This window comes from Chitinimonas naiadis, from assembly GCF_054780835.1.
Genome location: NZ_BAAGVO010000004.1, coordinates 1,516,170 through 1,744,447, shown reverse-complemented (window position 1 = coordinate 1,744,447; position 228,278 = coordinate 1,516,170). Strand labels below are relative to the sequence as shown.

Sequence of the window (228,278 nt, the reverse complement as noted above, 5' to 3'; positions counted from 1 at the left end):
AGGGTGATGTTCTGGCCGGGTTCTTCGTGCCGGTCGTAGTAACGGTCTCCGGCGATGCCCTTGCCCGCGACGAGTACGACGTCGCGGACCGCCTGCTGCTCGCTGGCCGCAGGCGGGCAAAGGAATATCCGTTCGATGAACATGGCCCGGCGTCTTGGCGGGTCAGGCCGGGCGTAGCGCCGGCCATTGGGTCAGGATATCGGCGCCGTCGTCGGTCACCACGATCATGTGTTCCCATTGGGCCGACAAGGAGCCGTCCGCCGTGATGACGGTCCAGCCATCCGAGAGCTGGCGGACAGCGTAACCGCCGGCGTTGATCATGGGCTCGATCGTGAAGGTCATGCCCTTCTTCAGCATCAGGCCGGTATTGGGCTGGCCGTAGTGCCGCACTTCGGGCTCCTCGTGATAGACCTTGCCGATACCGTGGCCACAATAGTCGCGCACGACCGAATAGCCGGCTGCTTCCGCAATGCGCTGGATCGCATGGCCCACGTCACCCAGCCGGGCGCCCGGACGCACGACGGCGATACCCGCCAGCATGCATTCCAACGTGGTATCGACCAGGCGCTTCGCTTCTGGGCTTGGTGTACCGGCATAGAACATCCGGCTCGTATCGCCGTGCCAGCCATCCTTGATCACGGTGACGTCGATATTGACGATATCGCCATCCTTGAGCACGTCCTTGGTATTGGGAATACCGTGGCAGACTACGCCATTGATGGAGGTGCAGAGTGTCTTGGGAAAGCCGTGATAGCCCACATTGGCGGGTGTTGCCTTCTGCTGCTTGCGGATAAACTCATTGCAGCGCGCATCTAGTTCTTCGGTGCTCACGCCGGGTACAACGTACGCTTGGATCATTTCCAGCACGTCGGCCGCCATGCCGCCGGCAATGCGCATCTGGGCAATCTGCTTGTCATTCTTGATCGATACAGCCATGGGTCTTTCCAATGGATAGCAGCGTCGTCGCGCTGCGGGACAAAGTCGAATCAGGTCGCAATTGTACCGATGGTCGGAAGTCCGTGAGCGTCGTCATGCCATCTTCGGCTGACATCACCCGTCTGGAGGAAGCGCGGCAAGGGACCCGGCGGGGTTCACAGCCTGAGCCAGTCATCGCCGATGATGGCGTTGATCTCCTGCCCCGCAGGCAGGTGCCCGGTACGATTGAAGTGGTGCAGATCGAGTTTTTCGAGCCGACGGCGCATGCCCAGCCGGCGGTAGAACACGCTGGTCGTCTGGCTCAGGCAATAACGCAGGCAGAACAGGTCATCACTTGGCGGCTCGTAGCCGCGCAGGATGGCCGAGAAATCGAACAGCAGCCGCGCCAGCATCCAGCGATCCGCCTGGGGGACCGGCCGATTGGCCAGGAGGGTTTGTACCAGGTTCCAGCGGGATCGCTTGCGCGCCTCGGCCTGCAGCAGAAGGACGGCAAGGTCATCGGGCTGCGGCCGGTTCTTGTAGAACCGGCGCAGGCCTTCCCAGTCGCCGTGGGTGCGATCAATCGACAGCTCGATTTGTCGGGCGTAAAGCGCAAGACCGATCAGGAATTTGCGGGGGCTGGATGAGGAATGGTTAGCCATAGGCGTGTCGCTGCCTGGTTCCTGAAATGAGCGGGGAGTTCGTACCGATAGTGCGCGTGAATAGTCTGTCTGGTGGTTATAGCTGGCCTGGCGGGCGTCCGCCGTGTCGCTTGGCACCGATATCGCGCAGGGGTGCCAGTATGGGGACGCCGCATTGCACCCGCAATTATCCGATAAGCGGTTTTGGTATTTTTTACATTCCGTATTGGGGTTGTTTCTGTTTGTGTTTAAAAACAATGACTTAATTGTCTGGCTTGATTCGTGCATGTTGCCTTGCAAGGGGTCGTAGTACTCCATCGTCGGTCGCCAGGGTGCCCGGCAGAACAACTCGACTACCCAAATGCGCGGAGGAATTCAATGCTAGTCAGACACGTCGCTGCAGCCTGTGCGGCTGTATTGCTGACATCCATGGGCGTTGCCCATGCCGATGTGACCTACACCTTCAATAGTGGCCCGGTTGCTGTCGGTGTCACCCAACTGGGTTCGGACTATGTCGTCTCGACCAACCCGGCTGGCTTCAATATCGGCAATCCTTTCAGTGCTTCGCTGACCTTTGCCTCGGTACTCGCGCCCAACAGCACTATCCAGCTGAATGCAGAAACCGGTGGTTACGATTTTGCCGGCCCGGCCAACCAGGGTGGGGTGCTGGCTTATGCCACCAACAGCTTTCCCAACTATGCCATCACCAGCAATATCGCCGGCTATGTCAGCGGCCAGGCCGGTAGCCTGATTGATCTGGTTCGATACAGCGTACTGGATGGTTCGGTCACGACGGATGCAAACGGCAATATCGTGGCCTGGGACCTGTCCTACTACCTGTTCGACGACCAGGGCACGGGTGGGTTCACCATTGATAGCAGTACCAACGTCCTGACCAAGGGATCGCTGAGCACGATCGACGAATTGCTGCATATCAGCAGCGGCCCGGGTGCTTCGGTGACGATAGGCAATGTGGTTGCGCTGAATGGCCAGCCCCATAGTGGCGACTACAGCTTCCTGGGGGCGGATACGGCCTTCGTCGACGATGGCGCGAACCAGGTCCGCTACTACACGCAGCAGGCCGGACGTTTCGCCCCCGTGGTTACCGCCGTGCCCGAGCCGGGCATCCTGGCGCTGTTCGGCGTGGCCCTGCTGGCCTTTGTGCCCTGGCGTCGACGTCAGTCGCGCTGAGCGCTTGCTTGCAAAAACGCCCCAGGCCATGCCTGGGGCGTTTTCATTTGTTATTCCGTTTTGGGGCAATCAGGCGTCTTCGTCTTCCTCGAAGTAACCCATTTCATTGAGTATGTCGTGGTGCCGTACCTGGCTGATGCCACCTCGCTGCTCGTGGGCGAGCGCATGGACCACGGCTTTGCCGAACCAGAATACCGGCCGGTCACCCGCCCCGCGGAACTCGATCTCCACCTCCACGCCCTTCAGCGGGCTGTAGCTCGGGATATTGTTGGCCAGGCGAGCTGGTTGGCGAGGGTGGCTCGAAATATCGTCATGGAAGTTGCCAAGGTAAAGGTCGTGGACTTCGCGGCTGACCTCCACCCAGATACCCCATCCAAAAGCACCTTCCGATTCATTGAACGGTATCAGGACCAATCCACGCAGAAAGTAGCGCTGTTCGTCCAGTGCGCACAGGTCGGCGTTATGGCGGCTGCGGGTGTAGCGATCCAGGTAGGAGAGTCCGTGAACGTCATCGGGCAGACGAAAGGCCCAGTCGGTCGGCAGCCCGGTGTGTTCCTTACCGCAACTGGTGCAGTAGTAGCTATCGGAAGACATGGTGTTCCTGGTGAGGCAAATGGCAATCGGCCTAGGGTAGCAGAGTGGCGTCCCCCTGGTGATAGGCAGTATCGGGTGTTAGTCCGCCTGAGTGATCGGGGCATATGCCCGCGTGTAGTAGATATCCCATTCGGCCTCGGCTGTCTGGACGAAGCCATGTCGGAGGTGAAGCGATTGGCATCGCTATCCCGCAAAGCGCCTACCCGGAGCGGCAGTGCGGCCGCATCGGCCTGTGCGAACAGGTGTGCCAGTACTGCAGCGCCTATCCCCTGTCGCTGGGTTTGCGGCAACAGGTAGAAATGGTCCAACAGTAGACCGTCAGCATCGGGCCGCAGCGTATAGAAGCCCACCTTGCTGCCCAGGAAGAGGATATGACGGCTATGTGCCGGCGAGAAGCGCTGCCGGAAACGTGCTCGTGCCCGCTCCGGGTCGAAGCGGCCTATCCGCTCCAGGCTGGGGCGCATGGCTTGGATACGCAGGGCGAGCAGGTCTTCGAAGTCATCTTCGGTGACGGGAAGGTAGCTCAATCCCGGCAGGGATCGGGGCGTGAGATGGACGATGACGTTGCCCTCGACCTGGAATCAGACCCGGTCGAGCCGTCGGATAACCGGGGCGTCCACCGAGGCAATGTTGATGACGTGGTCGAGGCAGAACAGCCCCCAGTGCCGGATCGGGCCAGGGTATTCCGTGTTCGCGAAGGTGGCCGCGGCGATGTAGTCCATGTAGTGGGCGCGGCTGTACTCGACCAGCAACTGCCCTTCAAAGGTCTCATAGCGGTCGGCCGACACATAGCACTCGTTGAGTACGGTGTAGCCAATGTAGCTGGACCAACTGAGCTCGAATACCAGGGGTGCACCGCTCGGGCCGATGGGGCTCGGGCCATGCGATTGTGGTGCAGGCCGACTGAGCAGGCCACTGTTGTCGTCCGGCGCCGCTTCGCTGACCACGATGCGCAACTTGTGCTCGGCCGGTTCGATCACGTTGATCAGTTCCAGCGCTGAGCAGGCTTGCAGGGCGTTGAGCAGTAGGGTCATGGCGGCGGAGCTGCTCCGTGGTCAGGTTGTACCCATGTTCAGCGCAGCTTAGACAAGTGGCGTGGGGAGCACAAATCCAGGCAAGGGCGACGCCGCGAAAGGCCGGTCTGCCGGCGGTTTCCTGCGGGTTGACCATCCATGGCGGCGGCCAGCCGACGGGCGGTGCTGTTTTTCTTTCAAATCAAGGGGTTTTCCGGTCTCTATGTCGCAAATGCATTGCATTTCCGTGTCCAGCCATCGATAAAAACAAGGCAATACCAAAACTATATAAATCGCGTCCTGGAGGTAGGAAAAATGAAGCAAGGTGGCTTTTTGCATTTTGGTTCGGGGAACGGGCATCTGCGAGAAGTGCTGGAGCAGGCGGTAGACGCTGTCGTCAGCATCGATGGGCAGAACAACGTGACTTTCTATAACGCGGCGGCAGAAAAGCTCTGGGGGTATACCCGAGCCGAAGTCCTGGGCCGCAATGTCAAGATGCTGGTACCGCAGGCCATCCAGCCCAACCACGACCAACTGGTCAACTCCAACCGCACGACGGGCATCGACAAGATCGTCGGTACCAGTCGCGAAGTTCACATCGAGCGTAAGGATGGCAGCAAGGTCTGGGGTAGTCTGTCGCTTTCCAAGGTGCATATCGGCAAGGAGATTACCTATACAGCCTTCGTGCGCAATATCACGGCCGAGCATGAAGCACGCGAGACCATCAACCAGACGCTGGAGCAGGCGCTGGACGCTGTGGTGACCATCGATGAAAACAATATCGTCACCTTCTTCAACGGTGCTGCCGAGAAGCTGTGGGGCTATACCCGCAAGGAGGTGATCGGCCAGAACGTCCGCATGCTGGTACCGCGGGATATCCAAGGCCAGCACGACAGTTTCGTGAACGCCAACCGGACGACCGGCCAGGACAAGATCGTCGGTACCACACGTGAAGTGCCGGTGTTCCGCAAGGACGGCACACGGGTCTGGGCCAACCTGTCGCTATCGAAGGTCGCGGTGGGGGAGCGCATCATCTACACCGCCTTTGTCAAGGATGTGACGCGTGAACGCGAGATGCGCGAGATCATCAACCAGACGCTGGAACAGGCGCTGGATGCGGTTGTGACCATCGATCCGAACAATATTGTCACCTTCTTCAATGCCGCCGCAGAAAAGCTATGGGGCTACGGCCGTGACGAGGTGGTGGGCCAGAACGTCAAGATGCTGGTGCCGAGAGGTATACAGCCGCAGCACGACAGCTTTGTGAACGCCAATCGGACGACCGGTCACGACAAGATCGTCGGCACCAGCCGCGATGTGCAGATAGAACGGCGCGATGGCTCCACGGTGTGGGGCAATCTGTCCCTTTCCAAGGTGCGAGTGGGGGAGCGCATCATCTACACCGCCTTCATCAAGGACATCACCTGCGAGCGGGCCGTGCGCGAGACGATGAACCAGACACTGGAACAGGCGCTGGATGCGGTCGTCACGATCGACGCCCAGAATATTGTTACCTTCTATAACAGTGCGGCCGAGCGGTTATGGGGTTATTCGCGGCAGGAGGTGCTCGGCAAGAACGTCAAGATGCTGGTGCCGCATGCTATCCAGCATGACCACGACAGGCTGGTGAACGCCAACCGGACGACCGGTGTCGACAAGATTGTCGGGACTAGCCGGGAGGTACCGATCGAGCGCAAGGATGGCAGCAAGATATGGGGGCTGTTGTCGCTCTCCAAGATCAATGTCGGTGGCGAGTTCGCCTATACCGCCTTCGTGAAGAACGTGGAGAAGGAGCACCAGGAGCACGACACCACCAACAATGCCATGGATGCGGTGCTGCATTCGAGCAACCAGATCGGCCAGATCGTTTCGGTGATCGACGAGATCGCCACCCAGACCAACCTGCTTTCGCTCAATGCCGCGATCGAGGCCGCCCGCGCAGGCGAGGCGGGGCGGGGCTTTGCGGTTGTCGCCGATGAAGTACGCAAGCTGGCAGCACGGTCGGCGGACTCCGCCAAGGAAATCAGTGGCCTGGTCGATGAGACCAAGCAGCGAATCGGTGAGTTGGCCGCATCCCTGAAGTCCATCGAGACGACAGGCTGAGTCCGCCAACCTGGCAGGCAGGGAGAGAAGAGGGCGAGGCCCTCTTTTTTCTTGTCTTGGTGTCGAAAAATTTTACAGGTGAAAGGGCTGCAGTTCAATGACAAATAAGTAATTCGTTATAGATCAACATCATGTTTTACTTGGTCTGAAACTTGCTATGTGAGAGTCGTAACGTATTCGAATAGTCTTCTTCTCTTGCGGATCATTATGAAAAAAGCACTCTACGCCGTATTGCTGTCCGGCCTGATGGGCCTAGTCTCGGTTCCGGCTTCGGCTTCCTTTGTCAGCTACTACAAGACATCGAGCTGGACCCAAAGCCTCAACGGCGGCAGCATCAATCTGACCGGCGCTCCCAACACCATCAAGTTGACCAGCAGCAACGATGGTACCGGCCCGGATAACACCGACATGACCATCAAGGCCGAGGCCGCTGGTACGGTCTTCTTCAACTGGAACTACGTAACCAGCGACCGTGACGGCCCGGCTTACGACCCGTTCGGCTGGCTGTTTAACAATGTCTTCCATCAGTTGACCTCTGGCACCGATCGCAACCAGAACGGCACTGTGTCGTTCAACGTCAAGGCCGGTGATGTCTTCGGTTTCCGCATTTTCGCCAAGGATTCCACACTGGGTTCGGCTACCGCGACGGTTAGCAACTTCGTTGCACCGAACCGCATTCCGGAACCCGCCAGCATTGCGCTGACGGGTCTGGCCCTGGCCTTCATGGCAGGTATGCGTCGCCGCAACCGTTCCTGATCGGTCCGGTGTGCAATAGAAGACGGCAGCTGCGGCTGCCGTTTTTTTTTCTGCCGGTCCCGGCGATGATCTGGCCGGCGTATCGATCTACCCCGTGCTTTCGCAATCCACCCCGGTTTCCTTTTACTTCGTCGCTTCGCCGTTGGGGTGTAAGGTGCGCCGTTGTTAAGCTGCAGTCGTGATATCGGGCCGTGGTGGTCCGTTGCTCCGGCAAAGAAGACAGGGCTATGTTCAAAGCGCTCGGCAATCTCCTCTACAAGCTGCCTTGGTGGGCATTCTTCCTGATCAGCGGGCTGGTGCTCGCCTTGCTGGTGGTATTTACCGTCCCGCGCCATGTGATCAGCCTCTCCTCGGCCGGAAATACCCCGGAGGAAGCCAAGGCGATCAAGGGCGAGGTGCATCTGGCACTCAAGGATGGTGCGCTGGATTTTGCCCAGGATGTGGTCAGTGCTATGAAGGACCGCACGCGTGATCCGGATCGGCAGCGGGAGCTGGAGCAGGCGCAGCATGAGATCGAGCGCGCCCGCCAGACACTCGAAGAAGTTCAGAGCTCGGTCAAGGAAAAGGCAGAGGCCGTACGTGAATCGACGCTGGAGTCGGTCCGTGCCAATGCCGAGACCGCGCTGGAAGCCGCGCAGGCCGAACTGGAGTCGCTGCAGGAGCGTCAGCGGGAAACCTTGCTGGAAAAGGGAGAAGAGCAGCAGGCGGGAATCTCCACCGCTGCCCTCGCCAAGGCTACTGCCACGCTGGACAAGCTGGTCGAGGCTGCAAGGGCCAATGAAAAGAATGCCCGCGAGACGCTGGAGGCGATCGAGCGCATCGATCAAAAATCGGGCCGGCGAGTCTCGCCCATTGAGCGGATCTCTCCTGTCTCCCCGGTCGCGCCGGTTTCCCCTGTTGCTCCCATTGCGCCGGTAGCGCCCGTTGCCCCGATAGAGCCGGCTGCACCGGTGGTGACGCTCGGCATCGCCGGTAGCGAAACGCGCTTTGTGTTGCCTGCCCCCCTGCGCAATACGATACGCGCCCAGGTGGCCGACGATATCTGGCGGGCGGGCGTGGGCTCGGCTCTGGTGTTTGCCTTCCTGCTGGTGTTTATCATGGTGTTGATTGCCAAGTTCTACATTGGCCGCTCGCGCCGTGCGCTGGCCTTTGCCGACCAGAAGAAGAAAGAGGCGGAGATCAGCGATGTGCGTCGCCAGGTGACGGAAGCGCGCCTGCAGGCCCTGCAGGCACAGGTGGAGCCTCACTTTCTCTACAACACCCTGGCCAATGTCCAGGCACTCACCGAAGTCGACCCACCCAGCGCCAATCTGATGGTGGGCCACCTGATTCAGTACTTGCGCGCGGCATTGCCCAAGATGCGCGAGACCACCTCGACCGTCGGGCAGGAGATGGAGCTGGTAAGCGCCTACCTCAATATCCTCAAGATGCGCATGGGTGAGCGCCTGTCGTTCGATATCGAGCTACCGGACGCGCTGCGCGCGTGCCCGCTGCCGCCCATGATGCTGCCCTCCCTGGTGGAGAACGCGATCAAGCATGGCCTGGAACCGGTACGCGAAGGGGGCCATATCGCGGTATGCGCCAGCCGGTACGAGACGCCGGACGGTGGTCGCCTGCGCCTGCAGGTCAAGGACACGGGGCGCGGGTTGTCCGACTCGCCCATCCAGGCGGGCAGCGGCGTGGGACTGTCGAACCTGCGGGAGCGCTTGCATGCGCTATTTGGTGACCGCGGCCGCTTTGTCCTGGAGGCGAATGATCCCAAGGGGGTGATTGCAACCCTGGAGATTCCGACAGAGATCCCCCCTGCGGCACCGGATGCGTAATGAGGCACCAAGCCTGCCCGCCTGGCCTTAGAATCGGCGGACAGCATCAATCTAATCAGGAGCGAGCCCAGACGCCGTTCCATCATGGAGAGGAGCCATGTACTGATGGGTATGACCGCGATCATTGCCGAGGATGAGCCTATTCTCAGGGCGCAGCTCAAGAGCAAGCTGAACCGGCTGTGGCCGGAACTGGAAATACTGGCCGACGTCGGTGATGGCGAGGCGGCGCTGGAAGTCATCAGTGAGCTGCAGCCGCAACTGGCCTTTCTCGATATCCAGATGCCGGAAATGACTGGCGTGGAGGTCGCACGCAGCCTTGCCAGTAATCGGGAGCTGCGCTGCCATATCGTGTTCGTGACCGCGTTTGATCAGTATGCGGTCGAGGCTTTCGAGAGCGGGGCGCTCGACTATGTACTCAAGCCCTACAGCGACGAACGCCTCGCGACCGCAGTCGAGCGGCTCAAGGAGCGTCTCGCGATGGTGCCGGCGGCCCCGCCGCAGAATCTCGAGGCGCTGCTCAGCCATCTCTCAGCCAAACTCAATCCGCAGAGCAACCGGCTTAAGTGGATCAAGGCCAGCGCCGGCAACAATCTGCGGCTGATTCCGATCGACGAGGTGCTGTTCTTCCAGGCGGGCGACAAATACACCCTGGTAGCCACTCGCGAGTTCGATGCCCTGATCCGCACGCCGCTCAAGGAGATCGTGGATGGGCTGGATCCGGATGACTTCTGGCAGATCCATCGCTCGGCCATCGTCCGGGCAGCCAGTATCGATACGGTCAGCCGCGATCTGCGCGGGCAGGTGACGCTCAAGGTCAAGGATCGGAAGGAGACGCTGACGGTTAGCCGGCCTTTTGCACATCTTTTCAAGCACATGTAGTCCGTTTTCTGCTGCTTGGCCGATGGCGAGGGGTGGCGTTTCAAAGGATGGAAGTCTATTATTGGCCTGTTAATTGGCTAAAAATAGCCGGAGGTATCATGCCTGAAGCCCTCAAGCGCCGCACCCCGGTGGCGCGGCAAGCCGCCAAGCCACTGTCGGCAGAGCCGGTGGCCCAACTGGCCACCTTTGCCAATACGCCCCTATCCTTCGTCAACGAAGGTGCTGCTTCGCAGATCGCCCATATCCGGCGTGGTATTTCGCCAGCCGCGGTCACGGTGCTGGCCGATCATCTCAATATGAGTCGTGATGCCCTGATCAAGGCGGTCGGCCTTGCTGCCAGCACTGTCAAGGCACGTCGCACGGCCGACAAACCGCTGAGCACGATAGAGACGGAGCGGCTCGCCCGCGTGGCGCGGGTCGTCATCCGTGCGGCACAGGTATTCGAGGATCATCTCTCTGCCCTGGAATGGGTCAAACGGCCCAATCGCAGCCTGGGCGGCGATATGCCACTGGCACTGGTCGACACCGATGCCGGCATCGAACTGGTGCTCGATACCCTGGGCCGTATCGAGAACGGGATCGTGGCGTGAGCGGGGCGGTCTCGCTCTGGCGCATTGCCAAGGCGACACCGGATTTCCAGGCGGACGACCTGTCCGGCGGAGGGGCCAGGAAGTTTGGCGGGCGCTGGAACCAGAAAGGTACGGCACTGGTATATGCCAGCCCGACCATTGCCCTCGCTTGCCTGGAGACCCTGGCGCATATCGGCGATGGCATTGCCGCGCGTAATCGCTTTCTGGTCGAGATCAGTGTGCCGGCCAAGGTCTGGGCCGCGCGCAAGGTGCTGACGGTGGCCGACCTGCCCCCGAGCTGGCTGGCGGAACCGCCCGCCGCCGACTCGATGGCCGTTGGTTCAAATTGGGTTGCGGAAGGTAGCAGCGCCTTGCTGCAGGTGCCGTCGGTCCTGGTACATGAAGAAGCCAACCTGCTGATCAATCCGGCCCATCCCGATGCCGCGGCCATCCGCGCCTGCGTCGTACGCCAGTTTCTCTACGACCCCCGCTGGGGCTGAACTGGCTCCGGGACGGGGCGAAGGTCAATCCTGATTGGCGCATAGGTCGTCTGGCGCTTATAGATAAGGTTACCTCAACAGCGCGTCGTCGGCGGGTGACCATCATGTTCCAGACTTTGAAGGGCAAGATATTTCTGACCATAGGCGTGATGGTGGCGAGCTTGATCGCTACCGAAGCTTACGCCCTGATCCACCTGAAAAGCGTATTGCTTGATGGTCGACGTGGTGAGCTGCGGTCCGTAGTCAACGCCGCCTACAACGTGGCCAATGATCTGCAGAAGCAGGCTGCCGCCGGCAAGATACCCGTGGAGCAGGCCAAGAAGCAGGCCATGGCAGCCATCAAGCAGATGCGCTACGGCGGCAAGGACGGGCGCGAGGGCTACTTTTACATTTTCGACGTACGTGGCCTGCAAGTGATGAGTGCGGGCAAGCCCGAAAACGATGGCAGCAATCGTTGGGACATCAAGGACAAGGAAGGCAACTACACCGTTCGCGATATCGTCGGTGCGCCCAAGGACGGGGTGGCCGGCGAGGTATACGGCATTACCAGCAAGCCCAACTCGACTGTGCCGGTACCCAAGCTGCAGTACGTGATGTTGCTCAAGGAATGGGAATGGGCCATCGGCAGCGGGGTCTATCTCGACGATGTGGACCAGGCCTTCTATTCGGTGGCGCAAACCTCTGGCGCCTTCATCATCGTGTTGCTGATCGTGATCACCGCATTCGGCCTGGTATTGGCCCGCAATATCCTGCGCCAGGTCGGCGGTGAGCCGACGGAGGCGATCAGGCTCATGAACGCGGCGGCGCAGGGAGATCTTTCCATCCAGATGAAACAGGCCGACGAGGGCAGCATGATGGCCTCCTTCGGCATCATGGTCGGCTCGATCCGCGAGGTCGTACAGGGCATCCAGGGTCGTACCCTGCAACTGGACGGGACGATCAAGGAGGTCAGCGCCGAAGCGGAGCTGGTCGCCGGCAAGGCCGCCATGCAGACCGACAATACCTCGGCCGTGGCTGCCGCCATCGAACAACTGGCCGTCAGCATCGGTCATGTTTCCAGTTCCGCCATCGATACCAGCCATACCGCGGAGGACTCCGCCAACCAGGCCAAGGCGCAGAGCGGCCATGTACGGCAGGTCAGCGAGGACATCAAGGGGGTGGCGGATGCGGTGCAGGACGTCTCCAAGCGCATGAGCCATCTGGAGACCAGTGCCAGCCAGATCGGTACCATCGCGGCCTCCATCAAGGACATTGCCGAGCAGACCAACCTGCTGGCACTCAACGCCGCGATCGAGGCGGCACGTGCCGGGGAGGCTGGGCGCGGCTTTGCCGTGGTGGCCGATGAAGTGCGCAAGCTGGCCGAGCGCACCGCCGGTGCCACGGTGGAAATCGAGACCCAGCTCTCCGCCGTCCGCACCGAGGCCGCCGACGCAGCCAATGCCATGCAGAATGTGCTTCCCAAGGTCGCCAAGGGAGTGGAGGCTTCCTCCCAGACGGTCGAAGCGCTCGAGACCATGCGCGGCAATGCCGACCATATCCTGATCAGCATCAAGGAAGTCGCCAATGCCACCAAAGAGCAGACCACGGCCTCCACGCTCGTTGCCCAGTCGGTGGAAAAGATCACCCACATGGCCGAGGACACTGGCGTCTCCACCCAGCGGACCCTCAAGCTCACGCGTCAGGTCAACCAGATATCCGGCGAGCTGGCGAGCCTGGTACAGCGGTTTCGGCTGGGGTAAATCGAGGGTGGTGCTATTCCACGTGCGGCGCTAGCTGCTAGTCTGCGGGATCGGATCAGATTGCCGCACAGCGCGGCGGAGCGTGGAATGAATACCAGGGATCTGCAGTCTCGCCTGGCGGCCTTTGCCGACGAGCGCGACTGGGAGCAGTTTCATAACCCCAAGAACCTCGTCATGGCGCTATCGGTCGAATGCGCCGAGTTGGTCGAGGAGTTCCAGTGGTTGACCGAAGCCCAGGCCACGACGGTCATGGACGACGCCGAACGGGCGCAACGGGTGCGGGAAGAACTGGCTGACGTGACGGCCTACCTGCTGCGTATTGCCGACAAGCTGGATGTCGATCTTGAGGCCGCTTTGCTGGAAAAGATGGCGAAGAATGCCGCCAAGTATCCGGTCGAGGGTTTCAAGGGCTCGGCGCGGAAATACAATCGCTGATCATTGCTGGAGCGCTTCGTCATGACTGATAACAAACAGACCATCGAGCGCTATATGGCGGGCTTTCGCGCTAGCGACCACGCGATGATCCTGGCCTGCCTGACCGATGACGTCGTCTGGGAAATGGCGGGAGCCTTCCATCTGGGGGGCAAGGTGGCGTTTGACGGGGAAATCCAGAACGAAGCGTTTGTTGGCAGCCCGATCATCGCGATCCACCGGCTGACGGAGGAGAACGACGTGGTGGTGGCTGAGGGTGCCCTGCAATGCCAGCGGCGTGAGGGCGGTACGCTCAATGCCTTCTTCTGTGATGTATTCACGATGCGCGACACCCGCATCAGCCGGCTGGCCACCTACCTGACCGTCCTCAACTAGCCGCCATTGATGGAAACCACGCTGGTCCAGACCATCAAGCTGGCCATTGTCTCCGCCACCGGTCTTTCCAAGGATGCGCTGCATATCTATGTCGGCCTGATCGTGTTTCTCGTCACGGCCCGCTTGCGGCGAACTTCTGCCTCCCTGCTGCTGCCCTGGTTCATGGTGCTGGGCGTCGCACTGCTCGGCGAGGCGCTCGATATGCGTGACGACCTGGCCAGCCTGGGGCATTGGCGTTGGGATGCCAGCCTGCACGACATCATCAACACCCTGTTCTGGCCGTCGGTACTGTGGGCGGTGCTCCGGTTCGATTATCTGGGTGGACGAGACCGAAAGCCGCACTGACCGGGTGGGAAGTCAGGGTTGACCTACGCCCGATAGACCGATCAATGCCCCGCCCAGCAAGAGCCAGAGCGGATGCAGCGAGGACTTGAAGGCCAGCACCGCGCAGAGGGCGGTGATGATCCAGAGGACGGGTTCGCCGCCATCGGCCGCCTGGCTGATCAGGATGGCACTGGAGACGACCAGCCCAGCCGTGACCGGCACTAGGGCTGACTGCACCATCCGTCGCCACGGACGGTCCTTGAAGCGCTCCCAGCCATGCATGACCAGCATGGTCACGACGGAGGAGGGACCGAACTTTGCCACTGAGGTCACCAATACACCGGGCCAGCCGGCCACATGCCAGCCTATCAGCGTCACGATCATCATATTGGGGCCAGGGGCGGCCTGGGCGAGCGCAAACAGGGCGCTGAATTCGTTCCCAGACATCCAGTGGTGGACATCAACCACCTGACGATGCATCTCCGGCAGGATGGTATTGCCGCCACCGAAGGCCAGCAGCGAGAGCTGGCTGAACAGTAGGGCCAGCGCGAGCAAAGTCTCGATCATCGCGCGCTCCGATAGGCGATCAGCAGGCTCAGGCAGGTCAGCACCAGCATGGCGGGCAGCAGCGGGACGCGCAGAATGGCGATCAGTACGCAGCCGAGCGCTGCCACGACGATGGCGGCCGGCCTACCCCGCAGCGGCAGGGCGATCTTGACTGCCATGGCAATCAGCAGGCCGGCTGCAGCTGCGGCGAGGCCGGAAAACAGGTGGCGGATACGCGGGTCGTCCCGCGTGTGTTCGTACAGCACGCCCAGGCCGATGACCACCAGCGAGGGGCCGACAATCAGGCCCAGCAGCGCGGCCAGAGCGCCCGCTACGCCATGGAAGCGCATGCCCACAGCGACCGAGAGATTGATGATGTTGCCACCTGGCAGGAACTGACAGAGACCGAGCAGCTCGGTGAACTCATCCGCACTGAGCCACCGCCGTCGTTCCACGATGGTCCTGTGCGCCAGCGGCAAAACACCGCCAAAGGAGGTGAGTCCCAGGCCGAGAAAGCCACTGAACAGGGCTGCTAGTGTTGGTGAGCTGAGGTTCGGTGGCGTATCGAGGTGGTTCTGCATACAGTGCGATCCTGGCTAGACGAGCGCTCGCCATTTTACCCGCTTGAACCTGCCAGTGCGCAGGCTGACCAAGTGGCAAACGGGCCAGCCAGAGCCCGAGCGTCTAGTATGGTTTAACACGAAGGGCTAGCTGTGCCCCGTGAGGAGAAGAGTGAATGTTGCAACGCGCCACGATAGGTAGTTTGAGTTTGTTGGCTGCCGCCACGGCGCAAGCCGGTCCGGATCTGTTGACCGGGGTGCTCGATACTGCTGGTAGCGCCGGACTGGGGTCGATCGTCCGGGTCGAGAAGTCACCCTATGTAGGGGCGGGGACCCGGTACGATCTGGTACCGCTTTATCTCTACGAAGGTAGTCGTTTCTTTGTACATGCCAGCCGGCTTGGGATGAAGCTTCACGCTGATCAATCGGACAGGCTCGACTTGTTTGTGGAACGTCGCTTCGAGGGGCTGCTCGAGGATGACATTCCACCCAAGCTGGCAGGGCTTGGTGCGCGTAGCGCCAGCTTTGACTTGGGCCTGTCCTATCGCATGCGACAATCCTGGGGGACCTTACAGGCGGCCATGCAGCGTGACATAGGCAACGCATCCAAGGGCACTGAAGCCAGCCTTAGCTACGCTTATGACTGGCGTAACGGTCGTCTGGTGTTGCGACCCAGCATTACCTTGACCTGGCGGGATGCCGCATTGAACAACTACTACTATGGCGTACGCCCGGAAGAGACAACCACGGATCGTCCCGCCTACGCACCAGGTTCAGGCATGGATGGGTCCCTTGGTCTGTATGTCAGCTACGATTTGACCGAGAACTGGCGCGTATTGGGCGGGGTATCCACCAGTCTGCAGGACAGCAAGGTGAGGCGCAGCTCCATTGTCCGGCAGGGTTCGCAGCCAACCATCTCGCTGGGCGCAGTCTATGACTTCGGCAGCTATCGCGACGGTTGGGCCGGGGAACGTACACCCACGACCATCAAGGTTTTCCATGGACAGGCCTCGGCCGAGGGGTGCCACCTGGCCCGCATCATGACCTTCAAGTGTTCCGACACCAACAAGCTCCACCCGACCAGCATCACCGGTATCCATGTCGGTAAATCGTTTGTCCAGGGCTTCAATGGCTGGCCGCTGGATTTCACCGGCTTTGCCGGGTTGGTCTATCACGACGACAAGGGCCTGCAGCGCAACGGTGCGCAGTTCGACCTGTACATGAAGGGCTATTACTACGGATTCCCGTGGAGTGACTGGGTACGGACGCGGTTGGGGATGGGTTTCGGCCTGTCCATCGCCCAGCGTGTGCCGTATGAGGAAGTATCGAGCCAGGCAGCACGCAATCGCTCGACATCGCGCTTGCTGAACTACCTGGACCCGACCATCGATTTCAATGTGGGCGACGTATTCCGCGCCAAGTCCCTCAAGACCACCTATCTGGGCGTCGGGGTATCTCACCGCTCCGGCATCTTTGCTTCATCGCAATTGCTGGGCAATGTGAACGGCGGCTCCAACTACATTTACAGCTACCTGGAAACGACGTTCTAGGCCTTACGGCCAGATGCGGAACGGTTGAGCGGCAGATGGGGCTGACTGCGCGCTCTCGGCCGCCGCTCTTTCCGCTTCGACCATGACGTCTGTTCCGGGCGGATAGGCCTTCGTGGGGCGGTCGCCCATTAGGTAACGCGGGCCGCCACCATGTTGCTGGGCGATATCGCCGGGGTTGTAGAGCTTGCAGGTCTTCAGCGAGAGGCAGCCGCAGCCTATGCAGGAACTGAGCTGGTCGCGCAGATCGGTCATGGCATCGATGCGTGCCTGGATCAAGGGACGCCAGGAACGGGATAGTTTTTCCCAGTCGGCCTTGGTCGGTGTCCGCTGGTCGGGCAGGGTGTCGAGGGCTTCGCGGATGTCGCTCAGGCTGAGGCCGACGCCCTGAGCGACACGAATGAAGCCGACGCGCCGCAGGGTTTCCTGCGTGTACTGGCGCTGGCCGCCGCTGGTTCGCGTGCTGCGGATCAGGCCTTCGTCTTCATAAAAGCGCAAGGCACTGGCGGCGATGCCAGCTCGTTTGGCGAAAGCGCCGATGGTCAACAGGGTCTCTGCCATGTTCGTCTCCATGTGGTAATAAGTGCTTGTTTTTAAGTTTACTTGAACTTTTATACTGCGCCGTAATTTCAAGTGGAGCAGAAAAATGGCGCAAGGGCGGTTGATCTCCTCGTGGTCCGGAACGGCTATGCCATCTGCAGCGCTTGCCGATGTTGGTACTTCCCACGATAGACGCTGCATCGGGCAGCATGTCGGTGTACTGACCGATGGCGCATCCTGGGAGGTGCTGGCCTTGGCAGTGGCAGCCGTTGCGGACTATGTCACGCTGCTCTGTCGTTCCGATAGCCTGACTGCGCACATGCAGGCCAGGCTGGCCGAACAGGACGTCTGGATCGAAACAAGGGTTATCGTCGGCATCCTGGGGGCGTGGCCCGCGCCGGATGGCATCCTGCTTGAGGATGGCGAGATTCCGATCGTGGATATGCTGCTGACGGTTGGCGCGACGGCGAACCTGCCGCTGCGCAGGCCGTCGCCGGACTGAAATATTCCGGTCGTCTGGCCGTCGTAAAGTGTGTTCCATCCCGCCGATCCTGGCGGGTCTTATCGGAAAGGGGCACACGTGATATCGGTAGCCGGCCTGCTCAGTGAACGATTCCCCGCCTTTAACCAGAAGCCTTTGCTGGTTCGCAAGCTCATCATCGGAGCCTTGCGCGTACTGTTGTGCGAGAAGCAGATCAACGATTTCATGCACTATGCCGACGGCCATACCGGCCTCGATTTCAACGATTGCATCGTGCAGTACCTCAATGTGCGCTATGGCGTACATGGTCAAGCGCATATTCCTGCAACCGGGCCGGTCGTGATCGTCGCCAATCATCCGCTTGGCGCACTGGATGGATCGGCGCTGATCCAGCTGGTGAGCCAGGTGCGCAAGGACGTGCGCATGGTGGTCAGCGATGTACTGCTGCAGTTTCGGCCTGCGCGCGACATTCTGCTGCCGGTCGACAATCTGAGCGGCCGTTCCAATCGTGGCAATGTGGATGGCATCGACGCGGCACTCGCCCGCGGCGAGGTGGTGATCATCTTCCCCAGCGGCGAGGTATCACGCGCCACGCCGCGCGGCATACGCGACGGCATCTGGCGAACCGGTTTCCTGCGCGTGGCGGCGCGGGCGAGGGCACCCATCCTGCCGGTGCATATCGGCGGCCGCAATTCGCTCGGTTTCTATGCCTGGTCCATGTTGTACAAGCCCATGGCCATGCTGCTGCTGGCCAGGGAGATATTCGGCAATCACTCTGTCCGCCTGCCTATCGTCATCGACCAGCCTATCGCCTGGGAGGAGGTCGAGGCCTGGCAGCTCAGCCAGCCGGCGGCAGCGGCCCGCCTTCGCCAGCATGTGTACCGTCTGCGCCCTGGCCGCCGTACGCACCGGGCCCTGCTGGGTGCGGCGCGGCAGCGCGCGGTGTTGCCATAACAGACGGGGCTTGCGCTGGGCGGGGGCTCGCGGTAAATGTGTCGGCATTCCCCTACGCCACAGGCAAGCCACCATGATCAAGGTCCACCATCTCGATACCTCTCGTTCGCAACGCGTACTCTGGTTGCTCGAGGAGCTGGGCCTGCCTTACGAGATAATCCACTACAAGCGCGACAAGAAGACCATGCTGGCGCCGCCGGAGCTCAAGGCAGTCCATCCACTGGGCAAGTCGCCGGTGATTACCGATGGCGACATCACGGTGGCCGAATCCGGCGCCATCCTTGAGTATCTGGTTGAGCAATATGGTAGCCAGGGGCAGGGCGATGTCGCCCAGCTACTGCCCGTCCAGGGTACACCAGCCTACCGGCAGTGCCGCTTCTGGCTGCATTACGCCGAAGGATCGCTGATGAACTGGCTGCTGATGAAGCTGGTGTTTCTCAGCATTCCGAAGCAGCCCATGCCCTTCTTCGTCAAGCCGATCGCCCGCAAACTGGCCGAGACGGTGCAGGCCAAGCTGATCGATCCCAACCTCAGCACCTCGCTGGCGTTTATCGAGCAGCATCTGGCCAGCCATACCTGGTTCGCCGGCGAGCACCTGAGCGTGGCCGATTTCCAGATGAGCTTTGCGGTGGAAGCCGCGCTGGCGAGAGCAACCGGCGGTATGTCCTACCCCCGCTTGCTGGCCTACCGTGATCGCATGGCCGCACGGCCTGCCTATCAGCGCGCCCTAACCAAGGGCGGCCCGGTAGTCATGGGGGGCTGAGTCCGTGAGACGGCGCATATCGGCAGGCCGCGTGTTGATACGGATGGGTTTCGTGCTCGTACTGGCCGCACCGGCCCTGGCTGAGCAGACGGTGTGCTATGCCCACGAAAGCAATTTCATGGCCGAATGCGGCGTCTGTCCACCGGGTTCGGATTGGGTCAGTGGCCCCAGCAAGGCTGTCGACGGTTGCACCGTGCGTCCGCACCAGGACCCTCGCCTGATCACCCAGGAGGAAGGTCTGGCCCGCATTGCCGGGCGGTACGGCAAGCGCAAGCCGATCGCCGGCTGGACCGGTGCCGGCAGCGAGCAGGCCTTGCAGCCCGCCATGCCCGCGCCAGTGTTCCGGGTGACGCCGACAAAGCAGGCGACACCGGCCGAGGCGCCCCAGAATGGCCGCCGGATATCGGTCAGGCAGCTCTCGAACTGAGCCAGTCGTCGATCGGCATCGGCCTGGCAAACAAAAAGCCCTGCATAGCATCGCAACCGTGCTGGGCCAGGAATTCCGCCTGATCCGGGACCTCCACTCCCTCGGCCACCACCCTTAGCCCCAGGTGCTTGGCGGTGGCGATAATCAGCTCGACGATGGCCGCATCGCTGGGATTACCCGGCGTATCCTGAACGAAGCTACGGTCTATCTTCAGTTCATGCAGTGGCAGACGCTTCAGGTAAGCGAGGCTGGAGTAGCCCGTGCCAAAGTCGTCGATCGAGAAACGTATGCCCATCTCGGCCAGTGTGCACATCTTGCGTATGGTGTCATGCAGGTTCTTGATCAGCAGACCTTCGGTGACCTCGAATACCAGCAGGCTGGCCGGCGCGCCGGTCTCCGCCAGTACACCCTGCACCCGCTCGACAAAATCCGGCTCATGAAACTGGTGCGGGCTGACATTGATGGACAAGGGCAAAGCCTGCCCCGCTGCCTGTAGGCGTACGACTGTGCGGCAACCTTCCTGCATGGCCCAGTGCCCCAGCCGCTGGATCAGGCCGGTTTCCTCGGCGATGGGGATGAATAGCGCCGGTGAAACATGGCCGCGCTCTGGGTGTTGCCAACGCATCAGCAGTTCAGCACCGATGGCCCGGCCGCTGCGATCGACCTGTGGTTGCAGGTACATCTGCAATTGCTGCGCGCCCAGCGCCCGCTCCAGATGGTGCTGGATCGCCAGCCGCTCCTCAATCTCGGACTGCATGACCGGCTCGAAGTAAGCGATGCGATTGCGACCACCGGCCTTGGCCCGGTACATCGCCATATCGGCCTCCCGCAGCAATTGCTCGCCGGTCTGGCCTTCCTTGGGAAACAGCGTGACCCCGATGCTGCCACCAGAGTGGTGCCGCTGACCCTCCACGTGGAAAGGCAGCGCAAGCGCCGCACGTACCTTCTCGGCGATCGTCATGGCGGCTACCGCTGCCTGCTCCATGTCCGCGGCGAGGCAGGGCACCAGTACGACGAACTCGTCGCCCCCCAGCCTTGCTACGGTATCTTCGGCACGCATGACCTCACTCAGGCGATCTGCCACGCTGCGTAGCAGGCCATCGCCGATGCCATGCCCGCGTGCGTCGTTGACGTTCTTGAAGTTGTCCAGGTCCACATACATCAAGGCACCGACATATTCGTTACGGCGCGCCGCCGACAGCGTCTGCGTCAGCCTGTCCATCAGCAGGCGGCGGTTGGGCATCCCGGTCAGGACATCGAAATAGGCCAGCCGGTGGATGTTCTGCTCGGCCAGTTTGCGATCGGTGATATCGCGTTGGATCATGACGAAGTTGCTGCAATGCCCGTCTGCCGCATAGATGGGCGTGATATCGAGTTCCAGCCAGAATTCCTCACCGTCCTTGGCGTAGGCCACTACCTCTGCCCGCACCGGCGTCGGGATGCGCAAGCTGGCGCGGATGCGTTCGATCTCCGACTTGTCGGTATTCGGTCCCTGCAGTATGCGCAGCGACTTGCCGATGGCTTCGAGCCGGCTATAACCGGTACGCTGCTCGAATGCATGATTGACGAAGATGATCGACGGGCCTGGCTCTTCTACCGGCTCGGCAGTCGTGATGACGACGATATCGTTGAGGTGGGCAACGGCGGCGCCTGTCAGCCGCAGCTCCTCATTGGCGACGGTCAGTCGGGCCTGCTCTTCCTTCAGCGAGCGGGCGGCTTCGTCCCGGGTGGCCAGCGAATGCCGGAGTCCATCGAGCAGCACGGCGCTGGACAAGGTCAGGATGCTGCTGATCAGGCCGAAATTGATGCCGATGGCCAGCCATTTGATCAGCGGGCGATCATCGAAGCCGGCGACGTGGATCTCCAGATTCGCCCAGTAGCCGACCAGCGGCAGGGTGATGCCGGTCAACAGCAGGGTGAACCACCCGGCCCGCTGCCCGAGCAATAGTGCACTCATGACCGGGCAGGCCAGCAGGTAGATCTGGCTGACCGGCCCCACGGTGAATAGCAGGCCCAGCCCGATCAGATACAGTAGCGCGAGGAACTGACCCGCCCGCAGACGATAGTCCAGCCCCTGGTTGCGCCATAGCAGGAAGACCCAGCTCAGGGCGGTGATGTCGATCAGCAGCAGGTGCCACAGGCCCTGCTGCAGGGCGTAGAGCATGTTGGGCATGGCGGTGCCTGCCCCGAGCACCAAGACCACCAGCAGGACGTTGGACAGCACCCTTTCCCGCCACTGATCGATATTGACCGGAGCGGTGCGGGGTGTGACCAGAAAGCGCCGGATGAGCTGCAGCATCGCCCTGCCTGTGGCCTGCTTGGGTCAGGCGGTTGCCTGACGTTCCAATATAGACGAGACGCTGCAAACGCTCCGGCTGCCGGGCATCAGGCACCTGGCCGGACGGGCAGCCCGAACAGCAAGGCACCCCACATGCCGAACAGCAGCAAGGTACTGAGCAGATAGGCGGTAAAACGATGGCTGACCTTGTTGTAGCTGCAGTGGATCAGGCTGTGCAACGCCCGCAGGATGACGAAACACCAGGCGGCGACCACATAGCCCGGTGTGGCGATCTGCAACGCCATCAGCGTCGGGCACAGGGCATAGAACAGCACCGGTATTTCGAACAGGTTGCGGAAGTTCTCGGCCGACTGCACCCGCTTGAAGGCCTTGCCGACCTGTGCGGTGGTCGCGAAATCATCCATGCAAAGACCATATTGACGTCGCTCGCAATCACGCTCGTACAGCATGCGCAGCCAGACGACCATCGTGATGCTGACCATGGCAATGCAAGGGAACAAGAGTGCGGAGTTAGGCATGGGTGGGTACCGGTGAAGGGAACGCACCACTTTAGGCAGAAAGCCGCCGCATCGCTGCCCCAGGGGCTACGGCTGACAACCACTACCTCCAAAGAGGTAGGTTCAGACCGCCATATGGCGGGATTCGCCCACCGCCTTCACGTACTACGCTGATGCGTATGGTTGGCCGCCGTGTGTCAGCCAAAAACAGAACTGCATGGAGCACAACGTGAAAAAACTGACCACCGCCTTTGGCGCACCTGTCGCCGACAATACCAACACCCAGACTGCGGGCCCGCGTGGTCCGGCCTTGCTGCAGGATGTCTGGTTCCTTGAGAAGCTGGCCCATTTCGATCGGGAAGTCATCCCCGAGCGGCGCATGCATGCCAAGGGTGCGGGCGCCCACGGCAAGTTCACGGTCACGCACGACATTACCCGCTACACCAAGGCCCGGATATTTTCACAGATCGGCAAGGAGACCGAGCTGTTCATCCGTTTCTCCACCGTGGCCGGTGAGCGCGGGGCGGCCGATGCCGAGCGCGATATCCGCGGCTTTGCGGTCAAGTTCTATACCGAGCAGGGCAACTGGGACCTGGTGGGCAACAATACGCCGGTGTTCTTCTTGCGCGACCCGCTGCGCTTCCCCGACCTCAACCATGCGGTCAAGCGCGACCCGCGCAGCGGCCTGCGTAGCGCACACAGCAACTGGGACTTCTGGACCCTGTTGCCGGAAGCGCTGCACCAGATCACCATCGTCATGAGCGATCGCGGCATTCCGCGCAGCTACCGGCATATGCATGGCTTTGGCAGCCACACCTTCAGCTTCATCAACGCCGCCAACGAACGCTACTGGGTCAAGTTCCACCTCAAGACCCAGCAGGGTATCCAGAACCTCAGCGATGCCGAAGCATCGGCCATCATCGGCAATGATCGCGAGAGTGATCTGCGCGATCTGTTCGAGAGCATCGAACGCAAGGAATACCCGCGCTGGACCTTGTTCGTGCAGGTCATGCCGGAGAAAGAGGCGGGCAGCTATCGCTTCAACCCTTTCGATCTGTCCAAGGTCTGGCCCCATAAGGACTACCCCTTGATCGAAGTCGGCGTACTGGAGCTGAACCGCAACCCGGAGAACTACTTTGCCGAGACCGAACAGGTGGCGTTCAACCCGGCCAATGTGGTGCCCGGCATCAGCTTTTCGCCAGACAAGATGCTGCAGGGGCGGCTGTTCTCCTACGGTGATGCGCAGCGCTACCGCCTGGGCGTGAACCACGCGGCCATTCCGGTCAATGCCCCGAAGTGCCCTTTCCATAGCTACCATCGTGACGGCCAGATGCGGGTGGACGGCAACGCCGGCGCGACCATCGGTTACCAGCCCAATGGTCAGGACGAATGGGCCGAGCAACCGGACTTTCGTGAGCCGCCGCTGGCGCTGGAAGGTGCGGCCAGCAGCTATCCGCAGGATGACGACCACTATTCGCAGCCGGGTGCACTGTTCCGCCTGATGAGCCCGGCGCAGCAGCAGACGCTGTTTGAGAACACCGCCCGCTCGGTGGGTGGTGCCTCGAAAGAGGTGCAGGAGCGGCATATCGCCAATTGCAGCAAGGCGGACCCGGCTTATGGCGCGGGCGTGGCGCTCGCCCTGGCGACCCTGCGCACCTAGTCGGTCCGCGAGGGGTTCGGAGAGACGGCGGCCTGTTGATACAGGCCGCCGTTTTTCCCTCATTCGGCCGCCGAGGTACGTCGCATTTCCATGACCCAGTTGGTGTCCCAGTGGTGACCGCCATCGGTGGAGAAAGCCTGCTGCCAGCGTGCGCTCTCCGGCGTGATATGCGACCAGGTGTAGCGCACCCGGATAGGCTGGCCTTCAAAGTCGTCATCACACTCGAAGACACCGACGCCGTCGATGAAGCTGCCGACGACCGGCGGCTGTAGCGTACCGGTCGAGGCGTTGATGCCGCCGGTACGATTGGTCAGCCAGAAGATGCTCCAGAGCCGGGTCTCCGGGTTGTAGATGCGCAAGGACATGGCCAGGAAACCAGGCCGCCAGGCCGGCGCGACGAAATCATCGTAGTTGCCGATCTCACCGGGCAGCTTGCGGGCGGTCGTGCTCGCGTCGAACTCCTCCCATCCGCTATCTTGCTGCAACAGGTGCACGCGCTTGCGGCTATGGCTTTGCCAACTGCCGATGAAAAAATCAAAATCGTTCGCGCCGTGGGGCAGTTCTGTCGACATGGTGATGGCTCCTTCTGGTGGGGTGGGTCAGGGATGGACTTCTTGAGGTGCGCATCAGAGTCGTTGCCAGCCGTCATGAAGTGTCCAGGCTGCGGTAAGCACGAGTACCGCGCCGACCAGGCGGGCGATGGCGGTATTGGCGCGCGGGGTGGCCAGCAGCCAGTCGCGCACCTGGGCCGCCAGCAGGGCAAGCCCGCCATAGACGGCGAACTGGGTTGCCGCGGTGATGGCGCTCAGGACCGAGGCCTGGGCCCAGATCGGGCCGGCCTGGACGCGGACGAATTGCGGAAAGATCGCCAGCATGAACAGATAGGCCTTGGGATTGAGCAGGCTGGTCAGCATGGCGCGCCGAAAGCTGGCGGCAGGCGTGCGCGCGGCATCCTTTGCTACCGGCAGGACCACGCTGGCGCTGCGGATCAGCGTCCAGCCTATCCAGGCCATATAGCCGGCACCGAGAAACAGCATCGTCACCAGGGCTGCGGGGATCAGCGTCAGCAGCAGGCTCACGCCGGTAGCTCCCATCAGCATGTGGCACAGGCCGCCCACCACGATGCCCGCAACGGCGGCGAGGCCGGTGCGTCGACCCCCGGTCATGGCGCTGCCCATGACGTAGGCCATGTCCATGCCGGGCAGGATGATGACGCCGAACACCACCATGAAATACAGCCACAGGTTGCTACCGTGATCCATCGTCTTGCTCCTCGTGTCGTGTGGGCTGCCAACGTCGGAGCGCTGGCGGCGATGAACGCACTCTGGGGCTTAAATAGGACAGAAATGGCCCTGATTTGAGATTACGATGCAGCCATGGCAAAACCGACCCATCGATTGCTGGCCTTGCTCGAAATCCTGCAGACCCAGGGGCTGGTCGCCGGCAGCGAACTGGCGCGCCGGCTGGAGATCGACCCGCGCACGCTGCGACGCTATATGGCGCAGCTGGAGGAGATGGGTATCCCGATCACCGCCGAGCGCGGACGGGATGGGGGCTACCGGCTGATGCACAGCTTCAAGCTGCCGCCGATGATGTTCAGCAATGAAGAGGCGCTGGCCTTGTCCCTGGGCTTGCTTGCCGCCCGCAGTCTGGGGCTTGCCGAGGCAGCACCGGCGGTGAGCAGTGCGCAGGCCAAGCTTGAGCGTGTCCTGCCTGCCAATCTCAGGCAGCGGGTGCGTGCCGTGGGCGAGACGGTCAGGCTCGATCTCTCTCAGGCCGGCCCATCCGAAGACAACGCAGCACTGATCGCCCTGAGCGCGGCCGCCCAGGTACAGCAAAGAGTCCATCTGCACTATCGAACGGCCGAGCAGGCACTGACCGAGCGGGATTTCGATCCCTACGGTCTGGCGTTCAGGTCAGGCCGCTGGTATGTAGTGGGCTACTGCCACTTGCGGGAGGACCTGCGCTCGTTCCGGCTGGACCGGATCGTGACGGTCGTGGCGATTCCCGCCAGCTTTCTGCGGCCGACGGATTTCGATGCACTGGCCTATCTCGCCCGCTCGGAAGCCATCCTGCCGCGAACCTACGCGGTTACTGTCCTGCTGCATACCTCGCTTGATACGGCGCGTCGTGAAATCTACAGCGCGCTGGGGGTACTGGAGGTGCAGGAGCAGGGCGTGCTGCTGCGCAGTCAGGTGGAGTCGCTGGCCTGGATGGCGCGGCAACTGGCACAACTTCCCTTTACCTTTACCGTGCTGTCGCCCCCCGACCTTCGGGAGGCCCTGCGTGCGCACGCCACCCAATTGCTGGGTCTGGCGGTGGAGCGGGTCTAGCTGGCGGGATTGCGCCGGGCATAGCGCTGAGCCAACACCGCGCAGGTCATGAGCTGGATCTGGTGGAACAGCATCAAGGGCAGCACGATAAGGCCGATGGGGTGGCCGGCGAAGATCACCTTGGCCATGGGGACGCCGCTGGCCAGGCTCTTCTTGGAGCCACAGAACACGATGGTGATCTCGTCATTCTTGTCGAATCCCAGCCAGCGGCTGCCGTAGCGGGTCAGCAGTAGCACGATGCCCAGCAATACCGCGCAGACCAGCAGCAGCCCCAGCAAGGCGCTCACGCCCAACTGCTGCCAGAGACCCTGAATGACCGCGTCACTGAAGGCGGTATAGACCACCAGCAGGATGGAGCCCTGGTCCACGAACTTGAGCAGGGGCAAGTGACGGTCCACCCAGCCGCCTATCCAGCGTCGGGCGATCTGGCCCGCCACAAAGGGCACCAGCAACTGCAGAACGATGTTCATCACCGCACCGTTGGCATCGGCATTGGCGCTGTTGTTGCTGAATAGCAGCCCGACCAGCGCCGGGGTCAGGAAGATGCCGATCAGGTTGGAGGCGGAGGCACTGCAGATGGCGGCCGGTACATTGCCGCGGGCCATGGCCGTGAAGGCGATCGACGACTGCACGGTGGATGGCAGGACGCACAGGAACAGGATGCCAAGGTAAAGATCAGGCGTGACCAGGGGCGACAAGATAGGGCGCAGGGCGACGCCCAGCAGCGGGAACAGCACAAAGGTGCTGGCGAGCACCGTCAGGTGCAGTCGCCAGTGCGTGGCGCCGGCGATGACGGCCTCGCGCGACAGTTTGGCGCCGTGCAGGAAGAACAGCAGCCCGATGGCGATATTGGTAACGTTGTTGAAGGCTACGGCACCCAGCCCGTGGCAGGGCAGCAGGCTGGCCAGCAGCACGGTGGCCAGCAGGGCGAGCGTGAAATTGTCGGGTAGCAGACGTGATCGGGCCATGATGGTTCCATGAGGACAAGCGAAGTAGGTCTGCTGCCATGGCGGCGTTCGACCCGTTCGATCATTGGACCGCAGATAGATCTAGAATACCAATTCATTGGTGTTATCAATCTATGCTGGATGGCTATGAATATCACTCTGCAACAGCTCAAGGCCTTTCTCACCGTGGCCCGGTATCGGCACTTCAGCCGGGCGGCCGAGGCGCTCGCACTGACACAGCCGGCGGTCAGCCGTAGCGTGCGGCAGCTGGAGGACGAACTCGGCTTCAAATTGCTGGATAGGACCACGCGCGAAGTCGTGCTGACCGAGGCAGGGACGCGGGTGGCTGCGTCGGTCGGGCATGCCCTGGAGGCGCTGGAACAGGCCCTGTTCGATTCGCTGAACCTGAACGAAGGGCTGAGGGGCAGGGTGCGCATTGCCACCAGCCCGACGATTTCTGCCAACCTGATGCCCACGTGCATCGTCCACTGTAGCGAGCGGTATCCGGATATCGAGATTGCCCTCAGCGATCAGGTGCAGCGATTGGTCGTGGCCAGCGTGCACAGCGGGGAAGTGGACTTCGGCATCATCATCGAGCCCATCGCGCTGGCCGATCTGGAATGCGAACCCATCCTGACCGAACCCTTCCTGCTGGTCTGTCGGCCCGATCATCCCTTCGCAAGCCAGACCGGGGTCAGCTGGCAGGCGCTCGCGGGCCAGGCGCTGGTCCTGCTCGACTATGCCTCCGGCAGCCGGCCCCTGATAGATCGCGCCCTGGCCGCGCAGGCGGTACATGGCAAAGTCGTGCAGGAGGTGGGGCATGCCACCACCGCCTTCAAGATGGTGGCTGCCGGGGTCGGGATCAGCATACTGCCGGCACTCGCCTTGCCACTGCCGGATAGTGACGCGCTGGTAGCCCGGCCGCTGGTGCCGGAAATCAACCGGGTGGTGATGCTGGTGCGACGCAAGAACCGCTCGCTGTCTGCGGCGGCAGAGACCGTATGGCAGCTGGTACGCGAGCGCGCAGCGGTGTTCGCCAGCCACCGGTCCTGATCGCCAATGGTCTGCTCAGCGGCGAAATACTGTGCGCAGGCGGGAGATGAGCCCGCTGTCTGCGGCATCGTCTGCCTTGGCGGGCTTGGGTGCGGCCTGGCTGATCAGCGGCATGATGGGCGCGAGTTCGGTGTGCGAGCCGGGCTGGACCTGCGCTACTTCGCTGGCCACGGGTACCGGCAGGCTTTCCCACAGATCGAAGAGATCCAGCTCGCTATCGCGCAGTAGCGGGTGATCCTGTGCAAGCAGCGGCCTGACCGCCGCAATGATCGCCTGCTTGTCCATCTGCGGCAGTTGCAAGGGTGTCTGGGTACGCCACAGGGCGCGGGTCAGCGCCTGTACCATCGGCATGCGTTCGGCGAAGTGTTCGCTCATCTTCTCGGCATGGCTGATGAAGATGGTGTCGCGTACCAAGGGCGAGAAATACTGCAGCATCTCGTCGCCTTCCCAGAATATCTCCTGCTCGCGGCCCGCGCCGGCGTTGAGCACTTCCGCCCGCAGGAAGTCGCGCTCCAGGCGTTCATCGCGGGCATTATAGAGGCCATGGTGCTGCTGCCAGTACAGGGCAACGGCCAACGTGGCGCAGGCAATGTCACGACGATGTGCCCGCTCATGCTGTAGTCGGGTATTGCCGCGATACTGGCCATACATGCCCTCCACTCCGATCTGGTCCGGCGCGTAGCCATAGCGGATGGCGACGACAGCCCGGGCTGCCTCCATCAGGCAGACGGCAGCCAGCGATCTGGGTGCATAGACGATATGCACCGGGAAAGAGGGCAGGCTGCCGGGTGTGGCCAACGGGTTCTGGTCGGGCGATTCGCCCGCCAGCAGGATCTCGATTCGGGTATCCCGCAGCACGGGGCCGACGCCGCCGCGCGGGTCATGGTCCAGCAGATCGGCATCGATCAGGGTGGCATAGAGCGCGTGGCTCACTTCAACAAAGGGCGTGTCGGGCGCGTCCTCAAGAATGCGCCGCAAGGCTTCAAGGGTATTGCAGTTCAAGGCGTGTGATCCAGAGGCGGCTGATAGGACGTAGCTGGGCGCTGCGGGCGGATAAAACCACACAGCTGTTAATGCGCCATGGGGGCTTGGTAAGCAAATGTAAACAGGCACGCAACCGGTGGACGAAATAACGGGGGTAGGCTGCTGTCAGTCTGGTGTAATTTTACCTCATCATCGGCCAGGGGATTGCACGATCGTGCAAATCCCCCCGGTGGGCTCAGGCCGGGAGCCAGCGCAGCCTTGATCGTGGCGTAGTTTGCAGGACCTGTAGTTCCGGGGTACCACGCAGCCGGTCAGCGCGGATCAATGCCTGGGTAGCTTGCGCTGCCAGTGGCTTCAATGCCTGTTCGACGCTGGCTACGCTCGGCATCAGGCCTAGCCAAAGCAGATAGGGGCCGTCGCTGCGTACGGGTAGCTGCGGGAAGTTGTTGGCGGCATCCAGCGTGACCAACAGGCCACATTCCTGTGCTCCGACCTCGCGGTACTGGGAAAGATAGCGTTCCGCCTGCTCGACCGCAGCCTCAAGGCCACCCTGGCGGACGGCGAACAGTTGCGCGACCAGTACCCCTTGGGCGCCTGCCGGCTCATGCACCGGGTTGACGGCTGCCAGCAGCGGGATGCCGCGCTCCGGTTGCCAGGGACGTAATAACAGGACGTTGTCGCTATCGACTATCAGGTTGTTGAGCGTGGTGCGATGCTCGCGCCAGACCGGACCGTAGTAGAACGCCGCATTGGCGATAGCCCGCGTCTCCATGTCCCGGAAGCCGCGTAGCCAGGTAAAGCCGGCGGCGTTGCCTGCATCCAGCCCCTGGCCCAGGGCCATGGCACCCAGTTGCTGGAAGGCTTCGGGGAAGTAGGTTTCGAAGTAGCGGACGAAGTGTTCACGACAGCCCGCCTGCAAGGTATAGCGGCGAAATTCGATGACCGGGAATGGGCTAGGCGTCAGCATGATGGGCTACCTGTTTTGGATGGGTGACAACCACGCTAGGCCTGATATAGGTCGCAAACCGTCCTGATTCCCTCCTTGTCCGGTGTCGGTTAAGATCGAATCCTCCTTCCTGATCTGTGAGTGAGTTGCCGATGTAATGCCTGTTTGAAACGTTGCCGTACCCCGATACCCAGCCAGTCTGTCTGCGCGCTGGCTGTGTCTTTACGTTTCTACAGGATGCAACTCATGACCTACCTCAAATTGCCGACGACGTCGGCAGCCGTACCGCTTGCCCATTCCGAAGAGTATTTCGGTGCCTATCGCGACTACTGGTGGAATGCCGACTTTCTGGCGCTGATGGTCCAGCGCTGGCAGCTTGATTCAAGCTCAAGCCTGCTTGATGTCGGCTGCGGGCAATGCCACTGGAGCCGGGCCTTGCTGCCGCATCTACCCCGCGGCGTAAGCGTGACCGGTGTGGACCGGGACCCCAAGTGGGCGCAGGGTGAGCCCGCCTTGACACGCTACTTCCAGGCCCACGGCGACGAGCTCACCGTGCAGGCCGGCGATGCTACTCAACTGCCTTTTGCCGATGACAGCTTCGATGTGGTCACCTGCCAGACCGTGCTGATCCACCTGGCTGATCCGCTCGCCGCCCTGCGTGAAATGCGCCGCGTAGTCAGGCCTGGTGGCTGGGTGATATGCGCAGAGCCGAGCAATCTTGCCAATGCCGCGATGCTTTATGCCCTGGAGCAGGATTGGTCGGCCGCCGAGCGCCTTGAGGCCTATCGTTACCGCTTGCTGTGCGAAACCGGCAAACGCCTGGCCGGGGAGGGGGACTCGTCGCTGGGATGCCGATTGGCCATGCTGTTTCAGGAGGCAGGCTTCGAAGGGATACAAAGCCATCTGTCCGACAAGGCATCCCCCCTGTTGCCTGGGGCCGCTGATGCCGAAAGCCTCGCCAACCGCGGCGAAATACGGGATGGACTGAGCCCGGAACGTAATGCCGTATGGGACGCCCATGTCGAGCGCTGGCTACCCTGGCTCACGCCGGAGGATGCCGCCTTCATCCGGCGCTATACCGCCGAGCGTCCTGCGCTGCAGGCGGCCACGCAGCATTTGCTGGATGTCGACCGTTACTGGGACTGTGGCGCCGGGCTGACCTTTCTGGTCGCGGCCCGGAAGTAAGTAAGCACGACAGACAGGCCGGCTTTTGCCGGCCTGTTTTCCACCTGTCCGTTCCGCCGGCGATGACCGTCCGTCGTCCACATTGTTTGTGCGCTATCTATTTTGCTTGACTTGATAGATGTCGATCGACATATAATTTAATCATTACGAATGTAATGTAATTGATCGCAAGGCACACCCTGAACCCATTACCGGCCATCAACCGGTGCAAGGAGCAAGACAATGACGACGCAAACCAACACCCTCGGTACCGCTCTCATCACCGGCGCTTCCACCGGCATCGGCGCCGTATATGCAGATCGCCTGGCCAAGCGTGGCTATGACCTGGTCCTGGTTGCACGTGACCTGCCGCGCCTGCAGGCGCTGGCTGCCCGGTTGACGCAGGAAACCGGCGTCAAGGTTGAGGCCCTCAAGGCCGACCTGACCAACAAGGCCGACCTTGCCAAGGTGGAAGCCCGCTTGCGCGACGATGCCGCCATCAGCCTGCTGCTCAACAATGCCGGCATGAGCGTGGGTGGTAGCTTCATCGGCGGGAATGTCGACCAGTTCGACGCCATGCTGCAGCTCAACGTCGTTGCCGTCATGCGGCTGGCGAGCATCGCCGCCGCGGCGTTCGCTGCCCGCAAGCGGGGCACCATCATCAACCTCGCCTCCGTACTTGCCCTGGCGCCAGAACTGTTCGACGGCGTCTATAGCGGGACCAAGGCCTTCGTGCTCAATATGACCCACGCCCTGCAACGCGATCTGGCTCCGCTCGGGGTACGGGTACAGGCCGTGCTGCCCGGTGCTACCCGCACCGAAATCTGGGAACGTTCCGGCGTGGACGTCAACGCATTCCCGGCCGAGATGGTCATGGGCGTGGACGACATGGTGGATGCAGCCCTGGTTGGCCTGGACCAGGGTGAGCTAGTCACCATCCCGCCTCTGCAGGACATTGCCGACTGGAACCACTACCTGCAGGCCCGCCTGGCGCTGGCACCGAAGCTTTCCATCAGCAAACCGGCTGCCCGTTACAGCCAACAGTAAGCGACCACGGCACGGCGGCAGTCAGGCGCCGTTGCTTGCAGCAGCACGCGACCAGGGGTATCCCATCCCCGGTCGCGCGCTGCGATGGGGATTCCGGCACGGTGACGATGATTGCGCGATAATGCAGGCCCTTTGTGTACTACTGGGCTGTCATGTACCTGAACCACTTTGCGCTCAGCGAAGCACCGTTCTCGATCGCGCCGGACCCCCGCTATCTCTATATGAGCCAACGCCATAAAGAGGCCCTGGCGCATCTGCTGTATGGTCTGAGCGGCGATGGTGGCTTTGTGCTGCTGAGCGGAGAGGTGGGCGCCGGCAAGACCACGGTCTGTCGCTGCCTGCTGGAACAGATACCCGAGACCTGTGATCTCGCCTACATCTTCAACCCCAAGCTGACGGCCGAGGAGTTGCTGGCCACCCTGTGCAGCGAATTCGGTATCGTGGTGCCGCTGCAGCAGCAGAGCATCAAGGCCCTGGTGGACGCACTCAATGCCTTCCTGCTGGCAGGCCACGCGCATGGTCGTCATGCCGTGCTGATCATCGACGAAGCGCAGAATCTTTCGGCTGACGTGCTGGAGCAGATGCGCTTGCTCACCAATCTCGAGACCAATAAGCGCAAGTTGCTACAGATCATCCTGGTAGGCCAGCCGGAACTGGACGACATGCTGGCCCAACCCTCGCTGCGACAATTGGCGCAACGCGTCGTGGCGCGTTACCACCTTGATGCCCTGAGTCGCGAGGAGGTAGCCAGCTACGTGCAGCATCGCCTGCAGGTGGCCGGCTGTAATCGCAAACTGTTTCCTGATCGCCTGATCGGCCTGCTCTATCGCCTCAGCGGTGGCGTGCCCCGGCTGCTGAACCTGCTGTGTGATCGTGCCTTGCTCGGCACCTATACCGAAGGTCGCGAAGTCGTCAGCCGCCGAGTCCTACTGCGGGCTGCCAATGAGGTCCTGCCAGGCCGCAGGGTCGCCGCTGCAAGCTCGCGCCCAGCCTGGCTATCGGCCGCCACGCTGGCGCTCAGCGCGACGGCGGCCGTCGCACTGACATTCTCGCTCTGGCAGCAGTGGCCCAAGACCGCGCCGTCGGCTGCCTCGGCCGAACCCGCCAAGCCCGGCAAACCCATCAAGACGGTAGCGCCTGCGCCGGTGCCAGCCATGCCACCTGCCGTGGCGACCCGGCCCGCCGCACCGGTCGTGACCGAGGCCATGCTGGCGCCGCTGATCTGGCCGGAGGCCGTGCCTAGGGAGGAAAGTGCCGATCTGGCCTATGCCTCTCTCTATCAGGCCTGGGGACTGGCCTATACCGCGGGCACGCCTTGTGGTGCCGGAACCAGCCTGCGCTGCCGTACCGCCCGTGGCGGGCTTGATGAGCTGCGTCAGCTCAACCGTCCGGTGGCGCTCTACCTGAGCGATGGGGAAGAGTTCATGGTGACCTTGCGGGCGCTGGATGCGCAGACCGCCACGCTGGATTTCGGGGGGCATCGACGCCAGGTGGCGCTGTCCACGCTGGCCAATCACTGGTCGGGCCGCTACACCCTGCTATGGCGCGCCCCCGAGGCCGCCGTAGAGAAGATACGGCCGGGTGACCGCGGTAGCGCCGTCAACTGGCTGGCGCGCCAGCTGCAGTATGCGGATCACATTGCACCGGCGGCGGACGTGCCGCTGGAGTTCGATGATGCCTTGCGAGGCCGGCTGAAACAGTATCAATGGAGTCAGGGCCTGGCACCGGATGGCCAGGTCGGGATGCAGACCCTGGTCAGGCTCAGCAATCTGGGTGACGCGACGGCACCGACCCTCACGCAGGGGGGCAAATAATGTCCTACATACTCGACGCCTTGCAGAAAGCCGAACAGGAACGACAGCGCGGTGCCGTCCCCACGCTGCAGACCCCGGTCAGCAGCCAGCCGGAACGACCCGTTCCGGCCTATTGGGCCTATGGCCTGCTGGCTGCGGTGCTGCTGGCGGCGGGCGTGCTGATCGGCTGGTGGCAACCGTGGCGCCCGGCAGCGGCCGCCTCCCAGGCCGTGACGCCGGCCATCCCGCAGACGGTCGTCGCCGCCACGCCGCCGGCGCCTGCTGCGCAAGCCGTACCCGCCGCACAAACGGCCGAGCCCGTAATGCCACCTGTGGCTGCTGTTGCGCCGCCGGCGGCCCCGCCGGTTGCGCTACCCTTGCCTGCACCAGCTCAATCCCCGCAGGGCAGTCCCGTTGCGTCGCCGAAGGCCGCCGAGCCGAAGCCCGTACCGCCCAGCCGCGAGCCCGCCGTGAGCGCTTCCGAAGAAACCATGGCGCTGGAATCGCTCCCGCCCGCGATCCGGCAAGGCATACCCGCCATGACGGTGCTGGTGCACAGCTACTCCAGCCAGCGCAAGGACCGGATGGTGATCGTCAATAACAAGCCACTGCATGAAGGTGATAGCCTGGTCGCCGGGCTGAGGCTGGAAGAGATCACCAGCGAGGGCATGATCTACAGCTATAAAGGCTACCGTTTCAAGGCGGGGGTGCGCTGACCAGTTGCGGGTTCTGCAGCACCGGCTGGCGTGCCAGCGTGATGCGCACGGTGGTGCCTTGGCCGGGCTGGCTGTCGAGGCTGATCTCGCCGCCGAGCGGACCTGTGACGAGGTTGTGGATGATATGCATGCCCAAGCCCGTGCCGCCCTGGTTACGCTTGGTGGTGAAGAAGGGCTCGAATACCTTGTTGCGGACGTCCGCCGGCATGCCGTTGCCGTTGTCGCTGACGATCAGCATCGCCAGCTCGGGCGATGCCGCGGCCACGGTGATGGTCAGACTGGGATCGTTCACGCCCTCGAAGGCGTGCAGCAGCGCGTTCTGCAGCAAATTGGTCAGTACCTGCGCAATCGGCCCGGGATAGGACTGCATGAGCAGCGTGTCGATGCCTTCTACTCGCACGCTGACGCCTGAGCGACGCAGCATCGGCTCCAACGTCCGCAACACCTCGCCCACGTACTGTGGCAGGTCGATATCCCGCAAAGCGTCGCTCGCCTGATCGGCCGATACCTGCTTGAAGCTTCGGATCAAGCCGCTGGCGCGCTGGCTGCTGTTCAGCAGCAGGCCAGACAACTCATGCGACAGGGTGAGGAAATCCGCCAGTTCGGAGCGCTTGAGCCGACCATCAGCCGCCAGTGTGCTCATGCGCCGCGTCTCGCCATCCAGTTGCGATGCTGCCGCTACGGCCACGCCCAGCGGGGTGTTGATCTCATGGGCGATGCCCGCCACCAGTTGCCCCAGTGAGGCCAGTTTTTCCTGCTGCAGCAGCTTGGCCTGAGTTTCCTTGAGCTTGACCAGGGTCTGGTCCAGATCGTGGTAGGCACTGGCGTTATCCAGTGCGACCGCGCCAAAGGCGCACAGGCTGCGGAAAATCAAACATTCCTGCTCGCCGTAGGCATTGATGCTGGTGGTCTGGATCGACATCACCCCGAGTATGCGTTCACCCACCGCCAGGGGCGCAAACAGCAGCGTATACATCGGCCGGGTGCCGGGGATATGGGATGCCGATATCTCACCCTGGCGACGCTCGATCAGGATTTCACGCCGCTCACGCACGGCACGGGCGCTGTTGGCATGCGGGTCATCCAGGTCGATGTACTCGGGCTTGAGCAACGCCTCGGTGCCGTCCTTGCCGTAGATACGATGCAGCCGGCCGTCTTCAGGCTCAATGCGGTAGATGGTCAGTACCCGGACATCGAGCATCTGCCCGATATGCTGCTCCAGGATGTTGAACACCGCCTGCGGGTCCAGGCTGGCCGTAATCTCCTGGCCGATGGCACTGAGCTGCGCCAGCACGGCGGCGGATTCCGAGAGTTCCCGGGTACGTTGGGCAACGATGGCCTCGGTAGCACGCTGGCGGCGACGCAGAATGGCCGTACGCAGCTGCATGGCGACCAGGATGGCCAGCAGACCCAGCGAGATCAGCAGGGCTCGGAACCATAGTGTCTCGTACCAGGCCGGTTGGGCACTGATGGCGAAGGTCAGTCTCTGGCTGGTCCAGTCCCCAGCGCGGTTGGTACTGCGCAGTTCCAGCTTGTAGCTGCCCGGTGCGAGGTTGGTATAGGTGGCGACCCGATGAGTCGCATCGGTTTCGATCCAGTCGTCGTCATAGCCGACCAGCCGGTAGGCATAGCGCAGGGTCTCCGGACCGGAGAAGTCGAGCGCGGCGAATTCGACCGACAGGTCACGACCTGCGGCGGGCAGTTCGATATCGCCATGCGCCAGTTGGCCCACCGGGATGGACTGGTGGTTGACGCTCAAGCTGCTGATTACCAGTGGCGGGGCGTAATCCCAGCTCGCCGTGGCGCCCGGGCTGACGATGGACAGGCCGCCGCCACCGCCGAAGATGATGGTGCCATCCGTGGCTTGGGCCACCGAACCCGCCCAGCAATCCTGGATGGCGATGCCGTCCGCCCGGCCCATGCCGCGAGTCTTGAACGAGACCGGATTGATCAGCGCCACGCCCTTAGGGGTGCTGGCCCAGACCTGGCCCGCCGGGTCTTCCGCCAGGCCACAAACGTTGCTGTGCGGCAACCCGTCGCGCTGGTCGATACGGCGTATCGCCATACTGCCATCGGCTCGCTCGCTCATCACATTCAGGGAGCCGCCAGTGGCACCCGCCCAGATCCGTCCCTGCCGGTCTTCAAGCAGGGTCACTACGCTGCCAGGGCCCAGGCTGTCGGTATTCGCCGGGTCGTGGCGGAAATGCCGGATCTCCTTGCTGGTCGGGTCGATACGATCCAGCCCCGCTCGCGTCCCTACCCAGAGTCGTTCGTGGCTATCGAGCAGCAGGGACAGAACCAGCTTGTGCACCAGCGAGTCCGGGCCATTGCCTTGCTGGTAGAGTCGGTTCTGGCCGGTCTTCTTGTCGTGCGCCACCAAGCCTTCGGGCGTACCCAGCCACAGGGTGCTGGCAGACTCCGCCACACGACGTACCGACTGCCGCTCGAGCACGCCGGGCAGGGCAGGGCACTGCAGACGATTGCGATGCTTGTCTTCCTTGCACAGGCCGTCGCGTGTGCCGATCCAGACGCCGCCGTCCGATGCCGGGCTGAGATCGAAGATGGTGGAGCCATTCGGCGACCGCTGGCTGATCCGCGGGGCGCCTGGCCCGGCGGCGAGGCTGAGCAGGTTGCCATCCTTGAGTCCGACCTGCAGCTGTCCGTCGGATAGGCTGGTCACGGCCAGTGCATTGCCATCCTGCACGCCAAGGTTGCGCTGGGCCAGCGTCAGGGTATGCAGACCGTGGCTCTGCGGGTTATGCCAGGCTAGCTCACCGTTGAAGCCGGACACCCAGATCAGGCCGGACCGGTCGCGCAGTAGGCCGGTGACGGTACTGGCGAGGGGGCTGCTGCCGTCCGGGTTGGGCGAAAAGCGCAATACCCGCCGATGCGCCAGATCGATCCTGGACAGGCCGGCCTGACGCGAGCCAGCCCAGATGATGCCCGGCGCAACCTCGATCAGGGTTTGCTGGGGGCCGGGCGCCAGGCTGTTCAGCTTGCCTTTCTCGCTCTGGAAGCGGGCCAGTACCTTGTTCGAGCGATCCAGTACCAGAACCGCATTGGTCATGCCCAGCCAGAGCTGCTCGTCGCTGTCTTCATACAAACTCAGCACATGGCTGCCGCTGGGGCCGGCTGCCACAGCGCCCAGGCTGACGGGATCGAACCCGCCGCCATGGCCGCGCTGACGGAACAGACCACGAGAGGTGCCGACCCATAACATGCCGGCACGGTCACGCAGCAGCGCGAAGACCTCCGGTGGCGGTGCATCGCCAGGCTCGAGCGGGAAGGCTTCGCTGCGGCCATTGAGCGGGTTGAAACGCTCCAGCCCGGCATTGCCGCCGAGCCAGAGCTGCCCGTTGTCGGCTTCCAGCAAGGTATTGATGGCTGCACTGTAGGGGCCATGCCGGCCGGTTTCGTCTGCGCCCCAGGTGCGGAAGGTCTCGGTTGCCGCCTGGTAGCGCACCAGCCCGCTGGTCTGCATGCCGAGCCAGAGCTGGCCGCGGCTATCGACCATCAGCTTGCTGATATTGCCGTCCGGCAGCCCGGTCGGGTCCCCGGGGCGGGGCGAGAAGGATTTGAAACGGTAGCCGTCATATCGCGCCAGCCCACCCTGGGTACCGACCCACAAAAAACCCTGCCCGTCCTGCGCCATGGTCATCACGCTCGGTGACGGCAATTCACTGGGTGCGGCATGGGAAAATACCGGTTCGACCAGCTCCATCCAGTCCACCGGCGCTGCCGCATGGCTGGTCATGGCAAGGCAGATCGACACCGCCGCTGCGAAGCGGCGGATGAGCCCGGGCGATATCTGCGTTGCTGGGTGGTGAGCCAGGCGTTCGTCTTTCACATCAGGACAAGGCGTGATCAGCGATGCTGACAACCTGATTGCGACCGTTGTGCTTGGCTTGATAGAGGGCGGTGTCGGCACGCTCGAGCACTTCGATCAAGCGGGCTTCGCCGCAGTGCAAGGTCACGCCGAAGCTCGCGGTCAGCCGGATAGCGCCGTGATTGGTCCCGACCTGCATGGCGGCGATGCCGGCCTGCAGGCGCTCTGCAACCAGCGTGGCGGCTGGCAGGTCGGCGCCCGGCAGCAGGATGACGAATTCCTCACCGCCTACCCGGGCCAGGAAGTCGTGCGGGCGAAGATAGACACGGGTCAGGTTGACCACCTCGCACAGTACTTCGTCACCTGCGGTATGCCCCCAGGTATCGTTGATCTGCTTGAAGTGATCGATATCGAAGGTAATCAGCGCCAGCGGCGTCTGGTTGCGCTGGGCGTTGGCACACTCGGCGTCGGCCCGGGCCTCGAGATGGCGGCGGTTGCCGGCACCGGTCAGCGGGTCGATCATTGCCAGGCGTTCCAGCTCGGCGGTACGGATGGCAACGCGTGCCTCGAGCTCCGCATTGAGGCTGTTGAGCGCAGTGACGTACTCATAGGTCCGCAAGGCGGTGATCACGCAACTGAACAGCTTGCTGGCGGTCAGCTCGGTCTTGTCCTTGTAGCCGTCGACCTCGAACTGCACGATCACATCCTGCTCCGGCGCCTGGCCAGGCTGGCCGGTGCGCAGTACCAGGCGGATCTCCCGGTTCTGCAAGGTCTCGCGCACGTAGCGAGCCAGCTCCAGGCCACTTTGCTCGTTTTCCATGACCACGTCGATCAGGGCCAGTGCTATATCCTGCTCCGTGCGCAGGAGCTTGCAAGCCATGGCGCTGGTGGTCGCGCTGATCAGTTGCAGCGGCCGGCCTCGAAAGGTGACGGCGCGCAGATTGAGGCGGGTAACGGTATGGATCTGCTCGTCGTCGTCGACGATCAATATCTTCCAGGGACGCGCCGTCGACATGGCGTGGCCTGACGGGCTCTCTGGCAGCCAGTCGAAGTCATCATCTTCTTGCGTGACGTTCAAAAAATCCCCCTGCGTACATCGAATTGCCAGCTGGCTTATGAGCCGGCCGAGTCAGCTACGCGTGCCGTTTTTGACGGCCCTGTCGGTTTTTACCTGTAAATCGCCAAAAGCTTATATAAGAACCCCATCCCTGCGCCATCCTCAGATTAGGGGATGGCGAAAGCGCCTCTGGCTTTTCACTTTCCGTGGCTTACACGGGTATTGTTGTTAATCGCTTGATTCATATGGCGTGGCGATGCCAGCATCAGGCACGGAAGGGTAGCGCATCTCGGGATGCTATGTTGATGACATAGTGCTAAATAGGTCACTAACTGTGGTTTTTTGGCAGAAGCTGCCGATTCTCGTCACTCTTGCGTGAGCGTTCAGGCAGCCGACCACCGAGCAAAGAAACGCCAGTCTGGTTGGAGGAAAACATGGATGAACTGCATTGGACCCTGGATTGGCAGCCGACGGCCGCAGACCTGGCGACGATCAGGGAAGGGGTCCTCACCCATGGGCGCATGCTGGCGGGGGATGATGTCCAGCATCTGGCCTGCTTTGTCCGGGATGGCAAGCACCTGGTGGCTGGCGCGAGCGGCCGACTGGAACTGGGCCGGCTGTTCGTGGAGTACCTCTGGGTCGAGGAAATCCACCGTGGCCAGGGCATAGGCAGCCGCTTACTGACCACGCTGGAAGAAGCGGCGGCCTTTCAGGGCTGCCAGGATGCTCTGCTCGATACCCTGCTGGGCGATACGGCAGAAATGTATGGCCGCCGGGGCTATCGTCTGCTGGCAAGCATTCCGGACTACGTGCCCGGATTCACCCGCTGGGTGCTGCTCAAACCGCTGGCTTGACCGCCTTCCGGTAGGTCGGCAACTCGGGTACCCGCCACAGATACCAGGCCGCGACGGTCCTGTAAGGCGCCCATGCCTCGCCGATGCGTGCCAGTGCCCGAGGCGTGGTCTGGGCCGGCAGCGATTTGAGATGGCGGTAACCCTCACGCACCCCGAAGTCGTCCACTGGCAGGATGTCCTGACGCTCCAGGTTGTAGATCAGCATGATCTCCACCGTCCAGCGGCCTATGCCGGGCAGGCTGGTCAGCCGGGTGATCAGCGCTTCGTCGTCGATGTCCCGTGCTTGTTCGCGGCTCGGCACCAGACCGCTTTCTGCCGCGTCGGCAATGCCACGCAAGGTGTCGACCTTGCGGGCGGAAAAACCGCAGGCGCGCAGCGTCGCCGTATCGGTCGCTAGTAGCTGTGCCGGGGTGGGAAAGTCCTGGCCGGCATAAAGCGCCACCATGCGTGCCAGGATTGCCTCCGCCGCCTTGCCATGTAGCTGCTGGTGCGCGACAGCCCGCATCAGCGCCTCGTAGGGTTCACGGCCGGGCTGGGTCGCGTGGCGGCAAGGGCCGACTTCGGCGATCAGGCCGGCCCAGTCGGCATCGATGCCGGCCAGGAAGCGACTGGCGGTTTCATACGGGTGATCCATCGGGTCCTTCATCATGTTGGTGTCGTGGGCATATCATCTAGTCTGTTGCAGCCGGCTGCCACTCTTGGCGGCATTCGAACCCTTTCGGCACGATAGCGCACCTGGTTTCTTGCGCCGCTCGCGCCCGTTGGCCTGGATGCGGATTCGGGCGCAAGCTTCGGAGTGTGGTACCGGAACGCTGGCGATACATTCCCGTTCACACTGTGGAATGTTGAAAGGACAAGCTCATGAACGTCTCTGCGAAACCCGCTGAACTGGCTGCCGATACCGAACGGGATCCGCGCTGGGCACAGGTCAAGGCGCGGGACCCGAGCGCCGACGGCAGCTTCTATTACTCGGTCAGGACTACCGGCGTGTACTGCCGTCCCTCCTGTGCCGCCCGCGCCGCCCGGCCGGAGAATGTGCGCTTCCATGCCAGCCGTGCCGAGGCGGAGACTGCCGGGTTCCGGCCCTGCAAGCGCTGCAAGCCCGACCAGCCCAGCCTGTTGGAGCAGTACGCCAGCAAGGTGACGGAAGCCTGCCGCATCATCGAGACGGCGGAGTCCGTGCCCAGCCTCCATGCGCTTGCGGAACAGGTGGGGGTCAGCAGCTATCACTTCCATCGCGTCTTCAAGATGGTGACCGGGCTGACACCGCGCGAGTACGCCGTCGCCCACCGGGCGCAGAGGGTGCGCGACGGCCTTGCTCGAAAGGGGACGGTGACCGAGGCGATCTTCGATGCGGGTTATAACTCTGGCGGCCGCTTCTATGAGGAAGCCGGCGCCCTGTTGGGAATGACACCCACCCGATACCGCAGCGGAGGCAAGGATGCGGTCATCCACTTTGCGATCGGCCAATGCTCCCTGGGCGCCATTCTGGTGGCGCAGAGCGAGCGTGGCGTCTGCGCGATCCTGCTTGGCGACGATCCGGATGCGCTGGCGCGTGACCTGCAGGACCAGTTCCCCGAAGCCCGGCTGACCGGTGACGACCCCGCCTATGCGCGGATGGTGGCCGAGGTCGTCGGCTTCGTCGAAGCCCCGTCCCTGGGGTTGACACTACCACTGGATATTCGCGGCACCGCCTTCCAGCAACGGGTCTGGCAGGCACTGCGCGCCATTCCGCCGGGCGAGACGGCGAGCTACAGCCAGATCGCCGAGCGTATCGGCTCACCCAGGGCAGTCAGGGCGGTAGCGGGGGCATGCGCCGCCAATGCCTTGGCGGTGGCCATACCCTGCCATCGGGTCGTGCGTAACGATGGCAGCCTGTCCGGGTATCGCTGGGGCGTGGAGCGCAAGCGGGCCTTGCTCGACAAGGAATCACAGGCATGAACGCGCCGATGCAGCAGGCGCTGGCGATCGCGCCAACGCCATTTTCCTTCCAGGGCTCAGTCGCCGGGCCGATCACGGATCGCCTGGCCAACCTCGATGGTGAGGCACTGGCGCAGGCGCTGGATGCGCAGGGCTGCGCCATCCTGCCCGGTCTCCTGAGCCCGGCGGAGTGCGAAGGACTCGCAGGGCTGTACCCGCAGCCTGACTGTTTTCGTAGCCGCGTGGTCATGGAGCGGCATGGCTTCGGCCGTGGGGAGTACCAGTATTTCCGCTACCCCCTGCCGGATCTGGTCGCCCAACTGCGTGCTGCCGTCTACCCGCTGTTGGTGCCCATCGCCAACCGCTGGCAAGCCGCCATGGGGAACGAAGTCCGCTATCCCGATGACCATGCCGCTTTCATCGCCCGGTGCCACGCTGCGGGGCAATGCCGGCCTACCCCCTTGCTGCTGCAGTATGGTGTGGATGACTACAACTGCCTGCATCAGGATCTCTACGGTGAACAGGTATTCCCGATTCAGCTCGCCATCCTGCTCTCCGAGCCGGGGCGTGACTTCAGCGGCGGTGAGTTTGTACTGACCGAACAACGGCCACACATGCAGTCGCGGCCGGAGGTTGTCTCGCTCAGGCAGGGGGATGCCGTGCTGTTTGCGGTGCATCAGCGACCGGTGCAGGGCGCGCGAGGCGTCTATCGGGTCAACCTGCGGCACGGCGTGAGCCGGGTACGATCCGGCCAACGCCATACCTTGGGCGTGATCTTTCACGACGCCCTATGAACCACGACCTGTTTGCAGACCAGATGCAGGCCTGGCAGGAAACGCTGTGCCCGGGCGCTACCGTGTTGCGCGCCTACGCCTTGCCACAGCAACACGCGCTGCTTGATGCCGTGCAGGCGGTGATCGCCGTCGCGCCATGGCGTCACCTGATCACGCCCGGCGGTTATCGCATGTCGGTGGCCATGAGCAATTGCGGGGACTACGGCTGGGTCAGCGATCCCACGGGTTACCGATACGATGCGATTGACCCTGAGTCCGGCCAAGCCTGGCCGGCAATGCCAGCCGAATTCCGCCAGTTGGCCCGGCAGGCGGCTGCCAGTGCCGGCTTTGCCGGTTTCGAGCCGGATGCCTGCCTGATCAATCGCTATGAGATCGGCGCCCGGCTATCGCTGCATCAGGACAAGGACGAGCAGGACTACACCGCTCCGATCGTGTCGGTCTCGCTGGGCTTGCCGGCCGTGTTCCTGTTTGGAGGCGCGCGGCGCGGCGATCCGACGCAACGCGTGCCGTTGGCCCACGGCGATGTGGTGGTCTGGGGCGGAGCCGCCCGCCTGTACTATCACGGCGTGCTGGCACTCAAGGCTGGCCACCACCCCTTGCTGGGGTCGCAGCGCATCAACCTGACTTTCCGCAAGGCGAGGTAGCGTATGGCGCAGATCATCGACGCGATGGAACCGGCATCTGGCCGGCGCGAGCGACAGCTGGTCATGGCGGCACTGGCCGCGCTGATAGGTGCCGGGCTGGCCCGTCGGCAGGGCGACAGGATCTTGCAGCTACCGAGCGGTGAGCGGTACCGGATCGACGCGGAGGGCATCAGCCGCCTTCGCGATCAGGAATGAACACGAGGCTCCGTTCATTCCAGCATGGCAGTCGGACTATTGGGCCGGGCGGTTGCGGCACTGCCGATCGAGGCGATGATGATGCCGGCCATCGCCAGCCATTGCGTACCGGTCAATTGCTCCTGCAACAGCACGAAACCCGCCAGCGCACTCATGGCTGGCTCCAGGCTCAGCAGAATGCCGAAGGTCTTCTTGGGCAGGTGCTTGAGCGCGACGATCTCCATGGAGTAGGGCAGGGCGCTGGACAGCACCGCTACCACCAGTGCGACCGGTAGCAAGGCCGGGTCGAACAGTGCGCTGCCCGCCTGGGCGATGCCGAAGGGCAATACCACCAGCGCGGCGGTACTCATGCCCAGGGCCGCGACCTGACCACCATGCAGATGGCCGGCTCGCTGACCAAAGATGATGTAGAGCGCCCAGCAGACCCCAGCCGCGAGTGCATAGGTCACGCCCATGGCGTCCAGGCTGGTACCGGTGAGGCCAAGCGGCAGCAAGAGCAGCAGGCCGGCCACGGCTGAGATGATCCAGACAAAGTCGATAGCGCGGCGTGAGGCATAGATGACGACGGCCAGGGGGCCGGTGAATTCGAGCGCGACAGCCAGGCCAATGGGGATGGTCTTGAGCGAGAGATAGAACAGCAGGTTCATGAAGCCCAGGACCAGGCCATAGCGCAGGATGACCAGCTTGTCCTTGCCCGAGAGCCGCATGCGCCAGGGGCGCCAGAAGGCCAGCAGCATCAGCGCAGCCAGACCGACCCGCAGGGCGGTCGTGCCCTGGGCACCCACCAGCGGGAACAGGCGCTTGGCGATGGAAGAACCGGTGGACAGCGAAGCCATGGCGCCGATCAGCAAGCTTATCGGTAAAAGCAGGGTAAAGCGTTGCAGGACGGCGTGCATAAGATCAGCGCGAAACAATGGAAAGCCGGGCAGGCTTGCCGAGGAAAAGGAGCGGCCAAGTCTAACCCACCGGATCAACACCGGGTGTCGAGTTAGCCAGATTGCGTTTCCAATTGGAGGGTAGGCGATGACGCGTCAGCCGCTGGCGGTCCTAGCACGGATCGGGTATTGATGAGCTTTTGCCTGACGGCTTCGTCCAGATCGCGCAACAAGGCAGGTTTCGCCGTCTCAAGGTCGGTTGCCAGCGAGACGACGATCGTCGCCTGATTGCGACCTGCATGTTTGCTCAGATACATCGCCATGTCGGCGATCTGCAATACCTCTTCCCAGCCGAGTTCTGTTTCCGGTATTTGTGCAAATGGCAGGTTGATGCAGCCGATCGAGACAGTCACTGGGATATTCTGTCCCTCCCAGTGAACCGGGTGGGCACCAATGGTATCGAGCACCCGCTGTACGACCGTTTCTATGCCTGGCGCGTACACCGAGTGCAGGTGAATCAGGAATTCCTCGCCACCCCAGCGCATGACGGTATCGGTATCACGCATCAACTGGTTCAAACGCAGGCCGACTTCCACCAGTACCGCATCGCCTGCGGCATGGCCGAACTTGTCATTGATCTTTTTGAAGAAATCCACGTCCAGCAGCAGAAAGGCATCAGGTACCTCCCCGTCTTGCGCGGCCTCGATCGGTGGTCTTTGCGCCTGGCGTCGACGCTGACCAACCCGCCGCGTCATCTGTTCCTGCAGATAGCGCCGGTTGTACAGGCCCGTCAGCGGATCCCGTACCGATTGGCCCGCCAATTGTTCATTGACCTTGAGCAGTGCTTGATTGGTGTTTCTGACCTTGCGGTAGAGCGCGAGCACCAGAGCCGCTACCAGGATGCAGGCCACGCTGATCGCAATGATTAACTGGGTCTGCAACTGTTTGTTCTCGATCTCGGTGGCCTTGAGTCTGTTTTCGCGGCCCAGCCGCTCAATTTCCACGGCCCGAGCATTGGCATTGAACTGCTCCTGCATTGTCACGACGGCATTGGATCGCGCTTCGCCATACAGCTCCTCTGCCAGCGTCAATTGCTCCTTCGAGGTAGCAAGCGCCTCGCGGTAGTCATGTGCCTGCTCGTACAGGCTGCGCAAGTCCCGCAGGAAAATCAGCCGCTGTGCTTTGTCCACCTTGTCCTCATAGTCGCGCAGGACTGACTGCATCTCGGTTATGCCCGCACGGATGTCACCCTGGCCCGCCAACGCCATGGCGAGCTTTTCGCGGGCGTTGGCGGCAAGGCCGATCAGTTGGCGAAAATCGGCCAGCAGGTAGCTGGCACGCGCTTCTCTGGTGGCTTGGCGGTAGTCCTTCATCTGGAGATAGATGTTGGCGAGGTTCAACCGTGCAATCGCTTCCTGGCGCGGCAATTGATATTCCACTCCCATCGCAAGGGCCCGATTGACGACGGTGATTGCTTCCTCATTTCTGCCCAGGTCAGCCAGCAGGTAGCCGCGATTGATCAGTAGCGCACCCTGATGGACAGGGGCCTGCAAGGCATGGATCGCTTCTTCCGCCTGCTGGTTGTACTGCAGTGCAACCGGCAGGTTGTGCATCTTCTGGTGCAGGATGCTGATGCCATTGAGCAGTATGGATCGCATCAGAGCGCGATTCGTTGTCACCGCATCCACATGCTTCAGCGCGAGCTGATAGTTCTGCAGGGCCATTTCATAGTCATTCGCTCGCATGGCACTTAGCGCTACGGCCTGGTATGCGAGGCTCAGGACACGTTGTTCACGGCTCTCCCGTGCAAGGCGCAGCGCTTCACGGGCCGGTATAACGACACCGCTCAGTTCACCGCGGCGGTAGCGCAGCAAGGCGGTTCGAGCCAGTGCCTGCGATTGTCCTGCCAGATCGTTTGCTTTCCTGGCGGCATCCGCCAGGCGATTGATGGTGGCTTCGGATGCGGCATAGTCATCCACATCCATCTGCGTGGTACTGAGAACAAACAGGTAGCGCCGATAAGTCGGGCTATCTGGCGGCAAGCCGGGGCCGAGTTCCAGTAGTCTGGGCAAGGTGCCAACCGGATCCGCCATGGCCTGCTGTTCGAGGGTTCCAATCACATCGGTACTGCCTCGCGCTGCGGCCATCAAGGTCGATGGCCAGATCATCAGGCTGATCAGCAAGGTTGTAATGACGAGGCGGATTTTTGACTGCATGGCCTTATGGTTAGGGCTACCTGGCCGTATCGTCAAGTAATAGCCAGCTACCTGGGGCGGCCAACATCACGATTTTGCCGGGGTGAGTCACCGAAGGGTGATGTATCAGTCGGTCTCGGAGTTTGAAGAGCCTATCTGTAGCAAGGCTTGCTTTGCCGTGCGTAGTACCTCGGTACTGAGTTTCTCCAGCTTGGGCGACTGCACCCGCCAATGATGCCAGTACAGCGCAACGTCGGTGGGCTGGTCCGGGCACAGGTCGATCAGCTCGCCACGCGCCAGCAGGGCGGCCCCCTGCTGTTCCGGCACCATGCCGTAGCCCAGCCCCAGCCGTACCGCGGTGGTGAACGACTCGCTGGCTGGCACATAGTGGCGAGGGTAGCTGTCACGGGGCAACCCCAGGGTGCGCTGCAGGAAGTCCGCCTGCAGGGCATCCTTGCGATCGAACACCATCAGCGGCGCACGACGGGCAGCCTCCCGCGTCAGTCCATCCGGCAGCCAGCGGGCGATAAAGGCGCGGGAGGCCAGCAGGCGGTAGCGCATGACCCCCAGGCTGTCAGCAATGCAACCGCGCATCGGCACGGCTTCGCTCGATACGCCAGCCAGCGCGTGGCCGGCCTCCAGCCAGGTGTAGGTGTGATCCTGGTCATCGACGGTGATGTCAAGCAGCAACTGTTCGCTGATCAGGAAATCCGCCAGCGCGGGCAGTAGCCAGGTCGCCAGCGTGTCATTGTTCACCACGATGGGAATACTCAGCGGCTGGCCCTCCTGCTCGTCCCACTCCTTGCTGAACTCATCCTGCAGTAGCCGGCTGCGTCGCAGGTATTGGGCCAAACGTTGGCCGGCACGGGTAGCGCGACAGGGACGGGTGCGTACCAGCAAGGGCGTACCCAGCTCATCCTCCAGTGCCCGTACCCGCTGCGAAACGGCGGATGGCGTAAGGTGCAACCGGGAGGCCGCCTGCTCGAAGCTGCCTGTCTCGATCACCGCCAGCAGCGCCTCGCTTTTCCGGTTATCGAACCACATGAGCCGCGTGCCTGTATAAATGAAGAGAAATTAAGTATTACAGCAAAATGCTAAATGTTCTTCATCTTGCTGCGGATGCCCCCGACAATCGGCCCATTGTTGATAGGGAGTCCCTCCATGTTTGCTTCTGCAGCCTACTTCAAGGGCCTGGGTTTGAGTGCCGGCCTGATCATGGCGATTGGTGCCCAGAATGCCCACGTGCTGCGCATGGGTCTCAAGCGCCAGCATGTTGCCTTGACGGTGGCCACCTGCGTGCTGATCGATGCCCTGCTGATCACCCTGGGCGTGGCCGGGATGGGGGCGCTGGTGCAGGCTTCTCCGGCCCTGCTGTTTATTGCCCGCTGGGGCGGGGCGGCCTTTTTGCTCTGGTATGGCCTGCGTAGCTGGAAAGCCGCCTTTGCGGGCGATGCGCTGGCGATCGGACCAGAGGCACGCCGTTTCAGCCGCAAGGAAGCGCTGTTGACGGTGTTGGCCATGTCGCTGCTCAACCCGCATGTCTATCTCGACACGGTGGTACTGATCGGCTCGATCGGTGGCCAGCTCGCGAGCGGCGAGCGGGCCGACTTCACCTTTGGTGCCGTCAGTGCGTCCATCCTGTGGTTCTGCACGCTGGGTATCGGTGCCAGATTGCTGTCCCCCTGGTTCGCCCGTCCTGCTGCTTGGCGGGGGATCGACGTGCTGACGGGCTCGACCATGCTGGTGCTGGCTGGGGTGGTTGCCTGGGGCGGGTAACGGTACCGCGAAGATAGCCAGCGCTTGACGCTGGTTTTCTTTTGGTCTTTAATTTCTGTAAAGACAGAAATAAAAGAAATGAAGCATATGAATATCCTGCTAACCGGCGCCACGGGTTTGATCGGCAGTGCACTGCTCAACCATCTGCTGGCCTTGGGGCATCAGGTGACGGCGCTTGGTCGGCGGGTACCGGCTGACAGCCGACCTGGCGTGCGCTGGGTGGCCATCGACATGGTCGCCATGCAGCAAGCGGCTGACTGGCGGCCCCTGCTGGCGGGGCAGTCCGTCGTGATCAATACCGTCGGCGTCCTTCGTGAAGCCGGCGCCCAGACCTTTGCCGCCTTGCATGAGCGGGCTCCGGTGGCCCTCTTCCAGGCGTGCCCCGAAGCCGGCGTCACGCGTGTCATACAGCTATCGGCACTGGGGGCCGCCGAGGATGCGGCGACAGGATATTGGCGCAGCAAGGCAAGGGCGGACGCTGTCCTGATGACCTTGCCGCTTGACTGGACGGTCGTGCGCCCCTCCTTGGTGTATGCGGATGCCGGGGCAAGCAGCCAGCTCTTCCTGAAACTCGCCGCCTTGCCGGTACTGGCAGTGCCGGCCGATGCGGGATGCGTACAACCGCTACACCTGGATGACCTGACGGCATTGTTGGCGCAACTGGTGAGCGAGGGGAGTGGCGGGCGGGTGATCGATGCGGTCGGGCCACAGGCCTTGCCCTGGGGGCAGTATCTGCAGGCTCTCAGGCAAGGATTGGGGATGGCACCGGCTTTCACGCTGACCATCCCGGCACCGTTGACCACCATAGGCGTACGACTGGCGGGGGCATTGCCCGGCAGTCTGGTTCAATCAGACAGCCTCACCATGCTACGGCGCGGTAATCAGGCGGATGCTGCACCGCTCAGGGCTCGGCTGGGGCGTCCTTTGCGTCAACCCGCGACATTCGCACTGCCATCCTCGCGGGCCGCGACGGTGCTGGCCGCATGGTCGCCTTTGCTCAGGTTGGCGCTGGCCTTTGTCTGGTTGTTCACGGCGTGGGTATCCGTGGTCAACCAGGCCGAGGGGATACGACTACTGGCGTCGGCCGGTTTGCCTGCGGCTCTGCATCCGGCTGCCTTATGGTCCGGTGCCTTGCTGGATGCGCTGCTCGGCCTGTTGACCCTGTTCCGGCCATCCCGCCGCCTGTGGCAGGGCCAACTGTTGCTGGTGCTCGCCTACACCCTGTTCATTACGCTGCAGCTCGGCGACTGGTGGTGGCATCCCTTCGGGCCGATCAGCAAGAACCTACCCATTCTGGCCCTGCTGGGCTTGCTGGCCGCCCTGGCGCCCGCCAGCCCGCAGCGGACCAGGGTGCAGTGAAGGCCTATCACGCAAAGACACACCGCTAACGGGGAAATGTATGGACTACCTCACCATCAAATGGCTACACATCCTGTCGGCCACCTTCATGTTTGGCACCGGTTTCGGTACCGCGTTCTATATGTTCTTTGCCAACCGCAGTGGCAATGTACAGGCCATCGCCGTCGTTACCCGCTGGGTAGCCCGTGCCGATTGGTGGTTCACCACGCCGGCGGTCATCATCCAGCCTGCTTCGGGCTTGTGGATGATTCATCTGGCCGGTTTTCCCTACCATTCGCCATGGATAGTCTGGTCGGTCGCACTCTACGCGCTGGCCGGCGCATGCTGGTTGCCGGTGGTCTGGTTGCAACTACGCATGCGCGACATGGCCCAGGTCGCTGCTCGCGACAATACCGCTTTGCCGGCACGCTATTGGCGGTTCGAGAAGCTGTGGACAGCACTGGGCTTTCCCGCCTTTGGCGGCCTGGTCTTGGTGTACTGGCTGATGGTTCACAAGCCCATGTAGGGCAGGGGGACTAGGCCGCTACGCCTGCCTTGAGCGCCTCGCGGTAGGTGCGACTGCACGGCACGATGCTGCCGTCGCGCAACTTGATACGTGCGTCACCGCTGTCCTGGGGTTCGATCTCGACGACTTCGGTGATGTTGACAATATAGCTGCGATGCACCCGGACAAAGCGCTCGGGATCCAGCCGCGCTTCAATACTGGCCAGGGTCGACCGTAGCGGATAGTCATGACCGCGCACCCGCAGGTTCACATAGTTGCCCCAGGCTTGCAGCCACTCGATTTCCTGGGCAGGCAGCAGGAACTCCTTGCCGAGTTTCTTCACCAGGAAGCGGTTCGGCCGCTCTATCGGCTCCACCGCCGGGCCGTTGTCCGGCGCGCTCAACAGGCTGGCCTCGCCCTGCAGCCGCAGCAGCAGCAAGCGATAGGTCGTGACGACCAGCAGGACGAAGCCGTAGCTGCGCACGTCCTTGAGATATTCGTAGGCCAGCTCACGCGGCCAGTCGCCAAAGTCGTAACGGTAGCCCTGCGCCAGATAGACCAGCTTACGCAAGGCCACCATGCCGACCACATGCAGCAGGCAGAACACCATACTGGCCAGCAGATGCCAGGGTAGTTGCCTGCGCAGATTGCCAAAGTGCAGCGGCACGCGCCGCTCGAACGCGATGATGGCCGGAATCAGCGCCAGGATGACCAGGTTGCTGGACCACTCCCAGCAGACGGGCTCCCAGACGGCGAAATCCAGCTTCACCCTGTCGATGTCGATCAGCACGGTCAGGCTGTTGATGGCGGCCTGGCTGCAGAGCAGGATGATCCAGAAAGCGGGCTCGGCAATCTTGCGCCAGGGCTGGTAGCGGGTGAGCAGGTCGTGTCGGTCGTTAGGCATGGCGCCATTTTAGGGCCTTGTACGGGATTTTTTCGTCCCTGCCGGCCACGTTTCGTCCCAATGTGGCGGCGTTCCAACCCTTTGCGGGCAAGACGCGCCCCTTGCCACTGCAAGCTGGGACGTCTTCCAGCCGAGAGCCCATCATGCAACGCCGTCACGATATCGATGCCCTGCGCATCATCGCCTTTGCCTTGCTCATCCTCTATCACACCGGCATGTTCTACGTGGCCGAATGGAACTGGCACGTCAAGAGCACGCATACGGCAGAATGGCTGCAACTGCCCATGCTGTTCGTCAATCGCTGGCGCATGGATCTGATCTTCCTGATCTCCGGCGTGGCCACCGCCTTCCTGTTACGCGGAACCGGTGCCGCAGCCTTTATCCGCCAGCGTAGTTGGAGGCTGCTGTTGCCCCTGCTGTTTGGCATGGCGGTGGTGGTTCCCATCCAGCCCTATGCGCAAGGCGTGAGCAACGGCCTCGTGGCGCCCGGTTTCGGCCAGTTCCTGATCGACTATTACAGTTTCCAGCTCTGGCCGGCCAAGGCTTTCGACGGCTGGGAGCATGGCTTTACCTGGAACCATCTCTGGTATATCCCCTATCTGTTCTGCTACTCCCTGCTCCTCGTGGCCTTGCGTCCGGTACTGGGCAAGCTGGCACCCTTGTTCCAGAGCCTGAGAGGTTGGCGCTTGCTGGTGCTGCCTGCCATGCCGCTGCTGTTCTATTGCTGGGCGCTGAAGCGGGATTTTCCGGAGACCCACGCGCTGCTGGGTGACTGGTACAACCATGCGGTCTATTTCAGCCTGCTTGTCTATGGTTGGTGGTTGGGAGGGAGCGAGTCGATCTGGGGTGAGCTGGTACGGCTGCGCAAGTCGAGCCTGACCTTGGCCCTGATGTTCTTTGCAATCTATTACAGCCTGCTGAAACTGCTACCGGAAGATATCGGGGAAGGTGCATTGCTGCTGGCCTGGCTGGTCCGCTCGCTCTACGTCTGGTGCATGCTGGCGACCATACTGGGCTGGGGCCATGCCTTGCTCAACCGCCCCTTCCGCTGGCTGGCCTGGGGCAATGAGTCGGTCTATCCCTGGTATGTGCTGCACCAGAGCCTGATCGTGCTGATCGGCTACTGCCTGCTGCCCTACCATCTGGGCCCGGTACTGGAGCCTGTGCTGGTCCTCTCGGGAACCGTGCTGGGTTGCTGGCTGCTCAACGATGGCGTGATCCGCCGGGTAGGCTGGTTGCGGTACTGCTTTGGACTGAAGGCCCGCTCAGTTTCCGCACCGACGGCGACGGCGGTGCTGGCGCGTAGCCCTGGTTGAGTGGGTAAGGCGCGGGATACTGCCGGATCGGACGATCGACCTGTCAGGTGATCTGTCGGCGCGTGCTGCGAGACAGCACGCGCATTCCGCATTTGGTCGCAAGTCGCTGACCTTATGGCTGTTTTTTCTTCAGGATGGCGAAATCAAAAAACCATCACGCAGGAGGAAACAGCATGAAAACGCATCTCGATACCCTGTTCAATAGCGCCCTGGTCTTTGGCCTGGCGGCCATGTTCGGCGTGGCGCTATTTACGGATCAGGGCGCGCAGCAGCCTCAACCCAAGCAGGCTGAGCTTGTGGCGCAGTCGGCAACAAGCCTGGAGCGGGCCTGAACTGGCAGGAGCCGGTCCAGGGCGGAATGAGTTGGGCTGGTCAGGCCTTGATGTCGATCAGGGTGCCGAGCACGTCGTCTGCAGTCTTGACGACCTGGGCGGATGCCTGGAACCCCGCCTTGCTGACAACCTGGCTGACAATGTCACCGGTGACATCCGCCGTGTTGTTGTTCTCGGCGATCCAGTTGTTCATGTTGGCAATGCGGCCAGCAGAGGCATCCAGGGCACTCTGGTAGCGCTGCATGCCGGCAAGGCCGGCGCCAATGGCAGAGATGGACATACAGTATTCCTTTGCAAGCTGTACTCAAATTGCCGTCAGCGTGATCGAACCACGCCATTAAACCACTTTGGCGGCATTTGAACAGATAGCTTGCAGCATAACCCGATGTTCTTATTAACAAATGCTGATATGACGGACGGCACCGAGGCGCCGTCCGTCACGGCTCATGCCAGCGCCTCGCTGCCTGCCCGGGCGAACAGGGCGTCGACGACGACGACCTCGCCGTCGACCAGCAATACGCCTTCCAGATTGGGCAGGTCACCCATGAGTCCCTGTACCGGCCGGTGCTCGAGCCGGATTTCCTGTTCGGCCAGCGCCTGCATCTCCGCACTGCTCAATTGCAGCGTATGGCAGAACAAGGTGACGTAGTTGGTCCACTCGGCAATCGACAGCGCCAGCTCGACGGAGGCGCCGGTACAGGCCAGCACGCCGATATGGCGGTCGGCTAGTGCTTCGCCATGGTTGCGCTCGAAGGCGAGCGCCTTCAGTTCATGCTGCGCTTGTTGAAGAATGTTCTCCGGTTGTATCTCGATGAGATGGCAACGTTTTTTCATTGGCAGGTACCCGGTGCTTGGTTGATCACGAGCCTAGAGCAACCGTTCTAGCGACGGCTTTTTCGCATCATGCGGCCGGGCGGGCCGCATGATGCGAACCGGTAAAGATACAGCATGTGTGCTGCCGTGCAACATGCTTGCTTGCTACCGAATGCCGCAGCCCGATGGTTGCGTGTTTCGCGCCAGAATATATTTCTCCGGGCGTGCAGATATCGCCCATATTCGTCGTTCTGGCGTACCGTGCCGACGTACCCAGCTTGCCCGTCATGGCAGAGGTATCCGTTGTTTTAACGTCACCCGAAGCGAGCGATCCGGTTCATTGGCCTTTTTCCTGTTTTGACCCAGAGTGAAGTAAGGTCCAATGACGGCAAATAGAAACCACCGAGGCAATGCATGGAGCTTTTTGCACTAGATCAGGACGTCGCCGCGCTGGAGTCGGTCTTGCCGACGCTGGAGCCGGCGGTTCGTCGGGATACCCTGGTGCAACTGTCCTGGCATCTGCGACAAAGGGATTGCGCCCGAGCCCTGGCCCTGGCCGACGAGGCGGAAGCCCTGCTTGCGCTGGCCGGGCTGGATACCGTGCCGGCACAGATCAGCTTGGCCCGCTTGCAACTGGTGCGGGCGGAGGTCAAGGCGCTATTCGCCGACTTCGACGGTGCAGAGCAACTTGCCGCGACGGCCATGGCGAGCTTTTCCCGGTTCGGAGACCCACTGGGGGTGGGGGACGGGCACTGGCTGATGGTCTCGATCTGGCTGGACAGGGGCAACCGGCAGCAGTTTGATCTTAGCCTGCAGCGTGCCCTCACGGCTTATAGGGCGGGCGACGACCCTATGCGGGTAGGGGCCACGCTGGCCCGCGCGCTCTCCAGTACCGCCTTTGTCAATGCCGGTCTGGCCGAATCCGGTCTGGCCGAACAGTTCCCGGAATCAACCGTGTGGCATGAGGCGGTGATGACGTGGGTCTATGTGGCCTATGCCAACGTGGCCGGCCTGACCAATGATCCGGGCGTCGCCATCAAGTATGACCTTCGGGCCTACCAGGCGGCTTCCAATACCGGGCAGATACGCCAGGCCTTGATCGGTGCCGTCAACGCGGCAGAAGGTTTCGCCACGCTGGGTGATCTTGATGCGGCGCTGGAGTGGAGCGAGCGGGCGCTGTCCCTGGCGCGCGCCACCCGTTGGCCGGGCAGTATCGGGGTGTGCCTGATGCAGACTGGCGACGTACTGCGCATGCTCTCCCGGCACGACGAGGCGAGGACCTTTCTGCATGAGGCGCTGACGGTTATGGCGGCGATGGTGGGCTCGCGCAACCAGGAGCAGGTGGTCGGCAACCTGGGCCTGCTGGCGAGCGACATGGGCGACGATGAGGAATCGCTGAGCTGGTTTGTCCAGCTGGAGCGGGGTCTCAGTGCGCAGAGTGAGCCTGACCTGCTGATGAAAGCCCGCCGCGGCGCGGCGACTGCGCTATCACGCCTGGGGCGCTCGGCGGAAGCCAGCATCAAGGCCGCGGAGGCCCTGGCGCTTGCGCAGGAAAAAGCGAATGCGGACGAGCAGATCAAGGCGCTACGTGTACTAGCCGAACTGCATCGTGATCACGCGCTTCCGCCACCACCCCACATGGCGGCGCCTTCCGCCACGCTCCACTACTTGCAGGAGGCCATGCGCATTGCCGAGTCCGTCAGCGGTTACGCCGTTCCTGCCGAGCTCCTCAACCAGGTCGCCAGCGCCTACGCGGCCAGTGGTGATTACCGGGCCGCGTATGACAGCAGTCTGGCTGCGACGGCGGCCCGTAACAAGACACGGATCGAAGAGGCCCAGAAGCGGGCCCTGGCCATGCAGATACGCCAGGAGATTGATCGGGCAAGGGCGGATATCGAGCATCACCAGCAACTGTCGGCAGCCCTACAGGAGACCAATGCCACGCTCGAAACACTGGGGCTCATCGGTCGCGAGATCACTGCCAGCCTGGATGCCCAGGAAGTCTTCCAGGCCCTGTACCGGCATGTGGACCGGCTGCTCGATGCGGCGTCTTTCGTCATCTACCTGCTGGACCCCTCCGGCAAGATGCTGACCACGGCCTTCGGGCTGGAAAATGGGCAGCCCCATCCGGTGAACCATGTGCCGCTGGATAGCACCACGGCCTTTACCGCCCTGTGTGCCCGGGAGCGACGCGAGATCGTGATCGACCAGCCTTCGGCCAAGTTCGATATCAAGATGATCCCCGGTACGATCCGCACCATGAGCATGCTGTTTGCCCCGCTGGAGGTCGGCAAGCGTTTACTGGGTGTGATTACCATCCAGTCGCAGCGTACCCACGCCTACCGTGAGCGTGAATGTTCGATCTTCCGTACGCTCTGCGCCTACGGAGCCATTGCGCTCGATAACGCGGCTGCCTATAGCGCGGTGGAGGCGGCCCGGGAGCAGACTGCCCGCCAGGAGCAGGAACTCAGGGTGGCGGCCACTGCGTTTGAATCGCAAGAGGGCATGCTGATCGCCGACGCCGACCTGGTGATCCTGCGCGTCAACAGCGCCTTTACCAAGATCACCGGTTACCCGGCCGAGGACGTGGTCGGGCGCTCCCCCAATATGTTCCAGTCCTCCCGCCATGATGCCGATTACTACCGCGCCATGGATGACGCCATTCGTGATACAGGCAGCTGGCAGGGCGAGATATGGACCCGCCGCAAGGATGGTGACACCTTTCCGCTGTGGCTGGCCGTGACGGCCGTGCGTTCCGACGAAGGCCACGTGACCCATTATGTCTATGCGCTGGTGGATATCACCGAGCGCAAGATGGCCGAGGATGAAATCCGCAATCTGGCCTTCTATGACCCGCTGACCAATCTGCCCAACCGGCGCCTGCTGATGGATCGATTGCGGCAGGCGCTTGCCAAGAGCGCGCGTAGCGACACTGGCGGCGCGCTGCTGTTCGTCGATCTGGACAACTTCAAGAAGCTCAACGATACCCGCGGACACGACATCGGCGACCTGTTGCTGGAGCAGGTGGCGGGACGTATCGCCAGTTGCCTGCGCGAGGGCGATACGGTGGCGCGGCTTGGCGGGGATGAGTTCGTGGTGCTGCTGGAAGACATCAGCGACCAGTCGCTGGAGGCGGCGGACAAGGTGGAAGCGGTGGCCAAGAAAATACTGGCGACGCTCAATGAATCCTACCTGCTGGACGGCAAGCCGCACCACAGCACCCCGAGTATCGGCGTCTGCTTTTTCAAAGGGCAGGCCGTCACGGTGGATGAGCTGCTGAAGCAGGCCGACCTGGCGATGTACCAGGCCAAGGCTGCCGGTCGTAATGCCATCCGTTTCTTCGACCCCACCATGCAGGCGGCGGTGAGTGCCCATGCTGCCATGGAAGCCGACATTCGCGAAGCCCTGGCGAGCCAGCAGTTCATCCTGCATTACCAGCCGCAGGTCGATACGGCCCGTCGCGTGATCGGTGCCGAGGCCCTGGTGCGCTGGCAGCACCCGCTACGTGGCATGGTCTCGCCGGCCAGTTTCATCCCGCTGGCGGAAGAAACCGGCCAGATACTACCCCTGGGCCAATGGGTACTAGAGACCGCCTGCCTGCAACTGCGGGAGTGGGCGCAATCGCCGCAGACCGCCCACCTGACCCTGGCCGTCAACATCAGTGCCCGTCAGTTTCATGATGCCAATTTTGTCGAGCAGGTGCTGTCCGCATTGGCGAAAAGCCAGGCGAATCCTGGCCGGCTCAAGCTGGAACTGACCGAGAGCCTGCTGCTCAAAGACGTGGACAGCGTAGTCGCCAAGATGAATGTGCTGATGGCGCAAGGCGTGAGTTTCTCGCTGGACGACTTTGGTACCGGCTACTCGTCGCTGTCTTACCTGAAGCGTCTGCCGCTGGCGCAGCTCAAGATAGACCAGTCGTTCGTGCGCGACATCTTTGTCGACGCCAACGACCTGGCCATCGTCCGTGCCGTCGTGACGCTGGGTCAGAGCCTGGGCCTGTCGGTGATCGCCGAAGGGGTGGAGACCGAAGAGCAACGGCAGTTCCTCGAAGCCTGTGGTTGCCATACCTTCCAGGGTTACCTGTTTGGCAAGCCGGGCCCGGCAGCACTGCTGCAACAAGCGCGCTAGTGCTCGCCTGACCTGACCCAGGACGACACTCCCGCCGTCTCCCTGATAATTCCGAACTACCGAAAGTGTGTCGATGAAATGGTTGTCCCTGCCTTTGCTTTACCTGCTCACGGCCTGTGCCGCGACCGATGTCGCTCCCGGCATGCCACGGGGTGAGAGCAGCTTCGCGGTCTATCGCGAGCAAAGCCGCGCCTGGTTGCAGCAGCACCGGCAGTTCCTGACGGCGGACAAGGCGCTGGAAGTGGAGTTGAACGCCCCCCAGGAGTGGCGGCCCACGGTGCCCGCCGGCAAAGGCGTGCTCTTGGTCCATGGCCTGGGTGATTCACCGTTCTCATTCAGTGATATTGGCCCCCGGCTGGCCGAACGTGGCTTTCTGGTCCGTACGCTGTTGCTGCCAGGGCACGGTACCCGGCCGGCAGACATGATCGGCGTGTCGGCGGACGATTGGCGGGGCCTTGTCGAGCGTCAGACCCGGCAGATGGAACAGGAAGTCGGCGAGGTCTACCTGGGTGGCTTCTCGACCGGCGCCAACCTGGTGACCTCCGTCGCGCTGGAAGACGGCAATGTCGCTGGTCTCATGCTGTTCTCCCCGGCCTTCAAGGCGGGGACCGGCTATGACTGGCTGTCGCCGTGGATTGCGCCTTTCAAGTCCTGGCTACGTACACCGGAAGAAGGGAGGCCGCAGCAGACCTTGGTGCGTTACCTCAATGTCCCGACCAATGGCTTTGCCCAGTTCTATCACACCAGCAGCACCGTGCGTTCGCTGCTGGCGCGCAAGACCTTCGACAAGCCAGCCCTGCTGGTCATGACCGAGCATGATTCGGTACTCGATGTACAGCAGGCGGCGAGCCTGTTCAATACCCGCTTCACCCATGCGGCCAGCCGCCTGGTCTGGTACGGCAAAGCGCCAACCATTGCCGATCCACGCATCGTTGTTCGTGACGACTACCTACCCCAGCAGCGCATCAGCCAGTTCTCGCACATGGGCATCCTGTTCTCTCCGGCAAATCGCTATTACGGCCCGGGCGGCATGCTGCGTTTTTGCCAGAATGGCCAGACCGACGAAGCCACCCGGCGTTGCCAGTCGGGAGAGGAGGTCTGGTATTCGGACTGGGGTTTTCGCGAGCCGGGCAAGGTTCATGCGCGGCTGACTTTCAATCCCTATTTCGACTGGCAGATCGGCATGCTGGCGCAGGTGCTTGGCCTGCCCGGTTAAACCTCACTTCAGAGTGGACGCACCATGACGATGGCGGTCGCAGGGCACGCGCCCTGGAATTCGGCCGAGACTCTGACCGGGCCCGGTACCGCCTTGCGGGGTACGGCAGTGAAGCCGTAACGGACAAAATAGCCATCGGCACTAGTGGTGAGCAGGTAAAGCTTGCCCACGCCTTGCGATGAGGCTTGCTCAATCAAGCTTTCCAGCATGCGCTGTCCCAGCCCTGTTCCTTGCGCCCGCGGCACGACGGCCAGGGAACGCAGCAGGGCCGAACGCCCATAGATTTCCAGCCCTCCCACCGCGAGCAGACCGCTACCCTGGGTCGCCACCCGATACTGCTCACGGTGCGCTTCGGCCCCCTCCAGCGGCAGGCCGGCGGCGGAGAGCAGCGCAAGGATCTCCGGCCAGTCTGTCACCTGGGCTGCTCGTATTTCCAGCGGTTGACCGGCAACATAGTCGATCTGTGCATCCTGCGCCGCGCCATCCCTTTCAGCCTGTCCCAATCCGGTTTGCAGGCTTTGCAGCAGCAAGGCCAGGGACTCCCGTATGACCCCATGCTGCGCGGCGGGCACCTTGGCCAGGACCTGGTCGGCGTGGGCATTGAGTTCAGTATTGAGCCGTCTGGCCCGCAGCCGGCCCGCAGGGCTGAGGCTGAGCCAGGCACTACGCCTGTCATCGATATTGGGGCGCTTGATCACCGTACCGTCGAGGACCAGCGCTTCTACTGCGCGGCTGATCCAGCCCTTGTCGAGATCAAGCTGGATCACGAGTGCCTGCTGGGTCAGTCGTTCCTGCCGCAACAGCTCGGTCATGACATGGCACTGCACGGTCGATGCACCGTCGCGGCAGGCGGCCTGGGTGCGTTGCTCGCGAACATAGATGCGTGCGACTTCGCGAAGCAATTCACCGGCAGAAGGGGGGGAGTGCATGGTATTAATCTGGTTGTCATTAGCAACTAAAATTTAAAGTCTGGTTTCTTTGTTGTCAATAGCAACTAAATGTGAGGTGCGATGTGCCGACCAGGATAAATAGGGGCAATTATTGACTATATTTCAACTATTCGAGTATAATGGAATTATGGAAAATAAAGCTGCTGTCACGCTACTTGCCGCACTGGCCCAGGAGACCCGCCTAGCCATCTTTCGGCTGCTGGTCGTCCAAGGCCCGCAGGGGATGACCGTCGGCAAGATCGGTGACGCGCTGGATATTCCAGCCGCTACGCTGTCCTTCCACCTGAAGGAGCTGACGCGAGCCAATCTGATCGATGCCCGGCAAGAAGGCCGCTTCATTCACTACTCCGCTAACTACGAGACGATGGGTGGCTTGCTGAGCTTCATGACTGAGAACTGCTGTACTGCCATGCCCGTGACGGGTCAGGAGGTCAGCTGCTGCAGCTGATCTTTTTTAAAGCCCATCATTTCAAATAAATTTGAAACGTTGCCAAGACATGGACAAACCTACCGTACTACAAGCCTTTGAAGCGCTGTCTTCGAGCGCTCGGCTCGATGTCTATCTGCTGCTGGTGGACGCCGGCAACAGCGGCCTCGTTGCGGGCGAGCTGGCCAGCCGACTCGACCTGGCGCCGTCCAACCTGTCCTTCCATCTGAAGAATCTGGCCTATGCCGGGCTAGTGACTGTGGAGCAGGAAGGTCGCTTCCAACGCTACCGCGCCAACCTCGGCCTGATGCGCCAGGTCACCGGCTTTCTGACCAACCATTGCTGTGGCGGACACCCGGACCAGTGCGCCGAACTGGTCGAACCTTCCTGCAATCCTGCTTCCTGCAAGTGAGCCTTTGATGAACATCCTGATCCTTTGCACCGGTAACTCCTGCCGCTCCATCCTGGCTGAAGCCACCCTCAACGCGCTGGCACCTGAGGGCATTCGTGCCATCAGTGCTGGCAGCAAACCTGCCGGCTATGTCCACCCGCGCTCGCTTGCCCTGCTGGAGCGCGAAGGTATCTCGACCGAAGGGCTGCACAGCAAGTCCTGGGACAACCTGCCCATCACCCCGGACGTCGTCATCACGGTCTGTGGCAGCGCTGCTGGCGAGACCTGCCCGGCCTACCTTGGTCCGGTCCTGCGCGCCCATTGGGGCGTCGAAGATCCGGCCCACGCCACCGGTACCGATGCTGAAATCGACCGTGCATTCGAGAAGGCCTACCGCATCCTGCGCGGCCGGATCGAAGCTTTCCTGGCCTTGCCTGCGGATGTTCTTGCCGACAAGGCCAGGCTCAAGCCTGAGCTGGATCGCATCGGCCTGATCGGCGCCTGAGGAGACACCATGCCTGTCATACAAATCTACGACCCTGCGCTCTGCTGCAGCAGCGGTGTGTGCGGTACCGATGTTGACCAGGCATTGGTCACCTTCGCGGCCGACTTGGACTGGCTCAAGCGCCAGGGTGGTCAGGTAGAGCGCTTCAATCTGGCGCAACAGCCGCTGGCGTTTGTCCAGCAGGCCGCCGTAAAGCAGTTTCTGGAACGCTCGGGCCAGGAAGGTCTGCCGCTGATCCTGGTTGATGGCGAAATCGCCCTGGCGGGCCGCTATCCGCGCCGCGCCGAACTCGCCCGCTGGGCCGGTATCAGCAGCATCGGTATTGCGGTGCAGCCCGCTGCCGGCGCTTGCTCAGGACCAGGCTGCTGTTGAGCAGGAATGACGCGATGAACTTCCTTCTGGATGCACCTCGGCATTTGTTCTTCACCGGCAAGGGCGGTGTGGGCAAGACGTCGATCGCCTGTGCGACGGCGGTGCTGCTTGCCGATCGAGGCAAGCGGGTGCTGCTGGTGAGTACCGACCCGGCATCGAATGTGGGTCAGGTCTTCGGCCAGACCATCGGTAACCAGATCACCGTCATCAGCACTGTGCCGGGGCTGGCTGCGCTGGAAATTGATCCCCAGGGCGCAGCCCAGCAATACCGCGACCGCATCGTCGGGCCGGTGCGTGGGGTGCTACCGGATAAGGTGGTACGGGACATCGAGGAGCAACTGTCGGGGGCTTGCACGACCGAGATTGCCGCCTTCGACGAGTTCACCCAGCTGCTGACCGATACCGCGCTGGTGCATGACTTCGACCATGTCGTGTTCGATACCGCGCCGACTGGTCACACCATCCGCCTGCTACAGCTGCCGGGTGCCTGGAGCGGCTTTATCGAACACAACCCGGATGGTGCATCCTGCCTGGGACCGCTTGCCGGCCTGGAGAAGCAGCGTGCCCAGTATCACGATGCGGTGACCGCGCTGGCCGATCCGACACGAACCCGGCTGGTGCTCGTGGCGCGTGCCCAGCGTTCCAGCCTAGCAGAGGCAGCTCGTACCCAGACGGAACTCGCCGCCATTGGCTTCCAAAGGCAGCACCTGGTGGTCAATGGGCTAATGCCGCAAGCGGAAGGCAAGGTCGATCCGCTGGCCCAGGCGCTAGTGGATCGTGAAGCTACCGCGCTGGCGCAATTGCCCTCGGCCTTGGCTGGTTTGCCGACCGATCGCCTGCACCTCAAGCCATTCAACCTGGTGGGCCTTGCGGCGCTCCGGCAACTGTTTGGCGAGCAAGCAGCGGTAGCGACAAACGTCGCACCAGCTTATGCCACGACCTCTTTGCCCAAGCTGGCGCAACTGGTCGATGGCCTGGCGGCGGACGGTCACGGGCTGATCATGGTCATGGGCAAAGGCGGGGTCGGCAAGACCACCCTGGCTGCCGCGATAGCCATCGCCCTGGCCGAGCGCGGTTTGCAGGTTCACCTGACCACATCAGACCCAGCAGCACACCTCACCGACATGGTTGCCGGCAGCTTGGACAATCTGGCGGTGTCGCGCATCGACCCCAAGGCCGAGACGGAGCGCTACCGGCAGGAGGTGATGGCCAGCAAGGGCAAGCATCTGGACGATGCAGGTCGCGCCCTGTTGGCGGAAGACCTGCGTTCGCCCTGCACCGAGGAGATCGCCGTGTTCCAGGCCTTCTCGCGGGTCATCCGGGAGGCCGGCAGGCGATTCGTGGTGATGGATACTGCCCCCACTGGCCATACCCTGTTGCTGCTGGATGCCACGGGCTCTTACGACCGTGAGATTCGCAAGAAGATGGCCAAGGGGGGTCTGCACTTCACCACCCCGATGATGCAGCTGCAGGACCCCAAGCAGACCAAGGTGCTGATCGCCACGCTGGCTGAAACCACGCCTGTTCTAGAAGCGGCCAACCTGCAGGCGGACCTGCGCCGTGCCGGGATCGAGCCATGGGCTTGGGTGGTCAACCAGAGCCTGGCCGCAGCCTCACCCGCGTCGTCACTGCTGCAACAACGGGCCGCCAATGAGCGAATCCAGCTGGAGGCGGTGGCTACCCACCACACCCAGCGCTATGCCGTCGTACCGATGCAAACCCACGAGCCGGTCGGGCTTGACCGACTGCGCCAGCTTTCCCAGCCATAACCCGCTCATCACGGAGATTCCGCCATGTCGGACAAGGTCTACAACGTACTCTTCATCTGCACCGGCAATTCGGCCCGCAGCATTCTGGCCGAGGTCGTCATGAACCACCTGGGCGCCGGACATTTCCATGCCTATAGCGCGGGCAGCTTCCCGCGTGGCGAGGTGAACCCGCTGACCATCGAGACCTTGGAGAAGCACAGCTATCCCACCGAGGGGCTGCGCAGCAAGAGCTGGGACGAGTTTGCCGGGGCTGACGCGCCCGCCATGGACTTCATCTTCACCGTCTGCGACAAGGCAGCTGGCGAGGCCTGCCCGGCCTGGCCAGGCCAGCCGATCACGGCGCACTGGGGCTTTACCGACCCTTCGCATGTCGAAGGTGATCACGACACCCGACTCGTCGCCTTCAACAAGACGTTGGTTGAGATCACCAACCGGCTGCGCATCTTCCTGAGCCTGCCGCTGGACAAGGTTGACCGCATGTCCTTGCAGCATGAGCTGCGCAAGCTGGGAGAGCAGTGATGGATTTGCGTCGTCGCCTGTTCGCCGAATGGCTGGGTACCGCCTTCCTGCTGGCGGTCGTAGTCGGCTCGGGCATCATGGCCGAGCGCCTGTCCGGGGGGAATACCGGGGTGGCCCTATTGGCCAACGCCATTGCTACCGGCGGTGGCCTGGTCGCGCTGATCCTGACCTTCGGCGGTATCTCAGGCGCTCACTTCAACCCGGCTGTGACGCTGGCTGCGGTGATGCGTAGCGAGCTGCAAAGCCGTGACGCCGCCCTCTATGTCCTGGTGCAGATCGTCGGGGCCTTCTGTGGCGTCGCCGCCGCGCACGGCATGTTCAGCGAGCCGCTGTTCTTCGCCTCCCAGCACATCCGTACTGGTCCTGCCCAATGGTGGAGCGAGTTCATCGCCACCTTCGGCCTGCTGGCGGTGATCTTCGGCTGCTCGCGCAGTCGCCCCGAGGCAGTGCCCTATGCGGTGGCGTCCTACATCGTGGGTGCCTACTGGTTCACCTCATCGACCTCGTTCGCCAACCCTGCGGTCACGCTGGCGCGGGCGGCTTCCGATACGTTTGCCGGCATTCGGCCGGTGGATGCGCCCGGTTTCATCGCGGCGCAATTGGCTGGTGCCGTTACCGCCACGCTGGTGTTTGGCTGGCTGCTGCGCGACAAGGCGCCGTTATCGCTGGATTTGATGGCCAATGCTGGCGAGGACCGTACGGTGACGCCCCTGCGCGACTAGTGCAGCCGTATCGCCGGCCCCCTTGCTGGTGGGGAGAAGCACATGGGTACCGATGGTAGTCCTTGGGTCTTGTTGCTATTCGTCCTGGCGGGTGTATGCCTGACCTGGCTGTTCCGACGTTTCATCACCGAGACCTGGTGGTACCTCACCGGCAAGCCCTTTGGGCGGCTGATTGAGGATGTGACCCGCTGGCACGCGGAGCGGCAAATTCCCTTTGCGAAAGGCGAGATCGATGCGCGCTACGAGCGCATCAGGCTAGCCAAAGACAAGCGCGCTGAATGCAACGCCATCCGGCGCGAACTAGGACTGTATTGACCGGCCGATAACGGCGAGGAAGGCACAACGATGAGCAACGACGTCACGATCTACCACAACCCCGCCTGCGGCACGTCCCGCAACACGCTGGCCTTGATCCGCAACACCGGTATCGAGCCCACGATCATCCTCTACCTGGTGACGCCACCAAGCCGGGAAGAATTAGTGGTTTTGATCGCGGCCATGGGTGAACCCGTGCGCGCACTACTGCGCAAAAAGGGAACACCCTACGAGGAGCTGGACCTGGACGACCCAAAGTGGACCGACGATCAGTTGATCGACTTCATGATGCAGCACCCGATCCTGATCAATCGGCCCATCGTGGTGACCTCGCTGGGTACCAAGCTGTGCCGACCCTCCGAGACTGTGCTGGAGATGCTGCCGTTTCCTCAGCTGGCGCCATTTACCAAGGAAGATGGTGAGATCGTAATTGATGAGAAGCTTAGGCAGGTTCGCTAGCTAGTTCGTACCCTCACTCTGAGGCACGCAGCGGCACCAAGGGGCTTGTAAATCGCGACGAGAAATCAGCTGTTTTACTACGTGGACCGAGTCTTGTCCGACTCCACGCAACGTTGCTGATGCAAAATTCCGCTGCTTGGGCAGACCGACAAAGTACAACCCGGGCACCCCTCTCGCCACACCGTTCCGTTGGCGCAATCGCCCTCTGTCATCGATGACGCCAAGGCTGGCAAGATACGGCGCATGCGGCCGGAATCCGGTTGCGAACAGTAGCACGTCCATGCGCTCTTGCCGCCCATCCGACCACACCACGCTGTCCGCCGTGACCTCATTGAACATCGGGCGCCGTTCGGGCTTACCCTTCTTGATCACCTCCCGGTAAGTCCCGTCGTCCAGAACCGGCGTACTTTGGTCGTCCAGCCAGCGGGTCCGCTCCAATCGGGTCACCTCCAGCCAGAAATGGAAATCCAAGCCCAGTATGCGCTGCGGAAAAAACCGTATCGGTCGGCGGCTGGCTAGCGTCACATCAGCGACCGCCGCAAGCTCATGGGCGATCTGCACGCCGGAGTTGGCTCCACCGATCACCACGATGCGCTTGCCCGTCAGCGTATCGGGATTCCGGTATTCGCCGCTATGCATCCGCAGACCCTGGAACTGATCCAAGCCCGGTATCGCCGGGGTGTGCGGCGTACCGAAGGTACCAGACGCGACGATCACCTTGGCGGCCTGGTACTGCGTACCTTCGGCGCAGAAAAGGTGAAAGGTCTGGTCTGCGCCTCGCTGGACGTCCACCACGCGCTGCCCGTACTGGATGGGCAGCTCAAAATGCGCAGCGTAGCCCTCCAGGTAGTCCGCCACTTCATCGCGCTTTGGGTAGCGCTGTGGGTCGCCCGGAAAGGCCAAGCCGGGCAGCGAGGAGTATTTCGCCGGGGAGAACAGGGTCAGGCTGTCGTAGTAGTTACGCCAGGCGCCGCCGGCTCTCTCGTCTGCTTCCAGCAGCAGGAAGCGACGCCCTGTGCGCTGTAGATGGTATCCAGCGGCCAAGCCGGCTTGGCCGGCACCGATAACGATGACGTCGTAGGATTCCATGGGAAGACTTTCAGGCGCTGACGGCGCCGATGGCTTGTGAGGTGGTGGCTTTTCCTGCCCGGTAAGCAAATACGAAGGCAACGAAGCCGACTATGCCGATGACCGCGAGCCAGACCAGGGTGGTGGTATTGCCCCAATGCTCCAGCAGGAAAGCTGCCCAGGCTGGTGCCAAGGCCCGTGCTACCAGCCCCGGCGAGGAGACCCAACCCAGGGCAGAGCCATAGGCGGTGTTCCCCAGCAGCTCGGCTGGCGCCATACCGCGCACGATGGTCAAGATACCGTTGGCCGGGCCATACAGCGCCGCAAACAGGAAGGCCAGCCGGTGCTCATAGGTGGTCAACAGCAGCAGGCCGATCGCCACCGGCAGTATCAGGTGGGCAAGGTAGCCGCTCCAACGTACCGGCAGATGATGGGCCACCACCATGTCCAACAATCGCCCAGCAACCTGCATCGGCCCGAACAGGGTCACGGTAAGCAGCAGCATTGACTGGCTCACGCCCTGGCCAGCTAGAAGCAGACCGGCGTGCGCCGAGATTGCCCCGCTGAACAGAGCCGTCGAGGCGATCGCGATCACCAGACCCCAATACGCCGGAGAGCGAAGCAGGTTGGCCACCACGGCAGGCTGGGCATCCTGCACTGTTGCCTGAGCATGTGTCGCCACTCTTGCCGGCAGTAGCAGGTGCAAAGGCAAGCACACCAAGGCGTGTAGCGCCGCAAACACCAGCAATGTCTGGCGCCAATCCAGGTGAGCCACCAGCCAAAACGACAGGGGCCAGAACACCGTACTAGCGAAGCCCCCCACCAGCGTAAGCGTGGTCATGGGCCGGCGGAATTCGCTGCCACTGAATTCACGCAAGGCGGTGAACGCCGCCTCGTAGAGCGTCAGCGACATGGCGATGCCCGCCAGCAGCCAGCCCAGCAGAAACATCACCATATTGCTGGCGGTCGCTACGCCGACCAGGCTGACAGCCCCGACCAGCGAGCCGACGCTCAAGCCCCAGCGTCCGCCATGGCGATCCAGCAGTTGCCCTGCCAGCGGTGCGCACAGCGCAGCTGCCAGTAGGCCGCCGGAGTAGGCGCCAAAGATCGCGGCTAGGCTCCAGCCGGTCGCCTTATGGATAGGCTCAGCCAGGAAGGTGATGCCGTAGTACAGCGTGCCCCACGAGATCACCTGGCCTGGCGCCAGCAGCCAGAGCGGCGATAGCCGCATTTGCGACGCAGAAATGCGCATCCTGATTCCTTAGCAGCAGGCTTGCGCTACGGTTGATTCAGGCTGCGCCTTGGGGCCGCAGCCGCAACCACCCTTACCCGCCTGCTTGGCCTGGGCATCCTGGGCGCAGCAAGCATCGACTTGCGCCGGGGCGGGACCTCCGCAACAGTTGCTCGCAGCTGCGGGCTCTTCAATCTGCGCCACAGGCGCGGTACCGCAGCATGACCCGCTCGATTTCGCATTGCTGAAGGAGGCATTGCAGACACCGGTTTCGGGTAATTCCAGCTGCACATCATCAGCGGCGACCAGGTCACCGGCAAGCGCGGCAGCGATCGAGCGTACCTGTTCGTAGCCCGTCGCCATCAGAAAGGTCGGCGCACGGCCGTAGCTCTTCGAGCCCACGATGTAGAAGCCCGGTTCTGGATGGGCCAGCTCGCGGTGACCATGCGGCCTGACGGTACCGCAGCTGTGCTCATTCGGGTCAATCAAGGGAGCCAGGGCCTCAGTGCTTTCCAGCCAGGCATCCAGTCGCACGCGCAGTTCGCGGCTCAATTCGAGGTCGGGGCGGGAGCCGGTTGCGCAGACGATCTCGTCGATGCCCTTCAGGTCCACGATGCCAAGCGGTGTCTCTGCCACGACCGTAAGACCTTCTGCGCCCGCCTGTAACGCCTGGGTGCGGAACTCGCTATGGACAGTAAGCTGACCGTTCTTGATCAGTTGCTGCAACCTGAGGCCCAGCGCCCCGCGTGCCGGCAGTTGGTCGGCGTCGCCACCGCCAAACACCCGACGCAGGTTGTTGCCACGGACGGCCCAGTGGACGCGTGTGGTCGCGTCCTGATGGCTCAGCTCAGCCAGGTTGAGCAAGGCGTTGGCAGCCGAATGGCCCGCACCCACCACCAGTACGGTCTTGCCGGCGTAGCGCGTTCGGTGTCGACCCAGAACGTCGGGGACGCCGTAGAAGATGTGGTCGCTATGTGCGGCCTCACCGATTGCGGGGAGCCCGTTAGCACCCAACGGATTCGGTTTGCTCCAGGTGCCCGTGGCATCGATGACCGCCCCTGCCAAATGCTCGCGCACCTCACCTTGCTGGACGACCCGAATGACAAAGGGTGTCTGGTCCCGCCCGCTGGTCTTGATCTTGTCCATGCCGCGACGAGACAAGGACAAGACACGGCTGCTCAGCTGGATGTGGCCTGCCAGCACTTCGCCCAGTGGGCGGAGGTAGCGCAGGTGAAGATCCCCGGCAGTGGGAAGCGTATCGAGATCAGGGGCTTGCCATCCACTAAGTTCCAGTAGCGATCGCGATGCACGGTCGAGGTTGTAACGCCAGGGCGAGAACAAGGGCACATGGGCAACGGATTGGAAGCTGTGCCCAACCTCGTCACTGGCTTCGAAAACCGTAGGAGTAATGCCACGAGACAGCAGATGAGCTGCGGCGGCCAGACCGACGGGGCCGGCGCCAAGTACGGCAACGCCGTGCTGTTGGATCAGAGGGGATTGCATGGGAGGTGCCTCCTAGACGGGGACGATTTGGACGTTGATGTCGTTCATGATTCAATTGATTCTATATTTCTAGAATAATAGTAGTTTTAGAGAAATGCAATATATTTCCATTTTTATGGAATTGTAAGGACGGGAAGCATTTTAGTTAGGTGTTGACCGGATAGTCTGGGGGCAGAGCACCTGGTGAAAGCCAGACTCTTTATGTGTCGGCGTCTGATATCGGGGCAGGAGTTCCGAGGTGAGAAATGAACTCATTCTGACAAGAAGGCGACGGGCAGATGGCGCGAAGCTGAGGTATCGACGGTATGCCATATTCGTTGAATATGGACTTCATCATTACTGCCTACGACCGAAAGTAATGAAGATGTGGGGCTTGCTGAGGGCTGAGCTGCGCAGGCTCCTTATCGTGTGACTGGGAATGGCTTTCCTGCGGTGGAGGCCGTTCGCTCAGGCATCATGGGGGAGCCTCTGCAAGGTGGTAGCGCCGTATGGACGCACTGGCAATACCGAGGCTCCCGGCGCTGTAGTGGAGCGAATGTATTGCCACTCTCGATATGCCGGCATTGATCCTCGGTCGAGCAAGTAAGCACTGCCTCCCGCCGTTGCCGCCTATAACGTCGGTGCGTACTAGTTTACGGCGCCCACTTCGTTCGCCAACCCTGCTGTGACGCTGGCCAGGGCCGCGAGCGATACATTGGCAGGTATACGTTCGATAGATACGCCGGCGTTCATCGTGGCGCAACTGGTGGGCACCTTGGTGGCCGCTGCACTGTTCGGCTGGTTGCTACGCGGCAAGGTCGTGCCGCCGGTCTTGATGCCAATCACGAATAATGAGAACACGATCAGTTCACCGTACGGTTAGGCGTGCTGGCTGGTGTGGGCGACCTTGGCCACCTGTACCGGCTGGCTGGCCTGCGACTGGGTGGCACTGAACAGGGCGGCGGCGAAAAAAGCAGCCAGACCGATGACCAGGGCACCTTCGAACAGTTCGTTGATTTGGTTTTTCATGATTTTCCTCTCCGTGTGTCTGCTGCTTGTCGTGTTGCAGTGAGGTCATCATGAGGCAGCGCTGTCGACGCTTGTACCGGATTGCGACTGATTGCGTTGCGGGCGGCGCGGATCGCATTTTTACGGGATGAAATGCAGGGCAGGCAGCGACGAACTGCAGAAATGGACGACAAAAAGCCGGGCGCACAGTGCGCCCGGCTTTGCTTGTGTACCGCTTTCCCTGTGCCTACTGGAAGGCGTAGCTCACCGACAGATAGGCGGTGCGACCGCGGGGGTCGGTGTAGCTGGGGTCATAGGTGGCCAGGAAGTAGTACCCCTGGTTGGAGTAGGGCGGCTGCTTGTCGAACAGGTTCTGTACCCCGGCCCGTAGCTTGAGCTGCTTGTTGACCTTCCACGAACCCGACATATCCCACAGGGAGTAGGAGGCAACGTCCCGGGCGGGTAGCAACGCGTCGGTATTCGGGTTGAACGCGGTGTTGTGGTCGTGATAGCCAGAGTAGAAGGTATTGCCCAGGGTCAGGCCGACAGGACCATATTCCCAATCCAGCGAGGCACGATGACGCCAGCGCTGGATCACCTGGTCGTTGAGGAACAGGCCCAGATTGCTGCGGAAAGGTTCGGCTGAACCGAACTGGCGCTTGTATTCGAGTACGTAGGTGCCGCTGATACTGGCCGAGAATCGCCCGTAGTCGCTGCGGTTACCGCGATAGTTGGCTTCCAGGTCCAGGCCGGATGTCCTGAGCTCGCCCTGATTCTGCTTTTGCAGAAGGATATTGGTAATGAAGCCGTCGGCGTCCCGGGTCACCAGATTGCTGTAGCGGGTCGGGTTCTCCAGGATGATCTGCTCTGTCAGATCACTGATCACGTCCTTCTTGTCGATCGCCCAGTAGTCGACACTGAAGCTGGTGTTACGACTGGGCTCCAGCACGATACCGACCGAATACTGGCGCGATTTCTCCGGCTTCAGGTTGGGATTGCTGCGGCGCTCGACCCGCCATTGGTCTGTGCAGTCGGCCAGCGCATTGCCGGCGGCCACGCAGGCAGTATCGGTCAGGATGGACGAAGTGGTACCGAAAGAGGCCGGCCGGGTTAGCTCATTGATGGTAGGCGCGCGGAAGCCGGTGCCGATCGAGCCGCGAAGCAGCACTTCCTTCATTGGCTGCCAGCGCACGCCCAGCTTGGGATTGGTAGTACTGCCCACGCCGCTGTAGTTGTCGTGGCGCAAGGCCATCTGTACTTCCAGCGCCTTGCTGAAGGGGGCGTTCAACTCGGCGTAGAGGGCTTTCACATTGCGGCTGTTACTGCTGGCTACCAGCGTGTCGCCCGACGAACTGCGGTCACCCTGGATGTTGTTGCTGGTCAGCAGGGCCGACGGCGTGAAGTCCGTGGTCTCGCGACGCGCCTCCGCGCCGAGGGCGACGCCCAGGCTGCCGCCGTCGAGTTCGGCCAGCGTGCCGGTGACCTTGGCATCCAGCGTCGTGGTAACGCCATTGGACTTGCGCCCCTCATCCTGTACCCGAATACGGTTGATCAGGTCGCGGCCTGCTTGCGATGAAGCGCCGAAGGGATTGATCTTGCCGCTGACCACGCCTTCCACGAACTCCTTATAGAGGAAGTAACCGTCTTCCATTGCATCGGTGGTCTCATTGCTGGCTCGGTTCAGCGCGACGTTGTAGTCCCAATCCCTGACCGAGCCGTTGATGCCGGCGACAAAACGATCGGCATCACTGGTGACCTCATTGGTACGGTTGCCAGCTTCGGTCGCCCGCAGGCGTACCTCCACCGTGCCGGTGATGGGCAAGGGCTTGGCCAGGGAGCTGTTGACCGTGCTGACCGGTACGCCGGTAATCACGATGGGGTTGGGGCTGGCGACATAGCGGGTCTTGGTCTGGCTACGCAATGCTTCGGCGAACAGCTGGGTGCGCTCGTCGAGCTGGAATACCCCTCGTCCGAGGAAAGACAGCTTTTTCGATTCGGGATAGAGCTCGGTGTCCTGCATGTAGTCGAAGCTACAGGCTTGCGGCAGGTTGTCGGCTGCAAACACCGTGGCGGGTGGGTTGCACCCCGGCGCGTAAGGGTTGATGGTGCGTTCTGTAACCGTCTTGCCGCCGATCTGGTAGTTGGAGGCGGTCAGGGCATTGCGCTGGCTGCTGCTGAGGCGGAGGTTGGCCGGGAAAGTACGGCTCGACATATAGAAAGGCAGCGTGGTGGCCAGCGGACGGTCCTTGAGGAAGTCTCGCTCGGTAGAGCGCAAGCCACCGAGCTTCTGGGCGTCGAACACACCGAACACATTGAAACGGTCCTTGACGATATCGCCGTAGCCGCCACCGATGGACGCCGTCGTCTTGTCGGCGCCACCTTCCTGGGTACGCGCGGCATAGACGTAGATGTCGGCACCCTGGTAGTCCTTGCGGGTGATGAAGTTGATCACGCCGCCGATGGCGTCGGTGCCATAGATGGCCGAAGCGCCATCCTTGAGCACCTCGACGCGCTCGATCGCGCCGGCCGGGATGTTGTTGAGGTCGACGCCGGAGTTGTCGCCCGGGGAGGCGAAGTTGGCCATGCGGCGGCCGTTCAGCAGGATCAACGTGGACGACACGCCGATGCCGCGCAGATTGGCACCGTTGAAGCCGCGCTGGCCACCGGTATTGTCGGTGATGCTGGCGCCATCGGTCAGCTGGGCTGCATTGCCGCTGATGGTTTTCATGATCTCGGCCGCGGTGGTGGCGCCGGTCTTGGCGATGTCCTCGCGCTTGATGGTCTGTACCGGCAGGGCGCTTTCACCGGCGATACGCTTGATGCTGGAGCCGGTGATCTCGATGCGTTCCTTGCTGGCATCGGGGGCGGGTTCGTCTGCCATCACCGTCGGTGCCGCGAGGCTTAAGGCTAGGGCAATCGCATGGGCGCCGGGCGAGAGGCGGAAACATCCTGGGGCGGGGTGACGTTGCTGCTGACTGCGCTTGCTCATCAATACTCTCCTGGTCCGTGTGTTCGATCCCTGCGGAGCCGGTCTACGGGGATGACCCGGCGGGCGACGCATCGGGATTGAACTCTGGGCACAGTTGCCTTGCGGAGATAGCGGGGAGAGGGGCGCCAGTCGCAGCCAGAAAACATCTGGTCGCTTTCAAAGAAAATATTGTGGCGTGGGGCATACGCCGTTTTCGCAAAAGCGACATCGGCTTGTGGATGGTGGAATCCGTCACTGACACCCGTGGCGTTCAAGGGCGGAGGCTGCCAATATCTGCTGCAACACAATAAACGTCTGGCGCAGTCGGCGGCAGGCAGAGGGACAAGCCAGGTGTCGACCTTATTCCATCACTTGCAGCGTGTATTGCTGGCCAGCGTGCTGGCGGCAGCGGTTCTGGCCTCGGAGTCGGTGCAAGGCACGGCCCCCGTCGGTTATGCCGTACCCATCGGGGGTGCCCTCTCTTTCAACAATACCGCCGTGTGGCAGCGCCTGGTCGATCTGGCGGGCGGGCAGGGTAGTCGTTTTCTGGTGATTCCGGCCGCGGCGGGTAAACCGGAGCGTTCCGGCGCCCAGATCGCCGATGCGCTGACGCGTGCAGGTGCGGTGGCCGAGGTCCTGCCGGTAGCCCCAGGCTGGCCCGGGCGTGATGTCGCCACCGCGGTGCAGGACCCGGAACTGATCAACAAGGTACTGGCGGCCCAGGGCATCTACTTTGCCGGTGGGGCGCAGGAACGCATCGTCGACACCCTCTTGCCGGTAGGCAAGCCCAGCCCCTTGCTGGAAGCCATCTGGACAGTCTATCGCCGGGGCGGCGTGGTGGCTGGCAGTAGTGCCGGTGCCGCCATCATGAGCGCTTATATGTTCCGTGACGCACCGGACACACTGAAGGTGCTGCGGGGCGAGATGCGCGAAGGCAAGGAAGTGGATCGTGGCTTGGGCTTTGTCGGGCCGGACCTGTTTGTCGACCAGCATTTTCTCAAGCGCGGCCGTATCGGCCGTATCCTGCCCATGATGATCGCCAGGGGCTACAAGCTGGGCCTGGGGGTGGAGGAAAACTCCGCAGCCATCGTACATGGCGACGAGATCGAAGTGATCGGTGCCAAGGGTGTGCTGCTGGTCGACCTGTCCGATGCCACCCGGGATGCCACGCTGAAGGCGTTCAATATCAAGGGGGCGAAGCTGACCTACCTGGATCGTGGCGATCGCTACCATCTCAAGCGGCGTGAGTTGTTTCCTTCGGCCGAGAAGCTGGCCGATCTGCGTATCGACCCCAATGCCACGCCTTACAAGCCCTATTTCGATAACAACCCCTTCTATGCCGATATGCTCGGCGACAGCACCATCGTCAACGCGATGAGCAACCTGATCGACAATGTCCATCCCGAGGTTCACGGCCTGGTATTTGCCGGCGAGCCACGCAAGACCGACCCTCAGCCGGACCTGGGCTTTACCTTCCGGCTGTACAAGGGGCGCGACAGCCTGGGCTGGTATACCAGTCGCATGGGCGGGGAGGACTACACGGTGGCGAATATCTATCTCGATGTCACCCCGGTGCGCATGCAACGTCCGCTCTTCCGGGCGTGGTCGGAATAAAGGGCGGACAGATCCTGACCATGTGGGACCAAGCCCCGCCTTCGACCATGCAACGCTATGGTTTCCTGCTGTCCCCGGATTTTCCGCTGGGCGGCCTGAGTCCGGTGCTCGAGGTCCTGACCGCGGCCAACGAGTTGTTGGGGGAACCGCGCTACCGTACCGTCCTGCTGTCGCGTGATGGTGGGCCGGTGACCGCGGCGCAAGGCGTGCGTATCTCGGTCAATGACAATCTGCACAAAGGATTGGCGCTGGATGGCCTGTTCGTGATCAGCGGCCAGCCACCCGTTGCGGGCGAATTCGACACTGCCATGCTCGATATCCTGCGTACCTATGCCTCGCTGGGCTGCCTGCTGGTTGGCATAGGCTGCGGCGCCAGCATCCTGGCCAAGGCCGGGCTGTTGCGCGGCTATCGCGCCACCCAGCAGTGGACCTATCTCGACACACTCTCGGATGATCATCCGCAATGCATTGTCTCTGCCAACCTGTTTGAAATTGATCGTAACCGGCTGAGTTGCGGCAATACTGGTAGCGGCGACATGCTGCTGACCTGGTTGGGCCAACGTCACGGCAGCAAGTTGGTCAACGATATCGTCGCCCACCTGGGTCTGGAGCGCGTCCGGTCGGCAGACGAGCGGCCACAGGCCAACAACTCGGCACGGGCCAGTGGTGGCAGCGTCCATTTATCCGAGGCCCTGGCGCTGATGGAGGCCAACCTGGCCGAGCCGCTGGCAACCGAAGAAGTCGCCCGTCTGGTCGGCGTCTCGCGCCGGCAACTGGAGCGGCTGTTCAAGCAGCATCTCGACGAGTTGCCCTCTCGCTACTACCTGGGCCTGCGGCTCAAGCGCGCCCGCCGGTTGTTGCAGCAGAGCAGCCAATCCATCCTGCAGATTGGCCTTGCCTGCGGTTTTGCCTCCGGCCCGCATTTTTCCACCGCCTACCGTGCCCATTTTGGTCGCAGCCCACGCGATGAACGCACCGAGCGCGTTGCCTACTGGCGCGCCGAACCGACTTCCGCCGGAGAATGACTACCGTGAACCACAGCGGCTACCTGCTACGTCCCTCGACACCGGACGACCTGCCTGATCTGGAGCGCTTTGGCGCGGCCAGCGCCTTTGGTGTCAACTCCCTGCCGAGTGACCGGGAGCGCCTGCGACAGAAGTTGCTGCTGTCGCAGCAGTCCTTCCAGAATCGCGAAGACACCAGCGGCGAGGAGCGCTATCTGTTCGTACTGGAAGACCTCGCCAGCGGCCGCGTGATTGGCACCAGCGGCATTGCTGCGACGGCCGGCTTCAACGATCGCTTCTACAGCTATCGCAATGAGTACCTGGTACACACCAGTGAAGCGTTGGGCGAGGTGCACCGTCTGCATACCCTGCATCTGTGCCATGACCTCACCGCCTATTCCCTGCTGACTTCCTTCTATATCGAACCGGAATACGAACACACGTTGGCGCCGCAACTCTTGTCCCGGGCCCGCTTGCTGTTCATCGCCGAATTCGCCGAACGGTTTTCCGACCGTATCGCGGCCGAAAGCCCGGGCCTTTGCGACGAGTTGGGTCACTGTCCGTTCTGGGATGCGGTCGGACGACGTTTCTTCAATATGGACTACCCGCAGATCGAGCAATTATGTGGTGGCCGCAGCAAATCCTTCATCGCCGATCTGATGCCCCACTCTCCGATCTATGTGCCGCTTTTGCCGGAGGCGGCGCAATGGTCGCTCGGGCAGCTGCACCCCGATGCCGAGCTGCCGTTCTCCATCCTGCTTGACGAGGGGTTCGAGGCCGAGACCTATCTCGATATCTTCGACGGCGGCCCCATTGTCGAGTCGCGTATTGCCTTGCTCAAGACGGTCCGCGAAGGTTGCCGTACCCGCGCCTTGCCGGGTCAGGCGGTCGGTGTCGGCACCCCGCATCTGGTGACCAATGCCGGGCTGGAGAGCTTTCGAGCCACCATCGCCCCCGCGCTGTTGACGGCCGACGGCCTGACCCTGCCGGAGGCCGCCAGCAAATTGCTGAATATCGGTACCGGTGCCGTCATTCGTACTGCACCCCTGACGAAGGGCTGATCCTATGCACACTCTGGACCCGGCTGAACTGACTACCCGCGCCGCCGAGCCGGCGGATCTGGATGCGATTGCCGCGCTGCGAGCCGATTTCGCCGCGCTTGCCGGCGAATCGACGTCGCATCACGGCCTTGATGGAGGCGGCTTGCTGGTCACCGTGGCTGCAGGCCGGATCACGCCCCTGGCCTGCCTGCGTATCACTACCGTGGCCGGCTTGCAGTCACCGCGCTTTTCCTACCATGTGGGCACGGTGGTTCATGCGGCCAGTGAACTGGGCCTGTTCGAGCGGCAGCACACCCTGCTGCTGGGTAATGACCATACCGGCTATTCCGAACTGGGCGATATCGCCTGGGATAAAAAGGCGCTTTCACCCGGCGAGCAAGCCTGCGTACTGCAGCACTTGCTGGATACGGCGTTGCAACTCATCGCCGATCACCGGGCCGACTATGCCAGCCATGTGATGGTCGAACTAGCCGGCATGCGGGATCCCGCCGGACAGGCGGTGTTCTGGCAAGGCATGGGCAAGCAGTTCTGCCGTCACGATATCCGCGAGGTACGCCAGCGCTTCGGTGATCGCTGGCATCCGCATGTGGCGTCCTTGCTGCCCAAGCATGCGATCTATACCTCTTTCCTGGCCCATGCGACCCAGCGCTGCATTGCCCAGGCCGCCCCGGAGCTACGCCTGCTGCAGAACGCGCTGGTCGAGTCCGGCCTGAGTTACGGCCATCACATCCGTATCGACGATGCCGGGCCGATCTTCGAAGCAGAGATCGACATGCTGCCGACCGTGCGCAAGGTCCGGGCGGGCAAGGTTGTCACGGATGACGCAGCTTGAGACGGAACGACGTCAATCGGTCGGCAGGGTCACCAGCAGGCGGCCCCGGATCTGGTTATCCAGCAGCGTATGCGCGGCCTCGATCACGCCGCTCAAGGGGATATTGCGGGTAATGGCAGCAAGCTTGCCGTGATCGAGTTCCGAGGCCAGCCGGCGCCAGGCGGCATTGCGCCGAGGCATGGGGCAGAGGACGGAATCGATGCCCAGCAGCCGTACGCCTCGCAGGATGAAGGGGGCTACACTGCCCGGAAAATCCATGCCCTGGGCAAGGCCGCAGGCGGCTACCGCCCCGCCGTACTGGGTCTGCGCCAGGGCATTGGCCAGCGTATGCGAACCGACCGAGTCGATGACCCCTGCCCAGCGCTCTCTTTGCAATGGCTTGCCGGGCTCGCTCAGACGGTGGCGATCGATCACTTCATTGGCACCCAGGCTGCGCAGGTAGTCGATCTCCGCCTGCTTGCCGGTCGAGGCGACGACGCGATAGCCGGCGCTGCTGAGCAGGGAGATGGCAAAGCTGCCTACGCCACCGCTCGCGCCGGTAACCAGAATCTCGCCTTGCCCAGGTGGTACGCCAGCATCCTGCAGTGCCATCACGCACAGCATGGCGGTATAGCCGGCGGTGCCGATGCTCATGGCCTGGGCGGCGGTCAGGGCGGGCGGTAGCGGTTGCAACCACTCGCCCGGCAACTGCATCTGCTGGCTCAGACAGCCCCAATGCAACTCGCCCGCACCCCAGCCATTGAGGATGATGGGGTCGCCTACGCCCCAACGCGGATCGTCGCTGCGCGTGACGACCCCCGCGCCGTCGATACCGGGCACCATCGGCCAGGCACGGACAACCGGGCTGCGATGGGTGATGGCCAGGGCATCCTTGTAGTTGAGCGTGGAATGGCTGATCGCGACCCGTACCGTGCCGCTGGCCTGGGGATAGTCGGCGAATGCCTGCTCGTCGAGTTCGCGCAGCTCGGTAATGCTGGCGTCGCCGTCCTTCTCCAGCCAGATGGCCTTGAAACCCATGATGCTCTCCTGCCTGTAAGCCGTGATTGGTCGGGCCAGGCCGGCCAGTATGGGCCGATGGTCCCTGGTCGCAAGGGGTGGATTATTCTTTGGCTTGCCAAGCGGACGATCGCCAGTAGAATCCGCCCAGCGGTTCATGCCGTTGGTATTCCTGCCACAGCCCTGCCTTTACCTTTTGCGACTGAAGTTCAATTCCTGGTTCTCTCTTCGTCCTGACCCGCATGCTTGTCCGATTGTTCCCTCTATCCCTGTATGCCGCCTTCGCCTTGTTGCTGGCAGGCCCGGCCGTGGCGGATGAACCGGCACCATTGCCTTCCTTGCGCGTCACCAGCGATGAATGGTGCCCCATGATCTGCCGGCAGGTACCCGGTGGCGGGTTCGGCATGGCGCTTGCCAGGATGATCGCGCAGGAAGGCGGGTGGCGCGTGCAGTTCGATTCCATGCCGCTTACCCGTGGCCGTGCCTATGTGGAACAGGGCCAGTACGACATGCTGCCGCTGGTGACTCGTCTCGATGGCCTGGCCGGAGTAGAGCCGGTATTTCACCTGCGTGCCTGCTTCTATACCCTGGAAGGCCAGCGCTGGCACTACACCGGCCCCGCGGCGTTGGCGGATATCCGCCTGGGCCGGGAGCTGGGGTACGAGTCGGTGGCGCGGGCGGGCACGCCGTTGGCCCTGGCGCTGGATCGCATGAAGCAGGAGGGGCGGCTGGATCTGGTCGGCGGCCCCGAGCCAGGCAAGCTCAATCTGCAGAAGTTGCTCAATGGCCGGGTGGATGCGGTCCTGGTCGAGCGCAACAATATGCGCTGGCTTGCGGACCAGGCAGGGGTACACATCAGGGAGGCGGGCTGTTTGTCCGGCCGCTTCGCGCACTATTACGCATTCTCTCCCGCTTATCCGGCAGAAAAGCTGCAGCGTTGGCAGGCGGCGCAACGCAAGGTACTTGCCAGCAAGGCGTATCTGGCTTTGCAGCGTCGTTACGGGGTGGTGCTGGAGTAGCGCGGGGCGGGTTGCCTAGTCGAGCCGGCAGGCCGGCAGCTGCTTCAAGACATCCCGGGAAAATCGGCACAGCTGCAGCCAGTATTGCTCGGTGAACCCGGCATAGTCGCGATAGAAGGATCGACTGGCGGGCGAGTAGTAGTCCAGCCGCATGACGGGTGGGCTCAGTTTATGCAGGCCAGGTGCCGGATTGGCCTGGAAGTAGGGGTCGGCGAGCAGGGAGGTTTCCAGGATCAGCGGAACGCGGCCGTTGATCAGCTTGCGATAGTTGCTGACGTTGTCCGGGGCCAGATCGACGCGCCAGCCGTGGTTTTCTGCAATAGCGGCGGGCATCTGGCCACGCGCGACACCAACGGTCACATTTTTCAGGTTTGGCTTCTGGCTATTCCAATCGATACCTGTTTCGGTGGTCGTATAGAACGAGATATCCGCCTGGGCAACATACAGCAGGCGCCCGCCTGCATTGCCCGGGTAAGCATGTTTCTGCTCCCGTTCGGGGGTGGCAGCCACGCCAATCAGAATGTCTAGATCTCCACTCGTCAAGGCCATGTCCAGTCGCACTGCGGGCTGCCGGGTGAGCGAGATGCGGGGCGAGCAGCCGGTTGCGGCGACGGCACGCAGCGCCCACTCCACAACCAGTCCCGGCGGCTTTGCCACCGCTCCTCTGCCCAGGATGAAGGGTTCGGCAGGCGTATCCAGATAAGCCATGCGAATTCGCGCAGGGCAATCGACCGACCAGGCGCAGATAGAGGCCGTCGCCATCAGGAAATAAAGGGTGCCGGTCGGTAAAAAATGAGAAAAGGGCATGTAGGAACCGTACCGATGGAACTCTCACCATTAAAGGCGCTGGCAGGCACAGGGGCAAACCGTATCTGCCGCAAGTGGTGCAATAGCCCGATGCTGGTCTCTGGCGGTGCAGCGCACACATGTGTTGCTGACCGCCAACATCTGGAAACGGTTTGTTGCAAGACAATCAATATAATATTGCGCGCCCCTTGTTCATATCCCAAGATCATATTTGTAATTTTGCTGTAAACCTTGCGATTGCCTGTCAGAGATCCTGGCATCAAGGCTGATCGTATCGCCGTACAAAAGGTGCTGGAAAGCAGCCTGTAGGGTGTGTTCCGGCATCTTCTTCGCATATCGAACTGGGGAGATTCCGTAATGAAAGTGAAGCAACTTGCCTATGCAATCAGCTTGATCGGGATTGCTGGCGCAACGCATGTTTACGCAGAAGATCAGCCGCAGAAGTCAGAACGCATCGAAATTACCGGTACCAGCATCAAGCGCCTCGCAAAAGAAGGTGCCTTGCCTGTCACCACGATCACCAAGGAAGACATCCAGCGTACTGGCGCGACAACCGCACAGGACCTGGTCAACCTCATACCTGCCAACTTCGGTGGCACGACCGTCTCCAATAACGTGGGTTATCCCGGCGCGGCATCCACCGCCAACCTGCGCAGTCTCGGTTCCAAGTACACCCTGGTCCTGCTCAATGGCCGTCGTGTTGCCGACTTCGCCTTCGGCAACTCAGTCATTGACCTCAATACCATTCCGCTGGCCGTCATTGAACGCGTGGAAGTGCTGCGTGACGGCGCTTCCGCCATCTATGGTGCCGATGCCGTGGCCGGCGTGATCAACTTCATCACGAAGAAGGACTTTACCGGTCTGGAGGCAGCGACCTACCAGACGGATGTCGACAAGGGCGGTGGTAACGTCCGTACCTATACCGTGACCGGCGGCTGGGGCAATCTGGCCGAAGATCGCTTCAATGCCTTTGTCAGCGTCTACCACGAAGAAGATCAGCGCCTGAAGGCGGTTGACCGCGACTTTGCCGCAACGGGTTTCCGTCCCGACCTGGGCGCCGATCAGTTCTCTTCCCGTAACGGTATTCCCAACCTGAACTTCACCGATACCCGTGGCAATGAATACAGTGGCCTTAACCCATACCGCTACAAGGGTTGTGACGCGCCAGCCTTTGCCTTGCACGAGATCGGTGATCCGGCCGCTTGTGGCACCGACTATGTGAAATTCATCGATATCATGCCAAAGGCCCAACACGACAACGTGGTGGGGCGCTTTGTGTTTGCACTGGATTCCGAGAACCAGATCTACCTTGATGCCATGCATGTGCACGACAAGGTCACCTCGTTCTACTCGCCTGCACCCTATACCATCGCCAACGCCTCGCTGCCTAATACCAGCAAGTGGTATCCCGGTCAGTCGACCAGCACCTTCCCGAATGGCATCACGATTCCCAAGGGCTACACCTTGCCGGCAGGCTATGTCATGCCGGACGGTACCGTACTGGGGGCAGATACCGTGCTTGGCCAGGACATGACCGTCATGCCGGACGGTAGCAGGGTAGGCGGCCGCTGGCGTACCGTGGCCGGTGGTGGCCGAGCTGATATCGTTGACCAGAAGACCGACCGTTTCGTGATTGGTGCCAAAGGCACGATTGCCGAGTGGGACTACGACACCGGTATCAGTTATTCCAAGTACAAGGGTGTGATCTCCTTCGGTGCCGGTCAGTACTCCTACGCCAAACTCACGCCACTAGTGAACTCGGGCGTGATCAACCTGCTGGGACCGCAGGATGCCGCCGGCCTTGCAGCCCTGGCCAGTGCTGAGTTGCATGGGCCGGAAAACTCGGGCGTATCCAAGTCTACCGAGGCGGATTTCCGTGTTTCCAAGGAACTGACCCAATTGTCTTACGGCCCGCTGGGCTTTGCAGTTGGCGGCTCCTATCGCAAGGAAAAGCTTGATCAGCATTCCGAGGACGTGCTGGCGACAGGCGACCTGGTTGGCGGCAATGGCCCGGTACCATCCGTCTCGGGTGCCCGTGATGTCTACGCCATCTTCTCGGAGGCCTCGGTTCCGCTGTACAAGGATCTGGAAATGCAGCTGGCTGCCCGCTGGGACAGCTACCAGAACGACTTCAAGGGCGCAGCCACCGACAATTCCTTCAAGCGCTTGAGCCCCAAGATCGGGCTGCGTTATCAGGCCAGCAAGGAATTGCTGGTACGCAGTTCCTTTGCCAAGGGTTTCCGCGCACCGACCCTGTTCGAGAACCTGCGGCCGTTCACTGAAGGGGGAAATACCTCGGGCAGCTACAGCGATCCTATCCGTTGTAATGCCGACGGTACGCCCAAGAACATCCCGACGAGCCCGGTAGGTGCGCTGCAGGATGAATGCCGTATCCAGCAGACGACTGCCACCAAGGGCGAGGCGAACCTGAATCCTGAGAAGTCGACGCAGTACTCTCTGGGTTTCGTATTTGCACCGACCAGCAATTTCTCAGGTTCGGTCGACTACTGGCATGTGAAGGTCAAGGACGCGATTGTTGCCCAATCGGAAATCCAGGTATTCGGCGATCCAGCCAAATATCAGGATCGTTTTGTGCGCTACGATCCGGCGGTCTATCCCAATGGCTATAGCCTGGACGGTGGTTTGGCCGGCTTGACTGGCTCGGCACCGGGCCTGTACCCAGGCAGCACCAATCCGCTGTTCCCGATTGCCTACGTCTATCTGCCTTACCTCAATACCGCCAACAAGATCGCTGCGGGTCTGGACCTGAACCTCAATTACAAGGTGAAGGCCGGTGAGTGGGGGCAGTTTGGCCTGATGCTGGATGGCACCTACTTCACCAAGCATAGCTATCAGTACACCGGAACGACTGCGACCAGCGATGCCGGTGCTTATGGTGACTTTGGTGCGGCACCGCGCTGGCGTCATACGCTGACAGGGACCTGGGCGAAGGGCGTATGGGGTGGCTCGGTGACGCAGAACTTCACTGCCGGCTACCGGGACTTTATCGACGGTACGCAAAAGGATAACCCGAGCTACCAGAAGGATCGCCGAGTCGCCAGCAATACGACCGTCGATATCTTGGGTACCTGGCGTGGGATCAAGAATCTGGATCTGGCCCTGGGTGTGAAGAACCTGTTTGACCGTGAACCGCCATCGTCACGGACGACCCAGAACTTCCAGTTCGGTTACGACGCGACGCTGACCGATCCACGCGGCCGTATCTTCTATCTCACCGCCAAGTACAAATTCCTCTAAAGCGGAAAGCGCAGGTCGGCAACGCTGGCTGATCTGCTTGCCCATCAGGCTCGTCCCGTCAGGGGCGGGCCTTTTTATTCGTCGATGCGGACAACTGCCCGACCTGGGCAGATGACGTTGGCGTGCAGACAGGCTAACCGCCATAATTCACGGGAACGTTCCTGTCACGCCTCAACAAGCTCACCCGCCATGTCCGTCACGCCTTTGCGCGCCCCCATCTTTCGTCGTCGTTTTGCCCGGCTTGCCCTGATCCTGCTCGCGCTGTGGTTGTTGCTATGTGCCGTGGTCGCGTTCTGGTTGCCCGGCAAGCTGCAGCGGACGGCCGCCGAATGGGGCGTGAAGCATGGCCACCAACTCATCATCGGTGACGTATCGATCAATCCCTTCCGCTGGACGGTAACTTTGCGTGACATCCGGCTGGCAGACGGCATGGATCAACCGTTATTCCTTGCACAAGGGATACGGGTGAACCTGGATCCTTCCGATCTGCTGATCGGGCGCTACCGGCTCAGTGAACTGGTACTGGATCGACCGCAGCTTACCCTTGCCCGTCAACAGGGCGGCCGCTGGAACTGGGAACGCTTCATCCAGGCCGTACAAGCGCCTGGCCCGGTACCGCCGTCGCCCGCGACCGAACCGCCCGATCTGCTGATTGATCATCTGGCCATTCAGCAGGGCAGCATGGTAGCGCGGGATAGTATGGCTCCGGCCTGGCGGCTCGACCCCTTGAATCTCATCTTGAATGATCTGGCGACGCGCCCCAGGGAGGGGGCATACCAGCTCACGGCTACGCTCGACGATGGTGCTCGCCTCGAGTGGCGCGGCAGCCTGAGTCTCGCGCCGCTGGTCTCTGCAGGGGACATTCGGGTCAGCAAGCTCACCCTCGCCAGATTGTGGCCTTTGACCGGTGATGCGATACGCCTGGCGGCGCCTCGAGGCAGTCTGGATGTACAAGCGCGCTACCAACTGACCAGCCGTGACAAGCTCGGCTTAACCTTGTCCGCATTCTCCGCCAGCCTCGATGGCCTGGCGCTGGAGGCCCCTGGTAAGGCCAGCCGTTTCGAGTTGCCCCAGATCAAGCTCAGTGGCGGTAGCTTTGATCTGGCAGAACATCGCCTGCATATCGCCGGCATTGAATTGCTAGGCGGCAAGCTTTCGGTGCGCAAGGGTGAGGATGGTGAGCTGGACTGGCTGGCGGCGCTGCCTGCCAAGCCGGCCGATGCCGCGCCGCCTCAGTCGGAGCAGCCCATGGTGCCGGCTCCCTGGCGCGTTGCCGTGGAAAAGATCGCGTTCCGTGACTGGTCGCTGAGCCTGCATGATGCCAGCACGGTTCAGGCCCATGATCTGGCCGTGCGTATCCCGGCCGCCAGCTTTGCCATCCGGCAGAACAAGCAAGGACTGGGGCTTGAGGCGCTGCAGGCCGAACTGGCAGATCTGAATATCGGGGATGGCAAGGGCGGCGTGCCGCTGACGATCGCCACGGCCAGCATGGCCCCCGGCACGGTCGAGCTGGATGGTCGCAAGGCCATGCCGGGCAAGTTGACGGTAACGGGATTGTCGGTGATCGCCAGCCGGGGCGCGGACGGGAAGATCGATCTCTCCAATATGTTCAAGCCACTACAGCCCAAGGCATCTGAGCCGAGCCGCTGGAAGGTAGTGCCGCCAGAGCTGGCGCTGACTGGCAGTGGCATGAGTTGGCATGACCTTGTCGAGAACAAGCCCGTTGCCATCACGCTGGCCGATTTGCAAGGTACGGCCGACCTGAACGGTGATGCGGACCTGAAGCTCCGTCTTGGCGGGGCGTTGGGTGGCGCTGCACAAGGCGCCAGGCGCGGCGCGGTTGAGGCCGACCTGCTGATACAGACCGAGGCCGGCAGGGCCGAGGGCTCGATACGGCTTAAGCAGGTGCCATTGCAGCCGCTCGCCCCCTACGCTGTTGCGGGTACGCCGTTGACGCTGGCCAGCGGGGATGTATCGGCCCGGCTGCAACTGAGAATGCCGGCTGCGGGCGGCTGGCAGTTGGGTGGTAGTGCCAATGTCGGGTCATTGACTGTCATGGAGCCCAAGCAGGCCGATCCACTGGTTGCGTGGGAGGGTCTGAATGTCGAGGGCCTGACGGTCAAGGGCGGCAAGGCGCTGGCGGTGAACATCGACAAGCTGCGGCTGGAGTCCCCCCGGTTGCGCTTGCGGCTTGATGAACAACGCAACCTCAACCTGACGACCTTGTTCACACCGCCGGACAAGCAAAAGCCGACGCCGGCAACCACACCTGCTTCCGCTGTCGAGAAAACGGCCAGGGTTGAGGCGGTCGTGACCGATGCCGAAGGTAATCCCACTGCGGACGCCCCCAAGTCTGCACCGGCCAAGCGCCGTGCCAAGGATGGGCCGCAGTTGAGCATACGCTCGGTGGTGGTCAAGTCTGCCGCGCTGGATTTTGCGGACCGTAGTCTCAATCCCGGCTTCGCCTCGCAGATACACGATCTTTCCGGCACGGTGCAGGGTGTTGCGACTGACCCGAACAAGCACACCACGGTGACGCTGGATGGTCAGGTGGATCGCTACGGCGTGGTGCGTATCCGCGGCACGCTCGCACCGTTTGCAGTAAGCGATGACAGTGCGCTGGTCATGTCGTTCAAGAACATTCCGATCAATAGCCTGGACCCTTATTCCAGCAACTTTGCAGGTTGGCATCTGCAGGATGGTCGCTTGAACGTGGACCTGCGTTACGCGCTCAAGGACCGAGTGGTCAAAGGTGAGAACAAGGTGGTGATCCAGTCGATCAAGCTTGGAGAGGAAGTGGACAAGCCGGGCGTGACCAAGCTGCCACTCAGCCTGGCGGTTGCGCTGCTGGAAGACAGCGACGGTCGGATCGAGCTGGAGTTGCCGGTGAGCGGCCGGCTGGATGACCCGGAGTTCAGCTACGGGCACCTGATTGGTCAGGCTATCGCCAATGTACTGACCAAGATTGTGACTTCGCCGTTCCGGGCTTTGGCTTCGTTGCTGGGTAGCGAGGGCTTCGAAGCCGTGACGTTCGCACCAGGTCAGGCGGCCGTTGCGCCGCCCGAGAGCGAGAAACTTGCGAAGCTGGCGGAGATGCTTGGCAAGCGGCCACGCCTGACCGTCGCGATGGCCGGCACCTATGACCCGAAAACCGATGTGCATGCGATGGCACGGGTGCAGATCGATACCGAAATCCTCACCAAGGCCGGGCTCAAGCCTGAGGCCGGGTTGCCGGTGGGCCGGCCGGATTTTGAAGATCCGGCCACTCAGGCTGCCATCCGCAGCAGCTATGGCAGCCGCATCGGCCAACTGGCGCTGGCGGGCAAGTTGATCAGTACCAAGGATGAACCGGCGCGTTACAAGGCGTTTCGTGAGGAGATGATCGCGGCGGTTGAGAAATCCATCGATACCCCCACCTTGCTGACATTGGCCAGGCAGCGGGCAGAACTCGCCAAGGCGCAGATCGTTGCTGCTGCGCCCGCGCTGGCGGACCGTATCACCCTGGGCGAGCCGGCCGTAGCGGAATCCCACGGCGAAGGTGTGCCGATGGAGATCAAACTCGATACGCGAGGCGCTGCCGAACCAACGATGCCGGCCGGCCCAGCGGTCGTCGCGGCCCCGCAATGACATCCCGGGCTATCGCCGTGGAACACGCGATAACCTGAATTGAGGAGGACACCATGCATCTCGTTTGCCCATCTTGTGGCGCGACCAACCGTATTCCCAACGAGCGGCTCAAGGATGAGCCCAATTGTGGCAAGTGTGGCCAGGCGCTGATGGCGACGACGCCGGTCCCGCTGACGGATGCCGCGCTGCCCAACTTTCTTGCCCATACCGAGCTACCGGTGCTGGTCGACTTCTGGGCCGCCTGGTGCGGCCCCTGCCGCATGATGGCGCCACAGTTCGATGAAGCGGCCCGCGTTGCGCCGGATATTCGCTTCGTGAAGGTGGACAGCGATGCCGCGCCGGTTGCCAGCCGCCATTTTGGTATCCGTAGCATCCCGACCTTGCTGCTGATGAAGGATGGCCAGGAAATCGCCAGGCAGAGCGGCGTCATGCAGGCGAGCCAATTGCTCGCGTGGGCGCGTGCCGCCCTGGCACAACATCAGGGTGGTTGAGTCACCCGATTTCCGTTCGGTGACCGGCGGCGCTATCGGGTTTCACCCAACCGCTTTGCCCATTCATCCTGGATGGCCTTGTAGCGGCCGTTCTGGCGGATGGTTGCCATGCCTTGGTCAAAGCGTTGCAGCATGACCGGGGCATCGGGATGGTTGCGGGAAAAGACGGTGTAGACCCCCGCTGCGGCCACCTGCCCGACGATCTTGAACTTGCCGGCAAACTCGTCGGGGCGCTTCCTGATCAGCGCCTGGGTATTGAGGTCCATTGCCACGGTGTATTGAACCCGGCTGGCGATCAGCATCCGGAAATTGTTCTCGTCCCGTGGGGTATAGACACGCAGGATCCGTGCGTTGTCGTCGAACTCAGGCCCGTATTCGTAGCCATGCGTGACGGCCACGTATTGGCCTTCCAGATCCTTGGGACGCAGGTTGTGCTCGGTGGACGCGATCGGAGCATAAATCTGGTACTGGACATGGAACATGGGCTGCTCATGCCACAGGTAGTCCTTTTCCAGTGCGGCGTTGCGCAAGGTATCGAAGCAGCCTACCAGTGCGCCAGCCTTCGCCAGGGCCATGCAGCGCGCATAGGGCATGATCTGGTAGCGCACATCAATGCCTGCAGCCTGATACGCGGCACGGACCAGGTCGATGGTGATGCCTTGCAGCCGTCCATCGACCACGCCGGAGTAGGGGAACCAGTCATCCTCCGCACCGATGGTGACCGTACGGGGAGCCACGGTAGGCGCGGCCAGCGTATGGATTGTCATGACTGCGCTTAACGCCCAGCGCTTCCAGCCCATGGTCCGTTCTCTCGTCTTGGGTGTGCTGTTTCCAGTATAGGAGGGCAATGAACATTGCCATGAAAAAGCCCGCCACCCTTGCAGGGATGGCGGGCCGGCATCGATGGACCCCGCGGCTTACAGGAACATGCCACCCGAAGCCTCGATTCGCTGGGCATTGATCCAGCCATTGGCGGGCGAGAGCAGGGAGGCGATCACACCGCCGATATCGTCCGGCTGTCCGGTACGCCCCAGCGCCGTTTGGGATGCGACGAAACGGTTCAGCTCGGCGTTGTCACGCAGACGGCCACCGCCGAAGTCGGTCTCGATGGCGCCGGGGGCTACCACGTTGACAGCAATGCCACGCGCGCCCAGTTCCTTGGCCTGATACTTGGTCAGGGTTTCGATCGCCCCCTTCATGGCGGCATAGGCCGCATAGCCGGGCAGGGCAAAGCGGGTGAGGCCGGTCGAAACATTCACGATACGGCCACCGTCGGCGATCAACGACAAGAGTGCCTGGGTAAGGAAAAACACGCCCTTGAAGTGGATGTTTACCAGTTCATCAAACTGCGCTTCTGTCGTATCGGCGATGCTGGCGTGCGCCCCGATACCGGCATTGTTGACCAGATAATCAAACGACTTGCGCTGCCAGGTCTTGTCCAGGATCTGCGCCAACCGAGTGGCAAAGTCGCCGAAGCTGGCGCTGTTGCCCACATCCAGCGGCAGGGCAACGGCTCGCCGACCCAGGGCCTGGATTTCTGCCACGACCGCAGCGGCTTCTGCTTCCTTGCTGCGGTAGGTGAGGATGACATCCACGCCTTGCCGTGCCAGGTGAAGGGCTGTGTTCTTGCCGAGGCCGCGGCTGCCGCCGGTGACGATTGCGATCTTTTTGTTCATGGTGGAGCTCCTTTTGTTTGTGGGGAAACCCGGGGGTGTTTGGGGATGGCTGCAGTCTATTGGGGATTTTTGTGCCTACAAAGATGGGTAATTTGATTACACTGTTCGTGTAGAAAGAACAGTTGGGTGGGGTATGAACCGTCTGGAGGCGATCAGGATTTTTGTGCGGGTGGCGGAGCTGGGGAGTTTTACGCAGGCGGCCGAGGGTTTGAATCTGCCGAAGGCCAGCGTTTCGACCGCGGTAAAGCAATTGGAGGCGGTGCTTGGGACCCGTTTATTGCACCGGACGACCCGCAAGGTGCAACTGACCCAGGATGGTCAGGCATTCTTTGAACGGAGCCAGGACCTGCTGGCCGACATGGATGAGCTGCAGACCATGTTCCAGAGCAGTGAGGCGACGTTGACTGGGCGCTTGCGGGTGGATATGCCCAGCCGGGTGGCCCGTAATATCGTGATTCCCCGGTTGCCAGAGTTCATGCAACAGCACCCGGATCTCGCCCTTGAGCTGAGCAGTACGGACCGGCGGGTGGACCTGGTGCGGGAGGGCTTCGATTGTGTGTTGCGGGTTGGCACGCTGGGAGATGCATCGTTGATCGCCCGGCCGGTCGGGCAGTTGCACCAGATCAACTGTGCGAGCCCGGCCTATTTGCAGCGCTACGGTACGCCACGCAGCCTGGCCGACCTGGACCGACACTTGATGGTGCATTTCCAGCCGCAGTTCGGTGCCAAGCCCGTAGGCTGGGAGTATGTGGATGACGCGGGCAATCAGCGGCTGCCCATGGCGGGGGCGCTGACCGTCAACAATACCGATGCCTACGAGGCTGCTTGTCTGGCCGGGTTCGGGCTGATCCAGGTACCGGGCAGCGGGGTGCGGCACTTGCTGGAATCGGGCCAACTGATCGAGGTCTTACCGGAGTACCGGGCGGCACCCATGCCGGTATCGCTGCTCTATGCCAACCGTCGGCACCTGCCGCGCCGGGTGCAGGTGTTCATGAACTGGTTGGCCGGGCTGATGGCAGGCGGCCTGACGTAGCGGTGCTGCGGTCACCTGCAGCACCGGACTCTGTTCCCGGCCCAGCTCAACTGGTCAAGCTGTTGTCAGATGGCGACCGTGCGACCGACATAGAGTATCGGGCCGGTCGGACGGCCGATGGGCGAGCCGTTTTCGGGCTCGAGGGTGATCTCGAACAGTTGCTCCGTGCCGACGGCGGGCAGGCGCGAGACCGGGAATTCCACGGTTTGCCCGGCGCGCACCAGGCCCAGCGAGGTGGGCCCAGCGGCGCCCTGCGGCTTGGTCCAGAACTGAAGCGAGCGGCCGGCGGGCATTGCGCCGGTATCTGCCACCGGCACCAGCCTCAGCGTTTGGCCGGCCTTGATTTCTACGACCCAACCGGTGGCGTGCTTGTCCGGGCTCTGCAGTACCGCAAGGTAGCGTACGCTCGGGATGTCGGGAGTCGGGGTACGTAGCAGCAGCAAGCTGGCGAGCAGGATCGATGCCGCGACGGCCAGCGCGCTGACGCCTTGCCAAAGCTGCACACGCTGCCACCAGGGTAGCCGGGCCGGTGGCTGATAGGCCCTGGGGCGCGTCACCGTCGCGGCGACGGCGACTTCAATGCGCTGCCACAATGCGGGTGACGGGGCGGCGGCCGGTATGCTTGCCGTCAGGCTCAGCAGGCGATCCTGCCAGTGATAGACCCCGGTTTTCAATGCTGAGTCCTGTTCCAGCATGGCGCCGACAAGGGCGTGATCCTCGGGACTCAGGGTGCCGAGTACATACTCGCCTGCGGCGGCAGCGCGTTCTGCCGGATCTTGAAGGTTGATCACGCCATGCACTCCTTGAGGCTGGCAAGGCTGCGCCGTATCCAGGATTTGATGGTGCCGAGCGGCGTTTGCAGGCGCTCGGCTATCTGTTCATGCGTGTAGCCATCGACGAAGGCATGCATGACACAGTTGCGGCGGGCTTCATCGAGCTGCTGCAGGCAATGCTCCAGGCTTTCGGTGTCGAGGCCGCGGTCATCGGCCCGGTCGCCGGCCTCGCGCTGGTCAACCAGCGCGACCAGCTCGGCCGGGTCCAGCGTCTGAAGGCGACCGGGTGTGCGTATTTCCTTCAGCGCCCGGTGGCGCACGATGGTGTAGATCCAGCCACGCGCTGAGCCGAGCGCGGGCTGGTAGGTGGCGGCGTGCTGCCAGACCTGCAGGAAGGCATCCTGCAGGACATCCTCGGCCCGCTCCCGGTCGCGCACGATGCGCAGTGCCACACCGAGCAGCCAGCGCGCCTCTTGCTCGTACAAGGCGCGCAGGGCGTAGTGTTCCCCGCGGGCGCAGGCGAGCACGGCAGCTTCGTAGTCGAATCGGGTTGCTACGGTCGGCATAGATGGGCCTGGCTCGCTTCAGCGAAAGGTGGCATGGACACTAGCAGCTACGCCGCCCGTCCTCAAGCGGCCTTCCAGAAGATGTAGTCCGCCTGGTACTTCACCACTTCCTTCCGGCCGGCGGCCATCTGATCGCAGGGGCTGGCTGGCGCGACGCCGCCCTGGGTCGCCACGCGCTGAATGAAGGTGATGCCGGCCATCGCACCGGTCCCCGTCGCCGGATTGGCCTTCACCAACTGTGCGGGAATGTTGCCGGTACCGGCTGGCGCGACGGCCAGCTGTGTGCCGGTGACCTTGGAGCCATCGAGCGATGCCCAGGTGGCGGGTGGGCCGTAGTAGGTACCGATCCGGGTGCCGCCACGGTTTTTCAGATCCGCTTGCGGCCCCACGAATGTCCATTCGAACGCCCCCGCCATGTTGGCCTTGGCACGGCATTCGTAGGTGATCTCACCGATACCGGTGGTTTCCAGTGCGACCAGGTTGCCTGCAGGTACCTTGACGGCATCCGGCAGGGCATCCTGGCTGTAGGGCCTGGCTGGCGTACCGGGGCCGGACATGCCGGCGCAGGCGGAAAGCAACATCAGGCCGGTGGCCGAGAGGGTCAGGGTGGCGAAGGTCTTCATGGCGTAGCTCCTTGTCGGGTAGGGAATGCAAGCGGCGAAACCGCTGCTCACATTCCCTACTAGCCAGGTGCTCGCCGTCTGGATGCAGTGACCGGCAAATTATTTTTGTCGGCGCGCCATTGCTGATCGTCGTCGCTGGCAGCTAGCCGGCGTAGGCCGCTTGAAACCAGCCCAGCAGTTCTGCATCAAGCTCCTTTGCTTCGCCGACCTGTACCCGGTGGCTGACCATGGCGTTCCAGTTGCCGGCCTCGGTGAGCCGTTCCGTGGCTGGCGTATCCTTCAGCTTGATGCCGATATCGAGCCGGTCTGCGGTCGAGACCTGGATCAGGCCGATCTTCTTCTTGCCGCGCAGCACATTGATATAGGTGCTGTTGGGCGAGAGTTCCACGTCGGGGCCCAGCGCCTTGAGTTGGCCGGCGAAGGCGTCGCAGGGCTGGCGCCAGTGGGCCTTCTTGCCGCTGAACAGGGCCGCAAACTTGTCCTCGGCCGGGGCGCTGAACTTGTCCGGGTTCAGCAGCAACTGCGCCATGGCGTTGGCGTGGCCATGGCCCAGTTCGAAGTCGGTCTTGAGCCAGGCGACGGCCTCGCCCACCTTGGTAAAACCTTTCCCCGCGGCCAGCTTGCGGAAGTCGTCCGGAGTCTTGCCGGTCTTCTCCCGGATACTGTCTATGTAAGCCTGGAAACTCATGTCTCTCTCCTAGTTCAAGGTTCTTATCGGTGGTGCTCGTTGGTGGCCAGACCGTACGCTGCTGATCCCAGCCGTTTTGCCATGACGAACTCGTCGCCATCCTTCTCGCCCGTATCGACGAAGCCCAGCTTTTCATAGAAAGGCCGGGGGCTACCCTTGCCTTCGCGGTAGTACAGCGTGACGCGGATGCTGCCATGCCGGGCGTAGAGCTCCTGTTGCAGCAGCTGCATGGCGGCCTGGCCGTAGCCATAGCCTTGGTACTGGCTGCCGATCATGAACCGTAGCAGGTGAAACTGCGCCTTGCCGGGATGGCACCAGAAGGCCAGGAGGCCCACTGGTGTCTCTTCGGCATAGACGACACGTAGCAGTACGTGTTCATGGTCCAGGTAGGCCTTGGCGATCGTGTTCTCGTTTGTGGCGACAAACCCGGTTTGCCAGGCACGGACGTTGAGGGCGATGACGGGCTTGAAGTTGTCGTGGCTCAGCGGGCGCAGGCTAACGTCTCCATGCACTGGCACGGCGAGGGGAGAATTGGCGGGCATCGTATCCGGGTACTGCTGTGGTTTTTCGAGATAGTACCGACAAGCCGGGTGGCTGTGCAGGTGCTTCCGTCACTGCCCCGGGGCACGCTTAATCAGCGTGCAGCGGCATTGTGCTGGGCGTATACGTCGCACAGGTATTCGACTTGCATCCTGGTCTCCATGTCAACCTGTGCGCCGTGGGGTTTTGGTGAAAGTTAAAGCAGACTTTAGATAAGTTGGATTTATCTCGGCAGAATTGCACGCTGGTTACCGCTGCGTCTTCAGCTAAACCAGCGCCCCAGTGTAGCAATGCCGATAGTGAATACGCCGAGCGCCAGATTGATGCCGACAAGCTGGCGGATGCGATTGAGCGCCGAACCCGCCAATGGCCAGACCTGATCCGCCACGGCTTGACACAGCAGACGGTAGGGGCGGATGTAAACGTAGATGAAGATACCTACCATGACGAGGCCGCTCAGCATCATGGCGTGCCAGTTGCGAGGGGCTGCGGCAAAGCCGACCTGGCTGATCATGATGAAGCCGCTGACAGGAATAATGACGGCTATGCCCCCTACCCAGGGAAAGAACCGCGCGAAGACCTGGCGCCAGAGCTGTAGCCTGATGGCCGGCTCGAGCAGGCTGGCGGCGACCGGTCGCAGGCAGATGTAGGCGAAGAACATGCCGCCTACCCATAGCGTCACGCTGGCGATATGGAGGAAACGTAGTAGCGGATCGATGGACATGACGTCTCCCGGTGTTTTTTAGGTCGATTGAGGAGGGCGACCTTGCGACCCGGCTACTTACTGCCGATAGTGAAGGCCAAGGTTGGAGGATGGCATGAATAACAGGCTGGTAGAGAAAAGCCGCCGTGGCATGGCTACACGGTGGCAGGATGGGATATTGATGGTTGGAAGTGCTGGCAGGCGTGCTGGCGCCCTGGCTGTGCTGTTTGCCCTGCCGCTCTGGGCCGGGGCGGCCTGCGACAAGCTGGTCTATGCCACCAACCCCAAGTACCCACCGTATGGGTGGGCGGAGGACGAGGTACGCTATCAGGGTGCGGCGGTGGCGCTGCTCAAGCTGGTGGCGCCGGCCAATGTCACGCTGCAGCCCGCGTTCTATCCCTGGAAGCGGGCGCTGTCGATGGCCGAGAGTGGCGAGATCGATCTGCTGCTGGCCTTGCGTATCACGCCGGACAGGCAGCGCTATCTCAGCTTTACCCGCAGCCGGGCCTTCCATAACCCTATCGTGGTGTTTGTCGCAGCCAATAGTCCGATAAGGACGGCCGAGTGGCCGGGGCTGGCGGCCTATCGCGGTGCGGTCAGCGCTGGCGACTTCTTTGGCAGCGGTTTCGATGAGTATCTGAAGACCAGTCTCAAGGTGGAGGTTGCGCCCACCATGGTCGAGAACTTCAAGAAATTGCGCGCGGGCCGGGTTGACTACTTTGTGACCGGTGAGCAACTGGGCCGCGCCTACCTGCGCAATACCGAGGGTGCTTTGTCGGGCAGCATCGTGGCGCTCAAGCCGGCGATCAGCGACGGTGATATCCACTTTGGCTTCAGCAAGAAGTCCGCCTGCCTGGGTCTCTTGGAAGCCATGGACGAGAAGCTGGAACAACTGGACCGCAAGGGTGTACCAGCAAAGCTGCTGGATGAGGCGATGGAGCAGTTTGCAGGCAGGGCGAGTTTCAACTGGAAAGGTGAAGCGGCGCCGGTACCCCGGTAGGCATGTTAGTGATTTCTGATGGGTTAAGGTAGCAATGCTACCTGCGCTAGCCGTATGCCGATGTGACGCTCCGGACTGGTTGCTCGCTTACCAGGGAAAAGAGTAAATGCTCCAGAATGTGTCATTCCTGGCTTTGCATTTTTAATCTTTTAAAACAGTGTGATAGATGTCCATTTGCACGGTATTGGTGCATCGCAATATCGAAACTTACTGAAAAATTACGCAGAACATTCAGAATGCCCCGCAACGTAATTTAGTTTCAGTCCGGGCCGTTTGCCGGCCTTCTACCTGAATCGATGCGGGGTTTTCCATGACTGTTGCGCGCGTACTTGCTGTCTCCCTGCTTGCCCTGTCGGGCCTCGCCCGGGCTGATATTGTCCTGGGGCAGTCGGTCCCTATTTCGGCGGTGGCGGGGGATAGCGGGCGAGGGCTGTCGCTGGGCGTCGGGGTGGCGATTGCCGAGGTCAACGCAGCCGGCGGGATCAATGGCGAGAAGGTCCGGCTATCGCTGCTGGACGACCAGGGCAAGATGGACCTGATGCAGGCCAATACCGCGACCTTGACCGGCGCGGAGAAGGCGCTGGCGCTGGTCGGTTACTGGGGTACGCCCGATCCGCTGGCCAGCCTGCTCGACCGGGAAAAGATCGCCCTGGTGGGTGCCGGGGCGGCGATCACCGATACGCAGCAGGCGGAGAACCGCCATGTGTTTCACCTGCGGCCGAGCTACAAGGCGGAGGTCGATAAGCTGGCGAGCATGATCGGTAGCTGGCTAGGCACCAAGCGGGTGGGGCTCCTGGTGCAGAACGACGCCTTTGGTACCGCGGTGGGTAATGTCGCGAATGCCGAACTGAACAAGCGCGGCATCAAGCCGCTGGCGATGGTGCGACATGAGCCGAGCGCGCCTGATCTGGGACCGGCGGCCGAAGCCCTGCTGCGTGCCAGCCCCGACGTGGTGATCATGATCTCCAACAGCAAGTCGGCCGGTCAGTTCATCAAGCGGTTCCGCGAGATGGGTGGCGGGGCGCAACTCTATAGCCTGTCGAATGCCAATTACGAGGAAGTGGTCGAGCTGATCGGGGCGGAGACGGCCAGTGGCGTCGGCATCGTGCAGGTGTTTCCTTATCCGCTGGACAGCCGCCTGAAGCTGGCACGCGATTACCAGGCCGCAATGAAGGCCTACGCGCCGAAGCGGGCCAAGCTCTCCTATGCGTCGATGGAAGGCTATATCGCCGGCCGTACCACGCTGGAAGCGATCCGCCGCGCTGGCAAGAACCCCACCCGCCAGAGCGTGCTGCAGGCGCTTGATGAGATGCGCAGCTATGACCTGGGCGGATTTGTCGTGGACTTTGCCGACAGCCACCATGTGGGTGCCAAGCTGGTCGACGTGACTATGATCAGCGGTACCGGCAATCTGAGCCGCTGAAGCAAGGGGCGCATGCCCCTTGTCCATCAGGCCTTGCGCAGGAAGCAGGCCTTGAGCATGAAGTTGCCGGCGTCCATCTTGCAGTCCACTTCATGGTCGCCGCCCTCCACGAGGCGGATGCTCTTGACCTTGGTCCCGACCTTCAGCGTGATGGACGAGCCCTTGACCTTCAGGTCCTTGATCAGCACGACGGCGTCGCCGGTTGTCAGCACATTGCCATTGGCATCCCGCACTACGGTGTCGACCACCTCGTCACCGTCCGTTGCCGCCTGTGCGGCCCACTCGAAGCCGCAATCGGCACAGACATAGTTGTCGCCATCCGGGTAGGTGTTCTCCAGGGTGCATTGGGGGCAGGCGGGGATAGCGGACATGATAGGTTTTCCGGGGCAATGAATTGATTGGAGGCGCCTTAGCGCCTCCTTGAGCCGATGCATTATACCCCTATTCATGCCATGGTCTTTAGGCTGGCATACCTCCTGCTATTTCTCCGTACCGTTCGTACACAGAAACGAGCGTGGTCCAGGAGGGACAAGCATGAACGTCAACAGCAGCCTGCAAGCCTATCAGGCCCATAGCGCCTATGGCCTCTCGTACAACCGGCAAAACCTGGCCGCTGCCACGGCAGACGCTGCCGGGATGGGCAAGCGCCAGGAGGAGGACAAGGTCAGCCTCTCCGCCGCCGGTCTTGCCAAGTCGGCTGCGGCCGACGATGGCATGAAGGTGCGCATGTTGGACTACTTCGTCGGGCCGTCTGCCAAGCAGCCGCCGCCGGGGGCCGGGCCGGTGGAGCAGATGGCTTACCGTCGTGACGGGATCAGTATCGATATCACCAGCAAGCCGGCACACTACAAGGATAATGGTGAGGCCGTGACCTGGGAGAACTGGCTGGCACGCGAGCAGGAGATCGACAAGCGGGTCGATGGCCGTATCGAAGTGTACAACCGGGCCAAGGCCGATGGTCTGTCCGACGACGAGATCGTCAAGCGGATCAAGGCCTACGATCAGTCCCTGCCGGCAGGGGCGAGCCATCAGGACTTTGTCGAAAAGAACCCGCTGCCGCTGCCCAGCATGGCCCAGATACTGGCGCTGGGCTCGGTCGAGCAGCAGCGGCGGACCATGTTCGCGAGCCTGTTTGCCTGATGTGTGACCCAGGCTTGGTCAAGTCAACGTAAGCGCCCCGGAGAAATCGGCGCGCTTACGCCTTGTCGCCTACAATCGCGGCCGTAATAGGGGGCCGTTCGCGCTGTCTTCCACCTCCCAACCCTGCTCGGCCAGGGCCTGCCTCAGGGCGTCTGCATCGGCCCAGCGTTTTTCCTGTCGCGCCTGCTGGCGGGCATCCGCCAGTGCCTGGATATCTGTTGGCACACGCACTTCGGACGGCTGCCAATGGGCGAGGTCCAGGCCCAGCACCCGGTCCATGGCATCCCAGCTTGCCCGCTTTACCGCGTCTGGCAGATCACCTCGTACCAGTGACCAGGCGACGGCCAGGGCGCGTGGCAGGTTCAGGTCCTGGTCGATCTGATCGGTGAAGCGCGCCAGGGTATCGGCATCGGGCTCGCCGCCTTCGGGCCAGCGCAGATAACTCTCCCGCAGCCGCGCCAGTGCGGTGGCCGCGGCGTCGAGGGCTTCCCAGGTGAAGTTGAGCTGGCTGCGGTAGTGCGCGGTCAGGCAGAGGTAGCGATAGGCAAGGGGGTCGATGCCACGATCCGCCAGGGTCTGCAGGCGTAGAAAATCGCCACTGGATTTGGACATCTTGGCGGCATCGAGTTGCAGGAAATAGCCGTGCAGCCAGAAGTTGGCCAGGCGCGTGCCGTGTGCCGCCTCGGTCTGGGCGATCTCGTTGCTGTGGTGGACGGCGATATGGTCTTCGCCACCGCAATGGATATCGAACCATGCCCCCAGATGCTTGGCCGACATGGCCGAGCACTCGATATGCCAGCCGGGGAAGCCTCGGCCCCAGGGGCTGTCCCATTCCATCTGCCGCTGTACACCCGGCTCCGAGAATTTCCAGAGGGCAAAGTCGGTGGGGTTGCGCTTCTCGCCCATGTCCACGCGATGGCCGGCATCGAGCTTGTCGCGGTCTAGCCTGGCCAGGTAGCCATAGTTGTCCTGCTTGCTGGTATCGAAGTACAGGCCGTCGCCAGTGCGATAGACAAAGCCTTTCTCGTCGAGCAAGGCGACAAAGGCGATCTGTTCGGCGATATGGTCGGTCGCCTTGCACCAGAGGGTAGGTGGCAGCAGATTGAGGGCCTGCATGTCCGCTATGAAGGCCTGGGTGTAGCGCTCGGCCAGTACCCAGGCAGATTCGCCGGCGCGCCGGCTACCTTTCTCCATTTTGTCCTCGCCGTCGTCTCCATCGCTGACCAGATGGCCGACATCGGTGATGTTGACCACATGTCTGACCGCGTGGCCATGCCATTCCAGGGTACGGCGCAGCAGATCCTCGAACACATAGGTGCGCAGGTTGCCGATGTGGGCGTAGTCGTACACCGTGGGGCCGCAGCAATAGAGCCCGACCTGATCGGCATGAAGCGGGACGAATTCGCGCAGGGCGCGTTGATAGGTGTCGTACAGGTGCAATGCCACGGGCGCTCCAAATATAAGAGGCCGCGGGTTTTGCAACGCCGCGGCCTCTGGGGATGTTCTACATGAATTGGCTAGACGCAAGGACCCCGAGGCGGTTGCGGACAACAAGCCTGTGCCTTGATGGAGGGGGTAGCGGTGTAGCGAATCATGGTGCCGATGCTAAGAGCGGTGACGGGTCTGGGTCAAGCGCGGTGCATATGCCGGGGCAGGCTGTCGGATTTCTTGACAGTCCGCTGTCAAATTTCCCATCAATTTTTGTAAGTGTTTGATTATTAATGAGTGGGCCGATTTATGCTTGCATAATCAGGGCAATCCCTTTGTCTAACTTATTGATTTAAGGGAGTTATGATGAAATTGAAATATCTTGTAGCCAGTTTGTTGTTCATGTCGTCGTTTGGTACTCAGGCTGCGTTGGTGCATATCAACCCTAATGGCCAGGTCAGGGCTATGGATTGTGGTGGTTGCGAGACGTTTGCCGGGTCGGGAACGGGTATTGTCAGCAGTGCGAACCGACCCCCTGCCCAGGTGCTGATTGCCTGGGTGGATAGTGGTATCCAGCCTCAACCGTCCGACGCGCCCGCGCCGGCGTTCAAACCGGTGCTCACGCCGCCGGCACCTTCTGCTGTACCGCCAAAACCGCCTGTCCCGGGTGCTCCTCCTGCACCATCTGCATCCTCTGCGCCTTCTCCAGGTGGTTCTGTACCAGGGGCCTCTACCGGGGGCGGCGCTGCGCCGGGTGGGGCGAATGGTGGCGCGCCGTTTGGTGGCGCTGCAGGTCCATCGGGCGGGCATCCGCCGGTGCTTGACCAAACCGAGGTGCCTCCCGTCATTGATGGGGCGCCCAAGCCGGAGGAGGTCTTGCTTGATGTCCTCTTTCCGACCAGCGACGAACTGGGTGGTAACGATGCCCAGCCTTCGTTCTTTTCGGTGGCTCTGGCGCCACCACCTGGTGATGATGCCGTGATCAATGCGGTACCGGAACCCGGTTTGCTGTCCTTGTTCGGGGTCGCTCTGTTCGGCCTGGTAAGGATCATGAAGCGCACTACACCTACATGAAGCTCAGGGATGTTTGGACAAACAGGGTCGCCGACGCGACCCTGTCTTGTTTTCGCCGTCCATGCTGTACAGCGGCGTGCTATTGGCCGGTGCACCGGGAGGCAACCGCCCGGCATGCTGGGTTCATGTCATGGACAACTACGCTGCGCGCCTTGGCACCGAGCTGGGAAACCGAATGGAACCCGACTTGCCAGCGTGTTGGTCCGGCGCAGGAATCAGTAGCTATTCGGCGCAGTGGGAGTATGGTGGGGCGATGCTGTGGGCTGATTTGCCCACCAACAAGGCGATGGCACCAGGCTTGGTGTCGGCGGTATGGAGTCCTTGGCAGGCTGGCGAAGCAAAGCCGGATGGCATTACACGACAGCCCCGCAACCGGGTACGCTGGCTGACAGGCCAGGTATCGGGTCTGTGATGATGGCTAGTCCAACTCGCCCCTGCTCCAGGAGTGATTCACGAGGATACTCGCCGTGAAACGCACCAATACCAATAGCGCCGTTGCCCGCGCACCCCAATCCCCTCCCGACCTTACTGTCGTTTCTGACAGCTACCTGAGCGCCGAACAACTGGCCCACTTTCGCAGCCTGTTGATCGAGCGGCGGGATACCTTGCTGGCTGCGGCCGATGTTGCCCAGACCCATATGCGGGACGATGACAATACCGCCTCTGACCCGTCCGACCGTGCCTCACTCGAAGAGGACCACAATATGGCCCGGTTGGTCAGCGATCATGAACATGAGCAGTTGCAGCGTATCGATGCCGCCATCAATCGTATCGACGAAGGCCGCTACGGCTGGTGCATGGAGACCGGCGAACCGATCGGCGAATCCCGCCTGCTGGCCGAGCCCACCGCGCTGTACAGCCTGGATGTACAAGAGCAGCATGAGCTGCGACGGAGGCAGGGACGTTGAGCAAACTCAAGGGCGGTAGCATGCGTATCGGGACCGGCGAGAGCCTCGGTGCCCTGCCGGATTCGCGTTCGGCCTGGCATGGCAGCTTTTATATCTCCCATCGTGAGCCGGTGCTGGCTGTAGTCAGCCCGACTACCGACCAGCCGGTGCTGGCGGATACCCGGATGCGAGTGTTGCGGCCGCGCTGATACCGCGACGATTTACCACGCTGCCTGGGCATTGCACAGGATTCAGCTTGGCGCCTGTTCGGGCTGAGCGACGGCCCGCAAAGGGATGGGCTCCGACATCACGATGGAGGTCCGTGTCTCGCCGTAGCTGTTGATGCTACCGACGAAGCGTTCCAGGTGACGAATGTCACGGGTAATCACCTTCAGGACGTAGGAGTCCTGGCCGGTTACATGCAGACATTCGATCACCTCCGGCAGGCTTTCCAGTTTGGCGATGAATTTGGCCTTGCCGGGTTGGCCGGTCGTGATGCCGACAAGTGCCATCACCCCATAGCCGGCTCGCTCCGGCGACACGATAGCCCGATAGCCTTGAATAACGCCCGCTTCCTCCAGGCGCTTGAGCCGCTCCGAGGTTGCCGGGACCGATAGCGCCACCTGGCCGGCCAGCTCGGTCAGCGAGATACGACCGTCCTGCTGGATGGCCTGCAGGATCTTCCAGGATTTGCCGTCTAGCTCCATGTGGGCGGGTCTCCGTAAAAACACACTGTCTATCGCCAATTGACCAGAATAGCTTAGGCCATTCTGCCGAATTTCCGTTTTTTTCGTAATTACCTCGGCGCGCTCACCAAGCAGACTATTGCCATCGTCTTGTCTGTCTGGAGTAGTGGAAATGGATATGGTCTTGCTGGGCCGTTCGGCCCTGATCGGTTTGTCCATCGCGGCGCCGGTTGGCCCGATTGGCCTTTTGTGCATGCAGCGGACGCTGCAGTATGGGCCGCGCATCGGCTTTGCCAGTGGCCTGGGCGCTGCCAGCGCCGATGCGGTCTATGGCGCGCTGGGTGCGTTCGGCGTTGCCGGGGTGACGGCGGCTTTCGTGGCGCTGGCCCAACCGCTGACGATCATCGGTGCCTTGTTCCTGGCCTGGATGGGTGTGCAGCTATGGCGAGGCAACGCCGCCAGCCGCACGGCGGAGGCGCGGGAGGCACCGGGCGGCTGGTCGGCCTATGGCTCGGTATTCCTGCTGACCCTGAGCAACCCCATGACCATCCTGAGCTTTGTGGCCATCTTTGCAGCCCTCGGCGGCGGCATGGCGGCGGATGCGACTGCCGCCGGCACCATGGTGCTGGGCGTCGCGCTGGGATCGGCCGGCTGGTGGCTCGCGCTGGCCATGGGCATGGCCGCGCTACGGGAGCGCATGGCCAGCGGCGCGATGCGTGTGATCAACCGCGTGGCGGGGCTGGTACTGCTGGGCTTTGCCGGCTGGCAGTTGCTGGCGGTGGCCGTGGCTTAGCAGCAGCCGGCGGCGTTGATGACGGCCTCGATGCGGTAGCCGTCCGGGTCGATCACAAAGGCGGCGTAGTAGTCCGGGCCGTAGTCAGGTCGCAGGCCGGGCTGGCCGTTGTCACCGCCACCCTGTTGCAGGGCGGCGGCGTGGAAACGCTGTACGGCCGCCTGATCCGGTGCGGTGAACGCCAGATGGAAACCGTCACCCGGGGCCTGCGTGGTGGTCGCACGCAGCTTGATGGCGAACTTGTCACCGCCACCTTCACGACCATAGCCGACGGCGGCATCCGGATCGCCATCGTCCATATCCGTCCAGACCCTGACATAGCCCAAGGCGCCCAGTACGGCATCGTAGAACGCGGCTGAGCGCTGGATATCGCGAACGCCGAAGGAGAAGTGGTGGAGCATGGCGGAACTCGTCAATGGAAGGGAAGGCGGCGCAGTGTAAGCGATTGGCAGGGCTGCTCGCCGGCGGGCTGCTGTGGCGTTGCGGCCTGGTCGCCGGATTGTGTGGTTTGTTTCAATGAAATCAATCACATCGGCGTGCTTGGCAAGGTAAGCCAAGTGCAAGAATTGTAAGTGCGCAGCAACAGTTTCTTACGTTATCCGCCGTCCTGTCTGGCGCTGTGGTGCAAGGCGAAGAGGGCTGTCAAACCTGGAAACAATTGCCGGGCACACCGGTATTGTCGCTGTCTGTCGGGGCTGCGATGCTGGCTTCACCTCCATGTGAAAGACACGCCCATGTTCCTCCGCAAAATACTCCCCCTCTGCCTGTTTGGCGCCTTTGCCCCTGGTGCGTTGGCCGACAATGCCCCGCAAGGCGGCCGCCCGCCGGGCCCGCCGCCGATCGATACCGCTGCCTGCAAGGGCAAGGCGGCGGGGGCGGCCGTACAGGTCACCACGCCGGATGGCCGCGCGCTGACCGGCACCTGCCAGCTCGCCTTTGTGCCGGATTTCAAGGACGGCGCGCCACCGGCACCGCCGGCCGCCAGTAAGTAATCCCCGTTCGATAGCAGGAGTCCAATATGCAAAATCCCGATACCCGCGGCCCCTTGTTCAGTCGCCGTAAGGCACTCGGATTCGGTACCGTTTCCGCACTGGGTGCCATCTCGGTCGCCAGTTGTGGCGGTAGCGGTGGCGAGACCAGCAGCGGCACGGTGGGCGGTACGGTCAGCAATGATGCGAGCCTGAGCGCGCTGGTGCTGTCCGCCGGCAGCCTGAGCCCTGCCTTTGCGGCTGCCACCACCAGCTATACGGTCAGCGTGACCAATGGCGTGAGCAGCATCACCGTGACGCCGACGGCGACCAGCAGCACGGCCGTGATCAAGGTCAACGGCACGACGGTGGCCAGCGGCAGTGCCACTGCGGCGGTCAGCCTGGCGGTCGGCAGTAACAGCCTGAGCATCGTCGTGACCGCTGCGGATGGCACGACCACGCGCAGCTATGCCCTTACGGTGGTTCGTGCAGGTGCGACGGCGGCGGGCAACTGCGCGCTGATCCCCAGCGAGACCGAAGGGCCTTACCCCTTGCTGGCGATACTCAGCAATACTGCGATGGTCCGGCAGGATGTACGCGACAGCAAAACCGGCGTACCACTGACGCTGAACCTGACGCTGGAGAACGTGAACAACCTCTGCGCGCCGATCAGCAATGCCGCGGTCTACATCTGGCACTGCGACAAGGACGGGGAGTATTCCGGCTACAGCAGCAGCCAGAACGGCAATCATGCCGGCGAGACCTATCTGCGCGGCATACAGGTCAGCGACAGTGCCGGCCAGGTCAGTTTCACGACCATCTATCCCGGCTGGTACGCCGGGCGGGTCACGCATATCCATGCCCAGATCTACCTGAACGACAACCTGAAGGTCACGGCCACCGTCACCACCCAGTTGGCCTTTCCGGAAACGATCAATACGGCGGTCTACGCCAGCAGCCTATATGCCACGCATGGTCAGAACACCTCGGTGCCGACCAATGCCGGCGACAACGTGTTCAGTGACGGGACGAGCTACCAGATGCTGACGTTGACGGGTGATGTCAGCAGCGGCTACGTCGCCAGCCTGCATGTGGGAATTGCGGCCTAGCTTGGGGAGCTAGCCTTACGGGCGCCCGCGACCGACCCAGGCTGGGCGCGGGCGCCCGTTGGCGATACACCATTCACCCCCCGTTTCTCGCGATCGGTCGCATGGGCCGAGCAGCGCCGGGATTGTCGTCTACCCTGTCTGGGTGGTTCGACTTCTCCACCTGGTGCCTGCTCATGATGCGTTCCCTGTTGCTTGCGGTATGCCTGTACCTGGCCGTGTTTTCCCATGCTGCATCCCATGCGTTGCCGGATGGCTGGGCTGACGATGACGCCGCGCTGGCGGCGGCGATGCCGGCTCTCGCCGAGCAAGTGCTGGCGGACTATCGGGACGACGACCGCAGTGCCTATCTCGATCAGTTATTCCGGTTGCAACTGCTGACCCGCCGCTATCCGGAGGCGATGGCCAGCACGGCCCGGTTGCGCGAGGTACGGGCCGATGGGCCTTACCCGGCGGCCGCACTCAATGTTCCCTACCAGATAGACGCCCTGGCCCAGCAGGCGGCCTCGCAGGGGCAGCCTTTCGAGTTGGCCTATGCTGCAGCTTTCCGCAGCGTCATGCAGACGCTGGACGATGCCACGGCGGCCATGGTGATCCGTGCCTTGCAACTGGGCGCTGCGGGTGCCGATGCCGACTGGCGAAGCGGCCTGGCTGGGGCCAAGGGGAAGACCTCGCTGGAGGAAGACGAGGCACTGGCCTTGTTGCGGCAGTATCAGGCCAGTAGTGCCTTGCGTCGGGCTGCGCCATGGCTCGATGGCCTGGTTGCCGAGGATGACCAGCGCCGCTACCTGATCGAGCGCGAGGTGGCCGTGCCGACGGCGCCCGGTGTGGTGGTCTGTGCCTTGATCGTGCGCCCCCGCAGTGCGGTGGCGCCCCTGCCCACCTTGCTGAACTTCACCATTTACGCCAGTCCCGAGAGCATGCTGGTCGAAGCGCGCCGGACGGCATCCCATGGCTATGCCGCCGTGGTAGGCCTGAGCCGTGGCAAGGGCTGCAGCCCTGGCCCGGCCGTGCCGTACGAGCACGACGGCGAGGATGCCGCCGCCTTGATCGAGTGGATCGCGGTGCAGGGCTGGAGCGATGGCCGCGTCGGCATGTATGGCGGCAGCTATGAAGGCTTTACGCAGTGGGCCGCCGCCAAGCGCCTGCCCAGGGCGCTCAAGGCCATGATGCCCTCGGTGACTGCCGCGCCGGGCATCGATGTGCCCATGGATGGCAATGTGTTCTTCAGCTTCGTGTACTACTGGCCGTTCTACATCACCAACAACAAGACCCAGGACGAAGCCGCGATCAATGACCGGGCCCGTTGGGCGCGCATGTGGCGCAACTGGTATGTGGGCGGCACGGCCTATCGCGATCTGGACCAGATAGACGGCACGCCCAACCCCATCTTCCGTCGCTGGCTGGCGCACCCGGCCTACGATGCCTACTGGCAGGCAATGATCCCCTACCGGCAGGAGTTTGCCCGCATCGACATCCCCATCCTCACCACGACCGGCTACTACGATGATGGCCAACTGGGTGCGCTGTACTACTACCAGCAGCACCTTGCCCACCGGCCGAATGCCGAGCACTACCTGCTGATCGGCCCCTATGACCATGTCCGCGGCCAGCGTGGCACGATGGGCCCGCTGGGCGATGCCCGCAGCTATCTGCGCGGGTACCGGACGGATGCGGTGGCGCAGATCGATATCGGCGAGCTGCGCTACCAGTGGTTCGACCACATACTGCGTGGCGGCCCCAAGCCGGCCTTGCTGCAGGACAAGGTGAACTACCAGTTGATGGGCGGCAACGTCTGGCGGCATGCACCGAGCATCGACGCGATGGGTATGCCGGTGCGGCTTTACCTGAGTGATACGCGCGAAGGCGGGCGCTACCTGCTCCGGAAGGCGCCGACCCGGCTGGCGCCCATCACCCAGACCATGGCGCTGGCCGACCGTCGCGATATTGATCGTGCTGCCGTCGGTGGCGGTATCGTCAATACCGAGCTTGATACCTGGGGCAGCATGGTGTGGGTCAGCCCGGCTTTCACGCAGGCGACTGAACTGAGCGGCTTGTTCAAGGTGCATCTGGATTTCAGCAGCAACAAGCGCGACCTGGACCTGCGCTTCAGCCTCTACGAGCTGACGGCGGCCGGTGAGTATGTCGAGCTTTCCTCGCTGCAGAACCGGCTGAGTTATGCGCGGGACCGCAGCCAGCGCCAGTTGCTGGTGCCGGGTAAGCGGCAGCAGCTTGAACTGACGGCCGGACGGCTCACCAGCCGGCTATTGGCCAAGGGCAGCCGGCTGGTGGTGCTGGCGGGTGTGATCAAGCAGCCGCAGATGCAGATCAACTACGGCAGCGGCAAGGACGTGAGCGACGAGACCGTGGCCGATGGCAAGGTGCCGGTGCGGCTGCGCTGGTATGGCGGGACCGGCTTGACGCTGCCGTTGCGGCCGGCGGGCTGAGCCAGGCAGCGTCAACCGCTGGCGTTGCCGCAGCGTTGAAGTGGGCAGACGCGGCCTGCATGGCCGACGTCGCCTGCGGTGCGCCTGGTGGCACCGGCAGGACAAGCAAAAACACCCCAAGGAGAGATTGGATGCTTCGGCATATGGCAATACGCGGGGCGTTTGCCTTGCTGCTGGTTGGCGCAGGCCTGGAGGCCCGGGCCGAGTTCCTGCGCTGCAATGGTGATCTGGCTGGCATCGGCGACAACAAGGCGGCTGTGACCATGAAGTGCGGCGAGCCGGTGGCCAAAGATTCCTTTTGCAAACCGGGTGAGGGCGCCTGCCAGCGAGTCGACGAGTGGACCTACAACCCGGGGCCGGGCCAGTTCCTGACCATTCTGCGGTTCGAGAATGGCGTGCTGGTCTCGATCCGCTACGGTGATCGTATACGCTAAACGCAGGTCGGACCGTTTGACCTTTGCAGGCCGGTGTTCGTACCGGCCTGCTTGCATTTTTACGGGCGCCGGCCAATGCTCCAGCGCATGACTACCCCAGACTTTGTCGATCAGGTCCAGGCGCTGTTGCGGCCGGTTGCCGACCCACAGCGCGCCGGGCCGATGCGCGCCTATATGCGGGAGCAGTTCCCTTTCCTGGGGCTGCCAACGCCGGTACGGCGGGCAACCCTGCGTCCCTTGTTGAAGGCCCAGACCGGTGCCGATGCGGCGGCGCTGTTGCGGCATGCCGCCGCCCTGTGGGCGCTGCCCGAGCGGGAGTACCAGTACGTGGCGGTCGACCTGCTGGCGCGGCACTGGAAGCGCTTGGGCATGGACGATATCGACGCCCTGTTGGCGCTGGTACAGCAGAAGTCCTGGTGGGATACGGTTGATGGTCTGGCCGGGGTGGTGGGGGATATTGTCCATGCCGCCAGCCTGGTGGACACGAATGCGCAGGGCAGCATGGATGTGGCCCTGCATCATCCCAATCTCTGGGTCCGACGCATTGCCATGTTGCACCAACTGGGCTGGCGGGCCGATGTGGATGAGCAACGGCTGTTCCACTACGCACGGGTACTGGCACCGGAACCCAACTTTTTTATCCGCAAGGCCATAGGCTGGGCGCTGCGCGACTATGCGCACCACGCGCCAGCAACCGTTCGCGACTTCCTGGCCCAGCAGCGTGCGTTGCTGTCACCGCTGAGCCTGCGCGAGGCAGGCAAGCACCTGAGCTAGGCGGCTATTTGCCGGCTGGCCACTTGGCAAGCTCGGCCGTGCGTTTTTCGGTTGCGGCTTGCAGGCAGCCATAGAATTCCAGCGGCCAGATCGACCCGCCCATCGACGCTTTCGTCGCGGTCTTGCAGCGTGGGTCGCGCTGCTTCAGCCAACTGCGCTGGGCGGTGCGCAGCCTGGTCTGGCTGGCGGCGGGCAGGCTGCCCATCAACTGCTGGTACTGGTTGTTGAGCGCCTTGTCGGCGGCCTGGAAATCCCGTATCGCGCAGGCGTTCATCTCCTGCTGGTTGCCATCGGGTTTGCACTCAAAGCCGTTGCCCGCATCGGCAGCGTGGGCGCTGCCGAGCAGCAGCGCGAGCGTGAGCAAGGAGAGCTTGGCAGCGAGGCGCATGGGATGGTCCTATCAGGCGGAGACCCCGTTATAGCGGCAGTCTGGTTGCAATGGAAAGCCCCTCAGGCCATTTCACTCACCCGAACGAGTGATACCGGGCTCGCCATGCTGTGGGATGTGCAGGCGGAAGTGCAGGGTTAAGGTCATGCAACATCGCCTTGCAGCGACGCCTCCTGGCGGCACTTGCAATCCGGCTTGTAAACTACCAACTGGATGGTAGATTAATAGGCGATAGCGTAAATCTCTAATCTCCCGCCCGATGGGCGACACCTGGAAAGCAGATCGATGAGTGCATACGACGTGGTGATCATAGGCGGCGGCCCTGGCGGTTACAACGCCGCTATCCGTGCAGGTCAACTGGGCTTGAAGGTGGCGTGCATAGAGGGAAGGGCGACCCTGGGCGGCACCTGCCTGAATGTGGGTTGCATGCCGTCCAAGGCGTTGTTGCATGCTTCGGAGCTCTATGAGGCGGCGGCAGGAACCGAGTTCGCTCAGCTGGGTATTGAGGTCAAGCCCAAGCTCAATCTGGCGCAGATGATGAAGCAGAAGGATGAGAGCGTGACCACGCTCACCAAAGGCATCGAGTTTCTGTTCCGCAAGTACAAGGCAGAGTGGATCAAGGGTTGGGGGCGTCTCGATGGCCCGGGCCGGGTGGTGGTGACCGCTGACGATGGCACTGAGCAGGTGCTGACGGCAAAGGATATCGTGATCGCCACCGGCTCCGAGCCCACCCCGCTGCCCGGGGTGACGGTGGATAACCGTCGTATTCTTGATTCGACCGGTGCCTTGTCGCTGCCTGAGGTTCCGCGTCACCTGGTGGTGATTGGTGCCGGGGTGATCGGCCTGGAGCTGGGATCGGTCTGGCGCAGGCTCGGCAGCCAGGTGACGGTGGTGGAGTACCTCGACCGCATCTGCCCCGGCATGGATGAGGATACCGGCAAGACCTTGCAACGATCGCTTGCCAAGCAGGGCATGAGTTTCAAGCTGGGTACCAAGGTGACGGGTGCGCAGACGACTGCCAAGGGCGTAACGCTCACGCTAGAACCTGCTGCCGGCGGCTCGGTGGAAACGCTGGAGGCGGATTATGTCCTCGTTGCCATTGGCCGCCGCCCCTATACCAAGGGACTAGGGCTGGAAACCGTTGGTATTGCAGCGGACAAACGCGGCATGCTGATCAACGACCATCTGCGCAGTGGCGTGCCCGGGGTATGGGTGATTGGCGACGTGACTTCCGGCCCCATGCTGGCGCACAAGGCGGAAGATGAAGCCATTGTCTGTATCGAGGTCATCGCCGGACAGGCGAGCGAGGTCAACCATGCCGTCATTCCCAGCGTGATCTACAGCAAGCCCGAGGTGGCTTGGGTTGGCAAGACCGAGGAGCAACTCAAGACTGAAGGGCGTACCTACAAGGTGGGGAAGTTTCCCTTTGGTGGTAATAGCCGGGCCAAGATCAACCACGAGGCCGAAGGTTTTGTGAAAGTGCTGGCGGACGACGCGACCGATGAGATCCTCGGCGTGCACATGATAGGTCCCAGTGTGGGCGAGCTGATTGCCGAATACTGTGTGGCGATGGAGTTCCGCGCCTCGGCGGAGGACATCGCGCTCACCTGCCACCCGCACCCCACACGGTCAGAAGCCTCGCGCCAGGCCGCCATGGCCGTGGCGAATCGCGCCATGCAGGCTTAGCCCGAATGATGCGGGTTGGATAACTCGAAAGAGTGATGTTGTCCCGAGCCGGATTGACTAGGCTCAAGCTACACATGCTCACCTGATCGCCGCGCTGTTGTTGCCAAAACCAATGATGAGAAAAGGGGAATCACGATGCTGGGTCTTACCACGTTGGGCGCCATTCATACCGCCATCAGCCTAGTCGCCGTCGCTGCCGCACTGATCGCCTTTATCCGCGACAAGCAGCTCGTCACCAACAACACCATTGGTCGCGTCTATATCATCACCACGGTGCTGACCTGCCTGACCGGCTTTGGCATTTTCCAGCATGGTGGTTTTGGGAAGCCGCATATGCTGGGCATCATCACCCTGGTGGTGCTGGGCGTGGCCTTCCTGGCCAGCCGCGGCTCGTTCGGCCAGAAGAGCCGCTATGTCGAGGTGGTCAGCTATTCGCTGACCTTCTTCTTCCACATGATCCCGGCCGTGACCGAAACGACGACCCGTTTGCCGCTGGGTGCGCCCTTGTTGCCGAACGCCGAGGCACCGGAACTGCAGACCGCTGCGGCGGTGATGTTCCTGGTGTTTCTGGTCGGTTCCGTCCTGCAGGTCCGGCGCATCAAGGCCCTGGGACGCTGAAGTGCCCATTAAGCCTGCGGTGCTGCCATGGACGGATGGTTCATGGCGGCTCAGGCGCTACTGGCCTAGATCACCATATGGCCCGGCGATGACCACCACGTAGCCGTCCCGGTCCCGCAGCCAGATCTCGCGATGCTGTGCGTTCGGGTTGATCTTGGGGCCTTCCAGTACCTCGGCACCCTGGGCGCGGATGCGCGCCAGGGCTGCGTCGAATGCATCGGTCTGGAACCAGAGCAGCACGCCATTGCCATGCGGCTTGCCCGATTGCTGGCCGAGGTGCGGGTGGTGGTGTGCATCCCAGTGGTGCAGTTGCAGGATCATTTCACCCTCCACGGTGATCTGCTCGTATTCGTCCCCGCCGTGACCGCTTTCCGCGCCCAATACGGCCTGGTACCAGCGGCTGCTGGCATTGACGTCGAGAACGGCGATCAAGGGTTGGGCACGCATAGGGAGGCTCCATCTTCGATGGTATTACGCAGGGATAGGTTCGTCCCCCCAGGTCGGGGTTCGTTCCCTTTTTAGTCGATAAGCACCGCTTCTTGCAGACAAGATGAATGGGCGTGTTGCAGCTTGACCTGTATCAATGTCCGAGAGGCCGATGTGGGCTACAAGGGGGCGATGTGGGGTGCTGCCATGTCGTAGTGACCCGCCAAGCTGAACCTGGCGGGCGTTGAGCCCGCCGCCAAGGAGCGAACCATGATTGCCCCTGCCATGAGCGCACTGGAAGCGATCCAGACCCGTCGCTCGGTCCGCCGCTACGAAGCGCAACGACTGGACCGCGACACCATCCAGCGCCTGCTGGCCGCCGCCGTACGTGCGCCAACAGCGATCCACGAAGAGCAGTGGGTCTTTGTCGTGCTGCAGGGCAGGCAAGCCATCAAGCATCTGTCCGAGCGGCTCTGTACCCCAAGCCTGGCGGAGCCACCGCCGGGAGCGGCTGGCAGCGATGAGCAATCACGCTGCCTGTCGCGTGATGCCGACATCAACCTGTTCCATGACGCCGATACATTGATCCTGATCTGCGCCCAGCCCATGGGTCCGTTTGTCCCTGCTGACTGCTGGCTGGCTGCTGGCAACCTGATGCTCGCGGCGCATGCCCTGGGGCTGGGTAGTTGCGTGGTCGGGTCTGCCGTCGCCGGGCTGAATACGCCAGAACATAAGCGGGCGCTGGGGATCTCCGAGGAAATTACCGTGGTGGCGCCTATCGTCGTTGGTGTCCCGTTCGAGCAGGCGCCGCCTACCGCGCGTGCGGAACCGGTGATCCTGGCCTGGACCATGGCGGACTGATCCGCACGGTTGTTGCCCGTCTGGCCCGAAGCGACGCCGCTCATCGAATATCCATTTGATATATCGATGTTTTTATCAAATGGGTGGTGTAGAGGCGTCCACCCTTGTCTATCTAGAGATGGCATCACCCTGGATGCAGTACGTCTGCGTCCGGGCACAACAGCGGCCGGCGCTGCGCGGCTGCTTTCCGTACATCTCTGAAAGAACCTTGGGGGGCATGTCATGGCTGGTTTCTCATTGGGCAAGGGCTCGCTGGCTGAACTGGAAGGCGTTCATCCCGATCTCGTCAAGGTCGTCAAACGGGCGATCGCTCTCACCGCGCAGGATTTTGCGGTACACGATGGCAAGCGTACGGTGGCCGAGCAGCAAAAGCTGGTGGCTGCCGGTGCCAGCCAGACGATGGATTCGCGCCATCTTTCCGGCCATGCGGTCGATCTGGTGCCCTATATCAACGGCAAACTGCGCTGGGAGTGGCCGCCGATCTACCAGATTGCCGATGCGGTACGCATCGCGGCGCGTGAGCTGAATGTCGAGATACGCTGGGGTGGTGCCTGGGATGTGGATTTCAATTCATCGACCGACTCACCCGAGGACCTGGTCGCGGCGTATGTGGCCCGCCGCAAGAAAGCGGGTTTGCGGGCGTTTATCGACGGTCCGCATTTTGAGTTGCCCAAGGCCTTGTATCCCTAGCGCCTGATCTTGCTGCAGGATGGGTGAGCATGGCATAAGCTTTAAACGACAAAAACGCAGTGAATACAGGCTGCGAGTCACCAGGAGGAAGCAATGCGCACCACATGGACCCTGGCCCTGCCGGCAACGGCATTGGCCGTGCTGATGAGCGGCTGCACGCAGGAAAAAGCCGATGCCCTGACCGCTGCAGTCAATACCTATGAGCAGCAAGCCAACCAGGCACTGACGGCCTACGAGGATCTGTTTCACGACTACCGGACCCTCCCCAAGCCACCCCAGACGGAATTGTTCGAACAGGCTTACGCTGCCGTTCGGCAGAACGGCATCGGCGCGGTCAAATTCGAGGATGCGCTGAGCAATATGGGGCAACTCAGCAACGATAAAGCCGACCAGGCCGTGACCGCCTCCTTCGACAAACTCCGATACGCCTATGCGCAATTCGGCCGCGCCTATGCCGCCTTGCCGCAAGGCAATGTACTGGGTAGCGGCTATGTCGCCTGCGGCCGTGGCGTGCTGGCCCGGTTGACCAAGCAGCTTGTGAACTTTGCCAGCGATGTAGACAGCACGCCGCTTTATCCGGCTACCCTCAGGTTTGAATTCGCCGAGTTCAAACAGGCTGCCAACAAGGGCGACGCGCAAAAGGACAACGCCCGAAAATTATACGAGCGCTTCTACACCAACCTGACCGCTTACGAGGACAAACACCGTGCCGCCCTCGACGCCACGCTGGCGGCGGTGGACCAGGGGCGCAGGCTCGACCAACTGCTGGCCCACTACAACGATGTTACGCTGACCAGCATCCTGGGCGTTGCCCAGCAGGGCGTGTCCTACGCCGGTACCCTCAAGGGGGTGGATGCCACTCGTGCAGCGAACCGCCTCAAGCAGATCAAGGCCGATATGGACCAGGACCCTTACTGGTCAAGGCTGGAGAGCATCCCCTTGAACCAGGTGAGCGACTGCAAGCTTGGCACGGCGAACTAGGAGAACATCATGGATGAGCAGGATCGCGAATATGTCCGGCAGGCGGAGGCGGCGCTGGATGGCTTGTTTGACCAGTATGTCGCGGCGGACCCCGCCGGCAAGTGGCAGCTCAAGCCCGCTATCTCGAAGGCGGCCGAAGAACTGTTGCAGGCCAGACTGGCGTTGTTCAACGAAGGTACGCTGACCACGGCGGCTGATCTGGAACGGATGCAGCAGATACGCAAGGAGATCGACAAGGCGGCGGATACGCAGGCGGCGGTGCTGGCTGCCGTCAAGCTGGCGGCCATGCTGGGCGTATTTGCCTGAACATCCGGTGGGCGCAGGCCGGATGGCTTGCCGGCGCTAGCGCCCTGCCAGCAATTGCGCCAGGTCAAGCGCTGAACGCACCCCCATCTTGGCGAACACGTTGGCGCGGTGGACCTCGACGGTACGGATGGCGATATTGAGTTCGTCCGCCACCTGCTTGTTGAGCTTGCCGGCCAGTACGCGTTCCATGACTTCGCGCTCGCGCGGGGAGAGGGTGGCGAGGCGTTTTTCCGCCTCCTGCAGGTTGCCGCGCGAGGCGTTGCGGCCGGTGGCGACTTCCAATGCGTCGTTGATCTTGTCCAGCAGCTGCTGCTCGCTGCAGGGTTTCTCCAGAAAATCGAAGGCGCCTTGCTTGACCGCCTGAACCGCCATGGGGATATCGCCATGGCCGGAGAGGAAGATCACGATCAGCTCGCTGTCGTCCTGCCGCAGGCGGTCGAATACATCGAGGCCCGACAGGCCCGGCATGCGGACATCAAGTATCGCTACGCCTTCGCTATTGGGCTCCAGCGCATCCAGAAAATCCTTGCCACTCTCAAATGCGCGCACGGTGTAGCCGTGCGCCAGCATCAGGAGGGCGAGGGAATCGCGCACAGCGGCGTCGTCGTCGATCAGGTATACCGGTTTGGTGTTCATCTTGGCAGGCTCAAATGGAAGATGGTGCCACCCTCGGGCACGTTGTCGTAGAACAGCTTGCCGTGGTGCTGTTCAATGATAGACCGGCAGATGTTCAAGCCTATCCCCATGCCCAGCTTCTTGGTGGTGTAGAAGGCCTCGAACAGCCGTTCGCCGGTCTCGGGCGAGATGCCGTGACCGCGATCATGCACGCTGAGGCTGATGGATTCGTCATCGTAGCAGGTCCGCACCACGACCTCGCGCCGTTCGGGCGTCTGGTCCACGCAGGCATCCACGGCATTGCGTAGCAGGTTCATGACCACCTGGCCGACCAGCACGCGGTCTGCCTGGATCACCGGCATGCCGACGGCCAGCTCATGGCGGACGAGGACCAGGCGGGCACGGCCGTCCGGCTCGATCAGTTCCAGGGTATCGAGCGCGATGGCGTTGATGTCGCAAGCCTCGCGGTGTGGCGCGTGCTTGCGTACGAAATCCCGTATCCGCCGGACTACGCCGGCGGCGCGCTGCGCCTGTTCGGCGATCTTGCCCAGGGTGGAATCGAGCATGCCGGCGTCGCCCTGGCTGGCGAACTGACGGGCTGCGCTGGCGTAGGTGCTCATGGCCATCAGCGGCTGGTTCAGTTCATGGGCCAGGGTGGAGGCCATCTCGCCCATGGCGATCAGCCGGCCGGTCTGGCGCAGTTTTTCTTCCTGCTCGTGCTCGCGCGCCTCGGCCAGCTTCTGCGCGGTGATGTCCACCACCGAGCTCATCCAGCCACGGCGCTTGCCGGTCGCATCGATCAGCGGGGTGGTGTAGACGCGGGTGTGGACCAGGTGGCCGTCGCTATGGCGCAGGGTCAGTTCGTAGTCGGGTGGCGCGCGGCCGGCCAGCACGGCGTCGTTTACGGCCTGGTGGCCGGCCATGTCGTCCGGGTTCCAATAGGGGTAGGGTGGCATGGTGCCGATCAGCTCTGTCGCGCTGTAGCCGACCATGCGGCAGAAGGCCGGGTTGACGTAGATCATGCGGCCGGTCAGGTCCCGCGCGCGCATGCCGACCGACAGCGAGTTTTCCATCGCGGTGCGGAAGGCGTGTTCCTCACGCAACGCGAGCTCGGCGCTCAAGCGGCCTTGAACCTGCCGCCGGAGGCGCCACCAACTGAACAGTACGATCAGTGCCAGTACGACCACGCCGGTGATCAGGCCCTTCTGCACCGAGCCGGTCGGCGTGCGGTAGGCCACGACCTGCAGGGCCAGGCCATGGCCTGGCGGGTCAAACGTCAACTGATAGCTCAGGCTGTCGTCGTCGGCCGCGACGCGGGATTTGCTGGCGACCTCGCGGCCCTGGGCATCGATCAGCGCCAAGCGGTACTTGTTGGCGAACCACCAGGGTACCTGTTCGGCCAGGAGGCGTGGCATGGAGACCAGGGCGCTGATTTCGCGATCGCCATCGCGCAGGACGATGGCGATGCGGCCATCGTGGCTCAGGATATCGGTATACGCGGGCTTGCCGCTGACGCGGGCCAGCTTGCTGGCGTCGACCACGCTCCCGCCGGGGATGATCTCACCCTGTTGTTGCACATGGCCGGGCATTTGCAGGCGCACGCCGGTGATGGCTGGGTTACCATCCGCGACCAGCCGCGCCCGCGAGCGGAATTCTGCATCGCTGAGCTTGTTCTCGCGGGAGGCCTCCAGCAGTGCAGCCAGGCGTTCCTCGGTTTTATCGAACTGGAAGCGCAGGTTTTGTTCTATCCACAACACATCGCTGATCAATACCAGCCGCGCTTCTTCGCGCTCGACGCTACGCAAATAGAACAGCAAGCCGATGATCCCCGCCACGAAGAGGGCGAGCGCCAGCCGTGGCACCAGCCACAATTGGCGCTGGGTGGCGGTTTGGGGGGAGGAAGACGTGGAACTGGCTTGCATGGCCGTATCGTAGTTCAGTGGTCTACACTCGGCATTGTGGTTGACCACAGGGGATAGCCACAATTGATTTGCTTGCGAGCCGCGGCAAAGAATGCGACCACACCAAATCTTATAAGGAGACACACCATGCAACGTCGTACCCTGCTGGGCGCCGCTATCGCCCTGGCGCTGACCACCACTGCCGCCTTTGCCGCCGACCCTATCGTGATCAAGTTCAGCCATGTGGTGGCGAACGACACTCCCAAGGGCAAGGGCGCACTGTATTTCAAGAAGCTGGCTGAAGAACGCACCAAGGGTGCCGTGAAGATCGAGGTCTATCCGAACAGCCAGCTTTACAAGGACAAGGAAGAACTGGAAGCCCTGCAACTGGGTGCCGTTCAGATGCTCGCCCCTTCGCTGGCCAAGTTTGGCCCGCTGGGCGTGAAGGAATTTGAAGTATTCGACCTGCCGTTCATCTTTGATAACTACGAAGAACTGCACAAGGTCACCCAAGGCCCGGTCGGTGCCAGCCTGCTCAAGAAGCTGGAAAGCAAGGGTATTCTGGGCCTGGCGTACTGGGACAACGGATTCAAGGATTTCAGCGGCAAGAAGCCGATGAAGGCCCCGGCGGACTTCCGCGGTGTGAAGATGCGTATCCAGTCCTCCAAGGTACTGGATGCCCAGATGCGTACCCTGGGTGCGATCCCGCAGCAGATGGCCTTCTCCGAGGTCTATCAAGGCCTGCAGACCGGCGTGGTGGATGGTACCGAGAACCCGCCGTCGAACTTCTACACCCAGAAGATGCACGAGGTGCAGCCTTACCTCACGCTCTCCAACCATGGTTATCTGGGTTACGCCGTGATCGTGAACAAGCCGTTCTGGGACGGCCTGCCGCCAGCCATCCGCACCACGCTGGAAGGCGCGATGAAGGACGCTACCAAGTACGCCAACGATATCGCCAAGCAGGAAAACGAGGGTGATATCGAGAACGTGCGCAAGTCCGGCAAGACCCAGATTGTTACCATCACCCCGGCCGAGCGTGCTGCGCTGAAGAAGGCGTTGACGCCGGTTCATACCCAGATGTCCGATCGCATTGGTGCGGACCTGATCAAGTCCATCTACAAGGAAACCGGCTACAACCCAGCCGAGTAACCTTGCCCGCACGGCGCCTGCCCGACTTTGGGCCGGTGGCGCCGAGCGGTGCTGCAAACGTCATTGACGATGGCAGGGCGTGCGCCCTGTCATCGCCGGCCCTCTCCCCGGCCTCTCGCTCATCTGGAGCACACACATGAAATACTTCGACTACCTTGAGGAAGCGTTCATCGCGCTACTCATGGCGGTGGCGACCCTGTTGATCTTCGTCTCCGTGGTCCACCGCTATGCCTCCGGCTATAACATTCCGGGCCTGCAGACCTGGTTGCTGTCCATTAACCTTTCCTGGGCGCAGGAAGCCTGTATCTACCTGTTCGTCTGGATGGCCAAGTTTGGCGCCGCCTACGGGGTGCGTACCGGCATCCACGTGGGCGTGGACGTACTGGTCAACCGGCTCGAAGAGAAGAACCGTCGTTTCTTTGTGCTGATCGCCCTGGCAGCCGGCATGCTGTTCACCGGCATTATCGGTACGCTCGGCGCCAACTTCGTCTGGCATATCGGCCATACCGACCAGACCTCTGCGGATATGGAAATCCCCATGTGGATTGTGTATCTCGCCATCCCGCTCGGCTCCTACCTGATGTGCTTCCGCTTTGCGCAGGTCGCGTGGAATTTCCTGCGTACTGGCGAGCTGCCGCACCATGACCATGGCCATGTCGACGGACTGGAAGATGAAGTGAAAGGACAGCCAGCATGAGTAATGCCAGCACAAATAACGTCATGGCGGCCGATGCCATCAAGACGGTATCGATGAAATGGCCGCTGGGCATCCTGGCGATGCTGGTGGTCATTGCCGTCATCGGCGGCAACAAGGCGATGATCTTCTGCCTGCTGTTGGGGCTGATGCTGACCGGCATGCCGATCTCCATCGCACTCGGGCTCTCGGTGCTGACCTTTCTGTTCACCATGACGCACGTGCCGATCGATACGGTGGCGCTCAAGCTGTTCACCGGCATCGAGAAGTTCGAGATCATGGCGATCCCGTTCTTTATCCTGGCCGGTAACTTCCTGACCCACGGCGGCGTGGCCAAGCGGATGATCGACTTTGCGACCAGCATGGTGGGCCATATGCACGGCGGCCTGGGCCTGGCTGGTGTGCTGGCCTGTGCCTTGTTCGCCGCCGTATCGGGCTCCAGCCCGGCGACCGTGGTGGCGATTGGCGCCATCATCCTGCCGGCCATGGTGAAGCAGGGCTTTCCCAAGCAGTTTGGCGCCGGGATCATCACCACATCCGGCGCGCTGGGTATTCTGATCCCGCCGTCGATCGTGATGGTGATGTACTCGGTCGCGACCAATACCTCGGTCGGTGCGCTGTTCATGGCGGGGGTGATTCCGGGCCTGATGCTGGCGTTCCTGCTGGGCTTTGTGGCCTGGTTCCGTGCCCGCAAGTACAACTATCCGCGTTTGCCCAAGGCGAGCTGGAAGGAGCGCTTCGTTGCCTTCCGCCGCGCCATCTGGGGCCTGATGCTGATCGTCATCGTCATGGGGGGTATCTACGCCGGCATGTTCACGCCGACCGAAGCCGCCGCCATGAGCGCCGTGTACGCCTTCTGCATCGCCGTGTTCGTCTACCGGGACATCGGCTTCAAGGACGTACCGCGCATCCTGATCAGCTCGGCCGCGATGAGCGCCATGCTGCTGTACATCATCACCAACGCGGTGCTGTTCTCCTTCCTGATGGCACACGAAAACATCCCGCAAGCCATGGGTGCCTGGCTGCTGGAAATGGGCTTTGGCCCGATCGTGTTCCTGCTGGCGGTGAACGTGCTGCTGCTGTTGGCCGGCAATGTGATGGAGCCGTCGTCCATTGTGCTGATCTTTGCGCCCATCCTGTTCCCGGTGGCCATGCAGCTGGGCATCAACCCGGTCCACTTCGGTATCTTGATCGTGGTGAACATGGAGGTGGGCATGTGCCACCCGCCGGTGGGGCTGAACCTCTATGTGGCGTCCGGCATTACCAAGATGGGCATTACCGAGCTGACGGTGGCGGTGTGGCCGTGGCTCCTGGCCATGCTGGGCTTCCTGGGGCTGGTGACTTATGTGCCAGAGATTTCCATCTGGCTGCCGAAGTACCTGGGCATGATGTAGCCTGAGCCCTAACTCGTCGCCATACGGCGTTGCGAATGATGTTGCGGCGACGGACCTGGCGATGAAAGCTGCGGCTGTAACAAAGATTGTAGAGAGTAGTAGTGAGAGAGGCGTACAGCGCCCTGTAGTACCCAAGCAAGACAAAGCCACCTTCGGGTGGCTTTGTTTTTTTGTAGCCACCGAGTGGGGTGGAGCGAGGTCTGGCAGCCGCGATTTATTGGGGAGGGCTATGTTGGGCTTCGCTGTGCTCAACCCAACCTACGCGGCGGGTTGTTGCTGTTGCCTCAACCTGCTTTGCGGGCCGAGCGGAATTCCAGGTAGGACAGGAGTAGCGGCAGGCCCAGGATCAGGGCGAGGGATAGGGCGATCACCATGGCGAACGGCGATTGCAGGCGCACGCTCCAGCCTACCAGTGCCACGATCAGGAACAGGGTGGCGGCGAACTTGCGGCGGGTGGTGAACCAGCTGCAGATGGCCAACACCAGGAAGCTGATGATGCCGACCACCATACCCACGACGGACAAGGTGGGCAGGATGACGTTGATGGTGCAGGCGAGCACCAGGAACAACAGGCACAGCAGGTGGCCGACCAGATCGGAAAGCTGGAAAAGCCGGAGGGTGATTGTCTTGGACACGGTGGTATCGGAATGTTGAGTCTGAGGGGTGGGTGGCAGCCATTGCATGGCCGGCACCGTGCGGACTATACCGGCTCCTGCTTACGCTGGCTGCATCTCGCTTTGTTTGGTTGTTGCCGCGCGCAGCAGCCAGGCGATGGGTACGCCGACAAAGAATAGGTGCACCAGCCGATTCGCCACGAAGAGATCGAGCGAGAAGCGGAACGGGAAGGGAAAGGCCGATAGCGGCAGGACCAGGGCTGAGCGGGGGCGCTTGGGTGATCCTGCTGGGAAGTCCTGGATCAGGGTAGTCGGGGGTGGGCGGGATTGCCATGTGCGCCAAGGTGTAGGGCACTGCCAGGTGGTCGTGCGAGACCTTTGGGCGGACTGGCTTGTTGCTCCTTCCCCCGTCGCCTATCTTGCATGGGCAGGCAAGCCGGCACGCTGTGCCTGCCGTGAAATGACCGGAAGAGCAGTCACGCGCAAGGAGGACCATGATGAAGGAGATGATCGACTTCTCCAGGACGGCCGTATTCCGGGAGTTCCTGTCCGGTCTGGGGCAACTGGCGTACGCCACGGCGGAGCGTGTCAATGGTGTCTTCGTCTACCCGCGTGACTTGGTCATGGTCAGCTATGGTTTTCAGCGTGATCTGGACTATGCGCTTGGCCCCTGGTGGCCGGCAGATGCCCTGGAACAAGACGACGGCCAAGCAGAGAACCTGCGCCGCCTGGAGTACGCAGGCGAGTCACGGTTTATCGCGGTGATCTATACGCCACCCGGCACACCAGACGGGTACTCCGCCATCGGTGACCTGCAACGCTACAGCGCCAATCAGCCGTTCCCGGTCCTGGTGATTGAGCGGGAGACGCCCGTATTGGCTGCCGCCGCCCCCGTTGAGGTACGAGGAGGGCAGGAGATCCTGTCAACGATCAGCGGTGCCGTCGGTGGCTTCCTGCGGGATCAGCATCAGGACATCTGGGGCGTCACCTGCGGTCACGTGGCGCAATCCACCACCACATCGGTGCAGATGAAATACCCCAATGGGAGTTTCATCCAGGCTGCATCAACCGTGCATACCTCCTACGACCCCGCACCGTTGCCCTGTGCCGGCATCTGTAACCCCTATGTCGCCGGCCCCCTGTATGAAGCAGACGTAGCGCTGTTCCGACTGAACGGGCAGCACCAGCCCTCGAACATGATCCACGGCGTGGGGATGATCACCGATATCCGTGATCGGACCCAGCTCTCCTCTGGTGATACGGTCGCCATGAGCGGCCCGTTTTCCGGGTCGCACTCGTACAAGATTGGCGGTTACGGGGTGACCAACAAGTTTCGGCATAACAATGGCTCGGATTATTGCTTTACCCATATGTATGACTTTGCCGTCTCGCCCGGATTTCTCGCCCGCAAGAGTGCGCGACTGGGTGCCATCGTCGGCGCCTATCCGCTGCAGGGAGATTCAGGTTCCTGGCTGTGCGCCAAGCAACCTGCTTCCGGCGAGTTTGCGCTGTGTGGCTGCTTGATCGGCGTCATCGGCGGGGTTGGCTACGCCATGTTTGCGGATTCGCTGCTGGACTGGGCGAAGACGAACCATGGGCTGAAGTTGGGCGTACTCTAGTCCGCACGTGGAGGACCTATGAGAATCGTGAAGGATAAGGTGGATAAGGTGCTGGCCCGGCTGATTGGTGGTAGCGGTGGTGTGCCGGTACTGGCGGGTAGTACCCAAAAAGGCCTGAGCCTTCATACCAAACTCTGGTCTGCGGCCTTGGTCCTGGTCGTGATCGTATCGGGCCTGCTGTTCCATTACACCGAACGGGGCATGGCGGTATCGCTCTGGCTGGCGGCACTATGGGGCATCTTCATCGGCTTTACGTTGATCCTGTTCGCCAATGCCAAAGCGCTGACCAGCCTTGCCGGTGGCATCACCGGTATTGCCATTACCGACATGGCGGGGTGGTCCACCGTGGTAGAGAAACTGGGCAAAGCCATCCCCAAGCTGGCGCTCGCCATGACCGCAAGTACCGACGGCGCCTGGATCGTACCCGATGCAACCATATGGGTCTTCCTGGGCCTGGTCGGTCTGTTTCTACTGGTGGGGTATCTTCCCAACGCGAAGTAAGCAGCCGTCCTCCTAGTCACTTCTCCCTACCCAAACCCGGCAGTCTGCTGCGGTAGTCCGTCGGGGTTTCGGGCCGATGCGTCGTATCGAGATCAATAGCGCTATGGCGCCAATCCGCTCATCTGCATGAGAGAATGGCGCTGGATCGAGCATTTCAGCACAAAACCAGAGCGTTCCGGTACGGCCTGTTCGCCGGCCCATCCCTAAACTCGCCTTGTTCAATCCACAAGGGAGTTAGCAATGAAAGTACCCATGATCGCCGGCCTGCTGTTGAGCCTGTCTGCACTGGCGCAAGCCGGGGAATTCACGCTCATCAGTACCGATATTGCCGAAGGCAAAACGATGGGCGCGGCACAGGTGTTCAAGGGCTTTGGCTGCGAGGGTGGCAACGTCTCTCCGCAACTCGCTTGGGCCGGCGCACCGGCCGGTACCAAAAGCTTCGCAGTCACCGCTTACGACCCGGACGCCCCTACCGGCAGCGGCTGGTGGCACTGGACCGTGGTGAACCTGCCGGCATCAAGCCATGCCCTCGCAACCGGGGCGGGTAGCGCAGGCGGGGCACTGCCTAAGGGGGCCGTGCAGGGCCGTACCGATTACGGCCAGCCGGGCTTTGGGGGCGCATGCCCGCCAGTAGGCGACAAGCCACACCGCTACCAGTTCACGGTCTGGGCGCTGAAGGTCGACAAGCTGGATATCGACGCCAATGCCAGCGGTGCGCTGGTGGGCTATATGCTGCGGGCCAATACCCTCGGTGAGGCGAAGTTAACGGCGATGTACGGACGATAGACGAGGTAGGTATGCAGGTGGATGTGCGCTTGATCGAATCGCTTGTGCAGGCGGGGGTTGTCTCGGCCCGGCAGACGCAGACGCTGCGGCAGGTGCATGTCCTGATGCCATCGCTCTGCCGGGTGCGGCAGGGTTACAAGGGAATACGGTGGGCCGGGCAGGCGCTGGTGGCGCATACGCACCACCTGATCCTGATGCCGGCCGGCGAGGTGCTGGAGGTGACGAACCACCCGGTGGGCGACAAATACCGGGCCGAGGTATTCAGCTTCTCGCCGGCGTTGATCGCGCGGTTCCGGGCGTGGCATCCGGCGGCGTTTGATGTGCAGCAGGCAACCGCCGGTGCCGGCCTGTGTGTGCCGCTCGACCCGCACACCGAGCAGGCGTGGGAGCGGCTGTTGACGAGCCAGGCTTCTGACGCGCCCGTACCTTTGATCGAACATGATGCCGAAGCGGTGTTACTGGCGCTGAGCCTTGCCGGGCATGCCGGCCTGTTGCTGATGGACCGGCGCGACCCCTTGAGCGCGCGGGTGCAGCAGATCATGCTGCTGGACCCGGCCAAGGATTGGTCGGTCGCCCTGGTGGCCGAGCGCCTGCATATGGGCGCCTCGACACTGCGCCGGCAACTGGCGCTGGAAGGCCGGAGCTTCCGGGAGATAGTCGAATCCGTGCGCCTGGGGACGGCGCTCAACCTGCTGCAGACGACCAAGCGGCCCATTGCCGAGATTGCAGAGGCGAGTGGTTATGCTTCGGCATCGCGCTTTGCGGTGCGGTTCCGGCAATGCTATGGCTTGTCGCCGAGTGCTTTGCGGGCTTCAATCTAACTTCAGGTATTTCAGTTGATGTCCTGTGGGTAAGGCTTGCCCAGCATCCAGTTTGCGATGGCATCTACCGTTGCTTCTTCCATGCCCAGGTAGCCGTGCGGTGCAAATGGCTCGCACGGGCCGCTGGTGGCGGGTTTGCCGCCGTGTACGGATATCAAGGGATAGCTGGCAGCGAGCTTCTTGGCCGGATAGTAGGGGGATGCGGCGCAGCCATCGTCCACATGGTGCACAAACAGCAGCGGTACCTTGATGCAGTCGAAGGCAAAGCCGGACAAGCCATTGTTGTCGCGGCTGGCATTGAAGACCGACGAGGTCAGTACCACCCCCGCCAACTTGCTACCCAAAGCCTCACCCGCATAGGCGGCCGATACGGTGCCCCGGCTGGTCCCGACCAGGAACAGTTTTGCGGCTGGGAATTGCTGTCGCAACACCTCCGCCAGTGCCGCCACATCGCCCGCATGGCGCTTGCCCATGCGGTAGCTATCCGACATGCCGCGCATATCGCTTGGGACATCGATCACCGCCACCGGTATGCCGTGTGCCACGAACAAGGAACGGGACCGCACCAGGAAGTTGGCCCCCGGCTTGGGGATGCCCTTGCTCATCAAGCCGACATTGCCTTCACCACCGTTGAAGAGGATGGCCACGGCCGGCACCGGTGCGGTGGGATTGGGCACCTCGGCGTTCAGCAGGTAGGGCAGGGTGCTGTTATCGGCGCTGGGGAGCTGGTGGATGTCCTCGGCATGGGTGATTGTGCTGAGGAGGGTGAGGGCGAGTAGTAGGGGGAGGGGTTTGGGCATGGTGTGGTCATACTAGATGACGGTGGTTGCGGCGGTAGAGACGCTGATGCAACTTGTTTATTTACTTATGTCGGGGTCGGTTTGTACTTTGCACTTTCTGGCGTGATGCAAAATACAAGACCTGACCCCGAATATATATATGCCAGGCCTAGTGGCTCGGCGGCACAACCCCATCCTGAAAACCTTCGCAGACCGGTTGGCAACAACCGGCCTGGCTCCCAAAGCAGTGATCGGGGCCGTGATGCGCAAGCTGGCTCACCTGATCTATGGGGTGATCACGTCTGGCAAGCCATTTGATGTGAATCACGGACAAACGGGGCTTGCAATTCAAGACGGTATCTGACCCTCATACTTTACCCAAAAATCTGATCCTGAGTTATTTATTTAAATGAATTGAAATTTAACTTTCTATAATAATGTCAATTATGGCTTTCATCCCGAGAGGCTGAATTCCTTTGAGAGCCATTCTGGACATCACCAAATTCCTAAATGTTTCATATTTTGTTTCAGGCACATGTTTTCCTGCGAATCTCTTTAAAATATCTCGCCCGCGATGCTTCTTGAGCCAGAGGTTATTTTCTAAGGACTCTCCGAAGCCTTGTGTCAAGGCCTCTTCTTTTTTTCGCAACTCTTCAATTGTTAAATTATCTATAAATAATTTATCTAGCCGAGATTTTGAGCTGGTAATAACTTCATATAATCCATCGGATATGTTGAATTTTTTTGGATCGATCTTGGTATTAATTGAACTAACTATTTGCTGGTTTATCTCGGACTGCAGCACGTGACGTACTAATGATGGAATGGTTTCTTCAGCGGCTGCTTTTAATTGAAAGAGAATGTCATCGTCCGTTGGAGGTGGAACCCCTGGGCGCAAATCTAGTATTATCTCTCTTATTATTGATGGTTCGAGAAGATAATTTTCTATGTGATAAACATCCCATTGAAATGAGTTATCAGTCTGGTCTGTTATCGTTTCGTTTAGATCGGCGTCTGTAATTGAGTAAAATTTGACTGGAATATTTCCAATTTCAGCAGCGTCCGACATTGCTTTTCTTAGTCGAAGTACACCACTTTTGTTGCCTCCGGATATGATGTTTACTTCGTTAGAGAATTTGGGAAATAGCACACCCATCATTTTCTTATCAAATTCTGAGTCCTCTCCTTCTAATATAACTACTTTTGCTCCTGGTCTATAAGAGGCAAGGTCACCAACTAAGTCGACTATTGCCCTTTCTAGTTCTATTTCCATTGATATCTTTTTTATTTGGCTGCCGCCGCTTCTATCCGTCGATGACATATGGAAAACTGAGAATCCATTTGAACCTACAGCTTCTCGTAGAAGAGCATCGGAATGAGTCACTAGCCATATCTGATTATTAAGCGACAATCCAAGGTTTTTGTGGTAGAAGTCAGGTAGCCCTCTTAGTAGTCTTGGATTTAGATGTAACTCAGGTTCATCAAGAAGAATTACAGAATTTCTTGGGGCTGCATTTCTGAGTCTGAGATATCCAAATAAAACTTCCTTTTCTCCAGAGCTAAGTTCGTTTAAGTCGTGCTCGGCCCCCGATAAAGTCTTGACTGGGAATTTTAAGTAGCCTTCTTTGGTGGCCACGGGACCAAGAAACTGTTTATCTGGGAAGAACTGAGAAAAGAGATTTTGAAGCGTCGCCGTAAGAGACTCTGTGTCCTGTGTGGTTACTCCTGCGCGTAAAGCCAAAGCCTCCCTAACATAAGATGAGGCCATTTCACTTTTCACGTTGGAGTACTTTGCTGAGTGATTATATAGTGCGTGCTGACTTCTTTGTAGTTGTTGAGATGCCTCGAGATTAATGTTGATCCCCTGCACATTCTCACGCTCGTAATGTCTTTTTGCACCGTTGTATTCAATAACGCCAATTGAGTTTGGTTTGTAGATTGAAAATATGATTTCTAGAGCTCTAGAGGGAGAGACTTGAATTTTTTTATCGGATGGGTCTATCCAGATATTCGCATGTATAAGTTTTGATGAGATTTCTTCGAGGAATTTTAATTTAGTTTCTAAGGTTTGAGATTCTACTTCTTCCTGCTTGGATCGCAATTGCGTCGCCAGTGAAGTTGAATTTAAGCTGGCCCAGCTTTGCAATTCAGGAGAGACCAGCCGCCAAATTGCCTCACTAACAAGTTGCTCTGCATTGTTTCGCAAATATGCACGCTCATCTTCGTGCAATTCAAAGAATGCAGAAATTCGTAATTCTTTTGACTTGTCTTGCATCAGGCCAGAGAATGCATCGGCATCACTTGTGAAATTTATGTGGAACTCGCTTAGCCATTGATGTACTTCATTGGCTTGATATCCGCCGTAAATTGACTTAAGTAATCTAATGGCGTCGAGTATGCATGATTTTCCGCAGCCGTTAGGCCCTGCAATTACGACCATGTCCTCAAGGTTTTTCAGTTCTATATTGCTAATGCCTCGAAAGTTTGATACTTGCAGAGAGTGAATTTTCATTCTGTATGCTGCCTGATTGGTAATTAAATTTTGGTGATTGGTGTGTTTCTGATGGTAACGGTTTCGATATTTTATAGTTGGGGATGCCAAATTTTTATCAAATCATACTGATCTTTAGCTTAGTTGCTTCTCACGTGGTTAGAGCGTTTTTTGCTTAGATTCCGAAGCGGTCTTTTGTCCCTTGACCAATTCTCCTAGATTCATCCACTTTCCCTCCACCACATACCCGCTAATAAACGCCGGCATCCCATCCCCCTCGCCAAACTTCGGTTTGTCCTGCAGATGGAAATGCAGATGCGGCTCGCTGGTGTTGCCGCTATTGCCGCAGCGTCCCAGCTCTTCTCCGCTTGTTACCTTGTCGCCCAGCTTTACCTTCACGCTGCCTTGTTGCAGGTGAGCGAGCAGGGCGTATTCGCCTTGGCCCAGGTCGAGCATTACGTGGTTGCCGGCCGGGGCTTGGGCGTTGGTGGTGCCGATGGCCTGGTCGGGCAGGCCGTCGATGACTTCCACGACGGTGCCTTTGGCTGGGGCGAGGATTTTCTGATTCCAGCAGTAGTAGTCGCTGAGTTGCTTTCCGTCCCCCTTGTGGGTCTTGCCGTCTGCCGTCTTGAGCAGGTCGTAGGCATAGCGTTGGTCGCGGGCGACGATGTGGTAGTTCTGTTCCTGGGTGCGGCCGCCCCAGACGACCAGCCATTCGCCTTCAAATGGCAGGCGCAGCGTGGCCTTGGTTTGATAGTCCTTGTAGGGGGATTCGGCAATCGGTGGCGGTGCGGGGCGGACGTAGAAGCCGGCGATCTGGTTGTTGGTATTAAAGGCCCATTGCATGGCGATGGGCATGGGGGCTTTGCTCCAGCGGCTGGTGCGCAGGTAGATACGAGCGCCGGCTTGTTCGCTGGTGGTCTCGGTCAGGATGGTTTGTTCGGTGCCGAGCTGGTTGTCGATGCTGGCGCGGAACTGGGCGAGGCCGGCGGCGGATTGCAGGGCGGCCTGCATGTCGGGCGTCATCTGTGCCCACAGGCGGGCGGTATTGCGCTGGAGAAATAGCTCGCTGGCCTTGCGGCCTTCGGCAAGGGTGGCGTCGGTTTTGGCATCGGCCCAGGCAGGGGTACTGCCGAGCATGGCGACGGTGAGCCAGGCTGTTATCAGGTTACGCAATGGCACGGTGGCCTCCCTGTTGCGTTGTTTTTGTCTTGCGAACCTGAGCCACATAGTAGCCATAGCTGCGGGTGGTTTTCATCCTCCATTTGGGGGAAAAACAGCATGCCAAGTGGGAATTTGGTACCGGTGTGCGATGTTTTTGCGTCGGCGGGGGATTGTGGGGTGCAGCAATGCGGCGCAATGCCCTGCGGGGATTGCGCGCTACGGGTTGTTGGTCTGCCTGCTGGTGGTGGTGCCCCAGTCGTTCATTGCGTGTAGGTCAGGCCAATTGCACCGCAGGTGCTTCGGCGCCTAGCACCACCACATCACTCTCATCCTTCAATCCCACCCCGGTCAGTTGCAACCGCAGTGCGGCGCGGATGAGCCATGCGAGCTTGTGGGCGGCGGCTGCGGGGGGCAGGCCTTCCGGGCGGATGTTGGAGACGCAGTTGCGGGCGGCATCCAGGCAGCCGACCTTGGGGGCGTAGGTGAGGTAGGCGCCGAGGCTGTCAGGGGAGGAGAGGCCGGGGCGTTCGCCCAGCAGGATGAGGACGGCGCGGCTGCCCAGGAGTTCGCCGACTTCATCGGCCAGGGCGACGCGGCTTTGGCTGGCGATGACGAGGGGGGCGATGCTGAGGCCGGAGAGTAGCGGCAGCAGGCATTGCAGCAGTGGGGCGGTCTGCCTGGTGGTGGCGAGGGCTGAGAGGCCGTCGGCGATGACGATGGCGAGGTCGGCCTCACCCTGGTGCAGGGCGAGCGGCGCGGCGCTGTCGCTCGCGAGGCGGCGGCCGAGGTCGGGCCGTTGCAGGTAGGTGCGGCGGTCTGGCGCGCGGCTGTTGACCTGGAGGATGTCGAGGCCGGTGGCTTGTAGCTGGTGGGCGAGGGCATCGGCATCCAGGGCCTGGTGGACGGCGTCCCGCGCCTGGGCGTGGGCGAGGCCGAAGGCGAGGACTTCCCGCGTGGGGAGGGCGGGGCCGGCGCGGCCGAGGCCGATGCGGGCCTGGGTGAGGTTGCCCAGGTGGGACCAGGGGTCGGTGGGGATCAGTGGGTTGGTCATGGCAGGGCACCGGCTTCGACATGCTTGAGCAGGGGGTGGTCGCCCCGGGCGGGGAATAGCTTGCCCTGGGCATCGGCGAGGCCGACCTGGGTGAGCCAGGCTTCGAATTCTGGCGCGCGTTGCAGGCCGAGTACCTGGCGGACGTAGAGTTGATCGTGAAACGAGGTGCTCTGGTAGTTGAGCATGATGTCGTCTGCGCCCGGTACGCCCATGATGAAGTTGACGCCGGCGGCGCCGAGGAGGACGAGGAGGTTGTCCATGTCGTCCTGATCGGCCTCGGCATGGTTGGTGTAGCAGACGTCGCAGCCCATGGGGACGCCGAGCAGCTTGCCGCAGAAGTGGTCTTCCAGCGCGGCGCGGGTGATCTGTTTGCCGTCGAACAGGTATTCCGGGCCGATAAAGCCCACTACGGTATTCACCAGCAGGGGCCGGTAGCGGCGGGCGACGGCGTAGGCGCGGGCTTCGCAGGTCTGCTGGTCTACGCCGTGGTGGGCGTTGGCGCTGAGGGCGCTGCCTTGGCCGGTCTCGAAGTACATGACGTTGTCGCCCAGGGTGCCGCGCTGTAGCGAGAGGGCGGCGTCATGCGCTTCGTCGAGCAGGGCGAGGCTGATGCCGAAGCCGGCGTTGGCGGCCTGGGTGCCGGCGATGGACTGGAAGACGAGGTCGAGCGGGGCGCCGGCTTCGATGGCCTGGATCTGGTTGGTGACGTGGGTGAGGACGCAGGACTGGGTGGGGATGTTGAAGCGCTGGATGACGTCGTCGAGCATCTGCCAGAGGGTCATGAGGGCGGGAACGCTGTCGGAGGCGGGGTTGATGCCGATGACGGCGTCGCCCACGCCGTACATGAGGCCGTCGAGCATCGATGCGGCGATGCCGCGGGCGTCGTCGGTGGGGTGGTTGGGTTGCAGGCGGACGGATAGGCGGCCGGGCAGGCCGATGGTGTCACGAAAGCGGGTGACGACGCGGCATTTGCGGGCAGCGACCATGAAGTCCTGGTTGCGCATGAGCTTGCTGACGGCGGCGGCCATCTCCGGGGTGATGCCGGGGGCGGCGGCGGCGAGCATGTCGCTGGTGGTGGTATCGAGCAGCAGCCATTCGCGGAACTCGCCCACGGTGAGGGCGGCGAGCGGGGCGTAGGCGAGGCGATCGTGGCTGTCGATGATCAGCCGGGTGATTTCGTCGGTTTCGTAGGGGATCAGGGCGTCGTCGAGGAAGCATTGCAGGGGGAGGTCTGCGAGGATGTGGCGGGCGGCCATACGTTGCTCGGCGCTCTGGGCGGCGAGGCCGGCGAGGTAATCCCCCGAGCGGGCGGGGCTGGCTTTGGCCAGCAGGTCTTTGAGGTCGTCGAAGCGGTATTGCATGCCGCCGATGGTGCAGGCGAGTGCCATGGCTTCTCCTGTTGCGTCACGGAGACTGCCGGGCGGCAGCTTGTGCCACCCGGCTCCTGGTGTTGCGGTTGATCAGGCTTGTTCGGGCACGGCGCCGTCCAGCAGGGCATCGGACGGGGCGTTGGCCCTTTGGCCACTGGTCAGGTAGAAGTAGGCGAAGGCGACGGCCAGGAAGCCCAGGAAGATCAGCGATAGGAGTTGGTTGTAGAACACCAGGGCCGCGAGGCAGATGCAGGCGGCGAACAGGGCGAAGGCGGGGACGTAGGGGTAGCCCGGTGCGCGGAAGGTGCGTTCCAACTGCGGCTGGCTGCGGCGCAGCTTGAACAGGCTTGCCATGGAGACGATGTACATCACGATGGCGCCGAGCACGGAGAGGGTGACGATGTTGGCGGTGAGCGGCTGGCCGGCGATGACGATCAGTGAATCGCTGAAGATGGCGGCGATGCCGACGACGCCACCGGCGAGGATGGCGCGGTAGGGGGTCTTGAAGCGGGGGTGGACGGCGGCGAGCCACTTGGGCAGGTAGCCGGCGCGGCCGAGGGCGAAGATCTGCCGGGAGTAGCCGAGGATGATGCCGTGGAAGCTGGCGACAAGGCCGAAGAGGCCGATCCAGACGAGCATGTGGAGCCAGCCGCTGCTTTCGCCGACGATCATTTTCATGGCCTGGGGCAGGGGGTCGTTGATGTTGGAGAGCTTGCTCCAGTCACCCGCGCCGCCTGCGAAGATCATGACGCCTACGGCGAGGACGAGCAGGGTGAGGATGCCGCCGATATAGGCGGTGGGGATGGTGCGCTTGGGGTCTTTGGCTTCTTCTGCGGCCATGGCGGCGCCCTCGATGGCGAGGAAGAACCAGATGGCGAAGGGGATGGCGGCGAAGATGCCGCCCCAGGAGGCGAGGGTGAAGCTATCGGCGCCGCTCCAGCCGCCCTTGACGAAGTTGGCGACCGAGAAGCCGGGCGCGACGACGCCCATGAAGATCAGCAGCTCGACGATGGCGACGACGGTGACGAACAGCTCGAAGGTGGCGGCGATCTGGACCCCGACGATGTTGAGGGCCATGAATACCAGGTAGGCGCCGACGGCGGCGTACTTGGGGTTGATCTCGGGGAACTGGACGTTGAGGTAGGCGCCGATGGCGAGTGCGATGGCGGGTGGGGCGAAGACAAATTCAATCAGGGTGGCGATGCCGGCGAGGAAGCCACCGGCGGGGCCGAAGGCGCGCTTGGCGTAGGCGAACGGGCCGCCGGCGTGCGGGATGGCGGTGGTGAGTTCGGTGTAGCTGAAGATGAAGGCCGTATACATGGCCGCGATGAAGAGCGAGGTGACGAGGAAGCCGAGCGTGCCGGCTTGCGCCCAGCCGTAGCTCCAGCCGAAGTACTCGCCGGATATGACGAGCCCCACTGCAATGCCCCACAAGTGCCAACTGCCAAGCGTTTTTTTGAGCTGATGTTCCACGGCGGTCCTCCCTGGGTTGCGGGCGATGCCCAAAACCCCACTCGCGCTGCCATGCCGCTTGGTGGGATTTCTGAACGTACCCTTGAGCGATGAGATTGCGGGGAGAGACCTAGCAGATGCCGTACCAGTTTTATATCTGTTTTAAATCAATGGCTTGATGTTTTGTTGCGGGTGGGTGTCGCCTGTAAGTGGTGCATTGCAGCATGGCGGTGCGCTATCTGTGGGCATGGCGTGGCGCACCGCCGGGGTATTACGTATCAGCGGCTGAAGCGGATGCCTTTCATGCCGTAGGCGCTGTAGTTCATGCCCTGGATGCGGCCTTCGGCATCGCGCAGGAACAGGTAGAGCGCGCCATCGGCGGTGTAGCCGTCTGCCAGGGCGGGTTGCAGTTCCCGCTCGCCCACGACCTTGCCCTTGATGTAGACCTTGCCGTCCTTGACTCGTACCGTCCAGCGGCTGCCGAGTTCGCGGCTGTAGTAGCCACCCGCGAATTCGGTGAGGTCGGTCTGGGTGGGTGGCGCGGGGGCGCGGACAAAGCTGCCGATCTGATCACCCAGCTCGCTGAGGGTGGCGCTGCGCCGATCGGGTGAGAAGGCGAGTTCCAGCCTACCGGTGGTCAGGTGGCCGTCCGTTTTGCCTGCGGACAGCGGGCGGGTGCTGCCAAAGACATCCAGCATGGGCTTGCCGTCTTGCTCCACGACGCGGATGACCATCTGGGCGCCGAGTGCGTAGTAGGTGCCGAGGTAGGGTTGGGCGTCGAACCGGGCTGATGTATCGACGCCGGCGGGGCGGGGTTGTTTGAAGCTGGACGCGAGGATAAGGTCGGCCACGGATTCGGCCAGGGATTCGGTATCGGCACTGGCGGCGTTGCAGAGCAGGCCGATGGAGAGCTGTGGATCGGGGAAGCGCATGAGCATGGCGCGGTAGCCGGCCCAGGCGCCGTCGTGCTGTACGCGTTGCAGGCCGCGATAGTGATCGAGGAACACGCCACGGCCGTAGTGGTGCGGCTGGCCGTTGTCGAGCTTGCCGGGGGCTTGCAGGTGGCCAAGCAGGGTTGGCCCGCCGACCTTGCCGCTGTAGAAGTTGGCATCCCAGCGGGCGAGTTCCAGCACGTTGCTTTGCAGGGCACCGTCGCCGGTCTGGTCCCAGTTCGACATGTCGATGCGCCAGTGGCCGTGGTCATCGTCGGCATAGGCGGTGGCGCGGCCGGGCACGATGGCGGTGTGGTCGTTGCGGAAGTGGGTACGGGTCATGCCCAGGGGGGCGAACAGGCGCGCCTGGCTGAACTCGGCGAGTGTCAGGCCGCTGGTGCGCTGGACGATGAGGGACAGCAGGAAGTAGCCGGTATTGCTGTATTCCCACTGGCTGCCGGGGATGAAGTTCAGGCCTTGCTGGGCGCTGATGATCTGCAGCGCGTCGGCATCGCTGGTGACGTCTTCGTAGTAGTGGCCGGCGGTGTACAGGAGTTCGTTGTAATCGCGCAGGCCGCTGGTGTGGCGCAGCAGGTGGTCGACGGTGATGGTGTGGCCGTAGTCGGGTAGTTCTGGGATGTAGCGGCGCACGTCGTCACCGAGGGCCAGCTTGCCGTCCAGCACCAGCAGCAGGGTGGCTGCAGCGGCGAACTGTTTGGAGGTGGAGCCGATGTCGAACATCGTGCCCGGTGTGATGGGGACGTTGAGGTTCAGGTCGGCCATGCCGTAGCCCTTGGCGTAGACGACCTTGCCCTGGTGGTAGATGCCCAGCGCGCAGCCGGGGGTGGTGTTGCCGTAGGCCTTGAATACGGCGTCTATCCGGGCGGTGGGCAGGGCTGGCTGGGCGGCGAGGGCGGTGAGCGTGGGCAGCAGCAGGGCAAGGGACAGCAAGGGGGATGCAGCGGACATACGTTTCCTCTGGGTTTGTTCTTATGTACTGGGACAGGCGAGGCGGCCGGGGAGGGCATGCTATGCGAAATCGCCGGGTAACTACAGTCGGGTAGTGCGCCCTTGCTAGCTCTTGCGCACGGCGGAGACCATGACACTGATGCTGACCATGTCGCTCACCAGCAGGGCGTAACGATCCATGCCCCAGTTGGCGCGGCTGATGCGGGTGCTGACCGTGCCTTCGCACATCATCTTCTGCTCCATGCCATTTGGCTGGCAGCGCATGTCGGTAATGGTGAGGGTGATGGGCTTGCTGATGCCCAGCATGGTGAGCGTACCTTGGGCGCTGACAGGTTGGGTGTCGTCGAAGGCAAAGTGATCGGCCTTGAAGGTGGCGCTGGGGAAGGCCTGGGCGTTGAAGAATTCCTTGCCCTTGAGGAAGGCGTCACGCCGCGGGGAACCGGTGGCGAGCGAGCCGGTCTGGATGGTGACCTCGATGCTGCCGGTGCGGGTGTCGCGGTCGACCGTCAGTTCGCCGGCCATCTCGTTGAATACGCCACGGGTGCGGACAAAGCCGATGGCGTCGACCTCGAAGCTGGGCCGGGATTGCGCGGCGTCCAGGATGTAGACCTCGGGCGCGGCCAGGGCTTGCAGGGCGATCACGGCGGCGAGCGTGGGTTTGGCGAGGGACATGACGGACCCATTCGTGCATTGGCTGGAAACAGGGCTGAGCCAGTCTGTCATAGCTCGCTTATGGCCAGATGACAATTGGAGTCGCATTCGGGCACCGGCGTTCCGCCCGACGGGATTTGTCCGGCCGGCGGTCATGGGCTAGAGTCGCGGCTGCCCGGCCCCTAGCGACGAGCCGGCCGGGTAATAGCCTATAAGCGGGATGCATCCCGTAACAAGATGAGAGAGGAAGTATATGGACGTGAATGCCTACGCCCCGCCCAAGGCGAACCTGCTGGATAGCGGTGATGTGGACCTGACAGACAGCACGGCGGTCAACCGGGGTTTTTATGTGGTCGCCAAGCGCAAGTTCATCATCATGATGATCGGCACTCTTGGTGCGTATACGCTTTACTGGTTCTATAAAAACTGGCGCGAGCACAAGAATGCGACTGCTGCCGATGTATGGCCGGTGCCGAGGGCGATCTTTGCGATTTTCTTTGTGCATTCGTTGTTCCGCACGGTTGATCGTGTGGCTGGGCGGCGCGAGATCAAGCTTGCCTGGGATCCCAGTGCCCTCGCCACCGCCTACGTGGTGATGCTGATCGCCAACTGGTTTCTGGAAAAGCTGGGCACTACCCTTTTTGGTACCTGGATTGGTCTGATGTTCCAGCTTGCATCGCTCGGTTTTCAGGGCTTTTTGCTTTACCGCGCGCAGGTTGAGATCAATAAGGCCTGTGGGGACCCGGAAGGCGAAAGCAATCGTGCGCTGACCTGGGCCAACTGGCTGTGGATCGCGATCTATGTGACGCTGATGGTGGGCATGGTCCTGATCCTCCGGAATGCGCCGGCCTAATCCGGTACGGGTGGAGGTCATCATGCAAACTCGTTTCCGCGCGCCGTTGCCCGCCGACTATCGCACGCTGGCCAGTTGGGTTGGCGATGCCCGAACCTGCGCACGCTGGGCGGGGCCGCAGTTGCCTTTCCCGTTCACGGTGACGGAACTGGCTTCCCTGTTGCAGGTAGAGGGTAGTGAGAGCTTCGCGATGGTGGGCAAGGGGGATGAGCTGCTGGGTTTTGGGCAGTATTGGCTGCGGCCGACCGGTGCGGTGCATCTGGGCCGTATCATCGTCTCGCCGCTGGTGCGTGGCCTGGGCCTGGGCAAGACCTTGTGCGCCTGGCTGGCGGTGACAGGCAGAGAGCGGACCGGGGCATCGGTGGTGACCTTGCGAGTCTACCGTGACAACCCGGCGGCGATGGCGGTCTATACCAGCCTGGGCTTTGAGGTGGTGGAGGCGGAGTCCGATCCGGAAATCCTGCTGATGCAGCTGATATCCTAGGACGCGGTGGCTGCCGCTTGTCCCGCCAACTTGCTGGCATGGGCACAGCCCCGTAGACTGTCGACACGGCCCCGCTCTCGGGGCCGTTTTCGTTTACCCCTCGCAGGTTCTGCCCGTCTATGTCCTTCTCCTCACTGGGGCTTGTGCCCGCTCTTCTCCAGGCCGTGGCCGATCAAGGCTATCAGCAGCCTACCCCGGTGCAGACCGAGGCGATTCCTGCCGTGTTGAGTGGGGCGGATCTGCTGGCATCGGCCCGGACGGGGTCGGGCAAGACGGCGGCCTTCTGCCTGCCCTTGCTGCAGCGTTGGCATGACAAGCGCCATATCGGCCTGCGGCGCCCGCTGTATGGCTTGATCCTGGTGCCGACGCGCGAACTGGCGGCCCAGGTGGGCGAGGTGCTGGCTGGGCTCGCGCGGCAACTGCCGGATACGCCGAAGATCGTCGTGGCCTTTGGTGGGGTATCGATCAACCCGCAGTTGATGAATCTGCGGGGTGGGGCGGATTTCGTGGTGGCGACGCCGGGCAGGCTGCTGGACCTGATCGATCACAACGCCCTGCATCTGGACGACGTGGCGACGCTGGTGCTGGACGAGGCCGACCGGCTGCTGGATCTGGGCTTTGCCGAGGAGATCGGTCGTATCCTGGCCTATCTGCCAAGCCGGCGACAGAACCTGTTTTTCTCGGCGACTTTCCCGAACGAGGTACAGCGGCTTGCGCGGCATCTGCTGCATGAGCCGGTACGGGTGGAGGTCGAGACCGAGGTCGTGGGACAGCCGGATATCCTGCAGCGTGCCATCGAGGTGGACGAGGACAAGCGCACGGCACTGCTGCTGCATCTTCTGAAGGCAGAGGGCTGGCAGCAGGTGCTGGTGTTCGTGGCGACCAAGATTGCGACCGAACGCGTGGCGGAGAAACTGCAGCGTGCCGGTATTGCGGCGGTAGCCCTGCATGGCGAGCAAAGCCAGGGGACGCGGTCCTCGGTGCTGGCAGGGTTCCGGGCTGGTCATGCGACGGTGCTGGTGGCGACGGACCTCGCGGCGCGGGGTATCGATATCGCCGAGCTGCCGGTGGTGCTCAACTATGATTTGCCGCGCTCATCCGTGGACTACACCCATCGCATCGGCCGTACCGGCAGGGCGGGGGAGCGGGGCATGGCGGTCAGTTTTGTCAGCGCGGCGAGCGAGGCGCATTTTCGCTTGATCGAGAAGCGGCAGGCGCAGCGGGTACCGCGTGAGCAGGTGGCAGGCTTTGCGCCAGAGCTGCAGGCTGTGACGACGGCTACGCTGGTCGCCGAGGATGGTGGCGGCATCAAAGGCAAGCGCAAGAGCAAGAAGGACAAGCTGCGCGAGGCCGCAGCGCAGTCGGGCAAAGACCCGGTCTGAGCCGCACTCCTGCAAGCTGCCTTTTCGGTAGTTGCGCTGCTGTACCGGGCTTCCTGCTTGGTACATTTCGTACGTCCTGCTTCAGGACGTGACGCGCCATAGCGGTCGTCGTCTTGCCCTTCCTTATCTCTACTTTCCTGCTTCGTTGACTGCCTTGGCGGTGGCGTCCAGCCACCGTGTTGAATCCGTGTTTTCCCTTGTGCCATAAGGCCCAAGGTGAGCTGGCACTGCCTTTGCTCTTAGCTACTCCATAAAAACAACCAGATAGCTGGTTTTTTAGGAGAAAGGCCGTGCTACCCGTTAACAGTAAAGCGCTAGCAGCCTATTCCGGCAATACGTCGGCACATCCCTTGCCTTTAGTACGGCAATCGCTTGCCGCTGCTGCGGCAAATAACTCCACAGTATTAGCGAGTGATGATGCCGATGTGCGTATTTCGGATGCGGCGAAGGTGCTGCTACAAGTGAACGACAGCAAAGAGGGAAATGTTCCCGGCATTACCGTGCTGTATGGCGCCGCAAAATTGCAGGCGCCGCAGGCGGCTGGCCGGGCGGAATCACTCGCGTATCAACGCAACGGCCTGGCCGTGGATACCAGCTCGCAGCCCTGGCGCATGGTGGGCACAGATACCGCCCTGACCGAGCAGAGTTGGCAGGCGGCCGAGACAGAGATCGACCAGATCGTGGCGCAGCGGGTAGCGCTGTTCCAGAAAGCTGCCGGCAGTGGGGTCTCCGAGGAGGAGATCATCGACCAGTTGATTGCCTACAACCGCACGCTGCCAGAGCGTTACACCAATCTGGTGGGGCCGGCGGGGGATGTCAGCCAGCTGGTGGGCAAGGCATCGCCAATCGCCATGAGTGCCGATGGGGCGACGGGATCGGCCGATGCGCAATCGTCTACCGCATCGCAAGGCAATGCGGCCAGCAACGATGCTGGTGGCGGGGCACAAGCGGCTGCCCAACCTGCGCAGGATCAGGGGCAGGATCGCTCCGCCTGGTTGCGCTCGCGCCTGAAGTCTTTGGTCTAGTCGAACCAGATCGCGCTCGCGGTCATGGAAGGTTCCGGCGGGGTTGCATCCCGTTCGTCCGCCGCACTACCGCTGATACCCAGGCCATAGGCATCGATCGCCTGACAGTGGGTGGGCTGCGAGGCGCAGTGGCAGGTCAGCCACCACCAGCTGCGTTGCAGGCGATGCATCAGCGTCATTTTCCGGTTTTCCATGATCTGCTCCTTAAGTTCAATCAAACTTGCCAGACGATGCAGTGGGATGGCCCTGTCTACAGCTCAAGCACCAGGCGCTCGCCACCTTCGGCCGCGGGGATGGCGCAGCAAATCAGGGCCTCGCCCTCGCCGACCGGTGCGCTCGGCGGCGTGGCGTAGGTCACGGCGCCTTCGCTGATCCGCGTCCGGCAGCTGCCACAGCTACCGCCACGGCAGCTGAACTCCGGCGACAGGCCGCGTTGTTCGGCCAGTTCCAGCAGCGAGCCGCTGTCGGGTGTCCAGCGTGCTTCCTTGGCCGACTTCATGAACACCACCGGGACCGGCTTGTTGGCTGGTGCCGGCAGCACGACGGCGGGCGCGCCTTCGTCCGGCTTGCGCTGCAGGCTGGCGGGGCCGAACGACTCCGCGTGGATGCGCTTGTCGGCGACATTGAGCCCGCGCAGGCCGTCGTACATGGCCTGCATGAAGGAGGCCGGGCCGCAGAGGTAGAAATCGTAGTCGTTGAAGGGCAGCACGGCGCTCAGCAAAGCCATGTCGATCCGGCCCTCTGCCTCGTAATCCCTGCCCGGCACGGCGCCGCGGGTATCAGAGAGCAACCGTATGCGTTTGACGGCACCCTGGGTCGGAGCGAGCAGGCTGTCGATTTCCCTGTCGAACGCGCGGTCCGCCAGTGTACGGTTGCTGTAGAACAGCCAGGTTGGCCGGGTGTGGCGCTTACGTTTACCCTCGAATACCGCGTGGCGCAGGAAGGCCAGCATGGGTGTGATGCCTATGCCGGCGGCCAGCAGTACGGCTGGCCGGCGTTCGATTGCGTCAAAGGTAAAACCGCCGGCCGGGGCACGGGTCTCGATCAGGTCGCCGACTTGGATGGCATCATGCAGGTATTGCGAGACGGCGCCATCACGCTTGACGCTGATGCGGTACACGCCGTCGGATGGCGCGACCGATAGCGTGTAAGTGCGGACCGTGGGCTTGTCGGCGCCGGGCAGGGTCAGCCGGATGGGCAGGTGCTGGCCGGCCTGGTGGGGAACCAGCACGGTGCCGTCGGTGGGTTCGAGTACGAAGGAGCGGACGCTGCTGCTCTCGTTCACCACGCTGGCGACGCGGAAGGGGCGCCAGGCGCTGGCACGCTCGGCTGCCCGCAGCCGCTCGGCAGTTTGTTCCCAGTCGCCGGTCATCAGCGAGTTGGGCGAGGCGCCATTGGCGGTGGTGGCCCAGCGTAGTGGCAGGGCGGCGGCGCGGTAGACAATGCGACGGGGCATGAAGCGCCATAGCCGCTCCGTACCCTGGAAGGCGGTGACCTCGGGTGAATCCGGCAGGACTTCGGCATCGCCACTCATCTGCAGCAGGTCGCCGGTGTTGAAATCCACAAAGGTCAGGCCGGCCTTGCCGTTGAGCAGGATATTGCCCAGCGTGTTGAAGAACAGGTTGCCGGCAAAGTCCGGGACGGTCAGGCCGCCATCGGCATCCTGGCGGACAAAGCCGGGTTTGCCCCCTCGGTGCGAGGCATCGACCTTGCGTACACCGTCGACATCCGCGTACGACGCCACAAAGAAGGCATCCGCCGCCGCGATGAGGGCGCGGGCACGCGTATCCAGCGCATCGAGCGTCTGCGGGCGCACTGGCGAAGGCGTACCCGGCTGGCGCGTGGGCTCGAAGTCCCGCAGTTGGATGTACTGCGGACAGTTGCCGAAGCTCTCGCCTACGGTGAGGATGAAGTGGCCGGCATCCTGGCGCTGGATCCGACCGTTCAGGCGGTTGCGGCGGCGCGTATGCAGTTCGACGCCGAGCATGCCGATAGGGGCGCCATCCGACATGCCGGCGTCGGCCGGGTCGTCTGCGTCGCGTGGGATCTGCGCCGTCAGCGTGTAGGGATCGGGCGATTGCAAGAAGCCTACGCCACCCGCCAGCACGGTTGCCCAGGCGTCACCCGACGGATCGACCGCGCCGAAGATGGCAAACGGCAGTTGCGGGAAGAACTCGCGGTGCTGATCCGGCATGTAGCTGCGTATTACCCGGCGGCCCACCGCATCCATACGCTCATGCACGCCGACCCGCTTTTGCATGGCGATCTCGCCGGCATGCCAGGGGGCGGTCGAAGGGGTGCTGGTCGTACTGGACATGGTGGGCTCCTTGTCGCGGGTAGGGAGGCGTGGGTGGGTCAGGCGGCCAGACCGACAGCGGTCTTGGGAAAAGCCACAAAACCGGGCAAGGCCTCAATACGCTGGAGCCAGCCGTTGATCCTGGGGTAGCCGGTCAGGTCGACATTGCCTTCCGGTGCACGGGCGATATAGCTGTAGAGCGCGACATCGGCGATGGTCGGGTGATCCAGCGCGATCCACTCCTGGCGGGTCAGGGTTTCTTCGATCAGCTTGAGGATGGCGTGGGCGCGCGGAATGACTTCATCGGGCCGGTACGGCGCGCCGAATACGGTGATCAGCCGTGCGGCTGCGGGGCCAAAGGCGATCTGTCCGGCGGCGACCGACAGCCAGCGTTGTACGGCGGCTGCGGCTGCGGGTTCTTCCGGCAGCCAGTCGGTACGGCCGGCTTTCTTGGCGAGGTAGACCAGGATGGCATTGGAATCCGATACCACGGTGCGGCCATCAACCAGTACCGGTACCTGACCAAAGTGATTCAGCTTGAGGTAGTCGGGGCTCTTGTGCTCGCCGCCGGCGAGATTGACCTCGACGAGCTGATGTTCGAGACCCAGCAGGGAGAGGAACAGCGCGGCGCGGTGGGAATGACCGGACAGTGGAAAGTGGTAGAGCTTCATGGCAGATCTCCGTTTGCAGCGGGTTGGCAGGGAAGGCCCTGTATGCAAACGAAGTCTAGATAGATGGTTGGTTATGCGGAATAGTCAAAAAATACAAAGAACTGTTCCGAAAAGTGGAATTATTGGATTTGTGGCGATTGACGGTGGGGACTGCACTGCGGCAGCCCTATTCGTCGAACAGGCCCAGATTGGGCGAGGGCTGTTTGAGGGAGGGCAGCGGTGCTGCCATGGCGGCCATGATGTCGGCCGGGTAGTGGACAATCAGCGCGCGGGCTTCCTCGGGGCTCGCGGACAGCCATTGCTCGTACTTGGAAGGCGGGATGATGACGGGCATGCGTTTTTCATCGCCCGGGGCATGCATGCGCCGCATCAGTGGGTGATCGTCGGCGTTCATGGTCAGGATCGAGAAGCTCGCTTCGCCGCGTTCGGTCCTGGGGTTGCGCCACCAGGACCAGATGCCCGCCACGGCAAAGGCCGCGTCATCCTCCATGCCGATCTGCCAGCGCTCCGGCTTGCCGGACTCATAGCAAGGCTCGCAGAAGCCGCACATGGGGATCAGGCAAAAGCGCGACGCGGTCCAGGCCAGCTTGTAGGACGGTAGCTCGCCGACCGTCTCGGTGCGGGCGTTATAGGTTTTGTCGGCATAGCGCTCATCCTTGGCAAAGGGGGGTAGCAGGCCAAAGCGTGCAACATGCGCCACTCGCTCGCCGGTCTCGCGGTGCTTGACCAGCATGGGGGCGAACTGGCCTTTCCAGACTTCGTCGGCGTAGTCGTCCTGGTTGGTCAGGCGGGCATGGAACTGTTCTTCCAGTACCTTGCGGGAGACGGGGAAATAGTTGACGCACATGGGGTGGTGTCGGAAGCGGGCAGGACGGCTTGCAGCTTACCAGTTGTCGTGCCGATCACGGCGTTCCTGCCGGTAGTTGGTGACTTCCAGCCGGATACCGTCAGGGTCGGTGAAGAAGGTCGCCCAATAGTCCGGCGCGAAGCCAGGGTGCAGGGCCGCATCGGTTGCCGCGATGCCGGCGGCCTGCAGCAGGCGGGCGGTCTCGGTGACATCGTCGACCGTCTCTACCCGCAGGCACAGGTGGTGCAGGCCGGGCGAGTAGGGGTTGTGGCCGGGGCCGGTCCGGCTGGGGCGCAGTACGTATCCGAAGTGCCGGTTGTAGTACTGGATATGCGGCTCGCCATGCAAGGCAAAGGTGTTCTTGCGAAAGCCGAGCACGGGCAGGACCTGATCGTAGAAGGTTTCCGACCGGGGAAGGTCGGACACCGTGATGTAGATATGGTCGATACCGGTGACTTCGGGCATGGTGGGCTCGCTGGTGGATTACCGGGCTGTGGCCTTGATCTCGGTGATCGCACGTTCCAGCACCGGGTCGCGTCCGGCGCGGATGTCGGCGATGGTAGGGGCGACCGTAATCTGAGGCTGGACGCCTACGCCCACAATCTCGCGACCGTCGGGATAGGTATCGCGCTTGGTGCAGACACGGGCCAGGCCGCCGCCAGGCAGTTTGAACAGCAGCGGTTGCCCCGTGCTGCCGCCAGAGGCCTCGCCGATGATCTTGCCCCGCTGCATCAGGTCAAACGCCACCAGGAAATCCTCCGCCGCTGAGTAGGTCTGCGGGCCGGCCAGTACCATGACCGGGCCATCGTAGACGTCGAGCTGTGCGGGCGGCATGGGGGGATTGTCCGGTAGCGGACGCCACATCATCAGATCGTTGCGGGCATGCTCCAGGCCGTTGTCGGAGCGCGCCCAACTGATGCTGTAGGGAATGGCATGCTGGCTGAGGTAGCTCAGGATGCGCACGCCAAAGTCGGTCGAGCCACCGCCGTTGCGGCGCACGTCCAGGATCAGGCCCTTGGCCTGCATGATCTCGGGCAGGTGGGATTTGAAGGCGCTGACGGCCTGGTCGGTTTCGAAATGATCGAGCACCAGGTGCGCGATATTGCCTGGCAGCATGGTAAAGCCGAACTTCTGGCGCGGCTCGGTATCACCATAGTCGTCGCGTGCGAGGGTTTCCGTATGCTTCTTGCCGGCAGCGGTCTTGAGCGTCAGTTTCAGCGGCTGTTTTACGTCGCCACTCAGTAGCTGGCTGCCGTAAAGGCGGAACCGGTGATCCTGCGGCGAGGAGCTGGTGACATAGGGCGCGACCATCTCCTTGGCGTAGCGGGCCACGGGGAGGTCATTGATGGCGACGACTTCCTCGCCTACCTGCATGTGCTGCCGCACTGTCGGGCTCTGTATGCTGGTGATCAGCACCTTGCCCTCCACCATCGCAGTACGGATGGGGGGGCGACCGTAGAAGTCGCCTTCCAGTTGCTGCGGCGGGAAGACGCCGCTGTGGCCATCCTTGAGCAGCGCCGCGAACTGCATCAGTACCTGGTAGTACTCCTTGGTGGTCGTGGTTGCCATGACCTTGGGCAGGTAGGCCAGGTAGGCCGCATCCCAGTTGAGCTCGGGCACGTGATCGAAGTAGACAAAGCTGCTGCGGGCGTTGGACCAGAACAGCGAGAGGCCGGCCACTTTTTCCGCCGCCGTCAGCGTCTCGCTATATGGGGCGCCAATCGGCGAAGCACCGCCCATCCGCGCTGGGATGCGCATGGCGGACAAGGTTCGCTTGAGATCGGGATTGCCAGGCTGGGCCTCGGCCTTGGCAATCTTCTGCAGGTAGTCCGAGACGCTGGGCAGCAGGATATTGCGGTTGATACCCTTGAGGACGTCCAGTGCCTTGTTGTCCTCGCCCTGGGTGCTGTACACCTCGAATAGGTTGTAGCGGAAATTGAAGGACTCGCTGACCAGGCCGTCCAGGCTTGAATGGACATTACGGAACATGGGGCCGTTCAGGGCCGACTCCGCATCTGCCAGGGCTTTCAGGTCGTTTGCCGACAAAGGGGCGCCGTCCGTCTGGCTGGCGTTCCAGGCTTGGGTCCGTAGCCGGGTCAAAATGGATCTGGCGTCGCCCATGGCCGAATTGGCACGGTTCAGGGCTTCATCCAGTTCACCGGCGTGGCCAGGACAGGCCAAACTGGCAAGCAGCAATGCAAGGGCAAGGCGGGGGAAGCGTGGGGAAGCGCTCTTCATGGTGTCCGTCGGGGTGTTGTTCTTTGATGCCTGTCGAGTGATGCCGATTGATGCGATCTTCGTCGCTGGCAATCATGCAAAACCTGCCGAGTATGCCGCCAAACCTCGCTGTAGCGGCGAATATAGTGTGTGGCGCAAGGTCTGTGATGCAGGGAATGCAGCTGCAAAGCCATACAACGCGGGTCCGGTGTGCGCGTTGACGTGGCCGTCAGGGGGCGGGAAATGAAAAGACCCGCCGTATTCCACGCCTGAAAGCGCGGAATACGGCGGGCCGATGCCAGCCGGACTGGCAAACCGGGTGCCGGTTATTGCTTAGCGGCCGGTTTCCTTCAGGTAGGCCGCTCGGGCGGCGACGCCGGTGTTGGCAAAGTCAGTGAAGATACCGTCGATGCCGGCGCGGAAGAATTTCAGGTATTCCGCTTGCGGGTCGCCGTTGTAGAGGCCGGCCAGGTACTTCTTCTCATTGCGGAAGGTGTAGCTGTGGACGAACAGCCCCAGCTTGTGTGCATCGGCAATGAGGCTGGTCGGTTCTGCCGAGTTCACGTCGGCGAGTGAGCCGACATAGGGCGTGCCGTCAGCGTTCTTTTCTTTCCAGGGGCTGACCTTGAGTGCCATGACCTGTGGCTTCCAGGGGCCGATGCCGTCGGCGTAGGTCTTGATCTCGGCCAAGCCTGCCGGGGTCAGCATGGCGCCGAAGTAGCGGGAGTCGCCCGCCAGGGTCCAGCTATAGGGGCGGCCGTCGACGATGGTGTAGGGATCATTGGTGTTGTAGATCATCTCCCCGGTCTTGTAGTTGACGTCGTTACCGTCGACCAGCTGTACCACCTTGGCCAACAGGCCCTTGCTACGCAGGTATTTGAGGCTGGCAGGGTCGAAGCTCTGTACATAGACGCCGGCATCGCGGCTATTGAGCTTGTTGTCATTCAATGCCTTGAGCAGCGCGTCCTCGAACGGGTGGCTGCCAGCCACGCCGCAACCATTGGCAATGGCCTGGGCGTTGTTCCAGATGGGATTTTTCACTTCCGGGTAGACCGATAGCGGCCTGCCGGTCGCCTTGCTCTTGGCGACGGCGATGTCGATCAGTTCCTGGAAGGTGAGGATGGGGTACTTGCCGTTCAGATCGGTCGGGCGTTCGTTACGGGCGTCGTAGGTCGTGCCGCCGATCCAGAGCTTGAGCTCGGCCGCGGTGAAATCGGTGATGGACCAGTCGTTGGTATGGTCTTCGCCGTCGACCACCAGCGATTTGAGTACCGACTTCGGATCGCTCGGGTCGGTCAGGTCACTCAGGTAGCTATCCGGGCCGCTATCCGCGGTCTTGGGCCAACTGACCTTCACCATCACGCCGGGCACGGTGCGCTTGCGGGCAGCTACCACGGCATTGGTCTTGGCGACGTCGGCAATGTTGGTGTTGTCGCTCAGCCAGGGGTTATGGCGAGCAACCAGCACGCAATCACGCGTCAGGTGCAGGTCGGTTTCCAGTGAGTCGGCACCGGCGTCTGCCGCGGCCTCGTAGGCCGGGCGGGTTTCTTCCGGGTAGAGGCCCGGCAGGCCGCGGTGAGCAATGACCAGGGGCGTACTGCCGCCCAGGGTGGGCAGGGCGGCGGGGCCGTCGTCGTTGCTGTTGCAGGCGGCCAGCGTCAGACTGCCCAGCAGTACTGCCAGCAGGGTAAGGGCGCCTTGCCCCGGGATGTTGTGTTGTTGCACCTTGTTTCCTCCAGCCTCGTTCGGGAGCCACGAGTCTGGAAAGCTGCCATGTCATTGGCATGACAGGCGTGCTACAAGTACCTGAATCTTTTATGTCCGGCCGGATGTTGCCAGTGTCAGACGGGAGCGGGCACCCCTACCAGTCGGGCGGCGACCTGCCGGTACAACTCATTCGGTTCGCGCTGGTATTCCTGGTAGCAGGTGTAGGTCATCTTGATTACGTGGTCATCGTCATCCTGTACGGCTGCCGCCATCAGGTCCGGCCAGTCGGCTTCGATCCGGGCCGGACTGGCCTCGCGCAGCGCGGGTGCGCCCACGCTGACGTAGGCGGCGCAATAGGCGACCCACAATGCGTCGGCATAGCGGACGGCCAGTTCCGGTGCCAGCAGTGGCAGTACGGTACGGGCGGCATGCAGGGCGGTCACCATATGCAGGACGGTGAAATTGTTGGTCTGCCAATAGAGGGCGATGGCCACGCGCGCCATCTCGTCCAGTAGTGATGGCGTAGTCGGCGGTGCAGGCAGGGCGGCGTCAAAGACGGCATCCTGTGCGACGGCCCGCAACCGGCCGGTGATGGATTCCCCGCCATAGGTGCGACCTGCCTGGGCGTGTGATAGCTGGGTCAGCGCCACTGCGACGCTCTCGGCGCTTGGGCGCCCGGCCAGATCCAGCGCAATGGGCAGATTACCGACCACCATGGCTGCCAGCGCGGCGCCGACTTCACCCTCGTGACGGGCCCGCAGACCGTAGCTGAGCCTGATCAAGGCATGGAAAGCACCGGTAGCCGGCGCGGCGGGAATATGGCGCAGGACATGGGCAATGACCTTGTTGGCGCCCTCATGGCCTACCCACTCGGTAAACAAGGCCTGCAAGGCGCCGAAGGCGGCGCGGTTGCCGATCTGGCCCTGCCAGTTGTTGCGGGTGACCGTGGTATCCGCCACCGCTAAGGCAATGGCGTATTTGCGTTCCCACAGGGTGAAGAAATCCTGCAGACGTTGTGGCGTGGCACCCATGCCGGCGAGCGCGACCAGGGCCATGGGCAGGTGGTTGGTGGTGCCGACGGCATCGAGCGAGAAGCCGGTGTTGGCATCGAGCAACTGGCGCAGGGCGGTATTGCGTACTTGGCTGGTCATGATCCGGTCTCACTGAAGGGGGTGAGGCCAGTATGCAAATTCAAGTCAACTTGAGATCAAGCGATTTGACCAAATAATTTTCCGGCCATGTACGCGAGCCCCCAATGCGCTATCCGGCTTGGTGCCGCCGCTTCGGTTCGTGCCTGTGCAGATACTTGGTCAGGGAGTCGGGTGGCGAGTCGAGACCCAGGTCCTCAAGCATCTGGCCGACACTGCCACGGTGGTAGCCGCTATGCGTGATGACGTGCAGCAACATTTCTTCTCGGGACATGGTGCCTTTGTCCCCGTCGGTGAAGGTGAAATGAAGGCGCTCCTGCAAGTGCTCGGCATTGGCGGTGGTGGCGAACTGGAGATACCAGCCGTCGGTGGCGCTGACGATCTCCTGCAGGAGCTGCAGACCGGGTATCGGCTCGGACTGTGTTGCTGTCAGCGCGGGCGAGGTATTGCCACTCAGATGGGCCTGGAAGATGCGATCAACGGCATTGGCGTGATCGAGTATCTGCAGCATGCCGTGAAATTCGCGTGGGTAGCGCTGCGCATCGAATTTGGAGAGGGCGGCGTGGAGTTCCGCATTGGCCCAGGCTTTGTATTGGAAAAGTGAAACAAGCGTGCTGTTCATTGCAAGCGGGCTTCCTGATGGTTGTCGCTGATCGGGAATGTAGCACCCTGTCGTTCTGAGGGGATGACAGCCTGGTTACCGCCAGCCCTCTCGGCCAACCTATACGGAGCGGGATCGGCAATCTCTGTCGTGCCGGGTCATGGCGTGCGGTGTAGGGCCACCACTTCACCCGACCGCAGCCAGCGCAGAGGCACCTGCCACAGGCTTTGCTCAAAGCGGCTGTGGAAGAAGGCGAAGTGGCCGATCTGGGTTTCCCCGACGTGCTCGGGGGCAATGCGCAGATGGGTGCCGGGGCTGTGCTTATAGCGGGCCAGCAGGCGATCAATCGCGGCGACGGTGCCGAACTCATCGTCGTCGATGCCAACGGCGAGAATGGGTGCCGCCACGGTGACGAAATGCTGCAAGGGGTTGCCGTGGGCGAGGTGCGGCACCGAAACCTTGAGCCAGGGCTTGCCCGGCCGCTTGTTGCGGCGGGTCCAGTCCCAGACCACGCCGCGCGGCGTGTCTTCCAGCCAGCCGAGCCGCTTGCCGGGGAAGTAGCCGCATAGCAGGGTCAGCAGCGGCATCACCACATGCCATTTGAGGTACATGCGCAGCCGGTGCGAGGGGGCGTAATCGTGCCAGCAGGCGTACTGGGCACCCATGGTGAAGATGCGCTGTATGCGATGGTTGGAAGGCGCAAGGCCGATGACAAAGCCGCCGATGCTATGGCCGACGACCTGGATGGGATGCCCCGGAAATTGCTCGGCGGCGTACGCCAGTACACCTTCGAAATCCAGCGCGCCCCAGTCGGCCCAGGAGGCGGTGAACCCGCGCAGGCTGCCAGCGCGGGAATCCCCGATGCCGCGATAGTCGTAGGTCAGCACGTCGAAGCCCTGTCCATGCAGGAAGGCGGCGAAGCGGGCGTAATAGCGGCAGCGCACCGAGGTGGCGGCATTGATGATGACAAGGGGGCGCTGCGGATCTACCAACGGGTGCCGCCAGACATAGCCGGCGAGCGCGTAGCCATCGGCCGCTGCCAGCGTGATGGCCTGCGGCTGGGATGCCTCGGTCGCGGCAACGGCTGGCGTGGCGTAGGCGCTGGGAGCCTGGGTAGGCGTGCTCATGATCGGGCCATGGGCCTGGACACGGAATAGGGCCTATCAGAGCACACCGTGGCAGGGCTTGTCACTGCCGGATGGCGGCGGTAGGTAGCATCAGGCCTCGGTATCGAGTAAACGACCCAGAGGGCCGCTGCTGGCGAGCGGGTGGTCTTTTTCCGCAGTAACGGGCTCTGCCGGTGTTTCTTCGGTGGTCGCGGCGTGCTTTTTTCGTAGCCGTTCCAGCACCTTGGGGAATGAGGTGGCTTGTATTGGTGCGGGCAGCCAGGTGCGGCTGCGCTCGCTGTCATACCTGTCTGCTGCCTTGCGGGCAGGGTTAGTGGCGCGTACCGAGCCAACCGGTCGTACTCGATCATCTTCGTCCATCACTGACCTCCTGGCGTTCAGACCACGCGGGCACCCATGAAGTTCTCCGATGGCGCATCCCCCGGCGGGCCTGTCTATTTCTTGCCGCGCTGGCGATCGAGCTTGCGCCAGTACTGGAACTCGTCCACAGGGACTTCCAGATCGACTTCCATGACCTTGGCCTGCAGATGGCCCTGAACGTCGGCAACGGCCTTGTTGTACACCAGCGGACCGATTTCCTCGAGGAGGTAGTTGAGCAGGTTGCCGGCAGCAAGGTTGCCGATGGGCTCGTCCATGTTCTCGTCGAAATAGCGTTGCAGCGAGGTGATGGCCTGGTCGCGGTCCTTTTTGCTGATCTCAATACTCATGCACAACTATCCTGTGGGTATGGGTTACGCCTTGTGCTGCAGTTTGCCATTACTTGCCCGGCAATCAACTATCGGCCGTCGTACCGTATGGGGCACGATTATCCGCCGATGTCGGCTGAACTTGTGAACCACGTTCGTGGCCTTATTTGGCTCTCCGCAACCCTGCACGCCGGTCAATCCCCGAGCCGGACTGGCCCGGCATCATGCAAAATGCCGGCATTCAATCCCGTCTTGCGGTTTGGGCATCTGCCCAAGGCCATCTGTTCCAGGTAGCGATGGCAACGCGGGAGGCTATGTGAAAGGTAGTGCGTGCGTACAAATCTGGTGGTTCCCTTCGCCGAGAAGGACAAGGCAAAAAAGCTGGGGGCAAGATGGGACCCTGCCCGGAAGGTCTGGTATGTCGAGAATGTCGCCGACCTTGGTGCTTTTGCTGAATGGATGCCCGAGCTGGCCGGCGCTAAAGCGCCTGCAGCGAAAAAGCCCACAACGGCGGTTCGCTCGTCCGCCGCCAAGCCACCGTCTGACGCTGAAACAGCGGTAGTCATTGCGGTTTCTTGCGACTGCCTACCCTGGCTGGGCTGCGAGAAATGCCAGCCGACCTTGAAGGCGATAGGGTGGGGAAAGGAGGGTTGACGAGGGCCTGATAAAACCTGGAATTCTTGTTCATCGACACTTTCCTGTAGTTGAAATTTTAAACTTAGCGGGACCGTTAGGGATAATGATCAAGCCAAGCGGTAAATGCTCGTTCGTCGGACCAGATAGTTCGTACTGGTCGCTTATGACATGCTCCATGAAAAGTAACCTTATTTATTTGATTACTTAGAGGAGGAATGAATATATGGCAATGCATCAGCTACTCAAGCGCACTAACTCGATTGACTCCTCTGTCAATCAACGGGATAAGCCCGTATCTGCAATTCAGAGAATGGTGGATGCCAGCCCCAAACAAGCGGCTCAGCGGAGCCATATTGCCCAACTGTTTAGTACCGACCTGCCCGTGCAAGGCGTGTTTACGCCACATGGAAATGCAGCGTTACGAGGTATGGCTGATGCAGCATTGGAGGCGGTAGTTGCCGAACTCGACGGGGAGGGATGGCGGGATGGCCGACCTGCAGCGATAAACAGGGTGGCACATGCTTGTGCTAATCGAGCTAGGAATTATGAAGCGGCCGCTGATCAAGCCAATGCTCAGAAATGGTGGGGCCTTAAGAGTGAGGCCCAGCGTGCTTATGGCTATGCAAAAATTGCCGAAGACAATGGCCTTGACGATGTAACTCCTGATGTCTTAGGTAGGGTAATGGAAATGGGGCCAAGGTTTGCAGGGGGAGCAGGTGCGGGTGGAGGTGCCGCACCTCCCGCCGCGGCGGTAGGTGTCGGAGCGGAGGCTGAATTGGATGAAAAAGAAGCCCCTGTGACTAAAGAAGATGAGTAAAGAGTCATCCGCTAGCAGAGTTGAAATCGCAAGCCTTGTGTGTAAATAGTTAATTAGCCTGGATTGGCTCCGTCCGGGGAAAATAAGCGTAGCGCCTACTCATTTAGGCAATTTGCGCTATCCGCATGACCGTCTGCTGCAGGATGCGGGCGTCGTTGCTGGCGCGGTGGCGGGAGAGTTGCAGTTCGGCCACGACGGCCTGCTTGGCTTCATCCCAGTGGCGGGTATCGGTCCGGTCCAGCCAGACACGCAGGTCCTGCAGGTTGAAGTGCGGGGAGGTATCGGCGGCGTCGAACAGGCGGCTGAGCCAGGTGTAGTCGTGGTACCAGGAATCGGTATATACCGTCAGGCCGTTCAGCTTGTCGTTCAGGGTGGTGGCGACGACGCTGGGCGCTTTGCCGCAGCGCAGCAGCGTTTCGCGGCGGATGCCGTGCAGGGCTTCGGCCCGGCTGTCCCAGTGCTGCCAGTCTGGCTGCGGGTAGATCAGGGTGCAGAAGCTTTCGCCGTCAGCCAAGACACAGCCGACCTCGATCGGGTAGCTGGCGGCACCGAAGCCTGAGGCTTCGATGTCGATGATGGTGGGTGGCAGGCTGTCCATATCCCCTCACGTTCGTACTACCAACTTGCACACGGTGCGTCGGTGCTGCAAGCAAGTTCCAAGCCCTCTCATGCATCGAGGCCACAAGCAGCACCACACCACGCTGAGCAAGCGTGTCGGCACCGTGACTGGGCGAGCTTACCGAGCTCTGCACCATCCAGGACCGCGGACCGGTGCGGCCTGTTTCATCCCGTTTTTCGGTCGCTGATGCCCTTGCCTGCTTATCTCATCGCAAGCTGGCTTGTCGGGATGGGGGCGGCTTTCTAGACTGGCTGCTGACTCGGGCGGCCAACAACGCGTTGGGCCGATGCCTATCTCACTATCGATCAAAAAGGTAAGACGTGCTGACCATCCATAAAATCATGCTGACTGCTGGTGCAAGCCTGCTGCTGTGCGCCTCTCTGACCAGCCGCGCGGATGGTCTGGCCGACCTCAAGGGGGCGCTCAGCCGTTTGCAGGGTCAGACGCCGGTGAGCGGCTCGCTCGAGGTGAAATCCTGGCGGCGGACCGGGGAGGGCAAGGAGGCCCAGGACAAGCAGGGGCAGGCGAACTTCAGCGTGGAGGAGAGCAGCCGTGGCCTGCAGATACTGTATGGCAAGGACTTGCTGAGCCGGGCCGAGGCCGAGGCGCGTGCCAGGAGCAAGGACAAGAAGAGCAAGACACCGACCCTCTATGCCCTGGGGGAGATAGACAATACCGAGTTGCGCAATATGACCACGGCCGCCGCCGCCCTCACGCGCGAGCTGGAAGACGCGGTGTTCAAGACCGAAGTGGCCGAGGCCTACAACGGCAAGCCGGCACGCAAGCTCAGCTTCGAGATGCCGCTGGAGAAGTTGTCGGAAGAGAATCGCAAGTACGTACGCAAGTTCGAGACTACGCTCGACATCTGGATCGCTGCCGATGGCACGCCGCTCGCGAGCAGCTTGCATGTGAATGTTTCGGGACGGGCCTTCGTGGTGATCACCTTCGAGCAGCGTAGCGATGAGGAGCGTCGCTACGCGGTGGTGGGTGACCGACTGGTGCTGGTCCGCAAGGAAGAAAAGGGCATGGCTTCGGGTGCGGGCGAGAAGCAGGAGTACAAGACCAGCAAGACCTTGCAGTTGGCGTCCTGAGCGACTTGAATCCCGGTAGCTGTGGTCTGCGCCGGAGTGGGTATTGAAGCGGCTCCGGTCGGCCCCATGTTGGATACGATAAGCGCCGCTTCTTGTGGGCCGCCCCAAGATACCTCGCTGTCAGGAGCCCGGATTGTCGGGCTCCCGCCGGTATTGTTCCGCCCAGCCTGTCCTCCATCTGCCGTAGAAGGGATACCCATGTCCGACCTCTCTCATTTTGCCATTACCCAGAAATGGCCCGCCCAGCACCCCGAGCGACTGCAGCTGTATTCGCTGCCGACGCCAAACGGGGTCAAGGTGTCGATCGCACTGGAAGAGCTGGGCCTCGCTTACGAGCCTCATCTGGTGAGTTTTGGCACCAACGACCAGCTCACGCCGGAATTTCTGTCGCTGAACCCCAATAACAAGATTCCCGCGATCATCGACCCGAACGGACCCGATGGTAAGCCGCTGCCATTGTTTGAATCCGGCGCGATCCTGATCTACCTGGCGGAGAAGACCGGCAAGCTGATCCCCAAGGAAGCCGCGGCCCGCTACGAGACCATCCAGTGGGTGATGTTCCAGATGGGTGGTATCGGCCCGATGTTTGGCCAGGTCGGCTTCTTCCACAAGTTTGCCGGCAAGGAGTACGAAGACAAGCGCCCGCTGCAGCGTTACCTCGATGAATCCAAGCGTCTTCTTGGCGTGCTGGAGCAGCGTCTGGTGGGCCGTAGCTGGATGATGGGCGACGAGTACACGATTGCCGATATCGCGATCTTCCCCTGGGTGCGTAACCTGATCGGCTTCTATGAGGCCGGCGAACTGGTGGGCTTCAAGGACTTCCCGAACGTGCAACGCGTACTGGATACCTTCGTGGCACGGCCTGCGGTGGTCAATGGATTGGATATTCCCAAGCGGGGTTAAGTACGAGGCAAGCCGCTTCGCCTGCTGGCCGGGCGGTTTGCTTGTACTGAGGCGTCAGGATATCCGGCTGCGCCTGGTCGACCTTGGTCCGGTTGATCAGCGTGACGCCTTGCCTGCCGATGCTGCATCTAGATCTTAATCAAGCACACTTTAAGTTGCTCACCTGCCTATCTGGGGCTCTGAGATGTGACGGTGGGGTTGCATGACTGTTTCGGCGCCGACGCAATGCCGGTGCGGAATTCATACAGTCGCTAACTGGTTGATGCTGCAAAGGTAAATGTGCATGTTATCTGTGTAACATGCCGCCAATCTCGTGCACGCAGGCAGGAAGAACGGTATGGCGCCCATCTCGCAGTGCTTAGGCCGCAAGCTACTTTGCCTTGTTTGCTGTATTTGGTTCTGCTGCCTGCCGGCCATGGCGGCTTCTCCGCAGAACCCGCCATTGGGGGATGGAGGTGGGATCATTCCCCTGTATCACACCAGTTGGCTCCCCAAGGATGGTGCACCGCCCTATGTCACTGCCCTGGCGCAGACCCGGGATGGCTGGCTGTGGGTCGGTTCGTCGGCCGGTCTTTACCGCTTTGATGGTGTGCGTTTCGAGCTGTTCCAGCCTGGTGGCGTGCCCTTGCCTTCGACCTATATCAGCAGCGTTTCGGTATTGGGCGATGATTCGGTCTGGGTGGGCTATCTGTATGGTGGCGTGACCGAGATACGCGAAGATCGTGTCGTTAAGCACTACCCGCCACGCAAGGGGGGCACGCAGGGCACGATCTTTGATTTTGCGATGGATGCGCAAGGCCAGCTCTGGGCTGGGGGCGCCGCGGGGCTGTTCCGGTTAAGTAAGGGTGATTTCGAGCCGGCGGCGGCAGAAACGAACGCACCCAAGACGGTAGTAAAGCTGCTGCCTGACAGCCTGGGTGGGCTCTGGGCGCGCAGCAAGCAGGGTATTTTTTATCGCGCCGCTGGTGAGCAGCAATTCAAAGCCTTACCCGGTGAGTGGAGTTGGGGTAGCCTGGTCGAGGCAAATGACGGCAGCATCTGGGCCTCTGATGTGAACCTGGGTGGGATGCACATGCTCCATGCCCCCACCAACGGTTCACCTCCGCTCGTTTGGCAGACGCAGGCAGGTGCCACGAACAAGCTGGTAATCGACAAGATGGGCCGCTTGTGGACCACTCGCCTGGATGGCGTAAGCATGCAGCGCGCAGGCCAGACGTCTGGCACATCGTCGCATTTCGGCATGCAGCAAGGGTTGAGCGGGGAAACCGGTACGGCGCTGCTGGTGGATAAGGAAGGCAATGTGTGGGTCGGGACTGCTTTTGGTCTGGACCGTTTTCGGGAGAACAGGCTGAACCGGTATCCCGCCGTGACCTCGTATGCCGAAGCGCTACCCATGGCGGTTGGTAAGGACGGCTCAATCTGGACCGACAGGCAACTGATTACCGATGCGACTTTACCCCCGCAGTACTACGACAAGACACCGCCGTCGGGAACGAATTTCTCCAACGCAGAGTTTGTGGACCCACAGGGAAATCTCTGGACGCACTATGTGGATGGACTGACACGGGTAGAGAAGACTGCCCAGGGTTATGTCAGCACGGTTATCCCGCCACCTGAGGGCATCAGCACATCATCGTCGCAAGGGCTCAGCATGGATGGGCAAGGCCGGCTGTGGGTCAATTTTGGCGGCAAGCTGTATTGCCGGAACAAGGGAACGTGGCTGCGCAAGTGCGGCTACGATGCCCTGGTGAAGAATGGTTACGCGACCATCTACGCCGACCCTGATGGTGCGATGTGGCTCGGTGCACCACAGAACACGCTGGCCGTGATTGCTGACGGCAAGGTGCGCCAGTTCAGCCAGAAGGACGGGATGGCGCTTGGCAGCGTGATCCAGTTCTATCGCCACGGCAAGACGCTCTGGGTCGGGGGCGAGAACGGGCTGGCCTACTTTGATGGACAGCGTTTCCACACGGTACATGGCCGAGGTAACGAGTTGTTCGTGTCCACGTCGGGCATCACCAGCTCGGACGATGGAGACCTGTGGCTCAATAGTGGCTTGGGTATTTTCCGTATTCCGCGTGCAGAGCAGTTACGCGTGCTGGCGGACCCGACTTACCGCGTGAACTTCAGCCGGCTAGGCTACGAGGACGGCCTGCTGGGGGGGTCTCCGCAAACCGGTAACGTCCGCTCCGCCGTCACCGCCAAAGGCAAGGTCTGGTTCAGTACGACCGCAGGGTTGTTCTGGATCGATCCGGCCAGGGCATTGCATAACGATGTGGTTCCTGCCGTGGTCATCAAGGGCGTGCAAGCCAATGACACCAGCTATGCGCCACGAGCGGGTCTGTCATTGCCCAAGGGTACTAGCCAGATAAGGATCGACTACACGGCACTCAGCCTGACCATGCCTGAGCGCATGCAGTTTCGTTACCGGCTTGAGGGATTTGAGCAGGGCTGGCAAAGCGTAAGCAATCAGCGCGCTGCCACCTATACCAGTCTTGCACCGGCGGATTACCGATTCCAGGTTCAGGCCAGCAACAATGATGGCGTGTGGAATGAGACGGGCGCGAGCCTGGCGTTCAGCATACAGCCTTCGTGGTACCAGACGATCTGGTTCAAGTGCCTTGCCGGTTTCTGCGTTGCCGTGCTGGTCTGGGTGGTGCACCGTTTACGCCTGATGCAGATGGCTGCCCGCGTACGCGAGCGGCTTGGCGAACGCCTGGACGAGCGGGAGCGTATTGCGCGCGAGCTGCACGATACCCTGCTGCAGTCGGTGCAGGGGCTGACTCTGGTATTCAGCAAGATGGCCCAGCGTGTCAAGGCCCCGGAGGAACAGGAAGCCATTGCACGCGCGCTGCAGATAGCTGACGAAGTGATTGTGGAGGGGCGTAACCGGGTTTACGGCCTGCGCCAGGACGACGATGCGGGCGGCTTATTCGTCCAGCTCCGGCAGCACGGCGACAGATTGGCGGAAACCTATGCCATCACCTTCCGCGCCAACGTGATTGGAGAGCCGCGTAAACTGTTCGGCATTGTCGGTGAGGAGTGCTGCGCGATCAGCAAGGAGGCACTCGCCAATGCATTCCGGCATGCCGGGGCGACGGATATCCAGCTGGTGGTGCAGTATGGTGCCAGCGAGTTGCGGCTGACGGTGAGCGACAATGGCTGCGGCATCCCGCAGGAGGTACAGCGGGAGGGCGGTCGTGAGGGACACTGGGGGCTGACCGGTATGCGGGAACGTGCCGGCAAGATCAAGGCCAGGCTGAGTTGCAGTTCCGTGCCAGAGCAGGGCACCACTGTGCAGCTTTCGGTTCCTGCCCGGCTGGCGTACGAACATAACGTGGGTAAGAGTCTCTGGCGCAGGTTGCTGGTGGGCTAGGCTCGGTTATCTGCACCTTGCTGGTGCCATTGGGTCTCTCGTTCTCCCCGTTTGAAATCGGAACGATACGCGCCGGTGGGGGCTGCCCTTTTGGACGGGTACTTGGCGATACTTTGTGGGTGCCTTTGCTGGTTTCGGGGGGACAAAATTAGCAAGGTAAAGAACACTTTAAGCTGTTAGTCGCCCCACCGTTTTGCTGATATGCAGCGAAGAAACCAGGTGCCGGCCTCTGCACCAGCGCAATGTCGGTGCACAATTGATACAGTAGTTAACTGATTGATACTACAGAAATAAAGCCATTCACTATCTGTGTAGTATGTCGCCACTATCGTACACAGGCGGAAGAACTGGTATGTCGCCCATCTCGCAATGGCTAGGCCGTAGGCTGTTCTACATAGTTGGTGGCATCTGGTTTGGCTGTCTGCCTGCATGGGCGGATACCGCCCTGCCCCAAGCAATGGCAGACGGGGGCGGGCTTATTCCGCTTTACCATACCAGTTGGCTACCCAAGGATGGGGCGCCACCTTATGTGACGGCACTGGCACAGACCAAGGACGGCTGGATCTGGGTCGGCTCCTCGACCGGTTTGTACCGCTTTGACGGTGTGCGTTTCGAGCGGTTCCAGCCAGGTGGTGTGCCGCTACCCTCCACGTATATCAGCAGCCTGACGGTATTGCCGGATGACTCGGTCTGGGTTGGTTATCTGCCGGGCGGTCTGACCGAGATACGCGATGGTCGTGTCGCCAAGCACTACCCGCAACGCAGGGAGGGCATGAACGGTACGATCTATGAGGTTGCGGTGGATGCTCAGGGCCATACCTGGGCGGGTGGTGCCGGGGGCCTTTATCGGTTGAGCAAGGGAGAGTTCGGGCCGATTGCGGCGGAAGAAAAGGCACCTAAGGCGGCGATCGACTTGCTCTTGGATCGCCAGGGCGGGTTCTGGGTGCGTAGCAAACGGGGGATTTTCCATCGCCCTGCCGGCAGCAAGGTGTTTGAGGCCGTCCCCGGTGATTGGAACTGGGGTGCGCTGATTGAGGCACAGGATGGCAGTATCTGGGCCTCGGACGTCATTCGTGGTGGCGTGAACATGTTGCGGGCTCCAGATAACGGTGCTGCGCCGCAGGTATGGCAGTCGCGGCCGGGGCCATCGAACAAGCTGATATTCGACAAGAAGGGCCGCTTGTGGAACACGCGGGTGGATGGCGTGGAAATGATGCAGGCCAACCCGGGACCACAGCCACCGTTGAATTTCGGTTTGCCGCAGGGACTGAGTGGCGATACCGGTACGGCGCTTTTGGCGGATCGCGAGGGGAATGTCTGGGTCGGCACCCAGCTTGGCCTGGATCGCTTCCGGGAGAACAAGCTAAGCCGATATCCGATATCCACCAGCTTTAACGAAGCACTACCGCTGGTGGTCGGCAGGGATGGTGTCATCTGGACGGACCGTCAGATCATTACCGATCCGGCGCTGCCGCCACAGCCGTACGATAAGACGCCGGTGACCGGGGACAATTATTCCCGTGCACAGTTCATGGATACCCAAGGGCGTCTCTGGACGCATTACTCGGATGCGCTGACCCGCGTTGAGAAGACCGCGCAAGGCTATGTCAGTACGGTCATCCCACCACCTCCGCCGCCCGATGACAGTTCCGTGGGGTCGGAGGGGCTCGGCATCGATGGTGAGGGCACACTGTGGGTGACCTTTGGCCACAAGCTGTTTTGCAAGAAGAATGATGGAATCTGGCTGCGCAAGTGTGGCCATAAGGATGTAGCAAAGGGGGGATATAACACCGTCTACGTAGATACTGACGGGTCTATCTGGTTTGGCTCTGCGCAGAGCGCACTGATCATGATCAGCAAGGGCAAGCTACGCACGTTCGGCCCGCCGGATGGTCTTGAACTCGGCATGGTGCTGCAGCTGTATCGGCAGGGCAAAACCTTGTGGGTGTCGGGGGAGAACGGCCTGGCCTATTTTGACGGGCAGCGCTTCCATTCGGTACTTGGTCGGGGTGATGAGGCGTTTGTTTCGACGTCGGGCATCACCACCTCGGATGATGGTGACCTGTGGCTCAACAGTGGTTTAGGTATTTTCCGGATTCCGCATGCCGAGCAGGTGCGGGCGCTAGCGGACCCCGCTTACCGTGTAAATTTCAGCCGGCTGGGCTATGAGGATGGCCTGCTGGGTGCATCACCGCAGTCCGGTAACATCCGCTCCGCCGTCACGGCCAAGGGCAAGGTCTGGTTCAGCACCACGGCGGGTTTGTTCTGGATAGATCCGACCAACACCTTGCACAACGATGTGGTTCCGACCGTGGTCATCCGGGGTGTGCGGGCCAACGACGTGAGTTATGCGGCACAGGCAGGTCTACAATTGCCCAAGGGCACCCGCCAGATCGTGATCGACTACACTGCCCTGAGCCTGACCATGCCGGAGCAGATGCAGTTCCGTTACCGGCTGGATGGCTTTGAGCAGGAATGGCAGACCGTCAGGAACCAGCGAGCCGCCACCTATACCAATCTGGCGCCCGGGGACTATCGCTTTCAGGTGCAGGCCAGTAATAACGATGGCGTATGGAATGAAACCGGGGCGACGCTGGCGTTCAGCATCTTGCCCACCTTGCAGCAGACGACCTGGTTCAAGTGTCTGGTGATCTTTTTCATTATCATGCTGGCGTGGCTTTTGCACCGCTTGCGACTGATGCAGATGGCGTCCAGGGTGCGCGAACGCTTGGGTGAGCGGCTGGATGAGCGGGAGCGCATTGCCCGCGAATTGCACGACACCTTGTTGCAATCGGTACAAGGTCTGGTGCTGGTCTTTAGCGCCGCGGCCAAGCGTATGAAGCCTGCAGATGAATCGGAGCTGCTGACGCGTGCGCTGAAGATGGCGGATGACGTGATCGAGGAGGGACGCAACCGCGTTTACGACCTGCGCCAGGACGACCAGGTGGGAGGGTTGTTCGATCAGCTCCGCGAGTACGGTGCCATGCTGGCGGAGACGCACGCCGTGGAGTTCCGTCACAGTGTGATAGGCGAACCGCGCAAGTTGTTTGCGATCATCGGTGAGGAGTGCCGTGCCATTGGCAAGGAGGCGCTCGCCAATGCCTTTCAGCATGCCGCCGCCAGCAGTATTCAGCTACAGGTGCAGTATGGTGCCAGTGAGCTACGGATCACGATCAGCGATAATGGCGGGGGAATTCCGCAGGATGTGCAGCAGGCTGGCGGCCGTGAAGGACACTGGGGGCTGACCGGCATGCGGGAACGTGCCAGCAAGATCAAGGGTAAGCTGAGCTGCAGCTCCATCCCGGAACGAGGGACGACGGTGCAGTTGTCGGTGCCGGCCCGGCTGGCGTACGAATACGGTGCCGGGCGTAGTTTCTGGCGTCGCCTGCTTCAGGATTAGGCGCGGGTTTGGCGATCGATGGTCGGTGGTTGGACGAAGGATGAGGGGCTTGGGCATGCTGCTTGCTGATCAGTCTGTCAGGACTGATACAAGGAGGCATGATCATGAAACGAGCCCTGAATGCCACCCTGTGCCTGTCGGCATGTCTGCTGACAGCGCAGGCGATGGCGCAAGTCACGTTCTATGAACGCGAGGGTTTTCGCGGACGCACCTTCGCCGCCAATGGCACCGTAGAAAACTTCCAGCGGACCGGCTTTAACGACAAAGCATCCTCGGTGATTGTCGATAATGGCCGCTGGGAGGTCTGCCAGGATGCGCACTTTGATGGCCGATGCGTGGTGCTGCGCCCAGGCAGCTACGATTCGCTCGCACGCATGGGCATGAACGACCGCATTTCCTCGGTGAGGCCGGTATCGGCCGACGGCCGCTATGACAACGACGCCCCCGAGCCGCTACCGCAACCCACCTATGAATACCGGCGTCGTCCGGATGAGCGTCTGACCGAAGTGCCGGTGACCTCCGTTCGGGCGGTGGTCGGGCCACCGGAGGAGCGCTGCTGGGTGGAGCGGCAGCAAGTGACTGAAGAATCCCGCGGCAAGGCCAATGTGGGTGGCGCCATCGCCGGTGCGTTGATCGGCGGCATACTGGGCCACCAGATTGGCGGCGGGCGTGGCCAGGATATCGCCACGGCGGGCGGTGCGGTCGCCGGGGCTGCCGTCGGCGCCAATGCCGGCCGGTCCCGCGGTGAGCAGACCTATGATCGCGATGTGCGGCGTTGCGAGAAGGTCGCCAGCGGCCCGCCGGAATACTGGGATGTCACCTACAACTATCGCGGCGTGCAGCACCGGGTGCAGATGAGTAGCCCTCCGGGGCGGACCGTGCTGGTCAATCGTGATGGCGAGCCTCGCGGCTAGCGTGGCCGGGAGGGTGCTGGATAAAGCAGGGCGCAGTCGTCACAGGTCTGCGCCCTGTTTTATTGCGAGCGTTTTTCACCTGAACAGACCGTGTGTATTTGGCGATGCCGGGCCGGTTTTAGCGCCGCCGGGTTTGCAGCCAGGGTGCTGTCCGTTATTGTGCCGGCTCTTCAAAAGAACATGAAAAAAGGGGGAGTTCATGCGGATGGTCTGGTCAGCGGTGTTGAGTCTTGCGGCACTGGTCGCAGGTGCGGCGGAGCAGACGGCGTCGCCCACGCTGAAAGTGAACCAGCTGGCTCGTGAGTTTGTCGATTTCTGGGATGCGAGCAAGGACCTGAGCACCGAGCAGCGGGTTGCGCGTTTCAACAAGGAGATCGCCCCGCGCTTTCCGGCGTTCTATGGCATCGAGCGCTACGAGGGTGAACGTACCCAGGCGGAGCAGGACAAGTACATCGCCCTGGCGATCGAGCGCTTCGGCCCGATGCGCGAAGCCTACCTGGCCAAGCTAACGCAGTTCGACCGGGACCTGCCCAGGCATATCCAGAGTTTCTCGGCGGTCTTTCCGGACTATCGGCCCGAGACCGCTACCTGGTTGCTGCATTCACTGGGAGAGATGGACGGTGGAACCCGCGAGTTCAAGGGCCAGCAGTACCTGATCTTTGGCGTGGATGGCATGGTGCGCTACCACGGTGAGAGCAACGAGGCGGCGTTTTTCCACCATGAGCTGTTCCATACCTATCATCAGAAGGCCTTCATGGACTGCGCACAGCCGGGGACCTGGGAGCGGCTCTGGGCGGAAGGGCTGGCGGTGCATGTGTCCAAGGTGCTGAACCCCGATGCCAACGAGAAGGAAATGCTGCTCGACATGCCGAAAGGGATGGCAGCCAGGACCGAGGAGAGGCTGGCAGCGTCCTTTGCGCGGCTGGAGACGGTGCTGAATAGTGCGGACCCCAAGCATGAGGCGGCGTTGTTCCAGTTCAGCAAGGACGATACCGGCCTGAGCCCGCGTCGAGGCTACTACCTGGGTTACCTGGTTGCCAAAGAGGCCGGCAAGACGCGGGATATTCATACCCTGGCCCGGATGAGCTGTGAGCGGGTGCGGCCCATGGTGGCGTCGATTGTGCACACGCTCAGGCTTGAGGCAGAACAGCGCCAGTTGGTATCGAAGACCCAGTGAGTGGATAGCGCACTGCTTGGTGAGGCATGCTCAGGGCTAGGCATATATGGGAGTACCCATGCACCACGGCAATCTTTATGACGCATCCGATGTTCCTGCTACCGGAGAGCGGTTCGATACGCTGCTGCGGCACCGGAACCTGGTGGTGGAGCGCATTGTCAGTTCGGCGGACATTGTGCCGAGCGAGTATGTGCAGGCGCAGGATGAATGGGTGCTACTCGTCCACGGTAGCGCGGTGCTGGATATCGATGGGCAGGAGCGGGCGCTGAAGGCCGGTGACTATGTGTTCCTGCCGGCCGGGACGCCGCACACGGTGCTGAGCGTATCGGAAGGCACGATGTGGCTGGCGCTGCATCTGCATCAGGATACGGTCACCGAATGAATACGGCGCAATGCCCGATGGGAATTGCGCCGTAGGTACTGGCTTGCTGACGGCGGTCAGTCTGCGATCGGCAAGGGGGCGGCAGGGTGGACCAGGCCTTCGTGGCGCAGTTCGCGCCAGAAGTCTGCCGGGACGACCTCGTTGAGTGCGGCGCGGTCTTCGGCCAGGCGGCTGGGTTGGCTGGCGCCGGGGATGACGGCGGCCACCGCCGGGTTGGCCAGAGCGAACTGCAGGCCGGCGGCTTTCATGCTGATGCCGTAGCGGTCTGCCAGTGCCTTGATACGGGCTACCTTGGCGAGGATGTCCGGCTTGGCGGGTGCGTATTCGAAGTTGGGGCCGCCGACCAGCGCGCCCGAGCTGTAGGGGCCGCCGACGACGATGCCGAGTCCTCGCTCGGTAACCTGCGGCATGACACGTTGCAGCGAGCGTTCATGGTCCAGCAGGGTATAGCGGCCGGCGAGCAGGAAGCCATCCGGGTTGTTTTTCTCCAGGCCCAGCAAAAGCTCGATCGGTTCTACCCGATTCACGCCCAGACCCCAGGCCTTGATCACGCCTTCGTCACGCAGCTTGTCCAGGGTCCTGAAGGCGCCTTTGCGCGCGGTCTCGAACACGTCCAGCCATTCGTCACCGTAGAAGTCCTGCGCGACGTCGTGCACCCAGACGATCTCGATATGGTCGGTCTTGAGTCGCTTGAGACTGTCTTCGATAGAGCGAAGGGTGGCGTCTGCGGAGTAGTCGTTCACGATCTTGTTCGGCAGGCCGTACTTGAAGACGTCGCCTTTCTCGCCGTTGTCGCGGGCGCTGATGTCTTCGACTTCGTCGAGGATGAGGCGGCCGACCTTGGTGCTGATGACGTATTCGTCGCGCGGCCGGGCGACGAGTGCGTCCCCCATGCGGATCTCCGCCAGGCCGGCGCCGTAGAAGGGGGCGTTGTCGAAGTAGCGGATGCCGTCGTTCCAGGCTGCGTCCACCGTGGCACGCGCTTCGGATTCAGGGATGTCACGAAACATATTGCCCAGTGGTGCGGTCCCGAAACCGAGTTTGCCGGGGAGAAGGTCTTTGAGAGCCATGGCTATTTCCTTGGTAAGTAGCAGGGCGAAGCGATGAGCGACGCCCCGGGAAAGATGAAGTGCGCTTCAATCGACCGTTGCCGGGGCGGGGAAGGCAGGCAGCGGGTTGGGTGTGACGATGCCTTGCTTGACGGCATCCCGGGCCAGCATACGCTCGAACCAGGCCTTCAGTTTAGGATAACTGTCGATCGGGAAGTGCATCTGTACGGCGGTCCAGATCCAGCCCATGAAGGCGATGTCGACGATGGAGTATTCGTCGCCCAGGAACCAGGGCTTGCCGTCCTGGAGGATGCCTTCGATGACGGTGGTCGGGCGTTCGGCCTCGTTGCGGTAACGGGTGATGGCATAAGGCACTTTCTCCGGCGCGAACAAAGTGAACCAGGCGCGCTGGCCGAACATGGGGCCGACGCCCGAAGCCTGGAAGAACAGTAGTTCCAGTGCACGCTGGCGGAGCTTGGGGTCGGCAGGCAGCAGCTTGCCGGTCTTCTCGGCCAGATACAGCAGGATGGCATTGGATTCCGAGATGGTCAGGCCGGTTTCGTGATCGACGATGACGGGTACCTTGCCGTTCGGGTTGAGGGCCAGAAAGCCAGGGGCCTGGCCTGCACCTTCCCAGATTTTCACGACTTCGATTTCATGCTTGAGGCCAAGTTCGAACAGGGCGATGGCGACCTTGTGCGGGTTCGGTGCGCCGTAGGCGTAGAAGGTGATCATGGTGTAGCTCCTTTCATATCAGGTGGGTGCAGGCAGGGTTGGGTGGATCAGGAACGGGATAGCTCGGTGTAGCCCTCGGCGCCGCCGCCAAAGTAGGCGGATGCCGGGACGTCGAACAAGGGTGCGTTGGTGCGCAGACGCTCGACCAGATCGGGGTTGCCGATGAAAGGCTTGCCGAAAGCGACCATCTGGGCGTGGCCCGCTGTGGTAGCGGTCATGGCCTTCTGGCGGTCGTAGCCGTTGTTGGCGAGATAGGCACCGCCAAAGGCCGAGCGCAGGGACTGGATGTCGAAAGTGCTGGCGCCGTTGTCGCTATGCAGTTGTCCCTCGACGACATGGAGGTAGGCCAGGCCCATCTCGCCCAGGCGGCGGACGAGGTAGTCGTGGGTTTCTGTCGGCGTGCTGTCGAGCGGGGTGTCGCCGATCGCCGTGGAGAGCGGGGAGAGGCGCAGGCCGACGCGATCGGCACCCCATACTTCGGCGACGGCCTCGGTGACTTCGAGCGTCAGCCGGGCGCGGTTTTCTATGCTGCCGCCGTACCGGTCCTGGCGCTGATTGGTGCTGTCGCGCAGGAATTGTTCGAGCAGGTAGCCGTTGGCGGCGTGGACCTCGACGCCGTCAAAGCCGGCTTCCTTGGCCCGGCGTGCGGCCTGGCGATAGTCGTCGATGATGCCGGCGATCTCTTCGGTCTCCAGGGCGCGCGGCATGGAGGGCGCCTCGAAGCCTTGCTCGGTGAACACATTGCCGCCGGCGATGAGGGCTGAGGGTGCCACCGGTGCGGCACCATTCTCTTGCATGCTGTTATGGGACATGCGACCCACGTGCCAGAGCTGCATCACGATCTTGCCGCCATCGGCATGGACGGCATCGGTGACGCGCTTCCAGGCGGCGACATGGGCATCGGTATAGATACCGGGAGTGTAGGCGTAGCCACGACCCTGGCGGGAGATGTTGGTGGCCTCGGTGATGATCAGGCCGGCTGAGGCGCGCTGGCGGTAGTACTCGACGGCCAGGGGCGTTTGCACGCCGTCCATGTCGGCACGGGAGCGGGTGAGCGGTGCCATGGCGATACGGTTCTTGACTTCGATGGCGCCCAGTCGGGTGGGGGTGAAGAGGGTCATGTTGGCTCCAATCATTTCAGGTCGATGTGTATCGGTTGTCTGCCGTGGCCGGTACTGGATGGCGCTGCAGTGGATGGAGCGAAGCATGCGCGTTGGCTAGCTATTCCTGAAATTTATTAAGTTGATTCAAGATATTCGTGATATGAATATCTAATGCGATATGACCTGAACCTGCTGCCAGTCTTTGTGGCCTTGATGGAAGAGCGGAACGTGACCCGCGCCGCCGAGCGGCTGGGCATCACGCAGCCGGCGTTGTCGAACTCCCTGACGCGGCTGCGCGGCGTGCTGCACGACCCGCTGTTCATCCGCGAGCGCTATGGCATGCAGCCGACGCAGAAGGCGGAGGCGCTGGCGCCGGTGATTGCAGAGGCCCTCGCGAGGCTGGACGAGGTGATACTGGGGCAGCAGGCGTTCGACCCGGCCAAGGCCGAGCTATTGCTGACCGTGGCGGCGAACAACTATGTGGAATTCATCCTGATGCCGGCCATCGTGGCCCGGCTACGCGAGCGCGCACCCGGCATCCGTTTGCGGCTGGCGCCGTTTGGTGCGGACCTGGTGGAAACCGGGGTGATCTCTGGCAGCACAGCCATGGTGCTGGGGCGCATCGTGGACCCGCCGGACAACCTGGTGGTGCAGCATGTGATGGATGACAGCCTGGCCTGCATCGTGCGCGCCGATCATCCGCAGGTGGGCGCACGCATGAGCAGCCAGCAGTTCGAGCAGCTCAAGCATGTGAACGTGCTGCCATCCGGTCGTTTGCGGGTTGGCTTGGCCCAGACGCTGGAGCGGCATGGCCTGCGACGGGAGGTGGCAGTCTCGGTAACGCACTTTCTGGCCACGCCGGAGATGGTGGCGGCGACCGACTATTGTGCGACGTTGCCGAGCTTGATTTGTCAGCGCCTGGCGGGTGACACTCGCTTGAAGGTGGTACCTACGCCCGTCGACCTGGGTACCTTCCCGGTCGAGATGGCGTGGCATGTGCGGTACCGACATGACCCGGTGCATCTGTGGCTGCGGGCCCTGGTGGCCGAGGTGGCGAGAGAGGTGGCGGGGGGTTAAGTGGGTGTCTGGACGTCGAACGGGAATACGGCGCAATGCCCTTTGGGGATTGCGCCCTACGGGCTAACAGTTGCCAACTATGCGGGATGGAACCCGAGTCGGGGGCGAGTCAACAGGGCAACCGTGCCACTGAATCCCGCATGCTCACGGTCAGGGTGAAGTCCCGCTGTACCGGTTTGTCCATGCCGTAGCAGCGGTTGAGCAGCCAGTTGAGGCTGCTCATGACCAGTTCGTGCAGCGGGGTGTGGATGGTGGTGAGGCGGGGGGAGGCGTAGGCCGCCATGTCGATATCATCGTAGCCGACGACCGAGATATCGCCCGGTACTTGCAGGCCGGCGCCTTGCAGGCAGGAGATGGCGGAGAGGGCCATTTCGTCGTTGGCGACGAAGAGGCCGGTGAAGGGTTGGTCCATGGCCAGCAGTTGCTGGGCGCATTGCCAGCCGCCCTGCATGGAAAAGTCGCCCACCACGTGCAGGACTTCGGATTCCGCAATCCCCGCTTCTTCGAGCGCCGTGTAGAAGCCAGCGATCCGTTCCAGGTTGTCCGGTGCGCGGTCCGGCCCGGCGATGACGGCGAGGCGGCGGTGGCCATGCTCGAGCAGGGTCTGTGCCGCCAGGCGGCCGCCGGTGTGATGATCCATCGAGAAGCAGCCGTCGCCCAGGATGGGGACGTCGCGGTTCATGACGGCGATGTTGGGTTGCCGGCGCAGGAAGACTGCCAGTTCGGCATCGCTGACTTCGTGGCTGACCACGAGGATGCCATCGCACTGTCGCTGGATCAGGAAGTCCACGCCTTCCAGCGCTTGCTCGTGCGGGCCGCCGTGGCCGCAGCCGTTGACGGCAACCATGTGGCGATCCACCTTGCGCAGTTCCTGGTCCAGCACGCGCAGGATGGGGCCGTAGTAGGCGCCGCCGAAATCGGGCACGAACACACCGATGGTGCCGAGCGAGCTGGCCGACAGCGCTCGGGCGATATGCGAGGGCCGGTAGTCGAGCTCAGCAATCGCCGCCTGGATCTTGTTGGCGGCGACGGCCGAGACCGATCCCTTGCCGGACAGGACGCGAGATACGGTACCTACTCCTACGCCGGCAAGGCGCGCTACGTCTCTGATGGTTGCCACGGATTAACCTTTGTCCTGCAGTGCGGGGTGGGGATGATCTTGAGCGATCATAGCCGCTGGCCGTTATTGAGGTCGAACAGCGAGATACGCTCGCGTTCGATGGCATAGCTTACCTGGCTATCGGCCTGGATCAATTGGTCCTCGGGCAGCATGACGGCCAGTTGCTTGTCGCCCTGCTTGAGCCAGGCGACCTGATGGTTGCCCATGGGTTCGACCAGGGTGACTTCCGCCTGGTGCGTGGCGTCGGGTTGCAGGTTGATGTGCTCCGGCCGCACGCCCAGCGTGATGGCCTGGCCGCTTTGTGGCGGGCTCAGGAAGGGATAGTCGCCCAGCGGCAGGATGAAGTCCGGTGCCTCGAACAACCAGCCGCCGTCGCGGCCCTGCAGGGTGCCGTCGATGAAGTTCATGCCCGGGGAGCCGAGGAAGCCTGCGACGAAGCGGTTGGCCGGCTTCGCATAGACATCGGCCGGGGCGCCCAATTGCTGGATGCGGCCTTCCTTCATGACGGCGATGCGGCTCGCGAGCGTCATGGCTTCGACCTGGTCGTGGGTGACGTAGATCATGGTGGAGGCGAGCCGCTTGTGCAGTTGCTTGATCTCCCGGCGCAGCTCGGCGCGCAGCTTGGCGTCGAGATTGGAGAGGGGTTCGTCGAACAGGAACACGCGTGCCTCGCGCACCAGCGCACGGCCGATGGCGACGCGCTGACGCTGGCCACCGGAGAGCTGGGCGGGTTTGCGCTTGAGTAGCGGGCCGAGCTGCAAAATCTCCGCCGCCTTGTCGACGCGGCGGGCGATCTCTGCCTTGGGCGTGCCGTTGACGCGCAGGCCGAAGGACAGGTTGCGCTCGACCGTCATGGTCGGATAAAGCGCATAGGACTGGAACACCATGCCGATATGGCGATCCTTCGGATCGGCCCAGGTCATGTCTTCGCCGCCGATGTCGATGCGGCCTTCGGTCACGTCGATCAGGCCGGCGATGCTGTGCAGCAGGGTGGACTTGCCGCAGCCGGAAGGGCCGAGCAGGACCAGGAACTCGCCTTCCTCCACGTCGAGATCCAGCGAGGGGATAATGTCCACGCCCGAGAGTGTGATCTGCAGTTTCTGGATGGATACCTTGGACATGGGCGATCAGCCTTTGACGCTACCGGCGGCGATGCCTCGCACGAACCAGCGGCCGGAGATGAGATAGATGGTCAGCGGTACCAGCGAGGTCAGGATGGTGGCGGCCATGTTGACGTTGTAGAGACGCTCGCCAGTGGTGGTGTTGATGATGTTGTTGAGTTGCACGGTCATGGGCAGGTGGTCGCGGCCGGCAAAGACGAGGCCAAGGATGTAGTCGTTCCAGATGCCGGTGACCTGCATGATGACGGCGACGATGATCATGGGCGTGGACATGGGCAGCATCAGTTGCAGGAAGATGCGCCAGAAGCCGCCGCCGTCGATCCGTGCCGCCTTGAAGAGCTCCAGCGGCAAGGTCGCATAGTAGTTGCGGAACAGCAGGGTCATGACCGGCATGCCGAACATGGTGTGGATGAGCACGATGCCGGGCAAGGAACTGAACAGGCCGACGGTGGCGAGCACGCGTACCAGCGGGAACATCATGACCTGGACCGGGATGAAGGCCCCGAGCATGAGGATGCCGAACAGCAGGTTGGCACCGCGTGGCCGCCATAGCGACAGGGCATAGCCGTTGAGCGCACCGAGGAAGATGGAGATGACGGTGCTGGGTACGACGATGGCGACCGAGTTCCAGAAGCCGCCGCGTATGCCCTCGCAGGCGAGCCCGGTACAGGCGGACGACCAAGCGATACGCCAGGCGTCGAGATTGAGGCTCACGGGCAGGGCAAACAGCTGGCCCAGGCGGATTTCCTCCATGGTCTTGAAGGAGGTCACCAGCATCACGTACAGCGGCATCAGGAAGAACAGCGCGGCGCTGAGCAGGAAGGCGTAGATGCCGATCCGGGCCGGGGCGTAGCGACGGCGACGGGCGGCGAGGGTGCGTGGATCGCTCATGTACGCTCCCTGGCGCGGCTGCGCGCATAGGCAAACGGGGCCAGCAGGGCCAGTACGGACAGCAGGAGGACGATGGAGCCTGCGGAGGCAAGGCCGATGTTCGCGCGGCCGAACAGGTGATCCATGATGAATTTGGCGGGGACTTCGCTGGCGTCGCCGGGGCCGCCCTGGGTCATGGCGACGACGGCGTCGTAGAGTTTGATGACGGCGACCCACAGCAGCACGAAGGCCGTGGCGAAGGTGGGTGCCAGCATGGGGACGACGATAGAGAGGTAGACGCGCCAGCGCGGGATGCCGTCGAGCCGCGCGGCTTTCCAGATTTCCTCGTCCACGCCGCGCAGAGCGGCCAGCGTGAGCGCCATGACGAGGCCCGAGGCCTGCCAGACGCTGGCGATCACGATGGTGTACATCACCTTGTCCTGGTTCACCAGCCAGTCGAAGGTGAAGTCGCTAAAGCCCCATTGCCGCAGCGTCTCCTGCAGGCCTAGTGTGGGGTTGAGCATCCACTGCCAGATCAGGCCGGTGGCGACGAAGGACATCGCATACGGATAGAGGAAGACGGCTCGGAAGAGGCCTTCCCCGCGCACGTTCTGGTCGATGAACACCGCCAGCAGGAAGCCGATGACGAGGCAGGCGAGGATGAACAGCAGGCCGAACAGCAGCAGGTGTTCCAGCGAGACCTGCCAGCGCTCGTTGGCGAACAGGCGGATGTACTGCGCCAGGCCGACGAAATTATCGGACGGGAAGGTACGGGAGGCGGTAAAGGAGATCTTCAGCGACCAGGCGATGGTCCCGATATAGGCGAAGATCACCGTCAGCAGCAGCGGCAGGAGGGCGCTATATAGCGTGATCCCCTGTCGCCAGCTGCGCTTGGCTTTGGACATGGCAATAACCCCGGAACAGCAGTCTGGTCACCGCCGGGCGGCGCCCGGCGGTGCAAGGGTATACCGCCGACCCCATCTGTGAGTAGGGGCCGGCCGGTACCACCCATCAGGCGTGGTGAACGATCAACCCTTCAGTGCGGCCGCAAAGGCCTTCTGCGCGTCTTCCACTGACTGGTTGTTGTTCCAGAACTTGCTCACGACATCCTGCAGTGCGCCAATGGTATCAGGCGAGGCCAGCATTTCCGGGTTGGGGATCTGGCGGCTCTTGTCCTTCATGATCTCGACGCCCTGCTTGGCACAGATATCCAGGCCACTCAGGTCCACATCGGTCCGGATCGGGATCGAGCCTTTCTTGCTGTTGAAGGCGACCTGGGCGGCAGGGGAGGTCATGACCGTTGCCAGGAGCTTCTGCGCCTTCACGATCTCCGGCTTGTCGGTCTTGGGGAAGACGAACACGTCGCCGGCAATGATGTAGGGCGACCGTGCGCCGAAGCCAGGGAAGCAGCCAAACTCCTTGCCGGCGGTCTGCTTGGCGGCGGCGAACTCACCCTTGGCCCAGTCGCCCATGATCTGTACGCCGGCCTTGCCAGAGATCAGCATGGCAGTGGCGTCGTTCCAGTTGCGGCCGGGGGAACCGGCGTCCACATAGCCACGCAGGCGCTTGAAGTCGGCCAGCACTTTCTTGAAGGCGGCGGAGTTGACGGTGGCGACGTCGCGATCACGGTAGATCTTCATGTACAGATCAGCACCACCGGCGTGGGCCAGCCAGGCGTCGAAGGTGATCTTTTCCTGCCAGCCCTGGCCACCCAAGGCCAGCGGCACCACGCCGGCGGCCTTGAGCTTGTCGAGGGCGGCGAAGAATTCGTCGGCGGTCTTGGGTTCGGCCTTGATGCCAGCCTTGGCGAATGCGGCCTTGGAGTACCAGAACCAGGCCGGCATGTGGATGTTTACCGGTGCGGCGTAGTAGTGGCCCTTGACCTTGATACTGTTGAGGATGGGGGCGGGCAGGATCTTGTCCCAGCCTTCCTTGGCGGCGACATCGTCGACGTTGTTCAGCAGGCCCTCGGCGATCACGTCATGGAACTGTTGCGAGGTATTGAACTGGGCGGCGGCAGGCGGGTTGCCGCCGACGATGCGGTTGATGGCGGCGGCGCGTGCCTGCTCGCCACCGGCCACGGCGCTGTCCACCCATTCGCCACCGGCAGCCTTGTAGGCATTGGCCATTTCCTTGATCGCGGCGGACTCGCCACCGGAGGTCCACCAGTGGATCACCTCAGCCTTGGTGCCGGCTGCCTGGGCTTGCAAGCCGAAGCCTATCGTCAACAGCGCGAGGGCCAGGGTACGTTTGCTGTACTGCATGGGTATGTCTCCTCTTTCGGGATTCAGAGGTAGGTCCTCATATCCCTGTGGGTTTGCGAGGCTACCGGGCACTGCCAGAAACCACAATTCCTTCGCGATGCGGCGTGGCTCACGGAAAATTTCTCCTTACCTATCAGATATATGCTGCGGAGAAATGATTCGTTTGCGTCTTGCCTCGCCTGGAACTGAGGCGCCTGAAAGCACCCTTCGCCTCAGGTTGCTGCTGACTGGCGGATGATTCCAGCACCTTGTTGCGTCACTGCGATGGCGTTGTCAGGTATTGCGCTGCCGTTTGGCCTTGAGCAGGGCGGTCAGTGCCTTGGCGCTGTTCTTGGCGGTGCGTTGCTGGGTGGTGTAGTCGACATGGAACAGGCCGAAGCGGCGTTCATAGCCATAGGCCCACTCGAAGTTGTCGAGCAGGGACCAGACAAAGTAGCCGCGCACATCGACACCGGCCTTCATGGCCTCGCCGATCGCATCGAAATGCCGGCGCAGGAAGGCAATGCGCTGGCTATCGTCGACTACTCCGTCGACGACCTTGTCGTCGGAGGCCATACCGTTTTCGGTGATGTAGATGGGGGGCAGGTTGGGGTAGGTCCGGCGGAAGCCGATCAATAGGTCGCGCAGGCCATCCGGGTAGACCTCCCACCCCATCTGGGTGCGTTCCACATTGGGTAGCGGGACTTCGACGAAGCCATGCTTGCCATCGCTGGCGACATTGCTGCGGAAATAGTAGTTGATGCCCAGGTAGTCGATCTGGGTGGCGATGGTGGCGAGGTCGCCTTCCAGTACCAGCGGCTCTGTGCCGGGATAGAGTTCGAACATCGCTGCCGGATAGCTGCCCTTGAGCAAGGGATCGAGCACCCAGGCGTTGTGCTGGATCTCGAACAGCTCGGCAGCGCGTCGGTCGGCGGCGGAATCGGTATTGGCGGAGGATTTGCCGACGTTGGCGACGATGCCGCAGAGGGCGCCGGGGTCGTTGCGGCGCAGGATGGGGACGGCCAGTCCGTGGCCCAGCAGCAGGTGGTGCATGGCCTGCAGGGCGTAGCGGCGGTTCTTGCGGCCCGGTGCGTGCGCGTCCTCGGCGTAGCCCAGGGTGGCGGAGCACCAGGGCTCGTTCAGGGTGGACCAGGCGGTCACGCGGCCTGACAGCTCGCGGCTCATCAGGTCGGCATAATCGGCAAAGCGGTAGGCGGTGTCGCGGTTGAGCCAGCCGCCACGGTCTTCCAGGTATTGCGGCAGGTCCCAGTGATAGAGCGTCACGTAACGTTGCAGGCCTTTTTCCTGCAGGCGATCAAGCAGGCGCTTGTAGAAGTCGAGACCTTTCTGGTTGGGGCGGCCCTGCTCATCCATGACGCGCGGCCAGGCGACCGACAGGCGATAGGCGTCGAGGCCCAGCTGGCCGAGCAATTCGAAATCGGACTCCCAGCGATGATAGTGGTCGCAGGCCACATCGCCATTGTCGCCATGCAGTACCTTGCCCGGCGTGTGCGAGTAGGTATCCCAGATGGAGGGGAGGCGACCATCGGCCTGGGCGGCGCCTTCGATCTGGTAGGAGGCGGTAGCGGCACCGAACAGGAAGTCAGGATGCCAGAAGCCGGAATCGGCAGACGGAAAGAGGCTTTCTGCCAACATTGGGGTGGGCGAGTTCATGGGTGCATGTCTCCGTTATTGTCAGTTCCGGCGCCGGTTTTCTGATGAATTGGAACCGGTTCCAATTTGTGTGGCGGACTTTAGCACCTGATTTTTTCCCTTGTCAATTCAAGCTTTTAATTGCCGCAGTGCAGCAGATTGACGGTAGTCGAAGCACGGTTGACTACAGGTTTGCAGGCCCGTCGGACGGACAAAAAAAGCGGCCCCGAAGGGCCGCTGCAGCAGGGGTGTTGCTCAGGGTAAATCTATTTGCTGGCGGACTTGCTCTTGGCCAGTTGTGCCGGCACAAAATCGTTCAGCACGGCATCGCGTAGCTGGCGCGGGGGCAGCAGCCCCTGGCTCAGTATGTAATCATTGAATAACATCAAGTTGAATTGAGGTCCAAGTGCGATCTCGGTTCGGGTGCGCAGGCTACGCATGTTGAGGTAGCCGTAGTAGTAGGAGGTCGCCTGGCCGGGCGACACGAAGGCGTAGCGATCGGACTCCTGCTGGGCCATGGGTTCGGAGAGCATGACTTCTTCCATCAGGAAGCGCTTGGCATCGGCCGGTGAGATACGGCCCAGGTTGACCATGGGATCGAGAAAGGCTCGGGCCATGCGCATCATGCGGGTCTGGAGGGTGAAGAGCTGGCCATCCTCAGGCAGATAGGGGAAGACCAAGGCCTCACAGTACAGCGCCCAGCCTTCCACGTTGGCGCTGTTCATGGCGAACAGGGTGCGGGGCAGGGAGGTGCCGCGCTCTACCATGGAGGCGAACTGCAGTTCGTGACCGGGGCGCGCCTCATGCGCCGCCAATGCCCAGGTGATGGCGTCATGGCTGAAGTCGTCCATCCTGGCGGCTGACTTGGCGTGCGGGTTGGTCAGCGGAATGACGAACTCGCCGTATTCCCCGGTGTTGCCAATCATGCGGGGTGGCGACATGAATGGTGCGGGGATGCGGGCGGATTCGGCCTCGGTCGCCAGCCGGATGTTGGGCTTGCGATCAGGCAGCGTCAGGATCTTTTCGCGACGGACGATGGCTTCGATCTCGCCCAGGCGCTTCCAGTACAGGGGCAGCAGGGCCAGTGGTTCGATCTGGGCTTTCTTGAGCTCGCGGATTACGTCGCGATAGTCGGCCGAGGGCAGCTTGCGCTGGCGGGCGATATTGCCGGCGATGGCCTGCATCTGGTCGCGCACTTCCTGGTAGTCGGCCGTAGCACGGTCTATCAGTTCATCCGGGCTGATATCCACGCCCAGCTGCTTCAAGGTATCGGCGTAGATGACAGCCGGCTGGCGAGCATCCTTGCGGGCACGCGGCAGCAGGTCGGTACGGACCCAGGCGTCGTAGTCACGTAGCTGTTTGCTCAAGGTGGCGAGCGGCGCTTGCCAGCCTTCGAGCCCGGCTTTCTTGAACAGGTCTTCCAGTCCCTTGATATAGAACTCGGTGTTGTCGAGTTGCTGCTGGATGTCGTCGACATAGGGGCCGATCAGGCCGGGGCGTTGCAGTTCTTCCTGCTGGCGGGCGCGGGCCAGTTCGGTGATCGGGGTGTAGCCGGCTTCCAGCCCGGCATAGCGCTTGAGCCGCACCAGTGCCCTGGCCTGGCGTTCGGGCTTGTTGCGGGCGTCGAGCAGGCCGTGCAGCCCGCCGAAGACGACCTCGGAGATATTGAGGCTCTCCAGCATCACCTCATGATTCAGCCTGGCGCTGCTGCTGTCGCGTTGCAGCGTGTCGATCATGATCTCCAAATCCTGCTGGACATGACGATCGGTCTCGGCCTGTCGTTCGGCGCGCAGCTTGCTCAGCAATTGTTCGTTTACGGCCTGCAGGCGCTCGAATACCCGGGGCTTGAGGTCCACGACGGCCGTGTCGTAGCTGTCCTGGCCGGCCGCGGTTGCGTTCTCCGGCGCGAACTGGGCGCGGGCCTGCAGTACGGGCTCGGCGAGCTTGTTGCTGCGAGTGACCCATTCCGGCGTGGCGGCGTAGGCCAGCGGGACAAGCGCGGCGAGGAGGATCAGACGAGGCAGGCGGGCAGGGCGCATGGAGACTCCATTAGCTTTGGGTTTGCCTGAGCCTCGTGGGCTTTGGCAGGCGTTGTTTGCAACATAGCATACCAATCAGTATTTTTACTTTCACGTGATGCTGAAGAAGTAAAAGACTGTTCGATTTGCAACAATGCCGCCAGCAAGCTGGGCCGTGCTGGTGCCGGACCTTGTGGCCTGATGTGTGGAGTGTGGGCAGGTGTGGCTCAGGCGCCTTGGGGGCTGGCCAGCAGGGCGTGCTCGAAGGCAGCGATGGGGACGGGGCGGCTGAACAGGTAGCCCTGGTAGGCCAGACAGCCGTTGGCGGTGAGAAACTGGCGCTGGCCTTCGCTCTCCACGCCTTCGGCGATGACCATGAGGCCCAGGTTGTCGGCCAGGGTAATGATGATGCGGGCGATGGTGGCATCGTTCGCGTCGGTCAGGACATCGCGCACGAAGGACTGGTCGATCTTGAGCTGATCGAGTGGTAGCCGCTTGAGGTAACTGAGCGAGGAGTAGCCGGTGCCGAAGTCGTCCAGCGAGAAGCCGACGCCGTGGCGTTTGAGTTCGCTCATCTTGCCGATGATGTCGTCGATGTTCTCGGCCAGCAGGCTTTCGGTCAGTTCCAGCTTGAGCCGTACCGGATTGGCCCCGGTCTCGGCCAATGCTGCCAAGACCTGGTCGACAAAGTCGGGCTCGTGGAACTGTGGTGCGCTGACATTGACCGCCAGGGAGAGATTGGCCATTTCCGGCTGGGTGGCCCAGTCGGCGAGCTGGCGGCAGGCGGTGCGCAGCACCCAGTTGCCCAGCGGCAGGATCAGCCGGGTGGCTTCGGCCAGCGGGATGAACTCGCCGGGCGGCACCATGCCCAGGCGCGGGTGCTGCCAGCGTACCAGCGCTTCCGCGCCGATGATGTTGCCGTGCTCGTCGACTTGGGGCTGGTAGTGCAGCACCATTTCGTTGCGCTGCAGGCCTTCGCGCAGGTCACTTTCCATCGCCACCCGCTGGTCCACTGCCGCCTGCATGCTGGTATCGAAGAAGCAAAGCGTGTTTCGGCCGGCCGCCTTGGCCTGGTACATGGCGAGGTCGGCATGCTTGAGCAGGCCGTCCACGCCTTCGATGCGTTCGTCAAACAGGGCGATGCCGATGCTGGGTGTACTGCGATGCTCGCGGCCCAGCAACTGGTAGGGCTGACCCAGCGCGGTCAGGATCTGCTGGCCCAGGGTCTCGGCCTCGATGGCGGCGCGGCGCGGATCGGCACCCAGCTCTTCGAGCAGGACCACGAACTCATCGCCACCGAGCCGTGCCACGCAATCGGCCTCGCGCATCATCTTGCGCAGGCGTTGCGCTACCTGGCGCAGCAGCTGGTCGCCCATGTCATGGCCCAGGGTATCGTTCAGCGCCTTGAAGTTGTCGAGGTCGATGAACAGCAGGGCGCCCTGCTGGCGATTGCGGGTGCTGCTCAGCAGTGCCTTGCGCAGTTGCTCCATCAGGCGGCGCCGGTTGGGCAGACCGGTCAGTGCGTCGAAGAAGGCGAGCTGATGGATGCGCTCTTCGGTCTGCTTGCGCTCGGTGAGATCGGTATTGGTGCCGGAGACGCGAATGGCCTTGCCCTCCTTGTCGCGCAGGATGGAGCCACGCGATAGCAGCGGGACATAGTGGCCGGCTTTGTGAAGGAGGCGGAATTCGACTTCATACAGGGTGGCGTCGGTACGCAGCGCATGGCCGAAGACCTGCTCCACGGGTGCGATGTCGTCTGGATGAGTCAACCTGCGCCACAGACTGGAATCGGTTGGCAGTTCATTGACTTCATAGCCGAGGATCTCCCACCAGCGAGGTGAGTAGTAGGCGGTATCTGTTGCGACTTCCCAGTCCCAGGGTGCTTCCTTGGAGCCTTCCAGGACCAGGCGCAACCGTTCTTCGGATTTCTGCAGTGCCCGTTCGGTCTGCTTGAGGTCGGTGACATCGGTAAAGCTGATGATCACTTCGCTGAGTTCGCCCGTGTCGTCGAATACCGGATAGCCGTTGCACATGACCCACAGCGGGGCTTCACCCTCGCGACGCTGCACACCCACGACCTGGTTCTGGATGGGGGCCTTGCTGGCCAGCACCCGGTTGACCGGGAAATCGGCCTGCAGCATGGGGCGGCCGTCTTCGCACTGGAAGTGCCAGTAGGGGTCGATGGCCACGAGGCCACGGATCTGTTCCTGCGTGAGCCCCAGGATAGAGGATGCGCGGGCATTGGCCAGGATGATTTCGGAATCCGGCCCGTGGACGACGACCCCAGCGGGAATGTTGGCGATCAGGGCGCGGTAGCGTTGCTCGCTGGCGGCCCGTGCGGCCTCGGCGGACTTCCGGGTGGTGACATCGCGCAGGATGCCGATGAAATGGGTCAGTTGCCCTGCCGGATCATGCGTCGGCGTGATCGTCAGCTCGTTCCAGAAGGCATCGCCATTCTTGCGGTAGTTGAGCAGTTCACCGGCGTATTCGACTTCTGCGGCAAGGGCTGTGCGGATAGCTGCGACGGCGTTGGCATCGGTATCGGGGCCCTGCAGGAAGTCGCAGTTGCGGCCGATGGCTTCGTCGGCGCCGTAGCCGGTGATCTTGGAGAACGCGGCATTGGCGGACAGGATGCGCCGGTCCGGGCCGGTGATCAGTACTCCTTGGGAGATCGAATCGAGCGCGCGCGATACCGCCGCGCCGGCAACACGGGTCGCCGTGGGCGTGACCGGGGCTGCCGAGCCAAAGAAGCGTCGGAGTCGATCAGCGAGAGACATGCAGCATGGGGAGCGTCATGTGGCGATCCGGATAGGGGCTATACAACCTAACATATTAGACTGTACTAACATATCAGCGCCACAGTTTGTCAGGTTGGCGTCATGGATAAGTCGCTATTGTCCTGCTGCCATGGGCTTGCTGGCCTGGGGCATTGCGGTGCGTCGCTCAATGTAACGTTGCAAGGAAGGCAATTGCTGCACGCCAGCCATGCCGGCCTGGATGGCCGTATCGACCTGACCGCGGGTTAGCGTCAGACGGGTGGGAATGCTGTCGAGCTTGGTGCGGGTAGCGGGATCAAAGCTGGCGAAGGACAGCAGTTCTACTTCGAACTTCACGTCGTCGCAACGCCAGTCGGCCAGGGTGCCGCGCAGCCGTAGTATTTCGGTGGGGTTGAGCTGGCAGCGGTAGGCGATGGTGTCTCGCTGCATGTCCTGCACCATGCGGGCGAAGGAGTCGGCGGCGAAGCGGCTGGAGGCATCGATGGCGGCATCGGTGGAGGAGAGGGCGTAATCCACGCCACCCGGGCCACCGGGGTGCCAGGTCCAGTCACCACTGGGGCCGAGGCCGGAATCCACCACGATGAACAGCATCTGCTTGATGCGCACGGCGTCGCGTTCGGTCAGTGGGGCATGTGGGGTGCCGAGCAGGGCGCGGGTGATCAGCAGGGTGGAGAGCCCGAGGTTGTCGGTCAGTCCACCATCAACCAGCTTGATATAGCGGATACGATTGGGATCCCGATAGCTGGCGATGCCGTTGGCTGCTGCGGCATACAGGCGTTGGGCGTGCGGGTCGTTACGGGTTTTTTCTATCCACGGCGGTGGTGGGTAGATGCAGTTTTCGGGATAGGTGCGCAGGACGACCGGGGCAAACACCAAAGGTACGGCCATGGAGGCGGCGACGGCATCGGCCACCTTGTAAGGGCGGATATCGCTGCACAGCAGTGAGAACACGCGAGGTATGAAGGGGAAGCTGATGCGGTGGTACAGGTCGGTCGCGTTGATGCGTACATCGGCGCGGGAGTGCTGGTAGATGTCCGAGAAGGTCGCGCCCTTGAAGACCTTGTGGTCGAGAATCTCGGAGAAATTGGAGTGGTCGTTCAGGCCGCCGCCCAGCAGGCGTAGGAAGTTGGCGGGATTCAGCACCGACAGGCGCATGTCCCGCTCGAAATCGCGCAGCAGCACCTGATCCCGGAAGTCCTCCAGGCCCTCACGGCCATAGACGCCCCAGTAGGCGGAAACCAGCGAGCCCCCCGAGACACTGGTCAGCAGGGTGACGTCGTTGAGCAGATCACCCTCGGGCGTCGGCGTGCTTTTGAGTGCCTGCATCACGCCATGGGCGAAGGCGGCAGCACGCAGGCCGCCACCGGAAAACGACAGGGCGATGACGTTGGGCCCGACGATGTCGGTATGCGAACCCATGTCCACCGGTGCATCGCCCGGCAGGGCGACATTGGAGACCGGATTGACCACGGAGGTTGCGCACCCACTCAGCAGTAGCAAGCCCAGCAAGGCGGTGGCGGCACTCAGGCTGGGCCAGGAACGGTTGCGTGATCGCTGCATAGATCTGGATACCCTTGTTCTGGTCGGCAGGCATTTGCCCTGGGGGCGGTACGGAGCGGGAGGCTACACCTTGGGCGTGCGTCCCCAAAGCGGCTTACACAGCTTGGGGCGCGAATGTTTCAAATCCTTCCTTGATCAGCCATTGCAGGCCTTCGTCCTGATTGCCTCGCTGGTGCCAGATGACATCCAGTCTGCCGCGCAATGGCTCGAACGGGAGCGGCAGAAGCACGACCGATCCCTTGGCGACCGCTGGTAGTACGTAGCTGCGAGGAAGCGTCGCGACCAGATCGGTTGATTCCAGTAGTGGCAGGACCGAGGCGTAGTGCGGCACCGCTACGGCGGCACGCCCGGTCGGACCGTTCGTGTCATTGCCCAATTCCAGCAGCAGGCGTTCGATCCAGACCCGACGCGATACGCCTAGGTCGTCGAGAAAGCCATCCTGCGTCTGCTCGTTGCTGCCGGTCAGTTCGACCACCACATGAGGGTAGGCGAGCAGCCGTTCGCGGGTGACAGGGCCTTCGGCCAGCGGATGGCCGGCACGTACCACGATGGCCTCGTAGTCCTCCCAAAGCGGTAGCCGGCACATACGTTGTGGCAGGTCGTTGAACCAGCCGATCACGATATCGAGCCGGCCGTCGTCCAGTTGCCGGATCGTGTCCAGGCGATTGAACGGGAAGACCCGCAGGTCGATCTGTGGCGCGGTTCGGGCCAGGTACCGGACCAGATGGGGCAGGACCACCGTGCAGGCATAGTCCGAGGCGGCCAGGCGGAAGGTGCGCTGCGATTGGGTGGGATCGAACAGCGCGGCTTGCAGGGCAGCGTCGATGCGTGCGAGTCCGGCACGCAGTTGCGGCGCGAGCTCCAGCGCGCGAGCGGTGGGGGCCATGCCGGTCTCGGTCGCGACAAACAGGCTGTCCCCTAGTGCGGTGCGCAGGCGTGTCAGTGCGTGGCTGACTGCGGAGGGGGTGATGCACAGTTCCTGGCTAGCGCCGCGGATGCTGCGATGGCGCATGACGGCCTCGAAGACGCGGAACAGGTTGAGATCGATCCTGCGAGGGGCCACGGAAACTCCTTAGTAAGGGATGCCGCGCGCATCATTCCCGAGCGGACTGCATGCTGCCAAGCCGGTACCGGCTGAAGTTTGTTCAGCACCCCGATGAGTATTCTTCAATTGCTAGGCGGGACGCTGTTTTCTAGCATCCGCAGGCAGAAAATTCCGGCTGGCCTTTGTACAGGCTGACATCTACAAGGCTAGGCCGTGCAGGGTGCCGCCTGAACCCCATGAGGTGGCAGCGGTGTATCCCCCGATAGGGGGATGGTTGCTTGCCATTCGCTCACTATGATGATTCTGATGGGAGAACTCCCTTCGCTACCTGGTGGGCAGCGGATGGGATGGGGTGGGGGTGGTTTTTGACGTCGAGTTAGCAGGATGCTGAAGAGGGTTCGATGAGTACGGCCGTAACGTCCTACCAGTTTGCGCCCGACGAGCAGCCGATGTTCCCCGGCTCGCCGTATTCGCCACGGCACCCTCATCTGCGGCGGGTGGGCTATGGCTTGGTGGCCTTGCTGATGGGGGTCTGCGCGACGCTGGGCAATGCCCTGGTCACCGTCAATGTCGGCAATCTATCGGGGGCGCTGGGTATCTATGCGGCCGAGGCCAGCCTGCTGCCGGCGATCTACGTGGCGATGAACGCCTGCGCCAACCTGATGCTGATCAAGGCACGCACGCAGTTCGGGATTCCGTCGGTGACCAGCGGCTTGCTCGTGGTTTATATCCTGGCGACGCTCGCGCAGATACTGCTGCCCGGCTTTGCCAGCGCGTTGCTGGTCCGCGCCGCCAGCGGCATGGCGGCGGCCGGCCTCACCACCATGACCATCTACAACCTGCTTCAGGCTATGCCGCCCAAGGTAAGGCCGATGGCGCTCGCGGTGGGTATCGTGATCCCACAGTTTGGCACGCCGATCGCCCGGCTGTTTCCGGTCGAGATGCTGGCCCTTAGCAGTTGGCAGGGGCTGCACTTTATCGAGATGGGGCTGGCGCTGCTGGCTTTGGCGGTGCTGTGGTTATTCCCGCTGCCGCCCAGCGTCTGCAGCAAGGTATTCCGGCCGCTGGATTTCCTGACTTTCTTCCTACTATTGCCGGCCACGATGCTGGTGTGCGCCGTGCTGGCGATGGGACGCAACCTTTGGTGGAACGATACACCCTGGCTCGGTTGGGCGCTGGTGCTGGCGATCATCCTGGTGGTGACCGCCGTGCTGATCGAGCATCGTCGCGCGGAGCCCTTGCTGCAGATCAGTTGGGTCGCCACGACCGACATCCTGCGCTTTGCCGGCGTGGCCATGCTGGTGCGGCTCGCGCTGGCGGAGCAGACCTATGGCGCGGTGGGGCTGCTGACCGCATCCGGCCTCAATAACGATCAGATGCATACGCTGTTTGCCATCGTGCTGGCAGCCATGGCGCTGGGCGCCTTGCTGGTGGTGCTGACCTTGTCACCCGCCCGCTTGCCCGTACTGGTGGTATCGGCGGCGCTGCTGATCGCAGCCGGTGCCGGGCTGGACAGCCTGTCGAACAACCTGACCCGGCCAGAGCAACTGTACTGGAGCCAGGCACTGATCGCGCTCGGTACCAGCCTCTTCTTGGGGCCGTCCCTGCTGTATGGCTTCCAGCGCATGCTTCAGCGTGGACCGGCCTTTCTGGTGACCTTTCTGGTGTTGTTCAGCGTTACTCAGAACATTGGCGGGCTGGCGGGTTCGGCCCTGCTTAGCAGCTATCAGGTGGTGATGGCGCGCAGCCATGCCGTCGCACTGTCCGAGCGCTTGCTGACGACGGACCCCCTGGTTGCGGCGCGGTTGCAGGCTGGTGCTGGCGCCTTGTCCGGCGCGATCACGGACCCGGCCCAGCGCGCAGGGCAGGGCAGCGGGCTGCTGCTGCAGGCGATGCAGAGAGAGGCCAATGCGCTGGCTTTCAACGATGTGTTTCGACTAGTCGCCGTGCTGGCGTTGCTGACGGCGCTCTATGTGGCTTATGTGAACGTGATGAAGGTGCTGGCCCTGCGCCGGCAGGCGGCATTGGAGGCCGCGCGAGCATGATGGAGACTTTGCAATGACGACCCCCGCTAGCGAGGCGCCCGTCGCGGCGGGCGATGGCCAGGCTGCAGCACCGGGCTGGCGCCCGCCGGTGCGCAGCTGGCGCAATACCATCCTGTTCGTGGCGCTGGCGCTGATCGCCATCCTGCTGATTCTCGCCGCCTGGGGCCTGCCGCCGTTCGCCAACGGCGTGGAGGCGACCGAGAACGCCTATGTCCGGGGGCGTACCGTGGTCATCGCGCCGCAGGTGAGCGGCTATGTGGTGGAGGTCAGGGTCAGGGATTACGAGCAGGTCAAGGCGGGGCAGGTCCTCGCGCGCATTGATGACCGCATCTACCGTGCCCGGGTAGAGCAGGCGCGTTCGAACCTGGAGGCCCAGCTGGCTGCGCTGGCAAATAGCAAACAGGCCCATGCCGCGCGCACGGCCGGTCTATCGGCCCAGCAGGCCAGCCATGCCAACGCCGAGGCGCAGTTGATGCGGGCTCAGGCGGATATGGTACGGGTGGAAGACCTGGTGAAGGATGGATCGGTCTCGGTGCGCGAGCGCGATCAGACCCTGGCGGCGCTGCGGCAGGCCCAGGCGCAGGTCCGGCAGGCACAGGCTGGGCAGGAGATCGCCAGGCAGGATATCCGCACTGTGGACGTGGGGCAGGGCGGGCTGGAGGCTCAGGTCAAGGCAGCGCGGGCGCAGTTGCAGCTGGCGGAGATTGATCTGGGCAATACCGTGATCGTGGCGCCGGAACCTGGCCAGCTTGGTGAGATCGGTGTGCGACTCGGGCAATATGTGACCAATGGCAGCCAACTCATGTCCATGGTGCCGCCAGAGCGTTGGATCATCGCCAACTACAAGGAGGCGCAGACCGGCCGGATGGCGCCGGGCCAGGCGGTGACTTTTACGGTGGATGCCTTGAATGGGGAGACGTTGAGGGGGCAGGTCGAGCGGCTGTCGCCGGCGACCGGGGCGGAATTCGCGGTGCTCAAGCCCGACAACGCCACCGGCAATTTCGTCAAGGTGCCGCAGCGTATCGGTGTGCGCATCCAGATCGATCCCGATCAGCCCAAGGCCAGACTGTTGCGGCCGGGGATGTCGGTCGAGGCACGTGTGGATACCCGGAGCAAAGGCCCATGAGGTGCGTGTCGGCGTGCTTGTTGCTGGCCTTGCTGGGCTGCGCCGGACCGAGGCCGGATGCGCCGACGGCGTCAAGCGTCGCGCCGCCGGCCAACTGGCGCGGTGCCTCGCCGGCTGGTGGTGTGGTCGATACGGCCTGGTGGCGGTCGTTGGGAGATCCCGCCCTGGCCAACGTGGTTGAAACGGCGCTGGCGAACAATCTCGACATCGCCATCGCGGCGACGCGTGTGGAGGAGGCCCGTGCGCAGTTCCGTCTGGTCGATGCCCAGCGCCAGCCGGAGCTGATCGGCGTGATACAGCCAGCCCGGCAACGGTCGGTCAACGCCTTCGGCAAGGGGGTGACGCAAACCAATGGCGTGGCGCAACTATCCCTCTCCTATGATCTTGACCTGTTTGGCCGGCTCTCCTCGGCCAGCGAGGTGGCACGCGCGTCCCTGCTAGCGACCGAAGCCGCACGCGATACGGTACGGCTGGCGGTGGCAAGTGCAGCCGCGGCGGGTTACGTGAGCTTGCGCTCCCTCGACGCCAGGCTCGCCCTGCTGCGCGATACGGTGCGTGCCAGGGCGGAGTCCCTGCGCATAGCCCAGCGCCGCGCGGACACCGGCTACGCCCCCATGCTGGAGATGCAGCAGGCCGAGGCGGAGTACCGTGCCGCCGAGCAATTGATCCCTGGAACGGAACTCGCGATACGACGGCAGGAGGACGCATTGAGCCTGCTGCTGGGTGAGACTCCGCGGGCCATTGTCCGCGGCAGGCCACTCGATACCTTATCCGTGTTGACGGTGCCGGTCAGCCTGCCATCCGAGCTATTGCGGCGGCGGCCGGACATCGCCCAAGCGGAGCAGCAACTGGTGGCGGCAGATCATTCGCTGGACGCCGCGCGTGCGGCCTTCATGCCGCGCATCCAACTGGGTATTTCGGGCGGGATCGTCGACGCCAATATCCTGCCGGAACCGGTTCGGATTTTCTCGGTCGGCGGCAGCATTCTTGCCCCCATCTTCGAGGCCGGGCGCCTGCAGGCGCAGGCCGATGCCGCCGCGATGCGACGGGACCAGGCCGCGTATGGTTACCGGAAAGCAACGCTGACCGCCTTCAAGGAGGTGGAGGATGCGCTCGCCAGCGTGCAGTACAGCGACGCGCAGGAGCGCGCCCTCGATAGCCAGCGCGATGCCCTTGCGCGCACGCTGGCGTATGCGACCAAGCGTTACAAGGCAGGCTATTCGCCCTATCTGGAGCAGATCGATGCGCAGCGCTTTTTGTTGTCGGCAGACCTTGCGCTGGTGCAGTCCCGCGCTGACCGGCTGCTGGCGATGATCAGTCTCTATCAGAGCATTGGCGGTGGCTGGCAATTCTCGGCGGCGAACCAGCCCTAGTCCGGTCTTGGCATCTCGCTGCAGATATAGCGGGTCAAGCCATCCACCAGAGCATCGAACACCACCCGGTAGCGTTGAATGGCGCGCAGGTCTTCGTGCATGACGATCCAGGTATCGAAGCCGATTTCGATCTCGTCGGGCAGGACTGATAGCAGGTCTGGATTGCGCAGCGCCAGCCGGTGTTGGCAGAAGCCGATGCCGAAGCCGGCCCGAACTGCCGCTAGCTGGCTGAGGCTGTTGTCGGTGCGTAACGCGAGTTGCTCCGGGCGGAAGGCCTGGCTCCAGTCGCCCAGGTTGCGCATGTAGGCGGCGAGGCGGTCGTAGCCGATCAGATGGTGGCGGGATAGATCGGCCATGCTGGATGGCGTGCCGTACTGGTCCAGATAGCTGCGGTGGGCGTAGCAGCCCACGCTGATGCGGCCGACTTTCTGGGCGATCAGCGCGCCTTGCTCGGGTTGGGTCATACGGACCGCAATGTCGGCATCGCGTTGTAGCAGGTTTTGGGTCCGGTCTGACGGTGCCAGTTCCAGCGAGAGCTGCGGGTGGCTGTGGCGCAGGCTGGCGAGCATTGGTGGAAGTACTTCGGTGCTGATGATCTCCGAGGCGGTGATGCGTACGGCACCGCTGACCTCGGCCGCCTGGGTGCGTACCGTGCGGGCGAGGGCGGCGCTGGTGGCGCGCAGGGACTCTGCGTACGGGCGCAGTGCCTGGGCGGCGTCGGTGGGTGTGAGGCCCAGTTGTGAGCGGCTGAACAGGGCCACGCCCAGTTGCGCCTCCAGCGCCTCGATCTGCCGGCCCACCGTGGGTTGGGTCAGTCCGAGCGTGCGTGCCGCTGCGGAGAGCGAGCCTTCTTCCAGTACGGCCAGGGCGGTGCGGTACAGGTCCCAGCCGGGTTCTTGGTATTTATTCATACAAAAATGTATAGCTGATATTGGATTGTCGTCAATTGTGTTTAGTGTGCCGGCCGCGCAAAGTGGCGTCATCCAACCACGCAACGGAGAGCGAAATGAAACAGCAACAACTGGCACTGGTACTGGGCGCAACGGGTGGCATCGGCGGCGAGGTGGCGCGCAAGCTGCTGGCCCGCGGCTGGCGGGTGCGGGCGCTGAACCGCAATGCAGAGGCCGCTGCCCGGCGGGCTGATGGCATCGAATGGGTGCAGGGCGATGCGATGCAAAAGGCCGATGTGGTGCAGGCCGCTCAGGGCGCGGCGCTGATCGTGCATGCGGTCAACCCGCCCGGCTATCGCAAGTGGGCGGAGCTGGTACTGCCGATGCTGGACAACACCATCGCTGCGGCCCGTGCCTCCGGTGCACGCATCCTGCTACCGGGGACGGTCTACAACTACGGGCCCGATGCCTTCCCGATACTGCGGGAAGACTCGCCGCAACATCCGCTTACCCGCAAGGGTGCGATCCGGGTGGAGCTGGAGCGGCGCCTCCAGGCGGCGACCGAGTTCGGCGTGCGTACGCTGATCGTCCGGGCCGGTGACTTCTTTGGTCCCCAGGTTGGCAATAGCTGGTTCTCGCAAGGTCTGGTCAAGGCGGGCCAGCCGGTGACCGTGGTAAGCAACCCCGGCTCGCCCGGCGTCGGTCATCAATGGGCCTATGTGCCGGATGTGGCCGAGACCATGCTGCGCCTGATCGAGCTGGGCGATCAGCTCGGGGATTTCGAGACCTTCCACATGGATGGCCATTGGGATGCGGACGGTACGCAGATGGCGGCGGCCATCGGCCGGGCGGTGAATGACCCGGTCATTACCGTCAAGGCTTTGCCCTGGTGGCTTTTGAAGCTGGCCTCGCCGTTTGTGACCATGCTGCGGGAAATGCAGGAGATGCGTTATCTGTGGCAACAGCCGATACGAATGAGCAACCAGCGCCTGCTGACCATACTGGGTAGCGAGCCGCGCACGCCACTTGACGAGGCGGTGCGGCTGACGCTCGCGGGGCAGGGCTGTCTGCCCAAGGATGAGCTGGTTGCCGCTTGAGATGCCCACCAATGAAAACGGCCCCTATGGGGCCGTTTCTCTTTGCGCCTATTGGCTAGGTCAGCCGCGGCTGACCCGGTTGCTGTCGATGGCGACGCGGTCGCCCGTGCGCAGGTTGCCGATGCTGTCCTGGTCGTAGCGCTTGGTGGTGCCGTTATCGAGCTTCACGGTCACGCGGTAGAAGCGCTTCGGCTTGTTGTTGCTCTTGGCAATCTCGTTGCCGATCACCGCACCGCCGGCCACACCGGCGACCGTCATGGCGGCTTTGCCCTTACCCTTGCCGAACTGGTTGCCGACCACGCCACCCACGACGCCGCCGACGATGGCGCCAGTCGGGCCGGTTTCCTTGGTCACTTCGATCTGTTCGATCTTGATGACCTTGCCACGGCTGGCGAGATAGGCCGCTTCCCGGCGCTCTTCTTCGCGGCGGGCTTCCTCACGCCGCTGTTCTTCCCGACGGGCTTCCTCGCGGCGTGCTTCGTCGCGACGGGCGGCCTCACGGCGGCTGTTGTCTTCGCGGTCTACGTAGACCACCTTGGTGACGGTACGGGGACGTTGGCTGGCGCAGCCGGTAGCGAGTACGGCGAGGCCGCAGACAGCAATGATGGTGGCGGAACGGAACACGGAGTCCTCACGGAGCTAAGACAGAAGGGGAGGGCGATACGCCCGCGCCGGGTAGCGCAAGCTATGCGTAAGGATACCCTAATATTCAGCCGGAATATCAGGGCGGGGATGGTCGGCGGGCTTACTTGTCGCTGCGGGCGATGGCGTAGAGGCGTTCCAACTCGGCGCGGTGCGTCATGGTATTGCGGCTATGCCAGGCCATGACGGCCACCATGGTGGCGGCTACCAGGAAGCCAAAGGCCGCAACGGTGCCAACGACCGGCATGCCGGCGTGGGTCATGGCGACATAGATGCCACCCAGGCCCAGTACGCTGGCCTGTTCGAAGAAGTTCTGCACTGCGATCGAGCGCCCGGCCCCCATGAGCTTGTGACCCCGGTGCTGCAGCAGCGCGTTCATCGGCACGACTAGGTAGCCGGCCAGCGCACCCAACACGATCAGGAAGGGTACGGCGATCCAGACGCTGTGGACGAGTACCATGGCCATGACCAGCACCCCCATGGCGATGCCAAGCGGGATGACGCGGGTCGCCTGATCCAGGCGAGTGCGGCTGGACGCGAGCACGGCGCCACCGGCAAGGCCGATGGCGACTACGCCACTCAGGGTGGTGGCCTGCGTGGTATCGAACGCCAGTACGGCGGCGGCCCAGGCCAGCACGATGTACTTGAGGTTGGCCGAGGCGCCCCAGAACAGCGTGGTGGTGGCTAGCGAGATCTGGCCCAACTTGTCCTTCCACAGTCGCGAATTGCAGGTGGAGAAGTCCCTTACCAGACCGGGCAGGCTGGGCAGGAAAGGTTGCAGTGGAGCGCTGGTACGCGGAATACGCAGGTTGAACAGGGCGGCAACGACATACAGCAGCATCAGCACGCTGATGGCGGCTTCCGGTGCGGTATTGATGCCGGTATCGAAGAACGGCATGTTGAAGGACAGCAGCAGGCTGGAGATCGGCGCGCCGATCAACTGGCCGCCGAGCACCACGCCCAGAATGATGGACAGCATGGTCAGCCCCTCGATCCAGCCATTGGCCTTGACCAGTTGGCTGCAGGGCAGCATCTCGGTGAGGATGCCGTACTTGGCGGGCGAATAGGCCGCAGCGCCGAGACCGACGATGGCAAAGGACAGCAAGGGGTGTACGCCGACCAGCATCATCACGCAGCCGGCGAGTTTGATCGCGTTCGACCAGAACATCACCCTGCCCTTGGGGAGCGCATCGGCAAAGGCGCCGAGGAAGGGGGCGAGGATGACGTAGAACAGTGCAAAGATGGGCACCAGCGCGGCACTTTGCCATTCTGCTGCACCACTGAGCCTCAGCCACGCAACGGCGGCGGGGAAGAGGGCATTGTCCGCCAGCGAGCTGAAAAACTGCGCCGACATGACCGTATAGAACCCACGTTTCATGTTCTGCTTTACCGTTGTAACCGGCGCAGTGTGCACCATGTCCAACACTAAGCCAATCAATCACTTGCTATGGTTGGCGATGCTGCAGTGCAGCGTAAGCGCCGTTTATGGCCAGTCAGTAGCGTACAAGCCGAGCTTGGTATCTCCCCTTTCCTAATCTTGGAATCGACGAAATGGATGAGAGCGACGAAGGCGAGCAGCTGACGCGGGAGATTTTGCAGTAGCGGAAAAGACCTCACGCATAACCCCTCCCATCGCCCGTATACGGGGCGAAAGGAGGCGTTGATGCCTGCTTTGTGCTGTCAGGTCGCGCTGGTACAGGCCGGGACTACCGGTTGATTGCTGCCAGTATCGACAAACCCATCGCTGATCCAGTTGCCGGTATCCAGACGGTTCCACAGCGTGGTGCTGCCCCAGGTGCCGTTGACTGCATCACCGTTGGCATAGCAGACCAGCCGTACCTGCGCGCCGTTGCTCACCGTGGTCACGATGCTAGCCTGAAGGTTGGGGGCCGAGCGGATGTTGACTGTCATGTTGGCATTGGGCGTGGTCACGGTGGCTGTCTTGCCGGGCTGCGGCGTGGTCCCGCCCGAGCCGTAGTTGATCAGCCGGCCGCCGGGATTGACCTGTCGCCCTTCGTGCAAGGCATAGCCCTGGTAGGCGCTGGCCCCTTCAAAGAACTGCCAGCCACCCACGGTCTTGCCGTTCACCGCCACGGCGTTGCCGTTCATGCTCAGCGAGAAATGCACATGCGGGCCGGTGGTGGAGCCACCACAGGGCAGGCCGTTGCCGATCTGACCCAGGTAGGTGCCTTTGGTGACCAGCGTGCCGTCCGCCAGGTTGGCGAGGTTGATCATATGGTAGTAGCGCGAGGTATAGCCGTTGTCGTGCACCAGCTGGACGATGGCGCTGCCGTTGTTGATGCAGCTTTTGTAGATACGGCCATCGCGCGGTGCCAGTACCTGGCCATTACCACCCGAGAAGTCGATCGAATCGAAGGGGCGGCTGTTGCCGCTATTGCCGTGCGGACCACCGCCCATATACCAGGCGACGCCCTCGGCCCAGGGGAGCGACAGGCCGGTATCGCCCGCAGCCAATGGTGCCGCGTTGCTGGGTTGGCTGAAAATGGCCTGCTGTTTGCTGCGTTGTAGCAGGAAGGCGCTCCGTTCAGAGGGTGCAAGCATGCTGTCCGGGGCGGTGGCGAGCAGGGTAAAGAAGGCCTCGCTACCCTCGATACCGACGCTCCAGTTCTTGTCGGTGCGATGGGCGAGGAACAGGCGCGACAGGGGTACCTGATGCTGTTTGCTGCGCAGTACCTGGGTGACCGAACCGAGTACCCAGTCGCCGCTGCGTTGATGGATGTCCATGACACTGTCGGCCACCGCCGGGCTGTCGGGCGACATGGCGGAAGCCCGACTGGCGAGGGCGGCGGTTGCGGCTTTGCGCAGGGTATCGTCGGATTGGGTGGGCTGGGCAGGGGCTGCCAGTACGGGTAGGCTGAGGGTGAAGCCGGCCAACAAGGTGGTACACAAGCCAAGTCTGAACTTTTGCATGGTTACGCCTCCTGAGTGATTGTTGGAGGCCGACGGGTGACATCGGCCCTGTTCACGACAGCGACGGGCCGGGGTATTGGCACGGTTCGCCAAGCCACTATGCGGGGTGGGCAAATACAAATCTTGGCGCCAGACCACGTCCAGACGATGTTTTCTGCCAAAAATCGAGGTGGGCAAGGAGTTGGCAAGGCAGGGATTGCGACCCGCCTGATCCGCTTTTTTTCGGGCCAGGCAGGGCATAAAAAGGGGTGCTATGAAAGTTTGCGGTGTAGAGATCAAGGGCAGCGAGGCGATATTCGCCATGGTTCTGCGTAGCGACGGCGTGTTGAGCCATCTACCGATTGCGACCAAGAAGATCGAGCTGGAAGACGATGATGAATCGGCCAACGTAAAGGCCTTTGCCGAGCAGATCACGGCTTTCGTGAAGGCCAACGACATTGCGCATATCGCGATCAAGAAGCGGGGCAAGAAGGGCGATTTTGCCGGTGGGCCGACGACGTTCAAGATCGAGGGTATCTTTCAGCTACTGGCTGATTGCGAGGTGACGCTCATCTCTGCGCAGACCATGAGCGCGCAGGAGCGCAAGCATGGTTATGAACTGCCGGCCAGCCTGAACAAATACCAGCACGAGGCTTATCGGGCCGCGTGTGCGCTGATACTCAAGGCGGTGAAGTAGTTTGCGGGGACGGCAGGGCCGTCCTTATTTGAACTGTTGCATCGCCGTCTTGTATTCGCCCGATTCCCTGACTACTGCCACCGTTTCCCAGACCTTCTGGGCGAAGTCGGGGTATTTCTCCACGAAGGGTTTGGAGAGCATCAGGAAGTAGGGTTTGGTGACCAGGGGCGGGTCGATCCGCTCTATTTTGGCGACAAACTCGGGCCGTTGGGCGAGGCTGGCGTCGCCTTGCAGGGTTTGCAGGGCGACGGCGGAGACACGACCCACCAGTAGTTTCTGGAAATGCTCGGCCGCGCCACGTACGCCATCGTCCACCCGCATGCCCATGCCCTTGAGCTGGGGGATGATGGAGTAGCCGGGCTGCGCGCCGATGGGCTCCGGTGCGTTGCGAATCGCCGTGCCATCCCATTCCACCTTGCTGCCCTTCAGGCGGTAGAGGCTGTAGCTCTCGTCCAGCATGCGCTTGCTGGCGTCTGGCCTGTCGCCAACCATGGGGTAGCGGCCGGTTTCCAGGCGGTCCGGTGCGAAGCTGATCTTGAACAGGCCATCCAGCTCGCCGGCCTTGACCAAGGCCATACAGCGCTTCCACGGTAGCGGCTGGACTTCCACCGTCGTGCCGAGCTGTTTTTCCACCAGGCGCATCATGATCACATTGAGGCCGGGCTTGTCCTTGAGCACCCAGGGATAGGAGTCTTCGTCTTCCGAGCAAATGCGCACCTTGCCCGGTTTATCCAGCGCCCAGGCGGTGGAGAAGCTGAACAGCAGCGTGGTGGCGATAGCTAGGCGGAGCAGTTGAAGGCGCATGGCGATATCCGAGAGTGCAAGTGCGGGCATCTTGTACGCGCCCGTTGCTGTTCAGCTTAGTTGCCTGTTCAGAATATATCCTGGGTTGAAAAACGTGGGACTGCGTCGCCTGGCGGCGCGGGGCCTGCCCGCTGTACTCAGCGCCGCGTCAGGTATTGCGTGGGCGCAACGCCCAATGCTTTCCGGAACATGGCCGAAAAGGCGCTGGGGCTGGCGTAGCCCAGTGCACTGGCGATGCGTGCGATGGATTCGCCCTGGTCCAGGCGGCAGAGTGCATCGGCCAGGTGGACCTGTTGCACCCATTGCCGGTAGTGCAGGCCGGTCTCCCGGGGAAAGAGCCGAATCAGCGTGCGGCCGCTGGCTCCGGCGGTGGCGGTCCAGTCTTCGATGCCGTGCTGGTTGCCGGGGCGATCCATGATGGCTTCGCAGACGGCCAGCAGGCGGCGGTCGCGCGGCCAGGGGATGGCGATGGGGACGGTGGGCGCGGCGGCGATCTCGGCCAGGATCAGTGCGGCCATGTGTTCGCCACGGCCCGGAAGTGGGTATTCGATGGGCTCGTCGATCAAGCTGAGGATCAGCTCGTGCAGCAAGGGGGTGACGCTCAGCACGCGGCAGTCCTGACCAGGCAGGGTGGCGGCATCCGGCGCGACATAGACGGTGCGGATGGCGACCGGGCTCATGGTGGTGAGCCGGTGTTCCACACCTGGCGGCACCCAGAGGGCGCGCTGGGGCGGAATGGTCCAGACGCGATCCGGGGTATGGACGCGCATTACCCCCTGGGCAGCGTAGAGCAGTTGGGCGCGCGGATGGGTATGCGCCGGCACCTGGGTGCCGTGCGGGTAGTCCTTGGCCATCGCGGTGACGGGGCGCGGGACGTGCTGGTAGTCGGCCGCATCGCGGCTGCGCTCGGGCATGGTGATTTGGCAGTTATTCGACGATAAATGGCATGAGGCCTGTTTGGCGCCATTCTAGACTATCCCTGCGCCAAATCCTGCGCGGTTTCCCTAGTGATCAGTCATGAGCAGCCTGCAAAACACCCTTGAATCCCCCGTGCCGCTGGCACCGGCTCCCCGCAGCGCGGCCAGCCAGACCGGGCAGTTCCTCCTGCCGGTGGTGGGCGCCGTCAGTTTCGTGCATCTGCTCAACGACCTGATCCAGGCCATCCTGCCCTCCATCTACCCCATGCTGAAGGCCAGCTACGGGCTCAACTTCACCCAGGTGGGCCTGATCACGCTGGTGTTCCAGATCACCGCTTCGCTGCTGCAGCCGGGCGTCGGCTTTTATACCGACAAGCATCCCAAGCCTTATCTGCTGCCCATGGGCATGGTGTTTACGCTGTGCGGGCTATTGATGCTGTCGCTGGTGCATACGTTTCCACTCTTGCTGGTCGCGTCTGCGCTGGTGGGGCTGGGTTCGTCGGTGTTCCATCCGGAAGCCTCGCGCGTGGCGCGCATGGGTTCGGGCGGGCGCTTTGGCCTGGCGCAGTCGTTCTTCCAGGTGGGCGGTAATGCGGGCTCCGCGCTCGGGCCGTTGCTGGCCGCGATCATCATCATTCCGCGCGGGCAGGGCGCCGTGGCCTGGTTCTGCCTGTTTGCCATGCTCGGCATTGCCGTGCTGTTCCGCGTCAGCCGTTGGGTGGTGAGCAGCCATGCCGGGATCAAGGCCAAGGCGGCGGGGCATGTACGGCAAGACCTGACGCCGGGTCAGGTCAAGGGGGCGCTGGTGGTGCTGGGCCTGCTGGTGTTCTCCAAGTATTTCTACATGGCCAGCTTGAGCAACTATTACATCTTCTACCTGGTGGAGCGCTTTGCCCTGCCGGTACAGAGTGCGCAGATGTTCTTGTTCCTGTTCCTCGCGGCCGTCGCGCTCGGCACCTTTGCCGGTGGCCCGATCGGCGACCGGATTGGTCGCAAGTACGTGATCTGGGTGTCAATCCTCGGCGTTGCGCCGTTCACGCTGCTACTGCCTTATGCCAACCTGTTCTGGACCGGTGTGCTGAGCGTGGTGATCGGCCTGATTCTGTCCTCCGCTTTCTCGGCCATCATCGTCTATGCCCAGGAACTGGTCCCGGGCAAGGTGGGCATGATCGCCGGGGTGTTCTTCGGGCTGATGTTCGGCTTCAGCGGCATCGCGGCCGCGGCGCTGGGACACTTGGCGGATATCACCAGCGTGAGCCATGTGTACAAGCTCTGTTCCTACCTGCCATTGCTGGGGGTGTTCACGATCCTGCTGCCGAATCTGGAACGCAAGTAGATCCCGCAGCAGGGCGCTGATAGAAAACGGCCCCGGTTTTGCCGGGACCGTTTTCATGGCGCAACTGAGGGGGAGGTCAGCAGATCGGCTCGGCAACCTGGGCTTGCTGTTCGATCGGCAGTGCGGCGAGATACTGGTGGATCTGGGCTACTACCGCAGCGCCTTCGCCCACGGCGGCGGCGACACGCTTGGTTGAGCCGGAACGTACGTCGCCGATGGCGTAGACACCGGGGACCGAGGTCTCCAGCGAGACGCAGCTGCGGTCTAGGCCGATGCCCGCCTTCTCGCCGGTCAGCACAAAGCCTTTCTCGTCGGTCGTGACGGCGCAGTCTTGCAGCCAGTTGGTGTTGGGGTCGGCACCGGTAAACAGGAACAGGCTGCGGATGGGGTGCTCGGTTGCGGTTTCTTCACCCCGCTTGCGCCAGTGAACCGACTTGAGGCCGGTATCGTCGCCATCCACACCGGTCACCTCGGTGTGGGCATGCAGGGTCACATTGGGCAGGCTGGCGATGCGGTCGATGAGGTACTTGGACATCGAAGCCGCCAGGCTGGGGCCGCGGATCAACAGGTGAACATGCTTGGCGTGGCTGGCAAGGTAGGCCACGGCCTGGCCGGCTGAATTGCCGCCACCGACGATGGCGACTTCCTCGCGTGCGCATAGCCGTGCCTCGACCGGCGAGGCCCAGTAATAAATGCCCTTGCCCTCATAGGTACAGAGGTTGCGAAACTTGGGGCGCCGGTAGGTCGCGCCGCAGGCGATGACCACCGTGCGGGCCTTCACCCGGGTACCGTCGGAGAAAGTCAGGACCGGTGGGGTGGTACTGCAATCCAGGTTGCTGACCTGCACCGGGATGGCGAGCTGGGCGCCGAACTTCTCGGCCTGCACCAGGGCGCGGCCAGCCAGCGCCATGCCGGAGATGCCGGTCGGGAAGCCCAGGTAGTTCTCGATCCGGGCGCTGGCCCCTGCCTGGCCACCTGGCGCGCGACAATCGAGCGCGAGCACCGACAGGCCTTCCGACGCTGCGTAGACCGAGGCCGCCAAGCCGCCGGGGCCGGCGCCGACGACGGCGACGTCGTAGATGAAGTTCTCGTCAAAGGTGGGCAAGAGCCCCAGGGTATTGGCGAGCTGCGCCTCGGACGGGTTGTGCAGGATGGTGCCATCCGGGCAGATCACCATTGGCATGTCGGCGACTTCCGGCGACAGGCGGACCACGACGGCGATGGCCTCGGGTGCGGAGGCGCAATCGAGCGTGGTATGGGGATGCCCGTTGCGATGCAGGAAATTCTGCAGCGAGATCAGGCGTGGATGATTGACCCGGCCGACCAGTACCGGGCCACCGCCGCCGGCCTCGATCAAGCCGACACGTCGCAGTATCAGCGCCCGCATGATGCGCTCGCCGCTCTCGGCCTCTGCCACCATCACGGCGCGCAGACCTTCCGGCGAAATGACGATGCCTTCTACATCCGACATGGCCAGGCCGTTGACCAGTGCACGCTGGCCGCTGAGCTGCCCGACCTCGCCGATAAACTGGCCGGCAGTATGTTCAATGATCTTGTGACGCTTGCTGTGCGCGTCGAGGTAGGACATTTCTACCCGGCCGCTGGTGATGATGATCATGCCCGGCCCAACGGTGCCTGCTTCGACCAGCAACTGGCCTTCAGCCCATGCTTCGGGCCGCCCAAAGCGACGCATGCGGTTGATTTCCGCTTCCGTCAGCATGGGGAACATCTGATGGCCGCGGGTGGCGACCAGCGAGTGGGGCGGATCGGATTCTTCGGCCGGGGTGACGAGATGCGTGCTCATGCTGCGGGCTCCGGTGGGGTAACGGTGCTGAAGGGTGCTTGCGTTCGGGATAGGTGCTGGCAGGGGCTTAGTCAACGCCTGGCTGATGATCTGCGGGCGGTTTTACGCCCTATAGATTGCACCTGGATGATGACTGACAGTGTGTACCTGACTAACGGCAAAGCCTATCCCCCTAAAGAGGTACTGAGGGTGGGGTACTGACGGCGGCGGCCGCCTTATGTTCCTGCAACCGTGGATTCTTTAACGGGCCTATTCCGCCAGAGGGGCGAGCGTCGGCGTCTGGCCGGCCGCCTGCGTGACCCGGCGCTTCCAGCCTAGCAGACCGATGGCGTAGCTGACGTAATAAGCGGCCAGCGTGCCGAAGATCAGCAGCGTCAGTGGGCTGAACAGGTCTTGTGGGCCTGGCCGGCCGCTACCCAGCTCGCCGGTAAAGTAAAGGTGAGCAAGGCGATAGAGCACCCGGCCCACCAGCAGCAAGGATAGGGCGATGCCCAGATGGGCGTTGGGGGTGTAATAGAGCCCGGCCTCACTGGCATCGAAACGGGTGGTGCGCAGGCCAAAGATGCCGAGGCCGATGCCCACAGCTGCGCCACCCGTCAGTGCTGCCAGGTTGAGCGGATCGCGCAGTGAGACCAGTACCAGCAGGCTGAGCAGCAGCGGCAGCAGGACAATGGTCAGCCAGGGACGGATGGGAGAGAACTTTTGCCGCCCGACCAGACGGCGCACGCGCGAGTAGATGCGCCAGGCGATTAAAGGCAGGATGGCGAGGATGACAACAAAACTGGGCGCGGCAGGTGCGGGCATGGTGGGCCTTGGCAGTGGTGGCGGGGCTGATGGGCCTGCACCGGGGTCAATGGGGCGATGTTAGCGCCAAATGGGGCGCGGGTCCTTGCCCGACCACGCTATCGTGCCGTTTGCTGTGGCAATGGCGACACCGGGCCACGGCGACCGCTACGCTACGGCCGTCAGGCTGGCTTGCGGCAGGGGTGAAGCACCTGCTATCGATTCAGACAGGCTGTTTATTTTTCAGGATTTTTCATGCGCGCTCGCACCATCGCCCCCTATGGCACCTGGGTCTCTCCGCTTTCTGCCGAACGCCTGGCCGCCGGGGTGACGCCCTTGAGCGCGCCGCGGCTGGTAGGTGGCGCCGTGTACTGGCTGGAAGGTTTGCCGGCGGAAGGCGGCAGGGTGGTGGTGGTCCGCGCCCGCCCTGGCGAGCCGGCGCAGCGGCAGATCCCCGCACCCTTCAATGCCCGGACCCGGGTGCATGAATACGGCGGTGGCGCCTATCTGGCGGCGGGTGAGGTGCTGTATTTCTCGAATTTTGCCGACAACCTCGTCTACGCCCGGCAGGGCGAGGGTGAGCCCGTGGCCATTACCCAGGACGGCCAGCAGCGGCATGCAGACTTTGAACTGGACCGTCTGCGCCGTTGCCTGATCGCCGTGCGAGAAGACCATGGCATGGGTGGCGATGAGCCAGTCAACAGCCTGGTGGCGCTGGGTCTGGACGGGCAGCAGCGGGTGTTGACCAGCGGCTACGACTTCTATGCCGCGCCGCGCTTGTCGCCGGATGGGCGGCATCTTGCCTGGCTGTGCTGGAACCACCCGCAGATGCCCTGGAACGGCAGCGAGCTGTGGCTGGCGGATGTCGCTTCCGACGGCAGCCTGCAGCGGGCCCGCAAGCTGGCCGGGAGTGAGACCGAATCGTTGTGCCAGCCGGTGTGGTCACCGGACGGCGTGCTGCATGCGGTGTCCGACCGCAGCGGCTGGTGGAACCTCTACCGGGTGGTCGAGGGGGCACTGATGCCTTTGTGCCCGATGGAGGCGGAGTTCGGCCGGCCGCAATGGGTGTTCGGGCAGAGCATGTACGGCTTTGCCAGCGCGCATGAGATCGTGGCGAGCTATATCGAGCTGGGCGTGAGCAAGCTCATGCGCATCGACCTGCGGCGAGGCGAGTGGCAGCCGATCGCCACACCGTATTCTGATCTGCAGGAGATCAGCGTGGGTGCGGGGCATGTCGTGGCCCTGGCCGGCAGCCCGACCCAGGCGGCGCAGGTGGTGAGCATCGAGATCGCTACCGGCGAGATGACGGTACTGGCGCAAAGCCTGGCCGAGCCACCGGGTGTGGACTATCTGTCTGTGCCGGAGAGCCTGAGCTACGCCAGCACCGGTGGCCGCCTGGCCCATGCCTTCTACTACCCGCCCCGCAATGTGGACTACCAGGCCGTAGCCGCCGAGCTGCCGCCCTTGATCGTGACCAGCCATGGCGGGCCGACCTCCATGGCCAGCAACAGCCTCAAGCTGGGCATCCAGTACTGGACCAGCCGCGGTTTTGCGGTGCTGGACGTGAACTACGGCGGCAGTACCGGCTATGGCCGGGCCTATATGGACCTGCTCAAGGGGCAGTGGGGTGTGGTGGATGTGGATGACTGCGTGGCCGGCGCCCGCCACCTGGCGGCCCAGGGGCTGGTGGATGTCCAGCGTATGGCGATCCGCGGCGGCAGTGCCAGCGGCTACACCACGCTGTCTGCGTTGACTTTCCACTCGCTGTTCAAGGCCGGTGCCAGCTACTACGGCGTGAGCGACCTTGCGGCGTTGGACGCCGATACCCACAAGTTCGAATCCCGCTATACCAGCTATCTGATCGCGCCACCGCCGGAGCGCGAGCGGCTGTATCAGCAGCGCTCGCCCATCCTGCATGCCGACAAGCTCAACTGCCCGATGATTTTCCTGCAGGGGTTGGACGACAAGGTGGTGTTGCCGGCGCAGTCGGAAGTCATGGTCGCGGCCCTCAAGGCCCGCCGGGTGCCGGTGGCGTATCTGCCGTTCGAGGGGGAGGGGCATGGCTTCCGGCGCCTGGAGACGATACGGCGCGCGCAGGAAGCGGAGCTGTATTTCTATGCACAGGTGTTTGGCTTCGAACCCGCGGACAAGATCGAGCCGGTGGCGATACAGGTGGGCGATTGAGGCCTAATGACCGTTCGGCGGGATGGCTGGGTGAATTCTTGGGATTCGTCCGTTATTTGTCGTATACAAACAGGGTCTTCCCCTAAATGTGCCCGGCCCGGCTTAACCGCTGTCCGGGCAATTTTTTGTACTAGCGCGGGCCGCCACGGTGACGGTTGCGTAAGGGCTCCAGCAGCGGCTTGAGACCGTTGTGGTCCAGCTCCTGCATCAGCGCCAGCAGGCGGCCTATCTCTCCAGGTGGGAAGCCGACGCGGGCGAACCAGTGCAGGTAGTTGGCCGGCAGGTCTGCGATCAGGCGTCCTTTGTACTTGCCATAGGGCATGGGTAGCGTGACCAAGCGCTCGAGGTCTTCGGGTTTCATTGGGAGGACAGGGTGGAGTGGTGGGGTATTTTACCTACGGGCTGGCGGGTATCGACGGAAGTTGGTGTTGTGTGACCCTACGTGGGTGCATGTATTTTGGCAGTGTTGGTGGAAGGCGCTACGCTTTTCCACCCTACGGGGCGCCTTACCACCCGGGCCTACTCCTTGCGGGTGCTTCCACCCTACGGTGCTGCTGTCGCCCCGGTCTTGGGGAGTTCGATGTGGACCATCAGGCCGCCGCCATCGCGGGCCTTGGCGCTGATGCTGCCGCCGTGGGATTCGACGGCGCGCTGGGTGATGGCGAGGCCGAGGCCGAAGCCTTCCACGCCGGTGTCGCCGGTGCGGCGGAAGGGTTCGAAGATGCCGGTCAGGTCGGCCTCGCTCACGCCGGGGCCGCGGTCGGCGACTTCCAGGCTGAATCGTTCCGGGCCGGCGTGCAGCCGCACGGTGACGGTGGTGCCCGGTGCGGTGAACTTCACTGCATTGCGGATCACGTTCTCGAAGGCACGGTAGAGCAGGTCTGCCCCGACCTCGGTGACGAACTCGCCGTCCCCGATCAGATCAAGCTGGCGATCACTGGATTCGGCCTCGAAGCGGGCGTCGTCGGCGATGGCGGCGACGAGTTCGACCAGGTCGACCGTCTCGCGCTTGATGTTGCCGGCGCCGCTTTCCAGCCGCGCCAGGGTCAGCAGTTCCCCGACCAGGCTGTTGAGGCGGCCGGATTCCCGTTCGATACGGTCCAGCATGAGTTCCAGGCTGTTGACGTCCGGCTTCTGGCGGGCGAGGCCGATGGCGGCCTGCAGGCGCGCGAGCGGTGAGCGTAGTTCGTGCGAGACATCGTGCAGCAGCCGTTGCTGGGCGCCGACCAGATGCTGCAGGCGCAGCGCCATGCGGTTGAAGTCGGCCCCCAGTTCGCTGATTTCGTCGCAATGCTCGGGCGGCGGCGTGGCGACGCGGGTATCGAGCTTGCCCTCGGCCATGCTGTGGATGGCGGCGCGCAGGTTACGGATGGGTTGCGAGAAATGCCGCGCCAGCCGGCCGGCGATGCCGAGGCTGACGATCAGGACCACGAATAGCGGAATGATGAAGGGGGGCGGGGCGGGGCGGCTCTTGCTGAGGACGGCCTGGGCCTCTGCCGGTTGGGCGAACAGCACGTAGCGGTGGCCGCTCGGTGCCTGGACGACGCGGGAATAGTCCGTATCGGTGGCGTGGCGCCAGTCGAAGGTGCCTTTATCGGGCAGGGGGCGCTGCAGTAGCTCCTGGCCGGTTTCGTCCACGGCGTAGATGGTGGGCTTGATCTCCTGGCGCGCCAGGCTATCGAGCAGGGCGCGGGCGCCGGCCGGGTCGGCCTTGCCGAGCACGGCGGCGGTGTTGTTCAGCGACAGCACCATGCGTTCGGCCTCATAGCTTTGCTGGCCGCTGGGTTCCAGCCAGCGCCACAGCCAGGTCAGCCCAAAGCTGCAGAGGCCGACCATCATGGAGGCCAGCCAGAAGGCGACGAAGAACTTCCAGAACAAACGACCCATGCTCAGTCCTTCACCAACTGGTAGCCCTGGCCGCGCACGGTCTGTATCCAGGCGCGGCCGTCGGTGCGGGCGCCGAGCTTGTGGCGGATGCTGCTGACGTGGACATCGATGCTGCGGTCGAAGCGGGCGAGCGGCCGGCCCAGGGCGGTCTCGGACATGGCCTGCTTGCTGACGATCTGGCCGGCATGGCGGGCCAGGGTCTCCAGCAGGCGGAATTCGGTCGCGGTCAGGTCCAGTGGCTGACCCTGCCATTGCGCCGACAGGCGCGCGGGCCAGAGTGTGAGCGGGCCGCTGGTCAGCGTGCCGCCGTCGGCCGGTTGGCGCTCCTGTTCGCTGCCACGGCGCAGGATGGCGCGGACACGGGCGACCAACTCGCGCGGGGTGCAGGGCTTGGGGACGTAGTCGTCGGCACCCAGCTCCAGGCCCAGGATGCGATCAATATCGTCACCACGGGCGGTCAGCATCAGTACCGGCAGGCGGCTTTGCTGGCGGATCTGCCGCAGGACTTCCACCCCGGTCAGGCGCGGCATCATGACGTCGAGCACCACGATATCGTGCTGGCCGCTCAGCGCGGCTGTCACGCCTTGTTCGCCGTCATGCACGGCATGGACGGCGAAGCCTTCCTGACTCAGGTATTCGGCCAGCATGGCAGAGAGTTCGATGTCGTCGTCGACCAGCAGCACGCGTTGCATGATGGGGCAGGGTCCAGTCTGGGGTGAGATAGCTTGCCGCTGATCATAGTCCGCCGTTCGCGACGAAACACGCATCTTTACCGGACTTTACCTTGCAGCGCCCCTCACGCGGGCGAGGCCGCCTGGCAAGTGGGCTGGGCCACCCGAGACCATCTTCAGGGCACTTCCAGAAATCCCATTTTCGTCGCGATGCGGCGTTGCACGCGAAAAATTTCTCCTTGCATATCAATTATATGTCGCGTCGAAATTTTCCACTTGCGCCTTGCCTCGCTTAGAAACTGAGCTTTCTGAAAGCACCCTTTACGTTTCTTTACTTTTGGTTAACGGCACTTAACCCGGGCTGCCGTGATCATCAGCCTCGTCCAATCCGGGTCTGTGCTCCATGCCATCTGCCTTTCGTCTTCTTCCTGTTGCCGCCGTGCTCACCACCTTGCTGGGTGCTTGCGCCACGGTCGGCCCCGATTATCAAACCCCGGCCTTGCGCACGCCTGCCAGTTGGCAAGCCGCTGTACCGCATGGTGGCCGCAGTGCCGATCTACTGCACTGGTGGCAGAGCTTCAATGACCCGGTGCTCGACAGCCTGCTGGCGAGGGCAGAGGCCGATAGCCCGTCGCTCGATAGCGCCTGGGCCAACATCATGAGTGCGCGTGCCTCGGTGGCCAGCAGCAAGGCATCCGGCATGCCCACGCTCAGCAGCGGTGCCGGTGTGAGCCGGGCCGGCAACCTCAACAGCGGCCAGGGCAGCACCGCAACCACCAGCAATGCGGCGCTCGATGCCAGTTGGGAGATCGACCTGTTCGGCGGTCTCAAGCGCAGCGATGAGGCGGCGCGTGCCCGTGCCAGCGCCAGTGTCTCTGATTGGCACGATGCACGTGTCTCGCTCGCGGCGGAGGTCGCCAACGAATACGTGAGCTACCGCGCCTGCCAGTTGCTGCTGGCGAGCTACCAGGCGGATGCGGAATCGCGCAAGGTCACCGGCCAGTTGACCGGCCGCTCGGTGGCGGCGGGCTTTACTGCGCAATCGGATGCCGACCTCGCCGACGCCGGCACTGCGACGGCAATCAGCAATGTGTTGGCGCAGCAGGCCGAGTGCGAGCTGGATATCAAATCCCTGGTGGCCTTGACCGGCATGGACGAGCCCGAGCTGCGCAACACGCTGGGCAAGGGCACGGCGCAATTGCCGAAGCCGGCCAGTCTGGCGGTACAGAGCCTGCCTACCCAGTTGGTTGCACAAAGGCCGGACCTGGCGGCCAAGGAGCGCAATCTGGCGGCGGCCAGTGCGGATATCGGCGTGGCGGAAGCCAACCGGTATCCGCGCTTGTCCTTGCTCGGATCGATCAGCAGTGCCGAGGTGCGCGGCGGTAGTAGCAGCACGCCATGGTCCCTCGGCCCTTCTTTGAGCTTGCCGCTATTTGACGGTGGTAGCCGCCGCGCTGCGGTGGACAAGGCGCAGGCCGGCTATGACCTGGCGCTGGCGACGTACCGGCAAGGGGTGCTCGATGCCGTCAAGGAGGTCGAGCAGGCCCTGGTGCGGCTCGATGCCGCGACCCGCAGCGAGGCGAGCCGGCGCGCCAGTGCCGAGGGTTACCAGCGCTACCTGGCGGCGACCCGCGCCATGTGGCAGGCCGGCAGCGCCAGCCTGCTGACCCTGGAGCAGGCGCAGCGCGATGCCCGTGGGGCGGAGCAAACCTATATCACCAGCCAGCGCGATCGCATCCTCAACGGGATCGCGCTCTACAAGGCGCTGGGTGGCGGCTGGGACAACCAGCAGAACGAGAACATGAATAGCAAGCAGGAGAACCGCAAGTGAAGCGTAGCTACCAAATTGGCGTATTGGCCTTGTCCCTGGGACTGGGTGCCACCGTATTTGTGCTGCGGCCGCCCGAGGCCAAGGCCGAGACCAAGCCGGCGCCCGCGCCGACCGCGCGTGCTGCGCTGGCCGTGGAGGCGATCCGCCCCGTGCATCAGTCCTGGCCGCTCAAGCTGGCCTTGAACGGGCCGATTGCCGCCTGGCAGGAAGCCATCATCAGTGCCGAGACCGGTGGCCTGCGCATTGTCGCCCTGCATGCCGAGGTGGGTAGCGTGGTGAAGCGCGGCCAACTGCTGGCCGAGCTGGCAAGTGATAGCGTGGAAGCGAATGTGCGGCAGCAGGAAGCCAACGTGGCCAGTGCCCGTGCGAGCCTGGCGCAGGCGGAGAGCAACCGCCAGCGTAGCGACGTGGTGAAGGATGCCGGTTCGCTCTCCAAGCAGCAGATCGAGCAGTACCAGATCGCCGAGCAGAGCGCCCGTGCCAGCCTTGCCGCCGCGCAGGCCGCATTGGACAGCGCGCGCATCACCTTGTCGCAAACCAAGGTCGTGGCGGTGGATGACGGCGTGATCTCGGCCCGCAGTGCGGCGCTGGGCAGCGTGGTCAGCACCGGGACCGACCTGTTCCATCTGGTCCGCCAGCAACGGCTGGAGTGGCGTGCCGAGGCCAGTGGCGAGCAATTGAACGAACTCAAGCCCGGCCAGCGCGCGCTGCTGACCCTGCCGGGTGGTAGCCAGGTCAGCGGTGCCTTGCGCCTGGTATCGCCCACGTTGGCGACCGATACGCGCCAGGCCGTGGCCTATGTGGATATCCAGGCTCGCAGTGCGGCCCGCGCCGGCATGTATGTGCGCGGCGAGCTGGAACTGGGCAAGCGCGATGCGCTGACCGTGCCCAGCAGCGCGGTGATCCTGCGTGATGGCCGCAGCATCGTGTTCGAGATCAGCAAGGACAAGCACGTGGTGCTGCGCCAGGTAGTGGTCGGTCGTCAGCAGGGGGACAGGGTCGAGATCAACAAGGGTATCGAGCCGGGTGTGCAACTGGTCAAGACCGGTGGCGCCTTCCTCAATGACGGCGATGTTGTGAGCCTGGCCGGCAAGGCCTCGGAGGCATCATGAACTTTTCATCCTGGTCGATCCGTAATCCGGTCCCGGCCCTGTTGCTGTTCGTGGTGCTGACCCTGGTCGGCATCATGGGCTTCAAGCGCATCGGCATCCAGAATTTCCCGGATATCGAACTGCCGACCATCACCATCAGCGCCACGCTGGAAGGTGCGGCCCCCTCGCAGCTGGAGACGGAAGTCGCCCGCAAGATCGAGGATCAGTTGGCCTCGCTCGGCGGGGTGGAACATATCAACACCATCATCACCGATGGTTCGGTCTCCATCAGCGTGCAGTTCGAGCTGGAGAAGAACAGCGAAGAGGCGCTCAACCAGGTCCGCAATGCGGTGGACAGCGTGCGCGGCGATTTGCCGTCCGACATGCAGGAACCGACCGTCTCCAAGGTGACGACCAGCGGTAGTGCGATCCTGACCTACACGGTGGAATCGGACCGTATGGACGAGGAGGCGCTGTCCTGGTTTGTCGACAACGACGTGAACAAGACACTGCTCTCCACCAAGGGTGTGGGCAAGGTGGCCCGTGCCGGTGGCGTGGACCGCGAAGTACTGATTGAACTGGACCCGGCCAAGCTCAATGGCCTGGGCGTCTCTGCCAGTACGGTCTCTGCCCAGCTCAAGGCGGTGCAGAAGGATGCCTCGGGCGGCGAGACGCGGCTGGGTGGCAAGCAACAGTCTGTCCGTACGCTCGGCGCAGCCGGCACGGTGGCCGAGATTGCCGCGCTGCCCATCCCGCTGGGGGATGGCCGCCATGTGCGGCTGGACGATGTGGCCAAGGTGACCGATGGCACGGCGGAACGATCCAGCTATGCCATGCTGGACGGCAAGCCGGTGGTGTCGTTCCAGATCACCCGCGTGAAGGGTGCCAGTGAAGTGGAAGTGGCGGATTCGGTACGCAAGAGCGTGGCGCAGTTGCAGGAACGCTTTCCGCTTGTGAAGTTCAAGGAGGCTTTCAATACCGTCAAGCCGATCGAGGACAACTACGAAGGCTCCATGCACCTGTTGCTGGAAGGCGCCTTGCTGGCCGTGGCGGTGGTGTGGTGGTTCCTGCGGGACTGGCGCGCGACGCTGGTATCGGCAACGGCCTTGCCGCTGTCCATCATCCCGACCTTTGCGGTGATGTATTTCTCGGGCTTCAGCCTCAATGTGCTGACCTTGCTGGCGCTGGCGCTGGTGATCGGCATCCTGGTCGATGACGCTATCGTGGAGGTGGAGAACATTGTCCGCCACCTGCGCATGGGTAAATCCCCCATCCAGGCGGCGACGGAAGCGGCCGACGAGATTGGCCTGGCGGTGATCGCCACCACGCTGACATTGGTGGCGGTATTCCTGCCGACCGCCTTCATGGGCGGCATACCGGGCAAGTTCTTCAAGCAGTTCGGCATGACGGCGGCGGTCGCGGTGCTGGCATCGTTGCTGGTAGCGCGTTTGCTGACGCCGATGATGGCGGCCTACCTGCTCAAGCCCAACCACCATGAGCAGGCCGATAGCTGGCTGATGCGCCAGTACCTGCGCGGCGTGAACTGGTGCTTGTCGCACCGCAAGAGCACGGTGGCGATGGCGGCGGCGTTCTTTATTGGCTCGCTGATGTTGGTGCCGCTGTTGCCGACCGGCTTTGTGCCGGCGGGCGACCAGAGCCAGACCCAGGTTACGCTGGAGCTGGCCCCGGGTAGCCGTATCGAGGACAGCCGCGTGCTGGCCGAGCGGGCCCGTGTGCTGCTGGAATCGGTCAAGGATGTGAAGCAGGTCTATGCCCTGGTCGGCAGTGCTACCACTGGTGGTGGCCCCATGGGCGGCGGTGCCAGCAGCGACGTGCGCAAGACCACGCTGACGCTGACCTTGACCCCGCGTAGCGAGCGTAGCTACAAGCAGGCGGCGATCGAAGCCAAGATACGCGATGCCCTCAAGCCGCTGACCGGCGCCCGGGTCACGGTGGGTGGTGCCAATACCGGCGAGACGCTGCAACTGACGCTGGCGAGCGACGATGCCAACGCGCTGGAAACCGCATCGCGCAACCTGGAGCGCCAATTGCGCGGCCTGAAGGGCGTGGGTTCAATTACGTCCAGCGCCAGCCTGCAACGGCCTGAGTTGCAGATCAAGCCGGACTTTGTCCGCGCGGCGGACCTGGGTGTGACGACCGATGCACTGGCCAGCACGGTACGGTTGGCGACCTATGGCGACTTCTCGTCCAACCTGGCCAAGCTCAATCTGCCGCAGCGGCAGGTGGAGGTACGGGTACGGCTGGCGGAAGCCGCGCGGACCGATACCGCGGCCATCGGCCTGATGCGTGTCAATGCCAGTGGTACCCAGGTGCCGCTGTCGTCGGTGGCCGATATCTCGCTGGGCAGCGGCCCGAGCCAGGTCGACCGGCGTGACCGCTTGCGCCAGGCCACGATCAACGTGGAGCTGGGCGGCCGCAGCATGGGCGAGGTGATCAAGGAGGCCAATGCACTGCCGGCGCTGAAGAACCTGCCGGCCGGTGTGAAGCAGATGCCCGCGGGCGATGCGGAGCGCATGGCGGAGCTGTTCGGCAGCTTTGGTTGGGCCATGCTGGTGGGGGTGATGTGCATCTACGTGGTGCTGGTGCTGCTGTTCCATGACTTCTTGCAGCCGGCCACCATTCTGGCGGCCTTGCCGCTGTCTGTCGGCGGTGCCTTCCTGGCGCTGCTGCTGACCGGTAACAGCTTCTCCATGCCCAGTATCATCGGCCTGTTGATGCTGATGGGCATTGTCACCAAGAACTCCATCCTGCTGGTGGAATACGCGGTGATGGCCCGGCGCGAGCACGGCATGGATAGGCTAGCCGCCATTGTGGATGCCTGCCACAAGCGGGCGCAGCCTATCCTGATGACCACCATCGCCATGGGGGCCGGCATGTTGCCGATCGCCATGGGCATGGGCGCCGACCCGAGCTTCCGCTCGCCGATGGCGGTGGCGGTGATCGGCGGCCTGATCACCTCCACGCTGCTGAGCCTGCTGGTCATCCCGGTGATCTACACCTATGTGGATGATGTGCTGGTGTGGCTGGGCAAGCGCATGCCCAAGCATGCGGCGCCGATATCGCCGGCGATTGTGGAGACTTGATCGGTTTGCTTGTGACGGAATGACGAAGCCCCCGTGCCTTTGGCTGGGGGCTTTGTTTATGGTGAGCCTGGCAACGGATGTTTCTGTAACGCTCGTGGATTAAGTCACATGCCGAAATGTATGGCAGAAGTCAGCGATGGTTGATCAGCGATGCTCGGCTAAATGGCCGGATTCCAGCCACAGTAGACGATCAGTGGCTCAGGTTCGTCGGTCTGCTATCGACCCGTTGCGGTCGGTGTCGACGCGTAAAAGCAGACGTCTACGCTTTACTCTGTCGAACTATCTCGACCCCCAATGTCATCGGTGGAAACTGATGCCTGACAGTCAACGTTAAGCCAGTAGATAGAACAAGCTGGATGGCCGAGTCAGGTCCCTCGCCCAAGGAGTCCCAGACCTTTACCCCTGAAATTACAGCAGGCAGAGCTTGCCGAAGTTCTTCGCTTTGCACCATGGGAAGGTCGCTTACCCCATTGGTCACGAGCGCTTCCAAAGGACCCGAAAGAACGCCGAACTCGATTCCCAACGCTGGATATGCGTCGGGCAAAGGAACCTCGCAAGGCCTAATCTGTATGGGAGGTGCCTGTTCGAAGGCCAAATTCACACCAAATGTCATGGGCGCTGAGGTCTCGTCGACCCACGCTGGATGTACCTCTTGCAATGGAGTCATCCAAACGGATTTAAGTACAAGGCCCACTAAGGAAGAGATGGTCATCCGGCTGGCTTTAGCTGATTCGCCTTGGGGAGACCATCCCCAAAGCAAGAGGGTAAGTAACTGCTTTCGGGATGGCACGTGATGGACTGCTCTTGGCCGGAGCCTGTCTCAACCTACCAAGTGCCCCAAGTGCTGCTTAGTAACCAATACCTGACCCCAAGCCTACCGTATCCTCAGCAAATTCCACAGAATGGCTGCTGCGAGCGCTAGTGTAGCGAAAGCCGTAGACCCTTGCGCCCTGCGTGACGATTTCGTATTCGCCCGTGATCTTGCCGCCGACGATTTCCTGCCAGGTGGTCGTGTTCTCCGAGGGCCGGTCTTTGGCCATCTCGACTGACTGTATCGATTTGAATGCAAGAGTGATAGGCAACCTGATACCGATTGATGTCTTCACTCATACACTCGGGGCATGCCTTCAAGTGAACTTCACCCCCGAAAATAGACTGCGCCATCCCTAAACGATACTTTAGAGAAGCTTGCCCTCCTGCACGCAGATGCGAAATCGCGGACTCACAAACGAGTGTTGAGTGAAACGCCAACAACTGGGGTAAAACGGTCGCTACCTGAAGTAGCTCTTCTGCCGAACCAAGCACTCCCTCTGTTCGATCAACGAGAATATCCAGCCCACCAGGTAAGTCGTGCGCACAGCCACGCACCCTGTCACCAAAAAGCATGCGGGTTGTATCCGCGGCCAAAAGATTTCCACTCACACAATGGAATCTGGCCGCCCAGCTATAGAGCGTTTCATCAGGTAAACGGTCTGGAAGAAATCCAGGCATGCCGAAATGGTCGCTCATTGCTCGCAGCCGTGAATAACGATACTGCCAGGAATACAAATAGTTGTTTAGTATCAACTAGTTACTTGCATATTTTCGTTGATTTTCGCGCAATCTCGAAGCAAAATCCAGAGGGTGGAATGGCTGCGTGAGGAGTGAGCATGCGTACGTTAGGCGACGTCCGGAAGGCCTTCGAAGACCATGGGGTCTGTGTTTCCACATGGGCACGTGATCGTGGCTTCACGCCACGTCAGGTCCACGACGTCTTGCTCGGACGTGCCAAAGGCAAGCGTGGCGTATCACACGACGTCGCAGTCGCGCTGGGGATCAAGGAAGGAATATCAGGGGACGACCCAAGACAATGGGGTCGTAAGGTTGATGCTGAGTCCAGAAGGAGTAAGACCGATGCCCGATAGCTAGCAAAGTTGGCAGCGGGAAAAGCACACGAGCCGTGCCCCTTGTTGGGGCGAACGGCTCGTTGGGGTGTGTAACTCTTGGCGGAGTGATGACAAGCGCATAGCATCTTCAGAACTAGATAATGAAGACATTGGTCGATGGCTGTGGTTTCGATCCAGCGTAGTTACTGAGCTTCTTAGTAATCGCGGATTCACGCTTGAGTGGTATACGGCAGAAACAGGAGGCATTCACTCAACATCTGGATATAAAACTCACTTCGGACTTAATTCTTCGGACCTAATTACTGTCTATGCTTACGATGTCGCCCGCCTAGCATCATGGGAACAACATATTTGGGCCGCACATAACGTTGCCCCAGAAGGAAAGGTTTCTAATGAGTTGCTAGCGGCGCAGGTAAAAGCACAGCCGGCATCCACGCATGCGGTTGAAGTGTTACTATTTCAAAGTATGCGAATGCTTGAAGCGGGATTTCAGAGAGCACACCAAATCTCACTGTTCACCCATGACATTGATGATGCTGAAGCCATGCAGCAGATTTCTCGCTTTGCGAGCAAGGATCAAGCGTCACTGCTACGGCTGGCGAAAGAGCTTGTCCGCGTATTCTCGGATCGACTTAACATTCGCGACCTTCGCAAACTCTCAAGCCACGCGGAAAAAGACAAGCTTGGTTCAAATAAGCTTCTGCAAGATATCTTGTCTCAAAAAGTTGGAACCGATAAGGCCCGCCAAATATTTGCCGAAATTGCAGGTGCCTATGACATGCGCGTCGGGGATGCCCATCCGACCGGGTCAAAAGTTAGAGATGCCATCAAGCTCGCAGGTGTTGACCAAGACAGTTCGTCTCTACGGCAAGGTGAGCAACTCATTCACAACTTCGGGCGATCTGTTTGGTATATAGGTAAATATCTCTTTGGGAGACCCGAGAAACATGAGTGCTAGGCGATATGCCGCATAACATGGAAAAGTTGTGGAAAAGTTGGGTCAAAGTTGGGGTCAGGTCTTGCAATCACACATAGGTTTGTTGGATTGCAAGACCTGCCCCCCAATTTTCGATGATCTATACGCACGGAGCAGACTGGGGTGGCAGGCGGTGCGTTACGTTGCCACAAAGCGGACGTAGACGGCGCAGTTGTGGGTTTGACCGACCTTTTCCAGCTAGGTAGCCTAAGGGTCTCCCGCCCTGAAGCGGCACACCCACGGGCCAACAGCGCAACCGGTCAAAAGCCCCCACCCAGCCCCTCGATACCATGCAAAAGCAATTCGCAGTTCTCCTTCTCGCACTCCTCTTCGCACCGGCCATCGCCGCCGAGCGTATCGCCACCGACTTCCGCTGCTTGACCGGCGGCCCGAACGGCACCATCCACCTGGAATGGCGAACCATCACAGACACGCCGACGAATTGGATTGTCGCCTACGTCAAATACAAGAACGCCAAAGCTCCTATTGGCATCGTAGCCATCAGTTGCTCGGTGTATGGGTGTGTCCCACTCACCTCGTGTCGCTCAAGATCGTGCTGCAACAGAACTGGCAAGCGCAGCGATCACAGTTCTTGCTGCCAAGCAACTGTCAGCTGTCCTTACCGCTCACAAGAGCAGGGGAGCCATTCGGCGTAGTGCTACGCTCCATTCATGCGCGAATGGCCGGCATCGCCGAGCAAATGGCGCATTGTCCGCTAGGTCGGCCATTTGATCCTGTATGCATCGCAAGGAGCTATTTCGCCTATGCCACTGATGTTGGCTTCAGCAACTTGGTTGGGAGCTTCAACGTTTCTGCAGCATCTGTGGACTTCTTGAGTCACTGTCAGGGTCTTCACGAGATCCCCGACTTTGCACAGCTCCCCACAACTAAAGCAGGCGCGGAACGCTATCTCCAGCAATTTCGTTCCGGGTTGCGAGTTGCCCGGCATCCCCTTCATCACATGTTGATGTCGAGCTGGCTTCAAACGACACCTTCCGAGGCGTTGGTTTCTCTTGGAAAACCCACCCGCTATCGCAGCCAGCCAGTCCTACTGCGCACTAGAGGGATCGCTTCATCCGGTTCAGGGCACATTTCAGTAGTTGAGAAAGGCACATTGTCTGAAGGAGAGTCCGAACGTTTCATGGGCTCGGCGATCCCTGCAACCCGAGCGATAGGCAAAACGGGCGGGGACAATAAACACCATACCAATTTCCTTACTTCGCAACAGCTCGAAGACATCGTGAGCGATTTGCGTAAGGGGGTGGCAATACAAGCAGTGGCTGACTTTCATCAAGACTCGATCGGAACAATCAAACATATATTGAGGACCGTACCGGGAATCCTGGATGACTGGACTCGTGCGCAATTTGAGTCGGCCCGAAGTCGGTTTCGACAGTGTTGGCTTGATCTCCAACTGCGCAACCCCGACCTCTCCATCAACGGGCTGCGACTGATAGATGCTACGACATACGCCTGGTTGCACCGGAACGATTGTGCCTGGCTCAATGAGCATCGCAACGCTGATTCAGGTGGTAAGGCGCTCTACACAGCCGAATGGGCTATTCGTGACGAGCGACTCTGCCAGTGCGTTCGGGAGACAGCCGCTAGGCTTGAACATCGCATCACACCTCAATTGCTATACCGGCATATCCCCGAGCTAAGGGTGCTCAAAGACAGCTTTTCCATGCTTCCTTTAACGATCAAAGCAATGGATGAAGTTATAAAAATGCACCCACCAGGGCACGACCTCTTGGGTGACATAATGTAAGTCACTTCAATGACAGAAGTTCGAACTGGAGATAATGAATTGATCATCATTCCACATCCTATGCCGGACGAGCTTGGCCAGGGCTATGTTTGCCGTGTTGCTTATTTGCTTGGGTTCGACTCCGTTAAAGATCTTAGACGAGTTATGCTAGGCAAAGTCCCAAGGGAAGGTATTTATGAAAGATACATTCCAACCGGCTTATATCTCAGTGGCTTGGTCGGTATGAAGCCAGCTGAGTATATTGCTTCGCATACGCTTATTCATTATCGCTATGCCTTTCCCAGGGCACATTTTCGTCAAAGCACCTTTCTGGATAAAGCACGTCGGTTGGCTGGAGAGTATGATGGACCTTTACAGAACCAGCTTGCATATTGTGCCGTATGCATAGTTCATGACATTGAATCCTTCGGGTTTTCATGGTGGCGTCGGACACACCAACTGCCGTCATATGAACTGTGTCATCTGCATGAAACCCCGTTACACATTGTCAGAGGCAAAGCCTGTGTTGGAGCACTTTCGTTGGATGTGCTAAAAAAACCAATTGCATTCAAAACCACAATCTACACAACCAACGGACCAATGATTGAACGGTTTAGATTGTTCTCGGTTTGGTTGCTAAACTTGGCTGAGCCGCTAGACCTACGCCTTCTTCACTCAGTTATTTTAAACTCTTTGAATGAAATTGGGATTTCTAGGTGCTTTCATAGAAAAAATTTAACCAACTCGCCAAGCTTGCTGGTCAAGAAAAAATTTCCCTCTAAGTGGCTTTCGATACATTATCCCAAGCTGGTTTCAACTCAGTACAAGGGTAGGGATAGACTTCTTGATTGCCATTATATTAGCCAAGGGGTAAGTGCGACTGTTCTTTCAATACTCTTGGCAACTCTCTACCAAAGTCCTGCGGAGTTGAACGAGAATTTTCTCAGGCACATTGAAGGTCTCAAAGAACCCGCCGGCAAAGAACGAGCTCGGCTTTTTAGGCTCTATGTTGATCATATGGGTGACGCAAGGAAAATTGCGGAAGCCCTGAATATTTTAGAAGGTAGAGTGCATTCGATATTTAGAAGGGCTGGATTTATACCGTTGGCGCGTGTCGCGACGCATAACAAATCTAAGATACTTGACTGGCTTCGCACTGCGACTCTTGAAGATATAGATGACTGGAATCGAAAAATACAAGATCGGATTAGTCATGATAGGGTGAGTGGCTTGAGTCATTATCAAAAAATTAAACTTCTCTTGGAGTTAATCGAAGTCAGCTCAGGTTCTGATTTCCCGTATATTAAATTGCAAAGGTAATAATATGATGTACTTTATTAAGGCGTTCGACTTAACAAATTGAGTATTATCGAGGTTCTTGGCTGGTTGCCCCCAATTTCTTAGTCGACGCGAGAGTATAATATTTCCCGCCAAGCACCACGAGCAAACAAGGTCCATGCGAATGCGCAATGACTGGTATTCATTGTTAATGGTGGAAAAAATTCTGCCCATGCAGGTAAGCCTCTAGAAGCAAGGGGCACAGATGTGCCCCTTTTTTATTCGACAGCTAGGTCGTCGATCTGACCACCTTGTGCCAAATAGGCACTCACCCACTTCGGTTTGCGGCCGCGGCCAGACCACGTCTCGGAACCATCTTTCGAGCGGTACTTCGCCGCCACTGGCTTGGTTACCTTGCCTGCGCTCTTTCCTTTTGCGGTGCCCAGCAGATCCCCTAGATTAAAGCCACGCTCGGCAGCTAGCTTCTTCAGGTCTTCCAACGCCTTCTGTTTATCTGCAGCCTGGCGCTGCGGGATCTCCTTGGTAATCTGAACTTGCAGCGCCTGCAGCTCAGGCAGCGAGAGTTTGCTGAGATCGATCGTCATGTCCATGCCCTTCGTTTGTTGTGTGTTCTGTACTTAATAGAATGGATTGCAGGCAACGGCGCTTACAGTACCTTTGCCCTGGGCAATTCATGCCAATTTGTTGTCCAAGATGGACTCTTTCTGCTTTGCCGCATTTTCCAGGCCTCCCCGGTACCGCTGCTGGCCAGGCGTATCGCACCACGCCCGAACTCACGATTGATCGAGTCCATGGTGGTCATCAATCGTGCTCTCCTAGTGAGGGCGGCCTCATCATCGAATAGCGTGGCTTGCCTCATGGTGCGCGGACACAGGTCCATCAACATAACGCCAGCCTTCATGAAAGCATAGCCCTCTCGGTAGATCCGTTTCAGCGCGTAGAGCGCGGCTTTAACGATCATGATCGTGTCGTCGGTCGCCATCGGTAACGGGATCGTTATCGAGCGACCGTACTGAGGGTCCTGCTCCCGGAAGGGGTTTGTGTGTATGAACACATGCACGGCATGAGTCAGGCCCCGCTGCTTTCGGAGCTTTTCCGCTGCATTGCTGGCATAGCTGCTGACGGCACCAGCAATAACGGCCGCTCAAAAAGCGCAGCTCTTTGGATGTCCGGTTCATGGAAGGGTTAGCACTGGAGCTGGTCGCCCCAATCTTCGTTGTCGATGGAGTCGTCCAGCCCGTAATCGGAATGGGTGATGTCGTTCGAGAATTCGAATTCGGGCGGGTTCCAGCAAGTAATTCGGAGGTTCGCCGCGTACAGCGCCGATTGGTGCTCCGACAAGAAATCGCGTGCCTTCTTCCGGAGTCCGTTCAGGTCCGACAGCGCCGAACGTCGCCCGAGTCTGTAGGCGGCTGAGCCAGCTTTTTCCATCAGACCGCTCATGAAACCGTCGTCGGTCGAGGGCATGTAGAACGCATATTCCATGGCCTTCATGGACACGTTACTGATTTCCAATGTGATCTGCACATTGGCCCAGACGGCCACGTGTAACTGCTTGAGCACCTCGGAATAGCATTTCTCGAAACGCAGGGCACGGTAACGCAACAGGTTTTTCCAGCCCTGCGTGCTCGCGTTCAACTGCCGGGCCGCGTCGAGCACGGCTGCGGGATCCTCCCCGTTTACCATGAGCAGCAGGTTCGGCAGACTATCCTTCAGATTCGCCGGCTTGAGCACACCGAGCACGATCTTGATCGCCGGGCTTTCGATTGGCTGTTGCGCAAGCGTCAACAGGAAGAAAGCGTCGAGCAGCCAAGTGGCCTTCTTGTCCTCGTCGTCGAGCAGGGACTGCATGATTGGCTGGCAATGCAGCGTCTTGCGCGGATTGTCGGCCAGCGAGAGCACTTGATGTCTCAGCTCAGGCGCACTGGCATGGTCGGCCAGCAGCGCGATGAATTCGCGCGCCGGGCGGTTCAGCGCCGCAGCGTTATCCACACACAATGCCAGCAGAAGTAAGTAGTCGCGCTTGGCTTGCTGGCTGCCACAAGCGTCTAGGAAGCTGTGGTCGGTGATGTCCGGTAGCGACGGCACCAGCGCGATCTGCTCCGGCACGGCTTCCGCATCCGGAGCGGCCGCCTCGGGCATCACGTCGAGTCCGTGCTGATCGCGATACACTGCGATTGCGAGCTGTCCGCCGCCGATGATCTCGCTGATCAGATCGCGAATGCTGTAGGTCGTGGCTAGGCCGTTCAGCTCCTGGCCGAAGAATTTGGCGAGGATTTTCTCGCGCGCCGCGTCGCTGGCGCACAGCTCTGGATCGCCGATCAGGTCGGCAATCTTCTCGTAGTGATCGGCTAGATAATACAGCGCATTGAAGCCGACGCCGGAAATCGACTTCTGGATATAGGCCGAATCGATGTCGTGGGCATCGGTCTTGAGTGCGACAGTAGCGCGGTATTGATTGAGGCTCACCACGCCGATCTGATCAATCAAATCATTTATGAAGTCGAGCAGGCGCACGTTATCGTCGCAATTCACTCCAAGCTTTTCCAGCGTGGTGACGAGGTGATTAACGTCGCGATCCGTCAGCATCACGCCCGGACGCTGGCGTAGGAAATCATAGGTGAGCTGCAGAACCAGAAGGTTCTTCGGGATCGGCGCAAAGCGCCGCTTGTTGGCCTCGATATTGAGCGCCCAACTGCTGAAATTCGTGTTGTTCTCGACGTGGCGCAGGCGCTGATCGATCCTATCGATCGCCTGTTCGAGAAAGTCCCGGGTTTCGAAGATCACTTTGTTCATCGTGCCGAGGTTGTTCCGGATGACCGCGAAGCTTGCGCGTGCAGGTTCTGCGCGGGCCAATTGGATCGGGTACAGAGATCGATAAGTTTACTTATCGATGTCGGAGCTAGCGCGTCAACCAGGCGTCGGGTGCACCCAGCCGCAGGCTCTCTTCCTTGGCCAGGTCCACAAGGTCGAGAACGAGCGCGCAGCTTTCGTCACTGCGCCAGAACACGGTCACATTGAGCGGGCCCATATCACGCACCCGCCGGTAGGTAAGCCCGGCCGGCGGGGTGTTGAAGACATAGGGCGTACCCAGCATCAGGCCCATGCCCTGGGCGGTGAGGTTGATGCCTACCTGGGCCTGGATGGTCTCGTAGACAAAATTCGGCGTAAAACCCTCGCGTCGGCACTGCGCCACGATGGCCTCGTACAAGGGCGCATTGATCTGCGGCGCAAAGATGATGAGCGACAGGCCCGCCAGATCGGCTACCGCCACATCATGCTGCCCCGCCAGGGGGTGGTCCTCCGGCATTAGGAGTGCCCAGCCGGATTCCAGCAAGGTGTAGCCCGATACCCCGGTCCCCTCCAGCGTGCCTAGCGCCAACCCAAAACCCACGTCAATCTGCCCGCTGCGCAGCGCCTGGACCTGCTGGCTGCCGTTCATTTCGTGGCGCAGTATGCGTATGCCGGGGTAGAGCCGCTGCAGCTTGATCATGGCCGGCGGCACAAAGGCGAGGTTGGTGTATTCCACCAGGCCGATAGAGATCTGGAAGGCATGCCCCTCGGCCGCCTGCCGGGTCTGCTGCACGGTGCGCTCCAACAGGCCCAGTATCTGTTCCGCCCCTTCCAGCAAGACCTGCCCTGCCGAGGTAAGGGTCACACCGCGCCGGTCCCGCACACAGAGCTGCACACCCAGCCGCTCTTCCAGGCTGGCGATCTGCTGGCTCAAGGCCGGCTGGGAGACAAAGGCACGCTCCGCCGCCCGGCCAAAGTGCAGTTCCTTGGCCAATAGCTGGAAGTACCGGAGTTGTCTGAGTTCTATGGCCCGCATGGCGCCCCTGGGCTCGGTGTGAGTCGTACACCCCTATATGGTACGTCATAGCACCGCCCATGCCGGTTGTATGGCGGTGGGGGCGTCGTCGCTGCGCAAGCCGGGTAGCAGCGGTCCTGGCGGGCACAGGGCTTGGTCGGGGGGCCTTCCCGTTGGAGCTGTTGCCGGCGCTAGGCGATAGCTGACACTGTGGTAGCAAGAGACTGAAGCCTTGGCGTGGCCCGCCTATCCCCAAGTCGGCACGCCATACTGCTGTAGCGCTGCCCTAACTGTGCTCGGTAGGTCGTGCGGCAAGGTCGCGACTGATCAGGTTATTGAATTTTGCGATTTTGGAAACCTGAAACGCGTTCTGGGTAGAGGCGAGTTCTACGGCATGCAGCGCCGCCAGCGCTTCCAGCTGCTCGAGCCCATACGGCTTAAGGTGAACTTCAACTTTTCGCCTGTCGCGTCGGCTTGGTGTCCGCTCGACCAGGCCGAGTACTTCGCATCGGTTTATCAGTGCAACGATGCCGTGGGGCAGCATCTGCATACGCTCTGCCAGCTCCCCGACAGTGGCCCAGTCACGGCCCGGATAGCCCTGGATATGCAGCATGAGCAGGTACTGCTGTGATGTCAGCCCGGCGCTTTGTACCTGCGCTTCGCTGAAGCCAAGGAACCGCCGCAGTTGGTAGCGAAACTCGGACAGGGCCTGGTACTGAAGTTTGCTCAAGGTGGGCGAGGGCAGCGTTTCCATGATTCCGATAGGCGTCAATGCTCACAGCCTAAGTTATCACCCCCAGCCCATCGGTCTATCGGTTAGATGGACTAGCTACTTTGCCTAGGCAGTACTTGTCACTCTGGCGAATGGTGACCCGCGGCACGACTGCGTACGCTCACTCACACAATCAAACAGATCAATAGTGAGCGCCCATCATGGGTAACGAACCCTCCTCCGGTAATGCTCGTGCTACTTCGGTACTGGTATCCAGTACCTTCGCCTTCACCATCTGCTTTGCGGTATGGATGATGTTTGCCGTGCTGGGCATCCCCATCAAGAAGCAGCTGGGTTTGTCAGAAACCCAATTTGGCCTGTTGGCCGCAATGCCAGTATTGACCGGCTCCCTGGTCCGCGTGCCGCTGGGTGTCTGGACCGATCGCTTTGGCGGGCGGATCGTGCTGTTCGTCTTGATGCTCTCCACGGTTGTCCCGATCTGGTTGATGAGCTACGCCACCGCGTATTGGCATTTCCTTGTACTGGCGTTGTTTGTAGGGCTCGCCGGCGGCGCGTTCTCGGTAGGTACGCCGTATGTGGCCCGCTGGTTTCCCAAGCGCCGGCAGGGATTTGCCATGGGGGTGTATGGCGCGGGCAATTCCGGCTCCGCCTTGACCAAGTTCGTGGCACCCAGCTTGATTGCGATGGCAGGTGGCAGCTGGATGATCGTCCCCCAGGTCTACGCCATCGCGATGCTTGTTTCGGCCCTGCTGTTCTGGGTCTTCTCGGCAACAAACCCTGAGCACAGGGTTGTCGGCAGTACGAAGCTGGGTGACCAGCTGCGCATGCTTTCCGATCCGCGGGTATGGCGTTATTGCCAGTACTACTCCGTGGTATTTGGCGGCTATGTCGGGCTGGCGCTGTGGATGACCAAGTACTACATCGGCGAGTACGGTTTTGACATGAAGCTGGCCGCCTTGCTGGCAGCATGCTTCTCCCTGCCCGGTGGTGTGTTGCGTGCCCTGGGCGGTTGGATCTCAGACAAATATGGCGCCTACAAGACGACCTGGTGGGTCATGTGGGTCTGCTGGGTTGCCTTCTTCATCCTGAGTTACCCGCAAACACAATTCACCATCGCGACGGTTTCCGGTCCGCAGACCTTTCATCTTGGTCTCAGCCCTCTGATGTTCACCGTGATGCTGTTTGTTGTCGGCATCGCCATGGCCATCGGCAAGGCTTCGGTATTCAAGTTCATCTCGGATGAATTCAGCGACAACATTGGCGCCGTATCGGGTGTTGTCGGCCTCGCCGGGGGCTTGGGTGGCTTTGTCCTGCCCATCTTGTTCGGCGTCTTGCTGGACCTGACGGGCATCCGCTCCAGCGCCTTCATGCTGCTCTACGGAACCGTGTGCGTTTCCCTGGTCTGGATGCACTTCAGCTTCCGTCCCGAGAGCGTCGATGCCGGTCGCAAGGTGTTGGCGGCGCAGCAGGCCTGATTTTTCTCTCTGTACCACATCCCATATTCATCTCAACTGGAGTCCAAATCATGTCCAGTCACGTTCTAAAACGCTGGGAGCCCGAGAATGTCCACTTTTGGCAGGAAACGGGCGCCAGTGTTGCGAATCGAAATCTCTGGATTTCCATTCCCGCCTTGATGCTCGCATTCAGTGTCTGGATGCTCTGGAGCGTGGTCGTTGTCAATCTGGACAAGGCGGGCTTTCAGCTGTCAAAAAACCAGATGTTCTGGCTGACGGCCTTGCCAGCCTTGTCGGGCGCCACGCTGCGGATTTTCTACTCCTTCCTGGTACCGATCTTCGGCGGAAGAAAGTGGACCGCCATCTCGACGGCCAGTCTTCTGATTCCTGCCATCGGGATGGGCGTGGCGCTGCGTGATCCGACCACCAGCTTTCCCACGCTGCTCGTACTGGCACTGCTTTGTGGCCTGGGCGGGGGAAACTTCAGCTCCAGCATGTCCAATATCAGCTTCTTTTTCCCCAAGGAGAAAAAGGGGCTTGCAACGGGCCTGAATGCCGGTATCGGTAATCTGGGCGTCTCCATCGCCCAATTCGTGGTTCCCGTGGTCATTTCCATGAGCTTGCTGGGTACTCTGGGCGGTGAGCATCAGGTCTTCGTCAAGGATGGGGTAGAGAAGAGCATCTGGCTTCAGAACGCCGGTTTTATCTGGGTCCCGTTTATCGCCATTTCCGCCTTGGCCGCCTGGTTTGGCATGAACGACATTGCCGATGCCAAGGCGTCATTTGCCGATCAGGCGATCATCTTCAAGCGTAAGCACAACTGGTTAATGTGCTGGTTGTATGTCGGTACCTTCGGCTCCTTCATCGGCTTCTCTGCCGGCCTGGCCATGCTGACCAAATCGCAGTTCCCAGGTATCAACCCCATGACCTATTCCTTCCTGGGGCCGCTGGTAGGCGCGCTTGCACGGCCCCTGGGCGGCTGGATATCCGATAAGTTTGGCGGTGCAAGAGTCACGCTGTATGTATTCGGGGCAATGATGGCGGCGGTTCTCGGGGTGATCCAGTTCCTGCCCCACAATGGGCAGGGGGGAGATTTCTACGGTTTCCTTGCCATGTTCATCGTGCTTTTCGCGCTGTCCGGTATCGGAAACGGCTCCACCTTCCGCATGATTCCCATCATCTTCCTGACCGAACGTCAGCGCAGCGCTCGGGGGCGGGGTGAGAAAGCGGAAAAACAGGCCCTGGTTGACGCAGGCAAGGAGTCGGCAGCCGTGCTCGGGTTTTCCGGTGCGATCGGTGCCTATGGCGGCTTCTTCATTCCCAAGAGTTTCGGCACCTCCATCGAGATGACTGGCGGGGTGGAGGGGGCACTGTTCTGCTTCATTGCCTTCTACCTCAGCTGCTTGATCATCACCTGGTGGTACTACGCCAGGAAGCAGGCCCCCATGCCCTGCTAGCGCAGCACATGGTTTGTTGATGGCACCCAAGCCCCAACCCGACGGTTGGGGTTTGTTGTTTTTTGTCGGCCCGCGTCAGGTACTAGTTCTTTAGACCTATTCCGACTAGTCCCACTGCCTTGCATTTCCTATCCCTCCGGTGAATAGGCTGCTGCCTCCGGGAAACTTAAATTAGCACTGTCCCAATCGCAGCCTGGATCAACGACGCGTTGATTCTCACGGAGAACAAAATGAGTCACTTTCTGGATCGACTGAAGTTCATGTCGCGAGTCAAATCCACCTTCTCGGATGGTCATGGCGCGGTCGTGAATGAAGATCGCACGTGGGAAAACGGATACCGTTCTAGGTGGCAGCACGACAAGATCGTTCGGTCGACCCATGGTGTGAACTGTACGGGTTCGTGCAGCTGGAAGGTATATGTCAAGAACGGCCTGATTACCTGGGAGACCCAGCAGACGGATTACCCCCGTACCCGTCCTGATCTGCCCAATCATGAGCCTCGGGGCTGCCCGCGTGGCGCGTCCTACAGCTGGTATGTCTATTCGGCGCAGCGGGTGAAGTACCCGATGATACGTGGCCGCCTCATGGAGATGTGGCGTGAGGCCCGCAAGACGATGGACCCAATACAGGCCTGGGAGTCGATCAGCCAGGATCCGGAAAAGGCCCGCCGCTACAAGAGCGTACGGGGGCAGGGTGGTTTTGTCCGGGCCGACTGGGAGGTCGCCACAGAGATCATTGCCGCGGCAAATGCGCTCACGATCAAGAAGTTCGGGCCCGACCGTATCGTGGGCTTCTCACCCATCCCGGCCATGTCCATGGTGTCTTACGCCGCCGGTGCCCGCTACCTCAGCCTGCTGGGCGGTGCCTGTCTCAGCTTCTACGACTGGTACTGCGACCTGCCCCCGGCCAGCCCCCAGATCTGGGGTGAGCAAACCGATGTGCCGGAATCTGCGGATTGGTACAACTCGACCTATCTGATGGTATGGGGCTCGAATGTGCCCATGACCCGGACCCCTGACGCCCACTTCTATACCGAGGTCCGTTACAAGGGGACCAAGACCGTCGCCGTTTCCAGCGACTTCGGCGAGATGGTCAAGTTTGGCGATATCTGGCTGGCCCCCAAGCAGGGGACGGATGCCGCCCTGGCCATGGCGATGGGTCACGTCATCCTCAAGGAATTTCACCTGACAGGCGCGTCGGCGTATTTCCGTGATTACGCCAAGCAGTATACGGATATGCCCATGCTGGTCCTACTCAAGGAACGGAATGGCTGCCTGGTGCCCGATCACTTCCTGCGCGCGGCCCACCTGAGCGACAACCATGGTGAAGCCAACAACCCCGAATGGAAGACACTGCAGATCGACCAGGATACCGGTGACCTGGTCGTGCCCAACGGCGCCATCGGCTTCCGCTGGGGCGAGGGCAAGGCCAACGACGGCGAGAAGGTCGGGCGCTGGAACCTGGAACTCAAGGATGGCGGCAGCGGCAGGGCGGTCAACCCTCGACTCAGCCTGGTGGATTGCCGTGACGATGTGGCCGGTGTCGGCTTCCCCTACTTCGGTGGTGAGCATGACGAGTTGCTGGTCCGTAACGTGCCGGTCAAACGGGTCACCCTGGCCGATGGCAGCACGGCATTGGTAGCAACCGTGTATGACCTCCAGATGGCCAACTACGGCGTGGACTGCGGCTTGGGCGGCGAGCATGTTGCTGGCAGCTACGACGATGACGTGCCCTACACACCGGCTTGGCAGGAAAAGCACACCACGGTAAAGCGTGAACTCGTGATCCAGGTGGCGCGCGAATTTGCGAAGAACGCAGATGAGACCCACGGCAAGTCCATGGTCATCGTGGGCGCTGCGCTGAATCACTGGTACCACATGGATATGACCTACCGGGGCATCATCAACATGCTGATGATGTGTGGTTGCGTGGGTCAGAGTGGTGGTGGCTGGGCGCACTATGTGGGACAGGAAAAGCTGCGTCCGCAATTTGGCTGGGCTCCCCTGGCCTTTGCCTCGGACTGGCAGCGGCCACCGCGCCAAATGAATGGCACCAGCTTCTTCTACGCCCATACGAGCCAGTGGCGTCATGAAAAATTGCATGTCGACGAAATTCTGTCGCCGACGGCGGATCGTGCCAAATATGGCCACCTCAGCATGATCGATCTGAACGCCAAGTCCGAGCGCATGGGTTGGCTGCCTTCCACGCCGCAGCTGGAAACGAACCCGCTGGATGTGGTGGATGCCGCGATCGCAGCCGGTCAGGATCCCGTTGCCTATGCGGCCGAGATGCTCAAGCAGGGCAAGCTGAACATGAGCTGCGACGATCCGGACAATCCTGCGAACTTCCCGCGGAATATGTTCGTCTGGCGCTCCAACATCCTGGGTTCGAGCGGCAAGGGGCACGAGTATTTCCTCAAGTACCTGCTGGGTACCCAGAACGCGCTGTTCGGTAATGAGGACGAAGCGATCAAGCCGGCCGAGGTACGGTTCCGTGAACAGGCTGCTGAAGGCAAGCTGGATCTGTTGACCGTACTCGACTTCCGCATGAGTACCACCTGCCTGTACGGCGACATTGTCCTGCCCACGGCGACCTGGTACGAGAAGGATGATCTGAACACATCGGACATGCATCCCTTCATCCACCCCCTCAGCGAAGCCGTCCAGCCGCTGTGGGAGAGCAAGACCGACTGGGAGATCTACAAGCTCCTGGCCAAGAAGTTCAGCGAGATCGGCGGCAACTATCTGGGCACCCGCAAGGACATCGTGCTCACTCCGCTGTTGCACGACACCCCGGGCGAGTTGGGTCAGGCCTTGGAGCCTAAGGACTGGAAGCACGGCGAGTGCGACCTGATCCCTGGCAAGACGGCACCCAATATGACGGTGGTCGAGCGTAACTACGCCGATATCTACAAGAAGTTCACCTCCATAGGCCCGCTGCTCGACAAGCTAGGTAACGGTGGCAAAGGTATCAATTGGGATACCAAGCATGAGGTGCATGAAATTGGCGGCATTTCCAAGCTGGTGCTAGAGGACGGTGTCAGCAAGGGCCGGCCCCGTCTGGACAGCGCCATCGACGCCGCGGAGATGATCCTTACCTTCGCGCCGGAGACGAACGGCCATGTCGCCGTGAAGGCATGGGATGCGCTCTCCAAGATTACCGGGCGTGACCATACCCATCTTGCGATCGGTCGTGAGCACGACAAGATCCGTTTCCGTGATGTCCAGGCCCAACCCCGCAAGATCATCTCGGCGCCGACATGGTCCGGGCTGGAAAGCGAGGAGGTCAGCTACAACGCAGGCTACACCAATGTGCATGAGCTGATTCCCTGGCGAACCCTGACGGGCCGTCAGCAGTTCTACCAGGACCACCGCTGGATGCTGGATTTTGGCGAGAGCTCCTGCGTGTACAAGCCCGCGATCGATACCAAGACCATTGAGCCCATGCTCGGGAAGAAGCCGAATGGGGAGAAGGAGCTGGTACTCAACTGGATTACGCCCCATCAGAAATGGGGTATCCACAGTACCTATTCCGACAACCTGCGCATGCTGACGCTGAGCCGTGGCGGCCCCCATGTCTGGGTTTCCGAGATTGAGGCGAAGCAGGCCGGCTTGGTCGACAACGACTGGGTCGAGGTATTCAACGTAAACGGGACTCTGACTGCACGGGTCGTGGTGTCGCAGCGGGTGCCTGTGGGCATGTGCCTCATGTACCACGCCCAGGAAAAGATCGTGAATGTTCCGGGCGCCGAAACCAGCGGCAAGCGGGGCGGTATCCATAACTCCGTCACGCGCACCGTGCTCAAGCCTACCCACATGATCGGCGGCTATGCACAGCAGGCTTATGGCTTCAATTACTACGGCACCGTGGGTAGTAATCGGGACGAGTTTGTCGTGCTGCGCAAGATGAAGAAGGTGGAGTGGCTGGAAGGCCCGCGTGTTGAAGAAGAAGGAGTCGCCAAATGAAAATCCGCGCTCAGGTCGGGATGGTTCTGAATCTCGATAAATGCATCGGCTGCCACACCTGCTCCGTGACCTGCAAGAACGTCTGGACCAGCCGGGATGGGGTTGAGTATGCATGGTTCAACAACGTTGAGACCAAGCCTGGCATTGGCTATCCGAAGGAGTGGGAGAACCAGGCCAAGTGGAAGGGCGGCTGGCAACGCAACGCGTCCGGGAAGCTTGAGCCGCGCCAGGGCGGGAAGCTGAAGATACTGGCCAATCTGTTCGCCAACCCCAACCTTCCGGCGATCGACGACTATTACGAGCCCTTCACCTACGACTACGAACATCTGCAAAAGGCGCCGCTGAGCCAGACCCCGCCGACAGCACGCCCGGTGTCGGTCATCACCGGCAAGAAGATGGACAAGATCGAGTGGGGCCCGAACTGGGAGGACGACCTGGGCGGCGAGTTCAGTTCCCGCAGTCGGGATGCACTCTTTGAGGGGGTCCAGAAGGAAATGTACTCCACCTTCGAGAGTACTTTCATGATGTATCTGCCCCGCTTGTGCGAACACTGCCTCAATCCGACCTGTGTCGCCTCCTGCCCTTCCGGCTCGATATACAAGCGGGAAGACGACGGCATCGTGCTGGTCGATCAGGACAAGTGCCGGGGTTGGCGTATGTGCA

At 61.9% G+C, this 228,278-nt stretch carries 210 protein-coding genes and 1 pseudogene (2 of these 211 cut by a window edge); 111 read left to right on the top strand and 100 right to left on the bottom strand.

The genetic code is table 11. The features are described 5' to 3' along the window. From ACYVHK_RS14430 to ACYVHK_RS14420, 3 genes are all read right to left on the bottom strand, one after another. On the bottom strand, nt 1-143 hold the 5' end (the start) of the coding sequence (locus ACYVHK_RS14430; RefSeq protein WP_460533346.1) for an MOSC domain-containing protein. Its footprint begins 316 nt before the window's first position; only the first 143 of its 459 coding nucleotides appear in the window; it begins with the start codon at nt 141-143; its stop codon lies off the left edge, out of view. 19 nt (nt 144-162) lie between these two features. After that, a complete protein-coding gene (map, locus tag ACYVHK_RS14425; RefSeq protein ID WP_460533343.1) occupies nt 163-936 on the bottom strand; it encodes a type I methionyl aminopeptidase in 774 nt (257 codons plus the stop codon). A 155-nt stretch (nt 937-1,091) separates the two neighbouring features. Beyond that, nucleotides 1,092-1,577 (bottom strand): hypothetical protein, encoded by a 486-nt coding sequence (locus tag ACYVHK_RS14420; RefSeq protein ID WP_460533340.1) that lies wholly within the window; start codon nt 1,575-1,577, stop codon nt 1,092-1,094. A 357-nt stretch (nt 1,578-1,934) separates the two neighbouring features. On the opposite strand from ACYVHK_RS14420, the gene ACYVHK_RS14415 reads away from it, so the two are divergent. Further along, complete coding sequence (locus ACYVHK_RS14415; protein WP_460533337.1) at nt 1,935-2,747, top strand: PEP-CTERM sorting domain-containing protein; 813 nt, start codon at nt 1,935-1,937, stop codon at nt 2,745-2,747. Nucleotides 2,748-2,816: 69 nt separating this feature from the next. On the opposite strand, the gene ACYVHK_RS14410 is transcribed toward ACYVHK_RS14415, so the two are convergent. After that, nucleotides 2,817-3,341 (bottom strand): DUF2199 domain-containing protein, encoded by a 525-nt coding sequence (locus ACYVHK_RS14410; RefSeq protein ID WP_460533334.1) that lies wholly within the window; start codon nt 3,339-3,341, stop codon nt 2,817-2,819. 581 nt (nt 3,342-3,922) lie between these two features. Further along, nucleotides 3,923-4,375 carry a hypothetical protein gene (locus tag ACYVHK_RS14405; protein WP_460533331.1) on the bottom strand — a complete coding sequence of 151 codons (453 nt, stop codon included), beginning with the start codon at nt 4,373-4,375 and terminating at the stop codon, nt 3,923-3,925. Between the two features lie 294 nt (nt 4,376-4,669). Between ACYVHK_RS14405 and ACYVHK_RS14400 the strand changes: the two genes are divergently transcribed. The 10 genes from ACYVHK_RS14400 to ACYVHK_RS14355 all read left to right on the top strand — a co-directional run bounded on the left by ACYVHK_RS14400 (nt 4,670) and on the right by ACYVHK_RS14355 (nt 13,875). After that, nucleotides 4,670-6,457 (top strand): PAS domain S-box protein, encoded by a 1,788-nt coding sequence (locus ACYVHK_RS14400; protein ID WP_460533328.1) that lies wholly within the window; start codon nt 4,670-4,672, stop codon nt 6,455-6,457. 207 nt (nt 6,458-6,664) lie between these two features. Continuing rightward, nucleotides 6,665-7,213 carry a PEP-CTERM sorting domain-containing protein gene (locus ACYVHK_RS14395; RefSeq protein WP_460533325.1) on the top strand — a complete coding sequence of 183 codons (549 nt, stop codon included), beginning with the start codon at nt 6,665-6,667 and terminating at the stop codon, nt 7,211-7,213. A gap of 227 nt (nt 7,214-7,440) precedes the next feature. Then, nucleotides 7,441-9,036: a histidine kinase gene (locus ACYVHK_RS14390; protein WP_460533322.1), complete on the top strand. Its 1,596-nt coding sequence runs from the start codon at nt 7,441-7,443 to the stop codon at nt 9,034-9,036. Nucleotides 9,037-9,141: 105 nt separating this feature from the next. Beyond that, nucleotides 9,142-9,915, top strand: coding sequence for a LytR/AlgR family response regulator transcription factor (locus ACYVHK_RS14385; RefSeq protein ID WP_460533319.1), 774 nt, complete (start codon nt 9,142-9,144; stop codon nt 9,913-9,915). Between the two features lie 98 nt (nt 9,916-10,013). Beyond that, the gene (gene parS / locus ACYVHK_RS14380; RefSeq protein ID WP_460533316.1) at nt 10,014-10,505 is read left to right on the top strand and encodes a type II RES/Xre toxin-antitoxin system antitoxin; all 492 of its coding nucleotides are present in this window, start codon (nt 10,014-10,016) and stop codon (nt 10,503-10,505) included. Then, a complete protein-coding gene (locus tag ACYVHK_RS14375; RefSeq protein ID WP_460533313.1) occupies nt 10,502-10,984 on the top strand; it encodes an RES family NAD+ phosphorylase in 483 nt (160 codons plus the stop codon). Before parS ends, ACYVHK_RS14375 begins: the two co-directional genes overlap by 4 nt. Before the next feature lie 104 nt (nt 10,985-11,088). Then, nucleotides 11,089-12,723 carry a methyl-accepting chemotaxis protein gene (locus ACYVHK_RS14370; protein ID WP_460533310.1) on the top strand — a complete coding sequence of 545 codons (1,635 nt, stop codon included), beginning with the start codon at nt 11,089-11,091 and terminating at the stop codon, nt 12,721-12,723. Between the two features lie 87 nt (nt 12,724-12,810). Further along, on the top strand, nt 12,811-13,158 hold the full coding sequence (locus ACYVHK_RS14365) for a nucleotide pyrophosphohydrolase (protein ID WP_460533307.1): 348 nt from the start codon (nt 12,811-12,813) through the stop codon (nt 13,156-13,158). Nucleotides 13,159-13,179: 21 nt separating this feature from the next. Beyond that, nucleotides 13,180-13,530 (top strand): nuclear transport factor 2 family protein, encoded by a 351-nt coding sequence (locus ACYVHK_RS14360; protein ID WP_460533304.1) that lies wholly within the window; start codon nt 13,180-13,182, stop codon nt 13,528-13,530. Between the two features lie 9 nt (nt 13,531-13,539). Continuing rightward, a complete protein-coding gene (locus ACYVHK_RS14355) occupies nt 13,540-13,875 on the top strand; it encodes a hypothetical protein (RefSeq protein WP_460533302.1) in 336 nt (111 codons plus the stop codon). Between the two features lie 12 nt (nt 13,876-13,887). On the opposite strand, the gene ACYVHK_RS14350 is transcribed toward ACYVHK_RS14355, so the two are convergent. Further along, nucleotides 13,888-14,421 carry a chromate transporter gene (locus tag ACYVHK_RS14350; protein ID WP_460533299.1) on the bottom strand — a complete coding sequence of 178 codons (534 nt, stop codon included), beginning with the start codon at nt 14,419-14,421 and terminating at the stop codon, nt 13,888-13,890. Continuing rightward, nucleotides 14,418-14,981, bottom strand: coding sequence for a chromate transporter (locus ACYVHK_RS14345; RefSeq protein ID WP_460533296.1), 564 nt, complete (start codon nt 14,979-14,981; stop codon nt 14,418-14,420). Before ACYVHK_RS14345 ends, ACYVHK_RS14350 begins: the two co-directional genes overlap by 4 nt. A gap of 155 nt (nt 14,982-15,136) precedes the next feature. On the opposite strand from ACYVHK_RS14345, the gene ACYVHK_RS14340 reads away from it, so the two are divergent. Continuing rightward, on the top strand, nt 15,137-16,510 hold the full coding sequence (locus tag ACYVHK_RS14340) for a MipA/OmpV family protein (RefSeq protein ID WP_460533294.1): 1,374 nt from the start codon (nt 15,137-15,139) through the stop codon (nt 16,508-16,510). Between the two features lie 3 nt (nt 16,511-16,513). Here the strand turns inward: ACYVHK_RS14340 and soxR are convergent, their stop codons facing one another. After that, nucleotides 16,514-17,068 carry a redox-sensitive transcriptional activator SoxR gene (gene soxR, locus ACYVHK_RS14335; protein WP_460533291.1) on the bottom strand — a complete coding sequence of 185 codons (555 nt, stop codon included), beginning with the start codon at nt 17,066-17,068 and terminating at the stop codon, nt 16,514-16,516. 127 nt (nt 17,069-17,195) lie between these two features. Between soxR and ACYVHK_RS14330 the strand changes: the two genes are divergently transcribed. The 4 genes from ACYVHK_RS14330 (at nt 17,196) to ACYVHK_RS14315 (ending at nt 19,672) form a co-directional block, all read left to right on the top strand. Further along, nucleotides 17,196-17,549 (top strand): hypothetical protein, encoded by a 354-nt coding sequence (locus ACYVHK_RS14330; RefSeq protein ID WP_460533288.1) that lies wholly within the window; start codon nt 17,196-17,198, stop codon nt 17,547-17,549. A 78-nt stretch (nt 17,550-17,627) separates the two neighbouring features. Further along, entirely contained in the window at nt 17,628-18,482 is an 855-nt protein-coding gene (locus ACYVHK_RS14325) for a lysophospholipid acyltransferase family protein (protein WP_460533285.1), read from the top strand. 73 nt (nt 18,483-18,555) lie between these two features. Further along, entirely contained in the window at nt 18,556-19,245 is a 690-nt protein-coding gene (locus ACYVHK_RS14320; protein ID WP_460533282.1) for a glutathione S-transferase family protein, read from the top strand. Between the two features lie 52 nt (nt 19,246-19,297). After that, on the top strand, nt 19,298-19,672 hold the full coding sequence (locus ACYVHK_RS14315) for a hypothetical protein (RefSeq protein ID WP_460533279.1): 375 nt from the start codon (nt 19,298-19,300) through the stop codon (nt 19,670-19,672). Here the strand turns inward: ACYVHK_RS14315 and ACYVHK_RS14310 are convergent. Both ACYVHK_RS14310 and ACYVHK_RS14305 read right to left on the bottom strand, forming a co-directional pair. Continuing rightward, nucleotides 19,653-21,971, bottom strand: a complete 2,319-nt coding sequence (locus ACYVHK_RS14310) for a putative bifunctional diguanylate cyclase/phosphodiesterase (protein ID WP_460533275.1) — start codon at nt 21,969-21,971, stop codon at nt 19,653-19,655. The two genes, ACYVHK_RS14315 and ACYVHK_RS14310, sit on opposite strands and share 20 nt — an antisense overlap. Before the next feature lie 86 nt (nt 21,972-22,057). Continuing rightward, nucleotides 22,058-22,489 carry an MAPEG family protein gene (locus tag ACYVHK_RS14305; RefSeq protein ID WP_460533273.1) on the bottom strand — a complete coding sequence of 144 codons (432 nt, stop codon included), beginning with the start codon at nt 22,487-22,489 and terminating at the stop codon, nt 22,058-22,060. Nucleotides 22,490-22,685: 196 nt separating this feature from the next. On the opposite strand from ACYVHK_RS14305, the pseudogene ACYVHK_RS14300 reads away from it, so the two are divergent. Further along, nucleotides 22,686-24,110, top strand: a pseudogene (locus tag ACYVHK_RS14300) (catalase); the annotation flags it as partial. A 77-nt stretch (nt 24,111-24,187) separates the two neighbouring features. Here the strand turns inward: ACYVHK_RS14300 and ACYVHK_RS14295 are convergent. Both ACYVHK_RS14295 and ACYVHK_RS14290 read right to left on the bottom strand, forming a co-directional pair. Beyond that, the gene (locus ACYVHK_RS14295; RefSeq protein ID WP_460533270.1) at nt 24,188-24,700 is read right to left on the bottom strand and encodes a hypothetical protein; all 513 of its coding nucleotides are present in this window, start codon (nt 24,698-24,700) and stop codon (nt 24,188-24,190) included. 54 nt (nt 24,701-24,754) lie between these two features. Then, nucleotides 24,755-25,390 carry a LysE family translocator gene (locus tag ACYVHK_RS14290; protein ID WP_460533267.1) on the bottom strand — a complete coding sequence of 212 codons (636 nt, stop codon included), beginning with the start codon at nt 25,388-25,390 and terminating at the stop codon, nt 24,755-24,757. Between the two features lie 114 nt (nt 25,391-25,504). On the opposite strand from ACYVHK_RS14290, the gene ACYVHK_RS14285 reads away from it, so the two are divergent. Further along, a complete protein-coding gene (locus ACYVHK_RS14285) occupies nt 25,505-26,461 on the top strand; it encodes a helix-turn-helix transcriptional regulator (protein WP_460533264.1) in 957 nt (318 codons plus the stop codon). Here the strand turns inward: ACYVHK_RS14285 and ACYVHK_RS14280 are convergent. Continuing rightward, a complete protein-coding gene (locus ACYVHK_RS14280) occupies nt 26,458-27,429 on the bottom strand; it encodes a bile acid:sodium symporter family protein (protein WP_460533261.1) in 972 nt (323 codons plus the stop codon). The genes ACYVHK_RS14285 and ACYVHK_RS14280 overlap by 4 nt on opposite strands. 126 nt (nt 27,430-27,555) lie before the next feature. Here ACYVHK_RS14280 and ACYVHK_RS14275 point away from each other — a divergent pair, with 126 nt between their 5' ends. After that, nucleotides 27,556-28,461: a LysR family transcriptional regulator gene (locus ACYVHK_RS14275; protein ID WP_460533258.1), complete on the top strand. Its 906-nt coding sequence runs from the start codon at nt 27,556-27,558 to the stop codon at nt 28,459-28,461. Between the two features lie 15 nt (nt 28,462-28,476). On the opposite strand, the gene ACYVHK_RS14270 is transcribed toward ACYVHK_RS14275, so the two are convergent. Both ACYVHK_RS14270 and ACYVHK_RS14265 read right to left on the bottom strand, forming a co-directional pair. Further along, nucleotides 28,477-29,463, bottom strand: coding sequence for a hypothetical protein (locus ACYVHK_RS14270; RefSeq protein ID WP_460533255.1), 987 nt, complete (start codon nt 29,461-29,463; stop codon nt 28,477-28,479). A 217-nt stretch (nt 29,464-29,680) separates the two neighbouring features. Then, nucleotides 29,681-30,412: an NIPSNAP family protein gene (locus tag ACYVHK_RS14265; RefSeq protein ID WP_460533252.1), complete on the bottom strand. Its 732-nt coding sequence runs from the start codon at nt 30,410-30,412 to the stop codon at nt 29,681-29,683. 225 nt (nt 30,413-30,637) lie between these two features. Between ACYVHK_RS14265 and ACYVHK_RS14260 the strand changes: the two genes are divergently transcribed. From ACYVHK_RS14260 to ACYVHK_RS14245, 4 genes are all read left to right on the top strand, one after another. Next, on the top strand, nt 30,638-31,576 hold the full coding sequence (locus ACYVHK_RS14260) for a class I SAM-dependent methyltransferase (RefSeq protein ID WP_460533249.1): 939 nt from the start codon (nt 30,638-30,640) through the stop codon (nt 31,574-31,576). Between the two features lie 222 nt (nt 31,577-31,798). Beyond that, on the top strand, nt 31,799-32,602 hold the full coding sequence (locus tag ACYVHK_RS14255; protein ID WP_460533246.1) for an SDR family NAD(P)-dependent oxidoreductase: 804 nt from the start codon (nt 31,799-31,801) through the stop codon (nt 32,600-32,602). A 134-nt stretch (nt 32,603-32,736) separates the two neighbouring features. After that, a complete protein-coding gene (locus tag ACYVHK_RS14250; RefSeq protein ID WP_460533243.1) occupies nt 32,737-34,416 on the top strand; it encodes an ExeA family protein in 1,680 nt (559 codons plus the stop codon). Beyond that, nucleotides 34,416-35,111 (top strand): general secretion pathway protein GspB, encoded by a 696-nt coding sequence (locus ACYVHK_RS14245; protein ID WP_460533240.1) that lies wholly within the window; start codon nt 34,416-34,418, stop codon nt 35,109-35,111. Before ACYVHK_RS14250 ends, ACYVHK_RS14245 begins: the two co-directional genes overlap by 1 nt. On the opposite strand, the gene ACYVHK_RS14240 is transcribed toward ACYVHK_RS14245, so the two are convergent. Together ACYVHK_RS14240 and ACYVHK_RS14235 are read right to left on the bottom strand one after the other, a co-directional pair. Then, the gene (locus ACYVHK_RS14240) at nt 35,092-38,958 is read right to left on the bottom strand and encodes a sensor histidine kinase (RefSeq protein WP_460533236.1); all 3,867 of its coding nucleotides are present in this window, start codon (nt 38,956-38,958) and stop codon (nt 35,092-35,094) included. The genes ACYVHK_RS14245 and ACYVHK_RS14240 overlap by 20 nt on opposite strands. Before the next feature lies 1 nt (nt 38,959). Beyond that, complete coding sequence (locus ACYVHK_RS14235; RefSeq protein WP_460533232.1) at nt 38,960-40,015, bottom strand: diguanylate cyclase; 1,056 nt, start codon at nt 40,013-40,015, stop codon at nt 38,960-38,962. Nucleotides 40,016-40,428: 413 nt separating this feature from the next. On the opposite strand from ACYVHK_RS14235, the gene ACYVHK_RS14230 reads away from it, so the two are divergent. After that, nucleotides 40,429-40,848, top strand: coding sequence for a GNAT family N-acetyltransferase (locus ACYVHK_RS14230; protein ID WP_460533229.1), 420 nt, complete (start codon nt 40,429-40,431; stop codon nt 40,846-40,848). Here the strand turns inward: ACYVHK_RS14230 and ACYVHK_RS14225 are convergent. Next, on the bottom strand, nt 40,832-41,497 hold the full coding sequence (locus ACYVHK_RS14225; protein ID WP_460533226.1) for a DNA-3-methyladenine glycosylase family protein: 666 nt from the start codon (nt 41,495-41,497) through the stop codon (nt 40,832-40,834). The two genes, ACYVHK_RS14230 and ACYVHK_RS14225, sit on opposite strands and share 17 nt — an antisense overlap. Nucleotides 41,498-41,709: 212 nt before the next feature. Between ACYVHK_RS14225 and ada the strand changes: the two genes are divergently transcribed. From ada to ACYVHK_RS14205, 4 genes are read left to right on the top strand one after another with little or no spacing between them, the layout of a single operon-like run. Next, nucleotides 41,710-42,789, top strand: a complete 1,080-nt coding sequence (gene ada, locus ACYVHK_RS14220; RefSeq protein WP_460533223.1) for a bifunctional transcriptional activator/DNA repair enzyme AdaA — start codon at nt 41,710-41,712, stop codon at nt 42,787-42,789. Next, the gene (locus ACYVHK_RS14215) at nt 42,786-43,562 is read left to right on the top strand and encodes a 2OG-Fe(II) oxygenase (protein WP_460533220.1); all 777 of its coding nucleotides are present in this window, start codon (nt 42,786-42,788) and stop codon (nt 43,560-43,562) included. Before ada ends, ACYVHK_RS14215 begins: the two co-directional genes overlap by 4 nt. Then, a complete protein-coding gene (gene alkB / locus ACYVHK_RS14210; RefSeq protein WP_460533217.1) occupies nt 43,559-44,206 on the top strand; it encodes an alpha-ketoglutarate-dependent dioxygenase AlkB in 648 nt (215 codons plus the stop codon). Before ACYVHK_RS14215 ends, alkB begins: the two co-directional genes overlap by 4 nt. Before the next feature lie 3 nt (nt 44,207-44,209). Then, nucleotides 44,210-44,401, top strand: coding sequence for a hypothetical protein (locus tag ACYVHK_RS14205; protein WP_460533214.1), 192 nt, complete (start codon nt 44,210-44,212; stop codon nt 44,399-44,401). A 14-nt stretch (nt 44,402-44,415) separates the two neighbouring features. Here ACYVHK_RS14205 and rhtA read toward each other — a convergent pair whose 3' ends face one another. From rhtA to ACYVHK_RS14190, 3 genes are all read right to left on the bottom strand, one after another. Continuing rightward, the gene (gene rhtA, locus ACYVHK_RS14200; protein WP_460533211.1) at nt 44,416-45,297 is read right to left on the bottom strand and encodes a threonine/homoserine exporter RhtA; all 882 of its coding nucleotides are present in this window, start codon (nt 45,295-45,297) and stop codon (nt 44,416-44,418) included. 92 nt (nt 45,298-45,389) lie between these two features. Beyond that, on the bottom strand, nt 45,390-47,492 hold the full coding sequence (locus ACYVHK_RS14195; RefSeq protein ID WP_460533208.1) for a GGDEF domain-containing protein: 2,103 nt from the start codon (nt 47,490-47,492) through the stop codon (nt 45,390-45,392). 105 nt (nt 47,493-47,597) lie between these two features. Next, nucleotides 47,598-48,515 carry a LysR family transcriptional regulator ArgP gene (locus ACYVHK_RS14190; RefSeq protein WP_460533205.1) on the bottom strand — a complete coding sequence of 306 codons (918 nt, stop codon included), beginning with the start codon at nt 48,513-48,515 and terminating at the stop codon, nt 47,598-47,600. Between the two features lie 117 nt (nt 48,516-48,632). Between ACYVHK_RS14190 and ACYVHK_RS14185 the strand changes: the two genes are divergently transcribed. The 3 genes from ACYVHK_RS14185 to ACYVHK_RS14175 all read left to right on the top strand — a co-directional run bounded on the left by ACYVHK_RS14185 (nt 48,633) and on the right by ACYVHK_RS14175 (nt 51,111). Then, on the top strand, nt 48,633-49,247 hold the full coding sequence (locus ACYVHK_RS14185) for a LysE/ArgO family amino acid transporter (protein ID WP_460533202.1): 615 nt from the start codon (nt 48,633-48,635) through the stop codon (nt 49,245-49,247). 87 nt (nt 49,248-49,334) lie between these two features. Then, complete coding sequence (locus tag ACYVHK_RS14180; protein ID WP_460533199.1) at nt 49,335-50,606, top strand: SDR family oxidoreductase; 1,272 nt, start codon at nt 49,335-49,337, stop codon at nt 50,604-50,606. A gap of 40 nt (nt 50,607-50,646) precedes the next feature. Further along, nucleotides 50,647-51,111, top strand: a complete 465-nt coding sequence (locus tag ACYVHK_RS14175) for a DUF2269 family protein (protein WP_460533196.1) — start codon at nt 50,647-50,649, stop codon at nt 51,109-51,111. Nucleotides 51,112-51,121: 10 nt separating this feature from the next. On the opposite strand, the gene ACYVHK_RS14170 is transcribed toward ACYVHK_RS14175, so the two are convergent. Next, nucleotides 51,122-51,994 (bottom strand): LytTR family DNA-binding domain-containing protein, encoded by an 873-nt coding sequence (locus ACYVHK_RS14170; protein ID WP_460533193.1) that lies wholly within the window; start codon nt 51,992-51,994, stop codon nt 51,122-51,124. Nucleotides 51,995-52,137: 143 nt separating this feature from the next. On the opposite strand from ACYVHK_RS14170, the gene ACYVHK_RS14165 reads away from it, so the two are divergent. Beyond that, nucleotides 52,138-53,310 (top strand): acyltransferase family protein, encoded by a 1,173-nt coding sequence (locus tag ACYVHK_RS14165; protein ID WP_460533190.1) that lies wholly within the window; start codon nt 52,138-52,140, stop codon nt 53,308-53,310. A gap of 173 nt (nt 53,311-53,483) precedes the next feature. Then, nucleotides 53,484-53,642, top strand: a complete 159-nt coding sequence (locus ACYVHK_RS14160; protein ID WP_460533187.1) for a hypothetical protein — start codon at nt 53,484-53,486, stop codon at nt 53,640-53,642. 40 nt (nt 53,643-53,682) lie between these two features. Here the strand turns inward: ACYVHK_RS14160 and ACYVHK_RS14155 are convergent, their stop codons facing one another. Next, nucleotides 53,683-53,922 (bottom strand): hypothetical protein, encoded by a 240-nt coding sequence (locus ACYVHK_RS14155; protein WP_460533184.1) that lies wholly within the window; start codon nt 53,920-53,922, stop codon nt 53,683-53,685. A gap of 164 nt (nt 53,923-54,086) precedes the next feature. Next, complete coding sequence (locus tag ACYVHK_RS14150) at nt 54,087-54,476, bottom strand: hypothetical protein (RefSeq protein ID WP_460533182.1); 390 nt, start codon at nt 54,474-54,476, stop codon at nt 54,087-54,089. 393 nt (nt 54,477-54,869) lie between these two features. Here ACYVHK_RS14150 and ACYVHK_RS14145 point away from each other — a divergent pair, with 393 nt between their 5' ends. Further along, entirely contained in the window at nt 54,870-58,583 is a 3,714-nt protein-coding gene (locus ACYVHK_RS14145) for an EAL domain-containing protein (protein WP_460533179.1), read from the top strand. Nucleotides 58,584-58,656: 73 nt separating this feature from the next. Continuing rightward, nucleotides 58,657-59,799, top strand: coding sequence for an alpha/beta hydrolase (locus tag ACYVHK_RS14140; RefSeq protein WP_460533176.1), 1,143 nt, complete (start codon nt 58,657-58,659; stop codon nt 59,797-59,799). Nucleotides 59,800-59,807: 8 nt separating this feature from the next. On the opposite strand, the gene arsN2 is transcribed toward ACYVHK_RS14140, so the two are convergent. After that, complete coding sequence (gene arsN2 / locus ACYVHK_RS14135) at nt 59,808-60,728, bottom strand: bifunctional helix-turn-helix transcriptional regulator/GNAT family N-acetyltransferase (RefSeq protein WP_460533173.1); 921 nt, start codon at nt 60,726-60,728, stop codon at nt 59,808-59,810. A gap of 148 nt (nt 60,729-60,876) precedes the next feature. Between arsN2 and ACYVHK_RS14130 the strand changes: the two genes are divergently transcribed. Genes ACYVHK_RS14130 through arsC form a run of 9 tightly spaced genes read left to right on the top strand, consistent with a single transcriptional unit; the run spans nt 60,877 to nt 66,228 of the window. Next, entirely contained in the window at nt 60,877-61,197 is a 321-nt protein-coding gene (locus tag ACYVHK_RS14130; RefSeq protein WP_460533170.1) for an ArsR/SmtB family transcription factor, read from the top strand. Between the two features lie 49 nt (nt 61,198-61,246). Next, on the top strand, nt 61,247-61,588 hold the full coding sequence (locus ACYVHK_RS14125; RefSeq protein ID WP_460533166.1) for an ArsR/SmtB family transcription factor: 342 nt from the start codon (nt 61,247-61,249) through the stop codon (nt 61,586-61,588). Between the two features lie 7 nt (nt 61,589-61,595). Further along, nucleotides 61,596-62,072: an arsenate reductase ArsC gene (locus tag ACYVHK_RS14120; protein ID WP_460533163.1), complete on the top strand. Its 477-nt coding sequence runs from the start codon at nt 61,596-61,598 to the stop codon at nt 62,070-62,072. Between the two features lie 9 nt (nt 62,073-62,081). Continuing rightward, a complete protein-coding gene (gene arsD, locus ACYVHK_RS14115; protein ID WP_460533160.1) occupies nt 62,082-62,444 on the top strand; it encodes an arsenic metallochaperone ArsD family protein in 363 nt (120 codons plus the stop codon). A 14-nt stretch (nt 62,445-62,458) separates the two neighbouring features. Then, complete coding sequence (arsA, locus tag ACYVHK_RS14110; RefSeq protein WP_460533157.1) at nt 62,459-64,213, top strand: arsenical pump-driving ATPase; 1,755 nt, start codon at nt 62,459-62,461, stop codon at nt 64,211-64,213. A 24-nt stretch (nt 64,214-64,237) separates the two neighbouring features. Next, a complete protein-coding gene (locus ACYVHK_RS14105) occupies nt 64,238-64,732 on the top strand; it encodes an arsenate reductase ArsC (protein WP_460533154.1) in 495 nt (164 codons plus the stop codon). Then, entirely contained in the window at nt 64,732-65,454 is a 723-nt protein-coding gene (locus ACYVHK_RS14100; protein WP_460533151.1) for an MIP/aquaporin family protein, read from the top strand. Before ACYVHK_RS14105 ends, ACYVHK_RS14100 begins: the two co-directional genes overlap by 1 nt. A 42-nt stretch (nt 65,455-65,496) precedes the next feature. Further along, complete coding sequence (locus tag ACYVHK_RS14095; RefSeq protein ID WP_460533148.1) at nt 65,497-65,769, top strand: hypothetical protein; 273 nt, start codon at nt 65,497-65,499, stop codon at nt 65,767-65,769. A 30-nt stretch (nt 65,770-65,799) separates the two neighbouring features. Then, nucleotides 65,800-66,228 (top strand): thioredoxin domain-containing protein, encoded by a 429-nt coding sequence (gene arsC / locus ACYVHK_RS14090; protein WP_460533145.1) that lies wholly within the window; start codon nt 65,800-65,802, stop codon nt 66,226-66,228. Here arsC and ACYVHK_RS14085 read toward each other — a convergent pair whose 3' ends face one another. Genes ACYVHK_RS14085 through ACYVHK_RS14075 form a run of 3 tightly spaced genes read right to left on the bottom strand, consistent with a single transcriptional unit; the run spans nt 66,229 to nt 70,030 of the window. Beyond that, nucleotides 66,229-67,317: a flavin-containing monooxygenase gene (locus tag ACYVHK_RS14085; protein WP_460533142.1), complete on the bottom strand. Its 1,089-nt coding sequence runs from the start codon at nt 67,315-67,317 to the stop codon at nt 66,229-66,231. It abuts the gene before it with no gap. 10 nt (nt 67,318-67,327) lie between these two features. Next, a complete protein-coding gene (locus ACYVHK_RS14080; RefSeq protein ID WP_460533139.1) occupies nt 67,328-68,548 on the bottom strand; it encodes an MFS transporter in 1,221 nt (406 codons plus the stop codon). 9 nt (nt 68,549-68,557) lie between these two features. Continuing rightward, nucleotides 68,558-70,030, bottom strand: coding sequence for an NAD(P)/FAD-dependent oxidoreductase (locus tag ACYVHK_RS14075; RefSeq protein WP_460533136.1), 1,473 nt, complete (start codon nt 70,028-70,030; stop codon nt 68,558-68,560). Nucleotides 70,031-70,694: 664 nt separating this feature from the next. On the opposite strand from ACYVHK_RS14075, the gene ACYVHK_RS14070 reads away from it, so the two are divergent. Next, a complete protein-coding gene (locus tag ACYVHK_RS14070; RefSeq protein ID WP_460533133.1) occupies nt 70,695-70,892 on the top strand; it encodes a hypothetical protein in 198 nt (65 codons plus the stop codon). Here ACYVHK_RS14070 and ACYVHK_RS14065 read toward each other — a convergent pair. Beyond that, complete coding sequence (locus tag ACYVHK_RS14065) at nt 70,889-71,038, bottom strand: hypothetical protein (protein ID WP_460533130.1); 150 nt, start codon at nt 71,036-71,038, stop codon at nt 70,889-70,891. The genes ACYVHK_RS14070 and ACYVHK_RS14065 overlap by 4 nt on opposite strands. 226 nt (nt 71,039-71,264) lie before the next feature. Beyond that, entirely contained in the window at nt 71,265-74,006 is a 2,742-nt protein-coding gene (locus ACYVHK_RS14060; RefSeq protein WP_460533126.1) for a TonB-dependent receptor, read from the bottom strand. A 330-nt stretch (nt 74,007-74,336) separates the two neighbouring features. Between ACYVHK_RS14060 and ACYVHK_RS14055 the strand changes: the two genes are divergently transcribed. From ACYVHK_RS14055 to ACYVHK_RS14040, 4 genes are read left to right on the top strand one after another with little or no spacing between them, the layout of a single operon-like run. Next, nucleotides 74,337-75,599, top strand: coding sequence for a cyanophycinase (locus ACYVHK_RS14055; RefSeq protein ID WP_460533124.1), 1,263 nt, complete (start codon nt 74,337-74,339; stop codon nt 75,597-75,599). A 20-nt stretch (nt 75,600-75,619) separates the two neighbouring features. After that, the gene (locus ACYVHK_RS14050) at nt 75,620-76,624 is read left to right on the top strand and encodes a GlxA family transcriptional regulator (protein WP_460533121.1); all 1,005 of its coding nucleotides are present in this window, start codon (nt 75,620-75,622) and stop codon (nt 76,622-76,624) included. A 5-nt stretch (nt 76,625-76,629) separates the two neighbouring features. Next, entirely contained in the window at nt 76,630-77,664 is a 1,035-nt protein-coding gene (locus ACYVHK_RS14045) for an arginine N-succinyltransferase (RefSeq protein WP_460533118.1), read from the top strand. A gap of 4 nt (nt 77,665-77,668) precedes the next feature. After that, nucleotides 77,669-78,496, top strand: a complete 828-nt coding sequence (locus ACYVHK_RS14040; protein ID WP_460533115.1) for an arginine N-succinyltransferase — start codon at nt 77,669-77,671, stop codon at nt 78,494-78,496. A gap of 12 nt (nt 78,497-78,508) precedes the next feature. On the opposite strand, the gene acuI is transcribed toward ACYVHK_RS14040, so the two are convergent. Next, a complete protein-coding gene (gene acuI / locus ACYVHK_RS14035; protein ID WP_460533112.1) occupies nt 78,509-79,513 on the bottom strand; it encodes an MDR family oxidoreductase in 1,005 nt (334 codons plus the stop codon). 221 nt (nt 79,514-79,734) lie between these two features. On the opposite strand from acuI, the gene ACYVHK_RS14030 reads away from it, so the two are divergent. Beyond that, the gene (locus ACYVHK_RS14030; protein ID WP_460533109.1) at nt 79,735-80,511 is read left to right on the top strand and encodes a substrate-binding periplasmic protein; all 777 of its coding nucleotides are present in this window, start codon (nt 79,735-79,737) and stop codon (nt 80,509-80,511) included. Nucleotides 80,512-80,526: 15 nt separating this feature from the next. Here the strand turns inward: ACYVHK_RS14030 and ACYVHK_RS14025 are convergent, their stop codons facing one another. Then, complete coding sequence (locus ACYVHK_RS14025) at nt 80,527-81,219, bottom strand: substrate-binding periplasmic protein (RefSeq protein WP_460533106.1); 693 nt, start codon at nt 81,217-81,219, stop codon at nt 80,527-80,529. 456 nt (nt 81,220-81,675) lie between these two features. Here ACYVHK_RS14025 and ACYVHK_RS14020 point away from each other — a divergent pair, with 456 nt between their 5' ends. The 3 genes from ACYVHK_RS14020 (at nt 81,676) to trxC (ending at nt 88,694) form a co-directional block, all read left to right on the top strand. Then, nucleotides 81,676-84,576, top strand: coding sequence for a TonB-dependent receptor (locus tag ACYVHK_RS14020; protein ID WP_460533103.1), 2,901 nt, complete (start codon nt 81,676-81,678; stop codon nt 84,574-84,576). 189 nt (nt 84,577-84,765) lie between these two features. Then, nucleotides 84,766-88,203 (top strand): DUF748 domain-containing protein, encoded by a 3,438-nt coding sequence (locus ACYVHK_RS14015; protein ID WP_460533100.1) that lies wholly within the window; start codon nt 84,766-84,768, stop codon nt 88,201-88,203. A gap of 53 nt (nt 88,204-88,256) precedes the next feature. Continuing rightward, the gene (trxC, locus tag ACYVHK_RS14010; RefSeq protein ID WP_460533097.1) at nt 88,257-88,694 is read left to right on the top strand and encodes a thioredoxin TrxC; all 438 of its coding nucleotides are present in this window, start codon (nt 88,257-88,259) and stop codon (nt 88,692-88,694) included. Between the two features lie 32 nt (nt 88,695-88,726). Here trxC and ACYVHK_RS14005 read toward each other — a convergent pair whose 3' ends face one another. Both ACYVHK_RS14005 and ACYVHK_RS14000 read right to left on the bottom strand, forming a co-directional pair. Continuing rightward, on the bottom strand, nt 88,727-89,461 hold the full coding sequence (locus ACYVHK_RS14005) for a substrate-binding periplasmic protein (RefSeq protein WP_460533094.1): 735 nt from the start codon (nt 89,459-89,461) through the stop codon (nt 88,727-88,729). A 150-nt stretch (nt 89,462-89,611) separates the two neighbouring features. Beyond that, entirely contained in the window at nt 89,612-90,370 is a 759-nt protein-coding gene (locus tag ACYVHK_RS14000; protein ID WP_460533090.1) for an SDR family NAD(P)-dependent oxidoreductase, read from the bottom strand. 133 nt (nt 90,371-90,503) lie between these two features. Between ACYVHK_RS14000 and ACYVHK_RS13995 the strand changes: the two genes are divergently transcribed. Next, a complete protein-coding gene (locus ACYVHK_RS13995) occupies nt 90,504-91,403 on the top strand; it encodes a LysR family transcriptional regulator (protein ID WP_460533087.1) in 900 nt (299 codons plus the stop codon). 65 nt (nt 91,404-91,468) lie between these two features. Here ACYVHK_RS13995 and ACYVHK_RS13990 read toward each other — a convergent pair whose 3' ends face one another. The 6 genes from ACYVHK_RS13990 to ACYVHK_RS13965 all read right to left on the bottom strand — a co-directional run bounded on the left by ACYVHK_RS13990 (nt 91,469) and on the right by ACYVHK_RS13965 (nt 95,317). Further along, complete coding sequence (locus ACYVHK_RS13990; RefSeq protein WP_460533084.1) at nt 91,469-92,194, bottom strand: anti-sigma factor; 726 nt, start codon at nt 92,192-92,194, stop codon at nt 91,469-91,471. Continuing rightward, complete coding sequence (locus tag ACYVHK_RS13985; protein WP_460533081.1) at nt 92,191-92,742, bottom strand: sigma-70 family RNA polymerase sigma factor; 552 nt, start codon at nt 92,740-92,742, stop codon at nt 92,191-92,193. The genes ACYVHK_RS13990 and ACYVHK_RS13985 overlap by 4 nt, the downstream gene beginning before the upstream one ends. A 62-nt stretch (nt 92,743-92,804) precedes the next feature. After that, on the bottom strand, nt 92,805-93,365 hold the full coding sequence (locus ACYVHK_RS13980) for a DUF3455 domain-containing protein (RefSeq protein ID WP_460533078.1): 561 nt from the start codon (nt 93,363-93,365) through the stop codon (nt 92,805-92,807). Nucleotides 93,366-93,507: 142 nt separating this feature from the next. Continuing rightward, nucleotides 93,508-94,053, bottom strand: a complete 546-nt coding sequence (locus tag ACYVHK_RS13975) for a DUF4287 domain-containing protein (protein WP_460533075.1) — start codon at nt 94,051-94,053, stop codon at nt 93,508-93,510. 23 nt (nt 94,054-94,076) lie between these two features. Then, nucleotides 94,077-94,595: a GNAT family N-acetyltransferase gene (locus ACYVHK_RS13970; RefSeq protein WP_460533072.1), complete on the bottom strand. Its 519-nt coding sequence runs from the start codon at nt 94,593-94,595 to the stop codon at nt 94,077-94,079. 260 nt (nt 94,596-94,855) lie between these two features. Next, nucleotides 94,856-95,317 carry a CopD family protein gene (locus tag ACYVHK_RS13965; RefSeq protein ID WP_460533069.1) on the bottom strand — a complete coding sequence of 154 codons (462 nt, stop codon included), beginning with the start codon at nt 95,315-95,317 and terminating at the stop codon, nt 94,856-94,858. Between the two features lie 94 nt (nt 95,318-95,411). Here ACYVHK_RS13965 and ACYVHK_RS13960 point away from each other — a divergent pair, with 94 nt between their 5' ends. Next, the gene (locus ACYVHK_RS13960; RefSeq protein ID WP_460533067.1) at nt 95,412-96,296 is read left to right on the top strand and encodes a substrate-binding periplasmic protein; all 885 of its coding nucleotides are present in this window, start codon (nt 95,412-95,414) and stop codon (nt 96,294-96,296) included. A gap of 310 nt (nt 96,297-96,606) precedes the next feature. After that, nucleotides 96,607-97,719, top strand: coding sequence for an ABC transporter substrate-binding protein (locus tag ACYVHK_RS13955; protein WP_460533064.1), 1,113 nt, complete (start codon nt 96,607-96,609; stop codon nt 97,717-97,719). A 26-nt stretch (nt 97,720-97,745) separates the two neighbouring features. Here the strand turns inward: ACYVHK_RS13955 and ACYVHK_RS13950 are convergent, their stop codons facing one another. Next, the gene (locus tag ACYVHK_RS13950) at nt 97,746-98,090 is read right to left on the bottom strand and encodes an alkylphosphonate utilization protein (RefSeq protein ID WP_460533061.1); all 345 of its coding nucleotides are present in this window, start codon (nt 98,088-98,090) and stop codon (nt 97,746-97,748) included. Between the two features lie 163 nt (nt 98,091-98,253). Between ACYVHK_RS13950 and ACYVHK_RS13945 the strand changes: the two genes are divergently transcribed. Further along, nucleotides 98,254-98,859: a hypothetical protein gene (locus ACYVHK_RS13945; RefSeq protein WP_460533058.1), complete on the top strand. Its 606-nt coding sequence runs from the start codon at nt 98,254-98,256 to the stop codon at nt 98,857-98,859. A 69-nt stretch (nt 98,860-98,928) separates the two neighbouring features. On the opposite strand, the gene cysS is transcribed toward ACYVHK_RS13945, so the two are convergent. Next, nucleotides 98,929-100,305 carry a cysteine--tRNA ligase gene (gene cysS, locus ACYVHK_RS13940; protein WP_460533055.1) on the bottom strand — a complete coding sequence of 459 codons (1,377 nt, stop codon included), beginning with the start codon at nt 100,303-100,305 and terminating at the stop codon, nt 98,929-98,931. 858 nt (nt 100,306-101,163) lie between these two features. Here cysS and ACYVHK_RS13935 point away from each other — a divergent pair. From ACYVHK_RS13935 to ACYVHK_RS13925, 3 genes are all read left to right on the top strand, one after another. Then, entirely contained in the window at nt 101,164-101,361 is a 198-nt protein-coding gene (locus ACYVHK_RS13935; protein ID WP_460533052.1) for a PEP-CTERM sorting domain-containing protein, read from the top strand. A gap of 467 nt (nt 101,362-101,828) precedes the next feature. Further along, nucleotides 101,829-102,269 (top strand): TraR/DksA family transcriptional regulator, encoded by a 441-nt coding sequence (locus ACYVHK_RS13930; protein ID WP_460533049.1) that lies wholly within the window; start codon nt 101,829-101,831, stop codon nt 102,267-102,269. Continuing rightward, nucleotides 102,266-102,457, top strand: coding sequence for a hypothetical protein (locus tag ACYVHK_RS13925; RefSeq protein WP_460533046.1), 192 nt, complete (start codon nt 102,266-102,268; stop codon nt 102,455-102,457). The genes ACYVHK_RS13930 and ACYVHK_RS13925 overlap by 4 nt, the downstream gene beginning before the upstream one ends. A gap of 42 nt (nt 102,458-102,499) precedes the next feature. Here the strand turns inward: ACYVHK_RS13925 and ACYVHK_RS13920 are convergent, their stop codons facing one another. Beyond that, nucleotides 102,500-102,955: an Lrp/AsnC family transcriptional regulator gene (locus tag ACYVHK_RS13920; protein ID WP_460533043.1), complete on the bottom strand. Its 456-nt coding sequence runs from the start codon at nt 102,953-102,955 to the stop codon at nt 102,500-102,502. A gap of 151 nt (nt 102,956-103,106) precedes the next feature. On the opposite strand from ACYVHK_RS13920, the gene ACYVHK_RS13915 reads away from it, so the two are divergent. Further along, nucleotides 103,107-103,727 carry a LysE family translocator gene (locus tag ACYVHK_RS13915; RefSeq protein ID WP_460533040.1) on the top strand — a complete coding sequence of 207 codons (621 nt, stop codon included), beginning with the start codon at nt 103,107-103,109 and terminating at the stop codon, nt 103,725-103,727. Here ACYVHK_RS13915 and ACYVHK_RS13910 read toward each other — a convergent pair. Then, nucleotides 103,724-104,128, bottom strand: coding sequence for a VOC family protein (locus tag ACYVHK_RS13910; protein ID WP_460533037.1), 405 nt, complete (start codon nt 104,126-104,128; stop codon nt 103,724-103,726). The genes ACYVHK_RS13915 and ACYVHK_RS13910 overlap by 4 nt on opposite strands. Before the next feature lie 333 nt (nt 104,129-104,461). Between ACYVHK_RS13910 and ACYVHK_RS13905 the strand changes: the two genes are divergently transcribed. The 5 genes from ACYVHK_RS13905 (at nt 104,462) to ACYVHK_RS13885 (ending at nt 109,456) form a co-directional block, all read left to right on the top strand. Beyond that, a complete protein-coding gene (locus ACYVHK_RS13905) occupies nt 104,462-104,719 on the top strand; it encodes a hypothetical protein (RefSeq protein ID WP_460533034.1) in 258 nt (85 codons plus the stop codon). Between the two features lie 26 nt (nt 104,720-104,745). Further along, nucleotides 104,746-105,804: a cadherin-like beta sandwich domain-containing protein gene (locus tag ACYVHK_RS13900; protein WP_460533031.1), complete on the top strand. Its 1,059-nt coding sequence runs from the start codon at nt 104,746-104,748 to the stop codon at nt 105,802-105,804. 173 nt (nt 105,805-105,977) lie between these two features. Beyond that, on the top strand, nt 105,978-108,248 hold the full coding sequence (locus ACYVHK_RS13895) for a CocE/NonD family hydrolase (protein WP_460533028.1): 2,271 nt from the start codon (nt 105,978-105,980) through the stop codon (nt 108,246-108,248). 131 nt (nt 108,249-108,379) lie between these two features. Continuing rightward, entirely contained in the window at nt 108,380-108,682 is a 303-nt protein-coding gene (locus tag ACYVHK_RS13890) for a DUF2845 domain-containing protein (RefSeq protein ID WP_460533025.1), read from the top strand. A gap of 87 nt (nt 108,683-108,769) precedes the next feature. Next, a complete protein-coding gene (locus ACYVHK_RS13885; protein ID WP_460533022.1) occupies nt 108,770-109,456 on the top strand; it encodes a DNA alkylation repair protein in 687 nt (228 codons plus the stop codon). Between the two features lie 4 nt (nt 109,457-109,460). Here the strand turns inward: ACYVHK_RS13885 and ACYVHK_RS13880 are convergent, their stop codons facing one another. Then, the gene (locus ACYVHK_RS13880) at nt 109,461-109,844 is read right to left on the bottom strand and encodes a lysozyme inhibitor LprI family protein (RefSeq protein ID WP_460533019.1); all 384 of its coding nucleotides are present in this window, start codon (nt 109,842-109,844) and stop codon (nt 109,461-109,463) included. Between the two features lie 285 nt (nt 109,845-110,129). Between ACYVHK_RS13880 and lpdA the strand changes: the two genes are divergently transcribed. Both lpdA and ACYVHK_RS13870 read left to right on the top strand, forming a co-directional pair. Then, nucleotides 110,130-111,530, top strand: a complete 1,401-nt coding sequence (gene lpdA / locus ACYVHK_RS13875) for an NAD(P)/FAD-dependent oxidoreductase (protein WP_460533016.1) — start codon at nt 110,130-110,132, stop codon at nt 111,528-111,530. Nucleotides 111,531-111,665: 135 nt separating this feature from the next. After that, on the top strand, nt 111,666-112,148 hold the full coding sequence (locus tag ACYVHK_RS13870) for a DUF2306 domain-containing protein (RefSeq protein ID WP_460533013.1): 483 nt from the start codon (nt 111,666-111,668) through the stop codon (nt 112,146-112,148). Between the two features lie 57 nt (nt 112,149-112,205). Here the strand turns inward: ACYVHK_RS13870 and ACYVHK_RS13865 are convergent, their stop codons facing one another. Further along, complete coding sequence (locus ACYVHK_RS13865) at nt 112,206-112,595, bottom strand: VOC family protein (protein WP_460533010.1); 390 nt, start codon at nt 112,593-112,595, stop codon at nt 112,206-112,208. A gap of 249 nt (nt 112,596-112,844) precedes the next feature. On the opposite strand from ACYVHK_RS13865, the gene ACYVHK_RS13860 reads away from it, so the two are divergent. The 4 genes from ACYVHK_RS13860 to ACYVHK_RS13845 all read left to right on the top strand — a co-directional run bounded on the left by ACYVHK_RS13860 (nt 112,845) and on the right by ACYVHK_RS13845 (nt 115,412). Continuing rightward, complete coding sequence (locus tag ACYVHK_RS13860; protein ID WP_460533007.1) at nt 112,845-113,435, top strand: nitroreductase family protein; 591 nt, start codon at nt 112,845-112,847, stop codon at nt 113,433-113,435. Nucleotides 113,436-113,657: 222 nt separating this feature from the next. Further along, the gene (locus tag ACYVHK_RS13855; protein WP_460533004.1) at nt 113,658-114,125 is read left to right on the top strand and encodes a M15 family metallopeptidase; all 468 of its coding nucleotides are present in this window, start codon (nt 113,658-113,660) and stop codon (nt 114,123-114,125) included. Nucleotides 114,126-114,218: 93 nt separating this feature from the next. After that, on the top strand, nt 114,219-115,106 hold the full coding sequence (locus tag ACYVHK_RS13850) for a hypothetical protein (RefSeq protein ID WP_460533001.1): 888 nt from the start codon (nt 114,219-114,221) through the stop codon (nt 115,104-115,106). A gap of 9 nt (nt 115,107-115,115) precedes the next feature. Further along, a complete protein-coding gene (locus tag ACYVHK_RS13845; protein ID WP_460532998.1) occupies nt 115,116-115,412 on the top strand; it encodes a hypothetical protein in 297 nt (98 codons plus the stop codon). Between the two features lie 36 nt (nt 115,413-115,448). On the opposite strand, the gene ACYVHK_RS13840 is transcribed toward ACYVHK_RS13845, so the two are convergent. Further along, a complete protein-coding gene (locus tag ACYVHK_RS13840) occupies nt 115,449-116,048 on the bottom strand; it encodes a response regulator transcription factor (RefSeq protein WP_460532995.1) in 600 nt (199 codons plus the stop codon). Next, a complete protein-coding gene (locus tag ACYVHK_RS13835; RefSeq protein ID WP_460532992.1) occupies nt 116,045-117,949 on the bottom strand; it encodes a sensor histidine kinase in 1,905 nt (634 codons plus the stop codon). The genes ACYVHK_RS13840 and ACYVHK_RS13835 overlap by 4 nt, the downstream gene beginning before the upstream one ends. Before the next feature lie 126 nt (nt 117,950-118,075). On the opposite strand from ACYVHK_RS13835, the gene ACYVHK_RS13830 reads away from it, so the two are divergent. The 3 genes from ACYVHK_RS13830 (at nt 118,076) to ACYVHK_RS13820 (ending at nt 121,168) form a co-directional block, all read left to right on the top strand. Continuing rightward, nucleotides 118,076-119,080 (top strand): TRAP transporter substrate-binding protein, encoded by a 1,005-nt coding sequence (locus tag ACYVHK_RS13830; protein ID WP_460532989.1) that lies wholly within the window; start codon nt 118,076-118,078, stop codon nt 119,078-119,080. Between the two features lie 136 nt (nt 119,081-119,216). Continuing rightward, nucleotides 119,217-119,777 (top strand): TRAP transporter small permease, encoded by a 561-nt coding sequence (locus ACYVHK_RS13825; protein WP_460532986.1) that lies wholly within the window; start codon nt 119,217-119,219, stop codon nt 119,775-119,777. Further along, nucleotides 119,774-121,168 carry a TRAP transporter large permease gene (locus tag ACYVHK_RS13820; protein ID WP_460532983.1) on the top strand — a complete coding sequence of 465 codons (1,395 nt, stop codon included), beginning with the start codon at nt 119,774-119,776 and terminating at the stop codon, nt 121,166-121,168. The genes ACYVHK_RS13825 and ACYVHK_RS13820 overlap by 4 nt, the downstream gene beginning before the upstream one ends. Nucleotides 121,169-121,452: 284 nt before the next feature. Here the strand turns inward: ACYVHK_RS13820 and ACYVHK_RS13815 are convergent, their stop codons facing one another. Beyond that, a complete protein-coding gene (locus tag ACYVHK_RS13815; RefSeq protein ID WP_460532980.1) occupies nt 121,453-121,803 on the bottom strand; it encodes a hypothetical protein in 351 nt (116 codons plus the stop codon). A gap of 473 nt (nt 121,804-122,276) precedes the next feature. Between ACYVHK_RS13815 and ACYVHK_RS13810 the strand changes: the two genes are divergently transcribed. From ACYVHK_RS13810 to ACYVHK_RS13795, 4 genes are all read left to right on the top strand, one after another. Beyond that, nucleotides 122,277-123,401: a hypothetical protein gene (locus ACYVHK_RS13810; protein ID WP_460532977.1), complete on the top strand. Its 1,125-nt coding sequence runs from the start codon at nt 122,277-122,279 to the stop codon at nt 123,399-123,401. 18 nt (nt 123,402-123,419) lie between these two features. Then, nucleotides 123,420-123,902, top strand: a complete 483-nt coding sequence (locus tag ACYVHK_RS13805) for a hypothetical protein (protein ID WP_460532974.1) — start codon at nt 123,420-123,422, stop codon at nt 123,900-123,902. A 240-nt stretch (nt 123,903-124,142) separates the two neighbouring features. Then, entirely contained in the window at nt 124,143-124,688 is a 546-nt protein-coding gene (locus ACYVHK_RS13800) for a YbhB/YbcL family Raf kinase inhibitor-like protein (RefSeq protein WP_460532971.1), read from the top strand. Nucleotides 124,689-124,717: 29 nt separating this feature from the next. Next, entirely contained in the window at nt 124,718-125,509 is a 792-nt protein-coding gene (locus ACYVHK_RS13795; protein WP_460532967.1) for a helix-turn-helix transcriptional regulator, read from the top strand. 11 nt (nt 125,510-125,520) lie between these two features. Here ACYVHK_RS13795 and ACYVHK_RS13790 read toward each other — a convergent pair whose 3' ends face one another. From ACYVHK_RS13790 to ACYVHK_RS13755, 8 genes are all read right to left on the bottom strand, one after another. Further along, complete coding sequence (locus tag ACYVHK_RS13790) at nt 125,521-126,309, bottom strand: alpha/beta hydrolase (protein ID WP_460532964.1); 789 nt, start codon at nt 126,307-126,309, stop codon at nt 125,521-125,523. Nucleotides 126,310-126,709: 400 nt separating this feature from the next. Then, a complete protein-coding gene (locus ACYVHK_RS13785; RefSeq protein WP_460532961.1) occupies nt 126,710-128,800 on the bottom strand; it encodes an AAA family ATPase in 2,091 nt (696 codons plus the stop codon). Nucleotides 128,801-128,938: 138 nt separating this feature from the next. Then, nucleotides 128,939-129,961, bottom strand: coding sequence for a M23 family metallopeptidase (locus ACYVHK_RS13780; RefSeq protein WP_460532958.1), 1,023 nt, complete (start codon nt 129,959-129,961; stop codon nt 128,939-128,941). A gap of 256 nt (nt 129,962-130,217) precedes the next feature. After that, nucleotides 130,218-130,994: an ethanolamine ammonia-lyase subunit EutC gene (gene eutC / locus ACYVHK_RS13775; protein WP_460532955.1), complete on the bottom strand. Its 777-nt coding sequence runs from the start codon at nt 130,992-130,994 to the stop codon at nt 130,218-130,220. Next, a complete protein-coding gene (locus tag ACYVHK_RS13770) occupies nt 130,991-132,382 on the bottom strand; it encodes an ethanolamine ammonia-lyase subunit EutB (protein ID WP_460532952.1) in 1,392 nt (463 codons plus the stop codon). The genes eutC and ACYVHK_RS13770 overlap by 4 nt, the downstream gene beginning before the upstream one ends. Before the next feature lie 72 nt (nt 132,383-132,454). Further along, nucleotides 132,455-133,837, bottom strand: coding sequence for an ethanolamine permease (gene eat / locus ACYVHK_RS13765; protein ID WP_460532949.1), 1,383 nt, complete (start codon nt 133,835-133,837; stop codon nt 132,455-132,457). 257 nt (nt 133,838-134,094) lie between these two features. Continuing rightward, nucleotides 134,095-135,717, bottom strand: coding sequence for a serine hydrolase domain-containing protein (locus ACYVHK_RS13760; protein WP_460532946.1), 1,623 nt, complete (start codon nt 135,715-135,717; stop codon nt 134,095-134,097). A gap of 105 nt (nt 135,718-135,822) precedes the next feature. Beyond that, the gene (locus ACYVHK_RS13755) at nt 135,823-136,389 is read right to left on the bottom strand and encodes a YceI family protein (RefSeq protein WP_460532942.1); all 567 of its coding nucleotides are present in this window, start codon (nt 136,387-136,389) and stop codon (nt 135,823-135,825) included. 238 nt (nt 136,390-136,627) lie between these two features. On the opposite strand from ACYVHK_RS13755, the gene ACYVHK_RS13750 reads away from it, so the two are divergent. The 4 genes from ACYVHK_RS13750 (at nt 136,628) to ACYVHK_RS13735 (ending at nt 140,112) form a co-directional block, all read left to right on the top strand. After that, nucleotides 136,628-137,221 carry a hypothetical protein gene (locus ACYVHK_RS13750; protein ID WP_460532939.1) on the top strand — a complete coding sequence of 198 codons (594 nt, stop codon included), beginning with the start codon at nt 136,628-136,630 and terminating at the stop codon, nt 137,219-137,221. A 22-nt stretch (nt 137,222-137,243) separates the two neighbouring features. Further along, nucleotides 137,244-137,705, top strand: a complete 462-nt coding sequence (locus ACYVHK_RS13745) for a GNAT family N-acetyltransferase (protein WP_460532936.1) — start codon at nt 137,244-137,246, stop codon at nt 137,703-137,705. A gap of 143 nt (nt 137,706-137,848) precedes the next feature. Further along, nucleotides 137,849-139,087, top strand: a complete 1,239-nt coding sequence (locus ACYVHK_RS13740) for a DEAD/DEAH box helicase (protein ID WP_460532933.1) — start codon at nt 137,849-137,851, stop codon at nt 139,085-139,087. Nucleotides 139,088-139,548: 461 nt separating this feature from the next. Continuing rightward, complete coding sequence (locus ACYVHK_RS13735) at nt 139,549-140,112, top strand: hypothetical protein (RefSeq protein WP_460532930.1); 564 nt, start codon at nt 139,549-139,551, stop codon at nt 140,110-140,112. Here ACYVHK_RS13735 and ACYVHK_RS13730 read toward each other — a convergent pair. From ACYVHK_RS13730 to ACYVHK_RS13675, 12 genes are all read right to left on the bottom strand, one after another. Continuing rightward, the gene (locus ACYVHK_RS13730; protein WP_460532927.1) at nt 140,109-140,306 is read right to left on the bottom strand and encodes a hypothetical protein; all 198 of its coding nucleotides are present in this window, start codon (nt 140,304-140,306) and stop codon (nt 140,109-140,111) included. The genes ACYVHK_RS13735 and ACYVHK_RS13730 overlap by 4 nt on opposite strands. 56 nt (nt 140,307-140,362) lie before the next feature. Next, nucleotides 140,363-142,429: a 2Fe-2S iron-sulfur cluster-binding protein gene (locus ACYVHK_RS13725; protein WP_460532924.1), complete on the bottom strand. Its 2,067-nt coding sequence runs from the start codon at nt 142,427-142,429 to the stop codon at nt 140,363-140,365. Between the two features lie 38 nt (nt 142,430-142,467). After that, entirely contained in the window at nt 142,468-143,079 is a 612-nt protein-coding gene (locus ACYVHK_RS13720) for a glutathione S-transferase family protein (protein WP_460532921.1), read from the bottom strand. A gap of 166 nt (nt 143,080-143,245) precedes the next feature. Beyond that, nucleotides 143,246-143,926 carry an SOS response-associated peptidase gene (locus tag ACYVHK_RS13715; protein WP_460532918.1) on the bottom strand — a complete coding sequence of 227 codons (681 nt, stop codon included), beginning with the start codon at nt 143,924-143,926 and terminating at the stop codon, nt 143,246-143,248. A gap of 36 nt (nt 143,927-143,962) precedes the next feature. Further along, nucleotides 143,963-144,391 (bottom strand): VOC family protein, encoded by a 429-nt coding sequence (locus ACYVHK_RS13710; protein WP_460532915.1) that lies wholly within the window; start codon nt 144,389-144,391, stop codon nt 143,963-143,965. A gap of 18 nt (nt 144,392-144,409) precedes the next feature. Further along, the gene (locus ACYVHK_RS13705) at nt 144,410-146,164 is read right to left on the bottom strand and encodes a S41 family peptidase (RefSeq protein WP_460532912.1); all 1,755 of its coding nucleotides are present in this window, start codon (nt 146,162-146,164) and stop codon (nt 144,410-144,412) included. 312 nt (nt 146,165-146,476) lie between these two features. Continuing rightward, a complete protein-coding gene (locus ACYVHK_RS13700; protein WP_460532909.1) occupies nt 146,477-147,868 on the bottom strand; it encodes a PI-PLC domain-containing protein in 1,392 nt (463 codons plus the stop codon). A 116-nt stretch (nt 147,869-147,984) separates the two neighbouring features. Beyond that, on the bottom strand, nt 147,985-149,001 hold the full coding sequence (locus ACYVHK_RS13695; protein ID WP_460532906.1) for a questin oxidase family protein: 1,017 nt from the start codon (nt 148,999-149,001) through the stop codon (nt 147,985-147,987). A 109-nt stretch (nt 149,002-149,110) separates the two neighbouring features. Further along, nucleotides 149,111-149,620 carry a DinB family protein gene (locus ACYVHK_RS13690; protein WP_460532903.1) on the bottom strand — a complete coding sequence of 170 codons (510 nt, stop codon included), beginning with the start codon at nt 149,618-149,620 and terminating at the stop codon, nt 149,111-149,113. A gap of 137 nt (nt 149,621-149,757) precedes the next feature. Beyond that, nucleotides 149,758-150,726 carry an alpha/beta hydrolase family protein gene (locus ACYVHK_RS13685; protein ID WP_460532900.1) on the bottom strand — a complete coding sequence of 323 codons (969 nt, stop codon included), beginning with the start codon at nt 150,724-150,726 and terminating at the stop codon, nt 149,758-149,760. Nucleotides 150,727-150,816: 90 nt separating this feature from the next. After that, entirely contained in the window at nt 150,817-151,086 is a 270-nt protein-coding gene (locus ACYVHK_RS13680; RefSeq protein WP_460532897.1) for a hypothetical protein, read from the bottom strand. A gap of 74 nt (nt 151,087-151,160) precedes the next feature. Then, the gene (locus tag ACYVHK_RS13675; protein ID WP_460532894.1) at nt 151,161-151,433 is read right to left on the bottom strand and encodes a DUF2164 domain-containing protein; all 273 of its coding nucleotides are present in this window, start codon (nt 151,431-151,433) and stop codon (nt 151,161-151,163) included. 309 nt (nt 151,434-151,742) lie between these two features. Between ACYVHK_RS13675 and ACYVHK_RS13670 the strand changes: the two genes are divergently transcribed. Both ACYVHK_RS13670 and ACYVHK_RS13665 read left to right on the top strand, forming a co-directional pair. Continuing rightward, the gene (locus ACYVHK_RS13670; RefSeq protein ID WP_460532891.1) at nt 151,743-152,066 is read left to right on the top strand and encodes a DUF5710 domain-containing protein; all 324 of its coding nucleotides are present in this window, start codon (nt 151,743-151,745) and stop codon (nt 152,064-152,066) included. A 205-nt stretch (nt 152,067-152,271) separates the two neighbouring features. Then, nucleotides 152,272-152,865, top strand: a complete 594-nt coding sequence (locus tag ACYVHK_RS13665; protein WP_460532888.1) for a hypothetical protein — start codon at nt 152,272-152,274, stop codon at nt 152,863-152,865. A gap of 103 nt (nt 152,866-152,968) precedes the next feature. Here the strand turns inward: ACYVHK_RS13665 and ACYVHK_RS13660 are convergent, their stop codons facing one another. Beyond that, a complete protein-coding gene (locus ACYVHK_RS13660; protein ID WP_460532885.1) occupies nt 152,969-153,463 on the bottom strand; it encodes a 3'-5' exonuclease in 495 nt (164 codons plus the stop codon). A gap of 341 nt (nt 153,464-153,804) precedes the next feature. Here ACYVHK_RS13660 and ACYVHK_RS13655 point away from each other — a divergent pair, with 341 nt between their 5' ends. The 7 genes from ACYVHK_RS13655 to ACYVHK_RS13625 all read left to right on the top strand — a co-directional run bounded on the left by ACYVHK_RS13655 (nt 153,805) and on the right by ACYVHK_RS13625 (nt 164,727). Further along, complete coding sequence (locus tag ACYVHK_RS13655) at nt 153,805-154,575, top strand: hypothetical protein (protein ID WP_460532883.1); 771 nt, start codon at nt 153,805-153,807, stop codon at nt 154,573-154,575. 198 nt (nt 154,576-154,773) lie between these two features. After that, nucleotides 154,774-155,478 carry a glutathione S-transferase family protein gene (locus ACYVHK_RS13650; protein WP_460532881.1) on the top strand — a complete coding sequence of 235 codons (705 nt, stop codon included), beginning with the start codon at nt 154,774-154,776 and terminating at the stop codon, nt 155,476-155,478. Between the two features lie 415 nt (nt 155,479-155,893). Next, on the top strand, nt 155,894-158,854 hold the full coding sequence (locus ACYVHK_RS13645; protein ID WP_460532878.1) for a sensor histidine kinase: 2,961 nt from the start codon (nt 155,894-155,896) through the stop codon (nt 158,852-158,854). A gap of 352 nt (nt 158,855-159,206) precedes the next feature. Beyond that, the gene (locus ACYVHK_RS13640) at nt 159,207-162,254 is read left to right on the top strand and encodes a sensor histidine kinase (RefSeq protein WP_460532874.1); all 3,048 of its coding nucleotides are present in this window, start codon (nt 159,207-159,209) and stop codon (nt 162,252-162,254) included. A 104-nt stretch (nt 162,255-162,358) separates the two neighbouring features. Continuing rightward, nucleotides 162,359-163,168 carry a beta/gamma crystallin-related protein gene (locus ACYVHK_RS13635; protein ID WP_460532871.1) on the top strand — a complete coding sequence of 270 codons (810 nt, stop codon included), beginning with the start codon at nt 162,359-162,361 and terminating at the stop codon, nt 163,166-163,168. A gap of 199 nt (nt 163,169-163,367) precedes the next feature. Then, complete coding sequence (locus tag ACYVHK_RS13630; protein WP_460532868.1) at nt 163,368-164,345, top strand: hypothetical protein; 978 nt, start codon at nt 163,368-163,370, stop codon at nt 164,343-164,345. 58 nt (nt 164,346-164,403) lie between these two features. Continuing rightward, nucleotides 164,404-164,727: a cupin domain-containing protein gene (locus ACYVHK_RS13625; RefSeq protein WP_460532865.1), complete on the top strand. Its 324-nt coding sequence runs from the start codon at nt 164,404-164,406 to the stop codon at nt 164,725-164,727. Nucleotides 164,728-164,783: 56 nt separating this feature from the next. On the opposite strand, the gene ACYVHK_RS13620 is transcribed toward ACYVHK_RS13625, so the two are convergent. The 3 genes from ACYVHK_RS13620 to ACYVHK_RS13610 all read right to left on the bottom strand — a co-directional run bounded on the left by ACYVHK_RS13620 (nt 164,784) and on the right by ACYVHK_RS13610 (nt 167,632). Next, the gene (locus ACYVHK_RS13620; RefSeq protein ID WP_460532862.1) at nt 164,784-165,797 is read right to left on the bottom strand and encodes an aldo/keto reductase; all 1,014 of its coding nucleotides are present in this window, start codon (nt 165,795-165,797) and stop codon (nt 164,784-164,786) included. A 66-nt stretch (nt 165,798-165,863) separates the two neighbouring features. Continuing rightward, a complete protein-coding gene (locus tag ACYVHK_RS13615) occupies nt 165,864-166,511 on the bottom strand; it encodes a glutathione S-transferase family protein (protein WP_460532859.1) in 648 nt (215 codons plus the stop codon). A gap of 47 nt (nt 166,512-166,558) precedes the next feature. Next, a complete protein-coding gene (locus ACYVHK_RS13610) occupies nt 166,559-167,632 on the bottom strand; it encodes an alkene reductase (RefSeq protein WP_460532856.1) in 1,074 nt (357 codons plus the stop codon). A 153-nt stretch (nt 167,633-167,785) separates the two neighbouring features. Here ACYVHK_RS13610 and ACYVHK_RS13605 point away from each other — a divergent pair, with 153 nt between their 5' ends. Then, nucleotides 167,786-168,691, top strand: coding sequence for a LysR family transcriptional regulator (locus tag ACYVHK_RS13605; RefSeq protein ID WP_460532853.1), 906 nt, complete (start codon nt 167,786-167,788; stop codon nt 168,689-168,691). A gap of 109 nt (nt 168,692-168,800) precedes the next feature. Here the strand turns inward: ACYVHK_RS13605 and ACYVHK_RS13600 are convergent, their stop codons facing one another. The 10 genes from ACYVHK_RS13600 to ACYVHK_RS13555 all read right to left on the bottom strand — a co-directional run bounded on the left by ACYVHK_RS13600 (nt 168,801) and on the right by ACYVHK_RS13555 (nt 183,116). Continuing rightward, the gene (locus tag ACYVHK_RS13600) at nt 168,801-169,811 is read right to left on the bottom strand and encodes a LacI family DNA-binding transcriptional regulator (protein ID WP_460532851.1); all 1,011 of its coding nucleotides are present in this window, start codon (nt 169,809-169,811) and stop codon (nt 168,801-168,803) included. Between the two features lie 47 nt (nt 169,812-169,858). Further along, nucleotides 169,859-170,932 (bottom strand): ABC transporter ATP-binding protein, encoded by a 1,074-nt coding sequence (locus tag ACYVHK_RS13595; protein WP_460532848.1) that lies wholly within the window; start codon nt 170,930-170,932, stop codon nt 169,859-169,861. Between the two features lie 6 nt (nt 170,933-170,938). Further along, a complete protein-coding gene (locus ACYVHK_RS13590; RefSeq protein ID WP_460532845.1) occupies nt 170,939-171,823 on the bottom strand; it encodes a carbohydrate ABC transporter permease in 885 nt (294 codons plus the stop codon). Further along, on the bottom strand, nt 171,820-172,707 hold the full coding sequence (locus ACYVHK_RS13585; protein ID WP_460532841.1) for a carbohydrate ABC transporter permease: 888 nt from the start codon (nt 172,705-172,707) through the stop codon (nt 171,820-171,822). Before ACYVHK_RS13585 ends, ACYVHK_RS13590 begins: the two co-directional genes overlap by 4 nt. A gap of 123 nt (nt 172,708-172,830) precedes the next feature. Beyond that, on the bottom strand, nt 172,831-174,066 hold the full coding sequence (locus ACYVHK_RS13580; RefSeq protein WP_460532838.1) for an ABC transporter substrate-binding protein: 1,236 nt from the start codon (nt 174,064-174,066) through the stop codon (nt 172,831-172,833). Between the two features lie 273 nt (nt 174,067-174,339). Beyond that, a complete protein-coding gene (locus tag ACYVHK_RS13575; protein WP_460532835.1) occupies nt 174,340-175,719 on the bottom strand; it encodes a beta-glucosidase in 1,380 nt (459 codons plus the stop codon). A 245-nt stretch (nt 175,720-175,964) separates the two neighbouring features. Continuing rightward, nucleotides 175,965-177,737: a DUF885 domain-containing protein gene (locus tag ACYVHK_RS13570; RefSeq protein ID WP_460532832.1), complete on the bottom strand. Its 1,773-nt coding sequence runs from the start codon at nt 177,735-177,737 to the stop codon at nt 175,965-175,967. 206 nt (nt 177,738-177,943) lie between these two features. Next, the gene (locus ACYVHK_RS13565; protein WP_460532829.1) at nt 177,944-180,493 is read right to left on the bottom strand and encodes a sensor domain-containing protein; all 2,550 of its coding nucleotides are present in this window, start codon (nt 180,491-180,493) and stop codon (nt 177,944-177,946) included. Between the two features lie 114 nt (nt 180,494-180,607). Then, nucleotides 180,608-182,053: a patatin-like phospholipase family protein gene (locus ACYVHK_RS13560; RefSeq protein ID WP_460532826.1), complete on the bottom strand. Its 1,446-nt coding sequence runs from the start codon at nt 182,051-182,053 to the stop codon at nt 180,608-180,610. 94 nt (nt 182,054-182,147) lie between these two features. Beyond that, on the bottom strand, nt 182,148-183,116 hold the full coding sequence (locus ACYVHK_RS13555; RefSeq protein WP_460532823.1) for a LysR family transcriptional regulator: 969 nt from the start codon (nt 183,114-183,116) through the stop codon (nt 182,148-182,150). Nucleotides 183,117-183,499: 383 nt separating this feature from the next. Between ACYVHK_RS13555 and ACYVHK_RS13550 the strand changes: the two genes are divergently transcribed. The 3 genes from ACYVHK_RS13550 to ACYVHK_RS13540 are packed head-to-tail and all read left to right on the top strand — an operon-like array spanning nt 183,500 to nt 187,642. Further along, the gene (locus tag ACYVHK_RS13550; RefSeq protein ID WP_460532820.1) at nt 183,500-185,143 is read left to right on the top strand and encodes a hypothetical protein; all 1,644 of its coding nucleotides are present in this window, start codon (nt 183,500-183,502) and stop codon (nt 185,141-185,143) included. A 13-nt stretch (nt 185,144-185,156) separates the two neighbouring features. Further along, nucleotides 185,157-186,269 carry an HlyD family secretion protein gene (locus ACYVHK_RS13545; protein WP_460532817.1) on the top strand — a complete coding sequence of 371 codons (1,113 nt, stop codon included), beginning with the start codon at nt 185,157-185,159 and terminating at the stop codon, nt 186,267-186,269. Then, entirely contained in the window at nt 186,266-187,642 is a 1,377-nt protein-coding gene (locus ACYVHK_RS13540) for an efflux transporter outer membrane subunit (protein ID WP_460532814.1), read from the top strand. Before ACYVHK_RS13545 ends, ACYVHK_RS13540 begins: the two co-directional genes overlap by 4 nt. Here the strand turns inward: ACYVHK_RS13540 and ACYVHK_RS13535 are convergent. Continuing rightward, nucleotides 187,639-188,553, bottom strand: coding sequence for a LysR family transcriptional regulator (locus ACYVHK_RS13535; RefSeq protein ID WP_460532811.1), 915 nt, complete (start codon nt 188,551-188,553; stop codon nt 187,639-187,641). The two genes, ACYVHK_RS13540 and ACYVHK_RS13535, sit on opposite strands and share 4 nt — an antisense overlap. Before the next feature lie 95 nt (nt 188,554-188,648). On the opposite strand from ACYVHK_RS13535, the gene ACYVHK_RS13530 reads away from it, so the two are divergent. Continuing rightward, a complete protein-coding gene (locus tag ACYVHK_RS13530; protein WP_460532808.1) occupies nt 188,649-189,629 on the top strand; it encodes an SDR family oxidoreductase in 981 nt (326 codons plus the stop codon). A gap of 60 nt (nt 189,630-189,689) precedes the next feature. Here the strand turns inward: ACYVHK_RS13530 and ACYVHK_RS13525 are convergent, their stop codons facing one another. The 3 genes from ACYVHK_RS13525 to ACYVHK_RS13515 form a co-directional block, all read right to left on the bottom strand. Further along, nucleotides 189,690-190,253 carry a glycine zipper 2TM domain-containing protein gene (locus ACYVHK_RS13525; protein WP_460532805.1) on the bottom strand — a complete coding sequence of 188 codons (564 nt, stop codon included), beginning with the start codon at nt 190,251-190,253 and terminating at the stop codon, nt 189,690-189,692. Nucleotides 190,254-190,374: 121 nt separating this feature from the next. After that, nucleotides 190,375-191,649 carry a lysophospholipid transporter LplT gene (gene lplT / locus ACYVHK_RS13520; RefSeq protein ID WP_460532802.1) on the bottom strand — a complete coding sequence of 425 codons (1,275 nt, stop codon included), beginning with the start codon at nt 191,647-191,649 and terminating at the stop codon, nt 190,375-190,377. Between the two features lie 302 nt (nt 191,650-191,951). Further along, a complete protein-coding gene (locus ACYVHK_RS13515; RefSeq protein ID WP_460532799.1) occupies nt 191,952-193,202 on the bottom strand; it encodes a M23 family metallopeptidase in 1,251 nt (416 codons plus the stop codon). A gap of 253 nt (nt 193,203-193,455) precedes the next feature. On the opposite strand from ACYVHK_RS13515, the gene ACYVHK_RS13510 reads away from it, so the two are divergent. After that, on the top strand, nt 193,456-193,878 hold the full coding sequence (locus tag ACYVHK_RS13510; RefSeq protein WP_460532796.1) for a DUF3010 family protein: 423 nt from the start codon (nt 193,456-193,458) through the stop codon (nt 193,876-193,878). 24 nt (nt 193,879-193,902) lie between these two features. On the opposite strand, the gene ACYVHK_RS13505 is transcribed toward ACYVHK_RS13510, so the two are convergent. Both ACYVHK_RS13505 and ACYVHK_RS13500 read right to left on the bottom strand, forming a co-directional pair. After that, complete coding sequence (locus ACYVHK_RS13505; protein ID WP_460532793.1) at nt 193,903-194,682, bottom strand: substrate-binding periplasmic protein; 780 nt, start codon at nt 194,680-194,682, stop codon at nt 193,903-193,905. Nucleotides 194,683-194,819: 137 nt separating this feature from the next. Beyond that, nucleotides 194,820-195,596 (bottom strand): AraC family transcriptional regulator, encoded by a 777-nt coding sequence (locus ACYVHK_RS13500; protein ID WP_460532790.1) that lies wholly within the window; start codon nt 195,594-195,596, stop codon nt 194,820-194,822. 103 nt (nt 195,597-195,699) lie between these two features. Here ACYVHK_RS13500 and ACYVHK_RS13495 point away from each other — a divergent pair, with 103 nt between their 5' ends. Next, the gene (locus ACYVHK_RS13495) at nt 195,700-196,935 is read left to right on the top strand and encodes an MFS transporter (RefSeq protein ID WP_460532787.1); all 1,236 of its coding nucleotides are present in this window, start codon (nt 195,700-195,702) and stop codon (nt 196,933-196,935) included. A 76-nt stretch (nt 196,936-197,011) separates the two neighbouring features. Here the strand turns inward: ACYVHK_RS13495 and ACYVHK_RS13490 are convergent, their stop codons facing one another. Beyond that, the gene (locus ACYVHK_RS13490; RefSeq protein WP_460532784.1) at nt 197,012-198,739 is read right to left on the bottom strand and encodes an FAD-dependent oxidoreductase; all 1,728 of its coding nucleotides are present in this window, start codon (nt 198,737-198,739) and stop codon (nt 197,012-197,014) included. Between the two features lie 249 nt (nt 198,740-198,988). Continuing rightward, nucleotides 198,989-199,543, bottom strand: a complete 555-nt coding sequence (locus ACYVHK_RS13485) for a hypothetical protein (protein ID WP_460532781.1) — start codon at nt 199,541-199,543, stop codon at nt 198,989-198,991. 234 nt (nt 199,544-199,777) lie between these two features. Here ACYVHK_RS13485 and ACYVHK_RS13480 point away from each other — a divergent pair, with 234 nt between their 5' ends. Then, complete coding sequence (locus tag ACYVHK_RS13480) at nt 199,778-201,706, top strand: dipeptidyl-peptidase 5 (protein WP_460532778.1); 1,929 nt, start codon at nt 199,778-199,780, stop codon at nt 201,704-201,706. Nucleotides 201,707-201,836: 130 nt separating this feature from the next. Here ACYVHK_RS13480 and ACYVHK_RS13475 read toward each other — a convergent pair whose 3' ends face one another. The 3 genes from ACYVHK_RS13475 to ACYVHK_RS13465 form a co-directional block, all read right to left on the bottom strand. After that, nucleotides 201,837-202,067, bottom strand: coding sequence for a DUF3820 family protein (locus tag ACYVHK_RS13475; RefSeq protein ID WP_460532775.1), 231 nt, complete (start codon nt 202,065-202,067; stop codon nt 201,837-201,839). Between the two features lie 182 nt (nt 202,068-202,249). After that, nucleotides 202,250-203,593: a HAMP domain-containing sensor histidine kinase gene (locus tag ACYVHK_RS13470; RefSeq protein ID WP_460532772.1), complete on the bottom strand. Its 1,344-nt coding sequence runs from the start codon at nt 203,591-203,593 to the stop codon at nt 202,250-202,252. A 2-nt stretch (nt 203,594-203,595) separates the two neighbouring features. Next, complete coding sequence (locus ACYVHK_RS13465; RefSeq protein ID WP_460532769.1) at nt 203,596-204,285, bottom strand: response regulator; 690 nt, start codon at nt 204,283-204,285, stop codon at nt 203,596-203,598. Nucleotides 204,286-204,667: 382 nt separating this feature from the next. Between ACYVHK_RS13465 and ACYVHK_RS13460 the strand changes: the two genes are divergently transcribed. The 3 genes from ACYVHK_RS13460 to ACYVHK_RS13450 are packed head-to-tail and all read left to right on the top strand — an operon-like array spanning nt 204,668 to nt 210,290. Next, complete coding sequence (locus ACYVHK_RS13460; protein ID WP_460532766.1) at nt 204,668-206,095, top strand: efflux transporter outer membrane subunit; 1,428 nt, start codon at nt 204,668-204,670, stop codon at nt 206,093-206,095. After that, the gene (locus ACYVHK_RS13455) at nt 206,092-207,207 is read left to right on the top strand and encodes an efflux RND transporter periplasmic adaptor subunit (RefSeq protein WP_460532763.1); all 1,116 of its coding nucleotides are present in this window, start codon (nt 206,092-206,094) and stop codon (nt 207,205-207,207) included. The genes ACYVHK_RS13460 and ACYVHK_RS13455 overlap by 4 nt, the downstream gene beginning before the upstream one ends. Then, nucleotides 207,204-210,290 carry an efflux RND transporter permease subunit gene (locus ACYVHK_RS13450; RefSeq protein ID WP_460532760.1) on the top strand — a complete coding sequence of 1,029 codons (3,087 nt, stop codon included), beginning with the start codon at nt 207,204-207,206 and terminating at the stop codon, nt 210,288-210,290. Before ACYVHK_RS13455 ends, ACYVHK_RS13450 begins: the two co-directional genes overlap by 4 nt. Before the next feature lie 918 nt (nt 210,291-211,208). Here ACYVHK_RS13450 and ACYVHK_RS13445 read toward each other — a convergent pair. Further along, complete coding sequence (locus tag ACYVHK_RS13445) at nt 211,209-211,781, bottom strand: TniQ family protein (RefSeq protein WP_460534061.1); 573 nt, start codon at nt 211,779-211,781, stop codon at nt 211,209-211,211. Between the two features lie 158 nt (nt 211,782-211,939). Between ACYVHK_RS13445 and ACYVHK_RS13440 the strand changes: the two genes are divergently transcribed. The 4 genes from ACYVHK_RS13440 to ACYVHK_RS13425 all read left to right on the top strand — a co-directional run bounded on the left by ACYVHK_RS13440 (nt 211,940) and on the right by ACYVHK_RS13425 (nt 216,219). Next, nucleotides 211,940-212,194 (top strand): helix-turn-helix domain-containing protein, encoded by a 255-nt coding sequence (locus tag ACYVHK_RS13440; protein WP_460532757.1) that lies wholly within the window; start codon nt 211,940-211,942, stop codon nt 212,192-212,194. A 67-nt stretch (nt 212,195-212,261) separates the two neighbouring features. After that, a complete protein-coding gene (locus ACYVHK_RS13435) occupies nt 212,262-213,134 on the top strand; it encodes a hypothetical protein (protein WP_460532754.1) in 873 nt (290 codons plus the stop codon). Between the two features lie 556 nt (nt 213,135-213,690). After that, entirely contained in the window at nt 213,691-214,920 is a 1,230-nt protein-coding gene (locus ACYVHK_RS13430) for a TnsD family Tn7-like transposition protein (protein ID WP_460532751.1), read from the top strand. 39 nt (nt 214,921-214,959) lie between these two features. Continuing rightward, nucleotides 214,960-216,219: a TniQ family protein gene (locus ACYVHK_RS13425; RefSeq protein WP_460532748.1), complete on the top strand. Its 1,260-nt coding sequence runs from the start codon at nt 214,960-214,962 to the stop codon at nt 216,217-216,219. Nucleotides 216,220-216,455: 236 nt separating this feature from the next. Here the strand turns inward: ACYVHK_RS13425 and ACYVHK_RS13420 are convergent, their stop codons facing one another. From ACYVHK_RS13420 to ACYVHK_RS13400, 5 genes are all read right to left on the bottom strand, one after another. Further along, nucleotides 216,456-216,782: an H-NS histone family protein gene (locus ACYVHK_RS13420; RefSeq protein WP_460532745.1), complete on the bottom strand. Its 327-nt coding sequence runs from the start codon at nt 216,780-216,782 to the stop codon at nt 216,456-216,458. A 62-nt stretch (nt 216,783-216,844) separates the two neighbouring features. Then, entirely contained in the window at nt 216,845-217,333 is a 489-nt protein-coding gene (locus tag ACYVHK_RS13415) for a DUF4113 domain-containing protein (RefSeq protein ID WP_460534059.1), read from the bottom strand. Nucleotides 217,334-217,383: 50 nt separating this feature from the next. After that, nucleotides 217,384-218,994 (bottom strand): hypothetical protein, encoded by a 1,611-nt coding sequence (locus tag ACYVHK_RS13410; protein WP_460532742.1) that lies wholly within the window; start codon nt 218,992-218,994, stop codon nt 217,384-217,386. 106 nt (nt 218,995-219,100) lie between these two features. Continuing rightward, entirely contained in the window at nt 219,101-220,027 is a 927-nt protein-coding gene (locus ACYVHK_RS13405) for a LysR family transcriptional regulator (protein ID WP_460532739.1), read from the bottom strand. Nucleotides 220,028-220,292: 265 nt separating this feature from the next. Further along, nucleotides 220,293-220,760, bottom strand: a complete 468-nt coding sequence (locus ACYVHK_RS13400) for a MarR family winged helix-turn-helix transcriptional regulator (RefSeq protein WP_460532736.1) — start codon at nt 220,758-220,760, stop codon at nt 220,293-220,295. Nucleotides 220,761-220,939: 179 nt separating this feature from the next. Here ACYVHK_RS13400 and ACYVHK_RS13395 point away from each other — a divergent pair, with 179 nt between their 5' ends. From ACYVHK_RS13395 to narH, 4 genes are all read left to right on the top strand, one after another. After that, nucleotides 220,940-222,214 carry an MFS transporter gene (locus tag ACYVHK_RS13395; RefSeq protein ID WP_460532733.1) on the top strand — a complete coding sequence of 425 codons (1,275 nt, stop codon included), beginning with the start codon at nt 220,940-220,942 and terminating at the stop codon, nt 222,212-222,214. Nucleotides 222,215-222,264: 50 nt separating this feature from the next. Further along, nucleotides 222,265-223,650 (top strand): MFS transporter, encoded by a 1,386-nt coding sequence (locus ACYVHK_RS13390; RefSeq protein ID WP_460534057.1) that lies wholly within the window; start codon nt 222,265-222,267, stop codon nt 223,648-223,650. 230 nt (nt 223,651-223,880) lie between these two features. Continuing rightward, nucleotides 223,881-227,615, top strand: a complete 3,735-nt coding sequence (locus tag ACYVHK_RS13385) for a nitrate reductase subunit alpha (RefSeq protein WP_460532730.1) — start codon at nt 223,881-223,883, stop codon at nt 227,613-227,615. Further along, nucleotides 227,612-228,278, top strand: the 5' end (the start) of a protein-coding gene (narH, locus tag ACYVHK_RS13380; protein ID WP_460532727.1) for a nitrate reductase subunit beta. It continues 902 nt past the right edge of the window; 667 of the gene's 1,569 nt are visible here — the first part of the coding sequence; the start codon lies at nt 227,612-227,614; the stop codon falls past the right edge of the window. The genes ACYVHK_RS13385 and narH overlap by 4 nt, the downstream gene beginning before the upstream one ends.

Coding starts and splice junctions, on each gene's coding strand:
- map (WP_460533343.1), bottom strand. CDS start 936: ATGGCTGTATCGATCAAGAATGACAAGCAGATTGCCCAGATGCGCATT.
- ACYVHK_RS14420 (WP_460533340.1), bottom strand. CDS start 1,577: ATGGCTAACCATTCCTCATCCAGCCCCCGCAAATTCCTGATCGGTCTT.
- ACYVHK_RS14415 (WP_460533337.1), top strand. CDS start 1,935: ATGCTAGTCAGACACGTCGCTGCAGCCTGTGCGGCTGTATTGCTGACA.
- ACYVHK_RS14410 (WP_460533334.1), bottom strand. CDS start 3,341: ATGTCTTCCGATAGCTACTACTGCACCAGTTGCGGTAAGGAACACACC.
- ACYVHK_RS14405 (WP_460533331.1), bottom strand. CDS start 4,375: ATGACCCTACTGCTCAACGCCCTGCAAGCCTGCTCAGCGCTGGAACTG.
- ACYVHK_RS14400 (WP_460533328.1), top strand. CDS start 4,670: ATGAAGCAAGGTGGCTTTTTGCATTTTGGTTCGGGGAACGGGCATCTG.
- ACYVHK_RS14395 (WP_460533325.1), top strand. CDS start 6,665: ATGAAAAAAGCACTCTACGCCGTATTGCTGTCCGGCCTGATGGGCCTA.
- ACYVHK_RS14390 (WP_460533322.1), top strand. CDS start 7,441: ATGTTCAAAGCGCTCGGCAATCTCCTCTACAAGCTGCCTTGGTGGGCA.
- ACYVHK_RS14385 (WP_460533319.1), top strand. CDS start 9,142: ATGGGTATGACCGCGATCATTGCCGAGGATGAGCCTATTCTCAGGGCG.
- parS (WP_460533316.1), top strand. CDS start 10,014: ATGCCTGAAGCCCTCAAGCGCCGCACCCCGGTGGCGCGGCAAGCCGCC.
- ACYVHK_RS14370 (WP_460533310.1), top strand. CDS start 11,089: ATGTTCCAGACTTTGAAGGGCAAGATATTTCTGACCATAGGCGTGATG.
- ACYVHK_RS14365 (WP_460533307.1), top strand. CDS start 12,811: ATGAATACCAGGGATCTGCAGTCTCGCCTGGCGGCCTTTGCCGACGAG.
- ACYVHK_RS14360 (WP_460533304.1), top strand. CDS start 13,180: ATGACTGATAACAAACAGACCATCGAGCGCTATATGGCGGGCTTTCGC.
- ACYVHK_RS14355 (WP_460533302.1), top strand. CDS start 13,540: ATGGAAACCACGCTGGTCCAGACCATCAAGCTGGCCATTGTCTCCGCC.
- ACYVHK_RS14350 (WP_460533299.1), bottom strand. CDS start 14,421: ATGATCGAGACTTTGCTCGCGCTGGCCCTACTGTTCAGCCAGCTCTCG.
- ACYVHK_RS14345 (WP_460533296.1), bottom strand. CDS start 14,981: ATGCAGAACCACCTCGATACGCCACCGAACCTCAGCTCACCAACACTA.
- ACYVHK_RS14340 (WP_460533294.1), top strand. CDS start 15,137: ATGTTGCAACGCGCCACGATAGGTAGTTTGAGTTTGTTGGCTGCCGCC.
- soxR (WP_460533291.1), bottom strand. CDS start 17,068: ATGGCAGAGACCCTGTTGACCATCGGCGCTTTCGCCAAACGAGCTGGC.
- ACYVHK_RS14330 (WP_460533288.1), top strand. CDS start 17,196: ATGCCATCTGCAGCGCTTGCCGATGTTGGTACTTCCCACGATAGACGC.
- ACYVHK_RS14320 (WP_460533282.1), top strand. CDS start 18,556: ATGATCAAGGTCCACCATCTCGATACCTCTCGTTCGCAACGCGTACTC.
- ACYVHK_RS14310 (WP_460533275.1), bottom strand. CDS start 21,971: ATGCTGCAGCTCATCCGGCGCTTTCTGGTCACACCCCGCACCGCTCCG.
- ACYVHK_RS14305 (WP_460533273.1), bottom strand. CDS start 22,489: ATGCCTAACTCCGCACTCTTGTTCCCTTGCATTGCCATGGTCAGCATC.
- ACYVHK_RS14295 (WP_460533270.1), bottom strand. CDS start 24,700: ATGTCGACAGAACTGCCCCACGGCGCGAACGATTTTGATTTTTTCATC.
- ACYVHK_RS14290 (WP_460533267.1), bottom strand. CDS start 25,390: ATGGATCACGGTAGCAACCTGTGGCTGTATTTCATGGTGGTGTTCGGC.
- ACYVHK_RS14285 (WP_460533264.1), top strand. CDS start 25,505: ATGGCAAAACCGACCCATCGATTGCTGGCCTTGCTCGAAATCCTGCAG.
- ACYVHK_RS14280 (WP_460533261.1), bottom strand. CDS start 27,429: ATGGCCCGATCACGTCTGCTACCCGACAATTTCACGCTCGCCCTGCTG.
- ACYVHK_RS14275 (WP_460533258.1), top strand. CDS start 27,556: ATGAATATCACTCTGCAACAGCTCAAGGCCTTTCTCACCGTGGCCCGG.
- ACYVHK_RS14265 (WP_460533252.1), bottom strand. CDS start 30,412: ATGCTGACGCCTAGCCCATTCCCGGTCATCGAATTTCGCCGCTATACC.
- ACYVHK_RS14260 (WP_460533249.1), top strand. CDS start 30,638: ATGACCTACCTCAAATTGCCGACGACGTCGGCAGCCGTACCGCTTGCC.
- ACYVHK_RS14255 (WP_460533246.1), top strand. CDS start 31,799: ATGACGACGCAAACCAACACCCTCGGTACCGCTCTCATCACCGGCGCT.
- ACYVHK_RS14245 (WP_460533240.1), top strand. CDS start 34,416: ATGTCCTACATACTCGACGCCTTGCAGAAAGCCGAACAGGAACGACAG.
- ACYVHK_RS14230 (WP_460533229.1), top strand. CDS start 40,429: ATGGATGAACTGCATTGGACCCTGGATTGGCAGCCGACGGCCGCAGAC.
- ACYVHK_RS14225 (WP_460533226.1), bottom strand. CDS start 41,497: ATGATGAAGGACCCGATGGATCACCCGTATGAAACCGCCAGTCGCTTC.
- ada (WP_460533223.1), top strand. CDS start 41,710: ATGAACGTCTCTGCGAAACCCGCTGAACTGGCTGCCGATACCGAACGG.
- ACYVHK_RS14215 (WP_460533220.1), top strand. CDS start 42,786: ATGAACGCGCCGATGCAGCAGGCGCTGGCGATCGCGCCAACGCCATTT.
- alkB (WP_460533217.1), top strand. CDS start 43,559: ATGAACCACGACCTGTTTGCAGACCAGATGCAGGCCTGGCAGGAAACG.
- ACYVHK_RS14205 (WP_460533214.1), top strand. CDS start 44,210: ATGGCGCAGATCATCGACGCGATGGAACCGGCATCTGGCCGGCGCGAG.
- rhtA (WP_460533211.1), bottom strand. CDS start 45,297: ATGCACGCCGTCCTGCAACGCTTTACCCTGCTTTTACCGATAAGCTTG.
- ACYVHK_RS14195 (WP_460533208.1), bottom strand. CDS start 47,492: ATGCAGTCAAAAATCCGCCTCGTCATTACAACCTTGCTGATCAGCCTG.
- ACYVHK_RS14190 (WP_460533205.1), bottom strand. CDS start 48,515: ATGTGGTTCGATAACCGGAAAAGCGAGGCGCTGCTGGCGGTGATCGAG.
- ACYVHK_RS14185 (WP_460533202.1), top strand. CDS start 48,633: ATGTTTGCTTCTGCAGCCTACTTCAAGGGCCTGGGTTTGAGTGCCGGC.
- ACYVHK_RS14180 (WP_460533199.1), top strand. CDS start 49,335: ATGAATATCCTGCTAACCGGCGCCACGGGTTTGATCGGCAGTGCACTG.
- ACYVHK_RS14175 (WP_460533196.1), top strand. CDS start 50,647: ATGGACTACCTCACCATCAAATGGCTACACATCCTGTCGGCCACCTTC.
- ACYVHK_RS14170 (WP_460533193.1), bottom strand. CDS start 51,994: ATGCCTAACGACCGACACGACCTGCTCACCCGCTACCAGCCCTGGCGC.
- ACYVHK_RS14165 (WP_460533190.1), top strand. CDS start 52,138: ATGCAACGCCGTCACGATATCGATGCCCTGCGCATCATCGCCTTTGCC.
- ACYVHK_RS14160 (WP_460533187.1), top strand. CDS start 53,484: ATGAAAACGCATCTCGATACCCTGTTCAATAGCGCCCTGGTCTTTGGC.
- ACYVHK_RS14155 (WP_460533184.1), bottom strand. CDS start 53,922: ATGTCCATCTCTGCCATTGGCGCCGGCCTTGCCGGCATGCAGCGCTAC.
- ACYVHK_RS14150 (WP_460533182.1), bottom strand. CDS start 54,476: ATGAAAAAACGTTGCCATCTCATCGAGATACAACCGGAGAACATTCTT.
- ACYVHK_RS14145 (WP_460533179.1), top strand. CDS start 54,870: ATGGAGCTTTTTGCACTAGATCAGGACGTCGCCGCGCTGGAGTCGGTC.
- ACYVHK_RS14140 (WP_460533176.1), top strand. CDS start 58,657: ATGAAATGGTTGTCCCTGCCTTTGCTTTACCTGCTCACGGCCTGTGCC.
- arsN2 (WP_460533173.1), bottom strand. CDS start 60,728: ATGCACTCCCCCCCTTCTGCCGGTGAATTGCTTCGCGAAGTCGCACGC.
- ACYVHK_RS14130 (WP_460533170.1), top strand. CDS start 60,877: ATGGAAAATAAAGCTGCTGTCACGCTACTTGCCGCACTGGCCCAGGAG.
- ACYVHK_RS14125 (WP_460533166.1), top strand. CDS start 61,247: ATGGACAAACCTACCGTACTACAAGCCTTTGAAGCGCTGTCTTCGAGC.
- ACYVHK_RS14120 (WP_460533163.1), top strand. CDS start 61,596: ATGAACATCCTGATCCTTTGCACCGGTAACTCCTGCCGCTCCATCCTG.
- arsD (WP_460533160.1), top strand. CDS start 62,082: ATGCCTGTCATACAAATCTACGACCCTGCGCTCTGCTGCAGCAGCGGT.
- arsA (WP_460533157.1), top strand. CDS start 62,459: ATGAACTTCCTTCTGGATGCACCTCGGCATTTGTTCTTCACCGGCAAG.
- ACYVHK_RS14105 (WP_460533154.1), top strand. CDS start 64,238: ATGTCGGACAAGGTCTACAACGTACTCTTCATCTGCACCGGCAATTCG.
- ACYVHK_RS14100 (WP_460533151.1), top strand. CDS start 64,732: ATGGATTTGCGTCGTCGCCTGTTCGCCGAATGGCTGGGTACCGCCTTC.
- ACYVHK_RS14095 (WP_460533148.1), top strand. CDS start 65,497: ATGGGTACCGATGGTAGTCCTTGGGTCTTGTTGCTATTCGTCCTGGCG.
- arsC (WP_460533145.1), top strand. CDS start 65,800: ATGAGCAACGACGTCACGATCTACCACAACCCCGCCTGCGGCACGTCC.
- ACYVHK_RS14085 (WP_460533142.1), bottom strand. CDS start 67,317: ATGGAATCCTACGACGTCATCGTTATCGGTGCCGGCCAAGCCGGCTTG.
- ACYVHK_RS14080 (WP_460533139.1), bottom strand. CDS start 68,548: ATGCGCATTTCTGCGTCGCAAATGCGGCTATCGCCGCTCTGGCTGCTG.
- ACYVHK_RS14075 (WP_460533136.1), bottom strand. CDS start 70,030: ATGCAATCCCCTCTGATCCAACAGCACGGCGTTGCCGTACTTGGCGCC.
- ACYVHK_RS14065 (WP_460533130.1), bottom strand. CDS start 71,038: ATGAAAAACCAAATCAACGAACTGTTCGAAGGTGCCCTGGTCATCGGT.
- ACYVHK_RS14060 (WP_460533126.1), bottom strand. CDS start 74,006: ATGAGCAAGCGCAGTCAGCAGCAACGTCACCCCGCCCCAGGATGTTTC.
- ACYVHK_RS14050 (WP_460533121.1), top strand. CDS start 75,620: ATGTGGGACCAAGCCCCGCCTTCGACCATGCAACGCTATGGTTTCCTG.
- ACYVHK_RS14040 (WP_460533115.1), top strand. CDS start 77,669: ATGCACACTCTGGACCCGGCTGAACTGACTACCCGCGCCGCCGAGCCG.
- acuI (WP_460533112.1), bottom strand. CDS start 79,513: ATGGGTTTCAAGGCCATCTGGCTGGAGAAGGACGGCGACGCCAGCATT.
- ACYVHK_RS14030 (WP_460533109.1), top strand. CDS start 79,735: ATGCTTGTCCGATTGTTCCCTCTATCCCTGTATGCCGCCTTCGCCTTG.
- ACYVHK_RS14025 (WP_460533106.1), bottom strand. CDS start 81,219: ATGGCTTATCTGGATACGCCTGCCGAACCCTTCATCCTGGGCAGAGGA.
- ACYVHK_RS14020 (WP_460533103.1), top strand. CDS start 81,676: ATGAAAGTGAAGCAACTTGCCTATGCAATCAGCTTGATCGGGATTGCT.
- ACYVHK_RS14015 (WP_460533100.1), top strand. CDS start 84,766: ATGTCCGTCACGCCTTTGCGCGCCCCCATCTTTCGTCGTCGTTTTGCC.
- trxC (WP_460533097.1), top strand. CDS start 88,257: ATGCATCTCGTTTGCCCATCTTGTGGCGCGACCAACCGTATTCCCAAC.
- ACYVHK_RS14005 (WP_460533094.1), bottom strand. CDS start 89,461: ATGACAATCCATACGCTGGCCGCGCCTACCGTGGCTCCCCGTACGGTC.
- ACYVHK_RS14000 (WP_460533090.1), bottom strand. CDS start 90,370: ATGAACAAAAAGATCGCAATCGTCACCGGCGGCAGCCGCGGCCTCGGC.
- ACYVHK_RS13995 (WP_460533087.1), top strand. CDS start 90,504: ATGAACCGTCTGGAGGCGATCAGGATTTTTGTGCGGGTGGCGGAGCTG.
- ACYVHK_RS13985 (WP_460533081.1), bottom strand. CDS start 92,742: ATGCCGACCGTAGCAACCCGATTCGACTACGAAGCTGCCGTGCTCGCC.
- ACYVHK_RS13980 (WP_460533078.1), bottom strand. CDS start 93,365: ATGAAGACCTTCGCCACCCTGACCCTCTCGGCCACCGGCCTGATGTTG.
- ACYVHK_RS13975 (WP_460533075.1), bottom strand. CDS start 94,053: ATGAGTTTCCAGGCTTACATAGACAGTATCCGGGAGAAGACCGGCAAG.
- ACYVHK_RS13970 (WP_460533072.1), bottom strand. CDS start 94,595: ATGCCCGCCAATTCTCCCCTCGCCGTGCCAGTGCATGGAGACGTTAGC.
- ACYVHK_RS13965 (WP_460533069.1), bottom strand. CDS start 95,317: ATGTCCATCGATCCGCTACTACGTTTCCTCCATATCGCCAGCGTGACG.
- ACYVHK_RS13960 (WP_460533067.1), top strand. CDS start 95,412: ATGAATAACAGGCTGGTAGAGAAAAGCCGCCGTGGCATGGCTACACGG.
- ACYVHK_RS13955 (WP_460533064.1), top strand. CDS start 96,607: ATGACTGTTGCGCGCGTACTTGCTGTCTCCCTGCTTGCCCTGTCGGGC.
- ACYVHK_RS13950 (WP_460533061.1), bottom strand. CDS start 98,090: ATGTCCGCTATCCCCGCCTGCCCCCAATGCACCCTGGAGAACACCTAC.
- ACYVHK_RS13945 (WP_460533058.1), top strand. CDS start 98,254: ATGAACGTCAACAGCAGCCTGCAAGCCTATCAGGCCCATAGCGCCTAT.
- ACYVHK_RS13920 (WP_460533043.1), bottom strand. CDS start 102,955: ATGGAGCTAGACGGCAAATCCTGGAAGATCCTGCAGGCCATCCAGCAG.
- ACYVHK_RS13915 (WP_460533040.1), top strand. CDS start 103,107: ATGGATATGGTCTTGCTGGGCCGTTCGGCCCTGATCGGTTTGTCCATC.
- ACYVHK_RS13910 (WP_460533037.1), bottom strand. CDS start 104,128: ATGCTCCACCACTTCTCCTTCGGCGTTCGCGATATCCAGCGCTCAGCC.
- ACYVHK_RS13905 (WP_460533034.1), top strand. CDS start 104,462: ATGTTCCTCCGCAAAATACTCCCCCTCTGCCTGTTTGGCGCCTTTGCC.
- ACYVHK_RS13900 (WP_460533031.1), top strand. CDS start 104,746: ATGCAAAATCCCGATACCCGCGGCCCCTTGTTCAGTCGCCGTAAGGCA.
- ACYVHK_RS13895 (WP_460533028.1), top strand. CDS start 105,978: ATGATGCGTTCCCTGTTGCTTGCGGTATGCCTGTACCTGGCCGTGTTT.
- ACYVHK_RS13890 (WP_460533025.1), top strand. CDS start 108,380: ATGCTTCGGCATATGGCAATACGCGGGGCGTTTGCCTTGCTGCTGGTT.
- ACYVHK_RS13885 (WP_460533022.1), top strand. CDS start 108,770: ATGACTACCCCAGACTTTGTCGATCAGGTCCAGGCGCTGTTGCGGCCG.
- ACYVHK_RS13880 (WP_460533019.1), bottom strand. CDS start 109,844: ATGCGCCTCGCTGCCAAGCTCTCCTTGCTCACGCTCGCGCTGCTGCTC.
- lpdA (WP_460533016.1), top strand. CDS start 110,130: ATGAGTGCATACGACGTGGTGATCATAGGCGGCGGCCCTGGCGGTTAC.
- ACYVHK_RS13870 (WP_460533013.1), top strand. CDS start 111,666: ATGCTGGGTCTTACCACGTTGGGCGCCATTCATACCGCCATCAGCCTA.
- ACYVHK_RS13865 (WP_460533010.1), bottom strand. CDS start 112,595: ATGCGTGCCCAACCCTTGATCGCCGTTCTCGACGTCAATGCCAGCAGC.
- ACYVHK_RS13860 (WP_460533007.1), top strand. CDS start 112,845: ATGATTGCCCCTGCCATGAGCGCACTGGAAGCGATCCAGACCCGTCGC.
- ACYVHK_RS13855 (WP_460533004.1), top strand. CDS start 113,658: ATGGCTGGTTTCTCATTGGGCAAGGGCTCGCTGGCTGAACTGGAAGGC.
- ACYVHK_RS13850 (WP_460533001.1), top strand. CDS start 114,219: ATGCGCACCACATGGACCCTGGCCCTGCCGGCAACGGCATTGGCCGTG.
- ACYVHK_RS13845 (WP_460532998.1), top strand. CDS start 115,116: ATGGATGAGCAGGATCGCGAATATGTCCGGCAGGCGGAGGCGGCGCTG.
- ACYVHK_RS13840 (WP_460532995.1), bottom strand. CDS start 116,048: ATGAACACCAAACCGGTATACCTGATCGACGACGACGCCGCTGTGCGC.
- ACYVHK_RS13835 (WP_460532992.1), bottom strand. CDS start 117,949: ATGCAAGCCAGTTCCACGTCTTCCTCCCCCCAAACCGCCACCCAGCGC.
- ACYVHK_RS13830 (WP_460532989.1), top strand. CDS start 118,076: ATGCAACGTCGTACCCTGCTGGGCGCCGCTATCGCCCTGGCGCTGACC.
- ACYVHK_RS13825 (WP_460532986.1), top strand. CDS start 119,217: ATGAAATACTTCGACTACCTTGAGGAAGCGTTCATCGCGCTACTCATG.
- ACYVHK_RS13820 (WP_460532983.1), top strand. CDS start 119,774: ATGAGTAATGCCAGCACAAATAACGTCATGGCGGCCGATGCCATCAAG.
- ACYVHK_RS13810 (WP_460532977.1), top strand. CDS start 122,277: ATGATGAAGGAGATGATCGACTTCTCCAGGACGGCCGTATTCCGGGAG.
- ACYVHK_RS13805 (WP_460532974.1), top strand. CDS start 123,420: ATGAGAATCGTGAAGGATAAGGTGGATAAGGTGCTGGCCCGGCTGATT.
- ACYVHK_RS13800 (WP_460532971.1), top strand. CDS start 124,143: ATGAAAGTACCCATGATCGCCGGCCTGCTGTTGAGCCTGTCTGCACTG.
- ACYVHK_RS13790 (WP_460532964.1), bottom strand. CDS start 126,309: ATGCCCAAACCCCTCCCCCTACTACTCGCCCTCACCCTCCTCAGCACA.
- ACYVHK_RS13785 (WP_460532961.1), bottom strand. CDS start 128,800: ATGAAAATTCACTCTCTGCAAGTATCAAACTTTCGAGGCATTAGCAAT.
- eutC (WP_460532955.1), bottom strand. CDS start 130,994: ATGACCAACCCACTGATCCCCACCGACCCCTGGTCCCACCTGGGCAAC.
- ACYVHK_RS13770 (WP_460532952.1), bottom strand. CDS start 132,382: ATGGCACTCGCCTGCACCATCGGCGGCATGCAATACCGCTTCGACGAC.
- ACYVHK_RS13760 (WP_460532946.1), bottom strand. CDS start 135,717: ATGTCCGCTGCATCCCCCTTGCTGTCCCTTGCCCTGCTGCTGCCCACG.
- ACYVHK_RS13755 (WP_460532942.1), bottom strand. CDS start 136,389: ATGTCCCTCGCCAAACCCACGCTCGCCGCCGTGATCGCCCTGCAAGCC.
- ACYVHK_RS13745 (WP_460532936.1), top strand. CDS start 137,244: ATGCAAACTCGTTTCCGCGCGCCGTTGCCCGCCGACTATCGCACGCTG.
- ACYVHK_RS13730 (WP_460532927.1), bottom strand. CDS start 140,306: ATGGAAAACCGGAAAATGACGCTGATGCATCGCCTGCAACGCAGCTGG.
- ACYVHK_RS13725 (WP_460532924.1), bottom strand. CDS start 142,429: ATGTCCAGTACGACCAGCACCCCTTCGACCGCCCCCTGGCATGCCGGC.
- ACYVHK_RS13720 (WP_460532921.1), bottom strand. CDS start 143,079: ATGAAGCTCTACCACTTTCCACTGTCCGGTCATTCCCACCGCGCCGCG.
- ACYVHK_RS13715 (WP_460532918.1), bottom strand. CDS start 143,926: ATGTGCGTCAACTATTTCCCCGTCTCCCGCAAGGTACTGGAAGAACAG.
- ACYVHK_RS13710 (WP_460532915.1), bottom strand. CDS start 144,391: ATGCCCGAAGTCACCGGTATCGACCATATCTACATCACGGTGTCCGAC.
- ACYVHK_RS13705 (WP_460532912.1), bottom strand. CDS start 146,164: ATGAAGAGCGCTTCCCCACGCTTCCCCCGCCTTGCCCTTGCATTGCTG.
- ACYVHK_RS13695 (WP_460532906.1), bottom strand. CDS start 149,001: ATGACCAGCCAAGTACGCAATACCGCCCTGCGCCAGTTGCTCGATGCC.
- ACYVHK_RS13690 (WP_460532903.1), bottom strand. CDS start 149,620: ATGAACAGCACGCTTGTTTCACTTTTCCAATACAAAGCCTGGGCCAAT.
- ACYVHK_RS13685 (WP_460532900.1), bottom strand. CDS start 150,726: ATGAGCACGCCTACCCAGGCTCCCAGCGCCTACGCCACGCCAGCCGTT.
- ACYVHK_RS13680 (WP_460532897.1), bottom strand. CDS start 151,086: ATGGACGAAGATGATCGAGTACGACCGGTTGGCTCGGTACGCGCCACT.
- ACYVHK_RS13675 (WP_460532894.1), bottom strand. CDS start 151,433: ATGAGTATTGAGATCAGCAAAAAGGACCGCGACCAGGCCATCACCTCG.
- ACYVHK_RS13665 (WP_460532888.1), top strand. CDS start 152,272: ATGGCAATGCATCAGCTACTCAAGCGCACTAACTCGATTGACTCCTCT.
- ACYVHK_RS13660 (WP_460532885.1), bottom strand. CDS start 153,463: ATGGACAGCCTGCCACCCACCATCATCGACATCGAAGCCTCAGGCTTC.
- ACYVHK_RS13650 (WP_460532881.1), top strand. CDS start 154,774: ATGTCCGACCTCTCTCATTTTGCCATTACCCAGAAATGGCCCGCCCAG.
- ACYVHK_RS13645 (WP_460532878.1), top strand. CDS start 155,894: ATGGCGGCTTCTCCGCAGAACCCGCCATTGGGGGATGGAGGTGGGATC.
- ACYVHK_RS13640 (WP_460532874.1), top strand. CDS start 159,207: ATGTCGCCCATCTCGCAATGGCTAGGCCGTAGGCTGTTCTACATAGTT.
- ACYVHK_RS13635 (WP_460532871.1), top strand. CDS start 162,359: ATGAAACGAGCCCTGAATGCCACCCTGTGCCTGTCGGCATGTCTGCTG.
- ACYVHK_RS13630 (WP_460532868.1), top strand. CDS start 163,368: ATGCGGATGGTCTGGTCAGCGGTGTTGAGTCTTGCGGCACTGGTCGCA.
- ACYVHK_RS13625 (WP_460532865.1), top strand. CDS start 164,404: ATGCACCACGGCAATCTTTATGACGCATCCGATGTTCCTGCTACCGGA.
- ACYVHK_RS13620 (WP_460532862.1), bottom strand. CDS start 165,797: ATGGCTCTCAAAGACCTTCTCCCCGGCAAACTCGGTTTCGGGACCGCA.
- ACYVHK_RS13615 (WP_460532859.1), bottom strand. CDS start 166,511: ATGATCACCTTCTACGCCTACGGCGCACCGAACCCGCACAAGGTCGCC.
- ACYVHK_RS13610 (WP_460532856.1), bottom strand. CDS start 167,632: ATGACCCTCTTCACCCCCACCCGACTGGGCGCCATCGAAGTCAAGAAC.
- ACYVHK_RS13605 (WP_460532853.1), top strand. CDS start 167,786: ATGCGATATGACCTGAACCTGCTGCCAGTCTTTGTGGCCTTGATGGAA.
- ACYVHK_RS13595 (WP_460532848.1), bottom strand. CDS start 170,932: ATGTCCAAGGTATCCATCCAGAAACTGCAGATCACACTCTCGGGCGTG.
- ACYVHK_RS13590 (WP_460532845.1), bottom strand. CDS start 171,823: ATGAGCGATCCACGCACCCTCGCCGCCCGTCGCCGTCGCTACGCCCCG.
- ACYVHK_RS13585 (WP_460532841.1), bottom strand. CDS start 172,707: ATGTCCAAAGCCAAGCGCAGCTGGCGACAGGGGATCACGCTATATAGC.
- ACYVHK_RS13580 (WP_460532838.1), bottom strand. CDS start 174,066: ATGCAGTACAGCAAACGTACCCTGGCCCTCGCGCTGTTGACGATAGGC.
- ACYVHK_RS13575 (WP_460532835.1), bottom strand. CDS start 175,719: ATGAACTCGCCCACCCCAATGTTGGCAGAAAGCCTCTTTCCGTCTGCC.
- ACYVHK_RS13570 (WP_460532832.1), bottom strand. CDS start 177,737: ATGCGCCCTGCCCGCCTGCCTCGTCTGATCCTCCTCGCCGCGCTTGTC.
- ACYVHK_RS13565 (WP_460532829.1), bottom strand. CDS start 180,493: ATGTCTCTCGCTGATCGACTCCGACGCTTCTTTGGCTCGGCAGCCCCG.
- ACYVHK_RS13560 (WP_460532826.1), bottom strand. CDS start 182,053: ATGCAGCGATCACGCAACCGTTCCTGGCCCAGCCTGAGTGCCGCCACC.
- ACYVHK_RS13550 (WP_460532820.1), top strand. CDS start 183,500: ATGAGTACGGCCGTAACGTCCTACCAGTTTGCGCCCGACGAGCAGCCG.
- ACYVHK_RS13545 (WP_460532817.1), top strand. CDS start 185,157: ATGACGACCCCCGCTAGCGAGGCGCCCGTCGCGGCGGGCGATGGCCAG.
- ACYVHK_RS13540 (WP_460532814.1), top strand. CDS start 186,266: ATGAGGTGCGTGTCGGCGTGCTTGTTGCTGGCCTTGCTGGGCTGCGCC.
- ACYVHK_RS13535 (WP_460532811.1), bottom strand. CDS start 188,553: ATGAATAAATACCAAGAACCCGGCTGGGACCTGTACCGCACCGCCCTG.
- ACYVHK_RS13530 (WP_460532808.1), top strand. CDS start 188,649: ATGAAACAGCAACAACTGGCACTGGTACTGGGCGCAACGGGTGGCATC.
- lplT (WP_460532802.1), bottom strand. CDS start 191,649: ATGAAACGTGGGTTCTATACGGTCATGTCGGCGCAGTTTTTCAGCTCG.
- ACYVHK_RS13515 (WP_460532799.1), bottom strand. CDS start 193,202: ATGCAAAAGTTCAGACTTGGCTTGTGTACCACCTTGTTGGCCGGCTTC.
- ACYVHK_RS13510 (WP_460532796.1), top strand. CDS start 193,456: ATGAAAGTTTGCGGTGTAGAGATCAAGGGCAGCGAGGCGATATTCGCC.
- ACYVHK_RS13505 (WP_460532793.1), bottom strand. CDS start 194,682: ATGCGCCTTCAACTGCTCCGCCTAGCTATCGCCACCACGCTGCTGTTC.
- ACYVHK_RS13500 (WP_460532790.1), bottom strand. CDS start 195,596: ATGCCCGAGCGCAGCCGCGATGCGGCCGACTACCAGCACGTCCCGCGC.
- ACYVHK_RS13495 (WP_460532787.1), top strand. CDS start 195,700: ATGAGCAGCCTGCAAAACACCCTTGAATCCCCCGTGCCGCTGGCACCG.
- ACYVHK_RS13490 (WP_460532784.1), bottom strand. CDS start 198,739: ATGAGCACGCATCTCGTCACCCCGGCCGAAGAATCCGATCCGCCCCAC.
- ACYVHK_RS13485 (WP_460532781.1), bottom strand. CDS start 199,543: ATGCCCGCACCTGCCGCGCCCAGTTTTGTTGTCATCCTCGCCATCCTG.
- ACYVHK_RS13480 (WP_460532778.1), top strand. CDS start 199,778: ATGCGCGCTCGCACCATCGCCCCCTATGGCACCTGGGTCTCTCCGCTT.
- ACYVHK_RS13475 (WP_460532775.1), bottom strand. CDS start 202,067: ATGAAACCCGAAGACCTCGAGCGCTTGGTCACGCTACCCATGCCCTAT.
- ACYVHK_RS13470 (WP_460532772.1), bottom strand. CDS start 203,593: ATGGGTCGTTTGTTCTGGAAGTTCTTCGTCGCCTTCTGGCTGGCCTCC.
- ACYVHK_RS13465 (WP_460532769.1), bottom strand. CDS start 204,285: ATGCAACGCGTGCTGCTGGTCGACGACGACATCGAACTCTCTGCCATG.
- ACYVHK_RS13460 (WP_460532766.1), top strand. CDS start 204,668: ATGCCATCTGCCTTTCGTCTTCTTCCTGTTGCCGCCGTGCTCACCACC.
- ACYVHK_RS13450 (WP_460532760.1), top strand. CDS start 207,204: ATGAACTTTTCATCCTGGTCGATCCGTAATCCGGTCCCGGCCCTGTTG.
- ACYVHK_RS13445 (WP_460534061.1), bottom strand. CDS start 211,781: ATGCCTGGATTTCTTCCAGACCGTTTACCTGATGAAACGCTCTATAGC.
- ACYVHK_RS13440 (WP_460532757.1), top strand. CDS start 211,940: ATGCGTACGTTAGGCGACGTCCGGAAGGCCTTCGAAGACCATGGGGTC.
- ACYVHK_RS13420 (WP_460532745.1), bottom strand. CDS start 216,782: ATGACGATCGATCTCAGCAAACTCTCGCTGCCTGAGCTGCAGGCGCTG.
- ACYVHK_RS13410 (WP_460532742.1), bottom strand. CDS start 218,994: ATGAACAAAGTGATCTTCGAAACCCGGGACTTTCTCGAACAGGCGATC.
- ACYVHK_RS13405 (WP_460532739.1), bottom strand. CDS start 220,027: ATGCGGGCCATAGAACTCAGACAACTCCGGTACTTCCAGCTATTGGCC.
- ACYVHK_RS13400 (WP_460532736.1), bottom strand. CDS start 220,760: ATGGAAACGCTGCCCTCGCCCACCTTGAGCAAACTTCAGTACCAGGCC.
- ACYVHK_RS13395 (WP_460532733.1), top strand. CDS start 220,940: ATGGGTAACGAACCCTCCTCCGGTAATGCTCGTGCTACTTCGGTACTG.
- ACYVHK_RS13390 (WP_460534057.1), top strand. CDS start 222,265: ATGTCCAGTCACGTTCTAAAACGCTGGGAGCCCGAGAATGTCCACTTT.
- ACYVHK_RS13385 (WP_460532730.1), top strand. CDS start 223,881: ATGAGTCACTTTCTGGATCGACTGAAGTTCATGTCGCGAGTCAAATCC.